The 195,302-nt window shown below is 70.0% G+C and carries 169 protein-coding genes and 1 pseudogene; 64 read left to right on the top strand and 106 right to left on the bottom strand.

Features of this window, described 5'->3' with window-relative positions:
• Positions 1-803: 803 nt before the first annotated feature.
• The gene (locus tag ACFWBQ_RS23890; protein ID WP_385492549.1) at positions 804-2,375 is read right to left on the bottom strand and encodes a polysaccharide lyase family 1 protein; all 1,572 of its coding nucleotides are present in this window, start codon (positions 2,373-2,375) and stop codon (positions 804-806) included.
• Between the two features lie 694 nt (positions 2,376-3,069).
• On the opposite strand from ACFWBQ_RS23890, the gene ACFWBQ_RS23885 reads away from it, so the two are divergent.
• Positions 3,070-4,134 carry a biotin/lipoate A/B protein ligase family protein gene (locus ACFWBQ_RS23885; RefSeq protein WP_385492546.1) on the top strand — a complete coding sequence of 355 codons (1,065 nt, stop codon included), beginning with the start codon at positions 3,070-3,072 and terminating at the stop codon, positions 4,132-4,134.
• Positions 4,135-4,228: 94 nt separating this feature from the next.
• Here ACFWBQ_RS23885 and ACFWBQ_RS23880 read toward each other — a convergent pair whose 3' ends face one another.
• The 3 genes from ACFWBQ_RS23880 to ACFWBQ_RS23870 all read right to left on the bottom strand — a co-directional run bounded on the left by ACFWBQ_RS23880 (position 4,229) and on the right by ACFWBQ_RS23870 (position 8,390).
• Positions 4,229-6,448 carry an NADP-dependent isocitrate dehydrogenase gene (locus ACFWBQ_RS23880; protein ID WP_385492544.1) on the bottom strand — a complete coding sequence of 740 codons (2,220 nt, stop codon included), beginning with the start codon at positions 6,446-6,448 and terminating at the stop codon, positions 4,229-4,231.
• Between the two features lie 101 nt (positions 6,449-6,549).
• On the bottom strand, positions 6,550-7,254 hold the full coding sequence (locus ACFWBQ_RS23875; RefSeq protein WP_385492541.1) for a response regulator: 705 nt from the start codon (positions 7,252-7,254) through the stop codon (positions 6,550-6,552).
• A complete protein-coding gene (locus tag ACFWBQ_RS23870) occupies positions 7,251-8,390 on the bottom strand; it encodes a sensor histidine kinase (protein ID WP_385492538.1) in 1,140 nt (379 codons plus the stop codon). Before ACFWBQ_RS23870 ends, ACFWBQ_RS23875 begins: the two co-directional genes overlap by 4 nt.
• A 168-nt stretch (positions 8,391-8,558) precedes the next feature.
• Here ACFWBQ_RS23870 and ACFWBQ_RS23865 point away from each other — a divergent pair, with 168 nt between their 5' ends.
• The gene (locus tag ACFWBQ_RS23865) at positions 8,559-9,539 is read left to right on the top strand and encodes a carboxymuconolactone decarboxylase family protein (RefSeq protein WP_385492536.1); all 981 of its coding nucleotides are present in this window, start codon (positions 8,559-8,561) and stop codon (positions 9,537-9,539) included.
• A gap of 126 nt (positions 9,540-9,665) precedes the next feature.
• Here ACFWBQ_RS23865 and ACFWBQ_RS23860 read toward each other — a convergent pair whose 3' ends face one another.
• Together ACFWBQ_RS23860 and ACFWBQ_RS23855 are read right to left on the bottom strand one after the other, a co-directional pair.
• Entirely contained in the window at positions 9,666-11,153 is a 1,488-nt protein-coding gene (locus ACFWBQ_RS23860; protein ID WP_385492534.1) for an amidase, read from the bottom strand.
• Positions 11,154-11,315: 162 nt separating this feature from the next.
• Complete coding sequence (locus ACFWBQ_RS23855) at positions 11,316-11,672, bottom strand: hypothetical protein (RefSeq protein WP_385492531.1); 357 nt, start codon at positions 11,670-11,672, stop codon at positions 11,316-11,318.
• Positions 11,673-11,859: 187 nt separating this feature from the next.
• Here ACFWBQ_RS23855 and ACFWBQ_RS23850 point away from each other — a divergent pair, with 187 nt between their 5' ends.
• Positions 11,860-12,621 carry a hypothetical protein gene (locus ACFWBQ_RS23850; RefSeq protein WP_385492529.1) on the top strand — a complete coding sequence of 254 codons (762 nt, stop codon included), beginning with the start codon at positions 11,860-11,862 and terminating at the stop codon, positions 12,619-12,621.
• Positions 12,622-12,633: 12 nt separating this feature from the next.
• On the opposite strand, the gene ACFWBQ_RS23845 is transcribed toward ACFWBQ_RS23850, so the two are convergent.
• Positions 12,634-14,826: an RICIN domain-containing protein gene (locus ACFWBQ_RS23845; RefSeq protein WP_385492526.1), complete on the bottom strand. Its 2,193-nt coding sequence runs from the start codon at positions 14,824-14,826 to the stop codon at positions 12,634-12,636.
• Between the two features lie 279 nt (positions 14,827-15,105).
• Between ACFWBQ_RS23845 and ACFWBQ_RS23840 the strand changes: the two genes are divergently transcribed.
• Positions 15,106-15,303: a hypothetical protein gene (locus ACFWBQ_RS23840; protein ID WP_385492523.1), complete on the top strand. Its 198-nt coding sequence runs from the start codon at positions 15,106-15,108 to the stop codon at positions 15,301-15,303.
• Positions 15,304-15,449: 146 nt separating this feature from the next.
• Here ACFWBQ_RS23840 and ACFWBQ_RS23835 read toward each other — a convergent pair whose 3' ends face one another.
• The 5 genes from ACFWBQ_RS23835 to ACFWBQ_RS23815 are packed head-to-tail and all read right to left on the bottom strand — an operon-like array spanning position 15,450 to position 21,290.
• Positions 15,450-16,481, bottom strand: coding sequence for a Gfo/Idh/MocA family protein (locus ACFWBQ_RS23835; protein ID WP_385492521.1), 1,032 nt, complete (start codon positions 16,479-16,481; stop codon positions 15,450-15,452).
• A 38-nt stretch (positions 16,482-16,519) separates the two neighbouring features.
• Entirely contained in the window at positions 16,520-17,365 is an 846-nt protein-coding gene (locus ACFWBQ_RS23830; protein ID WP_385492518.1) for an HAD-IIB family hydrolase, read from the bottom strand.
• Positions 17,349-18,713 (bottom strand): DegT/DnrJ/EryC1/StrS family aminotransferase, encoded by a 1,365-nt coding sequence (locus tag ACFWBQ_RS23825; protein WP_385492516.1) that lies wholly within the window; start codon positions 18,711-18,713, stop codon positions 17,349-17,351. Before ACFWBQ_RS23825 ends, ACFWBQ_RS23830 begins: the two co-directional genes overlap by 17 nt.
• Before the next feature lie 5 nt (positions 18,714-18,718).
• Positions 18,719-19,864: a glycosyltransferase family 2 protein gene (locus ACFWBQ_RS23820; protein WP_385492513.1), complete on the bottom strand. Its 1,146-nt coding sequence runs from the start codon at positions 19,862-19,864 to the stop codon at positions 18,719-18,721.
• A gap of 52 nt (positions 19,865-19,916) precedes the next feature.
• Entirely contained in the window at positions 19,917-21,290 is a 1,374-nt protein-coding gene (locus ACFWBQ_RS23815) for an MATE family efflux transporter (RefSeq protein WP_385492510.1), read from the bottom strand.
• Positions 21,291-22,052: 762 nt separating this feature from the next.
• On the opposite strand from ACFWBQ_RS23815, the gene ACFWBQ_RS23810 reads away from it, so the two are divergent.
• From ACFWBQ_RS23810 to ACFWBQ_RS23790, 5 genes are all read left to right on the top strand, one after another.
• Positions 22,053-23,027: a lysylphosphatidylglycerol synthase domain-containing protein gene (locus ACFWBQ_RS23810; protein WP_385492507.1), complete on the top strand. Its 975-nt coding sequence runs from the start codon at positions 22,053-22,055 to the stop codon at positions 23,025-23,027.
• Positions 23,028-23,085: 58 nt separating this feature from the next.
• Positions 23,086-24,099, top strand: coding sequence for a glycosyltransferase family 2 protein (locus tag ACFWBQ_RS23805; RefSeq protein WP_385492505.1), 1,014 nt, complete (start codon positions 23,086-23,088; stop codon positions 24,097-24,099).
• A gap of 25 nt (positions 24,100-24,124) precedes the next feature.
• Positions 24,125-25,036, top strand: coding sequence for an oxidoreductase (locus tag ACFWBQ_RS23800; RefSeq protein WP_385492503.1), 912 nt, complete (start codon positions 24,125-24,127; stop codon positions 25,034-25,036).
• 839 nt (positions 25,037-25,875) lie between these two features.
• Entirely contained in the window at positions 25,876-26,898 is a 1,023-nt protein-coding gene (locus tag ACFWBQ_RS23795; protein WP_385492500.1) for a glycosyltransferase family 2 protein, read from the top strand.
• 86 nt (positions 26,899-26,984) lie between these two features.
• On the top strand, positions 26,985-28,775 hold the full coding sequence (locus ACFWBQ_RS23790; RefSeq protein ID WP_385492498.1) for a BTAD domain-containing putative transcriptional regulator: 1,791 nt from the start codon (positions 26,985-26,987) through the stop codon (positions 28,773-28,775).
• Between the two features lie 311 nt (positions 28,776-29,086).
• Here the strand turns inward: ACFWBQ_RS23790 and galU are convergent, their stop codons facing one another.
• Genes galU through ACFWBQ_RS23770 form a run of 4 tightly spaced genes read right to left on the bottom strand, consistent with a single transcriptional unit; the run spans position 29,087 to position 33,119 of the window.
• Positions 29,087-30,010, bottom strand: a complete 924-nt coding sequence (galU, locus tag ACFWBQ_RS23785) for a UTP--glucose-1-phosphate uridylyltransferase GalU (RefSeq protein WP_385492495.1) — start codon at positions 30,008-30,010, stop codon at positions 29,087-29,089.
• Positions 30,007-31,074, bottom strand: coding sequence for a glycosyltransferase family 4 protein (locus tag ACFWBQ_RS23780; RefSeq protein ID WP_385492492.1), 1,068 nt, complete (start codon positions 31,072-31,074; stop codon positions 30,007-30,009). Before ACFWBQ_RS23780 ends, galU begins: the two co-directional genes overlap by 4 nt.
• A gap of 41 nt (positions 31,075-31,115) precedes the next feature.
• Positions 31,116-32,060, bottom strand: a complete 945-nt coding sequence (locus tag ACFWBQ_RS23775) for a UbiA prenyltransferase family protein (RefSeq protein WP_385492490.1) — start codon at positions 32,058-32,060, stop codon at positions 31,116-31,118.
• Between the two features lie 27 nt (positions 32,061-32,087).
• Positions 32,088-33,119, bottom strand: coding sequence for an NAD-dependent epimerase/dehydratase family protein (locus tag ACFWBQ_RS23770; RefSeq protein ID WP_385492488.1), 1,032 nt, complete (start codon positions 33,117-33,119; stop codon positions 32,088-32,090).
• 252 nt (positions 33,120-33,371) lie between these two features.
• Between ACFWBQ_RS23770 and ACFWBQ_RS23765 the strand changes: the two genes are divergently transcribed.
• Both ACFWBQ_RS23765 and ACFWBQ_RS23760 read left to right on the top strand, forming a co-directional pair.
• On the top strand, positions 33,372-34,553 hold the full coding sequence (locus tag ACFWBQ_RS23765; RefSeq protein WP_385492485.1) for an endonuclease/exonuclease/phosphatase family protein: 1,182 nt from the start codon (positions 33,372-33,374) through the stop codon (positions 34,551-34,553).
• 673 nt (positions 34,554-35,226) lie between these two features.
• Entirely contained in the window at positions 35,227-39,483 is a 4,257-nt protein-coding gene (locus tag ACFWBQ_RS23760; RefSeq protein ID WP_385492483.1) for a S8 family serine peptidase, read from the top strand.
• A 244-nt stretch (positions 39,484-39,727) separates the two neighbouring features.
• On the opposite strand, the gene ACFWBQ_RS23755 is transcribed toward ACFWBQ_RS23760, so the two are convergent.
• From ACFWBQ_RS23755 to ACFWBQ_RS23715, 9 genes are all read right to left on the bottom strand, one after another.
• Positions 39,728-41,260 (bottom strand): NCS1 family nucleobase:cation symporter-1, encoded by a 1,533-nt coding sequence (locus ACFWBQ_RS23755; RefSeq protein ID WP_385492481.1) that lies wholly within the window; start codon positions 41,258-41,260, stop codon positions 39,728-39,730.
• A gap of 85 nt (positions 41,261-41,345) precedes the next feature.
• Entirely contained in the window at positions 41,346-42,347 is a 1,002-nt protein-coding gene (locus tag ACFWBQ_RS23750; RefSeq protein WP_385492478.1) for a TIGR03842 family LLM class F420-dependent oxidoreductase, read from the bottom strand.
• An 11-nt stretch (positions 42,348-42,358) separates the two neighbouring features.
• The gene (gene hydA / locus ACFWBQ_RS23745; protein ID WP_385492475.1) at positions 42,359-43,759 is read right to left on the bottom strand and encodes a dihydropyrimidinase; all 1,401 of its coding nucleotides are present in this window, start codon (positions 43,757-43,759) and stop codon (positions 42,359-42,361) included.
• Between the two features lie 217 nt (positions 43,760-43,976).
• Positions 43,977-45,260 carry an aspartate aminotransferase family protein gene (locus ACFWBQ_RS23740; protein WP_385492472.1) on the bottom strand — a complete coding sequence of 428 codons (1,284 nt, stop codon included), beginning with the start codon at positions 45,258-45,260 and terminating at the stop codon, positions 43,977-43,979.
• Complete coding sequence (locus ACFWBQ_RS23735; protein WP_385492469.1) at positions 45,257-46,099, bottom strand: nitrilase-related carbon-nitrogen hydrolase; 843 nt, start codon at positions 46,097-46,099, stop codon at positions 45,257-45,259. Before ACFWBQ_RS23735 ends, ACFWBQ_RS23740 begins: the two co-directional genes overlap by 4 nt.
• A gap of 139 nt (positions 46,100-46,238) precedes the next feature.
• Positions 46,239-47,267 carry a serine hydrolase domain-containing protein gene (locus tag ACFWBQ_RS23730; RefSeq protein WP_385492466.1) on the bottom strand — a complete coding sequence of 343 codons (1,029 nt, stop codon included), beginning with the start codon at positions 47,265-47,267 and terminating at the stop codon, positions 46,239-46,241.
• Positions 47,264-48,181: a DUF6895 family protein gene (locus ACFWBQ_RS23725; protein ID WP_385492463.1), complete on the bottom strand. Its 918-nt coding sequence runs from the start codon at positions 48,179-48,181 to the stop codon at positions 47,264-47,266. The genes ACFWBQ_RS23730 and ACFWBQ_RS23725 overlap by 4 nt, the downstream gene beginning before the upstream one ends.
• Positions 48,178-48,927 carry a hypothetical protein gene (locus tag ACFWBQ_RS23720; protein WP_385492461.1) on the bottom strand — a complete coding sequence of 250 codons (750 nt, stop codon included), beginning with the start codon at positions 48,925-48,927 and terminating at the stop codon, positions 48,178-48,180. The genes ACFWBQ_RS23725 and ACFWBQ_RS23720 overlap by 4 nt, the downstream gene beginning before the upstream one ends.
• The gene (locus ACFWBQ_RS23715; protein ID WP_385492458.1) at positions 48,924-49,106 is read right to left on the bottom strand and encodes a hypothetical protein; all 183 of its coding nucleotides are present in this window, start codon (positions 49,104-49,106) and stop codon (positions 48,924-48,926) included. The genes ACFWBQ_RS23720 and ACFWBQ_RS23715 overlap by 4 nt, the downstream gene beginning before the upstream one ends.
• 167 nt (positions 49,107-49,273) lie before the next feature.
• Here ACFWBQ_RS23715 and ACFWBQ_RS23710 point away from each other — a divergent pair, with 167 nt between their 5' ends.
• Positions 49,274-50,335: an aldo/keto reductase gene (locus ACFWBQ_RS23710; RefSeq protein WP_385492456.1), complete on the top strand. Its 1,062-nt coding sequence runs from the start codon at positions 49,274-49,276 to the stop codon at positions 50,333-50,335.
• A gap of 34 nt (positions 50,336-50,369) precedes the next feature.
• Here ACFWBQ_RS23710 and ACFWBQ_RS23705 read toward each other — a convergent pair whose 3' ends face one another.
• The 3 genes from ACFWBQ_RS23705 to ACFWBQ_RS23695 all read right to left on the bottom strand — a co-directional run bounded on the left by ACFWBQ_RS23705 (position 50,370) and on the right by ACFWBQ_RS23695 (position 52,625).
• Positions 50,370-51,737, bottom strand: a complete 1,368-nt coding sequence (locus tag ACFWBQ_RS23705) for a hypothetical protein (protein ID WP_385492453.1) — start codon at positions 51,735-51,737, stop codon at positions 50,370-50,372.
• Positions 51,738-51,867: 130 nt separating this feature from the next.
• Positions 51,868-52,248: a PPOX class F420-dependent oxidoreductase gene (locus ACFWBQ_RS23700; protein WP_385492451.1), complete on the bottom strand. Its 381-nt coding sequence runs from the start codon at positions 52,246-52,248 to the stop codon at positions 51,868-51,870.
• A 20-nt stretch (positions 52,249-52,268) separates the two neighbouring features.
• On the bottom strand, positions 52,269-52,625 hold the full coding sequence (locus tag ACFWBQ_RS23695) for a helix-turn-helix domain-containing protein (protein WP_385492448.1): 357 nt from the start codon (positions 52,623-52,625) through the stop codon (positions 52,269-52,271).
• A 41-nt stretch (positions 52,626-52,666) separates the two neighbouring features.
• On the opposite strand from ACFWBQ_RS23695, the gene map reads away from it, so the two are divergent.
• Entirely contained in the window at positions 52,667-53,434 is a 768-nt protein-coding gene (gene map / locus ACFWBQ_RS23690; RefSeq protein WP_385492446.1) for a type I methionyl aminopeptidase, read from the top strand.
• Between the two features lie 15 nt (positions 53,435-53,449).
• On the opposite strand, the gene ACFWBQ_RS23685 is transcribed toward map, so the two are convergent.
• Positions 53,450-54,142 (bottom strand): glycoside hydrolase family 75 protein, encoded by a 693-nt coding sequence (locus tag ACFWBQ_RS23685; RefSeq protein WP_385492444.1) that lies wholly within the window; start codon positions 54,140-54,142, stop codon positions 53,450-53,452.
• A 154-nt stretch (positions 54,143-54,296) separates the two neighbouring features.
• Positions 54,297-56,102 carry a gamma-glutamyltransferase gene (gene ggt / locus ACFWBQ_RS23680; protein ID WP_385492442.1) on the bottom strand — a complete coding sequence of 602 codons (1,806 nt, stop codon included), beginning with the start codon at positions 56,100-56,102 and terminating at the stop codon, positions 54,297-54,299.
• Positions 56,103-56,206: 104 nt separating this feature from the next.
• Here ggt and ACFWBQ_RS23675 point away from each other — a divergent pair, with 104 nt between their 5' ends.
• Complete coding sequence (locus ACFWBQ_RS23675) at positions 56,207-56,953, top strand: hypothetical protein (protein WP_385492440.1); 747 nt, start codon at positions 56,207-56,209, stop codon at positions 56,951-56,953.
• A gap of 157 nt (positions 56,954-57,110) precedes the next feature.
• On the opposite strand, the gene ACFWBQ_RS23670 is transcribed toward ACFWBQ_RS23675, so the two are convergent.
• The 5 genes from ACFWBQ_RS23670 to ACFWBQ_RS23650 all read right to left on the bottom strand — a co-directional run bounded on the left by ACFWBQ_RS23670 (position 57,111) and on the right by ACFWBQ_RS23650 (position 60,900).
• Positions 57,111-57,653, bottom strand: a complete 543-nt coding sequence (locus ACFWBQ_RS23670; protein WP_385492438.1) for a hypothetical protein — start codon at positions 57,651-57,653, stop codon at positions 57,111-57,113.
• 255 nt (positions 57,654-57,908) lie between these two features.
• Positions 57,909-58,361: a hypothetical protein gene (locus ACFWBQ_RS23665; RefSeq protein WP_385492436.1), complete on the bottom strand. Its 453-nt coding sequence runs from the start codon at positions 58,359-58,361 to the stop codon at positions 57,909-57,911.
• A 108-nt stretch (positions 58,362-58,469) separates the two neighbouring features.
• Positions 58,470-59,423, bottom strand: coding sequence for a hypothetical protein (locus tag ACFWBQ_RS23660; RefSeq protein WP_385492434.1), 954 nt, complete (start codon positions 59,421-59,423; stop codon positions 58,470-58,472).
• Complete coding sequence (locus tag ACFWBQ_RS23655) at positions 59,420-59,560, bottom strand: hypothetical protein (RefSeq protein ID WP_385492432.1); 141 nt, start codon at positions 59,558-59,560, stop codon at positions 59,420-59,422. Before ACFWBQ_RS23655 ends, ACFWBQ_RS23660 begins: the two co-directional genes overlap by 4 nt.
• 314 nt (positions 59,561-59,874) lie before the next feature.
• Positions 59,875-60,900: an ArsR family transcriptional regulator gene (locus tag ACFWBQ_RS23650; RefSeq protein WP_385492430.1), complete on the bottom strand. Its 1,026-nt coding sequence runs from the start codon at positions 60,898-60,900 to the stop codon at positions 59,875-59,877.
• Between the two features lie 229 nt (positions 60,901-61,129).
• Between ACFWBQ_RS23650 and ACFWBQ_RS23645 the strand changes: the two are divergent.
• Positions 61,130-61,363, top strand: a pseudogene (locus tag ACFWBQ_RS23645) (acyl esterase); the annotation flags it as partial.
• Between the two features lie 61 nt (positions 61,364-61,424).
• Here the strand turns inward: ACFWBQ_RS23645 and ACFWBQ_RS23640 are convergent.
• The 5 genes from ACFWBQ_RS23640 to ACFWBQ_RS23620 all read right to left on the bottom strand — a co-directional run bounded on the left by ACFWBQ_RS23640 (position 61,425) and on the right by ACFWBQ_RS23620 (position 65,181).
• Complete coding sequence (locus ACFWBQ_RS23640) at positions 61,425-62,294, bottom strand: amino acid ABC transporter permease (protein WP_385492428.1); 870 nt, start codon at positions 62,292-62,294, stop codon at positions 61,425-61,427.
• Positions 62,291-62,935 carry an amino acid ABC transporter permease gene (locus tag ACFWBQ_RS23635; protein ID WP_385492426.1) on the bottom strand — a complete coding sequence of 215 codons (645 nt, stop codon included), beginning with the start codon at positions 62,933-62,935 and terminating at the stop codon, positions 62,291-62,293. Before ACFWBQ_RS23635 ends, ACFWBQ_RS23640 begins: the two co-directional genes overlap by 4 nt.
• A gap of 13 nt (positions 62,936-62,948) precedes the next feature.
• Positions 62,949-63,863, bottom strand: coding sequence for a glutamate ABC transporter substrate-binding protein (locus tag ACFWBQ_RS23630; RefSeq protein ID WP_385492424.1), 915 nt, complete (start codon positions 63,861-63,863; stop codon positions 62,949-62,951).
• 11 nt (positions 63,864-63,874) lie between these two features.
• On the bottom strand, positions 63,875-64,618 hold the full coding sequence (locus tag ACFWBQ_RS23625) for an amino acid ABC transporter ATP-binding protein (RefSeq protein WP_385492422.1): 744 nt from the start codon (positions 64,616-64,618) through the stop codon (positions 63,875-63,877).
• A 101-nt stretch (positions 64,619-64,719) separates the two neighbouring features.
• The gene (locus tag ACFWBQ_RS23620) at positions 64,720-65,181 is read right to left on the bottom strand and encodes a DUF6278 family protein (RefSeq protein ID WP_385492420.1); all 462 of its coding nucleotides are present in this window, start codon (positions 65,179-65,181) and stop codon (positions 64,720-64,722) included.
• A 108-nt stretch (positions 65,182-65,289) separates the two neighbouring features.
• Between ACFWBQ_RS23620 and ACFWBQ_RS23615 the strand changes: the two genes are divergently transcribed.
• Positions 65,290-66,069 carry an SDR family NAD(P)-dependent oxidoreductase gene (locus tag ACFWBQ_RS23615; protein WP_385492418.1) on the top strand — a complete coding sequence of 260 codons (780 nt, stop codon included), beginning with the start codon at positions 65,290-65,292 and terminating at the stop codon, positions 66,067-66,069.
• A gap of 210 nt (positions 66,070-66,279) precedes the next feature.
• Here ACFWBQ_RS23615 and ACFWBQ_RS23610 read toward each other — a convergent pair whose 3' ends face one another.
• The gene (locus tag ACFWBQ_RS23610; RefSeq protein WP_385492416.1) at positions 66,280-67,032 is read right to left on the bottom strand and encodes a Clp protease N-terminal domain-containing protein; all 753 of its coding nucleotides are present in this window, start codon (positions 67,030-67,032) and stop codon (positions 66,280-66,282) included.
• 124 nt (positions 67,033-67,156) lie between these two features.
• Here ACFWBQ_RS23610 and ACFWBQ_RS23605 point away from each other — a divergent pair, with 124 nt between their 5' ends.
• The gene (locus tag ACFWBQ_RS23605) at positions 67,157-67,438 is read left to right on the top strand and encodes a mycoredoxin (protein WP_385492414.1); all 282 of its coding nucleotides are present in this window, start codon (positions 67,157-67,159) and stop codon (positions 67,436-67,438) included.
• Between the two features lie 37 nt (positions 67,439-67,475).
• Here ACFWBQ_RS23605 and ACFWBQ_RS23600 read toward each other — a convergent pair whose 3' ends face one another.
• From ACFWBQ_RS23600 to ACFWBQ_RS23550, 11 genes are all read right to left on the bottom strand, one after another.
• Positions 67,476-67,697, bottom strand: coding sequence for a hypothetical protein (locus tag ACFWBQ_RS23600; protein ID WP_385492412.1), 222 nt, complete (start codon positions 67,695-67,697; stop codon positions 67,476-67,478).
• Positions 67,698-67,717: 20 nt separating this feature from the next.
• Positions 67,718-68,497, bottom strand: a complete 780-nt coding sequence (locus ACFWBQ_RS23595) for an exodeoxyribonuclease III (protein WP_385492411.1) — start codon at positions 68,495-68,497, stop codon at positions 67,718-67,720.
• Between the two features lie 58 nt (positions 68,498-68,555).
• Positions 68,556-69,203 carry an MBL fold metallo-hydrolase gene (locus ACFWBQ_RS23590; protein ID WP_385492409.1) on the bottom strand — a complete coding sequence of 216 codons (648 nt, stop codon included), beginning with the start codon at positions 69,201-69,203 and terminating at the stop codon, positions 68,556-68,558.
• Positions 69,204-69,215: 12 nt separating this feature from the next.
• Entirely contained in the window at positions 69,216-70,478 is a 1,263-nt protein-coding gene (locus tag ACFWBQ_RS23585) for an alpha/beta fold hydrolase (protein WP_385492571.1), read from the bottom strand.
• Between the two features lie 762 nt (positions 70,479-71,240).
• On the bottom strand, positions 71,241-71,852 hold the full coding sequence (locus tag ACFWBQ_RS23580) for a hypothetical protein (protein WP_385492407.1): 612 nt from the start codon (positions 71,850-71,852) through the stop codon (positions 71,241-71,243).
• Between the two features lie 57 nt (positions 71,853-71,909).
• Positions 71,910-73,076: an ROK family glucokinase gene (locus ACFWBQ_RS23575; RefSeq protein ID WP_385492405.1), complete on the bottom strand. Its 1,167-nt coding sequence runs from the start codon at positions 73,074-73,076 to the stop codon at positions 71,910-71,912.
• Between the two features lie 131 nt (positions 73,077-73,207).
• Positions 73,208-74,068 carry an ATP-binding cassette domain-containing protein gene (locus tag ACFWBQ_RS23570; RefSeq protein WP_385492403.1) on the bottom strand — a complete coding sequence of 287 codons (861 nt, stop codon included), beginning with the start codon at positions 74,066-74,068 and terminating at the stop codon, positions 73,208-73,210.
• Positions 74,065-75,117 carry an ABC transporter permease gene (locus ACFWBQ_RS23565; protein WP_385492401.1) on the bottom strand — a complete coding sequence of 351 codons (1,053 nt, stop codon included), beginning with the start codon at positions 75,115-75,117 and terminating at the stop codon, positions 74,065-74,067. The genes ACFWBQ_RS23570 and ACFWBQ_RS23565 overlap by 4 nt, the downstream gene beginning before the upstream one ends.
• Positions 75,114-76,097 carry a sugar ABC transporter substrate-binding protein gene (locus ACFWBQ_RS23560; protein ID WP_385492399.1) on the bottom strand — a complete coding sequence of 328 codons (984 nt, stop codon included), beginning with the start codon at positions 76,095-76,097 and terminating at the stop codon, positions 75,114-75,116. The genes ACFWBQ_RS23565 and ACFWBQ_RS23560 overlap by 4 nt, the downstream gene beginning before the upstream one ends.
• Positions 76,098-76,279: 182 nt before the next feature.
• Positions 76,280-77,278, bottom strand: coding sequence for a sugar ABC transporter substrate-binding protein (locus tag ACFWBQ_RS23555; protein WP_385492397.1), 999 nt, complete (start codon positions 77,276-77,278; stop codon positions 76,280-76,282).
• Between the two features lie 114 nt (positions 77,279-77,392).
• The gene (locus tag ACFWBQ_RS23550) at positions 77,393-78,154 is read right to left on the bottom strand and encodes a GntR family transcriptional regulator (protein ID WP_385492395.1); all 762 of its coding nucleotides are present in this window, start codon (positions 78,152-78,154) and stop codon (positions 77,393-77,395) included.
• Between the two features lie 92 nt (positions 78,155-78,246).
• Between ACFWBQ_RS23550 and ACFWBQ_RS23545 the strand changes: the two genes are divergently transcribed.
• Positions 78,247-79,251, top strand: a complete 1,005-nt coding sequence (locus tag ACFWBQ_RS23545) for a Gfo/Idh/MocA family oxidoreductase (RefSeq protein ID WP_385492393.1) — start codon at positions 78,247-78,249, stop codon at positions 79,249-79,251.
• Between the two features lie 6 nt (positions 79,252-79,257).
• On the opposite strand, the gene ACFWBQ_RS23540 is transcribed toward ACFWBQ_RS23545, so the two are convergent.
• Positions 79,258-80,454: a cytochrome P450 gene (locus tag ACFWBQ_RS23540; protein WP_385492391.1), complete on the bottom strand. Its 1,197-nt coding sequence runs from the start codon at positions 80,452-80,454 to the stop codon at positions 79,258-79,260.
• Positions 80,455-80,599: 145 nt separating this feature from the next.
• A complete protein-coding gene (locus tag ACFWBQ_RS23535; RefSeq protein ID WP_385492389.1) occupies positions 80,600-81,775 on the bottom strand; it encodes a cytochrome P450 in 1,176 nt (391 codons plus the stop codon).
• Positions 81,776-81,981: 206 nt separating this feature from the next.
• Here ACFWBQ_RS23535 and ACFWBQ_RS23530 point away from each other — a divergent pair, with 206 nt between their 5' ends.
• Together ACFWBQ_RS23530 and ACFWBQ_RS23525 are read left to right on the top strand one after the other, a co-directional pair.
• Positions 81,982-82,197 carry a hypothetical protein gene (locus ACFWBQ_RS23530; protein ID WP_385492387.1) on the top strand — a complete coding sequence of 72 codons (216 nt, stop codon included), beginning with the start codon at positions 81,982-81,984 and terminating at the stop codon, positions 82,195-82,197.
• Complete coding sequence (locus ACFWBQ_RS23525) at positions 82,197-82,325, top strand: hypothetical protein (protein ID WP_385492385.1); 129 nt, start codon at positions 82,197-82,199, stop codon at positions 82,323-82,325. Before ACFWBQ_RS23530 ends, ACFWBQ_RS23525 begins: the two co-directional genes overlap by 1 nt.
• 45 nt (positions 82,326-82,370) lie before the next feature.
• On the opposite strand, the gene ACFWBQ_RS23520 is transcribed toward ACFWBQ_RS23525, so the two are convergent.
• Complete coding sequence (locus ACFWBQ_RS23520) at positions 82,371-83,102, bottom strand: response regulator (RefSeq protein WP_385492382.1); 732 nt, start codon at positions 83,100-83,102, stop codon at positions 82,371-82,373.
• Positions 83,099-84,319: a sensor histidine kinase gene (locus ACFWBQ_RS23515; protein WP_385492380.1), complete on the bottom strand. Its 1,221-nt coding sequence runs from the start codon at positions 84,317-84,319 to the stop codon at positions 83,099-83,101. Before ACFWBQ_RS23515 ends, ACFWBQ_RS23520 begins: the two co-directional genes overlap by 4 nt.
• 145 nt (positions 84,320-84,464) lie before the next feature.
• Here ACFWBQ_RS23515 and ACFWBQ_RS23510 point away from each other — a divergent pair, with 145 nt between their 5' ends.
• On the top strand, positions 84,465-84,668 hold the full coding sequence (locus ACFWBQ_RS23510) for a hypothetical protein (RefSeq protein ID WP_385492378.1): 204 nt from the start codon (positions 84,465-84,467) through the stop codon (positions 84,666-84,668).
• Here the strand turns inward: ACFWBQ_RS23510 and ACFWBQ_RS23505 are convergent.
• Positions 84,658-85,587 carry a DMT family transporter gene (locus ACFWBQ_RS23505; protein ID WP_385492376.1) on the bottom strand — a complete coding sequence of 310 codons (930 nt, stop codon included), beginning with the start codon at positions 85,585-85,587 and terminating at the stop codon, positions 84,658-84,660. The genes ACFWBQ_RS23510 and ACFWBQ_RS23505 overlap by 11 nt on opposite strands.
• A 226-nt stretch (positions 85,588-85,813) precedes the next feature.
• Here ACFWBQ_RS23505 and ACFWBQ_RS23500 point away from each other — a divergent pair, with 226 nt between their 5' ends.
• Positions 85,814-86,458 carry a TetR/AcrR family transcriptional regulator gene (locus ACFWBQ_RS23500; protein WP_385492374.1) on the top strand — a complete coding sequence of 215 codons (645 nt, stop codon included), beginning with the start codon at positions 85,814-85,816 and terminating at the stop codon, positions 86,456-86,458.
• Between the two features lie 23 nt (positions 86,459-86,481).
• On the opposite strand, the gene ACFWBQ_RS23495 is transcribed toward ACFWBQ_RS23500, so the two are convergent.
• Positions 86,482-86,721 (bottom strand): dihydrofolate reductase family protein, encoded by a 240-nt coding sequence (locus tag ACFWBQ_RS23495; RefSeq protein WP_385492371.1) that lies wholly within the window; start codon positions 86,719-86,721, stop codon positions 86,482-86,484.
• 362 nt (positions 86,722-87,083) lie between these two features.
• Between ACFWBQ_RS23495 and ACFWBQ_RS23490 the strand changes: the two genes are divergently transcribed.
• The 3 genes from ACFWBQ_RS23490 to ACFWBQ_RS23480 all read left to right on the top strand — a co-directional run bounded on the left by ACFWBQ_RS23490 (position 87,084) and on the right by ACFWBQ_RS23480 (position 89,226).
• On the top strand, positions 87,084-87,821 hold the full coding sequence (locus ACFWBQ_RS23490) for an SDR family NAD(P)-dependent oxidoreductase (RefSeq protein ID WP_385492368.1): 738 nt from the start codon (positions 87,084-87,086) through the stop codon (positions 87,819-87,821).
• Positions 87,822-87,879: 58 nt separating this feature from the next.
• Positions 87,880-88,317 carry a hypothetical protein gene (locus ACFWBQ_RS23485; RefSeq protein WP_385492365.1) on the top strand — a complete coding sequence of 146 codons (438 nt, stop codon included), beginning with the start codon at positions 87,880-87,882 and terminating at the stop codon, positions 88,315-88,317.
• 72 nt (positions 88,318-88,389) lie between these two features.
• Positions 88,390-89,226 (top strand): aldo/keto reductase, encoded by an 837-nt coding sequence (locus tag ACFWBQ_RS23480; protein ID WP_385492362.1) that lies wholly within the window; start codon positions 88,390-88,392, stop codon positions 89,224-89,226.
• 63 nt (positions 89,227-89,289) lie between these two features.
• Here ACFWBQ_RS23480 and ACFWBQ_RS23475 read toward each other — a convergent pair whose 3' ends face one another.
• From ACFWBQ_RS23475 to allB, 3 genes are all read right to left on the bottom strand, one after another.
• Positions 89,290-89,619, bottom strand: coding sequence for a putative quinol monooxygenase (locus tag ACFWBQ_RS23475; RefSeq protein WP_385492360.1), 330 nt, complete (start codon positions 89,617-89,619; stop codon positions 89,290-89,292).
• 115 nt (positions 89,620-89,734) lie between these two features.
• Entirely contained in the window at positions 89,735-90,850 is a 1,116-nt protein-coding gene (gene alc / locus ACFWBQ_RS23470) for an allantoicase (RefSeq protein WP_385492357.1), read from the bottom strand.
• Between the two features lie 2 nt (positions 90,851-90,852).
• On the bottom strand, positions 90,853-92,181 hold the full coding sequence (allB, locus tag ACFWBQ_RS23465; protein ID WP_385492568.1) for an allantoinase AllB: 1,329 nt from the start codon (positions 92,179-92,181) through the stop codon (positions 90,853-90,855).
• A 372-nt stretch (positions 92,182-92,553) separates the two neighbouring features.
• Here allB and ACFWBQ_RS23460 point away from each other — a divergent pair, with 372 nt between their 5' ends.
• The gene (locus ACFWBQ_RS23460) at positions 92,554-93,354 is read left to right on the top strand and encodes an IclR family transcriptional regulator (RefSeq protein ID WP_385492354.1); all 801 of its coding nucleotides are present in this window, start codon (positions 92,554-92,556) and stop codon (positions 93,352-93,354) included.
• 82 nt (positions 93,355-93,436) lie between these two features.
• On the opposite strand, the gene ACFWBQ_RS23455 is transcribed toward ACFWBQ_RS23460, so the two are convergent.
• Together ACFWBQ_RS23455 and ACFWBQ_RS23450 are read right to left on the bottom strand one after the other, a co-directional pair.
• Positions 93,437-94,117, bottom strand: a complete 681-nt coding sequence (locus tag ACFWBQ_RS23455) for an ABC transporter ATP-binding protein (RefSeq protein WP_385492351.1) — start codon at positions 94,115-94,117, stop codon at positions 93,437-93,439.
• On the bottom strand, positions 94,114-95,193 hold the full coding sequence (locus tag ACFWBQ_RS23450) for an ABC transporter permease (protein ID WP_385492348.1): 1,080 nt from the start codon (positions 95,191-95,193) through the stop codon (positions 94,114-94,116). Before ACFWBQ_RS23450 ends, ACFWBQ_RS23455 begins: the two co-directional genes overlap by 4 nt.
• Before the next feature lie 110 nt (positions 95,194-95,303).
• Between ACFWBQ_RS23450 and ACFWBQ_RS23445 the strand changes: the two genes are divergently transcribed.
• Entirely contained in the window at positions 95,304-96,509 is a 1,206-nt protein-coding gene (locus tag ACFWBQ_RS23445; RefSeq protein WP_385492345.1) for a sensor histidine kinase, read from the top strand.
• The gene (locus tag ACFWBQ_RS23440; RefSeq protein ID WP_385492342.1) at positions 96,506-97,138 is read left to right on the top strand and encodes a response regulator; all 633 of its coding nucleotides are present in this window, start codon (positions 96,506-96,508) and stop codon (positions 97,136-97,138) included. The genes ACFWBQ_RS23445 and ACFWBQ_RS23440 overlap by 4 nt, the downstream gene beginning before the upstream one ends.
• Before the next feature lie 15 nt (positions 97,139-97,153).
• Here ACFWBQ_RS23440 and ACFWBQ_RS23435 read toward each other — a convergent pair whose 3' ends face one another.
• On the bottom strand, positions 97,154-97,456 hold the full coding sequence (locus ACFWBQ_RS23435) for a DUF5955 family protein (RefSeq protein ID WP_329214973.1): 303 nt from the start codon (positions 97,454-97,456) through the stop codon (positions 97,154-97,156).
• Between the two features lie 203 nt (positions 97,457-97,659).
• On the opposite strand from ACFWBQ_RS23435, the gene ACFWBQ_RS23430 reads away from it, so the two are divergent.
• Positions 97,660-98,265 (top strand): NTP transferase domain-containing protein, encoded by a 606-nt coding sequence (locus ACFWBQ_RS23430; RefSeq protein ID WP_385492339.1) that lies wholly within the window; start codon positions 97,660-97,662, stop codon positions 98,263-98,265.
• 255 nt (positions 98,266-98,520) lie between these two features.
• A complete protein-coding gene (aceB, locus tag ACFWBQ_RS23425; protein WP_385492336.1) occupies positions 98,521-100,140 on the top strand; it encodes a malate synthase A in 1,620 nt (539 codons plus the stop codon).
• Positions 100,141-100,171: 31 nt separating this feature from the next.
• Here aceB and ACFWBQ_RS23420 read toward each other — a convergent pair whose 3' ends face one another.
• Positions 100,172-100,528 (bottom strand): hypothetical protein, encoded by a 357-nt coding sequence (locus tag ACFWBQ_RS23420; RefSeq protein WP_385492333.1) that lies wholly within the window; start codon positions 100,526-100,528, stop codon positions 100,172-100,174.
• Between the two features lie 341 nt (positions 100,529-100,869).
• Positions 100,870-101,847, bottom strand: a complete 978-nt coding sequence (locus ACFWBQ_RS23415) for a fibronectin type III domain-containing protein (protein WP_385492330.1) — start codon at positions 101,845-101,847, stop codon at positions 100,870-100,872.
• A 131-nt stretch (positions 101,848-101,978) separates the two neighbouring features.
• Between ACFWBQ_RS23415 and ACFWBQ_RS23410 the strand changes: the two genes are divergently transcribed.
• Entirely contained in the window at positions 101,979-102,584 is a 606-nt protein-coding gene (locus ACFWBQ_RS23410) for a TIGR03086 family metal-binding protein (protein WP_385492327.1), read from the top strand.
• Positions 102,585-102,653: 69 nt separating this feature from the next.
• Here the strand turns inward: ACFWBQ_RS23410 and ACFWBQ_RS23405 are convergent, their stop codons facing one another.
• Positions 102,654-104,804 (bottom strand): hypothetical protein, encoded by a 2,151-nt coding sequence (locus tag ACFWBQ_RS23405; protein WP_385492325.1) that lies wholly within the window; start codon positions 104,802-104,804, stop codon positions 102,654-102,656.
• A 100-nt stretch (positions 104,805-104,904) separates the two neighbouring features.
• Complete coding sequence (locus ACFWBQ_RS23400; RefSeq protein WP_385492322.1) at positions 104,905-105,588, bottom strand: alpha/beta fold hydrolase; 684 nt, start codon at positions 105,586-105,588, stop codon at positions 104,905-104,907.
• A gap of 64 nt (positions 105,589-105,652) precedes the next feature.
• On the opposite strand from ACFWBQ_RS23400, the gene ACFWBQ_RS23395 reads away from it, so the two are divergent.
• Positions 105,653-106,453, top strand: coding sequence for a chitosanase (locus tag ACFWBQ_RS23395; protein WP_385492319.1), 801 nt, complete (start codon positions 105,653-105,655; stop codon positions 106,451-106,453).
• 172 nt (positions 106,454-106,625) lie between these two features.
• A complete protein-coding gene (locus tag ACFWBQ_RS23390) occupies positions 106,626-107,504 on the top strand; it encodes a chitosanase (protein ID WP_385492316.1) in 879 nt (292 codons plus the stop codon).
• Positions 107,505-107,582: 78 nt separating this feature from the next.
• Here the strand turns inward: ACFWBQ_RS23390 and ACFWBQ_RS23385 are convergent, their stop codons facing one another.
• From ACFWBQ_RS23385 to ACFWBQ_RS23350, 8 genes are all read right to left on the bottom strand, one after another.
• Positions 107,583-108,998, bottom strand: coding sequence for a nucleobase:cation symporter-2 family protein (locus ACFWBQ_RS23385; RefSeq protein WP_385492313.1), 1,416 nt, complete (start codon positions 108,996-108,998; stop codon positions 107,583-107,585).
• Between the two features lie 235 nt (positions 108,999-109,233).
• Entirely contained in the window at positions 109,234-110,631 is a 1,398-nt protein-coding gene (locus tag ACFWBQ_RS23380) for an 8-oxoguanine deaminase (protein WP_385492310.1), read from the bottom strand.
• A 154-nt stretch (positions 110,632-110,785) separates the two neighbouring features.
• The gene (pucL, locus tag ACFWBQ_RS23375; protein ID WP_385492307.1) at positions 110,786-111,709 is read right to left on the bottom strand and encodes a factor-independent urate hydroxylase; all 924 of its coding nucleotides are present in this window, start codon (positions 111,707-111,709) and stop codon (positions 110,786-110,788) included.
• A gap of 6 nt (positions 111,710-111,715) precedes the next feature.
• Complete coding sequence (uraH, locus tag ACFWBQ_RS23370; protein WP_385492304.1) at positions 111,716-112,108, bottom strand: hydroxyisourate hydrolase; 393 nt, start codon at positions 112,106-112,108, stop codon at positions 111,716-111,718.
• 5 nt (positions 112,109-112,113) lie between these two features.
• Entirely contained in the window at positions 112,114-112,635 is a 522-nt protein-coding gene (uraD, locus tag ACFWBQ_RS23365; protein WP_385492301.1) for a 2-oxo-4-hydroxy-4-carboxy-5-ureidoimidazoline decarboxylase, read from the bottom strand.
• A gap of 166 nt (positions 112,636-112,801) precedes the next feature.
• Complete coding sequence (locus tag ACFWBQ_RS23360) at positions 112,802-113,179, bottom strand: helix-turn-helix domain-containing protein (RefSeq protein WP_385492298.1); 378 nt, start codon at positions 113,177-113,179, stop codon at positions 112,802-112,804.
• Positions 113,176-113,427, bottom strand: coding sequence for a hypothetical protein (locus ACFWBQ_RS23355; protein ID WP_385492295.1), 252 nt, complete (start codon positions 113,425-113,427; stop codon positions 113,176-113,178). Before ACFWBQ_RS23355 ends, ACFWBQ_RS23360 begins: the two co-directional genes overlap by 4 nt.
• Before the next feature lie 70 nt (positions 113,428-113,497).
• Complete coding sequence (locus tag ACFWBQ_RS23350) at positions 113,498-114,340, bottom strand: GntR family transcriptional regulator (protein WP_385492292.1); 843 nt, start codon at positions 114,338-114,340, stop codon at positions 113,498-113,500.
• A 249-nt stretch (positions 114,341-114,589) separates the two neighbouring features.
• Here ACFWBQ_RS23350 and ACFWBQ_RS23345 point away from each other — a divergent pair, with 249 nt between their 5' ends.
• The 9 genes from ACFWBQ_RS23345 (at position 114,590) to ACFWBQ_RS23305 (ending at position 125,403) form a co-directional block, all read left to right on the top strand.
• Positions 114,590-115,855, top strand: coding sequence for an extracellular solute-binding protein (locus tag ACFWBQ_RS23345; protein WP_385492289.1), 1,266 nt, complete (start codon positions 114,590-114,592; stop codon positions 115,853-115,855).
• A 38-nt stretch (positions 115,856-115,893) separates the two neighbouring features.
• The gene (locus tag ACFWBQ_RS23340; protein WP_385492286.1) at positions 115,894-116,859 is read left to right on the top strand and encodes a carbohydrate ABC transporter permease; all 966 of its coding nucleotides are present in this window, start codon (positions 115,894-115,896) and stop codon (positions 116,857-116,859) included.
• Positions 116,856-117,695, top strand: coding sequence for a carbohydrate ABC transporter permease (locus ACFWBQ_RS23335; RefSeq protein WP_385492284.1), 840 nt, complete (start codon positions 116,856-116,858; stop codon positions 117,693-117,695). Before ACFWBQ_RS23340 ends, ACFWBQ_RS23335 begins: the two co-directional genes overlap by 4 nt.
• Before the next feature lie 50 nt (positions 117,696-117,745).
• Positions 117,746-119,308 (top strand): beta-N-acetylhexosaminidase, encoded by a 1,563-nt coding sequence (locus ACFWBQ_RS23330; protein WP_385492281.1) that lies wholly within the window; start codon positions 117,746-117,748, stop codon positions 119,306-119,308.
• A gap of 37 nt (positions 119,309-119,345) precedes the next feature.
• Positions 119,346-120,776, top strand: coding sequence for a cellulose binding domain-containing protein (locus tag ACFWBQ_RS23325; protein ID WP_385492279.1), 1,431 nt, complete (start codon positions 119,346-119,348; stop codon positions 120,774-120,776).
• Between the two features lie 156 nt (positions 120,777-120,932).
• Entirely contained in the window at positions 120,933-121,766 is an 834-nt protein-coding gene (locus tag ACFWBQ_RS23320; RefSeq protein ID WP_385492276.1) for a TIM barrel protein, read from the top strand.
• A 45-nt stretch (positions 121,767-121,811) separates the two neighbouring features.
• Positions 121,812-122,705: a 2-hydroxy-3-oxopropionate reductase gene (locus tag ACFWBQ_RS23315; protein ID WP_385492273.1), complete on the top strand. Its 894-nt coding sequence runs from the start codon at positions 121,812-121,814 to the stop codon at positions 122,703-122,705.
• Positions 122,706-122,890: 185 nt separating this feature from the next.
• Positions 122,891-124,348 carry a catalase gene (locus tag ACFWBQ_RS23310; protein WP_385492270.1) on the top strand — a complete coding sequence of 486 codons (1,458 nt, stop codon included), beginning with the start codon at positions 122,891-122,893 and terminating at the stop codon, positions 124,346-124,348.
• Between the two features lie 302 nt (positions 124,349-124,650).
• Positions 124,651-125,403 (top strand): hypothetical protein, encoded by a 753-nt coding sequence (locus tag ACFWBQ_RS23305; protein ID WP_385492267.1) that lies wholly within the window; start codon positions 124,651-124,653, stop codon positions 125,401-125,403.
• A gap of 61 nt (positions 125,404-125,464) precedes the next feature.
• Here the strand turns inward: ACFWBQ_RS23305 and ACFWBQ_RS23300 are convergent, their stop codons facing one another.
• From ACFWBQ_RS23300 to gcl, 4 genes are all read right to left on the bottom strand, one after another.
• Positions 125,465-126,544, bottom strand: a complete 1,080-nt coding sequence (locus tag ACFWBQ_RS23300; protein ID WP_385492264.1) for a sensor histidine kinase — start codon at positions 126,542-126,544, stop codon at positions 125,465-125,467.
• Positions 126,537-127,253, bottom strand: a complete 717-nt coding sequence (locus ACFWBQ_RS23295; protein ID WP_385492261.1) for a response regulator transcription factor — start codon at positions 127,251-127,253, stop codon at positions 126,537-126,539. Before ACFWBQ_RS23295 ends, ACFWBQ_RS23300 begins: the two co-directional genes overlap by 8 nt.
• 68 nt (positions 127,254-127,321) lie before the next feature.
• Entirely contained in the window at positions 127,322-128,020 is a 699-nt protein-coding gene (locus ACFWBQ_RS23290) for a VanZ family protein (RefSeq protein WP_385492258.1), read from the bottom strand.
• A gap of 247 nt (positions 128,021-128,267) precedes the next feature.
• A complete protein-coding gene (gene gcl, locus ACFWBQ_RS23285) occupies positions 128,268-130,052 on the bottom strand; it encodes a glyoxylate carboligase (RefSeq protein WP_385492255.1) in 1,785 nt (594 codons plus the stop codon).
• A gap of 240 nt (positions 130,053-130,292) precedes the next feature.
• Here gcl and ACFWBQ_RS23280 point away from each other — a divergent pair, with 240 nt between their 5' ends.
• The 3 genes from ACFWBQ_RS23280 to ACFWBQ_RS23270 all read left to right on the top strand — a co-directional run bounded on the left by ACFWBQ_RS23280 (position 130,293) and on the right by ACFWBQ_RS23270 (position 131,856).
• Positions 130,293-131,015, top strand: a complete 723-nt coding sequence (locus ACFWBQ_RS23280; RefSeq protein WP_385492565.1) for a hypothetical protein — start codon at positions 130,293-130,295, stop codon at positions 131,013-131,015.
• Positions 131,016-131,035: 20 nt separating this feature from the next.
• Positions 131,036-131,563: a GNAT family N-acetyltransferase gene (locus tag ACFWBQ_RS23275; protein ID WP_385492252.1), complete on the top strand. Its 528-nt coding sequence runs from the start codon at positions 131,036-131,038 to the stop codon at positions 131,561-131,563.
• Positions 131,564-131,634: 71 nt separating this feature from the next.
• Positions 131,635-131,856: a hypothetical protein gene (locus tag ACFWBQ_RS23270; RefSeq protein WP_385492249.1), complete on the top strand. Its 222-nt coding sequence runs from the start codon at positions 131,635-131,637 to the stop codon at positions 131,854-131,856.
• Positions 131,857-131,882: 26 nt separating this feature from the next.
• Here ACFWBQ_RS23270 and ACFWBQ_RS23265 read toward each other — a convergent pair whose 3' ends face one another.
• On the bottom strand, positions 131,883-133,490 hold the full coding sequence (locus ACFWBQ_RS23265; RefSeq protein WP_385492247.1) for an AMP-binding protein: 1,608 nt from the start codon (positions 133,488-133,490) through the stop codon (positions 131,883-131,885).
• Entirely contained in the window at positions 133,487-135,163 is a 1,677-nt protein-coding gene (locus tag ACFWBQ_RS23260; RefSeq protein WP_385492244.1) for an AMP-binding protein, read from the bottom strand. Before ACFWBQ_RS23260 ends, ACFWBQ_RS23265 begins: the two co-directional genes overlap by 4 nt.
• 116 nt (positions 135,164-135,279) lie before the next feature.
• On the opposite strand from ACFWBQ_RS23260, the gene ACFWBQ_RS23255 reads away from it, so the two are divergent.
• Both ACFWBQ_RS23255 and ACFWBQ_RS23250 read left to right on the top strand, forming a co-directional pair.
• Entirely contained in the window at positions 135,280-136,125 is an 846-nt protein-coding gene (locus tag ACFWBQ_RS23255; protein ID WP_385492241.1) for a response regulator transcription factor, read from the top strand.
• Between the two features lie 31 nt (positions 136,126-136,156).
• Entirely contained in the window at positions 136,157-136,801 is a 645-nt protein-coding gene (locus tag ACFWBQ_RS23250; protein ID WP_385492239.1) for a LysE family translocator, read from the top strand.
• 6 nt (positions 136,802-136,807) lie between these two features.
• On the opposite strand, the gene ACFWBQ_RS23245 is transcribed toward ACFWBQ_RS23250, so the two are convergent.
• Positions 136,808-137,926, bottom strand: coding sequence for a winged helix DNA-binding domain-containing protein (locus ACFWBQ_RS23245; RefSeq protein ID WP_385492236.1), 1,119 nt, complete (start codon positions 137,924-137,926; stop codon positions 136,808-136,810).
• A gap of 106 nt (positions 137,927-138,032) precedes the next feature.
• On the opposite strand from ACFWBQ_RS23245, the gene ACFWBQ_RS23240 reads away from it, so the two are divergent.
• Complete coding sequence (locus ACFWBQ_RS23240) at positions 138,033-138,902, top strand: DMT family transporter (RefSeq protein WP_385492233.1); 870 nt, start codon at positions 138,033-138,035, stop codon at positions 138,900-138,902.
• 6 nt (positions 138,903-138,908) lie between these two features.
• Here ACFWBQ_RS23240 and ACFWBQ_RS23235 read toward each other — a convergent pair whose 3' ends face one another.
• Positions 138,909-139,937: a glutathione S-transferase family protein gene (locus ACFWBQ_RS23235; RefSeq protein ID WP_385492230.1), complete on the bottom strand. Its 1,029-nt coding sequence runs from the start codon at positions 139,935-139,937 to the stop codon at positions 138,909-138,911.
• Positions 139,934-141,427, bottom strand: a complete 1,494-nt coding sequence (locus tag ACFWBQ_RS23230) for an MFS transporter (RefSeq protein WP_385492227.1) — start codon at positions 141,425-141,427, stop codon at positions 139,934-139,936. Before ACFWBQ_RS23230 ends, ACFWBQ_RS23235 begins: the two co-directional genes overlap by 4 nt.
• A gap of 89 nt (positions 141,428-141,516) precedes the next feature.
• Here ACFWBQ_RS23230 and ACFWBQ_RS23225 point away from each other — a divergent pair, with 89 nt between their 5' ends.
• The gene (locus ACFWBQ_RS23225; RefSeq protein WP_385492224.1) at positions 141,517-141,954 is read left to right on the top strand and encodes a VOC family protein; all 438 of its coding nucleotides are present in this window, start codon (positions 141,517-141,519) and stop codon (positions 141,952-141,954) included.
• On the opposite strand, the gene ACFWBQ_RS23220 is transcribed toward ACFWBQ_RS23225, so the two are convergent.
• From ACFWBQ_RS23220 to ACFWBQ_RS23185, 8 genes are all read right to left on the bottom strand, one after another.
• On the bottom strand, positions 141,891-142,937 hold the full coding sequence (locus ACFWBQ_RS23220) for an aldo/keto reductase (protein ID WP_385492221.1): 1,047 nt from the start codon (positions 142,935-142,937) through the stop codon (positions 141,891-141,893). The two genes, ACFWBQ_RS23225 and ACFWBQ_RS23220, sit on opposite strands and share 64 nt — an antisense overlap.
• Entirely contained in the window at positions 142,934-146,704 is a 3,771-nt protein-coding gene (locus tag ACFWBQ_RS23215; protein WP_385492563.1) for an ABC transporter ATP-binding protein, read from the bottom strand. Before ACFWBQ_RS23215 ends, ACFWBQ_RS23220 begins: the two co-directional genes overlap by 4 nt.
• Positions 146,705-146,901: 197 nt before the next feature.
• Complete coding sequence (locus ACFWBQ_RS23210) at positions 146,902-148,278, bottom strand: LLM class flavin-dependent oxidoreductase (protein WP_385492218.1); 1,377 nt, start codon at positions 148,276-148,278, stop codon at positions 146,902-146,904.
• Between the two features lie 20 nt (positions 148,279-148,298).
• Positions 148,299-149,072 (bottom strand): ABC transporter ATP-binding protein, encoded by a 774-nt coding sequence (locus ACFWBQ_RS23205; RefSeq protein WP_385492215.1) that lies wholly within the window; start codon positions 149,070-149,072, stop codon positions 148,299-148,301.
• A complete protein-coding gene (locus ACFWBQ_RS23200; RefSeq protein ID WP_385492212.1) occupies positions 149,048-149,920 on the bottom strand; it encodes an ABC transporter permease in 873 nt (290 codons plus the stop codon). The genes ACFWBQ_RS23205 and ACFWBQ_RS23200 overlap by 25 nt, the downstream gene beginning before the upstream one ends.
• The gene (locus tag ACFWBQ_RS23195) at positions 149,917-150,981 is read right to left on the bottom strand and encodes an ABC transporter substrate-binding protein (protein WP_385492209.1); all 1,065 of its coding nucleotides are present in this window, start codon (positions 150,979-150,981) and stop codon (positions 149,917-149,919) included. The genes ACFWBQ_RS23200 and ACFWBQ_RS23195 overlap by 4 nt, the downstream gene beginning before the upstream one ends.
• A gap of 13 nt (positions 150,982-150,994) precedes the next feature.
• Entirely contained in the window at positions 150,995-151,567 is a 573-nt protein-coding gene (locus tag ACFWBQ_RS23190; protein WP_385492206.1) for a flavin reductase family protein, read from the bottom strand.
• A gap of 302 nt (positions 151,568-151,869) precedes the next feature.
• The gene (locus ACFWBQ_RS23185; RefSeq protein WP_385492203.1) at positions 151,870-153,123 is read right to left on the bottom strand and encodes an ROK family protein; all 1,254 of its coding nucleotides are present in this window, start codon (positions 153,121-153,123) and stop codon (positions 151,870-151,872) included.
• Between the two features lie 540 nt (positions 153,124-153,663).
• Here ACFWBQ_RS23185 and ACFWBQ_RS23180 point away from each other — a divergent pair.
• The 4 genes from ACFWBQ_RS23180 to ACFWBQ_RS23165 all read left to right on the top strand — a co-directional run bounded on the left by ACFWBQ_RS23180 (position 153,664) and on the right by ACFWBQ_RS23165 (position 159,239).
• The gene (locus tag ACFWBQ_RS23180) at positions 153,664-156,081 is read left to right on the top strand and encodes an endonuclease/exonuclease/phosphatase family protein (RefSeq protein ID WP_385492201.1); all 2,418 of its coding nucleotides are present in this window, start codon (positions 153,664-153,666) and stop codon (positions 156,079-156,081) included.
• A 127-nt stretch (positions 156,082-156,208) separates the two neighbouring features.
• Positions 156,209-156,652, top strand: coding sequence for a nitroreductase family deazaflavin-dependent oxidoreductase (locus ACFWBQ_RS23175; RefSeq protein ID WP_385492558.1), 444 nt, complete (start codon positions 156,209-156,211; stop codon positions 156,650-156,652).
• A gap of 90 nt (positions 156,653-156,742) precedes the next feature.
• Positions 156,743-157,474, top strand: a complete 732-nt coding sequence (locus ACFWBQ_RS23170; protein ID WP_385492198.1) for a nitroreductase family protein — start codon at positions 156,743-156,745, stop codon at positions 157,472-157,474.
• Positions 157,475-157,691: 217 nt separating this feature from the next.
• A complete protein-coding gene (locus tag ACFWBQ_RS23165) occupies positions 157,692-159,239 on the top strand; it encodes an N-acetylmuramoyl-L-alanine amidase (RefSeq protein WP_385492195.1) in 1,548 nt (515 codons plus the stop codon).
• Between the two features lie 245 nt (positions 159,240-159,484).
• Here the strand turns inward: ACFWBQ_RS23165 and ACFWBQ_RS23160 are convergent, their stop codons facing one another.
• The 6 genes from ACFWBQ_RS23160 to ACFWBQ_RS23135 all read right to left on the bottom strand — a co-directional run bounded on the left by ACFWBQ_RS23160 (position 159,485) and on the right by ACFWBQ_RS23135 (position 170,107).
• Positions 159,485-163,144 (bottom strand): S8 family serine peptidase, encoded by a 3,660-nt coding sequence (locus tag ACFWBQ_RS23160; RefSeq protein WP_385492556.1) that lies wholly within the window; start codon positions 163,142-163,144, stop codon positions 159,485-159,487.
• A 207-nt stretch (positions 163,145-163,351) separates the two neighbouring features.
• Positions 163,352-164,491 (bottom strand): XdhC family protein, encoded by a 1,140-nt coding sequence (locus ACFWBQ_RS23155; protein WP_385492192.1) that lies wholly within the window; start codon positions 164,489-164,491, stop codon positions 163,352-163,354.
• Between the two features lie 40 nt (positions 164,492-164,531).
• Positions 164,532-165,989, bottom strand: a complete 1,458-nt coding sequence (locus tag ACFWBQ_RS23150) for an NCS2 family permease (RefSeq protein WP_385492190.1) — start codon at positions 165,987-165,989, stop codon at positions 164,532-164,534.
• A gap of 214 nt (positions 165,990-166,203) precedes the next feature.
• Complete coding sequence (locus tag ACFWBQ_RS23145; RefSeq protein ID WP_385492187.1) at positions 166,204-168,621, bottom strand: xanthine dehydrogenase family protein molybdopterin-binding subunit; 2,418 nt, start codon at positions 168,619-168,621, stop codon at positions 166,204-166,206.
• A gap of 2 nt (positions 168,622-168,623) precedes the next feature.
• Complete coding sequence (locus tag ACFWBQ_RS23140) at positions 168,624-169,214, bottom strand: (2Fe-2S)-binding protein (protein ID WP_385492185.1); 591 nt, start codon at positions 169,212-169,214, stop codon at positions 168,624-168,626.
• Between the two features lie 2 nt (positions 169,215-169,216).
• The gene (locus ACFWBQ_RS23135; protein WP_385492182.1) at positions 169,217-170,107 is read right to left on the bottom strand and encodes an FAD binding domain-containing protein; all 891 of its coding nucleotides are present in this window, start codon (positions 170,105-170,107) and stop codon (positions 169,217-169,219) included.
• A 272-nt stretch (positions 170,108-170,379) separates the two neighbouring features.
• Here ACFWBQ_RS23135 and ACFWBQ_RS23130 point away from each other — a divergent pair, with 272 nt between their 5' ends.
• Both ACFWBQ_RS23130 and ACFWBQ_RS23125 read left to right on the top strand, forming a co-directional pair.
• The gene (locus ACFWBQ_RS23130; protein WP_385492179.1) at positions 170,380-172,125 is read left to right on the top strand and encodes a PucR family transcriptional regulator; all 1,746 of its coding nucleotides are present in this window, start codon (positions 170,380-170,382) and stop codon (positions 172,123-172,125) included.
• A gap of 163 nt (positions 172,126-172,288) precedes the next feature.
• On the top strand, positions 172,289-173,071 hold the full coding sequence (locus ACFWBQ_RS23125) for a hypothetical protein (RefSeq protein WP_385492177.1): 783 nt from the start codon (positions 172,289-172,291) through the stop codon (positions 173,069-173,071).
• A 60-nt stretch (positions 173,072-173,131) separates the two neighbouring features.
• Here ACFWBQ_RS23125 and ACFWBQ_RS23120 read toward each other — a convergent pair whose 3' ends face one another.
• Positions 173,132-173,881 carry a GntR family transcriptional regulator gene (locus ACFWBQ_RS23120; RefSeq protein ID WP_385492174.1) on the bottom strand — a complete coding sequence of 250 codons (750 nt, stop codon included), beginning with the start codon at positions 173,879-173,881 and terminating at the stop codon, positions 173,132-173,134.
• Between the two features lie 146 nt (positions 173,882-174,027).
• On the opposite strand from ACFWBQ_RS23120, the gene ACFWBQ_RS23115 reads away from it, so the two are divergent.
• Together ACFWBQ_RS23115 and ACFWBQ_RS23110 are read left to right on the top strand one after the other, a co-directional pair.
• On the top strand, positions 174,028-174,876 hold the full coding sequence (locus tag ACFWBQ_RS23115) for a (2Fe-2S)-binding protein (protein ID WP_385492171.1): 849 nt from the start codon (positions 174,028-174,030) through the stop codon (positions 174,874-174,876).
• Positions 174,877-175,080: 204 nt separating this feature from the next.
• Positions 175,081-176,163 (top strand): DUF2637 domain-containing protein, encoded by a 1,083-nt coding sequence (locus tag ACFWBQ_RS23110; protein WP_385492168.1) that lies wholly within the window; start codon positions 175,081-175,083, stop codon positions 176,161-176,163.
• Positions 176,164-176,166: 3 nt separating this feature from the next.
• Here the strand turns inward: ACFWBQ_RS23110 and ACFWBQ_RS23105 are convergent, their stop codons facing one another.
• Positions 176,167-176,532, bottom strand: coding sequence for an ATP-binding protein (locus ACFWBQ_RS23105; protein ID WP_385492554.1), 366 nt, complete (start codon positions 176,530-176,532; stop codon positions 176,167-176,169).
• Positions 176,533-176,818: 286 nt separating this feature from the next.
• Between ACFWBQ_RS23105 and ACFWBQ_RS23100 the strand changes: the two genes are divergently transcribed.
• From ACFWBQ_RS23100 to ACFWBQ_RS23090, 3 genes are all read left to right on the top strand, one after another.
• Positions 176,819-177,217, top strand: a complete 399-nt coding sequence (locus ACFWBQ_RS23100; RefSeq protein WP_385492165.1) for a ribonuclease domain-containing protein — start codon at positions 176,819-176,821, stop codon at positions 177,215-177,217.
• 96 nt (positions 177,218-177,313) lie between these two features.
• The gene (locus ACFWBQ_RS23095; RefSeq protein WP_385492162.1) at positions 177,314-177,703 is read left to right on the top strand and encodes a barstar family protein; all 390 of its coding nucleotides are present in this window, start codon (positions 177,314-177,316) and stop codon (positions 177,701-177,703) included.
• A gap of 67 nt (positions 177,704-177,770) precedes the next feature.
• A complete protein-coding gene (locus ACFWBQ_RS23090) occupies positions 177,771-180,887 on the top strand; it encodes an alpha-mannosidase (RefSeq protein ID WP_385492159.1) in 3,117 nt (1,038 codons plus the stop codon).
• Between the two features lie 12 nt (positions 180,888-180,899).
• Here ACFWBQ_RS23090 and ACFWBQ_RS23085 read toward each other — a convergent pair whose 3' ends face one another.
• The 3 genes from ACFWBQ_RS23085 to ACFWBQ_RS23075 all read right to left on the bottom strand — a co-directional run bounded on the left by ACFWBQ_RS23085 (position 180,900) and on the right by ACFWBQ_RS23075 (position 188,265).
• Entirely contained in the window at positions 180,900-182,642 is a 1,743-nt protein-coding gene (locus ACFWBQ_RS23085; RefSeq protein WP_385492156.1) for a pyruvate dehydrogenase, read from the bottom strand.
• A gap of 111 nt (positions 182,643-182,753) precedes the next feature.
• Positions 182,754-184,361 carry a protein phosphatase 2C domain-containing protein gene (locus ACFWBQ_RS23080; protein WP_385492153.1) on the bottom strand — a complete coding sequence of 536 codons (1,608 nt, stop codon included), beginning with the start codon at positions 184,359-184,361 and terminating at the stop codon, positions 182,754-182,756.
• A 139-nt stretch (positions 184,362-184,500) separates the two neighbouring features.
• Complete coding sequence (locus ACFWBQ_RS23075; protein WP_385492150.1) at positions 184,501-188,265, bottom strand: S8 family serine peptidase; 3,765 nt, start codon at positions 188,263-188,265, stop codon at positions 184,501-184,503.
• Positions 188,266-188,474: 209 nt separating this feature from the next.
• Here ACFWBQ_RS23075 and ACFWBQ_RS23070 point away from each other — a divergent pair, with 209 nt between their 5' ends.
• Together ACFWBQ_RS23070 and ACFWBQ_RS23065 are read left to right on the top strand one after the other, a co-directional pair.
• Entirely contained in the window at positions 188,475-189,458 is a 984-nt protein-coding gene (locus tag ACFWBQ_RS23070; RefSeq protein WP_385492147.1) for a helix-turn-helix domain-containing protein, read from the top strand.
• Between the two features lie 73 nt (positions 189,459-189,531).
• On the top strand, positions 189,532-190,014 hold the full coding sequence (locus ACFWBQ_RS23065) for a DUF456 domain-containing protein (RefSeq protein ID WP_385492144.1): 483 nt from the start codon (positions 189,532-189,534) through the stop codon (positions 190,012-190,014).
• 39 nt (positions 190,015-190,053) lie between these two features.
• Here ACFWBQ_RS23065 and ACFWBQ_RS23060 read toward each other — a convergent pair whose 3' ends face one another.
• Both ACFWBQ_RS23060 and rsgA read right to left on the bottom strand, forming a co-directional pair.
• Positions 190,054-191,409, bottom strand: a complete 1,356-nt coding sequence (locus ACFWBQ_RS23060) for a DNA-3-methyladenine glycosylase 2 family protein (protein WP_385492551.1) — start codon at positions 191,407-191,409, stop codon at positions 190,054-190,056.
• Positions 191,410-191,485: 76 nt separating this feature from the next.
• On the bottom strand, positions 191,486-192,655 hold the full coding sequence (rsgA, locus tag ACFWBQ_RS23055; protein WP_385492141.1) for a ribosome small subunit-dependent GTPase A: 1,170 nt from the start codon (positions 192,653-192,655) through the stop codon (positions 191,486-191,488).
• A gap of 467 nt (positions 192,656-193,122) precedes the next feature.
• Here rsgA and ACFWBQ_RS23050 point away from each other — a divergent pair, with 467 nt between their 5' ends.
• Together ACFWBQ_RS23050 and ACFWBQ_RS23045 are read left to right on the top strand one after the other, a co-directional pair.
• Positions 193,123-193,290, top strand: coding sequence for a hypothetical protein (locus ACFWBQ_RS23050; RefSeq protein ID WP_385492138.1), 168 nt, complete (start codon positions 193,123-193,125; stop codon positions 193,288-193,290).
• Positions 193,291-194,382: 1,092 nt separating this feature from the next.
• Positions 194,383-195,261, top strand: a complete 879-nt coding sequence (locus ACFWBQ_RS23045) for a chaplin (RefSeq protein WP_385492135.1) — start codon at positions 194,383-194,385, stop codon at positions 195,259-195,261.
• Positions 195,262-195,302 lie beyond the last annotated feature (41 nt).

Below are 195,302 nucleotides of genomic sequence, written 5' to 3'. Positions count from 1 at the left end.
TTTTGGCCCCGGCCCCCCCCACATGTTCTCCACCGCCGCCCCCCCCCCCGCCAATTTTGCCCCCGGCGGGGCCCCCCCCCCGGGCCGCGGCCGGAATGTCGTGTCCGGGCCCAAACCCGCACTTCCGGCCGCCTTGCGATCTGCACGCACCGGGCCCCGCTCCCTGCGACCACAAGAAGGTGCGGACAGTCTTTGAACGGTCCGCCGTCCCCCTGGCCGGCGGCATCCCGCTTCCCGAAGTCCGGGCGACTCGACGCCGCTCGATCAAGGTGCGGCGGAACGGTACGGCCACCTCACGCTGAACGGTACGGCCACCTCACGCGGGACGGCCGAACACCGTGCCCAGGGCGTCGAGGTGGCCGTGGGGCAGCTCCTGTGTCACCGCGGGCCGCACCACTGCCGTCCATCAGTACCGCAGAACGGGCAGGCCAGGTCCGCAAGGGAGGCCAAACCACCGCCAGGCATCGGCCTGCCCCTTCGAACCGCTCACCGAGGAAAGGAGGTCGAGCGATCTCCCGGGTACGAGCCCGTGGGTCAAGCCACCTCTGCGGTGGGCTGCGAAGCAGCCACCCATTCCACGTGCGAGGGTGTCGACATCACGCCGCCCAGGGGTTCGGAGCCGGAACGCCCAGGTCAGCCCAGGCCCCCCCACCCCACCCCTGCCCGTACGAAGTCGGGGGCCGTCGCGGCGGACGGCCCCCGTTCCGAGTGATCAGCAGCAGGTGGCGGTGTCGTTGCCGCGTGCGTTGCTTCCGACCCGGCGCGTTCAGATGATGCCGGTCCCGGGTTGCGGGACCGTGCCGCTAGCCGGCGTAGGTCTCGAACTCGGCGACCTTCGGCGTTCCGGTCGAGCTGGTGATCTCAAAGGTGATCTTGCTCAGCGAGGTGCGGGGGACCGTGATGGCGCCCGCACCGCTGCCGGACGTCAGGACGGCACCGGTGTCACCGTTGAGGACCCTCCAGGATCCGATGCTGCCCGCGGAGCCTGCTGCCTCCCGGATGTTGATGCCGGCCACGGCGGTGGCGGAACCCCACTTGATCGAGATGGAACCGGTGGAGCCGGCCGGCGACCAGAAGGTGCTCAGGTTGCCGTCACGCACGTTTCCGAAGCTCGTCCCGCTGGCCTTGCTGGAGCCGTCGGCGCCGGCGCCGAGGCTGAGGTTGGTCCCGCTGGGCTGGGTCGGGTCCGGCGTCGGGGTGGTGGGGTCCGGCGTCGGGGTCGTCGGGTCGGGCGTGGGGGTGGTCGGGTTCGGCGACGGGTTCGTCGGCGTGCAGCTTCCGTTCGACACCTTCAGGCCCTTGTTGGCCCCTGCCGTCTGGCCCACGATGTCCGGCACGCAGTTGGCCGCGTCGAGGCTGAAGGAGTAGGGGATGCTGACCGTGGTGGTGGACTTCACGTCGGGCCCGGCGGGGTTGGTGTCCGTACCGGGGCTGGACCAGGTCACGTTGTCGAAGATGTTGCCGGCGACCTGCCAGAAACCGGCCGCGTCGGTGTAGAAGGTGCCCAGGACGTCCTTGGAGTCCTTGAAGTAGTTGTTGTCCACCTTGGCGCGGGCCCCGGCCCGGGAGTTGATCCCGGACTCGTTGAGCTTCACGTAGTAGTTGTTGTAGATGTGGGCTATGCCGCCACGCAGCAGGGGTGCGCGGGAGTCGATGTTCTCGTACAGGTTGTGGTGGTAGGTGACAAAACCGTTCGAGAGCTCGGTCTCACTCGACCCGATGAGGCCACCGCGGCCGGAGTTGCGCAGGGTGCTGTAGGACAGCGTCACGTACTGGGTGTTGTCCTTCATGTCGAAGAGGCCGTCGAACCCCTCCGACTCCCCGCCCGACGCCTCGAGGGTGGTGTGGTCGACCCAGACGTTGCGGACGTCGCTCTCCATGCCGATGGCGTCACCACCGTTGGACGTGGGTGAGCCCGACTTCTTGACGTTCTTGACGGTCACGTTCTGGATGATGATGTTGCTGGACTCCCGGATGTGGATGCCCAGTTGATCGAAGACGGCTCCGCTGCCGACACCGACGATCGTGACGTTGCTGATCTGCTTGAGCTCGATCACGCCCGCGGCAGTGTTGCAGCTGTCGCCCGACACCTTGGCGGTGTTGGCGTGGTTGATGGTGCCCTCGACCTCGATGGTGATCGGGGTGCTGACGCTGGCCCGGCCGCACAGGGCCTCATGGATCGCGGTTCCCGTGGTGGCACGCACGGTCTGCCCGCCCGCACCGCCGGTGGTCCCACCGTTCTGGGTCGCGTAGCCGGTGGCACTACCGGTCACTGCCGCCGATGCCGAGGGCATCGACACAACCACGCCGGTCGCGGCCGCCAGGGCCGTCGTGGCGAGCGCCGCATAGAGTCGCAGTGCGACTGGTCGTCTCATGTCCATCTCCCGATTCGTCTTCGAACTCTGGGTGTTGGTGCTGCGTACGGTGTTCGTGTCCATGAACCGTCGAGACCGCCGGCCTGCCGCTGGGCAGGCCCTCGTCGGTCCTGTTGCGGGTGCCTTCCACCCTTCGTTCCGTAGCGGGTCGACAACCTGTGAAGCCCCGCACGGGACGGTGTGTCAGCCCATGCGGAAATCGCGGTCGATGCCATGACAGCCGCATCAACCGGAACGAGACCCCCGAACGGGGAAAGCGCTTTCTGTCCGCGAGGATAGAGCCGCTCCTGACGGACTGACAAGGTTCTTGTCACATACGGAATATGCGCTGTCGCACCTCGGGCGGCAGCACGGATCGACCCGGCCGCCCCACCGGAAGAGCTGTTCCTGCCGCCCGGCACTCCAGCCGCAGATCTTCCCGGTTCGCGCACATCGGATGGACCGATCGCCGCGAGCGAGCCCGCCCGGGTTGTTCACGGTTGCGGGCGATGTTCGAGAACATGAACAAATTGGCTTTCCCGGACCGATCCCCGATGCCGGGCACTTTCGCCGCTGTCGAGCTGGTTGGCGTACCTGTCGGGGGGAAACCACATCCGCACTCCGACATGTGCGGATTAAACCGTACGACGGCAGAGTTCTGGGTGATCGGAGCCGATTCGTACAGAGAGGATCGCGCGGATGCGGAGGCACGGCTGTGCACGGTGAATACAAGATCCCCGGCGGCAAGCTCGTGGTCGTCGACCTGGACGTGGCGGGCGGTGCGCTACGGAACGTGCGGGTGGCCGGGGACTTCTTCCTCGAACCGGACGAGGCGATCCTCGTCATCGACGCCGCACTGGAGGGTGCGCCGGCCGGCACCGACACAGCCGGCCTCGCCGCCCTCATCGATGCGGCCCTCCCCGAGTCGACCGTGATGCTCGGGCTCACCACCGAGGGCGTTGCCGTCGCCGTACGCCGGGCCCTCGCCCACGCCACCGAGTGGAGCGACTACGACTGGCAGCTCATCCACGAGGCTCCGCAGTCCCCCGCACTCCACATGGCACTGGACGAGGTCATCACCGCCGAGGTCGCCGCAGGCCGGCGGCCGCCCACACTGCGGGTCTGGGAATGGGACGCCCCCGCCGTGATCATCGGCAGCTTCCAGTCCCTGCGCAACGAGGTCGACCCCGTCGGCACAGAGCGCCACGGTGTCACCGTCGTCCGTCGCATCTCCGGGGGCGGGGCGATGTTCGCGGAGCCGAGCAGCACCATCACGTACTCGCTCGCCGTGCCCCAGTCCCTCGTTTCCGGGCTCTCCTTCGCCGACAGTTACGCCTACCTCGACGACTGGGTCCTGGAGGCCCTCGGCGACATGGGCATCAAAGCCTGGTACCAGCCGCTCAACGACATCGCCACCGAGGTCGGGAAGATCGCCGGGGCGGCCCAGAAGCGCGTCGTGGGCCCGGACGGCGGGCCCGGTGCCGTCCTGCACCACGTGACGATGTCCTACGACATCGACGCCGACAAGATGCTCGATGTCCTGCGCATCGGCAAGGAGAAGATGTCCGACAAGGGCACCAGGAGCGCCAAGAAGCGCGTGGACCCACTCCGCCGGCAGACGGGCCTCACGCGCCGGGCCGTCATCGACAACATGATCGACTCCTTCCGCAGGCGCCACGGCCTCACCCAGGGTGCCGTGACCGCCGAGGAGCTCGCCGCGGCGGAGGAACTCGTAGCGACGAAGTTCGGCACCTCCGCGTGGACGGCCCGGGTGCCCTGAGCCTCCCTGCCACCACGCGTACCGCCCCGGCAGGCGGGTGCCTGCCGGGGCGGTGGTTGCGCTTCCAGGGGGCTTCCCGGAGCGCGGCGCCGGATCAGCCCAGCGTCGCGATGGCCTGGTTGAAGGTGGCCGACGGACGCATGACGGCCGCGGCCTTCGCCGGGTCGGGCTGGTAGTAGCCGCCGATGTCGACCGGCGAGCCCTGTACCGCGATCAGCTCGTCGACGATCGTCTGCTCCTGCTCGGCCAGCGTCTTGGCCAGCGCCGAGAACGCCTCGGCGAGCTTGGTGTCCGCGGTCTGCTGCGCCAGCTCCTGCGCCCAGTAGAGAGCCAGGTAGAAGTGGCTGCCGCGGTTGTCGATGCCACCGAGCCTGCGGCTGGGCGACTTGTCCTCGTTGAGGAACGTGGCCGTCGCACGGTCCAGCGTGTCGGCGAGGACCTGGGCGCTCGCGTTGTCCGTGGTCTGCGCGAGGTGCTCGAAGCTGACCGCCAGGGCGAGGAACTCGCCCAGGCTGTCCCAGCGCAGGTAGTTCTCCTTGACGAGCTGCTGGACGTGCTTCGGCGCGGAGCCGCCGGCGCCCGTCTCGAACAGTCCGCCGCCGTTCATCAGCGGAACGACGGAGAGCATCTTCGCGCTGGTGCCCAGCTCGAGGATCGGGAACAGGTCCGTCAGGTAGTCACGCAGCACGTTGCCGGTGACGGAGATGGTGTCCTCGCCGCGGCGGATGCGCTCCAGGGAGAAGGCGGTGGCCTCCTGGGGCGTCTTGACCTCGATCTGCAGACCGTCGGTGTCGTGGTCCGCGAGGTAGGTGCGGACCTTCTCGATGAGCTTGGCGTCGTGCGCGCGGTCCTCGTCGAGCCAGAAGACGGCCGGGTTGCCGGTCGCACGGGCGCGGGTGACGGCGAGCTTGACCCAGTCCTGGATCGGCAGGTCCTTGGTCTGGCACATCCGGAAGATGTCACCGGCGCCCACGGCCTGCTCCAGCACGGCGTTGCCCGCGGCGTCGAGGACCCGCACGGTGCCCGTGGCGGGGATCTCGAAGGTCTTGTCGTGGCTGCCGTACTCCTCGGCCTTCTGCGCCATGAGGCCGACGTTGGGCACCGAACCCATCGTGGACGGGTCGAAGGCGCCGTTCGCACGGCAGTCGTCGATGACGACCTGGTAGACGCCCGCGTAGCTGCTGTCCGGCAGGACGGCGATGGTGTCGGCCTCCTGGCCGTCCGGGCCCCACATGTGGCCGGAGGTGCGGATCATGGCCGGCATGGAGGCGTCGACGATGACGTCGCTGGGGACGTGCAGGTTGGTGATGCCCTTGTCGGAGTCGACCATCGCCAGCTCGGGGCCCTCAGCGATCTCGGCCTCGAAGGACGCCTTGATCTTCGCACCTTCGGGCAGCGCCTCAAGTCCCTTGAGGATGCCGCCGAGCCCGTCGTTCGGGGTCAGGCCGGCCGCGGCGAGCGCCTGACCGTACGCGGCGAACGTCTTCGGGAAGAACGCGCGGACCACGTGGCCGAAGATGATCGGGTCGGAGACCTTCATCATCGTGGCCTTGAGGTGCACGGAGAACAGCACGCCCTCGGCCTTGGCCCGGGCGATCTGCGCGGTGAAGAACTCGCGCAGCGCGGCCACCCGCATCACGGCGGCGTCGACGACCTCGCCCGCCAGGACGGGTACGGACTCGCGCAGCACGGTGGTGGTGCCGTCGTCGCCGACGAGCTCGATGCGCAGGGTGCCGGGCTCGGTGATGACGGCGGACTTCTCGGTGGACCGGAAGTCGTCGACGCCCATCGTGGCGACGTTCGTCCTGGAGTCGGCCGACCAGGCACCCATGCGGTGCGGGTGCGTCTTGGCGTAGTTCTTGACCGAGGCGGGTGCACGGCGGTCGGAGTTGCCCTCGCGCAGGACGGGGTTGACCGCGCTGCCCTTGATCTTGTCGTAGCGCGCGCGGACGTCCTTGTCCTCATCGCTCTTGGGGTCGTCCGGGTAGTCCGGCAGGCCGTAGCCCTGCGCCTGCAGCTCGGCGACCGCGGCCTTGAGCTGCGGAATCGACGCCGAGACGTTCGGCAGCTTGATGATGTTGGCGCCGGGAGCCTTGGCCAGCTCGCCGAGCTCGGCGAGTGCGTCATCGATACGCTGACCGGCCTCGAGGTGCTCCGGGAAGCTGGCGATGATCCGGCCCGCCAGGGAGATGTCGCGGCTCTCCACCGTGACCCCTGCGGTCGAGGCGTAGGCCTCGACGACGGGCAGGAACGAGTAGGTCGCCAGGGCAGGGGCCTCGTCGGTGTGCGTATAGATGATGGTCGAGTCAGTCACCGGGTGCTCCGCTCCACGTCTGCAACATTGCTTGACATCAAGATATCTCGTGCCCGCCCCCCTCTCCACAGGGGCCCGCCCCCGTTTTCGGCCGGAACCGGTCAGTCGCGTCCGCCCCCGGACGGCGCGGCCCCCTGCGGCCCCGGCGGCCTGCGTGCCTCGACCAGCCCCGACTCGTACGCGAAGACCACCAGCTGTGCCCGGTCGCGGGCGCCCAGTTTGATCATGGCGCGGCTGATGTGGGTCTTGGCCGTGAACGGGCTGATCACCATATGGGCGGCGATCTCCTCGTTGGTCAGTCCTCGGGCGGCAAGAGCGGTGACCTCGCGCTCGCGGCGGGTGAGGATCTCCAGGCCCGGTGCGGTCGCCCGGTCGGGGGGCCGGGAGACGAACGCGCCGATGAGCCGGCGGGTGATGACGGGCGACAGCAGAGCGTCGCCGCGGGCCGCGACCTCGATGGCCCGCAGGAGCTCGGCCGGTTCGGTGTCCTTGAGCAGGAATCCGGCGGCCCCGGCGCGCAGTGCGTCGAAGACGTACTCGTCGAGACCGTAGTTGGTCAGGATGACGACGTGCACGTCGGCCAGGCGCGGGTCGGCAGCGATCTCGCGGGTCGCCTCGATGCCGGTCATCACGGGCATCTGTACGTCGATGAGCGCCACATCCGGGGTGTACCGGCGGACCAGCTCCACGCCCCGGCGCCCGTCGGCGGCCTCCCCGACGACCTCGATTCCCTCCTCGGCCTCCAGCAGGGCCCGGAATCCCGCACGCATGAGGGCCTGGTCGTCGACGATCAGTACGCGGATCATCCTGCGGGTTCCCCCGTCTCCAGGGGCAGCTCGGCGCGTACCGAGAAACCTCCGTGCGCACTCGGCGCGGCTTCGAGGGTGCCGCCGAGCGCGGTGACGCGCTCCCGCATGCCGGTCAGCCCGGTGCCCGGGGTGATGCGGTCGCCGGGCAGACACGGCCCCTGGTCGTCGACGCAGAGGGCCAGCGTGGAGTCCGTATAGAGAAGGCGGACGGTGGTCGCGGCGCGGTCCGCGTGCCGGGCCACATTGGTGAGGGCCTCCTGCACGATGCGGTACGCCGCCCCGTCGACATCGGCCGGAAGAGGCCGTTCGACGCCGTCGACGGTGACCACGAGCGCGATGCCCGCGGCCCGTGCCCGTTCGGCCAGCTCGTCGATGCGGTCCAGCCCCGTGCCGGGATCCGCCACGTCCGTGCGCAGCACCTCCAGCGTCGAGCGGAGCTCACGCATCGCCTCGCCGCCGGCCTCCTGGATGGCGAGCAGCGCGGGTTCCACCTCGGTGCCGCGTTTGCGGGCGAGATGGACGGCGACGCCCGCCTGGAGTTTGACGATCGAGATGGAATGGGTCAGCGAGTCGTGCAACTCCCGGGCAATGCGCAGTCGTTCCTCACCGGCCCGGCGCAACGCGGTCTCCTCGCGCGTCCGTTCGGCGTCGAGCGCTCGCTGTTCGGTCTGGCGCAGGTAGGCCTGCCAGTTCTTGTCGATGAGGCCGGTGACCCCGGCGCAGAGGAACCAGCCGAGCAGGAGCAGCGTCCGCTCGACGGTGTCCTGGACTCCCGGTACGGCGATGAGCAGCACCACCATGTAGCCGGGGAGGAACAGGGCCCCGGCCGCGATCGCCTGTGGCCGGTGTCCGCTGCGCGCCGCGGCGTGGACCGCGACCACGACGGGCAGCGCCACCCAGCTTCCCGGGTGAGCGTGGACGACGTAGGCGAACATGCTCAGGGTGGTCACGGCGAGCACCGTGCGGGGCGCCTGGCGGTGTGCGGCGAGGGCCAGGGAGCCGGCCGCGACGAGCAGCAGGTCGAGGGCGTCCGGCGAGGACGCCGCACAAGCTGCCGCGATCACGGCCGCGCCGACCACCGCGGCGCCTGCCGTGTCCAGCAGGAGCGCCCGCCGGTCGATGTCACCCTGCATGAGCCGCACCCTAACTCCCGTACGGCTGCGGGCGCGTCGTCCCCGCGGACGGGGTCCCGGCTACTCCCGGGGAAGTAGTGCGGTCCCGCACCCGTCGGGCCGGCGCAGCCCTGACTGCCTTCCGCAGTACGACGACCGCAGCGGGTGGCAGGGGCGAGCATCGTCGCCATGACCGGACCCTTCCGATACACCTCGCCCGAACCTCCTAAGTCGGCCACCGGGGTGGTGGCCGACGTCTACGCCCAACTCGCCGCCGAATTCGGCATCAAGGACGCCACGACCTTTGTCGTGCTGTCCGTCTCACCTCCGCTGCTCACCGCCACCTGGGCCCTGATGCGGGAGTCCCTGCTGGCCGGGCACGCGTCACGTACCGGGAAGGAGGTGGTGGCGGCCGGGGTCTCGCTCGCCAACCGCTGCCCGTTCTGTGTGCACGCGCACACCGTGCTGCTGCATGCCACCGGTGATCACCGGCTGGCCGAGACGATCCTGCGGGGTGGCGAGCCGAAGGAGCCGGACCACCGCCAACTGCTCGCCTGGGGCAAGGACATGAGTACACCGCAGCCGTTCCCGGAACGGGAGGCACCCGAGTACGTGGGGACGGCGCTCGCCTTCCACTTCATCAACCGCGTCGTGTCCTCGCTGCTGTCCGAGGTGATGCTGCCGGGTGGCGCCGAGAAGTACCGACTGGTGCGGAGCACGGCAGGCCGCTCGCTGGCCCGCACCGTACGCCGCGAGCTGCGGCCGGGTGACAGCCTCGCGCTGCTCGAAACGGCCGGCGCGCCGCCGCGGTGGGCCGCGGACACCCCGGTGGGCACGGCGTACGGTGCGCTGCGCACCGCCGCGCAGCTGGGTGCGGGCCTGCTGAGCGATGAGGACGCCGCGTTCGTACGGGAGGCGGTGGCCGGCTGGGACGGGATCACGCCCCTGCCACTGACCGCCGCGCTGCCCGACCGGGCGGAGCGGCCCGGCGCCCGGCTCGCCCTGCTCGCGGCGCGGGCCCCGTACCGGATCACCGACGAGGACGTGGCGGCCTGGCGTGTGCCGCCCTTCACCGATCACTGTCTGGTCCACCTGGTCGCCTTCGGCGCGATCTGTGCCGTCGAGCGCGTCGAGGCCAACCTGCGGACGGCTGCCGGGGAGCGCGCATGAGTATTTCTTCGTCTCGCGTGCCCCGGGGAACGTGGTCCCCGCCGCGACCCGGGCCGCGATGACGGAGGCCCTGCTGCCGTCCGGGACTCCGGACGGGTGTGCTGCTGCGGGCGGGGGTGTGGGTGGTCAGCGCCCGTCGGCCGTGGTGAGCGGTGACGTCCCGGTGGCGGGCGGCCGGTGCTCGTACCAGCGCTGATCGGACTCCAGCTGGGCGGCGAGCGAGATGAGGCGTTCCTCGCTGCGGGAGGGGCCGAGCAGTTGGGCGCCGAGGGGCAGGCCGTCGCGGGTGAAGCCCGCCGGGACGTTGATGCCGGGCCAGCCGAGGACGTTCCAGGGCCAGGCGTACGGGCACGCCGCGGTCATCGCGAGGTCGGTGCGCCAGGCGCTGAGGTCGTCGAAGGCGCCGACCCTGGGTGGCGGGGCGGCGGTGGTCGGGGTGAGCAGCACGTCGTATCCGCGGCCGGACCCCGCCGTCTCGAAGAAGGCGCCGAGCCTGCGGTGCTGGCGTACTTCGCGGGCCCGTGCCGCCCGGACCACCCGGCCGCCGAGGCGGGTTCCGGTGCGCAGGGCGCTGCGGGTGCGCGGGTCCAGGAGCGCGGGGTCGGGGTGCAGCGCGGCGAGTTCGGCGATGCCGGCGGTGGCGCGGGGGACGAAGGAGAGGCCGATCAGTCCGTAGCGGGGTCGGGCCTCCTCGACGTGGTGGCCGAGACGGGCGAGGGCTTCGGCGAGTGCGGTGACGGCGCGCGCCACCTCGGGGTGGGGGCCGTTCCGGGTAAGGGTGAGCGGGGGCTGCAGGGCGAGGCCGATCCGCAGCCTGCCGGGGTCGCGGCGGGCTGCGGCGGACGCGTTGACGGTGGGCGGACGGTGCGGGTCGCCGGGGTGGGGTCCCGCCGCGGCGTCCAGGAGCAGGGCCGCGTCGGCGACCGTGCGGGCGAGAGGGCCGTTGACGGTGAGGCCCTGGAAGGCGTCACTGTTGGGGTGGACGGAGATACGGCCACGCTGCGGCTTGATGCCGACGAGATGGGTCCATGCGGCGGGGATGCGGATGGACCCGGCGCCGTCCGAGCCGAGTGCCGCCGGGACGAGACCTGCGGCGACTGCTGCCGCGGAGCCGCCGGACGAACCACCGGGCGTGTGGGCGGTGTTCCACGGGTTGCGGGTGGCGCCGAAGGCGGGTCCCTCGGTGAAGGCCCACTGGCCCAGCTCGCAGGAATTGGTCTTGCCGACGATGACGGCTCCGGCTGCACGCAGCCTGCGTACCGCCTCGCTGTCGGCGGTGACGGCCGGCCGGGTGCCGGCGCAGCCGAAGTAGGTGGGCATACCGGCGACATCGGTGTCGTCCTTGACCGCGACCGGTACCCCGAGCAGTGGCAGCCGCTCCCCCGCGGCGAGCCGCCGGTCGGCTTCGGCGGCCTCGGTGAGTGCGGCTTCGGTCCGCAGATGGCGGAAGGCGTTGAGGGTGTCGCGGCTTGCCTCGATGCGCGCCAGCGCGGCGGCGACCTGCTCCTGCGAGGTCGTCAGGCCGTCGGCCAGTTCCTGTGCGCTGCCGACGAGTCCGGTCGGCTCGTCCGGCCTGCTCGGTCCGGTCCGCTCCGTGGGGTCTGCTGAGGACATCGCTGCCGCCTCCTCGCTTCCGCCGGAGCACCGGTCTCCCAGGTCCGCCCCGGGGCCGCCCGAGCGGTCCTACTGGAGAGTAACGAGGCGGTGCGGTCCGCTCAAGCATGCTGCCGCAAGGGTTGTCTGCGCCGCGCTTCTGCGGCGCAGCGGCGCGTAGGCCTACGGCCTCACATGGATCTCGCCGATCCCCGTACCGAGACCGGCGCAGTGGGCGGTCGACTGTCCGGACTGACCCGGATTCAGCGTGACATGCTCACCGTCCACATCCGGGGACCAGCCGCAGACCAGATGGACCCAGAAGGTCTGCGGTGCCGATCCGTTGTTCCGGCAGAGCGCGTACCCCGTGTAGTCGTCGATGGCATGCTTCCCGGTGTCGCAGGACAGACCGGGCGGCGCCGCGGCCGGCGCGACGGCGACCGCCGAGGTCACCGGCGCGGCCAGCGCGACGGTCAGCCCCGCAACGGCTGCACCGCGCAGGAGGGTGCGGACGGCGTTCCCCTTGGACTGCTTCTTCATGTCTCCCCTTTGATTCCTTGCTCTTCACGGCAGCCCTCCCCCACGTTCCGTAACCGAAAACAGCGCCGAACCTCACACTCCGTACACTCTGCCCGCCGCGCGAGCGAAAGGCCCCGGGCGTACGCTCGCAGCGGGGGAACGCATGCTCGAAAGAAGCCGTGGCCAAGGCTGTTTCCGAGGAGGCGCCGTGACCGGACAGCGCATCGCCGCCCGTGCGGCCGCCTGCGCGGCGGCGGTCGTACTCACCGTGACGAGTGGCACGGTGGCCGGCGCGGATGACGACATCGAGTCGCTCCCCGCCCAGGAGATCGCCGACCGCTCCCGTGACGCACTGCTCGACACCGAGTCCCTGCACATACGCTCGGAGGGCGATCGGGGCGAGGGACATTCCCCCATGACGGTCGACCTCACGCTGGACCGGGACGGAAACTGCGCGGGCGGTATCGGCCTCGGCAACGACGAGGGCAAGGTCGAGATCATCAAGCGGGGCGACGTGGTCTGGCTGAAGCCGGATTCGGACTTCTGGAAGAACCAGGTCCGGGTCGTCGGCACGACCTTCGAAGCCATCCTGGCCGGGCGGTACATGAAGGGCGAGGCCTCGGACTCGAGGCTGCGCACCGTGGTGGAGGTGTGCGACCTCGGCACGTTCCGAAAGCTGCTCTCCGACAACGCCGACGCGGCGGGGGGAACGCTCACCAAGGGCACCGGGACGACGGTCGACGGGGTACGGGCAGTCCCCGTCACGAGGACCGGGAACGGCCAGGAACTGACGTGGTACGTGGCCACCGAGGGCAAGCCCTACCCGGTGCGGATCACCGTGCAGGGCAGGGGCGCGGATGCGGCCGTGGACTTCTCCGGCTTCGACAAGCCGGTGCCCACGGCCACCCCGCCCGCGGACGAGACGGTGGACGTCAGCGCCCTGCTGGGCCGGACGCCCGCGCCCGTCTGAGGGGCTCCGTTCCTACGGGTAGGCGACCAGGTTGGCCACGTTGCTCCCGGAGTTGGACGGTCCTCCCGTGGTGTTGATGACGTGGCTGATGGTCCCCGTGCCGCCGAGAGAGACCGTCACCATGTTGTGGAAGCGGACGCCCGCGGTGTTCGGCGCCTCGAAGGCCCGTTCGGCCACCACCGAGGGGTTCACGTTGAAGTAGCAGTAGCTCCCCAGCCCCCAGGCTTCGTGTGTCGTGACGGACGGCGACACCTTGTAGGCGTCGTATCCCCGGGTGGAACCGTTCATCCAGGCGGCCTGGTTGGGCGGGTCGTACGGCATCTCGTTCTGGAAGAAGTAGGTGCGCCCGCCGTTGCCGTTCCAGATGACCTGGTGCTTCTGGTAGTGCTCGACGAACAGGCCGTACATCGTGACGCCGGTGCCGTTGACGACGAGTCCGGTGTCGGCGGTGTTGCTGTTCCAGCCGATGCCGCTGCCGTGGTCGCCCCGCCACAGCCACATGTGGTCGCCGATGACGTCCGAGCTGTTGACGACGAGGCTCTGGGTCGCCTTGCCGACACCCGCGCCGCCGATACGGAAGAAGACGTCGTGCAGCGAGATGGGGTTGGCGGTGTGCCGGGCGGTGACGCCGGGCTGACCGACCTGCATCAGGGTCTGGGAGTTGGTGGTTCCCGCGTCGATCAGCAGACCGGCGATCTTGACGCCGTCGACATCGGCGACGTTCATCGCGGTGACGCCGTTGTCGGGGATGACGGTGGCGAGGCCGAGTCCGAGTACGACGGTGTTCGCGCGGTTCACGTTGAGCGTCTGGTTGAGATGGTAGACACCCGGGGTGAACAGCAGGTCCTTGCCTGCCGCGAGTGCGGCGTTGATGGCTGTGGCGGTGGCGCCGGGCTTGACCACGAAGAACTGCTCCAGCGGGAGCGACTGCCCGGCGGGGGTGCCCGATGCCCAGGTCGTGCCCTGGGTGTTGGTGCGCAGCGCGGGCACGAACACCTTGTAGGCGCCGGCCCCGTCCACGTACAGGAAGGGCTTCTCACGGGTCACCGGACTCTGCGCGACCGTGGTGTACGGCGGGTTGGGGAAGGTGTTTGCCGGGGCGTTGACGTCGCCGACGAAGACCATGTTCCAGTTGGATCCGGTCCAGCTTCCCCACTGGCTGTTGCGCGAGAGCCACTGCTGCTGGGAGCCCGAGCGCACCTGGCCGTCGATCTTGGAGTCGGCCATGAAGCCGCCGCTGGACCAGCCGCCGTCGTCGAGCTGCAGGTTGCCGCGCACGTGCATACGGCGGTACGGGGCGGCCTGCGAGACGGCCCAGCGGTCGGTGCCGCCGGTCGGGTTGACGGAGAGGTTCTCGGCGGACCGCCAGAAGTTCTGGGTGGCGTTGCCCTGGAACCAGTCGGCCTCGGCGTGCACCGCGCCATTGATCGTGACGTCGTCGGGTGACAGGCCCAGGCCCGCGACCTGCGTGTAGAAGCCCACGTTGGCGTCCACGTCGTAGCTGCCCGGCTTGAACAGCAGGGCCTGGCGCTGCGGGCCGAACTGGTTCTCCTCCTGCTGGCTGAAGACCTGGTTGAGCTTGCTCTGGACGGCCGACTTGGTCATCGACGGATCGAAGACCGTGACGTTCGGGCCGAGATCGGGGGTTCCGGCGGGCGGCGGGATGTCGGCGGAGTCGACGCCGAAGGACTGGGCGGCCGAACCGTTGCAGGTGTACTGCTGCAGCCGGGTGTTGTCGGCGGTCGAGGCCGAGGGGACATCGAGGCACTTGCCGCTGTTGCGGTTCACGAAATGGTAGGTTCCGCCCGCTTCCTCGACGGGCAGCCACTGCTGGTTGGCGCCACCGGAGTACGACCACAGCTGCAATGGTGCCGCGTCCGCCGTGGACACATCGGTGACGTCCCAGCTCTTGGACGCGTCGTTGCGGTTGTTCACCCGGACGTAGCCGTCGCTCGTCGCCTGGAACTGCCACTGCTGGGCATTGCTGGCGTTGCAGGCATACTGCTGCACCGCGGTGCCGTCGGCGGTGCTCGCCGCGGCGGCGTCCGCGCACTTCCCGCTGTGCTTCGCGGTGACCGTGACCCATCCGTCGGGCAGGGCGGCCGCCTGGGCGGCGGGGGCCGAGACAGCGGCGGTGACCAGCGTGGCGAGGAGGCCGCCGAGGGCCAGCAGTGGGGTGGCGCGAGGTCTGGGCCGAGTTCTCATATGTGTCTCCTGCGCTGCGGGGGGGCTTACTTTAGGCCGTGAAGTTAGGCCCGTTCCCCGGAAGCGTCAAGAGGGCGCGTACGAAAGGTGAATTCGAGCCGTTCGATGCCAGAAGCGGCTCCAACTCCTCTCACCTGGCGGTTCGTTACTGGTCCAGACCAGGGTCTTGACATTGCGCTTCGTTCACTTCTTAAATCACATGGTGGAACGGTCACCACACTGACGAAGATGGGCCCGGCTCAGCCGGCGCGCACTCGCGGTCTGCAGCGACCAGGAGAGGTGGTCACCGCAGACCGCTGCTCAGTCCTTCGGCAGGTCCAGGACGGTGCGGCGGATGATCCAGTGGTCGGCGATCGGAATGCCGGCCACCGTACCGAGCAGGTGACGGACATGCTGCGCCGGGAAGGCCTGCCGGTGGCGGTGGCCGGCATCGTCCTGGGCACGGCCATCGCCGCGGCCCCTCCGTCGCCAGGGTGACGGCGGCCGCCCTGCGCCAATGAGGGCCGTGCCGCTGCCGAGAACGGCCGAACGGTCACCTGCACCACATGCTCACGTCCCCCGTCGCGAACATCGAACGCCTCAGCGGCCTGCCGCCATCAGGTGAGGCACCGCCACCCTGCCCGTCACCTGGCTGCTCCCTTGCGCAGCAGTTCGTCCAGGACCTGCTGGGCCCGGTGCCCGTCGTCGAAGCCCGGCAGGGTCCCGAGACGTCCGGCACCGGCAACGGCTGCGGTCCAGTTGTGGAGCTGGGCCACGAACGAGTCGGCCCAGCCGGGGATCTCGCCGGGCGGGTCCTCAAGGCCCAGGGTGTCGAGGACCTTCACGGTCTCCCACTCGACACCGGTGCGTACGTGCAGGACGGGGCCGTCCTGCGAGTGGTGGAGGAGTTCGCCGTGGCTGCCGGTGACGGAGACACGGAAGCCGACGTCCTCGGGCGTGGACGACTTGGACGCGGTCAGCGTGAAGTGCGGGCCGCTCGTCAGCCGACCGCTCACGAAGGCGTGGTCGTCCACGTGCACCCGGCGCCCCTCCTTCGCAGCCACCTTGGTCCGGAGCCCGACCTGGCAATCGCCGGTGTCGACCTGACCGTCGAAAAGGTGGTGCAGCAGGTCGATGAGGTGCACGCCCAGGTCACCCAGCGCGCCGCTGGTGAACCGTTCCCCGGCGTTGTCCCGCCAGGTGAAGGTCTTGCGGGTCAGAGCGCTGCCGCGCCTGAAGGCGAGGTCGACGTGGAGCACACGGCCCAGTACACCGTCGTCGAGCTGTCGGCGGATCTCCTGCACCACCCCGAGACAGCGATAGTTGAAGCCCACGCAGCAGACCACGGGTGCGCCTGCCGCACGGTCCCGCATGGCCGCGGTCTCCTCGGCGGAGACGGCCATCGGCTTCTCGCACAGCACGTGCCGCCCTCGGTCGATCGCTTCGCAGGCGTAGGAGGCGTGCGTGCGGTTGGGGGAGGCGACGACGACCGCGTCGACCGCGTCGTAGAACTCGTCCAGCAGGGCGAAGGCGGGTACGCCCAGGTTGTCGGCGACGGAGGCGGCCCTGGAACTGTCCACATCGTACAAACCGGCCAGCGTGGTGCCCTCGCCGACCAGTACCGCCTGTGCGTGCGTCCGGCCGATGCCCCCGGCACCGATGATTCCCACCCGCATCGGTAAAAGTCCTCCTGTGATCGCTGTGGCAGTTGTTGTCACCGTCCGGCTCGCAGCCCGGTGCGCAGCGTGGTGAGGACGGCGTCCGAATAGCACCGATCGGACACGCGTGGATGGCGGCTGCGGGCCTCCTCCGTACAGTTCCCGACCAGGACTCCGTGTCCCACGGCAGCCAGCATCTCCAGATCGTTGCCGCTGTCGCCGAAGGCGAACGAGTCCGCCGGGTCGATGCCGTACTTCCGGCAGACGTACCGGACGACCTGTCCCTTTCCGCAGGTGCGCGGAAGGAGATCGACGTCGTAGCTGTCCGCCGGGTCCCCGGCCGAGGGATTGCAGCGGCTCACGCTGACCCCCAGTGCACCGCGCGCGGCCGCCTCCCTGACGGCGGCCAGGTTCCGTGCATCGGTCACGGGGTCACGAGAGCGGTAGTAGTAACTCTTCACCAGACTGTCCGGGGCACGGCCGGGCTGCGGTTCCAGGTCCACCCCGGCGTCCGACAGTTCCCGTACCACGGTCCTGGCGCTGTGTCCGAGGCTCTCGGTGTCCGGCAGCAGCCGCAGCCAGCCGGGGTCCGGGTGGAGCTCTCCCGCGTCGGACAGCAGCAGCTCGGTACCGAGCGAGCAGGCGACGAAGTGCGGCAGCGTACGCAGCCCGTGCGCGCGGGCCTTGTCCAGTACGGACGTCAGTGAACTGCCCGTCACCCAGCCGAACAGCAGCCCGTGCCGTTCGCCCGCCTCCACGAGGTAGTCCTCCAGAGCCTCCCGGCAGAGCCTCTCGTGCTCGGTCGGGGAGTGCGCCAGATAGGTCTCGTCGAAGTCGGAGAAGGCTACGGCCCGCACCGGACGGGGCGACGGAAGGACGGCAGCCTCAGTGCGCGGTGGCATGGACAGCCGCATGCAGTGCCTCGATCACTCTGTCCTGCTCGGTGACGGACAGTCCGTTGTGCAGCGGAAGGTGGAACACGGTCGCGTTCAGCCTCTCGGTGCGGGGCAGGGACACGCCCGCGAAGAGCTTCTCGCGCAGCGGAGTCGGTTGGTGGTGGGTGAGCACGGGGTAGTAGATGTCCGTCTCGACCCCGTCCGCCTGCAGTCGGGCGCGGAGCGCGTCCCGGGCAGCCTCTCCCGCCGCCGCCCGCACCGGGAAGAGATGCCAGGCGTGATCCTCGGTGAAGGCGGGCAGGACCAGCTGTCCGGCCGTTCCGAGGTCCGCCAGCGCGTCGATGTAGCGGTGGGCCAGGAAGGCCCGGCGGTAGTTGTTCAACGTGAGTCCCGGCAGCAGTCCCGTCGCCACGGTGGCCGTCGAGTTGTCGATCTTCGCGTTGAAGCCCCAGACATCGGACTTGACGTTCTTCTCTCCCGGGGCGAAGCCGTGGTAGGCGAGTCTCTCCATGCGTGCGTGGAGTTCGCTGTCACCGGTGAGGACGGCGCCTGCCTTCCCGGTCAGTCCGAAGTTCTTGTACGGGTTGAAGCTCAGGACGGTCGCGTCCGCGTACCGGCCGACGCCTGCGACCCCGATCGCCTGGCAGGCGTCCTCCACCACACGCAGCCCGTGTTCCCGGGCGACCCGGTGCACACCGGCGGCATCGGCGAGCCGGCCGTACAGATGGACGGGCAGGACCGCCCGGGTCCTGGGGGTGATGGCGGCCTCGACCAGCGTGGGATCCAGGGTGTGGCGTTCGGGGTCCACGTCGACGAGGACGGGGACGGCTCCGCACGCGAACACGGCGTTCTCGGTTGCCGCGAAACTGTTGGCAGGCATGATCACCTCGTCGTCCGGACCCACTCCGACCCCGCGCAGAGCGATGATCAGGGCATCCGTGCCGCTGCTCGTGGCGACAGCGTGGGGCAGCCCGAGAAACTCGGCGAGGGCCTGCTCGAACTGGGCCACGGCGGGCCCGCTCGTCAGCTCACCCGCCGCCACCGCCCGGGCGAAGCACTCAACGGCGATCCGTTGCTCCTCCGGCGACAGCAGACGTGTTCTGGGAAGGAACGGCACCGTTGGCCGGCGCCGGCCGGTCGGAAGTGGTTCCCGGGCGAAGACGGAGTCCGTCGTGGACGGAAGCAGGCGCGGGCTCCGTGCATCGAGCAGTCCGGCCAGCGTGCGGTGGGCGACGGCCGGGGTCGAGGCGTAGGCCGGGATCTCGCCGCGCCGCACGTCCAGCACCAGCCGGTGGATGCTTTGACTGTCTCCGGTGAACGTCTGTGCCGCGAGGCTCGGGGGGCGACCCGTCATGGTGGTCACACCTCTGCCGCAACGTGGGCGAGCGCGGGGCACCCGAAGGTCTTCGCCGCCCGCTCCAGTACGGGTGCGTCCGGCTGCTTGAAGTACAGCAGTTCCCGTCCGGTGCGCAGAGTCTGCACGGTGATCGGCAGATCCCTGTCGTCGGTCAGGTCGACGACGATCAGGTTGGCCGCCGCACCGGCCTCGGCGATCCGCCGCTCGGCTCCGGGCAGTTCGACGCCGTTGACCACCAGCACCTCGTACGGCTCCCCGAGGGGAAGCCGACCGGCCAGTGCGCGGCAGGCGAACTCGAGGCGGAGATAGGCCTCGAACCAGCTGGGGCCGTCACGGCGCGCAGGGTCGAAGTAGGCATCGAGGATCCACTGGAGCCGCACCTCGAGCTCCGGGTGCTTCGCCGTGAAGTGGGCGAAGTTCTCCCGCCAGTCGTCGTGGCGCTCGCGCTGGGACTCCGCATGGTGCTGGTGGTGGACGCGGGCGAACGGAGTGTGGACAAAGGCCAGGCCGCGCTGGTGAAGGCGGTAGCCCAGCTCGACATCCTCGAAGCTCCATTTTCTGATGTCCACGTCGAACGCCCCGACGGCCAGCAGGTCTTCCTTGCGTACCGAGGCGTTGCAGCCGTAGAGGAAGTGCCAGCAGGTCGCCAGATTGCCGAGGTTCTCCGAGAGCAGGTCGGTGACCTCCGCCCGTTCGTCCGGCGCGGCGGACTCGGGGAAGGACCCCGGGTCGAGGGAGGACTGCAGCCGCTCCAGGTCCACCGGGCCGGGGGCAAGGTAGTCGCGGAACCCGATGGCTACGATCCCGGGCCGGTCACGGTGACACCGGATGTGCTCCCGCAGGAAGAGTGGGTCGATGATCTGGTCGCCGTCCGCGAAGACGATCAGTTCGCCTTCCGCCGCCTGGATTCCGGCGTTCCGGGCCGCCGAACGGCAGGATTCCTCGGTGCGCGGAAGATAAAGACGGCGCACCGGATATTTGAGGGGGAGGGCGTTCACCATGTCCCCTGTGCCGTCGGTGGATCCATCGTCGACCAGCACCACCTCGAATTCGTCGGACGGGTCGAGGCGCTGGTGGTTGAGCGAAATCAGACAGGGGGCGAGGAGTTCCCTGGAATTGTAGGTCGGAACGACCAGGCTTGCTTTCACGATGAGCTCCCGAGGATTTGACGGTCAGCCTTGTTCGCGACATGACGCCGCATCAGAACTCGGACACAGGGACCTTTTCCGGCTGTTTGACGAGGCGGTGGGCCCGCTCCGGCGCGGAGAGATATCGCCAGCGGACGCTGAGCAGCAGAGCACGGAGGTTCTCGTCCACGGCCATGGCGATCATCACGCCGAGAATCGCCAGCCCGAGCGGCAGGGAGAGCAGATAGGCCAAGGGTACGAAGACGCCCCACAGGACGAGAATCCCGACCGCGGCCGGATATGTGACGTGGCCGACGGCACGCAGAGTGCTCGCCGTAGTCATGATCAGAGCAGAACCGGGGAGGTAGAGCAGACCGCACCACAGCAGCAGCTTCCCGGCGTCGACCACCTGCGGATCACTGGTGAACAGACCCATGATCCAGTCGCTGCAGAGCGCCGTGACCAGCGCCAGGAACAATGCGATCGTCGAGCCGGCCAGTCGGGCTCCGCGGGCACGGCGTCGGATTTTTTCGAGGTCGCCGGAGCCGGCGAGATACCCGAGGGAGATCTGCAGGCCCTGGGAGAGTGCGGACGAGAACATCCCGATCATGTTGGTGATGCTCAGGGTGTACGTCCGGGCGACGAGTTCGTCCGTACCTACGACCGCGATGATCCTGGTGGTGGCGATCTGCGCCGCTTGCCAAAAGGCCGGCTCCAGCATGGTGGGCAGCGTGAAAGCCGCGAGCAGTGCGCAGTGGGCGCGCAGATCCCGCGTACTCGCCGGCCGGCGGAATCTGATCCCGATACGGAAGAACACCAGCCGGACGCTGTAGAGCAGGCCGGCCGCGGTGGCGAGTACGGTGGAGAGCGCGACGCCCTGAACGCCCCAGCGCGGCCCGGAGTGCGACAGCACCAGGACATAGATCAGCCCGATGTTGACGATATTGGCGAGGGCCGTGGCGAACATGGCCTGGAGCGTGAACCCGTTGGCCGCCATCACCCCGCCGAACATCGCCATGACCGAGTGCAGAACGGCCCCCACGGCGACGACTTCCAGGAAGACCGTCCCGAAAGAGAGCAATCGCCCGTCCAGCCCCATCAGGCGAGCCGCGTCCTCAGCGAAAACGTAGAGCATGACGCCGGCGACGACACCCAGGACGATGTGCAACAACAGGGCGACGAAGTAGTACTCCTGGACCTTCGTGGTCCCGCCCTGACCGAGCGAGCGGGCGTACACGAGACTGCCGCCCTGCCCCATGAAGGAGAACATCATCAGGACGAACGTCACCAATGTGCTGACGGAGCCCACCGCACCCGCGGCATCGTCGGAAATATGGCCCAATGCCCATACGTCGAAGATCCCCATGGAATACGTACAGGTCAGCTGAAGGAAGATCGGCCAACTGAGGGAAAATACCCCCATGTCGCCCTTTCGTGGCGCGACCATGTCCCCCCATTCCCCTTGTGACCTACCGGTCCATGTGGCCTGTTCGTGATATCGAACGCTGCCACAGCACAAGGGCATGGGAATCGAAGAGCTGTCGATCCCCCGTTCGAGCAGCGTGATGCTAACCGCAACATCGATCTCGGATAAGAGATGGCCGAATCCGGAGGTTGAATTGAGCCACTGGATGCACACACCGTCCGGCCGCCGTCGAAAGCGCGCAACAACAGAGCGTGAGATGCGGCAGGAGTTGCCCTCGCCATTGCCCCGACGGAGGCGGACACGCCGGGGCGTTGGTGACGGAAGGTGACGCGCACCGTTGGTACAGGCGTGGCCGAACTTGCACGTCAGCTGTCGTTCCGATCATGCCGCTGCGGCGACCTCCTTCCAGCGGCGGTGCGGGCCAGGACTACGCCGTGGTGGTCCGTCGCGGCCGGCAGCCCGCGGGCCGCGGCCGTCCTCGTACGCGGACCACGTACCACCTCGCGGCCGACCGCGATCGCCCGCCGAGGCGGCTGCTTCGCGTCCAGCTGGTGCTGCCCGTAGTGCTTCGTGCGTCGAGCCACTCACCTCGAACCTCACCTTCACCCGCGAAGTACGACGGGCCAAGGACTTGCCAAGAACCGCTCCGTTACGGTCAGTTCCATGATCAAGCCGAACTATGCGGGTCGGTGAGACGTGGCGGACACCCAGGATCACCAGGTTCGCAGCTCCCGTCCGGCCAGACTCCTCCAGCGGGCGTTCACGCCCGTCCTACTCGCGGGTATGGCAGTAGCGGTGGTGCTGTTCGTACGTGGTCAGGACTGGTCCGTCCTGGCCACGGAGATGCGCAGTCGGCCACCGGGATCCTTTGCGATTCTGGTCGGGCTGGCGATGCTCGCAAACGCTGTCGCGGTGCTGGCGGCCTTGCTTGCCTGGTGGTTGATGCTGTCGGCCGCCAACGCAGATATCGCGCCTCCGACCGAGGGCAGTGGGCTCACAGCGGTGGGTGCGGCCCGGATCTTCTTCGTCGGTCAGTTCGCCAAGTACGTGCCCGGCAAGGTCTTCGGGTTCGTGCTGAGCGTGAAGATGGGCCGGGCGATGGGGATACCGGCTGCCCGGACAGCCACAGCGTGGCTGCTGACGCTGGTGATCGGGCTCCTGACCGCGGCCTCGGCCGGGCTGGTGGCAGGGCCCCAGGTGCTCGGCGGATCGGGGGGCTGGCTGGCGGCTGCGTCGGCCGTGCCTCTGGCGGTACTCCTGTTACGACCTCGGCTCGTCAACGACGCCGCCACCGTGGTGGCGCGGCTGCGCCGGCGCCCGCCGCCTGCGATTACGTTGCCGGGACGGGTCATTCGCCGCAACGTGATGATCCAGATGCTTTCGTGGCTGTTCGGCGGAGTTCAGCTGTGGTGCCTGGCGATTGCGCTGGGTGCCCCACCGGCCCGTTCGTTGCCACTGTGCGTCGGCGCGTTCGCTCTCGGTGCGGCCGCCGGTGTCTTCGCGGTTTTCACACCCGATGGGCTGGGCGTGCGCGAGGTGATCCTACTGAGCGCACTCGGCACGGTCCTTCCGCTGCCGGCGGCGGGTGTGGTGGCGGTCATGAGTCGACTGGTGGTGGCCGTGAGCGAACTCATCACGGGCGGTGTGGGGTTGGCGGTGACTGAGGTACTTCGGCGGCGAGCGGGCTCCCCGGCTCGGCACATCCGTTCAGGCGGCGCGAAGGTGGGGACAAGATTCGGCCAAGCTCCGGACAGCTAGGGTCGCCACCATTGCATCGCCAGTTGTTGACGACTGAGAAGATGAATTCGGAGGAGTAATGACTGAGGCGCCGCTGGTTTCGGTGGTAATCCCGAATTACAACTACGCCCCGACGCTCGCGGCGTGCATTGAAGCCGCGCAGGGCCAGACGTACCCCGCGATCGAGATCATCGTGGCGGACGACTGCAGCACCGACGACTCCGTCGCCATTGCGCGTCGGCTGGGCGTGACAGTACTGGAGAGTCCGGTCAATCGCGGTGTCTCCACGGTTCGCAATCTTGGGGCAGCATCCGCTCGCGGCGAGGTGCTCTTCTTCGTCGACTCAGATGTCGCCCTGGCGCCCGACGCGGTGGCCAAGGCGGTGGAGCTCCTTCTTGCCGATCAGGACCTCGGTGCCGTCTGCGGTATGTACCAGGCGGAGTCGCTGTTCCCGGACAGCCTTGTCAAGAAGTACCGGGCGATCCAGCAGTACGTCTGGTTCAACGAGGTGGACGGCTTGATCCCCGGCCTGCACTCGGCCCTCTTCGCGATCCGAACTGCCGTCTTCCGCGAAATCGGCCCGTTCAACGATCAGTTGCGCTGGACCGAGGAGCAGGACTACGGATTCCGGCTCAATGCCCGCTATTCCGTGTGGGCGACCTCGGCCGTCCGTGGCCGCCACGACCACGACGGCACACTGCGCGTCATGCTGACAAAGGTATTCCAGCGTACGCGGATCGGTGCTCCCAACTGGCTACGCCTGCGATCTCTGCCCGGCGGGGCCGGCACGAGCTACCGCGCGCTCGGCAGTGGTTTCGTCCTGATTGCGGCCCTCAGCCTCCTCGGCGTGCCACTGTTCGGCCCGTTGGCCCTGCTCGCGACGGCCGCCACTCTTGCTGTGGGCATTTTGCTCGACTGGCGGACCTACGCATACGCGTACCGGCACCATGGTGTCCTGTTCGGGTTCCAATTCAGTGTGCTCCACCTTGTGGTGACGCTGACGTCCGCACTCGCCGCCGGTATCGGAATCATGCAAGGACTGCTGTTTCCCCGCTCGGTGCGTCGGCTCTACGGCGTGAATACTCCTGCATGACCACCCCCACAACGCTGAGGCAAGCATGACATTTACCATCGACAGTTCCGCCGCAGATGTGCTGGCCGGTATCGACCTGCACGGGAAGCTGGCCGTAGTTACCGGAGGCTACTCCGGCCTGGGCCTGGCCACGACCCGGGCTCTGGCGAATGCCGGCGCACATGTCATTGTCCCGGCCCGTCGCCCGGATCTTGCACAGAAGGCGCTCGTCGGCCTGGACACCGAAGTCGACGAACTGGATCTCGCCGACCTGGAGAGCGTGGCCAACTTCGCGGACCGCCTTCTCGGTTCGGGCCGAACCATTGACATCGTCATCACCAACGCCGGTGTCATGGCTCTGCCGGAGACCCGTGTCGGGCCGGGCTGGGAAGCGCACTTCGCGGTCAACCACCTTGGTCACTACGCGCTGGTCAACCGGCTCTGGCCGGCAATCGCCGAGGGCGGACGTGTGGTCGTCCTCTCCTCGGGCGTCAGCCCGACCGGCACCATCCAGTGGGACGACGTGCATTTCGAGCACGGTTACGACAAGTGGGCGGCCTATGCGCAGTCGAAGCTTGCCAACGCGCTGTTCGCGGCCCAACTCGACCTGCTGGGACGTTCGGCGGGCGTGCACGCGTACTCGGTGAACCCCGGGTACATCCTCACTCCGCTGCAGCGGCACCTCACCACCCAGGAGATGATCGCCGCGGGCTGGATCGATGACGCCGGGAATCCGCTGCTGCCCGAGTTCCGGTCGCCCGAACAGGGTGCCGCCACGCAGGTGTGGGCGGCGACCTCGCCCGGGCTCGCCGACGCACGAGCCTCCTACTGTCAGCACTGCGTGGTGGTCCGCCAGTTCGACAAGCCGGCGGATCGCGAACAGGCCTCGCGCCTCTGGGCCTTGTCGGCCGGGCTGACCGGGGTGGATGCATTCGCTGCTGGGGGTGGCTCTTCCTGAGCTCGACCCTGTCGGGGATCCGAGCGTTTTCCGGCGCTGCAGCATGTGAACCGCTCCGGGTTCGATGGCAATGCCGCTCAACCCCCCAGGACTTCGCCATGCCCGCCGGCCACAGGCGGGTTTGCGGCGCATAGGTACCGGTGTTGTCAGGGGCGGTCTCGACGAGACCGCCCCTCGATCATGCGATAGCCGTCTGTAACGGCGGCGGCCTTCCGCCTTCCACGCGAGTACAAATGCGTCCACCAAACCGAATACCAGCAGGAATACGACCTCACCGCCCAGCGTTCAAGTCCTGGAAGTCGAGCTGCACCCAAAAAAGGGTGGACGGCGGCTTCCGAGGCTCGCGGGGCGGTGTTCTCCTGGCTGGCCCGGTACAACAATTGGCGCCGGCATTCCGATCGGTCACATCAGCCCTGTCGAGTAAACGATCGGTTAACTCTTTGAGCCTGAACTCGGTTGCATAGTTCGCAGGTCTCGACATAGCGGGGCAATGCCCAACGGCCGCCACGACGGTTTTCAAAAAAGCTCTAACGGTGCAGCTGAGCCACCGGCTACCTTGAATTCACAGTCTGGCCTACGGATCATGCGCCGCCGATCCCGCAGAGGTCGAACTCCTGTGCGTCCTGCACCACGTCCCTCGCGGGGCAGCACAACCGCCGCCCTTGGATGGACAAGCACGCCGTCAGCATGAACAACGGACAGGAAGGAGGGGCCGGCGATGACACCGAGCCGCAGGTACGACAGCACTGCGGCCGGCTCACCCGACGGTGTTGCGCTGACCCCCATGACATCACATTGCCCTGCCGTCAGGGGCATTGACTTATTCCCGTGGAGCGAACGTGACTAGACCCGGACACGCACTCGTGTCAGTGATCGTGCCCTGCTACAACAGCACGAAGACCGTCGCGCTGTGCCTGGAGTCAGTGCTGGCGCAGACGTACTCACCTATTGAACTGATCGTCGTGGACGACTCCAGCTCCGACGCGACAGCATCGATCGCCGAGGCGTACGAGTGCACAGTTGTCCGGCTGGCCGAGAACTCCGGGGCGGGAATCGCGCGGAACCGCGGCATCGCCGCCAGCCACGGCGACGTCCTGTTCTTCCTCGACTCCGACGTGGCGCTGGAGCCGAGCGCCGTGGCGAATGCCGTCCGGACCCTCGAGGAGAAGCCTACGTGTGCCGCGGTGTGGGGCATCTACGGCGACCGGCCGCTCGTGGACGACGGCGTCGTGGAACAGGTACAGATCCTGCACGGCCACTTTCGGCAGATCCAGCCTCGCCCCGTGCTCACCGGGCACTTCGCGGTCGGGGCGATCCGCCGCCGGGTTGTCGACGAGCTCGGCGGCTTCGACGAGCGGCTCACCGGGCAGTGGGCCAACGAGGACCACGAGTACGGCCTGCGGATCTCCGAGCACTTCCCGGTAGCCCGTGCGCTCGATGTCGTCGGTTACCACGACGACGACGACCGTATGGTGTCGGTGCTGCGCAAGCGCTTCGGCCGGGCCGTGTCGCTGGTGCCCCTGATCTTCCTGCAGCGCGACCTCAAGCCTGAGCAGGAGGCCCTGCACCGGCCGCCGGAGATCTTCGCGATCACCCTCACCACGGCGACAGCTCCGCTGCCGCTCCTCGAGCCCGCGCTTGCGGTCTTTCCGGCAGCCGGCCTCGCCTGGTTCATCTGGGTGAACCTCCCGCTGCTGGGCTACGTCCGGCGTGCCGCCGGCTGGCGCATGGCCTTGGTGACAACAGCGCTGAACTACCTCTACGGCCTCGCCGTTTCGGCAGGCGGCTTGACCGGTGCGCTGCGCTACCTCGTCGACCCGAGTTTCCGGCGGCGTTACCGAACCGGCCTCACGGCCACATGACGCTGCCCTTTCGTACCATTCCGGCGGCATGGCGCAGTATCACATTGGGAGCGCTCCCAGTGCGATCTCGCCGAAAGAGGGGGATCATGAAAATCAGACTGCTTGGCCCGATGGACGTGGAAGTGGCTGGCCGGTCACTGGACGTGGGGCCGCGCCAACGGCGCTTGGTGCTTGCTGCGCTGGCGGTTGATGCCGGCAGCCCGGTCTCCATCGACGCACTGATCGAACGAGTCTGGGGTCAGGACACACCCGACGCGCCGCACAGCGCCCTGTATGCCCATATAGCCCGACTGCGAGATTTCCTGACCAAAGCCGCGCGAGCCGAAGACTCGGCCACAAGACCGGTGTCCCTTGCCAAGGGTGCGCACGGATACGTCCTGCAGATCGACCATCAAGACGTCGACTTACACTATATCGGCTCCCTCGCGGAGGACGCACGCGCCGCGCACGGAGAGCAGCGCGTCCTCGCCCTGCGCGAGGCGATGGGCCTCTGGCGAGGCCAGCCACTGGTGAATCTGACGGGTTATTGGGCCGGCACGATACGCCAGAACGCCGAATCACAGTTCATAGGCATTGCGAGTGCCTGGGCCGCTGATGAGCTGCGGTTGAACAACGCCCAGGCCGTCGCCGACCGACTGGCCAAGGTCCTGGATTCGTATCCGCTCGCTGAACCGCTGGCGGACTTGTACATGCGCGCGCTGTGCGCGCTCGGCCGCACCTCGGAGGCTCTGCAACGTTACGCCGCCGTGCGTGAACAGATCGCCGAGAAGCTGGGGCATGAGCCCGGCCCACAACTGCGGGACCTGCACATGGCCGTGTTGCGCGGCGAGCTCCGTGCCCACCATCGGGGCACCACCATCAGCTCCGCGCCACTCCCCCGGCAACTCCCCATGAACGTAACTCACTTTGTGGGCCGGACCGACGAGCTGGCCTGGATCCAGAATGCGCTTGCCACGCCGCAGCCGCAGGCTGCGACACCACTGGTGAGCATCCACGGAGCCGCCGGTGTCGGAAAGTCGGCCCTCGCGATCCACGCCGCACACCAGCTCGTCCACCGCTATCCCGACGGCCAGATGTATGTGGAACTCAGCGGGAGCAGCACCGGAGCGCCACCGCTCAGCCCGTCAGAGGCCCTGTCCCGCCTGTTTCGTACGCTCGGCACAGAACCGCCGCCACCGGCCGTGCAGGCGGATGAGGCGGCCGCCCTGCTCCGCTCCCTGGTGGCCGGGCGGAAGATGCTCCTTGTGCTCGACAACGCCTCCGACTCGGACCAGATAAGGCCGTTGCTGTTGAACGGGGCCGGCTGCGGCGTGATGGTGACGAGCAGACAGCCGCTGGCTGCCTTGGGTGGAGTCGGCCAACTGCCTGTCCGGCCACTCACGGTGGAGGAAGCAGTCGCACTGCTCGGTCAGCTGACCGGCATGGAACGGGTGGCCGCCGAACCCGCCGCAGCCGTCGCGATCGCGAAGCTGTGCCAATGCCTTCCGCTCGCCGTGACCGCCGCGGCGGCCCGCCTTGTGACCCGGCCGAGCTGGCCCCTGGCCGAGCTGCACGCCCGCCTTGCCGACGAAGCTCGGCGGCTCGACAACCTCGAGATCGAAGGCATCGGGATGCGAGCCAGCCTGTCCGGCTCCTACCAGCGGCTCTCCGGTAACGCCGACCCGGCCATGCGGGCGGCCGCAAAAGCCTTCAAGCTGCTCAGTGGGATCAGCCAGCCGGTGGTCAGCCTCTCGGACGCTGCGCGGCTTCTCTCCGAGTCCAATGCGCGCGCGGAACTGTTCCTGGAGCGGCTTGTCGACGCCCAGCTCCTGGAGACCGTCTCCCCTGGCCGCTACCAGATGAACGATCTTCTGCGGCTGTTCGCTCAGGAGTGCTGAACAACAGAGCAAAAGCGCCCCCGGGCCGGGTAGTTACTGACCTTGAAGCAGCGTTGTCGTCGGGTCGACAGCGCGTGGTCGTCGCGTCCTGCCCGATGATCACCGGGCAGGACGCGTGGAGAGCCGAATGTGTGGAGACACGCACGTCCGGTTCACGACGGCGGCTCGGGAAACGGAACGACGGCAACGTCGTCACCGCGGCCCCGGGTCGACCGTACGGACTCACCGATCGATTGACGTCAATCGTCGCAGCCCGTGCGCGTACTGACCGTGAGAGGGTGCTCATCGCTGACCGTATGCCGCTCGCACCGTCACTCCCCTCGGGGCATCTCCTGCTGAACGTAGCTGCGCAGCCAGGACCTGAAGTCCGGCCCCAGATCCTCGCGCTCGCATGCCAGGCGGACGATGGCACGCAGGTAGTCGGCGCGGTCGCCGGTGTCGTAACGGCGGCCGCGGAAAACGACACCGTGTACGGGGCCGCCCAGGGAAGGGTCGGCAGCCAAGGCCTGCAGTGCGTCGGTGAGCTGGATCTCGCCGTCGCGGCCCGGATGAATCTTGCGCAGCACCTCGAAGATTCCCGGGTCCAGCACGTAGCGGCCGATGATCGCGAGATTGCTGGGGGCATCTGCCGGCTTGGGCTTCTCCACCAGGTCGCTGACGGTGACGACGTCGTCGTCCCCGGTCGGGGCGGCCGCGACGCAGCCATAGAGGTGGAGCTGGGCGGGGGCGACCTCCATCAGCGCGACGACGCTGCCGCCGTGACGCTGCTGCACCTCGATCATGCGGGTGAGCAACGGGTCGCGCGGGTCCATCATGTCGTCGCCGAGGAGCACCGCGAAGGGCTGCTCGCCCACGTGCTCCTCGGCGCACAGCACCGCGTGGCCCAGCCCCTTGGGGTCGCCCTGCCGGACGTAGTGGATGTTGGCCAGGTCGCTCGAGGCCTGCACCTTGTCGAGCCTGGTGTCGTCGCCCTTGCGGCGCAGGGTCTCTTCCAGCTCGTAGTTGCGGTCGAAGTGGTCCTCGAGAGGGCGCTTGTTCCGTCCGGTGATCATGAGGATGTCCGAGAGGCCGGCTGAGACGGCCTCCTCGATGACGTACTGGATCGCCGGCTTGTCAACGACCGGAAGCATTTCCTTGGGGGTGGCCTTGGTAGCGGGCAGGAAGCGGGTGCCGAGGCCGGCGGCCGGTATGACCGCCTTGGTGATCCGGGAGCCTCGCGCGGACGGTGTGCTCATACCTGCACTCCCTTCAGAACGGCAGCGTAGCGATCGAGGCAGCTATCGAGGCCGAACAGGTCCCTGGCGCGTTCGGCCCCGTGCTCTCGCACTTCTGCATCCCAGCTGAGCGTCTGAAGGAGAGCGTCGCGCAGCGCCTCCGGATCACGCGGCGGGACGACAGCACCCAGGCCGGTGGCGACCACGGGGTAGCGCCCACCCGGCAGATCGGTCGTGACCGAGGGCACGCCGCACATCATCGCTTCGGCCTGGGCAATCCCGAACGACTCCGCGATCGAAGGCAGCGCGAAGACGTCGATCGACGCGTAGAAGTCAGCAACCTCCTGTCCCCGCAGCAGGCCCAGGATGCGGATGCGCGGGTCACGCCGGGCGGCCTGGCGGATCTCGTCGATGACGCTGCCGCCCGCCACGTTCACGTAGTCGCCACCCACGAGCAGCCGGGCATCCGGGTCGTCGATCCCGCTGAACGCGGCAAGGAGGTAGGGCAGCCCCTTGTCGGGCACGATGCGGCCGAGGAAACCGATGTGCGGCCCGGGCGTCTGCCGGTACGCGGGTGACCCGCCTCGCCGGTCCAGGCAAGGAGCCGCGATCGCGAAGCGCTCTGCCTTGCGCAGCGTCGGCCACATCCGGGAGTGCTCGGCCTGGTCGTCGCTGTTGACCACGACGGCCGCGGACCGGCGCAGCGTGATCGCCGACGAGATACTCACCGCTGCTGTCGCGGCTCGGGCCACCAGGCCGGGCGGGAGCCAGAGGTCGATGTGATAGGTCGAGACAACGGGGATCTTCAGCCGCAGCCCTGTGATGATCCCGGCCTCCAGCATCGGCAGGTGCAGGTGCAGCACACGCGAGCGCCTGCTGAGACGGCGTACCGTTCGGGCGAACGAGGGGCTCACCAGACCACGGCCGATCGAGGCGATGACCGGGCACCGGTAGACGTCCACGCCGTTGAGGCGCTCGCGCAACGGCAGTGCCGGATCGTGACGGTTGGCGACGACGGCGACCTGCCAGCCACGGGCGGCAAGCCCCTCGGCGACGATCCGGGCGGTCTCTGTCAGGCCGCTCACGTAGGGCGCGTAGTAATTGACTGCGATACACACGTCATAGGTCACAGGGAGCTCGCCAGGAAGGTCGAGGCCAGGACCGCGGTCCACAGGCCGAGGTTGAACCGCATCTGCCGGTCGCGCATGAGGTCGTCGACCGGGTCGCCACCGGAGCGTTCCACCATGAGCATCTGCAGGTAGCGGGTGACATGGAATGCCGCGAACGGGAAGGTGAGCGCGGCTCCCACCTGCCCGTAGGGCGGTCTCAGCTGCCACATCGTGCCCAAGTAGCACATCAGGGCCGCGACGAGGTTCATGACGACCACGTGATCCAGGAACGGCACCGAGTACGCCGACAGCGCCGGCCTGTGTCTCGCCCCGGCCACCGCCAGGTCCGCCAGTTCGTGCCGGCGCTTGCCCAACGACAGAGCCACGGACGCGCAGTAGACGCAGATGAGCAGAAGCGGCTGGACGGCCAGACCGGCAGCAACCGCTCCGGCCAGGACCCGCAGGACAAAACCGGCGGCAACCACGGAGACGTCCACGAGCGGTTGGTGTTTGAGGGCCAGGGTGTACCAGATGTTCATGGCGACATAGCCGCCGAGGATCAGTGCCACCAGGGGCGGGGCTGCTACGAGCAGTCCGGCTGTGCCGAGCAGCAGCGCGGCCAGCAGGGCCACGCCACCACGGAAGCTCACGCTGCCACTCGCGAGCGGCCGCAGCCTCTTGACCGGATGCAGCCGGTCGGCTTCGAAGTCGCGGAGGTCATTCAGGACGTACACGGTGGAGGAGGCGGCAAGGAAGGCCAGCAGGGTCATGGCGATCGCGGCGAAGTGCGGTATCACCGCCGGCGGGGCTGTTATCGGGGCCACCAGCACCAGGGAGCCCTTGATCCAGTGACGGGGCCGTAAGAGCGCCACGTACGCCCCGAATGCTCCTACCCGCCCGGCACCGATCGGTCCTTCCACAACGTCGAGCGCGAGCCTGTCCGGACCTACATAGTGATCCATGAACGCCTCCCCTATCGTGACGGTCGGTCAGAACAATGCTTTGGCGAGCTGCAGAGCCCCCTGCCGCCACGGGTCGCGGTGCGTCCGGCCGCTGACGCTCCGCCGGGCACGGCCTGCGTCCTGCCACCACTCGTACGTCCTGAGCAACGACTGCCTGTTACTGACCTGGGGAGCGAAGCCCAGGTGCTCACGTGCCTTGTCTATCGACACGTAGGAGTCACGGGTCAGCTTGTGCACCAGGCGCCCGTACACCGGGGAGAGACGCAGGGCTGCGAGGGTTCGCAGCATCACGACAGCCGGCCCGACCGGGACGGTGACGACCCGCCTTCCGTGTCCTGCGGCGTCGAGCACCGCCTGGAAGTCCTCGCGGAGCGAAGTGAACTCGGCGGCACCGATGTTGAAGGTGTCGTTAATTGCACTGTCCGTCCCCTCGCATGTCTGCCGGATCGCCTCGCAGAGGTCGTCGACGTCCAGCATCTGCGCGGCGGCGTGGCCACCGCCCATCAGGGGGAAGTTGCGTCCCTCATCGGCCCATTCGAACAACATGGCAAACAGCCCCAGCCGCTCCGGGCCGAGGAATGTTTTGGGCCGCAGTATCGGGGCGCAGAGGCCCTGCTTCCGCGCGCGCAGCACGACGGTTTCAGCGGCATGCTTGGCGGCGGAATACGTGTCCACCGGCTCACACGGATAGTCCTCGGGGGTAGGACAGTGGCGGGGCAGACCGTAGACGGCGGTCGACGATATGTGCACAAGCCGCTGAACGCCGACGTGCTGGGCGGCCGCCACGACCGAGGCGGTGCCGTCCACGTCGACCGACCGGATATCGGCGGCGCGGTGGCTCGGCAGCGCAGCGGCCGAATGGACGATCACGTCGGCGCCGCGAAAGGCGTTGATCATCGCCGCGGTGTCACGGACATCGGCCCGGACGTACCTGGCGCGATCAGCGGCACCAGGTACGAGGGGGCGGATGTCGACACCCGTCCATTCGACGCCGGGCCAGGGCCGAGCCAGAAGGGCAGTGCCGAGCATCCCGGCCGCGCCGGTGACGACAATGTTCATTTCACGTCCCTTTCGTCAAGCACATACCGCACTCGGAGGGCCCGTCGAAGAACAACATGCGATCTACCGGGGCGTTGATATCTGGCGTGACACGTTCCAGACCGCGCTGGCTCATTCTCGCCAGGCCAGGAGTCGGACCTTACCGACAGGTGATTGCGCCGGGTCTTGGCGATCGCTCCAAGATCGAGGCAAGGTCCCGGTGCGAGGATCTGCAGGCTTATACCACCAGCCACCTGGGAGAAGTGTGAGTCTGTGAGCGAGACCGCGAACGTCGAGCCGGCCATCGCCGAAGAGGAGCAGCCGGACCACGCACCGCCGGCCGGCCGCCGGCGTTGGAGCTGGTGGGTGCGCCTGGCCGTCCTTGCCTGCACGGCATGGCCGGTCTTCGTCGTACTGCACCTGATCCTCAGTAACCAGTTCTACTGGTGGGGTCCGTTCGACGTCATCCCGCCACTGGCCTTCGCTCTCATCCCGCTGGTCCTGATCGGCGTGGCCCAGCTGGCCCGGCCCGTGCGATGGCGCCTCACCGTCGCGCCGGTGCTCGCGCTGCTGCTCGGTCTGAGCTGCTCCGGGGTCAATTTCGGCACCCTCTGGTACACGCCTCCGTCGGCGCCCTCCGACGCGATCAAGCTGGTCACCTGGAACACCCAGTACTGGGACCAGGACCTCCAGCCCGGGGGCCCGCACACCACGGACGACTTCTACGCGTTTCTTCGCGGCCTCGAGGCAGATGTCTACATGCTGCAGGAATACGCGCATGTCGACATGACAAAATTTCATTGGGCGCAGGCTCGCGGAATCGACCAAGTGGCCCGGCTGCGAAAGGAATTCCCCGGCTACGAGATCGTGATCGAGGGCCGCAACGTCACACTGTCCCGTCTGCCGGTCGTCGGTCACCGATGGCTGGACACGACCAAGTGGCTGCCCGACGACCTCAAGACCGTTCCGTCGGCACTGCGGGACCGCCCGCTCTTCTACTCGTCGCAGACGCTTGTGACCGATATTCAAGTAAACGGCAGGACCGTGTCCTTCTACAACTCGCATCTCTTCCAACCGCCGCAACGGCTGATGCGACTCCAGAACAGCCCCGAAGGAAGCATGTTCGAGGTCGACCGGCTCAACTTCGAAATGCGGCTGGCGAGTTTCCGGGCCATTCAGAAGGATGTCGCCGGGAACCCGAACCGGATCGTTCTGGGCGGCGACATGAACACCTCGCCCGCCATGGGAATCAAGTCGATGTTCCCCGACCGGCTGGTCGACCAGACGCACGCGCTCTCGTCCCTGTATCCCGCCTCCTGGCCGTCCGGGATGCGTTTCTGGCGGCTCGACTGGCTCCTCACGACCCCGAATGTCGGCGTGTCACGCTACGACCTGCTCGACTCGCACGGCTTCTCCGATCACAGCGTCCAGAGCCTTACGCTCTGGCCTCGCTGACGTGTGGGAGGAACGGGAGGAAACGGCACCGGGCAGGCGCACCGTTGACGTGGTGGACCCCCGGGTGAACGGCAGGTCACTGCCGGCCGCGAGTGCGGCTGGACACCCGCACCCTGCGTCTGCTGCCTACTGGCCTCACCGACACCGCCGTGGCCGGGCAGCTGAACCTGTCGGCGCGTAACCGTGCAGCGCCGGATCCAGTCGCTGATGGTCCAGGCCGGCGTCACGCCATACCGTCTTCCTCGACCGCGACCGCGGCGGGACGAGGCGGCGTCGGCTCTCGGGATCGTCGGTATGAGACCTGCCGGCACCGGCATGAACGACGCCAGGATCGGTGCTGTTCACAGTTCAGGTCCCGCCACCGATGCACTGCAGCTGCAGTCCCTCGCAGATCCGGCATCACGGCCGTCGCCTGCTGCCGCGAGCAGTGAAGTGCGTACCGGTGCGGCGACCGAGCCGGCCGTCCCGCCGGCTGCCGGCTCCGAAGCCCGGAATGCCCCTGCCGATTTCGCCACGGCACATCGTGCCCACTGGCCTGGCAGATGCCCCGGCCTGGGACGCAGACGACCCTGTCGTGTTTCGCCATGGCGATAAACGACAGGGGACTACCTGCTGCATTCGCTGTGTCTGGTCCAGACTTTGCATGGTCGATCTCTCAACTCAAGGGGAATCCATGCAATTTCGGCATGCCCGCCGCAGTCACCGGCTGCTGGCCGTGGTCCTGACGGCAGGGCTGACCAGCAGCGCTTTGGGGCTCTCGGTCATACCGGCGGCCGCGAAGGCATCCGTCCCGCACGCGCTGGGGAAACAACAGCAGCGGCACAAGCCCAAGGACGCTCCCCACGACAAACTGGGCGCGCACGACCGGACGCTTCTTCAGAAGGCGCAGAGCCGCGGGAGCAGGACCGTCACGGTGCTCCTCGCCACCGCCGCGGACAAGACCGTGAGCGTCCGCGCGGCGATCGCCGCCGTCGGCGGTCACACACAGAAAGCGAACGACCGGCTCGGGTATGTGCGCGCCATGGTGCCGACGGGCAAGGTCGAGCAGCTGGCCGGTCTCGGCGTGGTCAAGGCGATCGACCTCAACGAGACCTTCAAGGTGCCGGACCCTTCGCCGGTCACCGAGCAGGACAAGCACGGCGCCGAGCCGGGCACGGCGTCGGCACCGGGTAAGAACACTCCGGCCGACAACCCGTACCTGCCCACCGGCGAGATCGGCGCGGTGGACTTCGTCAAGGACCACGCGCAGTGGGACGGCCGCGGCGTCACCGTCGGCATCCTCGACACCGGCGTGGATCTCGCCCACCCCGCGCTGCAGCACACCACGACCGGCGAACGAAAGGTCGCCGACTGGGTATCGGCAACCGACCCGGTGCTGGACGGCGACCCGACCTGGCTGGAGATGACCGGTAAGGTCACCGTCACCGGGACCACTTTCAAGTCCGGCGGTGCCACCTGGACCGCCCCGCCCGGCTCGTACGAGTTCCAGATCTTCGACGAGGGCAACACCAACGGCGGCGAAGTGGCCGGGGACGTCAACCGTGACGGGGACACCAGCGACCGCTTCGGTGTCCTGTACCGGCCGTCGGACCACACCATCTGGGTCGATGCCGACCAGGACCGCGTCTTCGGCGACGGAGACATCGTGCGCCCCTACGCCGAGAGCGGCCAGGCGGCCCACTTCGGCACCGACGACCCGAGCACACCCATTGCCGAGTCGATGCCCTTCACCGTGGAGCACCGTGACGGCGTGGACCTCTCCGCCCGCGGCGGCAGGTATGTGGGCGCGAAGGCCGATTTCATCAGCATCGGCATCACCGCCGAGGCCCACGGCAGCCATGTGGCGGGCATCATCGCCGGCAACGGCCTGTTCGGCGGGAAGATGGACGGCGCCGCCCCAGGCGCTCGGATCGTCTCCGAGCGGGTGTGTGGCTTCAGCAGCGGTTGCAGCTCGTACGCGCTGACCGAGGGCATGATCGACGCGGTCGTCGACAAGCACGTCGACGTCGTCAACATGTCGATCGGCGGCCTGCCGGCCCTCAACGACGGCTCCGACGTTCGCGACACCCTCTACAACCGGCTCATCGACGACTACGGCGTGCAGATCTTCGTGTCCTCCGGCAACGACGGCCCCGGCATGAACACCGTCGCCGACCCGTCCGTCGCCACCCAGGTCGTCAGCGTCGGAGCCTCGGTCAGCAAGCAGACCATGTGGGCCGACTACGGCTCCAGGACCCGCGCCGACCAGGCCCTCTTCCCCTTCTCCGCCCGGGGCCCGCGCGAGGACGGTGACCTCAAGCCCACCCTCGTCGCCCCCGGCGCGGCCGTCTCCTCCGTACCCGTATGGCAGCCGGGCCAGCCTGTCCCGCAGGCCGGCTACGATCTGCCGCCCGGCTACGCCATGTACAACGGCACCTCGATGGCCTCGCCGCAGGCCACCGGCGCCGCCGCACTGCTGCTCTCCGCCGGCAAGGCCCGTCACCAGGACGTGACCCCGGCCGCGCTGCGATCGGCGCTGACCAGCTCCTCGCACTTCCTGCGCGACGAGCCCGCCTACGCCCAGGGCGCGGGCCTGGTCTCTGTCCCGAACGCGTGGACCGTGCTCGCCAGGAACCCCGAACCCACCACCTACGCCGTGCAGGCCCCGGTCTGCAGTGTGCTCGCCGATGCACTGGTCACTCCGCGTGCCGGCGCCGGCCTGTACAACCGCTGCACCCCCGCCCAGGGCGGGCAGGTGCCGCACAAGTCCAAGAGCTACGACATCGAGGTCACCCGTACCGGTGAGGGCAGCAACCGCAGCCGGCTCTCCTGGCTCGGCAACGACGGCACCTTCGAGGTGCCGGAGACGGTGCTGTTCAAGGCCGGCTCAGCCACCGACATCACCGTCCGCGCCAAGCCGGACAGCACCGGTACACACTCGGCGGTGCTGCGGATCGACGACCCGGCCACCCCTGGCATCGACAAGCTGGTGCTGGTCACGGTGGTCGTCGCGGCCGACCCGGCCAAGCCGTCGTACGCCGTCGCCAAGAGCGGCACCTCCACCCGCAACGGCACCACCTCGCTGTTCGTGGCGGTCCCCGAGGGCGCTCCGGCACTGCAGGTGAACCTCTCCAAGCTCGCCAAGGACAGCCAGACCCGCTTCCTGGCCATCGACCCGCAGGGCCTGCCGGTGGAGTCCAACGCTGTCAGCGGTTGTTACGCCAACTACTCCGACACCAAAGCCTGCGACCCCACGGCCCGCTGGTACGAGCATCCGATGGCGGGCATCTGGGAGCTCGCCGTGGAGTCCCGCCGGACCTCACCGCAGCTCGACAACCCGTACCGGCTGACGGCCGCGGTGCAGGGCACCGTGATGAGTCCGGGCAGCACAACCGTCGACGAGACGGCCGTGCACGCTCCGGTGGAGCGCACCTTCACCGCTTCCAACAGCTACGGGCCGGTGAAGGTACACCCCGTGGGCGGCTCACTGGGCGCTCTGGAGGCTGTGCGTCCGACCGTGGCCGACCAGGGCCAGACCGGCCAGTCGTTCGAGGTGCCGCGGGACGCCACCCGTCTGGAGATCGCGACTGGCAACGCCTCCGACCCCAAGGCCGACCTGGATCTCTACCTGGTCGGTGCCAGTGGCGCGCTCATTGCCTCCTCCACCAACGGCGGTGCCGTCGAGTCGATCCGCATCAACAACCCGGCACCCGGCTCCTACGCCATGTTCGTCGTCGGGACGAGCGTGCCGTCGGGCAGCACCGATTTCGACGTCCAGGACATCCTCTTCTCGAAGTCCCTGGGTTCGGTGGAGGTGGACGACGCCCAACCCGTCGACCTGGCCCCGGGCAAGTCCCTGGCAGTCCACGGCAGGCTGATCGCCGACGCTCGCCCCCCGCGCGGACGGCAGCTCGTCGGCAGGTTCTCGCTCGCCACCGACCAGGGTGCGGTCATCGGCAGCGCCGACGTCGTGGTGGGGAAGGTCACCCAGCCGGTGCTGAAGGTCACCGACAGCTTCGGTCCGGCCGTCGGGCTGAGCCTCAACGACCTCGGTCAGGTTGTCGGCGACAAGCAACAGGACGGCAGGACCGTGCCGATGCGCTGGGACGCCGAGCACGGCGTCACCGTGCTGCCCAATGCGGGCGGGACCTACGACAGCGTCTACAACCAGAGCCGCACCTCCGGTGACGCCGTCGGACAGCTCTCCCTGCCGGGCGGCAGTGTCCGGGGCGGCCTGTGGCATGCCGACGGCTCCCTGACCCAGCTCCCGCTGCCGGACTGGAAGGCCTACGACTACGACCGGGCCTACGCGGTGAACGACGCCGGTACGGTCGTCGGTAACGCCACCTCGTTCGTCAAGGACCCGGTGACCGGCCGGTACGCGACCTCCGAGGACCCGTTCTCCTGGACCGCGGAGGGCGGCTTCAGGAAGCTCCAGCACCTCACGGACGACACGTACCTCAGCGAGCCGCTGGCGATCAACAACAGCGGGGTGAGCGTCGGCGACTCCCGGATGAACGGTCGGCCCAGGGCTGTGAAGTGGGCGTCGGACGGCACGGTCACCGATCTCGGCACGCTGCCGGGCATGGACAGCAGCGACGCCCATGACATCAACTCGGCCGGTGCGATCGTCGGCACAAGTGGCGACGACGCCTTCGTCATCCAGCCGGGCGGCACCATGAAGCGCCTGCCCGACTTCGGATTCGATGCCCACGCTCTGCGGGTCAACGACGCCGGCTGGATCGTCGGCACCGCCGAGACGGCCCCGGATGAGGCGACCCCCGTGGTCTGGGATCCCCAGGGTCGGATGTTCGACCTGAGCGCCATGGTCGACGACCAGCTCTGGTACCCGACCGAGGGGATCGGCATCAACAACAGGAACCAGGTCGCCTTCTACGCCTACGACCTGACGGACCAGGGCAAGGGCAAGATCGTCCTGGCCCAGTTGTAGCACTGCGGGACGGCATGACCTCGACCACGCCGGGCCCGCCCCTGTCCGGGGACGGGCCCGGCCGACGACGGCCCGGGCATGCGCACGCTTCGAACGCGGTCAGCTCGTCGCCACCCCACCCCACGCCACCCCACCCCGGCCCCGGCGGCGACATCGGATCCCCACGCTCGTCCGGCTCGGCCGGTGCCGGCAACCAGGGCGGCGAGGCGCCGCAAGGCGGGGGCAGCTGCGGGGTTCCGGGCTCTCAGCGCCTGGTGCGTTCACCAAGGTTGAGGAGGGTGTAGAGGAGGAGGGAGGAGGCGAGGCCGACGGCCCAGCCGTAGTCGGCGAGCGGCTCGAGGAACGGCACCAGGCCGTCCGCCGGGTACGGGCCCTTGCCCGGGGCAGAGTGGGAACCGCCGACCGCGAGGAGACCGCCGACGGCGAAGGCCGAGACGGCGCGCCAGTTCCAGCCGCCCGTGTACCAGTAGCGGCCTCCGGGCCGGTACAGGTCCGCCAGGTCGAGCACGGTACGGCGGATGATCCAGTAGTCGGCGATCAGGATGCCGGCCACCGTACCGAGCAGGCCGCCCACCAGGCCCAGCCAGGTGAAGATGTACAGCTCGGGTGTCTCGGTGAGCTTCCACGGCATGATCAGGACACCGACGACCCCGGTGATCAGCGCGCCCGTACGGAAGTTGATGAACTTCGGGGCGAGGTTGGCCAGGTCGTACGCCGGTGAGACGACGTTGGCCGCGATGTTCACGGAAACGGTCGCGACCAGCACGGTGATCAGGCCGAAGAGGAGCCCGAAGACGTTGTCGGTCTTCGCGACGAGCTGCACCGGGTCCCAGATCGCCTTCCCGTACACGGCCTGCGAGCCGGAGGTCACGAAGACGGAAAGCAGGGCGAAGAACGTCATCGTGGTCGGCAGTCCGAGCGACTGGCCCCACATCTGGGCACGTTGGCCGGCACCGAAGCGCGTGAAGTCGGGGATGTTCAGGGAGAGCGTGGACCAGAAGGCGATCATGCCCATCAGGGAGGGGAAGAAGACCGGCCAGAAGTCCGCGCCCCAGCCGAGGGCGGACGGCTGGTCCAGCAGAGGGCCGAAACCGCCCGCCTTGACCGCGACCCAGACCAGCAGGACGACCGCGCCGACGATCACGAAGGGCGCCGCCCAGTTCTCGAAGCGGCGCAGGGTGTCCATGCCCCGGTAGATGATGGCGAGTTCGAGTGCCCAGAAGAGGACGAAGCAGAGCCAGAGCGTCCAGGGCTGACCGCCGACCTCGGCGGCGCGCGCCCAGCCGCCGAAGAGCTTGCCGAGCATCGTGAAGATCCCGACGCCGCCGATCCAGGTCTGGATGCCGAACCAGGCGCAGGCGACCGCCGCCCTGATCAGCGCCGGCAGATTGGCGCCGCGCAGTCCGAAGGAGGCCCGGGCCAGGACGGGGAAGGGGATGCCGTACTTGGGCCCGGCATGCCCGGTCAGCAGCATCGGGGCCAGCACGATCACGTTGGCCAGCGCGATCGTGAAGACGGCCTGCTTCCAGTCCATGCCGAGCGCGACGAGCCCGGAGGCCAGCAGCCAGGACGGGATGTTGTGGGCCATCCCGATCCACAGGGCCGCGAAGTTGTACGTCGTCCAGCGGCGCTGCTCCAGGGGTACGGGCAGCAGGTCATCGTTGACGAAGCGGGGGTCGTCGGGGAAGGCCCCGGGAGCGAGTTCGATCCGGCCCGACGGGTCGGCTATCGGCTCCACGGGGGCGGACGGTGGGACGGGTGGGACGGTAGCGGTCATGGTGGCGTGACCCTTCGCTCGGGAGAGGTGCCGTGCGGGGCTCGGGTGTGCGGTGCCTGGACAGCCACTGCGGAGGTGGAGGAGGTCAGGCGGAGAGCGCGGGAATGACCGTCGAGCCGTAGGCGTCGATGGTCGCCTCTCGCGCGTCGTGCATGTTGTAGACGGCGAACTGGTCGACGCCCAGGTCCCGCAGGGCCTGCAGCTTCTCGATGTGCGCCTCGGCCGGACCCAGCAGGCAGAACCGGTCGACGATCTCGTCGGGGACGAACTGCGTGTCCGGGTTTCCGGCGCGGCCGTGATGGCTGTAGTCGTATCCCGACCGTCCCGCGATGTACGCCGTGAGGGCCTCGGGCACGAGGTCCGAGTGCTCCCCGTACCGGGAGACGAGGTCGGCGACGTGGTTGCCGACCATTCCGCCGAACCAGCGGCACTGCTCGCGGGCGTGGTCCAGATCCTCGCCCACATAGGCGGGCGCGGCGACGCAGATGGTGACGGAGTCCGGGTCACGGCCGGCCTCCGCCGCCGCGTCGCGCACTGCCTTGATCATCCACTCGGTGAGGTAGGGGTCGGCCAGCTGGAGGATGAATCCGTCGGCCTTCTGCCCGGCGAGTGCGAGCGCCTTGGGTCCGTACGCCCCCATCCAGACGGGAAGTCTGCCGTCCTTCACCCAGGGGATCTGGACCGACTGCCCGTCGACGGTGGCCTCGCGTCCCTCGGCGAGGTCGCGGATCACGTCGATGGCCTCCCCGAGCCGGGCCAGGGTGTTGGGCTTGCGGCCGGCCACCCGCATCGCCGAGTCGCCGCGCCCGATGCCGCAGACGGTGCGGTTGCCGTACATCTCGTTGAGGGTGGCGAAGGTGGAGGCGGTGACCTCCCAGGTCCGGGTGCCGGGGTTGGTGACCATCGGGCCGACGATCAGCCGTTCGGTGTGTTCCAGGATCCGGCTGTAGATGACGAAGGGCTCCTGCCAGAGCACCGCCGAGTCGAAGGTCCAGCCGTAGCGGAATCCGTTCCGCTCCGCGCGGCGCATCAGCCCGACCACGGCCGAGGCGGGCGGGTCGGTCTGGAGGACGAGTCCGAAGTCCATGGCAGGTGCTCCTAGTCCAGGTACTGACAGGTGGCGCGCGGGGTGTACATACCGTGACCGGCCCGGCCGGTGAACTTCCGTTCGTCGACGACGACTTCACCACGCGAGAGGACGGTCTCCACCTGGCCGGTGAGGCGCCTGCCCTCGTACGCCGAGTAGTCGACGTTCATGTGGTGCGTCTCGGCCGAGATGGTCTGCTGGGCATGCGGGTCGTAGATGACGACGTCGGCGTCCGCGCCCGGCGCGATGGTGCCCTTCTTCGGGTAGAGGCCGAACATCCGTGCCGGGGAGGCGCAGGCGATCTCGATCCAGCGGCGCCGGGAGATGTGGCCGTCCACGACGGCCTGGTGCAGGAGGTCCATGCGGTTCTCCACGCCGGGCATGCCGTTGGGAATCTTCGAGAAGTCGCCCCGGCCCATTTCCTTCTGGCCCGAGAAGCAGAACGGGCAGTGGTCGGTGGAGACGACCTGCAGTTCGTTGTTCCGCAGACCGCGCCAGAGCGCCTCCTGGTGCTCCTTCGGGCGCAGGGGGGTGGAGCAGACGTATTTCGCGCCTTCGAAGTCGGGCTCGGCGAGATTGTCCGTGGAGAGGAAGAGGTACTGCGGACAGGTCTCGCCGAAGACCGGGAGCCCCCTGTGGCGGGCTGCGGCGAGCTCCGCGACGGCTTCGTCCGCGGAGACATGGACTACGTACAGCGGCGATCCGGCGACCCTGGCGAGCTGAATGGCGCGGTGGGTGGCCTCGGCCTCCAGGGCCACCTTGCGTACGTCGCCGTGGTAGCGCGGGTCGGTACGGCCCTCGGCGAGGGCCTGCTCGACGAGGACGTCGATGGCGATGCCGTTCTCCGCGTGCATCATGATCAGACCACCGTTGCCGGAGGCCCGCTGCATGGCGCGCAGGATCTGCCCGTCGTCGCTGTAGAAGACTCCGGGGTAGGCCATGAAGAGTTTGAACGAGGTGATGCCCTCCGCGACCAGGAGGTCCATCTCCTTGAGCGAGGACGCGTTGACGTCGGACATGATCATGTGGAACGCGTAGTCGATGGCACAGTTGCCGTCGGCCTTCGCGTACCAGCTGTCGAGTCCTTCGCGCAGGGAACGGCCCATGCTCTGGATGGCGAAGTCGACGATCGTGGTGGTGCCGCCCCAGGCGGCGGCCCGGGTGCCGGTCTCGAAGGTGTCGGCGGCGAAGGTCCCGCCGAACGGCATCTCCATGTGCGTGTGGGCGTCGACGCCGCCCGGGATGACGTATTTACCGGTGGCCTCGATTCTCCGGTCGGCGCTCCAGCTCTCGGCCGCGTCGGTGCCGTGGGCAGCGAGAGCAGCGATTCGTCCGCCCTCGATGAGTACGTCGGCGTGGATTTCGTCGGACGCGGTGATGACGAGGCCGCCGTGAATGACGGTGCGGCTCATATACCCCTCCTCGCGGTGGCGGAATGGGTCTACGCAGGTAGACGTGATGCGTGGTCAAAAACGTAGAAGTGGGTTACCCACTGTGGCAATACCGCTGCTGCTCACCCATGAAGACGTTTCTGTTTCCGGCCCGGCACACCCCACCGGCCCAACGAACGGCCGGGCGACGCGCTGCCCGCCGGGCGGCAGAGCGCTCCGGCGGGCCGGCGGGCAGGGGTCAGGTCGCCGCTTGCAGGGCCTCGGCCAGGATCGCCGCACCTTCCTCGGCCTCGGCCACGGTGAGCGACAGGGGCGGTGCGAGGCGCAGGACGCTGGTGCTGTGACCGCCGCCCTTCCCGATGAGCAGTCCGCCCGCGCGGGCCGCTTCGAGCACGGCCGCCGCGCCCTCCGGATTGGCCTCGTCGGTGCCGGGTTTCACCAGCTCGACACCGATCATGAGGCCCCTGCCCCGCACCTCGCGCACGGCTGTGGAACCCGCGCCGACGGCCCGGATCCGCTCGATGAGCAGCCCACCGACCCTGCGCGCATTGCCCTGGAGGTCGTGTTCCAGGAGGTACGAGAGGTTGGCCAGCCCCGCCGCCATGGTGACCGGGGAGCCGCCGAACGTCGAAATGGAGTTGGCGTCCAGGCAGTTCATGACCTCGGCACGGGCGACGACTCCGCCGATGGACATGCCGTTGCCGATGCCCTTGGCGAAGGTCAGGATGTCCGGCGGCCCGCTCGAAGCATGCGCCTGCCAGCCCCAGAAGTGATCACCGGTCCGTCCCCAGCCGGTCTGCACCTCGTCGGAGATCCACAGGATGCCGTGCCGGTCGAGGACCTCACGGAAGGCCGCGTACAGCCCGTCGGGCGGCGCGGTGAATCCGCCCACGCCCTGGACGGGCTCGGCAATCAGTGCCGCGGCCTCCCTGGTGTGCCCGAGCAGATCCTCCAGATCGGCCACGCACGCCTTGATGAACTGCGCGTCGCTCAGCTCCGCGTACGGTCCGCGGGTGCGCACGCCGCCGTGGACGTACAGCGTCTGGAGCGGCGACAGGCTGGTGGGCGACCAGGCCTGGTTGCCGGTGATGGACACCGCCGAGAACGACCTGCCGTGGTAGCTGTTGCGCATGGCCAGGATCTGGTTCGACCTGCGGTACGCGGTGGCCAGCAGCAGGGCGGTGTCATTGGCCTCGGTGCCCGAGGTGGTGAAGAAGACCCGGGCATCGGGGATGCCGGAGAGCGTGGCGATCCGCTCGGCGAGCTCCACCATCGGCCGGTTGAGGTAGAGCGTGGAGGAGTGGATGATCCGGCCCGCCTGCTCGGTGACGGCCTTGGTCACCTCGGGCAGGGCGTGCGCGGTCATGGTGGTGAGGATGCCGCCGAAGAAGTCGAGGTAGCGGTTCCCGTCCGCGTCCCAGACATGGCGCCCCTCGCCGTGGGTGAGCTCCAGGGGCTGCCGGTAGTAGAGGGCCAGCCAGTCGGGGCTGACGGCCAGGTGCCGCTCGTGCAGTCCGGTCACGGCTCCACCAGCCCGTCGTACGCGTCCGGCCGGCGGTCCCGGTAGAACGCCCATTGCTGCCGTACCTCGTCGATCAGGCCGAAGTCGAGGTCACGGACGAGGAGTTCCTCCACCTTGTCGCTTGCGACCTCGCCGACGAACTGGCCGCGCGGGTCGACGAAGTAGCTCGTGCCGTAGAAGTCGTTGTCGCCGTACTCCTCCTGGCCGACGCGGTTGATCGCAGCGATGAAGTACTCGTTGGCGACGGCGGAGGCGGGCTGTTCCAGCTGCCACAGGTAGCTGGAGAGACCGCGCGAGGTGGCCGACGGGTTGTACACCAACTGGGCACCGTTGAGTCCGAGTTGGCGCCAGCCCTCGGGGAAGTGCCGGTCGTAGCAGATATACACGCCGACCCTGCCGACCGCGGTGTCGAAGACCGGCCAGCCGGCGTTCCCGGGCTTGAAGTAGTACTTCTCCCAGAAGCCCTTGACCTGTGGGATGTGATGCTTGCGGTACTTGCCGAGGTACGAGCCGTCGGCGTCGATCACCGCCGCGGTGTTGTAGTAGAAGCCGGACTGCTCGAGCTCGAAGACCGGCACGACGATCACCATGCCCGTCTCCCGGGCCAGATCCTGCATCCGCCGGACGGTCGGCCCGTCCGGGACGGCTTCGGCCCAGCGGTAGTGCTCGGGCTCCTGTACCTGGCAGAAGTACGGGGCGTTGAACACCTCCTGGAAGCCGATGATCTTCGCGCCCTGCCGGGCTGCCTCGCGAGCATGTTCCTCATGCTTGGCGATCATGGATTCGGTGTCGCCGGTCCAGGTCGCCTGGACAAGTGCGGCGCGTACGACGTGGGACATGAGCTGCTCCTTCGACGCGGCGTCAGAGAGCCTCTACGCGTTTTCTACGCCCGTAGACACGATGCATAGGAGGAGAACGTAAGCCCCGTCACACAGCGGGGCAAGACCATCGCCGTGAACCGACGGAGTCGATCATGTTTCACACCCGAGCGGTCCACACCCGTCCCGGCGGTGGCCCGTCCAGTGCGCGCAGCGTCCCGTACGCGGCCTGGACGAACGGCGCGAGCGGCGTGGGTGCCGAGTTCGTCCACGCGACGAGTCCGGTACCGGAGCCGGGTAGGAAGCCCGCGAACGCGGTGAAACCCCGGGTCCCCCCGGAGTGGTGGAGCAGCGCTCCGTCCGGGCGCGGCCGCAGGTTCCAGATGAGGCACAGCCGCGATCCGGTCCGCGGCACACTCAGCCGGGGGCGCTGGACCTCGGCGAACGCGGTGCGCAGCGCGGGGCTCGGAGCGGCGTCCGGGGCGATCAGTGCGGCAAGGACGCGGAGCAGGTCCCGGGCGCTGGACCGTACCGCGCCGGCGGCGGCCAGTCCGGGCATCAACAGGGCCGGACGTGCTCTGCCGTGCCAATGTCCGGTGGCCTGGGGGCGGTTGGGATCGCAGTCCGTGTCCGCCAGGCCGAGGGGGTCGATGACGCGTTCGGCCAGCAGTGCGGCGTAGTCGCCTCCGGCACCGCCCGCCGCACGGGCGAGCACATGGCCCAGCAGGCCACCGCCGAAGTTGGAGTAGTGCACCCGGGATCCGGGCCGGTGCCGTAGCCGGGTGCGGGCGAGCGACACCAGCAGGTCCGTCTCGGAGAAACCGGCGTACGGGTTGCTGAGCCATCCGCTGCGGACCGCGCGGGCGAGGAGCCCGGGAGGCAGCCGGGGCAGCCCGGAGGTGTGGGTGGCCAGGTGCAGGAGGGTGATGGGTGGCCCGGGAAGCCTGAACGGCAGGTAGCGGTCGGCTCGGTCGCCGTAGCGGACCTCACCCCTGGCGGCCAGTTCCGCGAGCAGCAGGGCCGTGAAGGTCTTGGTGAGCGAGCCCGTCTCGAACCGGGTGTCCTCACCGACCGGTCCGCGGCAGAGCACCGCACGTTCGTCCCCGCGGAGGGCCGCCACCGCTGTCCCCGGCCCCTTGGCCGCCGCCAGCAGGGGCTGGAGGCGGCCGGCCAGCCGCGGTTCGGTCACCGCGGCCCCGCCGCCCGGGCGAGGGCGACGGATCCGGCGACGGCCGTGACGACGACGGTGTGCTGGTGATCCGTGAAGCGCTGCTGCGGGTCGGCATCCACCGGGTCGCTGTCACGGGGCACAAGGCCGTCCTCGTGCTGGAGTTCGGCGATGGCCTCCCAGTCCTCCGGCGCGCAGTAGGGGTCGGGGAGCGAGGCGCCGACGATGAGCAGTTCAGCGACGAGGTCCCACTGACCGACCTCGCGCCAGATGTCGATCCACACCGGCAGCCACGTGCGCACGTACGCGGCGAGTTCGGAAGGCAGCCCCGACGGGTCCGCCCCCCAGTCGGTGAGGTGGAAGACGGTGTGGGTCATCGCGTAGGCCGTGATCCAGTTGATGGCCCATGGCTCCGGTCTCGCACCGAGCCAGGTGGCTCCGGCCAGGTCGGCCATGTCCTCGCCGTGCCCCAGGCCCACGACACGTGCGGCGTTGGCGGCGGCGAGCCGACGGTTGGGAAGCAGTTCGACGTGGCCGACCGATCGCATACGAGCCCGGTGGGCGAGGAGACGGTCGAGTCCCTCGTGGCGGTATCCGCAGCGGACGAACGGGGCGTACATCTCCAGCGGGTCCGTCATCAGGGTGTGGCGGAGCTGGCGTTCGTAGATCATGTCGCCGCGCCGGAACTGCTCCCAGGTGAAGTCCATCAGGCTCTGGGCGGCGACCAGGCGGCCGGGGCCCACGACACCGTCGCGCAGAACGAGGGAGGCCGCGAGCGTGGTCTCCCCCAGAGGTTTGTAGACGCTGTCGGGATCTGCCATCGTCTCGGTGGTGTCGGGCGGCAGGCCACCGAGGGCACGGTTCGCATGCAGCCACGACAGGGCCCGGTCGGCCATGCTCCGTGCTGCCCGGGTCACGGGCTCGGGAATCGTCATGTGTGTGCCGCCTTCGGGACCGTACGGGGGCGCCGTTCGAGGAAATGACGCACGATCGCCAGATCGAGGGCTGTGCGCGGCCCCGCCCCGCCCACGAGCCATACGTGTTCGGCCGCCAGGGCCGGATCAAGGGGCAGCTCCGTGCCTTCGTGGTGCAGCCAGGCGAGCCAGCGGATGAGGCGCACGGCCGTGGTGAAGTCACGGCGCAGGATCGAGCGGCTCACTCCCTGACTCAACGGCAGGGCCCCACCACGGGCCGCCTCGTGCACCGGCCCTTCGAGGCCGAGCGTGGCGAGCGGGGCGAGCTGGGCCATGCGTACGGACCAGGTGCGCCAGTCCGCGGTGTCCGACAGCTCCCCGTGACCCTGCGGCACTCCCGCGGCTGTCCCGGGCGGGCCGTCCCCGCCGAACCTGGTGAGGAGTTGCACGGTCGCCCAGTCGCGCCAGGCGACGATCGTCTCGTTCGGGGCGCTCGGGGACGGGGATGCGCCGCCCTGCGCCGGGAAGGCCTCGAAGGCCTTGGTCACGACAGCCGCGTCCTGCGCCTGGAACGGATTGCCGGCCAGGAGGTACGGGCTGAACGCATCGGCCCCGATCAGCCGGACGGCGGCGAGCGCCGCGAGAGTGTCGGGGGCGTCATCGACGAACCGGGCGAGCTGCACAGTGTCCCCGGCGCCGCTGAGGGCGCCGAGGACACTGCCTGCCAGGGCATCAGCCGCCGCGGCGAATACTGACTGGGAACTCACTTGCCCCGGGGCTCCTTCGGCTCCTTGGGAGAAAGGAGCAGGAGCGCGAGCAGGACGCCCGCTGCTTCGGGGGTGTAGAGCGGGGCGTCACTGACGGCGGCCTCGGGCTCCACCATCAGTGCGCCGAGCGCCGTGGTCTCGGTCGTCGTTGCGGTGAGAGTGATTTCCTGGGCAAGCATGGTGCCTCCTCATCACTTGGGACATGAACCACTTGTGTGGCTATGTCTCGATCGAGCCTAAAGGGCGGAATGGGATTTTTCTCTGCAAGGCCGGACACACGGGGAATTTGCGCTGGAGCGCACTCCAGCTCGTAGCCTCCGGTAACCGTCCGACCGAAGGGATTCCCTTGCGTTACACACTGTTCGGCAGGACCGGGCTACGGGTCAGCGAGCTGGCCCTGGGCGCCATGACTCTGGGCAGCCACGAATCGGAGCCCGACGCCGTCAGGAGGACCTGCGGGCGCATCATCGACGCCTATCTGGAGGCCGGCGGCAATGTCATCGACACGGCCGACATCTACGGCGGCGGAGCGTCGGAGTCGGTCCTCGGCGAGCTGATCGGCCGCCGCCGCGAGAGCCTCGTCCTGGCGAGCAAGTACACCTGCGCGACCGCCGCCGGCGATGTGAACGCGGCCGGCAATCACCGCAAGAACCTCGTCCACTCGGTGGAGGCGAGCCTGGACCGCCTGCGGACCGACCGCCTGGACGTGCTCTGGGTGCACGCCCGGGACCACTTCACCCCCGTCGACGAGGTGATGCGCGCGCTCGACGATCTCGTACGCACCGGAAAGGTGCTGTACATCGGCGTCTCCGACTGGCCCGCGTGGGAGATCGCCCAGGCCAACACCCTCGCCGAGCTGCGCGGCTGGACCGTGTTCGCCGGCTCGCAGCTGCGCTACAGCCTGCTGGAGCGGACGCCCGAGCGTGAACTGCTCCCGCAGGCCTACGGCTTCGACCAGGCCGTCTTCGCGTGGAGCCCGCTCGCCCGCGGACTGCTCACGGGCAAGCACCTCGGCAGCGGGACGGACGGGGCCACCGGCGACGGGCTCGACGACGTCCGGCGCCGTGAGCACGAGACCGTCACCGCGGTCGTGGAGATCGCCGAGCAGGGCGGCTGGACCCCGGCCCAGGTCGCTCTGTCCTGGCTGCGCGGACGACCCGGCAACATCGTCCCGATCATCGGCGCCTCCACGGAGGCGCAGCTGGCGGACAACCTGGCCTGCCTGGAGGTGGATCTCGACGCCGAAGCGGTCGCCCGGCTCGACACGGTGAGCGCGGTGCCCCTCGGCTTCCCGCACGACTTCCTGCGCGAGCGGGGCGTCACGGAGACGGTGTACGGGGACCGCTGGGCCGACATCGTCGACCGCCGCTCCACGGGCCGCCGCACGACGAACGGGGCGCCGTACTAGGGACTTTCGTTCGCACCGGACCGGGGCGCGCGGCCTACGGCGCCGCGATCCCCGCCACGCGCAGTGCGTGGACCAGGTCCCACTCCCGCGCCGCGGACACCTCGCGGGCGGCGGCGAGCAGTTGGGGGACGAGATGGCGCGGACCGCCCTCGGCGATCCGCGCCGCGTCCTGCGCCGTCCGCACGCGCACGAACGCGCCCAGCAGAGCCCGCGCCTCAGGTTCCAGGCCGGCCCGGTCGAGGGCGACCACGGCGTCGGCTATCTCCGCCGCGGGCCGCGCCACGCCCTGCCGGAGCAGCAGCCCGCAGTCGTCGGCACGTCCCGCCTCGGCCAGCGCACCTGCCGCCGCCGCGAGTTCGGCGGGCGGCAGGGAGGACACCTCCCACAGCAGGGTGGCCCAGTCGGCGGCCAGACCGGCCCGGTGCAGTGCGACGGCCAGTACCGGCAGATGCCCGGCCGGCCAGGCAGCCGCCTCGCAGAGCACGACGTGCGCCTCGCCGCTGCGGCCCTCCGCGCGCAGCCGTACGAGCAGTGCGACGGCGTCGTCGGCGGCTCGGCGGGCGGCGGGGCCGGGGTCGACGGCCTGTGGCGCGGTTGCCGTCACGCTCTCCGCGGGGGCGCCGCCGAAGCGGGCGCCGCGCGGTACGGCGGTGGCAGCCGCGGGCTCGGGCAGCACGGGAACGGCCGACGGGGCGGGGGCCGCCTCCGTGTCGTCCTCCATTTCCAGGCCCGCGAAACGGGCTCCACGCGGCTTCCTGCGCTTGGGGGCGGGCCGCACCTCCGGCTCGGGGCCGACGCCCGGGGCCGCCCCGGACGGACTGCGGGGTTCCGGAACCAGGTGCGCGCTCCCGGCGCCTTCCGCCCCCGGCGTGTGTCCGTCCTCCTCCGCCCGGAACCAGCTGTCCGGCACAGTGCTCTCCACGGCCGCCAGCCGGTTGCGGAGCTCCGCGCAGCGGGCCGTGGCGCGGGCATGGTCGTCGCGCGCCCAGGCCAGCGCCTCCGGCTCCGCACCCGGCACGTGGGCCTCGTCGTCCCCGGCCGCCCGCAGCCGCTGGGCAGCGTGGGTCTGCTCCCGGAGCATCAGCCCCAGCCGGCCGGCGAGGGCCTGCCGTCCGCCCGGTCGCCGGTCGTGCGCACCGGCGGAAGCGGTGTACAGCGCGGCAGCCCGTACGGATTCCTGCGCGGCGAATTCACTGCCTCGTGCCGCGGCGAGGTCCTGGAGGAGCGATTCGACCACATCCCAGGGCGGCACTTCCCTGCCGTCGAAGCAGGCGCGCATGCCCTCGGGATCGCGCGCGCAGAAAACTCCGTACCAGCCCTGCCCCGGATCGAGCAGGGCGGCAAGATCTCGCAGGTACTGTGCGAACTTCCTTACGTCCCACGCATGTTGATGCACTGTCACCGTCGCCTCACCTGCCGCCGACTGGAACATTCCAGTCCGCTGGCATTCGACCGCAGGCGTGTTACGGACGGGCTACGCGCGCTTTTCGGGCGTGGTGCGCCCGGAGTGCGGGACGGACCGCGCACGCCCCTCAGAAGGTGACGGCGATCCCGGCGTGGGGCCGCTTGCCGAGCCGTACGACCATCGCGGGCCAGTCCACGATCCAGAACTTCCAGGTGTACTTGCGGGCGAGCACCTTGCGCACCCCGGCCGTCCCGGCCTCGTCGAGCAGCCGCGCGGTCCCTTCGGCGCTCGGCGCACCCTCGGCGATCCTGCCGCGGACGTCGCAGACGGTGACAAGGACCCGGGAGTTGTTGCGCAGCCGCTTGACCTTCCAGGAATCGCTCCGCGTCCAGACGTACAGCACGTCGCCGTCCGCCGCTGCCCAGACGGGCGTGGCGACGGGCGTGCCGTCCTTCCGGTACGTGGTCAGGCTGACGTACTCACTGCGGGCGAAGTCCTGGAGAGTCACGGGCGCGACCCTACTCCGCCCTACGCCGTGAGCGGCAGCGCCCCCGGTCCGCGCAACGTTCCCGGCAATGCCCCGGGCAGCGACCCGGGCGGTGCGGACAACGGTGCGGACCGCGGTACGAGCACTGTCTCCGGCCCGGGGACACACCGGGCCAGCACGTCGTCCATCGACAGGCCGAGGACGCCCGCCACCGCCGCCACGGTGAAGAAGGCGGGGGTGGGGGCCCGGCCCGTCTCGATCTTGCGGAGTGTCTCGGCGGAGATTCCCGCGCTCGCGGCGACCGCAACCATGCTGCGTCCGCCGCGCGCCTCACGCAGCAACTCGCCGAGCCGCTCGCCGCGACGGCGCTCTTCCGGGGTCAGGGGTGTTCGTACCATGCCGTCATTCTAATACCGCCTCGACCGGTATAGTAATTGGCATGGTGCAACTCAAGACAGACACATCCATCGAGGCGATGCGCGAGGCCGGCCGGGTCGTCGCACAGGTGCTGACCGCCGCACGCGAAGCGGCTGCGGTCGGCGTATCGCTGCGCGAGCTCGACGCGACCGCGCGCGAGGTCCTGAGGGAGGCGGGAGCCACCTCGCCGTTCCTCAACTACAGGCCCCACTTCGCCCCCACGCCCTTCCCCGGGGTGATCTGCGCGTCCGTCAACGACGCGATCGTGCACGGCATCCCGACCGACTACCGACTGCGCGACGGCGATCTGGTGAGCATCGACGCGGGCGCGACGCTGGGCGGCTGGGTCGGCGACTCGGCAGTCAGCTTCACCGTCGGCCGCGCCCGCCCCGCCGACACCCGGCTGATCGAGGCGGCCTTCGCTGCCCTGGACGCCGGCATCGCGGCGGCGGTCGTCGGCAACCGGATCGGCGACATCGCCCACGCGATCGGCACGGTGTGCCGCAAGGCGGGATACGGCATTCCCGAAGGCTTCGGCGGCCACGGAGTGGGCCGGTCGATGCACGAGGACCCGTCCGTTCCGAACGAGGGACCGGCCGGCCGCGGCATGCCGCTGCGGCACGGGATGGTGCTCGCCATCGAACCGATGCTGATCGGCAGCGGCCACGACGATTTCCGTCCGGACCTGGACGGCTGGACCCTCCGCACGAGTGATGGCAGCCGGGCGGCCCACGCCGAGCACACGGTGGCCATCACCGACAGCGGCCCCCGGATCCTGACCGCGCTCTGACCACCCTCCCGGCCCTCAGTCGTCCTCGACGAACTTCCGGGCCGACGCCCGGCCGACGGTGACAGCGGCTTCACGGCTCTCGATCGGCGACACCCTGGAGTTCTTGAACAGGATGTAGGTGACGCCGGACGCGGTCCCGCCGGTCTTCGGGTCGGGATCGATGCCGAGCGCCTCCGCGGCGGCGTAGGACGCCTCGCCGATGATCCCGGTGGGGCCGGTGTCCCCGACGACGGCGTACTGGACCTTGCCCCGGTAGATGACGGCGGCCACGCCACCGCCCGCGATCCTGGACTTGGTGTAGTTCCAGAGCGGGCCCGGGCCGGGCACGACGACATACGGCAGCCGGGCGGAGTCCAGGGGCTCGCCGACCGAGGTCTGGAACGCCGTACCGGGCAGGAAGGAGGGGTCGGTCTTCCTGCTGCAGGCAGCGGTGATCCGGCCGTCGCAGTCGATGTCCATGTCCGCCTTCCAGAACACGGCTCCCTTCGTCCCGCACACCGGGACCTTCGCCGGCCCGCCCTGGTCCATTCGGTACTTCCCGTGCGAGATCCGGGTGCAGGTCTTCACCTCGGCCAACAGGTCGGCAGCGCTCACCGGCTCCCGCCCGGTCTCGCCGTCGGCGCCGTCGGCCGCAGCGGAAAAGGCTGCGGCGGCGGCGAGCAGAGCGGCGACGGAGACAACGGAGAGGGCAAGCATTCGCGTACGCACCGTGGAGGACGCCTTTCACTGGACGCGAAGAACCGCGGCGGGTCCTTCCTTGCCGACACGGCCGGGACGGCACGGCCGCAGCACGGCCTCGGGGCCGGTACGACGCGGCTGAGCGCGTCGTACCGGCCCCGAGGCCACTGCTACTGCCGATCGGTCATGAACGTCCGCTCGGATGCACCACCATGGCCGAGCCTCCGCCCCGCCGCACCTTTTCCGCAGCCGCGAGCCACCGCCCGTCGGGCATCCGCTGGACGCCCGTGGCCGCTCCGATCTCGGGGTTCTTCTTGAAGACGTGCCCGAGCGACTCCAGCTCCCCTCGCACCCTGCTGTCCCAGAGTCCGGGTTCGATCTCGGTCGTGGCGGAGTTGCGCTGGCTGGCACGCGGAGCGGCGATCGCTTCGACGAGCGGCAGCCCCCGGTCCAGATGCCCGGTCAGCGACTGCAGCACGGTGGTGATGATCGTCGAACCGCCCGGCGAGCCCAGGGCCAGGACCGGCTTGCCGTGCTCCAGCACGATGGTCGGCGAGATCGACGACCGCGGGCGCTTGCCCGGACCGGGCAGATTCGGGTCGTGGACCGCCGGACCGGCCGGAGCGAAGGAGAAGTCCGTCAGCTCGTTGTTGAGCAGGAAGCCGCGTCCCGGCACAGTGATGCCGCTGCCGCCCGTCGACTCGATGGTCAGCGTGTACGCAACGACATTGCCCCACTTGTCGGCAGCGGTCAGATGCGTCGTGTTCTCGCCCTCGAACGTCGTCGGGGCAGCGGCGTCCCCGGCGGCACACGGGGCGGGATCGCGGGGGTCGCCCGGCGCGAGCGGGCTGGTGAGCACCGCGTCGTCCTTGATCAGGCATTCGCGCGAGTCGGCGAAGCGCTGGCTGAGCAGCTCCCGTGTCGGCACGTCCTCGAACGCGGGGTCGCCGAGCCAGCGCCCCCGGTCGGCGAAGGCGATCCGGCTCGCCTCGATGAGACGGTGCAGGTACTGCGCCTCGCTCGCCTTCGAAAGGTCGGTCGACTCAAGGATGTTGAGCGCCTCGCCCACGCTCGTACCACCGGACGAGGAGGGCGCGATGCCGTAGACGTCGAGGCCGCGGTAGCCGACCTTGGTGGGGGCCTGACGCAGTGCGCGGTACGACTTCAGGTCCTTGGCCGTCAGATCTCCCGGACGGACCACGCGGGTCGCCGCCGGGTCGACGGGGGGCTTGCGTACCGTCTCCACGATGTCCTCGGCCAGTCCGCCGCGGTACAGCTCGTCGATGCCCTCGCGGCCCAACGTCTCGTACGTACGCGCGAGATCGGGGTTCTTGAAGACCGATCCGACCACGGGCAGCTGTCCGTCGGGCAGGAAGAGCTCCGCGGACGCGGGGAAGTCGGCGAACCGCGCCTGGTTCCCCGCGGTCTGCGAGCGGAAGGTGTCGTCCACGACGAATCCGTCGCGGGCGAGCCGCTCGGCCGGCTTCAGCAGCTGCCGGAGCGACTTGCTGCCCCAGGCGCTCAGGGCCTTGTCCCAGGTGGCCGGGGTGCCGGGGGTGCCGACTCCGAGGCCGCTGGTGACGGCGTCGTTGAACGGAATCGGCTGCCCGTTCTCCAGGAAGAGTGAGGAGTCCGCGCTGCGCGGCGCGGTCTCACGGCCGTCGATGGTCTGTACGGTGCGCTTCTCGGCGTCGTAGTGGACGAAGTAGCCTCCGCCGCCGATGCCCGCCGAGTAGGGCTCGGTGACCCCCAGCGCCGCCGCGGTCGCCACGGCCGCGTCAACCGCGTTGCCCCCTTTGCGGAGCACCTCGATACCGGCCGCCGAGGCGTCCGCGTCGACGCTCGCCACCGCTCCCCCGTATCCCACCGCCACCGGCGACTTGGGTGGTGGACCGGACGGCTCCGATGCCGCCGGGGCCGCGGCACCGAGCGAACCGATTACAGCGATCACGCTTAAGAACGACACATTCCGGCCGACGGAACGACGCATCCGTACCTCCAGTGAAGGATCGTCCGCGCAGGGTAACGCCGCCCCGCCCGGATCAACAGGACCGCCTCGGACACAGACTCGGATGACCGCTAATATGCCCGCCCATGACTGACGACGTGCGCAACATCGTGCTGGGTGTCATAGCCGCCGGACTCAGCGCCTCCCTGGGCTGGCTCGCCCGTACCTACCTGTGGCGGCGCAGACTCCGCCGCAAGCAGAACTTCTTCGGGCTGCCCGGGAACTCCGAGTGCATGCTCGTGGTGAATCGCGAGGCCGGCGGCGACGGCGCTGTCCACCGTCACGACGTCTTCGCTCTGCTCGAACTCTCGGCACTCATCAAGGACTGCCGGGCGCATGCGCAGATCGTGTCCCACGACGTCGCCCAGCAAGGGTTCGGTGAGCGTACGGAGTTCTGTGTCGGCGGCCCGGGGTCCAACCGTCGGATGGCCGCACACCTGCAGTCGCTGCTGCCGGGAGTGAAGATCAACACCGACCCCGAGCCAGGCCCCGACCGCGCCGCCTTCCAGGTGGGTTCGGAGCGCTACCGGCTGGAGCCGGGTGTTGCCGAGCACGTACTCCTCGCCAAGCTGACGGGCGGTCAGGACGCTCGCCCCGTCTTCCTGTTCTGCGGACAGCGCGCCATCACCAACCAGGCGGCATCACGCTACCTCGCCCGCAACTACGAGAAGCTGCAGCGCAAACACCGCAACAACACCTTCGTCCTGCTGCTGAAGGTGGTCAACTCCCAGGCCTACGGGCCCAATGTGGTGGAGGTCGTCGGCGATGTGACCCGCACGGCACAGGCCCCGCTGCCCGCCGCGCCCCGCACCACACACCGGGCGGCCGACTGAACAGGCGAGGCCACCGCGCCGATGGTGGTCGAGACTTCGAACACCCCCTCAACGGCGCGGGAGCCTCATGCCTTGCACCCTCCGACGCCGTCACCCGCACAGGCCAGTCCGAAGGAGCGCACTGACCCCGTGTCCGTCGGCTCAGCGAGACCGGGAGTCAGGCTGTGAGGTAGTACCAATCGGTTATCGGGTCGGTCAGCGCCTTGTCGTCGTAAATGCGGAGCTGAACGGTCGTTCCTTCGTCGATGTCGTCATCACCGTCCAGCTGGACCTTGTTGGAGTCGATTGCCGCCGAAGTGCCCGGCGCCCAGTACGTCGCGTCGTCAGCGGGCGAGTTGTCCTCGTCCCACCTCAGGCGGACGTAGACCGTGTCACCGTCGTTGGCGCCGTCGTAGACCCACAGCACTTCGCCGGACGGGTGGAACTCGACCTGGGCGACGGTCTTGCTGCCCTTGTAGATGAGCAGCTTCATGGCCTTACCGCCATCGTCGGGCATGAAAATGGTGCCGTCGAGCTGCCTCGAAGTCAGTACGACGTGGCAGTAGTCGACACCTGGAGCGAAGTCGTCGCATGCGCCGGTGTCCCTGGACCAGCTCTGCCAGTCGAGGTCATTGTCGTTGTAGGCTGCGGCGCTGGTCCCGGTGAGCCCGGTGCACACGGCGGCGATGCCGAGTGAGAGAACCAATGACTTGATGCGCATGAGTATCTTCCCCGTTCGATCTCTGAGTTGTGCCTGTCACTGGCCGGAGGCGTCGCCCGCGTGTCACGGCGATCCCGGACTGCCGGCACGGCGAGTCGTGCATGCTGCCTACCGCCACACCCGTTCTGCGACCGGACCCCTCTCCCGGTAGTGCCTCTGCAGCAGGGAGGGGTGGGACGTTCTGTTCGTCCCTAATGGCGTGGAGATGGCCGGTGGCTACGGCCTGTCAGTTGCGTCAGTGGCGCGTCGGCGCGATCAAGTTGCCCAGCTGTCGTCTGAGCACTTGCTCTCGGTCACCCACCGGTGGGAGCTGATGGCGTCGGTCACCTGGACATCGCTGGTGAAGTAGGCGTCAGCGATATTGGAGGCGTAGGCCTCGTTCCTGGAGAGGCAGATGTATCCCCCGGCCCAGTCTTGGCCTGTGCCGTTGAAGAACTGGACGGCTATGCTCCCCTTGTTCAGGATGGATGACGCTTTATTGGTGTCCGTGCCCTGAAAGGGGCCGTTACTGTTGCCCCAGTCCGAGTCCCAGCTCGAGCTGTAGCCGATGACGCCGCCGTGGCACGAATGATCATTATAGGCGTACATGTACCCATATGCCGCCGCCGTGTAGTTGTCGTTGCAGGCCCAGTTGTCGGCTTGTGCGCTCGTCGCGGGGACGAGCGTTCCGAGACCCGCAAGGGCCAGAACAGCAAGAACCGCAGGCATTCTGCGCATGGTGGGTGGCTCCATCTTCTATGGGTGTGGTGGAACATCTGCGGCCGTGGTACCGCGGAGATCTGAGAGGTTCCGGTGCGTCCGGACAATCCGGTGCTGTCAGGCTTCGGAGTCGGTGATGTTCTTGGCCAGGGCCAGTGCGGCCAGTCTCATACGCTGATAGGTGGCCATGTCTGCGCCGTAGCGCTGGAGCATTGTGGTGCGGTACTCACGTTCGAGGGTGCGAGCCGCCGTACCAAGGGACGTCTTCACTGCACAAGTCGCCTCGGCCACTGCCAGCTCCACCTCGGTGGCATGCGCCCGCGCGGCGCTCATTCCCTGCGTGAGCGCATCGCGCTCTTCGCGGATCCCGTCCGGGGAGGCGTAGGGATGACCGGCCTCGCGCATGCACCACGACCAGGCCTCGACCGCATTCACCAAGCGCTGATCCTTGACGAGATCGGGTATGTAAAGAGGCGTCAGACTCGTGGTGATCCTGTTGACGCGGAACCAGGTTACGGTGTCGCCGTAGAGCTTCCCCTTGGCGTCGGCCAGGCAGCCCGTGCTGGTGGTGCTGACGGTGCCGCCGGCAGGAAGATCTACCGACAGTTCGCCCTTCGAAGGGTTGCCGTCCAGGGTCTTCGAGTAGCGGATGCGTTCTGCTTCCGGGAGTGCGTTGGCGTACGCGGCATTCGGGTCAGCCGGACGAGCCCGCTCGGCCTTCTTCTCCAACTCCCCGCCGTAGCCGTGCGTGCGCGCCCAGCTGACATCGTCCAGGACGTAGCCGTCCCCTTGACGCTCCGCGACGCTCGCCATCGGCCCCACCCAGTACCGGAAGCCCTTCCCCTCCATGCACTTCTTGACCAGCATCGACTCGGCGTGTTCGACCAGGACCTCCTCAGCGTCGGTCAGGTCCCGCTCCTGCCCCTTGAGGCTCCGGAGCGCGGAGTCCTGCTCCGGCCGACCGGCCCCTGAGCCGTCGCCCACGCTGTTCGCGCAGCCAGCCGCGGTGAATGCGGTGAGCGCCGCGATCATCGTGACCCTGCAGGCGGCAGCAAAACGCCCCATCGTCATACGCACTCCCCGGTGCGATTGCCCTCGTCGTCCAGATCGTCGCCATATCCGTCGTACCCCCACACCCACCCGTCGGCCACCTTCGCCGAGGCGGGCGATCCCACCAGCCCCAGTGTGGTCACCATGGCGGCACCCATGACCACCGCGACTCCCCGTCAACGCTTCCCGTGCACGTTCATGTGAGGCACCCCCAGCCGTGATTTGGTCGGCGACGCAAGGGAACGAATTGCCTCGCATGTCTCCGGATCTGCGCCCCTCGCACCGCTTTGAACATGAGCATCGTTGACGCGAACAAGGCCGGCCAGGCCCTTTCGTTCTGCCGCAATGGCCCAGGCCACAGAGGGGGAAGCGAATGCTCCGTATCTACTTCACCGATACCGACCTGTATCGCATCCGCCCCCGACCAGCCACGCGGACACCGGCAACAGGCCTTCGGCGCCGGACCGTCGGCTCAGGCGACGGTGCCCTTGACGTCGTCCTCAGCCGTGCGCATGGCAGCGCGCAGCACGGCTGCACCCGTGGGTGTGAGGGTGTGCAGCACGGTCGGGCCATTCCGAACGGTGGTGACGAGTCCCGCGTCGCGCAACGCGGTGGCGTGTCTGCTGGCGGCGGAGGCCGAAACTCCGGCAGCGCGGGCAATCTCGCCAGTCGTGGCGCCGGCGGACGCGGCGCGCAGGGCGACCGCTCGGGCACGCCCGAGCACGTTGGTCAGGGACTGCTCGGGGGCACTGTCAGCCACGGAGCGGACCTCGGGCTCGTGGAGCAGCGAGTACCAGACCACGGGCGGCAGTCCCGGGTCGGCGAAGGCAACCGGCTCGCCCCAGTTGAAGTACGAAGGGACGAGAGTGAGCCCACGGCCGTTCAGGTGCAGGTCCCGGTCATCCGCCTGCCTGGGGTAAGCGACCTCCAGGACGGGAGCTCGCCAGCGCAGCATGGGCCCGAGTCCCGAGAGCATGCCCTCCACTCCGCCGTCGAGAAACCCACGGCAGCGTGCCGCCCGCTCGGCCTCGATACGCGCCAGCACCTGCTCCTTGTGGGGGGCGACGACGACCTCGTAGTACGCGCGCAGCACCCCCACGAACTCCTTGCGCGCTTCCAGTCCGGCCAGTTGCCCAGCCCACGCAGGTGCTCCGACGGTCCGGTCGAGGATGGCCATCTCCGCCATGACCCGTTGCGGAGGCGTAGCCAGAATCGACTCCAGTCCCACGTCCAGTCCGTCCACCGCACCGACCGGGGTGAGGAAATCCGGATAGTACGCGGCCCTTGGATACAAGGGCAGCAAAACACTCCGCAGGACGCGCTCCAGCCCCTTCTCCCGCAGCTGTTGCCGTGTCGTGCGGTACCACCCGGCGAAGGCCCACCTTCCCCTCCGGGATTGGAACCGGTGCAGACTCGCGGCGATCTCGGAGAGCGGATCAGGAGCGGAGGCGAGCCGGGTCCTCGCCAGATCCACATCGGTGAAGTGAATGCGGAGCATGTCGTTCCCCCAGTTGAGTTCGGCTCTTGCTCTACAGCGCACCAGTGTTCGTTCGGCGCGGGATCGGCCGGACGATCGTAGGCAACTGCGGTCAAGAAACGATAAATGGGTTCAACGAGCTTGGGGCTCACGCCTGTTGATGCCTACGCATGGACAAACGGCGATGTGACACGCACGGCACAGGCCCCGCTGCCCTCCGCGCCCAGCACCACGCACCGGGCGGCCGACGGAGCAGATCCGTGGCACCGACGTGGTGCCGCACTCCACGGTCACCGGCACCAGGCAGAGCGGCACCCCCGTCGCCAGCTTCTGCGACGTGGGCCCGCTCGGCCTCGGCAGGCTGGTCAGCAACGCCCCCTATATGTTCCATGGGCGGACACCCGATCCGACCGGCACGCAGCTGACCTTCTCCTCACCCTGTACGGACCCGGGACATGTCCCGTTTCCGTTGCGCGAGGGGTGATCACCGGCTGCTGCCGGGCGGGCATTGCCCTTTCCGGCCTGCCCCATGGGGCGACTGTCGGCTACTTCACGCCCGGCAGGAGCGGCCCTGGCTCGGCGGGGGATACGCCCACCGCCTCCGTCTTCGGGTTACGCCGCTCCCGTCTGGCCACCCATGTGGCGAACCACGAGAGCAGCATGCACATCCCGATGTAGATGGGCGAGATCACCATCACCACGGGGATGAACGGGAGACCGTAGTCGAGGTTCGACGCGATCAGCTTGCCCGCGTGGAGGAACTCCTCGTAGGTGATCAGATATCCGAGCGAGGTGTCCTTCAGTGCCACCACCAGCTGGCTGATGATGGTCGGCAGCATGGCGCGTACGGCCTGCGGGGCCAGGACGAAGGCGGTGACCTGCGTCTTGCGCATCCCGAGGGCGTACGCCGCCTCCCGCTGGCCCCGCTCGACCGAGTTGATTCCGGTCCGGAAGACCTCGGCGAGCACGGAGCCGTTGTAGAGCGTCAGTCCGGCCACCAGCGCGGGCAGCGGCTGCACTTTCAGCGCGACGAAGATGAAGAAGATCATCACCAGTACGGGCATGGCCCGGAAGAACTCGACCAGCAACGTCGAGACCCAGCGCACCGGACGGTGCACGGAGAGCCGTCCGACGGCGAGCACGGCCCCGAGTGCCACGGAGAGCACCGCCGCGTACGCGAACGCCTTGAGGGTGTTGCCGAGCCCGCGGAGCAGCAGCTCCTGAATGCCCTTGTACGTGAAGGGCCGCCACTTCTCGCTGGTGAACTGGTCCGTGTCGAAGAGCAGATAGAGGAGCCAGCCGAACAGCGCCAGGATCACGATCGTCGAGATGACCCCGTAGGTGAAGTGCCTCTTGCGGGTGACCGGCCCCGGAATGTCGTAGAGCGCGGAGGCGGAGACGGTGGAGTGGGTCATCGGGCGACTCCCCAGCGCTTCTCCATCACGTTGAAGAGCGCACTGATGGTCAGGGTGATGATCAGATAGCCGACGGCGATCCAGACGAAGGACCAGATGATGCTGTAGCCCAGCTCGTTGAGGGGCTTGTAGGTGCCGAGCAGCTCATTGACGCTGAACGCTCCGGCGATCGCGGAGTTCTTGGCGAGTGCGATGAGCGTCGATCCGACCGGCGGGATCACCGAACGGAAGGCCTGCGGCAGCACCACGTTGCCCAGCGTCTGGCTGAAGGACATGCCGAGGCTGCGGGACGCCTCACCCTGGCCGGTGGACACGGTGTTGATGCCGGAGCGCAGCACCTCACAGATGAAGGAGGAGGTGTAGCAGCCGAGGGCGAGGACCGCGAAGACCTCGAAGGGCAGGACCAGGCCGAAGCGCGGCAGTCCCAGCAGGACGGCGAAGAAGAGCAGCGTCAGCGGGGTGTTGCGGAGCACCGTCACCCACACGGTGCCGATCACCCGGAGCGAGCCGACGGGCGCGACCCGGAAGGACGCCATGAGGAAGCCGAGCACCAGCGCCAGGATCGAGGCGTAGACGGTGAGCTCGACGGTGCCGAGGAAGCCCTCGCCGTAGAGGGAGAAGTTCTCTGTCAGTACATCCATGGTGGCCGGCCCCTCAGTTCGCCGGATAGTTGTCGATGGGCGGAGGTGTCGGCGCGGGCACCCCGGACAGGCCCAGCGTGGCCTCGAAGGCCTTCTTCCAGTTGCCGTTCTTCTCGTTCGCCTCGAGGGCGTCGTTGAGCGCGAAGCGCAGCGCGTTGTCGCTGCGGGGGACGCCGATGCCGTAGGGCTCCTCGGAGAAGGGCTTGCCGACGACCTTCATCTCGTCCGGCGCCTTGGCCGCGAAGCCCAGCAGGATGGCATCGTCGGTGGTGACGGCGTCGACCTGGTAGGTCAGCAGGTTGTCGACACAGATCGAGTACGTGTCGTAGGCGACGAGGTCGGCCTTCGGGTAGTCGGTGGCGATGCGCTGGTACGGGGTGGACCCGGCAGCCGAGCAGACGGTCTTGCCCGCCAGGTCCTGCGGTCCTTCGATGTCGTTCTCGTCGGTGCGCACCAGCAGCGCCTGGCCGGCCATGAAGTACGGCCCCGCGAAGCCGACGAGCTTCTTGCGCATGTCGTTGATCGTGTAGGTGCCGACGTAGTAGTCGATCTGCCCGTTCTGGATTGCCGTCTCACGGTTCGCGGAGGCGATGGTCCGGAAACGGATCGTATCCGGTTCGAAGCCGAGGGACGCCGCCATCATGCGGGCGATCTCGATGTCGAAGCCGGAGTAGATACCGGTGGCCGGATCCTTCTCACCGAGATAGGGCTGGTCCTCCTTCGCGCCGACGACCAGGTATCCACGCTTCTTGGCCTCCTTCCAGGTCTTCGACTCGGGCAGCTCGAAATCCGTGTCGACCGTGTACTGGGGCAGCGCCCCGGCCTTCGGCCCCTTGACCGGCGGACTGCCCTCCCGGCCGCAGCCGGCGACGAGCACGGCGAGCAGGAAGCAGGCCAGTGCGGCCGCGACGTTTCTCGTACGCAACATGGGGCCCCCTGTCAGTGCTTGAGGATCTTGGACAGGAAGTCCTTGGCACGGTCGCTCTCCGGGGCGGTGAAGAAGTCCTCCGGGGTGCGGTCCTCGATGATGCATCCCTCGGACATGAACACCACGCGGTTGGCGGCGGACCGGGCGAACCCCATCTCGTGCGTGACGACCACCATGGTCATGCCCTCCCGGGCGAGCTGGCGCATGACCTCGAGCACCTCGTTGATCATTTCGGGGTCGAGCGCGGAGGTGGGCTCGTCGAAGAGGAGCGCCTTGGGGTCCATCGCCAGTGCGCGGGCGATGGCGACGCGCTGCTGCTGTCCGCCGGAGAGCTGGGCGGGGAGCTTGTCGGCCTGCGAGGCGAGCCCGACCCGCTCCAGCAGTTCCCGGGACCGCTGGTCGGCCTCGTCCTTCTTGCGCTTGCGGACCTTGATCTGTGCGAGCGAGACGTTCGCCAGCACGGTCTTGTGGGCGAACAGGTTGAACGACTGGAAGACCATGCCGACTTCGGCCCTGAGCTGAGCCAGCCCCTTCCCCTCTTCGGGAAGGGGTGTGCCGTCAATGGCGATATGACCGGACTCGATCGTCTCAAGTCTGTTGATGGTCCGGCAGAGCGTTGATTTGCCTGATCCGGAGGGGCCGATGACCACCACCACCTCCCCGCGGCCGACGGTGAGATTGATGTTCTGCAGTACGTGCAACTGCCCGAAGTACTTGTTGACGTCCCGCAGCTCGATCAACGGATCGACGGCCATACGCTGCCCTACCCACTTATCGCTGTGTCGAGGTCAGCGCAAACTATCCAGGCCCGCAACGGACTTCCCGCCCGACACGCATCACTAGCGCATAAGGCTGTTTATCGCGCTTTGGCGCCGGGCCCGCTCTCGGCCGACTCCGCGTACATCTCGGAGAGCTCGGGGCTGCCCGACATCGCCCAGTCCAGACCCGCCGCGACGACATCGATCTCCCGGCCCGAAGCCAGGCGTACGACTGGCCGGCCGCCGGCCAGGATGTCCCACGCGGCGCCGGGGACGGTGCGCACCAGAACGGTGCCGAGGTAGAGGCCCGCGTCATTGCCGAGCCAGGGCAGCTCCTCCGGATCGTCGCGCCACAGGGGCGGCAGCTGGTCGAGCGCGGACAACGAGGCAGGGCTGTCGTCGAGTTCGAGTCCGGCCTGCCCTGCCCGGGCACGCAGCAACTCGCATTCTGCGAACAGTTCGGCCATGCCGTCCGGGTCGGTTCGGACGGCAGCCACGAGAGCCACCCCCTGCGTACCGCCCTGACGCTTACGCCAGTTGTCCAGGAAAGGGATGTTCATACCTCAAGGATCCCACCCCCGGCCTCTTCCACACCGCAGGGCACGCGACTGTTCCGGATTCGGGACCCTGCACGGGGTGCCGGGAGCCCGCATACTTAGGCTACGGAGATGACATCGCAGAACTATCTCTCCGAACTCTTCTCGCTGGACGGCCGAATCGCCGTGGTGACCGGCGGCAGTTCCGGCATCGGCCGCGGGATCACCGGGGCGCTCGCACACGCGGGCGCGAGTGTCGTGGTCGTGGCACGCAGAGAGACGGAGTTGAAGCGGACCGTCGACGAGCTCACGGCCGACGGCTGCCGGGCCGCGTGGGTGAGCGCCGACCTGGGGACGAGCCAGGGTGTGCGTACGGCGGGCGATGCGGCGGCGGCCGCGTTCGGTGAGCCGGACATCCTCGTCAACTGCGCGGGGATCAATCTGCGGCCGCCGATGGGCGAGCTCGACGAGGACGTGTGGGACACCACGATGGCGGTGAACCTCAAGGCCCCCCACCTGCTGGGCCGGCGGTTCGGACCCGGTATGGCGGAGCGGGGTTACGGGCGGATCATCCACATCACGTCGCAGCAGGCGCACCGGGCGTTCGTGCAGAGCGGTGCGTACGGAGTGTCCAAGGGCGCGCTCGAGTCGCTCGCCCGCTCGGAGGCCGAGGCCTGGTCCCCGCACGGCGTCACGTCCAACACGCTGGTGCCCGGCTTCGTGCCGACGCCGCTCAACAAGAAGCTGTCGTCCGATCCCGGCAAGGTGGCGGCACTGGCCGCCCGCACGATGGTCGGCCGCAACGGCCTGGCCGAGGACTTCGCGGGTGCCGCGGTGTTCCTGGCGAGCGCGGCCTCGTCGTACGTCACCGGGCAGTCGATCTTCGTGGACGGCGGATTCTCCGTCCACTGAGCGGTACGGGAACGCGCGATGCCGCCCCCGGCGAGGGGGCGGCATCAAGGTGTACGGGCGCCCGAGATCGGAGTCGGCGACGGAGACAAGATGCTGGGCCGCTGCACCACAGCCCGGCCTGAGCCGGACCGCCAGGATTCGAACCTGGGTCCTCTTTTTTGCAGAAAGAAGTATCCGTTGCCTGCGCACCGGGCGCTCGATGTCCTCCCCCTAGCCGTCGGCGCCGTCAGCCGTTGCACCCTTTTCCCCGGCGGCGATCTCCGAGGCGATGGCCGCCGACGCCGCCTCCTTGTCGATGCCCAGCCCCGTGAGCACGCCCGCGCCGCCCTCGAACTCCAGCAGGGCCAGCAGGATGTGCTCCGTCCCGACGTAGTCGTGGCCGAGTCGCAGCGCCTCCCGGAAGGTCAGCTCCAGGACCTTGCGTGCTCCCCCGTCGTACGGGATCAGCTCGGGCACCTCGTCGGCCGCGGCCGGCAGAGCGAGGGCTGCCGCCTCGCGGACCGCGGCCGGTGACACACCCTGCCCCGTGATGACCCGTGCGGCGAGGGCGTCGGGCTCACCGAGGAGCCCGAGGATCAGGTGCTCGGTGCGCACCTCGTCGTTGCGGGCCGCGTGGGCCTCGTTGTGCGCGCCCACAGCGACGTTCCGGGCCTGCTCGGTGAACCGGCTGAAGCCCTGACTCGGGTCCAGGTCGGAGGGCTCGTCCGACTTCCTGGGCACGAACCTCTTCTGGGCGGCCTGCCGCGTGACGCCCATGCTCCTGCCGATGTCGGTCCAGGAAGCACCCGAGCGGCGTGCCTGGTCCACGAAGTGGCCGATGAGATGGTCGGCGATCTCGCCGAGATGATCTGCCGCGACCACCGCACCGGAGAGCTGCTCCAGCTCGTCGGCGTGGGTCTTCTTGATCGCCTCGATCAGGTCGTCGAGACGCAGGGGCGGATTGGGCCCGAGTGGCTTCGTCATGTGACAACCCTAGGTTGACACCGGTTGAGCGTCAACCGAAGGTTGACGCTTGCAGGTCCTTGCTCCTGCCTTTGCGGCGCGGTTGGCTGTGATCGATCGACGGACGTGAACAGAGGGGTTTTCGATGACCGGTGACCGCGAAGGCATGGTCGTCTACTGGCGGCCCGGGTGCCCTTACTGCATGAAACTACGACTGCGGCTGCGCTTGTCAGGGCTGACGTACACCGAGGTGAACATCCGGCGGGACCCGGAAGCCGCCGCCTTCGTGCGCTCGGTCGCGGACGGCAACGAGACCGTGCCGACGGTCCGGGTGGCGGGGCACTCGATGGTGAACCCCTCGAAGCGTGAGGTGGTGCGTGCCGTCACCGAGCACGCCCCGCACCTGCTGCCCACGAAGGAGCGTTGACCCCGTCGTGGCCGAGGCGGTCGCCTCCCGTCGACCCTCAGAAGAGGCCGTCCTGGTCCACGGGGGCGGCCGGGCGCCGATCGCTGCGCGCAGCACGCCGTGCGGGCCTCTCCACGCCGAACATCGGAGGCGTACCGCACTCGGCCGACACGGCGGGGACGACGACGGGGCCGGTACCTACGTCCAGGAGGAGTGGAGCGTCGGGATCGAAGTCCGCGGGGGTCATGGCCGTCCAGTCGCGGCCCTCGAATTCGCTCATGGGACGCCCCCGCCCGGCGTTCAGAGGTCGAGGTCCACGACCACCGGCGCGTGGTCGGACGCACCCTTGCCCTTGCGCTCCTCGCGGTCGACGTAGCTGTCCTTGACGGCCGCCGTGAACGGGGCGTTGCCGTAGACGAGGTCGATGCGCATGCCCCTGTTCTTCGGGAAGCGCAGCTCGCGGTAGTCCCAGAAGGTGTACGGGCGGTCGTACTTGAGCGGGCGGGGCATCACGTCCGACAGCCCCTCCTCCCGGAGCGTGGCCAGCGCGGCGCGCTCGGCGGGGGTGACATGGGTGGCCCCCTCGAAGAGCGCCGGATCCCAGACGTCCTCGTCCGTCGGCGCGACGTTGAAGTCGCCGAGGACGGCGAACGGCATTGCCCCCGCGGCGTCCGCTGCAACAGCCTTCTGCAGGGCCTCGAACCAGCGCAGCTTGTACGCGTAGTGATCGTGCTCGACCTCGCGGCCGTTGGGGACGTAGACCGACCAGAGACGGACCGGCCCACACGTCGCCGAGATCGCCCTCGGCTCCTGCGCGCCCTCGTAGTCGGGCCCGTCGGGCAGGCCGGTCACGACGTCCTGGAGACCCACTCGCGAGACCAGTGCCACCCCGTTCCACCGGCCCGTGGCGTTGACTGCGGACTCGTAGCCCAGTTCGCGCAGCGCCTCGGCAGGGAACTGCTCGGCCGTGCACTTGGTCTCCTGGATGCACAGCACGTCCGTGCCGGTGCTCTCCAGCCAGGCCAGCAGCCTCGGGAGCCGGGCGGTGATCGAATTGACGTTCCAGGTGGCAATGCGCATGCAGTAAACCTAGCCGCTCCCACCGACAGCCGTCCCACGGGCCGCCGCTCCCGGCGGGTCAGAGCCGGATCGTGTCGCCCGGAGTCAGCCGGCCGTGATCGGCTCCGCCCAGGCTGCCGATCTGCCGGTCGTAGATCGGGCGGGCCAGATCGGTGAGCAGGGCGTCATGGATGTCGATGGCGCGCCGCGGCTTCACCTCACGTACGTAGTCGATGACCTCCGAAATCTTGCTCCAGGGGGCCATCAGCGGCAGCATCAGCGTGTCCACGGGCTGGTCCGGCACCGTCAGGGCGTCCCCCGGGTGGAAGACCGAACCGTCCACCAGGAAGCCGACGTTGGTGATCCTCGGAATGTCCGGGTGAATCACCGCGTGCAGCTCGCCGTGCACCTGTACGTCGAACCCGGCGGCGGAGAACGTGTCGCCGTGGCCGACCGTGTGGACGCGCCCGGGGAACGCGGCGGACAGCTGCCCGGCCACGCTGCGCAGAGTCCACAGCTGCGCGGCCGGGTTGGACTCCAGACCGGCCCGCACCCGGGCCTCGTCGAAGTGGTCCGGGTGTTCGTGCGTCACCAGGATCGCGTCGGCACCGACGGCGGCGTCGTCCTCCGAGAAGCCGCCGGGGTCGATGACGAGCGCCTGGCCGTGTCGCTCCAGCCGGATGCAGGAGTGCGTGTTCTTCGTGAGGGTGAGGGACGGTGCGTTCATACCCACATCCTGCTACGCGGGCGGGGTGGTTTCTGCCTGGATCACGGACTGCGCGATGGCAAATGCGGCGCCGGCTGCCGGGATGCCGCAGTAGACAGCAGTCTGCAGCAGCACCTCCTTTATCTCGACGGGTGTGAGTCCGTTGCGCAGCGCCGCCCTGACGTGCTGCGCGAGGCCCTCCAGATGTCCGGAGGCGACCACCGCGGTGAGCGTGACGCAGCTGCGGGCCCGGCGGTCGAGGCCCTCCCTGGTCCAGATCTCCCCCCAGGCGTAGCGGGTGACGAGCTCCTCGAAGTCGTCGGTGAAGGTGTCCGACGCGGCCGTGACAGCGTCCACATGGGCGTCGCCGAGCACTTCGCGCCGGACCTTCATCCCGCTGTCGTAGCGGTCCCGCCGGCCCATGGTGGCCGCCTCGGGTGTGATCGCCGCGGATCCGATCTCAGCGACGGGCGCCACCGGCACGAACGGAGCGGCGAGCCCCGGGGCGGGCGGTACCGGGATCGATGCCAGGGTGTCCTGCCAGGCCGTGGAGAAGTGCATGAGGAGCAGATCGGTGACGGCACCGGGCTGCTCGACGGGGGCCAGGTGGGAGGCTCCGGGGACGAGGGCCAGCCGGGCGTCCGGGATGCCCGCGACCAGGGTGCGGGCCTCCGCGGGTCCGGTGACCTTGTCCTCGGCGCCGACGAGGACAAGGGTCGGGACGCCGATTCGGGAGAGTTCCGTACGGATGTCGAAGGCGGCCAGGGCCTCGCAGGAGGCGATGTAGCAACCGGGGTCGGTGGTACGGACCATCTGGACGGCCCACTCGACGATGGCCGGCTGGGCGGCGGCGAAGTGGGGGGTGAACCAGCGTTCCGGGGCGGTGCGGGCGATCGGCTCCAGACCGTTGCTGCGGACGATCACGCCGCGCTGGCGGAATTCGTCGGCGGTGCCGAATCGGGGCGAGGCGGCGACCAGCGCGAGCGAAGCCACCCGGTGCGGGTGGCGCAGAGCGAGGTCGGCGCCGACGGCGCCGCCGATGGAACAGCCCGCATAGCCGAAGCGCTGGACGCCGACGCTGTCCAGCGTGGCGAGCAGACGGTCCGCGAGGTCGGTCACGGCCACCGCGGGATGGGCGGGGGCTCCGCCGTGCCCCGGCAGGTCGTACCGGAAGATTCTCCAGTGCTGCGAGAGCTCGGGTATCTGCCGGTCCCACATGTGCCAGGTCGTTCCGAGGGAGGGACCGATGACCAGGACGGGGGCGTCCTCGGGCCCGTCGAAGCGGTACTGGAGCAGCTGACTCGCCTGCGGGCCCTGGGGCTGCGAGCCCTGGGGCTGCGAGCCCTGGGGCTGCGAGCCCTGGGGCTGCGAGCCCTGGGGCTGCGAGCCCTGGGGCTGCGGGCCCTGGGGCGCCCGGGTGTGCTGCGGACCGCCGTGCGATGCCGGCGGCGGCCCGGGGTACTGCGGGGCCTGCGGAAGCCCTGGGCGCTCCGGGGCATGCAACGACTCCCGGGGCTGCGCGGCCCGCGGAACCTCCGGGTGCTGCGGGGCCTGCGGAAGCCCTGGGTGCTCCGGGGGCGCGGCATGCAGCGGCGGCTCGGCGGACTGCGGGTCCAGCGGTGTCCCTGGGTACTGCCGGACCGGCTGGAGCAGCTCGCCCTGCAGCGGCGCGAGCTGCTGCGCGGAAAGCGGCTGTGTGACCTCGACGGACGGACCCGGCTCCGCATGCTGCGGGCCCGGCGGCGCACCGAGGTGCTGCTGCGGGACGACCTCCCCGTGCAGCGGTCCCGCACCGACATACTGCTGCCCGGGTATCGGCTGCGGGATCCAGTGGGTCAGCTCGCCCTGCACGGGCTGTGCGGCGGCCGGCGGCGGGCCGTCCCGGTGCGGGGGCTGCGGAGCCGGTTCGTGCGCGGGGCCGGGCTGCCGGGCCTGTCCGGGGTTCACGGGCTGCGGAGACTGCGGGTGCAAGGGGTGGGGGGCTCGGGCGGGCTGCGGGGTCGTCTCGCTCACTTCACTCACTCGCTCCAGGGTAATGAGCCGCCCGTCCGCTCCCTGTCAGGGGGTCGCCGCAGACACGACGTAGACGACCGGGGCTGCCGGATCCGTCATGTTGACGGTGATGTCCTGTGTGGGGCGCGGGTCCTTGTTCCTGTGGACCGTTCCCGCCCAGTCGACGCCCGGCCCGAAGTACCAGCCGGTGATGTTGATATCGCGTTCCGCGATCGTGACCTTGCCGGTCTCCAGCGCCGCGCGCCCGGTCCCGGCACCGCTCAGGAACCGGTCGAGCCCTGCGGATGTCGTACGGAACTTCACGTACATCCTGCTGGCCTTCCAGTTGTTCGTCTCGTAGTACTGGACCCCGACCGCATTGCCGGGGATCGGCAGTTCGAAGATCCGGCGCTGCATGCCGGACGGCCAGTCCTCGCGCAGTCCCTGCGCGGCGGCCTCGGCCTCCTTGTCCTTGCCCGAGCGGCGGCTCTGCCCGGCGGAGATCATGAGATAGCCGGCCGGGATGCCGATCAGCAGCACGATGATGGTCAGGGTGATCAGCCGTCGGCGGATCACCCGGCGCCGGTCCGGAGGAGTTGCGTCCCCGCCGGAGGAGGGGCCGTCGGAACCCGAAGAAGGAGACTGGCGCGGCACGGCGCGGTGGTCGGCTGCGGTCATGGTCGGTGGTCCCTCGAAGCTACGGTGCGGAGTACGGGTGGCCAAAGGTGCCGCGGATCAGTCGGCGGTGCGGGTGCTCCGCGTGTTACGGATGGTGCTCGCAGCCTGGTCGTAGAACTGCGCGTACCGCTCGTACCGCTCAACACGTCGGCGGTTGGTCCGGCGGAATCTGCGGGCGACCAGGCGTGCCAGGTCGGCGGCGCCGACCATACCCGCCTCCGGGCCGAGCTGTGCCTTCGCGATCCGGGCCTCGGGGCGGTAGCCACGGCCGGTGAGGTGGCGCTTGAAGGCGTCCCTGGCCGGGCCGATCAGGAGGTCGTCGGCCGCGCTCACTCCGCCGCCGATCACGAAGCAGGAGGGGTCCAGCGCGGCGGCGAGGTTGGCGATGCCGACGCCCAGCCACTGGCCGATGTCCTGGAGGAGCTCGACGCACATCGCGTCGCCCTCACGGGCCAGTTCGGTGATGAGCGGCCCCGTGATGTCGGGGATGTTGCCCTTGACCCGCTCGATGAGGCCGTGCGCCACCGGGGAGTCCGCCGCGGCCAGTTCCCTGGCCTCGCGCACCAGGGCGTTGCCCGAGCTGTACTGCTCCCAGCAGCCCCGGTTCCCGCAGGGGCAGCGGTGCCCGCCGGGCACCACCTGCATGTGGCCGAACTCACCCGCGACGCCGTACTTGCCGCGCTTGACGTGCCCGTCCTCCAGGATCGCGCCGCCGATACCGGTGCCCAACGTGATCATGACCAGATGGTCCTCGCCGCGGCCCGCGCCGAAGCGCCATTCCGCCCAGGCCGCAGTGTTGGCGTCGTTGTCGACCATGACGGGAACCACGAGGCGGGAGGCGATGGCGTCCCGGAGGGGTTCGTCCCGCCAGGCCAGGTGCGGGGCGAACAGCACCTTGGAGCGGTCGGCGTCGACCCAGCCCGCCGCACCGATGCCGACGGCGTGCACGTCGTGCCGGTCGGAGAGGTCCAGGACCAGTTCGACGATGGTGTCCTCGACGACCTTGGGGCTCTTGGACTTGTCCGGCGTCTCGGTGCGCAGGGTCTCCAGGATGTTGCCGTCGGCGTCGACGACCCCGGCCATCACCTTCGTACCCCCGATGTCGATGCCGACGGTGGGGACCCGGGGCGCCGTGAGGTGCGAGCGCCGCTCACGGGTGCCCACGGTCCGCAGGACGGTGGCGCGGGCGGAGCCGCGGTGTGCGAAGTCGCGGTACGTGCTCATCGTCCCTGCGCAGATCGGGGGGCCGGCTGGTCGTTCCTCCGGCGGCGGACGGTGCCCGCCGTACTCGATTCTGCCATTCCCGGGCCCCCGCATCCGGTGGACGGGCCGGGTGCGGGGAACACCGGGGGCGGCTACGGGGTGCCGTCGCCGACCGGACGGCCGCCGATGTGATCCGGCGCGGGGGCCCGCTCGAGCTCGTGGCTGAGCTCCTCCAGCTCGCTGCCACCGGCCATCTGGCGGGTCAGCTCGTCGAGCGTGATGCTGTCCCGGGTGTGGCTGCCGGACATCGCGCCGCGCTTGAGCAGGACGAAACGGTCACCCACGAGGTAGGCGTGGTGCGGGTTGTGCGTGATGAGAACCACGCCGAGCCCCGCGTCCCGGGCCGCCGCGACGTACTTCAGTACGACGCCGGACTGCTTGACGCCGAGCGCCGCGGTGGGCTCGTCCAGAACGAGGACCTTGGCGCCGAAGTACACGGCGCGGGCGATGGCCACGCACTGGCGCTCACCGCCGGACAGGGTGCCGATCGGCTGGTCGACGTCCCGCAGGTCGATGCCCATGCGCAGCAGCTCCGCGCGGGTCGTCTCACGCATCAGCTGCACGTCGAGACGCTCGAAGGGGCCTGATCCCTTCGTCGGTTCGGAGCCGAGGAAGAAGTTGCGCCAGACCGGCATCAGCGGAACGACGGCCAGGTCCTGGTAGACGGTGGCGATGCCCCGGTCCAGAGCGTCACGCGGGTTGGCGAGCGTGGTCTCCTCGCCGTCGATCAGGAACGTCCCGGAGTCGTGCCGGTGCAGTCCCGCGATGATCTTGATGAGGGTGGACTTGCCCGCGCCGTTGTCCCCGAGGACACAGGAGATCTCACCCGCGTGGACCACCAGCGAGACGTTCTCCAGGGCCTTGATGTTGCCGTAGAACTTGCTGACGTGCTCGAGCGTGACGAGCGCCCGGTGGGCCGTGTCCCGGGGAGCCGGATCCTGGGGGGCCGTCATTTCGTCGCCTCCGCGCGCTTGCGTACCCATGCGTTGAGCAGGGTGGCCAGGAGCAGCATCGCTCCCAGGAAGAACTTGAACCAGTCGGGGTTCCACTCCGCGTACACGATGCCCTTGCTGGTCATGCCGAAGATGATCGCGCCGACCGCCGATCCGATCGCGGATCCGTAGCCGCCGGTGATCAGGCAGCCGCCGATGACGGCCGCGATGATGTACGTCAGTTCGTTGCCGACGCCCTCGCCCGACTGCACCACGTCGTAGGAGAACAGCAGGTGCTGTCCGGAGACCCAGGCGGCGAAGGCGACACCGAGGTAGAGGCCGACCTTCGTACGGATCACCGGTACGCCGACAGCCCGTGCGGCATCGGCCTCGCCGCCGACCGCGAAGATCCAGTTTCCGAAGCGGGTGCGGAGCAGGATCCAGGTGGCGACTGCGACGAGCACCACCCACCACAGGATGGTGACCTTCAGCTCGATGTCGCCGATCGTGAGGTGCGAGGCGAAGACCTTGCGGGCCGAGTCGAAGCCCTCCATGTCGCCGATCGCCTTGGTCGACACGGTGCCGCTGATCAGCTTGGTGAAGCCGAGGTTGAGGCCGGTCAGCATCAGGAACGTGCCGAGCGTGATGATGAAGCTGGGCAGTTTGGTGCGGGTCAGCATGAAGCCGTTGAAGGCACCGAAGCACAGGGTGACCAGCAGCGACACGAAGACGCCGACCCAGACGTTGGCCGTCATCTGGTAGCTGAACATCGCGGAGATCAGCGCGGAGCTGGTCACCATCACACCGGCGGAGAGGTCGAACTCGCCGCCGATCATCAGGAGCGCCACCGGCGCCGCCATGATCCCGATGGTGGACGCCGCGTACAGCACCGTGCCGAAGCTGGATACCTGCAGGAAGTTGTCGGCGACGATCGCGAAGAAGAGGAAGACGGCCACGGCGCCGACGACGGAGCCGAGCTCGGGGCGACCGAGCAGCTTGCGCAGCGGTGAGGTGCGCAGCAGCCGTTCGTCGGTCTTCTCCGGGGCCGTGGGTTGCCCGGTCGCTGTCATCGGGTCCCCCGTTGCGTGTACTCGGCGAGCTCGTCGGCGTCGTCGGCGGTGATGATCTGCGGGCCGGTCAGGACGGGCAGGCCTCCGCCGAGCACATTGCGGTTGTAGCGGTAGAGCCAGAGCAGATCGACGGCCTCGTACCCCTGGAGGTAGGGCTGCTGGTCGACGGCGAAGCCGAGCGTCTTGTTCTGCAGGCCGGTGGCGACACCGGCGTTCAGGTCGAAGGTGTCGATCTCGGCCTTGCTGCCCGCGGTCTGCTTCGCCTTGACGGCAGCGGCTGCGAACGGGGCGCCGAGGGTGACGACCGCGTCGATGCTCTTGTCGGCACCGAGCTTCGCCTCGATGGAGGCCTGGACGTCGGGCATGTTGGTGCCGTCGACGTACAGGTTCTGCATGGTGCCGTCGAAGCTCGCCTTCGCTCCGCCGCAGCGCTGCTCGTGGCCGACGTTGCCCTGTTCGTGCAGGACGCACAGCGCCTTCTTGCGGCCCCGCTTGTCGAGCTCGTCGCCGACGGCCTCGCCCGCGATGGCCTCGTCCTGCCCGATGTGGGTGAGGGCGCCGAAGGCCTTGGACTCGGCGGAGCCGGAGTTCACCGTGATCACGGGGATGCCGGCTGCGGTGGCCTTGGCGATGACGGCCTTCATCGCGTCGGGCTTGGCCAGCGAGACGATCAGCCCGTCGACGCCCTTGTCGATGGCGGTCTGGACGAGCTGGGCCTGCTGCTGCGCCTCGTCGTTGTGCGAGTAGAGGAAGTTGATGTTGTCCTTGTCGGCTGCCTGGTCGGCGCCCTTCTGGACGATGTCCCAGAAGGTGTCGCCGTCACCCGAGTGGGTGACCATGGCGAACGTCCAGCGGGGCGTGTTCACCGCGGACCGGCCCTCGGCGGCTTCCTCGGCAGCGCGCTCTTCCGCCCGTTTGCCACCGGTGCTGCTGCATCCCATCAGGGAGGCTCCCAGCACCGCTGCCAGCACGGCACCCATCGCACGTACCCCTGTCCGAACCCTTGCCACGACGCCGTGCCCTTCTTGTGCTGCTCGCTGTGCTACTCGGTCGAGCCGGGGAGAGTGGACTCCCGGCCCGGCTGCCCAAGTATCCCCGAGCCTGTGCCGCCATCGCCCGGCAGGGGCGCGGCGGCGATTCGGCGTGGCCACGGCCCGGCCCGTCATCGGGTTCCGCGCGCCGTGTACTTCTCGAGCAGGGGTACGTCGTCCGCGGTGACGATCGCAGGTCCGGTGAGTACGGGCTTGCCGCCGCCGATGACGTTTCCGTTGGACCGGTTGAGCCAGAGTTCGTCGACGGCGAGATACCCCTGCAGGTAGGGCTGCTGGTCGACGGCAAAACCGATCTCCTGCGCCTTCAGACGCTTGACGACCTCGGCGTTGAGGTCGAAGGTGTCGATCTCGGCCGTGCTCCCGGAGCCCGCCTTGGCCTTGACCGATGCGGCGGCGAAGGGTGCTCCGAGGGTGACGATCGTGTCGATGCCCTTGTCCGCCTGCAGCTTCGCCTCGATGGAGGATGTGGCGGCGGGCATGTTCGTACCTTCGACGCCGAGGTTTTCCACCGTGCCGTCGAACGTCTTCTTCACGCCTGCGCAGCGCTCCTCCAGGGACACGTTGCCCTGTTCGTGGATGATGCACAGGACCTTCTTCCGGCCGCGTCCGTTGAGCTCCTCACCGACCGCCTCGCCCGCGACCGCCTCGTCCTGCCCGATGTGGGTGAGGGCGCCGACGCCTCGGGAGTGCTGCGCGCCCGAGTTGATGGTGACCACGGGGATGCCTGCCTTGACGGCCTTGGCCACGACGTCCCGGACGGCTTCCGGTTTGGCGAGCGTGACGACGATTCCGTCGACCTTCTGGTCGATGGCGGCCTGGACGAGCTGCGCCTGCTCCTTGCCCTCCTTGTTCGCCGAGTAGAGCAGATCGACGTTGTCCTTGGCCGCGGCCTGCTCGGCACCCTTGCGGACGATGTCCCAGAAGGTGTCGCCCTCACCCGAGTGCGTGACCATGGCGATCCTCATCTCCGGGGTGGACACGCCCCCGGAGCCTTTACGGGCGCCGCCCCCGGAGCCGGCCTCGGAGTCCTTGCCACCGGAGCCGCTGCATCCGGCGACCGCGAGGGCGCATACGGCGATCAGGACTGCTGCCGTGCGAGTCGTACGCATTGGGGGGCCTGCCTTCTCTCCCGGCCGCCCGAGTGCGGCTGGAGGAGTTCTAGCGGCCTTGCATGACCCCGTCAAGAGCGTGTCCTTACGCCATGGCGGTACGGGGAGGAGAGCTCAGGGCCGTGCCAGCAGCTGGAATTCGAACGCGTACCGCGAGGCGCGGTAGACGTGGGAGCCGAATTCCACCGCCCGGCCGCCGTCGTCGAAGGTGGTCCGCTGCATCGTCAGCAGCGGCGCCCCTTCGGTCTCCGTGAGCTGCTTCGCCTCCTCGGCCGTCGCGGCCCGCGCCCCGACCGACTGGCGGGCGCTGTGCAGGGTGATCCCCGACAGGCGCATCATCCGGTAGAGCCCGGTCGACTCCAGCCGCTCGGTGGCGAGGTCGAGCAGATCCGGGGGCAGATGGTTGCGCAGGAGGGCCATGGGCTCGTCGTGCGCGTACCGCAGCCGCTCCACGACATGGACGTCGCTGCCCTCCGTGACACCGAGCGCGGCGGCGACCTCGGCCGTCGCCGCCTCGACGGTGTTGCGCAGGACCCGGGTCGCGGGGTGCTGACCTGCCGCCTCCAGATCGTCGTAGAGGCTGCTCAGTTCGAGCGGACGCTTGATCCGGCTGTGGACGACCTGGGTGCCGACGCCCCTGCGGCGCACCATCAGCCCCTTGTCGACGAGCGACTGGATGGCCTGGCGGACGGTGGGCCGGGACAGCCCGAGCCGCGCGGCGAGTTCCAGCTCGTTACCGAGGAGGCTGCCGGGTGCGAGCCGGCCCTGCTCGATGGCCGCCTCCAGCTGCTGGGCCAGCTGGTAGTAGAGCGGGACGGGGCTGGTGCGGTCCACGCCCAGCCCCAGAGCGGCGGAGTCGGCGGTGGGTTTGGACACGGCAGGGAGCGTACCCCGTCCCGCAGCGAGCCGGCTTTGATTTGTCAGGACATATAGTTGACAGCGCAGCTGACGGGCGGCACGTTGGGTCCATGCGCATCGGACTCATCGGCACCGGCCGGATCGGCTCCTTCCACGCGGGCGTCCTGGCACGCCATCCCGGGATCGACACCCTGGTGGTGACGGACCCCGACGCGGCCCGCGCCGCACAGGTCGCGGACCGGACCGGCGCCACGGCCGTCGCCTCCGCCGACGACGTCCTCGCCGCGGGGGTGGATGCCGTGGTGATCGCCTCGGCCACCTCGGCGCACGCGGAGCTCATCGGCCGGGCGGCACGGGCCGGGCTGCCCGCCTTCTGCGAGAAACCGATCGCGCTGGACCTGCCGGGGACGCTGAGCGCACTGCGCGAGGTCGACCGGGCGGGCAGCGTCCTCCAGCTCGGTTTCATGCGGCGGTTCGACCCGGGTTATGCCGCGGCACGCGCAGCTGTGCGCAGCGGCGCTCTGGGCAGGCTCCACACCGTACGGGCGAACACCTCCGATGCCGCTCCGCCGCCCGCCGCGTATCTGCCGCTGTCCGGGGGCCTGTTCAGGGACTGTCTCGTGCACGACTTCGACATGCTGCGCTGGGTGACGGGCCGTGAGGTGACGGAGGTGTACGCCACCGGATCGGATGCCGGGCCCCCGATGTTCCGCGCCGCAGGCGATGTGGACGCGGCAGCAGCCCTGCTGACCCTGGACGACGGAACACTCGCCTCGGCCACCGCCACCCGGTGCAACGGGGCGGGTTACGACGTACGGATGGAACTGGCGGGCGAGCAGGACCAGATCACCGTCGGCCTCGACGACCGCACGCCCCTGACCTCGGCGGAGCCGCAGGGCCCGCCCGCGCCGGCCAAGCCGTGGCCCGGCTTCCTGGAGCGGTTCGCCCCCGCGTACGAGGCGGAACTGGATGCGTTCGTCGGCGTCGTACGCGGGGAGGTGGCCAATCCCTGCGACGGCCGGGAGGCGCTGCACGCACTGCGGATCGCCGAGGCGTGCGAGCTCTCGCGCGCGGAGCGCCGGCCCGTACAGATGTCCGAGATCACCGGGATCTGACCGTCGCTACCAGGCCACCGGCAACTGCTGCGGGCCCCGTAGCAGCATGCCCGTGCGCCAGGAAAAGCTGCCCGGGTCCGCGGCGAGCCGCAGCTCGGGGCAGCGTTCCAGCAGCGACCGGATGGCGATCCGGGCCTCGATACGGGCCAGGGGTGCGCCCAGGCAGTAGTGGATGCCGTGGCCGAAGGCGACATGCCCGCGGGCGTCCCGGGTGATGTCGAAACGGTCCGCTTCCGGGAAGCGGGCGGGGTCGCGGTTGCAGTCGGCCATCGCGATCAGCACCAGCTCGCCGCCCCCGGGAATCACCGTGCCCGCGACGTCGAGCGGTTCGGTGGTGAATCGGTACGTGGGGGTCTCGATCGGCCCCTCGTAGCGGAGCGTCTCCTCCACGGCATTGTCGATGAGGCGTAAGTCATCACGCAGTGCCTCGAGTTGGGCGGGATGCGTCAGCAGGCTCAGGACGCCGTTGGTGATGAGGTTGACGGTGGTCTCATGGCCCGCGACGAGCAGCAGCCACGCCATGCCGATGAGCTCGTCGGGCCCCAGCCGGTCGCCGTCGTCGTCCGCCGTGTGGATCAGCGCGCTCATCAGGTCGCTCCCCGGGGCGGTGCGCTTCTCCTCCAGGAGTTCCTTCAGGTACGCACCCATGGCGGCGGTGGCCCGGACGCGCGCCTCGGGGTCGACGGAGGACAACGCCGTGTTGGACCAGGCGCGGAAGGCCTGCCGGTCCAGGGACGGCACGCCCAGCAATTCGCAGATGACGGCCATCGGCAGCGGGAAGGAAAGGGCCTCGACCAGGTCGGCTGCCCGGCCGGGTCCGGCGAGCATGGTGTCGAGCAGCTCGTCCGTCATCTCCTGGATCCGCGGGGCGAGCTGCTCCATGCGCCGCAGGGTGAACTCCCGGCTCACCAGCTTCCGCAGCCGGGTGTGGTCGGGGGCGTCCGAGCCGAGCATCGACTTGCCCGCCGACACCTTGCTCAGCCCGAGTGCGGGCGAAGCCCACTGCCAGTCCTTGGCCAGGCGCTGGTCGGCGAGGAGCGCGCGGCCGGCGTCGTACCCGACGACGAGCCAGGCGTCGGCGCCCTCCGGGATCCGGACCCGGTGGACGGGCCCGCGGGCCCGGAGTTCCGCGTAGACGGGGTACGGATCGCGGGTGAAGGCGTCTCCGAGTGCGGCGAGATCGACGATCGCTTCGGTGGTCAACGCGGTTCCCTTCAGGTCGGCGGTGCGGACGGATCCACGGGCTGGGGTGTCGGGTCCGGCGTCCGGCAGATGCTCCGGAGCCGAACGGGTGGGACGGCCACCTCGCTCGCAACCGGCTGTCCGCAGCGGTGGCGGCGCTCCCGCCTCACCAGCGAACCGGCAGGCTGCGGACCCCCCGGATCAGCATTCCGGGGAGCCAGTCGGGCTCCCCGCCGCCGTCGGGGGCCCGTACGAGGCCAGGGCATCGGTCCAGCAGGGCACGGATCGCGATCCGCCCCTCCATGCGGGCCAGCGGCGCCCCCAGGCAGTAGTGCATGCCGTGCCCGAACGCCAGATGCCCCTGCGCCTCGCGCCGGATGTCGAACGTGTCCGGGTCCGGATAGCGGCCGGGGTCGCGGTCCCCCGAGGCCAGGGCGACCAGGACCGGTTCGCCCGCCGGAATGACATGGGAGCCGACCCGCACCGGTTCACGGGTGAAGCGAAAGGTGGCGTTCTCGATCGGCCCGTCGTACCGGAGCATCTCCTCCACCGCTCCGTCGATCAGCTCCGGTTCGGCGCGGAGCAGGGCGAGCTGCTCCGGGTGGTCGAGCAGCGCGCGTACGCCGTTGGATATCAGGTTCACGGTCGTCTCGTGGCCCGCCACCAGGAGCAGGAAGGCCATGCCGACCAGCTCCTCGGGCGACAGCCGGTCGCCCGCCTCGTCGCGCGCCCGGATCAGGGCGCTCATCAGGTCCTCGCCCGGCGCGCAGCGCTTGTCCTCGATGAGTTCGTCGAGATAGGCACCCATGGCGTGGACCGCCTCGCTCTCCTTCTCGCGCGAGACAGGCGCGACGATGGCGTTGGACAGCAGCCGGAATCTGTCCCGGTCCAGATCGGGGACGCCGAGGAGCTCGCAGATCACGGTCATCGGCAGCGGGAAGGCGAGGGCGTCGACGAGGTCGGCGCTCCCGGCGGGCACCATGGCGTCGAGGAGCTCACCGGTGATCTGCTCGACGCGTGGGCGCAGCGCCTCGATGCGCCGGGCGGTGAACTCACGGGCGACCAGCTTGCGCAGCCGGGTGTGCTCCGGTCCGTCCATCTCCAGCATGTTGGCGTTGATCGGGTTGCTCGACACCGACCAGCTGTCCGAGAGCCGCCAGTTCTTGCTGAACCGCTGGTCCGCGAGGGCCGCGCGGGCCTCCTCGTAGCCGACGATCAGCCAGATCCGGCCCAGGTCGTCGGTACGGATGGTGTGCACGGGCCCTTCGGCGCGCAGCTTCGCGTAGTGCGGATACGGATTCGCGGTGAAATCCGGCACCTCACTCAGATCGACAACGGACATCGGCCCGCCCCCTTTTTTCGGTCTGATCCCGTCAGCCTAGAACAACAGGGCTGCCCGACCCGGGGGTTCGGGTGTGCGGGCGGGTCGGAGCAGCACCGAGGACCGGCGCCGGGGAACGCGGGCCGGTGACGCGGTGCGTCCCGTACTCTTCTTTCCCGTCCCTGCTCCCAAGGCGCCCTTCGATGCGTTCCGCAGGCCAACGCCCCGTGACCCGACCCCCGTTCCCCCAGAATTGCCTCGCGGCGCGGAGCACGGTCCTGTCCCTCGACGCGGCCGCCACCTCCCTGGCCGTCCTCGTCTCCGCGTGCGTCGGGCTCCTGCTGCCGGGCATCACCGAGGACTACGACGCCCCGTCCTCGGACGCACTGCCGTTCTACGCCCTGTCGGCATTCCTGGCCGTGTCGCTCGTGGCCACCACCTGATGGTGCGCAGCACCTGGCGTCCCGCACCGGCACGTACCGGTTTCGTCCTGCCGGCCGGGCGCCTGGGCGTCCTGGTCACCGCGTTCGTCGCGTACCTGGTCTGCGGGGCGCTCGCGTACGGGTTCTGAAGCCGTCGGCCGAGGAGGGCCGTGGCCTCGGCGCCGGGGCCGGCGTCATCGCGGGGCCGGCCCGCCGCCGTCCTGCTCCCCGTCCTCGTCCAGCAGTCCCGCGTCGTGCACCAGCAGGGCGATCTGGACACGGTTGTTGAGTCCGAGCCGGGCGAGGATCCGGGAGACGTGCGTCTTCACGGTCGCCACGCTGAGATGGAGCGCCGCGGCGATCTCCGCGTTGGAGCTGCCGCGCCCGACAGCCGACGCCACGTCCTGCTCGCGCTCCGCGAGCCCGGCGAACCGTTGCCGCGCACGGGCCCGGCGCTCCGACCGGTCGTCCGCGGCGCCGCCCGCCGCGCGGGCCATCAGCCGGCGGGTGACGGCGGGTGAGAGGACCGGCTCACCGGCGGCGACCCGTCGGACGGCGTCGACGATCTGCGCGGGCGGGGTGTCCTTCAGGACGAATCCCGCCGCCCCCGCGCGGATGGCCCGCAGCACCTGCTCGTCGGCGTGGAAGGTGGTGAGGACGACGACCTCGGGCGCGTCCGGCCTGCGCCGCAGCAGTTCGGTCGCGGCGAGCCCGTCCATGCCCGGCATCCGGATGTCCATGAGCACCACGTCGGGGCGCAAGCGGTCGACCAGCGCGGCGACTTCGCTGCCGTCGGCGCCCTCCCCGACGATGTCGATGCCGTCGGCCCCGCCCAGCATCAGGGCGAGACCGGCCCGTACGAGCGGGTCGTCGTCGACGACGATCAGCCGGACCGGCGGCGGCACCGGAGTGGTGGGGGTGTTCATGCGGGCCACGGTAGCCGGGCCCGGACGGCGAATCCGCCGTCGGGTCCGGGCCCGTGCCTCAGGTCGCCGCCGGCCAGCGTGGCGCGTTCGGTGAGGCCGATGAGCCCCTGGCCCGATCCGGGGACCGGCTCGAAGGGATCGCGGGGCGGTGGGTTGGTGACCTCGATCGTCAGCCCGTCGCCCGGGCCGCCGGTCACGGTGACCGTGACCGGGGCGCCCGGTGCGTGTTTACGGGCATTGGTGAGGGCTTCCTGCGCGATGCGGTAGACCGTGCGTCCCGTGGCTGCGGGCGCCTCGGCCGGGTCGGTGATGCGACTGTCCAGGGTGACCGCCATGCCGGCCGACACCGACTCCTCGATCAGCGCGCCCAGGGTGACGAGCGTGGGCTGCGGCCGGTTTCCCTCGTCGCCCTCCCCCGGGCTGCGCAGGACGCCGATGATCTCGCGGAGGTCCTGGAGCGCCTCATGGGCGCTGTCCCGGATGACTCCGGCGGCCCTGCCGACCTCGGCCGGGGTCGCGTCGGGCCGGAACTCGAGGGCGCCCGCATGGACGCTGAGCAGGGTCAGCCGGTGGGCCAGGACGTCGTGCATCTCGCGGGCGATGGCCTCGCGGGCCAGCCGCTGGGCCTGTTCGGCCCGGAGCGCGGCCTCGGCCTCCGCCCGGCGCGCCCGTTCCCGCAGGGTGACGACCAGCCGGCGCCGCGACCGTACGACCATGCCCCAGCTGAGCACCAGCAGGACCAGCAGCACCCCGATGATCGTGGAGGCGATGAAGGAGGTGGCCGGGTCCGGGCGCAGCAGCGGCTGCAGGGGAGCGACAACGAGGGCACCCGCACCGACGATCGCCACCGGCTCGAACGGCCGGTGCACGGCCAGGCTGAACAGGGCGATCAGGAGCGCTCCGGCCGCGACCGGCTCCACGATGCCGACGACGGTCAGCGACACCGCGAGCCCCACCGGCCAACGGCGCCGGAGCCAGAGGGCGCAGCAGGCCGCGGCCCCGATCAGGGAGTCGACGAAGACGACACCGTCCGGTGTGGTGTGGTCTGCGTCGATCGCGGCGACGGCCAGCACACCGATGAACGCGGCACAGAGGAAGGCCGTGATGTCGACGCCCCAGTCCCGCAGGGTCCGGCGCGACCGGCCCCGGTCGCCGCCGGACAGCTCGTGGTCGGCCAGGGCCGAGGGCAGCAGCCGGCGGTACTCCGTGCGCGTCATATCGACAAAGCTACGCAGGCTTCGGGCGCCGCAGGCCCGTTGCGGCCGGGGCAGAGACCGAAGTCGTACGATCCAAGACTTTCGGCGGGGCCCCGACGACCGGTGGCCGATGCCGGTGCCGGTCCGTGCGCGACAGGCTCGGATCATGAAGAAATTCGTGGAGACGGTCGGATTCATCGTGTTCGCCCAGGGAGCCGCCGGACTGCTCCACGAGTGGACGGGGTGGTTCCGGCTGTGGGCCGTGGTGGCGAAACTCGACGTCCTCGACGACTACGGGCTCTTCGTCAACATCGTGCTGGTGGTGACCGGCGGGGCGGTGATGATCGCTGCGGACAGCATCAGGCCGTAGCTGCCGGCCTGTCCACGCTGCGGCGCCCCCACGCGGTGCCCGCCAGTACGAGCACCGCGCCCAGCACCCCGAGGAGGCCGAGCCGCTCGCCGCCGAGGGAGATGCCCACCGCGGCCGCCCAGAGCGGTTCCGTACCGAGCAGCAGGCTGACCCGGGACGGCGAGGTACGGCGTACGGACCACATCTGCACGAAGAACGCGAAGAGCGTGCAGAAGACGGAGAGGAAGATCAGCCCGGCCCACTCGGCGGCGCCGAAGCCCGCCGCCACCGTCCAGGGCGCGGGGCCCGTCCCGGGAACGGCGGCCAGCACGGCGAAGACGGCGACCGCACTGCCGAGCTGCACGGTGGTCAGCGACAGCGAGTCCGCCTCCTGCACCGCCTTGATGCGGGCCATGGCCAGGACGTGGACGGTACGGGCGAGGGCCGCGAGCAGCATCAGCAGGTCACCCGCCGAGGGGCTGGTGAACCCGCCGCCCTGGGTCAGGAGCACTACACCGGCGACCGAGAGGCCGGCCGCGGCGAGAAAGGCCCTGGGCGGCCGGGTCCGGGTGACCGCGGCCTCGGCGAGCGGCGTGAAGATCATGGTGAGGCTGATGATGAGGCCGGCGTTGGTCGCCGAGGTGTGCACGACGCCGTACGTCTCCAGCAGGAAGATCCCGCTGAGTACGAGCCCCAGGAGCCCGGCACCCCGCCACTGCTCCACGCTCAGCGCCCGTAGCTTGCGCCACCCGGCCACGGCGAGGACCGGCAGCACGATCGCGAAGCGGAGCACGAGCACGGCGATCACGGTGTGCGTCGTGGTGATGCCCTTGGCCGCGAGATAGCTGGCGCCCCAGACAACGGCAACGAGCAGCACGGGCAGATCTGTGGCCCATGCGCGGCGGGGAGGGGCGAGAGCGGGCAGGGCAACGGAGGACACGTCGGCTTCTCCTGGTTCTCCACAGCGGGAAACGATGTGGAGACCTCGCCGGCTCACACGCGGAGCAATCACGCTACCCGGCACACACCGCCTGCGGGAACACCTGTCCGGAGACCGGACCTGCCGCGCGCCCTCAAGGGTTGTCCCCCGCCGAAGCGGTCTCCTGCCGGTGGCGGGACCTCCTAGAATGTCGGTCTTATGGCCCTCTGAGACACGGAGTTGACACATGGCTGGAGCGCGGCCGGACGGACGGGTCGAGCGGGGCAACCAGACCAGGCAGCTGGTTCTGGAGCGCGCGGTCCAGGTCGCTTCGACGGAGGGCCTGGAGGGCCTGTCGCTCGGGCGGCTGGCCACGGAACTGAAGCTGAGCAAGAGCGGGGTGTTCGCACTCTTCGGCTCCAAGGAGGAGCTCCAGCTCGCCACCGTGCGCGCCGCTGTGATGGTCTTCGTCGAGCACGTGCTGACACCGACCAGGGCCGCGGTCCCAGGACTGGGCCGCGTCTGGCGCATGTGCGAGAGCTGGCTCTCCTACTCGAGCCGGCGGGTGTTCGTCGGCGGCTGCTTCTTCTACTCGACCATCGCCGAGTTCGATTCCCGTGACGGCAAGGTGCACGACGCGCTGGCCTCCTCGCAGACCGGCTGGGTCACGTTCGTGGAGGAGACCATCGACGAGGCCAGGGTCCGGGGCGAACTCGCCGAGGACACAGATGTCTCCCAACTGGCCTTCGAACTCATTGCGTTCATGGAGCTGGCCAACGCGGAGTCGGTCCTGCACAGCAACACCCCCGGCTACACGAAGGCGGCGCGGGCGATCCTCGCACGGCTGCGTCTGGCCGCGACGGATGTCTCACTGCTGCCCTCGGCCCCCTGAACGCTCAGGCGGTCCTCTGACGCTCAGGCGTCCAGCGCGAACGTCCCGTACTGCGCGCGTCCGGCAGGCCGGTAGGTGTGGATCGCGATGCCGCTTCCGTTGGTCCGCGCGCCGGTCAGCTCGAAGGCCGTCGCCGGGCCGCCGTCGGGGAACAGCCGCCTGCCGCTGCCCGGGAAGACCGGGTGGACCAGCAGGTTGTACTCGTCGATCAGGTGGTGCGCCACCAGGGACCGGCCGAGCCGGCCGCTGCCGTGGATCTGCAACTCGCCCTCCTCGTACGCTCCTTCAGGCGGGCGACCTCGGTGGCGGCGTCGCCGGAGTGGACCGTGGTGTTCTCCCACTCCGGATCCTTGGGGGTTGTGGAGACGACATGCTTGGGCAGCGTGTTGAGCCGTGAGGCGATCGGGTCCTCGGGGTCGGTGACCTCGGGCCGATGAGTTGCGCCCGGGAGCGGGGTCTGAAGAAGCGGAAGCGCAGGGACCGGGATCGCTCGGCAGGGTGCGCCCGGCGCGTGCCCCGGGCTCCGTGTCCATTTCCCGCCGGTGGGCGGGCCCCCGGAGGGCTTTCCTTGTTCTTGCCGCCGCCGAATGGGCGCGGCAGTCCCCGACAGACAGGGAAACAGGCGATGACCAGCACCACCAGGACCGCGCTCGTGACCGGCGGCAGCCGCGGCATCGGCGCGGCGACCGCCCTCCGGCTCGCCCGGGACGGAGTCGACGTGGCACTGACGTACATCCGGGACAAGGAGGCAGCCGAAGCGGTCGTCCGCCGGATCGAGGGGTACGGGCGCCGTGCGGTCGCCCTTCACTCCGACGCGGCCGACGCCGGCGCGGCCGAGGCGGCCGTGCACGAGGCGGCGGAAGCGCTGGGGCGGCTCGACATCCTCGTCAACAACGCGGGCATCGGCGTCCTCGGCCCCATCACGGACCTGGCCCCGGCCGATGTGGACCGGGTGCTCGCCGTGAACGTACGCGCCGTGTTCCTGGCCTGCCGGGCCGCCGCGGGCCGGATGGCGGACGGCGGACGCATCATCTCGCTCGGCACTGCGCTGAGCAGGCACGCGGGCGGGCCCGGCGGCACGCTCTACGCCATGAGCAAGTCCGCCCTGGCCGGCCTCACCAAGCCGCTCGCCCGCGAGCTCGGCCCGCGCGGCATCACGGTGAATCTGATCCAGCCGGGCCCGGTCGACACCGACCTCAACCCGGCCGACGGCCCGTTCGCGGCCGGGCAGCGGTCGGCCACCGCACTGGACAGGTTCGGCACGACGGACGAAGTTGCCTCCCTGATCGCCTACTTGGCCAGCGACGAGGCCGCGTACATCACCGGCACGGAGGTGGTCGTGGACGGCGGCCACGCGGCGTGATCGTCACAGATCGAACACATCGGCCACAGCTCGCACGGGGCTGAGGTGGGATGGCTCCATGCGAGCCGTCCTCACCACCACTGCCGGAGTCTGCGCACTCGTGGCGCTCACCGGCTGCACGCAGGAGCCGGCGGGTTCGCCGGGGCAGAGGCCGACCGCTTCGGCGCCCGCGAGCACCCCGGCGGGCACCGCGGCACTGGAGTCGTCCGTACGCGCGTATGTGAAGGCCTACTACCAGCCCGACACAGGCACCGCCTACGGGCTCCTCTCCGCCACCTGCCGGGATCAATGGACCGAGGAGTCCTTCGGCCGGCTTCCCGAGCAGGCGACGGCCACGGCCCGGCAGCTCGGAAAGACGTACACCTTGCGGCGGCTGTCCGTGGACAGGGTCGCGGGGGATACCGCGCAGGTGACCTACGGCGTCGGTGAGCCGAGGTTCGACGAGACGTCCACGTGGATCCTCGAGGACGGCGAGTGGCACAACGACCACTGCTGACAGGGGCCGGGCTGCCCCGTTCCGCTGCCGGTCCTACGCTGGCCAGGACGGCAGCGAAGGAAGTGGGAGACCATGAGCCAGACCCCGACCCCGGTCCACACCCTCAACGACGGCAACACCGTCCCCGCGGTGGGGCTCGGCACCTGGCCGCTCGACGACGAGGCTGCCGAGCAGGCAGTCGCCGGGGCGCTGGGCCTCGGCTACCGGCTCGTGGACACCGCGCTGAACTACCGGAACGAGACCGGCACCGGACGCGGGATCACCCGCAGCGGCGTACCCCGCGCGGACGTCTTCGTGACGACCAAGGTGCCCGGCCGGCACCACGGGTACGAGGAGACGCTGGCCTCCTTCGAGGAGTCCCGGGGCAATCTCGGGCTGGAGTACGTCGATCAGTACCTCATCCACTGGCCCCTGCCCCGGGTCGGCACGTACGTGGACACCTGGAGGGCGATGATCAAACTCCGCGAGGAAGGTCTCGTACGTTCCATCGGCGTCTCCAACTTCACCGCGGCGCATCTGGCCCGGCTGGAACAGGAGACGGGCGTGCTGCCCGTGGTGAACCAGATCGAGATGCATCCGCTGCTCCCGCAGGAGGAGTTGCGGGCGGTGCACGCCGAGAAGGGCATCATCACGGAGAGCTGGAGCCCCCTGGCCCGGGGGCGCCAGGTGCTGGAAGCCCCGGAGGTCGTGGCCGCCGCCGGAGCACACGGGGTGACGCCGGGCCAGGTCGTGCTCCGGTGGCACACACAGCTCGGCGCGGTGCCGATCCCGAAGTCGGCCGATCCCGGGCGGCAGCGCGAGAATCTGGACCTGTTCGGCTTCGAGCTGACGCCGCAGGAGCTGGCGCGGATCGGGGGCCGGCCGCAGCATCGCTTCGGAGGCGATCCCGAGACGCACGAGGAGTTCTGAGGTCCGGCCGGGCGTCGCGACCGGTTGCCGGTGCCGGCCGGCGAGACCTCGGACGGCGGATGGTCACCGGTTGCGCGGGGTGATCTCCGCCATCCGGGACCAGTCGTCGCCCGGCACCTCGACGTTGATGATCTCCGGGATCTCGGCGACGAGCCCGGACATCGTCTCGATCGCCGCCTTGAAGTGCTGCGAGTTCACATGCGCCACCCCCGCCTCCTGCGAGGCGAAGGCTTCGAGCAGGACGAACTGGTCCGGGTTCTCGACGCTGTACGACCACTCGAAGAAGAGGTTGCCCGGCTCCTGGCGGGTGGCGAGGGTGAAGTCGTCGACCGCCGGGAGCCAGTTGTCACGCTCGGCGGTACGGACGGTGAACTTGACGGCGATGAAGATCATGGCGACTCCTGGTCGACGGTGTACCGCGGTGCGGGCGTCGACCAGGGTCCCATATGCCTTCAAGGCGGGCATGTCCGGCACACCCGTATGCCGCCGGACGGATCCGATCCGGTTCCTACCCGCCCAGCTCCTCGTGCCGGGCGGCCAGCCGAGCCGCCCCCTGTCCGGTCAGCGAGCCGAAGAGCCGCAGCCTGGAGATCCCGCCGTCCGGGAAGATGTCGATCCGGATGTGCGTGCCCCGCACGGGCTCCGGAAGGACGAAGCGGTGGTTCGTGTCGGGCTGCAGCCGGGTCCGGGGCAGTACCTCGGTCCAGTCGCCGCTTCCCCCGTCGCTCACCGAAAGGGTCGCCCAGCCTGCTGCGTTGCCCTTGAGGTAGGCGGTGTCGATCTCGACTGCGCGGATCTCCGACTGCGCGGCCAGCCGGTAGCGGATCCAGTCATTGCCCTTGTCCCGCCTGCGCCGCGTCTCCCAGCCGTCGTCCATCTTGCGGGAGCGGCCCGGAGCGATGGTGTTCGTGGCCGGGGAGTAGAAGCGGTCGGAGGCGTCCTCGACCTGTCCGCCGTTCTCCAGGGCCGCGAGATCGAACGTACCCAGGGCGGCCAGCCAGGCGGGGTCGGGGACCACCTCGCCGTGGACCCTCAGACGGGCTATGCCGCCGTCCGGATGCTGATTGACCCGGAGGTGGGTGAAGCGCTGCCCGGCGTCGACCGTGAATCCGTTCGCCGCGTGTCCACCGACGGGCGTACGCGGTACGAGCGTTGTCCACTTCACGTCGGGTGCGAGGAGGTCCTCGGGCGACGGGGATCCGGGCATCGAGGTGGCCTCGACGGAGACCGACTGGGGGTAGTTGCCGCGAAAGTGGGCGGTGTCGACGACGAGTCCGCGCACGACTCCGGGTGCACCCAGGCGTACGAGGGCCCAGTCGTGGTCCTCGTCGGCGGGGTGCGGCTCGGCGGCACCCGTGCCCCGCCGACGGCGGGTTTCCCAGCCGTCCATGATCTTGCCCTTGTGGCCGAAGCGCTCCGGGTCGAATGCGGCGGGCTCCGGCTTCAGCAGGTTCTCTCGTTCGGCGAAGAACTCGTCGTTGGCGGCGATCACACCCGCGCCGAGCCGGCGGTCGGCGAGGTCCACGAGATGGGTGAAGGGAAAGTCCGCGGTCCGGTAGTCGGCGTACGGGTCGCCGCCTCCGTACGGGCTCGCGTCGCCGGTGAAGTGCGGTGTCGCCGTCATGGTCAGTGGTTCCTTTCGAGGAGGCGTCCGGTGGGATCGGCGAGTACGCCGTCGGCCGCGATCCGCCGGCCGCGCAGCCAGGTCGACCGGACAACGCCGTACAGGGTCCGGCCCGCGTAGGCGGTGACCTGGTTGCGGTGGAAGAGCTCGGCCGGATCGACAGTGAAGCTCTCGTCGGGGGCGAGGACCGCGAAGTCCGCGTCGTGCCCGGCTTCGATGGCGCCCTTGCGGGTGAGGCCGGCGAGCGCGGCGGGGGCGGCGGACATCCAGCGTGCGACGTCGTCGAGCGTGTGGCCGCGCCTGCGCGCCTCGGTCCAGATGGCGGGGAGGCCCAGCTGGAGGGAGGAGATGCCGCCCCAGGCCGAGGCGAAGTCCGGCGTCTTGAGGTCGGTGGTGCAGGGCGAGTGGTCGGAGACGATGCAGTCGATGGTGCCGTCCGCGAGCCCCGCCCAGAGCGCGTCCTGGTTGGCGGCCTCCCTGATGGGCGGGCAGCACTTGAACTCCGTTGCGCCGTCCGGGACTTCCTCCGCCGTGAGGGTGAGGAAGTGCGGGCAGGACTCGACGGTGACGCGTACGCCCTCGCGCTTGGCGGCGGCGATCAGCGGCAGGGCATCGCTGGAGGAGAGGTGCAGGACATGGACGCGGGCGTTCAGCCGCTCGGCATGGGCGATGAGGCCCTCGATGGCGGTGTTCTCGGCATCGCGCGGGCGGGAGGCGAGGAAGTCTGCGTACGCCGGGCCGCCGCGCCGAGGTGCGGACGCCAGGTGGTGCGGGTCCTCGGCGTGCACGATCAGAAGTCCGCCGAAGCCGGCGATCTCGGCCATGGAGCGGGCCAGTTGCTCCTGGTCCAGCTCGGGGAACTCCTCGACCCCTGAGGGCGAGAGGAAGCACTTGAAACCGAAGACCCCGGCCTCGTGCAGCGGACGCAGATCCTTTGTGTTCGACGGGATCGCACCGCCCCAGAAGCCGGTGTCGACGTGCGCCTTGGGCGCTGCCACCTGCTGCTTGGTGCGCAGATGCGGGACGGTGGTGGTCGGCGGGAGGGAGTTGAGCGGCATGTCCAGCAGGGTGGTGATGCCGCCGGCCGCGGCCGCTCGGGTGGCGGTCCAGAAGCCTTCCCACTCGGTGCGGCCGGGGTCGTTCACATGGACGTGGGTGTCGACGAGGCCGGGCAGCAGCACGTCGTCGCCGAAGTCCTCGATACGGGCGCCGCCGGGCACCTCGGTGTCGTAGGGCAGGACCGCCTCGATCGTCCCGCCGACGACGACGACCGCTGCCGCACGGGTCCCCTCGGGGGTGACCACGCGCGTCGAGCGCAGTACCAGCTTCATGTCCGCCTTCACGTCCGCACCGGGCACCCGTGCTCCTCACTCAGAAATTCAACGAACTGTTGAAGGAGTCTTCACTCGGGAAAGCACCCCGTCAAGACCTCACCTTCCCTGCGGGGCGAGGAGTCGGCCACTGGCGGCCCCAGGACTGCACCGGTTGGAGAATTCCACAAAGTAGAAGTCTAATTTCGACAGGCGGAACGTAGAATGGGCCAGGAGCGGCACCACCACACTCCGGACAGACCGTGGTCCGGACCGTCGACACCGGGACAAAACAGGTCCTGACCGGCAAGGACGCCGCACCGGGAGCAGTGGGCCGATCGGGAGCAGCCCGGTAGGCTGCTGCCTTGCCTCCGCTTCGAAAGGACCGTTGACGTGCCGCCGTCCCACGCCAGCACATCCGACTCCAAGCCCGCCGGTCCCAGTGGCGGGGTGCAGTCCCTCGAGCGCGCCTTCGATCTTCTGGAGCGCATGGCGGATGCCGGGGGCGAGGTCGGGCTCAGCGAACTCTCCGCGAGCAGTGGCCTTCCGCTGCCGACCATCCACCGGCTGATGCGCACCCTGGTCGTGTGCGGCTACGTACGTCAGCAGCCCAACCGCCGCTACGCGCTGGGCCCGCGGCTGATCAGACTCGGCGAGTCCGCGTCCCGGCTGCTGGGCACCTGGGCGCGCCCGTATCTCCAGCGCCTGGTCGAGGAGACCGGCGAGACGGCGAACATGGCGCTGCTCGACGGTGACGAGATCGTGTACGTCGCACAGGTCCCGTCGAAGCACTCGATGCGGATGTTCACCGAGGTGGGCCGCCGGGTCCTCCCCCACTCCACGGGTGTGGGCAAGGCCCTGCTCGCGAACACACCGGCGGACGAGGTGCGGGCGCTGCTGGCCCGTACGGGAATGCCTGCGGCCACGGACAAGACGATCACCACGCCGGACGGCTTCCTCGACGCGCTCGAACAGGTGCGCAGGGCGGGCTACGCGGTGGACGACAACGAGCAGGAGATCGGGGTCCGCTGCCTCGCGGTGTCCGTGCCCAACTCCCCCACCTCGGCCGCGATCTCCATCTCCGGGCCGGCGGGGCGGGTGACGGAGGCGGCGACGGAACGGATCGTGCCGATCCTTCTGCAGATCTCGAAGGAACTCTCCGAAGCGCTGGCCAGCAACGCCTCGGCGGGCTGACCTCCGGGGCCGGGACGGCTACGGCCACAGGCTTCAGACCTCAGACCTCAGACCTCAGACTTCAGACTTCAGACTTCAGACTTCAGTCGAGCGTCGGCGCCGACAGGCGGCCGTCCGCCATCGTCACCGTCCCGTCCGACCGGTCCAGATGGGCCCGGTCGTGGGTGACCATCACCGTCGCCGTCGACCGTTGCCGGGTCAGCCCGACCAGCAGGTCGAGGACCGCTGCGCCCCGTTCGTGGTCGAGCGCGCTGGTCGGTTCGTCGACGAGCAGCACCGCGGGCTCGTTCATCAGGGCCCGCGCGATATTGACCCGCTGGCGCTGGCCGCCGGACAGTTGGTGGGGCCTGCGGTCGGCCTTGTCGGCCAGGCCCACCGCGTCCAGCAGCTCCAGCGCCCGGCACCGGGCTGCCCGTGCCGAGCCGCGGGACAGGTGGGTCATGACCTGCAGCTGCTCCGCGGCGGTCAGTGACGGCAGCAGGTTCGGCTGCTGGAAGACGATGCCGATGTGCTCCCGGCGCAGAGCGGCCTCGTCCGCGCGGCTGAGCCCCGCGGTCTCCGTACCGGCGACGACGACCCGTCCCCGGTCCGGGGTGACGAGCGTGGCCGCGACCGCCAGCAGACTGGACTTGCCGGAGCCGGACGGTCCGACGACCGCGGTCAGCGAGCCTGCGGCGACGTCCAGCGAGACCCGGTCGAGCGCGGTGAGCCGGGCATCCCCGTCGGGGTAGGTGAGAGTGACGTCGGTGAGGGTGAGGGTCATCGGGCACTCCCGAGTGCGGTGAGCGGGTCGACGGCGGTGATCCGCCGGATGGACAGGGCCGCCCCGAGCGCACCGAGTGCGATCATCACGGCGGCAGGAACGAGAACGGTCGACGCGTCGAGGACGAACGGCACGGCGCCCCCTCTGCCCCCGACCAGCGCACCGATGCCCGCGGCGAGCCCGGTGCCCGCCCCCGTGCCGATGGCGAGCATCAGCACGGCCTGTCCGAGCGCGTCCCGCAGCAGGTACGGGGTGGAGGCGCCCAGGGCCTTGAGTACGGCGACGTCGCCGCTGCGCTGAATCGTCCAGACGGTGAAGAAGGCGCCGATGACCAGTGCCGAGATGGCGAAGAGGGAGCCGCGCATCAGCTGGAGCGAGCCGTTCTCGGCCTGATAGGAACCGATGGCGGCCAGCGAGCCATCGAGGGTCAGGGTGCTCGTGCCCGCCGCCTTGTCGCCCGCCGCCGGATCGGCGTCCGCGGTCGTGGTCAGGGCGACCACGGTGGCCTCTGCCCCGGTGCCGCCGATGCGCTGCCAGTCGTCGAGCGACGTCCACACCACCGGCGTATGGCTGTACGAGGCGTTGCCCTCGACCGCGTCGACGGTTACTTCGGTGCCGCCGAGCCGGACCGTGTCACCGGCTCCGGCGCCGAGGTCGTCCGCGGCCTGCTCGGAGAGCACGACCCGGCCCGCCGCCACGGTGCCGGGCGCGAGCCCGCCGTGCGGCTCGACGCCGAACGCCGAGACCGCGGCCGTGCGGTCACCGCCGGCCGTCGCGGCGTTCAGCGTCCGGATCCCGAGCGGCTCCGCGGCGGTGACCCCGGGCAAGCCGGCCCAGGTCTGCCAGGCGCTCTCCTCGACGGTGGAATGCGTGAACGACTCCGACTGACCGTCCGGCGGGGCGGCGAAGGCGAGACGGTCCGCGTTCAGCCCTGTGACGGCCGAGGTGTTCTCCCTGGCCAGGCCGGCCGTGAGACCGGACAGCAGGCCCACGAGCAGCGTGATCAGCACGACGACCGTGCCCATGAGGGCGAACCGGCCCTTGGCGAACCGTAGATCTCTCCATGCAACGAACATGACTCCAGACTCGGGCCGCGGACCTGCGGAAACATCGTGCGCCGGGGGGTTCGGACATCAACCTTTCGATTGACCGGCCGCACGCCCGGCGCGTCTACGCTGGAACGACCATGGATTCGCGTTCGCACACCCCCGTCACCGCCGCGCTGCGGTTCTGCCTGCACGCGTTGCTGATGGGGCTGCTGGCACTGGCCGCGGCACGCGCGGTGAGCGACGGTGCGACGCACTCCACGGCCGTCGTCGTCGTGGCGGGGGTGATGGCCGCGCTGTACGGAGCGGGCGCGCTGGCCTCCGTCGTACAGCCGCAGACCCGCGCCGCCGCCGTCTGGCTCGCCGCCCTGGGCGCGGTCTGGCTTGCCCTGCTGGCACTGTCGTCCGACGCCCTGTGGGTGGCCTTCCCGCTCTACTTCCTCCAGCTGCACCTGCTCCCGGTGCGGTGGGGGCTGCCCGCCGTGGCGGCCACGGCGGCAGCTGCGATCAGCAGCTTCGTCCTGCACGGCGACGCCATCACACCCGGTGCTTTCATCGGACCGCTGCTCGGTGCGGCGGTGGCCGTGGCGACCGTGCTCGGATACGACGCACTGTTCCGGGAGAGCGAGCAACGCCGCGAGCTCATCGAGGAGCTGGTCTCCACCCGGGCGGAGCTCGCCGAAGCCGAACGCACCGCGGGCACCCTGGCCGAACGGGAGCGGCTGGCCCGCGAGATCCACGACACCCTCGCCCAGGGGCTGTCGAGTATCCAGCTGCTCCTGCGGGCCGCCGAGCGCACGCTCCCCGAGGACGCTCCGGCCACCGCCCATGTGCGCCGGGCCCGTGAGGCGGCGCAGGACAATCTGGCGGAGGCCCGCCGCTTCGTGCGGGCCCTGAGCCCGCCGGACCTGGAGGACAGTTCGCTGGCCGCGGCCCTGTCCCGTCTCTCTTCGCGCACCTCGGCACCGGAGCTCACCGTGCAGTTCGCGGTCAGCGGTACGCCGGTGGAGCTGCCCACTCCGTACGAGGTGGCGTTGCTCCGTACCGCCCAGTCGGCGCTGGCCAACACGGTGCGGCACTCGGGTGCGCAGCGGGCGGAGATCACCCTCAGCTTCATGGAGACATCGGTGGCCCTGGACGTGGTGGACGACGGGCAGGGCTTCGATCCGGCGGCGGAAGGGGTGCGCAGGAGTTCGGAGAGCGGGGGCTTCGGGCTGCCCGCGATGCGCTCGAGGGCCCGCTCGCTGGGCGGCACCCTGAGCGTGGAATCGGCGCCGGAGCAGGGTACGGCCGTCGCCGTCACGCTGCCGCTTCCCGCCATCGAGCCGGAGGGCACCGCCGCATGACCGACCCGATCCGGCTGCTGCTCGCAGACGACCATCCGGTGGTCCGGGCAGGCCTGCGCGCCCTCCTGGACACCGAGCCCGACTTCCGGGTCGTCGCCGAGGCGTCCACGGCGGAGCAGGCCGTGGTCCTTGCCGCGACCGGGCAGTTCGACGTCGTCCTGATGGACCTGCAGTTCGGTACGGGGATGCACGGCGCGGAGGCCACAGCCGCGATCACTGCGGCAGCGGACGCTCCCCGGGTGCTCATCCTCACCACGTACGAGTCGGACGCGGACATTCTGGCCGCGGTCGAGGCGGGGGCCGGCGGCTATCTGCTGAAGGACGCCCCGCCGGCGGAGCTGGCGGCAGCGGTGCGTACGGCGGCTGCCGGCCGCTCGGCGCTCGCCCCGGCGGTCGCGCATCGTCTGATGGACCGGATGCGGACCCCTGCCCAGGCCCTGACCAAGCGTGAGCTCGAAGTGCTCCAGCTGGTCGGTGAGGGGTTGTCGAACCAGCAGATCAGCAAGCGGCTCTTCCTGAGCCAGGCAACGGTGAAGTCCCATCTGGTGCACATCTACGCCAAGCTCGGCGTCGACTCACGCACCTCGGCGGTCGCTGCGGCGACCGCACGCCGCCTGATCCGCCGCTGACCGGGCGCGCTGCCCTCAGGGGCGCGGCGGCTCCCCGAAGAGGTCCACGGCGATCCTTACGTCCCGCAGACCGGGAGCGAGCGCGCTGACCGAGCCGATCGCCCCCGCGACCAGCAGGAGGGAACGGCGCAAGCGGGGAATCTCGGGTGTTCCGCTGACCGCCATGGCGTCCAGCGCGGCCAGCTCGTCCTCGGCGATTCCGCGGTCGGGGAACTCGACGGGGTGTCCGGCCAGTTCGCGGCGGAGCCGGGATACGGCCGTACGCAACTCCGCAACCCGCGGATCCTCATCACTGCCGGTCAACCGCTTCTGCCCCACGCTTCGCAACAAAGCACTCCCCCTCGCACGTCTTTGTGCCGTGTATCGACCCCTGTCCCGGGCGGCGGTCAAGTGCCTGGGACTGTCCGTAAGTTAACGCCATGAAAGGTGGCGTGCGCCACTCCGCGGCCGGAAATCGAGGGTACCCCCTGGGAGTGACCTCCATTTCGCCAGTGCGAACAGAGGAGTGGTATCCAGAGCGCATGGCTCACAAACAAAGGATCCCTGTGGTCGCCGGGGTACTGCTCGCCGCAGGTGGCGGCCGCCGGCTCGGCGGCCGGCCGAAGGCTCTCCTGGAACACCACGGGCACCCCCTCGTCGAGCACGCGGTCCGGGCGCTGCGCAACGGCGGGTGCGGCCCGGTCCATGTGGTGCTGGGCGCCTCGGCCGACGAGGTACGGGCCCGGGCGGACCTCTCCAGGTGCACAGTGACCGTGAACCCCCGCTGGGAGGAGGGCATGGGCTCCTCGCTGCGGGCGGGGCTCGATGCGCTCACCGGTTCGGACGTGGACGCGGCGCTCGTCCTGCTGGTCGACCAGCCGGGTATCGGCGCGGAGGCGGTGGCGCGGGTGCGGTCGGCGTACCGGTCCCGGACGAGCCTGGCAGCAGGGATGTACGACGGACAGCGCGGCCATCCGGTCATGTTCGGCGCCGCGCGGTGGCCGGACGTCACGGCGGGCGCGGTCGGCGACCAGGGTGCGCGGGCTTATCTGCGGACGCATGGCGATGCGATCACGCTCGTCGAGTGTTCCGATGTGGCTCAGGCGTACGACATCGACACGGCGGAGGACCTCGGGCACCTGAAATGAGCGGAGGGTACCCGACCTGGCACGGTGCGCCATCTCCTCCGCACTTCTGTCGACCCGGAGAATCTCGATATCAACAAACCATTGAACTTCCACTATGAGGAAACTAATATCCACTGATCAGAAGCGCGGAGTGCCACTTCCGCACCCGGACGGCCCCCACAGCCGCATCCCGGAGCCATGGCACCCCGTGCCGCCCCAGGCGACCCGGCGGCTGTGGGCCGCCGCCCGCACCACCCGCTGAAGGAGTGACAGCTCATGTCCGCACCAGCGCCGTCCCCGCTGGCCATCGTCGATGCCGAGCCCCTGCCGAGGCAGGGCGAGGTCCTGACCGATGCGGCTCTCGCGTTCGTGGCAGAGCTGCACCGGCAGTTCACGCCCCGGCGTGACGAGTTGCTCGCCCGTCGTGGCGAGCGCCGAGCCGAGATCGCCCGCACCTCCACGCTGGACTTCCTGCCGGAGACGGAAGCGGTCCGCGCGGACGACTCCTGGAAGGTCGCCCCGGCCCCGGCCGCGCTCGACGACCGCCGGGTGGAGATCACCGGTCCGACCGACCGCAAGATGACCATCAACGCCCTGAACTCGGGCGCCAAGGTCTGGCTCGCCGACTTCGAGGACGCGTCCGCCCCCACGTGGGAGAACGTGATCACCGGCCAGCTCAACCTGATCGACGCGTACACCCGGAACATCGACTTCACCGACCCCGGGTCCGGCAAGTCGTACGCCCTCAAGCCCGCCGAGGAGCTCGCGACCGTCGTCACCCGCCCGCGCGGCTGGCACCTGAACGAGCGCCACCTCCAGCTGGACGGCACCCAGGTGCCCGGCGCACTGGTCGACTTCGGCCTCTACTTCTTCCACAACGCCCAGCGGCTGATCGACCTCGGCAAGGGCCCGTACTTCTACCTCCCGAAGACGGAGTCGCACCTGGAGGCCCGCCTCTGGAACGACATCTTCGTCTTCGCCCAGGACTACGTCGGCATCCCGCAGGGAACGGTCCGCGCGACCGTCCTGATCGAGACGATCACCGCCGCGTACGAGATGGAGGAGATCCTCTACGAGCTGCGCGACCACGCCTCCGGGCTGAACGCCGGCCGCTGGGACTACCTCTTCTCCATCGTCAAGAACTTCCGTGACGGCGGCCCGAAGTTCGTCCTGCCGGACCGCAACCTCATCACGATGACCGCCCCGTTCATGCGCGCGTACACCGAACTCCTGGTCCGCACCTGCCACAAGCGCGGTGCGCACGCCATCGGCGGCATGGCGGCCTTCATCCCGTCGCGACGCGACGCCGGGGTCAACAAGGTCGCTTTCGAGAAGGTCAAGGCGGACAAGGACCGCGAGGCGAACGACGGCTTCGACGGCTCCTGGGTCGCACACCCGGACCTCGTCCCGATCGCGATGGCCTCGTTCGACGCGGTCCTGGCCACGAAGCCGAACCAGAAGGACCGCCTGCGCGAGGACGTCCAGGTGGCGGCGGGCGACCTGATCGCCATCGACACCCTGGACGCGAAGCCCACGTACGACGGCCTGCGCAACGCCGTCGCGGTCGGCATCCGCTACATCGAGGCGTGGCTGCGCGGAATGGGCGCGGTCGCCATCTTCAACCTGATGGAGGACGCGGCCACCGCCGAGATCTCGCGCTCGCAGATCTGGCAGTGGATCAACGCGGACGTGGTCTTCGAAAACGGCGAACACGCCACCGCGGACCTGGCCCGCAAGGTCGCCGCCGAGGAACTGACCGCGATCCGCGCGGAGCTCGGCGACGAGACGTTCGCCGCGGGCAAGTGGCAGCAGGCCCACGACCTGCTGCTCCAGGTCTCCCTGGACCAGGACTACGCGGACTTCCTGACGCTGCCGGCGTACGAACAGCTGCGCTGAGCCACGAAGGAGCGCCGTACCCCCTTGTCCGTCACCGGACGGGGGTACGGCGCTTTCGGCACATGGGCAGTTCGGCGGCGACCACGCGAAGGAAACAGACCGCGGCCCGCACGAGCAGCACATTCACGGCCGCCCCGAGCCCGCACGCGAGAGCCGAGCTGGATGCACCGGCTTCGCCCCCTCCTCCACCGAGGTCGCCGAACACCGCGGTGAGCGGCATGAGGACGAAGACGTACAGGAAGTTCAGCCCGGGCTGCGACAACCAGAACAGCAACGGACCCGCGTGCGAGGAGCCCTGGGCGCCCACGATCAGCCCGCCGACGGACATGGCGACGACGTACGCGAGGGCCACGATCCGGGCTGTACGGGGACGACCGGCACGACTCATCGTTGCAGACCTCTCGTCACGGCGTACCGGAGAGCGACCTCTCGGATCGACCGACCGCACCCTCATTATTGAACACGTTCGAAACCTATCATCCGGACGCCGAATTCGGCGCCGCACCTCGCGCCCTGCCACACCAACTGGCGCTCCCACCGCACACGATCCACCGTTCCGTGCCACAGGAAGTACCGGCAGGCGCTGTGCGCGACATGGCCCCGGCTCACCACGCGTAGGGCTGGTCCCGCACCCGGCATGGCAGGCTCGCCTCCTCCTGTGCCGGCACCGGGCGGCCCGGGGCGGGGGCCGGTACTTCACCGCGTGCGGCCCCTGCCCGGGCGGCGCCGTCAGCCGGTGACCACGACGGTGCGCTGGGCGGAGAAGTCCCCCCACGTCCCGTCGGGCAGCTTGGCCCGGATCTTGAGCGAGTAGCGCGTGCCGGGCGGGTCGGTGGCGGTGAGCCGGTAGGTCGCCCTGCCCGCGGGCGGGGTGCCGCCCCAGACGATCGTGGTGGTCAGCTTCCCGTTCAGGTGCAGCTGGTACGCGGGGATCGTGCCGCCGGTGTCCGGCTGGTCCCAGGAGAGGTCGATCACGGATTCCTTGCCCTCGGCGGCCGCCTTCGTCCGCAGTCCGGTGGGCGCCGTACTGGCCGGCGCACCGCTGGCGGAGGCGGTGGTGAGGTCGAGCGCGTTGCTGTCCGGGGAGGATCTCTCGGCGGCGTCCCGGGCACGGACGGTGAAGGTGTAGACGGTGCCGGGGCGCAATCCGGTGAGGCGGGCCGTGGTCTGCGTGCCGGGCACGCTGTGGATCCTGGAGTCCTCCTGGTAGATGTCGTACGAGGTGACGCCCACGTCGTCCGTGGAGCCGCCCCAGGACAGGGTGACCGTCCTGCCGTTCTCCGCCTGGCCGCGCAGCTTCACGGGACCGGTCGGCGGCTCGGCGTCGGTGGGGCTGGGGGCGGGAGTGGTGACGGGGACGGCGGCGCTCGGGGCGGAGAGGTTCCCTGCGGCATCGCGGGCCCGGACGGTGAACGTGTACGCGGTGGAGGCGGCCAGCCCGTCGATGTCGATCATCCGCTTGGTGGCCGGTACCGACCGGGCCTTCCTGCCTTCGCGGTAGACCTCGTAGCCGGTGATCCCCTTGTTGTCCGAGGCCTGGTCCCACATGACGTGCACGGACGTGGCACTGCCCGCCTGTGCGGTCACTCCTTCGGGTGCCGTCGGTTTCTGGGTGTCCGCTTCTGCGGTTCCTCCACAGGCCGTGAGTGCGGCGAGGAGCAGGGCGGCGGAGCAGGCCAACGCGGTGCGTGCGTGGGGGCGTTGCACGGTGACGCCTTCCGTCCGGAGCAATGGTCCAGACCTGTATGCCATGCCGGTGGGGGTGCCGACAAGGGGTGGATCGGAACGTTCCGCAATGTCCGCGATGAGTTCTCGGCTCCGGAAGAGTCTGAAGAAGTATGGATACGCACAGCGGGACAGCGCCCGCCCTCGACCTGGAACCCGCGGCCCGGCGGATCGGCGAGCTGGTCGGCTCCGTCGACGACCGGCAGCTGTCCGGGCCCACGCCCTGCCCGGACTACTCGGTCCGTGAACTGCTCGCCCATGTACTCGGACTGTCCGTCGCCTTCCGTGACGCGGCACGCAAGGAGCTCGGGCCGACGACGGACACCTCTCCGGACTCGGCGCTGCCGGTCCTCCCCGACGACTGGCGCGAGTCGCTGCCTCCGCTGCTGGACGAGCTCGTCATGGCGTGGCGTGCTCCGGCTGCCTGGGAGGGCATGACCCAGGCCGGCGGGGTGGATCTGCCCGCCTCGGTGGCCGCCATGGTCGTATCGAACGAGCTGGTCGTGCACGGCTGGGATCTGGCCAGGTCGACGGGTCAGGAATTCCGGGCGGACGAGGCGAGCCTGCGCTCGTCGGAGGCGCTGCTTGCTCCCGTGGACGACGGGCGGGGGCCCGGTGCGCTCTTCGGCCCGCCGGTGCCGATTCCGCACGACGCGCCGCTGCTCGACCGCGTGATCGCTCTGAGCGGTCGCCGCCCGGACTGGCGGCCGGGCGGCTGACGGCCGGGGGCCTGACGAGCTCGCGCCCCGGATGCTTCCGAGCCCGGAGCGGAAGGGCCCGGACGCCTCTCAGACCCCCGCGGCAGCCGGGGGCCGCAGTGCCCGCAACACCTCCCTGGCCTGTTCCCGCAGCCGGTCGTCGGTGGGGGCGATGGCGGTCTCCACGCCGGAGGCCGTCACCCTCAGGTCCCGCTCGGCCAGCGCGGCAAGCCGCCGTCCGTGGTCCTCGGTCAGCGCGTCCCGGCCGAGGGCCAGGAGCGCCTCCAGGGCCGTGGCCGGGTCGGCGTCCTCCTCAGCCGAGTCCAGCAGCAGCCCGGCCGCCGCGCGGACATCGAGCGTCCCCGGCGCGATGGCGTGCAGGGCGAGCACCGCGGCCGGGGCGTGGCGCGGATGTGCGAGCAGTCCCTCCAGCGCGGGCGCCAGGGGGCGGCCCTGGCCCCCCAGCTGGGCGGCGACCCGCGCGGCCCGGACGAATGTCCAGCGGATCCAGCTCAGCTCGGTCTCACCCAGCACTCCGGCCAGGAGCCGCAGCGCCTCCTGCGCCCGGCCCGTGATCCGCCACAGCGCCTCGGCGATCGCGACATCGGCGTCCAGGTGCGGAATGACACGGCCCGTCCCGGGAGTGCTTGCCGCCGCCACCAGGGCGGGCACCAGCTCCGCCGCCTGCGGTCCCAGCTCGGCGGCGGCGGACGCGGCCTCCCGTACGCGGCCCCCGTCGCCGGTCAGTTGCGCGGCCAGGACGGTCAGCAGGGGACCGGCGTCGTCGGTGAGCTGCCACACGGCTCGGGCCGCGGCGAGCCGGGCCTCCGGCGGTCCCGACCGGGCCGCCCGGCGCAGCAGCCCGCTCGTCGCCTCGCGGTCTCCCGGAGGGCAGACGGCGGCAAGAGCCCTCGCCATCGGCTGCGGGAACCTGCGCAGTGCGGCGCCCAGTTCGGGCAGGGCCGAGGCCGCCCCGCTCCCCCAGGACTCCAGCAGCGCCGCGTACCGGAAGGGTTCGTTGGCCCTCAGCTTCTCCGGTGTGGCCAGCCGGGCACGGACCGCCGAGAGCAGTCCGGCGTCGAACGAGACCGTGGGCGAGGCCTCGAGCGGCCCGCCGCAGGCGGCGCCGAGTGCCCGGGGCCGGTTCTCCAGGTCACGGGAGAGGAGCCGCACGGCCCGCTCCGGGTCCACACTCACCAGAGCTTCGAGTGCCCGGTCGGCCAGGTCGCCGTCCGTCGCGGCGAGTTCGGCCAGGGCGGGGGCCACGGCGGCGGCGCGGCGGCCGAGCAGCCTGAGGAGCGACAGCGCCCGCCCGACGGCCGGAGGGTCGCCGAGTACCGCGGCGGCGAGCGGGCCCGCCAGCCGGTCGGGCGCACTGCGTGAAATCCGGCAGGCGGACTCCGCCGCCCACAGGGCCTCCGTGCACACCTCGGGCCGCTCACTGCGCAACGCGGTGTCCAGGAGTCCGTACACGGCGTCGCGGTCTGCGTCCGTGTCACGGATCAGGAGCTCCGAGACCACATACTGCAGGGGTTCGTTCCGGTCGAGGTCCATGCGGCCGGAGACCAGTTCGTCGGCGGGGAGCAGGTCGAGCATCGCCTCGTGGTGCACGGCGGTCCAGGGCACGCCCGTGTCCACGCAGGCGAGCAGCGCGGCGATCCGGAGCTCCCCCGGCCCGTCCGGACCGATGGCTCCGGCCGCCAGATCTGCCGTGCCCGCCGGGTCCAGACGGGCCAGGCCGCCGAGCAGTTCGGCCCGTACCAGCGGCTCGTCCTCCGTGGCGAAGCGGGTCCGCAGCACCGGACACACCTGGTCCGCGGCCCCGGTCATGGTCGCCGCCCAGACCGCGGCCTGCCGTACGTCGGCGCTCCCGGCCTCCACCGAGGCGAGCAGCAGGGGAAGTTGGGCAGTCACGGCCCGTCGGCAGGCGGCCTCGTCGCTCTCCCCCTCGTCCGCCCCGCCCTCCGCTATCCCGCCGAGCAGGGCGAGCACTTCCGCGGTGCGGACGCCCTCACCGGCGAGCCGTGCCAGATACGGGACGGCGTGTGCCGTGGCCTCGTACACCGAGCCCTGGTGCAGGATGCTCCCGTACAGCTCGCCGAGCGCTTCGGCGGCCTGTTCCTCGCCCTCGTCCGCCAGCGCCCGCAGGCAGTCGGGCACGTCGGCGGCGCTGCCGTAGGCATGCTGGTAGGTGGCCCACGGCTGGGCTTCGAGATCGGCGAAGAAGGGTGCGAGATCCATGGGACGGATCCTGGCACCCGGTACTGACAACGCCCAGGACACGCCCCGGCCAGGCCCGGCGGCACCTCGAGCCGGGCCCGGGCGCAGCCCGCCGACGGGTTCAGCTGGTGAAGAACTCGGTGATCTGCTGAGCCACCTCGTCCGCGTGCCGCTGGTGCACCTGGTGACCGCCGCCCAGCGTGATCAGCCGGCAGTCGGGAATGAGGGAGGCCATGTCCGGCAGACGCTCCTGCGGCATACCGCTCTCGGGTCCGCCGGCGATCATCAGTGTCGGTGCGACGATCTGCCCCAGCTCCTCCTCCCACCGCGGGTCGGGAGCCGCGATCTGCGCCCTGACGGCCGGGAGGGCGTTCTCGTCGTAGTCCACCGGTCCGGTGGGGTGGCCGTCGCCCACCAGTTGCCCCGGGAACGGCGGCGGGGTCTCCACCAGCACCAGCCGCTCCACCCGGTCCGGATGCTCCTCGGCGAGCAAGTAGGCGACGACTCCGCCCATCGAGTGGCCCACGAGGCCCACCCGAGGGAGATCGCACTCGTTGAGGAAGCCGAGGACGTCGTCCCGCATCTGCTCGAACGTGTACTCGTCGGGCCAGTCGCTCTCGCCGTGCCCGCGCATATCGAGTGCGTACACCCGCCACTCCTCGCCGAGCAGCCGCGCCGTCGGCTCCCAGCTCGCGGCGGAGCCGCCGAGGCCGTGCAGCAGCACCACCGGCGAGCCGAACGGGTCACCCCAGGTTGTATACGCCAGCCGCACATCGCCGACATCCACAACAGACCGATCTTCCATGCCCTGAACGCTACCGCCGTCGGACGCGCTCCGGTCCCAGGCCCCCACCTGGCACGCTTGTCGTGTGAAACACCTGTGTCGCGCCCTCACCGTCGCCGTGGCCCTCGCTCTGTCGGGCTGCTCCGGAGCGGACGCCAACGCCCCCGAGAAGGGGCTCGACGATCCAGCGAAGAAGGACATCGCCATGCAACTGGTGTCCAGCGCGGAGAACTCCTCGCTGGACTGGAAGGCCCAGTACGGCTACATCGAGGACATCGGCGACGGCCGCGGCTACACCGCCGGCATCATCGGATTCTGCTCCGGCACCGGCGACATGCTCAAGGTCGTCGAGCGCTACGGGGCGGCGCGCCCCGGAAACACGCTCGAACGCTTCCTGCCGGCGCTGCGCGCGGTGAAGGGCAGCGATGCGCACGCGGGGCTCGGCAGCCCGTTCACCGAGGCCTGGGCGAAGGCCGCGTCGGACCCGGCGTTCCGGGCGGCGCAGAACACGGAGCGTGACCGCTCCTACTTCGATCCTGCGGTCGAGCAGGGCAAGGCCGACGGACTGAGCGCCCTGGGCCAGTTCATCTACTACGACGCCTATGTGATGCACGGTTACGAGGACGCGGCAGGCACCGTCGGCTTCCGCTCGATGCGCGCCCAGGCCGTCGCGAAGGCCGAGCCACCCTCCGAGGGGGGCGACGAGGAGGCCTATCTCAATGCCTTCCTCGATGCCCGTGTGGCCGCGATCCGCAAGGAGCCGTCGCACAGCGACACAAGCCGCGTGGAGTCCGCCCAACGCGTGTTCGTACGCGAAGGCAGGCTCCAGCTGGAAGCGCCGCTGCGGTGGAAGGTGTACGGCGAGAGCTTCCGCATCGACCACTGAGCGTCACCACCCTGAGCCCCGTACCGCGCGTCTGCGCGTGGTGCGGGGCTTTTCCGTGTACGCAAAAGAGCCCGGTCAATCCGTGCCGGAGGGCTGTACCGCAGGCTCCAACAGCTGATAGGAAAGCTTCCTAACAGAACATCGGAACGACGAACTCCCTTTTGGAGGACTGGTGCACTACCCCCACAATGGCACCGCACGTCGCACCATCCATCTCACTCGCCTCACCCGCCCCATCGGTCTCGCCGCAGCGGCCCTCGGGCTGACGTTCGCAGCGATTCCGGTCACCGCTCAGGCCGGCGCCCCCACGTCGTCGGCCGCTCATCACCTGGAGGCCGCCGCGACCGGGCTCGACGATCCCGCGAAGAAGGACATCGCCATGCAGCTCGTGTCCAGCGCGGAGAACTCCTCGCTGGACTGGAAGGCCCAGTACGGCTACATCGAGGACATCGGCGACGGCCGCGGCTACACCGCCGGCATCATCGGATTCTGCTCCGGCACCGGCGACATGCTCGACCTGATCGAGCTGTACACCGAGCGCGAGCCGGGCAACGTACTCGCGAAGTACCTGCCCGCCCTGCGCGCGGTGGACGGCTCCGACTCGCACGAGGGGCTCGACCCGGGCTTCACCGGGGACTGGGCCGAGGCGGCGTCCGACCCGGCCTTCGAACAGGCTCAGAACGACGAGCGGGACCGGGTGTACTTCGATCCCGCGGTGGGCCAGGGCAAGGCCGACGGCCTCGGCACGCTCGGCCAGTTCGCGTACTACGACGCCATCGTCATGCACGGCGGCGGCAGTGACAGCACGGGCTTCGGCTCCATCCGCCGGATGGCCCTGGCGCAGGCACGGCCGCCGTCGCAGGGCGGCGACGAGGTCGCCTACCTCGACGCGTTCCTGGACGCGCGGGTCTGGGCGATGAAGCAGGAGGAGGCCCACTCGGACACCAGCCGGGTGGACACCGCGCAGCGGGTGTTCCTGCGGAACGGCAATCTGAATCTGGATCCGCCGCTGGACTGGCACGTGTACGGCGACAGCTTCCACATCGGCTGACACGGCCAACGCCACTGGCGCGTACGGCGGTTCCCGTGAGGTTCCGTCGTACGCGCCCCGGCCCGGGCACCCGCCCGGTCAGTGGGCGACGGGCAGAACCACCGGGTCCTTCGACTGCTCGTTTCCTGCGGCTCGCTCGTCGGTCTCCGGCTTGCGGCCCAGGTGGTTGAAAGCAACGTTCAGCAGGATCGCCACGACGCAGCCCGTGGAGATGCCCGAATCGAGGACGACGAGCAGGTCCTCGGGGAACGCGTGGTAGAAGTCCGGCGCGGCGATCGGGATCAGGCCGATGCCGACGGCGGTCGCGACGATCAGCGCGTTCTCGCCCTTCTCCAGGGCCGCGGCGGCCAGTGTCTGGATACCGCTCGCGGCGACGGAGCCGAAGAGGACGATGCCGGCGCCGCCGAGTACGGGCAGCGGTACAAGAGCGATGACGGACGCGGCGACCGGAACCAGTCCGAGCACCACGAGGATCGCTCCGCCCGCGGCGACGACGAAGCGGCTGCGGACCTTGGTCATCGCCACCAGCCCGATGTTCTGGGCGAACGCGCTGCACATGAAGCCGTTGAAGAGCGGGCTGATGGCGCTGCCCAGCGTGTCGGCGCGCAGACCGCCCTCGATGGTCCGCTCGTCCGCCGGACGTCCGACGATCTTGCCGAGGGCCAGCATGTCCGCGGTGGACTCGGTCATGCAGACCAGCATCACGATGCACATCGAGACGATCGCGGCGATCTCGAACTGCGGGGCGCCGAAGTGGAACGGAGTCGGGAAGCCGACCAGGTCGGCGTCCCCGAGGGTCCCGAAGTCGGTGATGCCGACCGGGATCGCGATCAGCGTGCCGATGACCAGCCCGAGCAGGATCGCGATCTGCTGGAGGAAGCCGCGCAGGAGTTTGCGCAGGGCGAGCACGATCACGAGGGTGACGGCGGCCATCGTGATGTTGGTCGTCGAGCCGTAGTCGTCGGCGCCCGCGTTTCCGCCCTGGGACCAGGTGAAGGCGACCGGCAGCAGCGAGACGCCGATCAGGGTGATGACGGTGCCGGTGACGACGGGCGGGAAGAACCGGACGAGTTTGCAGAAGTACGGGGCGAGTACGAAACCGAGAAGGCTGGCGACGATGATCGCGCCGAAGATGACGGCGATGCCGTCGTGCCCCCGGTCCTTGCCGATCGCGATCATCGGGGTCACCCCGGCGAACGACACCCCGTTGACGAACGGCAGCCGGGCGCCGATGCGCCAGAAGCCGAGGGTCTGGAGCAGGGTGGCGATGCCCGCGGTGAAGAGGCTCGCCCCCATCAGGAAGGCGGTCTCCTTCGCGGTGAGGCCGACGGCGGGTCCCACGATCATCGGCGGGGCCACGACACCCGCGTACATCGCGGCCACGTGCTGCAGACCGCTGGTGAACATCTTCAGTGGGGGAAGTGTCTCGTCGACCGGGTGTTTCCGGTCGGTTCCTTCGGATATCTCTGTGCGAAACCTGGGCGTGGCTGCCACGGCGGCTTCCTCCGGTCGGGTGCACGTCGGGGACGTGGGTGTCAGGGAGGTGGTGCTGAGTGGTGCGTTGGTGCAGGTCGTGCAGCTGATGCGGCAGCTTTCGTCACCGGTGCGAGGGCGCGTACGTGTGAGTACCCGCCCTCGCACCGGCTGCCGTGGACCCTGTTCGGGGCCACGGTGGCCGGCCCAGGGCCGTCCCCCTGGGCCGGCCGGTCGGGGGGGAGCGTGCGGAGCGTCAGGCTCCGGCGGCGATCTGCGCCAGACGCCTGGCCTCGTCGCGGGTCGCGCGGGCGATGGCGTCCTCGTCCACCGTGATCAGGTGGTTGTCCTCGACGACAGTTCTGCCGTTGACGAGGGAGAGGGTGACGGGGGCCGCCGCGCCGAAGACGAGTGCGGTCACCGGGTCGGCGATGGAGGCGTGGGCGAGGGTGTCCAGCTTCCAGAGGACGAGGTCGGCGAGCTTGCCCGCCTCCAGGGAGCCGATCTCCTGGGCGCGGCCGAGGACCTGCGCGCCGCCGTACGTCCCAAGGCGCAGGGCCTGGCGGGCGTTGAGGGCCTTCTCGCGGTGGGCGCCGAGACGGTTGATGAGGAGGGCGTTGCGCAGTTCGGTGTGGAGTTCGCCGGACTCGTTGGACGCGGTCCCGTCGACGCCGAGACCGACCGGGACGCCGGCGGCGAGCATGTCGGGGACGCGGGCGATGCCCGCGGCGAGGCGGGCGTTGGAGGACGGGCAGTGCGCGACGCCGGTTCCGGTGCGGGCGAATGCGGCGATGTCGGAGTCGTTCATGTGGACGCAGTGCGCCATCCACACGTCGTCGCCGAGCCAGCCCGTCGACTCGAAGTAGTCGGTCGGGCCCATGCCGAACAGTTCCTTGCAGAACTGCTCCTCCTCGACGGTCTCCGATCCGTGCGTGTGCAGCCGCACTCCGCGGCGGCGGGCCAGTTCGGCGCCCTGCCTGAGGAGTTCGGTCGACACGGAGAAGGGCGAGCAGGGCGCGACGGCGATCCGGGTCATCGCGTCGAACGAAGCGTCGTGGTGTGCGTCGATGGTCGCCTCGGTGCCGGCGAGGGCACCGTCGAGGGTCTCGACGGCGAAGTCCGGCGGCAGTCCGCCGTCCTTCTCGCTGCGGTCCATGGAGCCGCGGGCGAGCGTGAACCGTACGCCCATGTCGCGGGCCGCGCCGATGATCGCGCCGGACAGGTCGCCCGAGCCCTGCGGGTAGACGTAGTGATGGTCCATCGCGGTGGTGACACCGCCGCGGGCCATCATCGCGAGCGAGCCCTGCGCGGCCACGCGGGCCATCTGCTCGTCGATGCGCGCCCACGTCGGGTACAGGGCGACCAGCCAGTCGAAGAGGTTGTGGTCGGTCGCGAGCCCCCGGGTGATCCACTGATAGAAGTGGTGGTGAGTGTTGACCAGACCGGGTGTGACGAGGTGGCCGGTGCCGTCGATGCGTCGTACGACATCGGCGAGGCCTTCGGGCGCGCTGCCCGCGCCGACGGATTCGATGCGGTTGCCCGCCACGACGACATGCCCCGAGGCGTACTCGGTGTCGTGGGCGTCGACGGTCGCGATCGAACAGTTCTCGATGACGATGCGCTGTGTGGGCCTGGGGTCCGCCGAAGCTGCCATGGTGCTTCCTTCTTCTGTCTCTGGCGATGTGGGCACGGCAGGACCCTAGGAGGATTTGAGTGCCACGGCGTCGAGGCCGTGGGTGCCGAGGTGTGAAGAGGACGTCCGGCCCCCCGCCTGGCTGCGGGCGGCGGAAGGCCGGCTCGGTACTGCGTCAGAGGTTGGTCATGTCGACCGGGATCCTCGGCTCGACACCGTCCCGGAGCACCGTCGCCTCGATGAGGCCGTACGGCCGGTCGGCGGCGAAGTAGACCTCGTTGTCGTTCTTGAGGCCGAAGGGCTCCAGGTCCACCAGGAAGTGGTGGTTGTTCGGCAGCGAGAAGCGGATCTCGTCGATCTCGCTGCGGCTGTTGATGACCCGCGAACCCATCTGGTACAGGGTCTGCTGGAGCGAGAGGGAGTACGTCTCGGCGAAGGCCTGCAGCATGTGCTTCTTCGCCTGCTCGTACGACTTCTCCCAGTTGGGCATCCGCTCGCCGTCGCTGGTCCAGTTGTAACGCCAGGCGGCCGACACGTCGGTGCACAGGACGCGGTCGTACGCCTCCTTGAGCGTCGTGTACTTGTCCTTGACGTAGCCCCAGAACTCCGAGTTGGTCGAGTTCATGACGGTGAGGTCCTTGAGACCGGAGATGATCTCCCAGTTCTCGCCGTCGAAGGTGATCTGGGTGGTGCGCAGCTCCTGGCCCTTGCGGGCGAAGGAGTGGTTGACCTCGTCGGCGCCGATGAACCTGGACTTGCCGTCCGAGGTCGCGATGCGCTCCCAGGCGTACTCCTCGATCCGGATCCGTGCGATCTGGATCGGCTCCTGCGAAGTCACGAAGTGCCGGGCGAGGTGGATGCCGAACTGCTCGGCGGACTCGATGCCGTGTTCCTTGGCGAACGCGAACACCGTGTTCTTGGTGGTGTCGGTCGGCAGGACGTTCGCATTGGATCCGGAGTAGTGGACCTCGTCCATGTCGCCGGAGAGGGCGACGGAGACATTGAGGTCCTTGATGTGGTGGGTGTCGCCGTCCCGCGTGATCTTGACGACGCGGTTCTCTGCTTTGCCGTACTGGTTCTGGCCGAGAATCGTGGGCATTGTCTGCTAGCTCCCTCGGTAAACGGAGTAGCCGAACGGGTTGAGCAGCAGCGGTACGTGGTAGTGCTCGCCCGGCATGACGGCGAATGCGATCGCCACCTCCGGGAAAAACGCACCGCTGTCCCTTACGCGGGGGGCGTCCTGCTGCGCCTCGGCTTGCTTCTGACTGGTGAAGTACGACTCGGTGTCGAAGACGAGCCGCACGTGGGTGGTGCCTTCCGGCAGGGCCGGCAGGTCCTTGCAGCGCCCGTCCGCGTCGGTCGCGGATCCGCCGAGCGTCACGTACTGCGCGTCGCCGCCGCTACGGGCGGCGAGGGAGACAGTGACTGCTGCGGCGGGGCGGCCGATGCTGGTGTCCAGGATGTGGGTGGACACCGATGCGGTGGTTTCGGTGCTCAAGGCCGTCACGCTCCTTGTTCTGGGGGGTCCTGTACGAGGCGGGTCAGCCGGATGTGGTTGATCTTGCCCAGTTCGGTGCGCACGATCTCGCGCTCCTGCTCGGACGAGTTCCCGATCCGGGACTTCACCGCGTCGCGCATCTGCTCGCCGGTGGCCCCGGTGGCGCAGATCAGGAAGACGTGGCCGAATCGTTCCTGGTAGGCCAGGTTCAGTTCGAGCATCTCGGTCCTGAGCTCCTCGGACGCTCCGGCCATCCCCCGCTGTTCACGGGCGGAGGCCGGATCCCCCGGCTTCGGGCGGCCGATCGGCGGATGGCCTGCCATCGCTTCGGCCAGATCCTCCGGGGAGAGCTCCGCCATGGCGGCGTCGCTCGTGGAGAACAGGGCTTCTGCGGTGGCGTACGGCCGGCGGGCGAGGACGGTGCTCCCCCACGCCGCACTGGCGCACACCTCGTGCAGCGCGGCAGCGGCCTCGCCGGCCGCCAGGGTGTTGAACCGGGCCAGGCCCGGTGTGGAGCTCGAAGTCACGGGAGCCTCCGTGGCTGTTTTTCGCTGTGCGTTGTACGGGCTGCGGATAGCTAACGCCTTTCACAACATCACGTCAACAGTTTGTTGAAATTCTGCGAACGCGGAGAGCCGCCGTCCCGGCATCCGGACAGCGGCTCTCTGTGGGATCGGCTCACCCTTCGGTCAACTACTCACCCTTGGTGCCGTTTTCACGGTTGAGGTAGTTGTAGACGGTGAAGCGGCTGACCCCCAGGGCGCCCGCCACGGTCTCCACGCCATGCCGCACGGCGAAGGCACCGCGTGCCTCCAGAGTCCGCACGATCCGCTGTTTGGTCTTACGGTCCAGGTCGGCGAGCGGCATTCCGTGCCGCCGCTCCATCCCGGCCAGAATGTGGTCGAGCGAGTCGGAGAGCTGCGGAAGCCTCACGGCTATGACGTCCTGCCCCTCCCAGGCGAGCACCACGTCGTCGGCCTCCGCCTGCTCGGGCCCCAGCAGCTCGGCGCCCATGGCGTCGACGAGCGGCTTCACCGCGGCGACCAGGGGGTGGTCCGCCTGCCCGGTCACGGGGTGTCCTCCCCGATCACGTTGACCTGCAGCGAGACCCGGGTGGCACCCGATGCCAGGGCCTTGCGCAGCAGGGAGTCCACCGCCGTGAGGACCTGGTCGGCGCCGCCCTCCGCCGTGTTGCCGAACGGACCGACATCCACTGCGTCCAGCTCGGCCGTCCGGATCACCTCACGGGCCACCACCGCATGGGCGGGCGCCTCGTCGAGATCGAAGGGCTCGGTGGTGAATTCCACCCTCAAGCGCACGGTGCCTCCCTCATGTCCCCGCCGCGGTCGTCGGCTCGCACGGCTGGCTCCCGACCCTAAGGCACAGCGGTCAGGAGCCCGACTGGATGTCCCCCCGGGTGGAGGAGGTGATCGGGTCGCCGTGCGCGAAGTCGCCGGGCGGGATGCCGGGGTGGTGCCCGTCCCTGACCAGCCCCGCCGCGGCAGCCGCCGGGCCGAGCGCGAGCCGGGAGACGATCCGGTACCGGTCGCCCCGGTAGAGCGAGTGGACGTACTCGACGGGCCTGCCGGTGGTGTCCGAGGTCAGCCGCTCGAAGAGGAGCGCCGGGGACAGCTCCGGGACCTCCAGGAGCCGTGCCTCCGCCCGGGTGACGACGGTGGGCTCGATGGCCTGGACCGCCTCGTGGACATGCACGTGGTGGGTGTCCCGCAGATGCTCGTACAGGTCGCCGCTCTCCAGCTCCTGGGCGGACAGGCCGGGGACGAGCGCCGCCCTGATGTGCAGATGCTCGATGGCCATCGGTGCACCGTCGACCAGGCGCAGCCGGGCGACGTACACGATCTCCTCGGCGGGCGACATCCGCAGCTTTCGGCCGACCCGGGCGCCGGCCTGGAGGGTGGTGAACTCCAGCAGTCGGCTCGACCATGCTCCGGCCGCCTGCGGGACGCTCAGGGCGAGGTCGGCGGAGACGAGCTCCTGGGTGATCTTCTCGGGTGCGACGAACATGCCGCGGCCGTGTTCGCGGACCAGGAGCCCGGCGGCCACCAGCTCGTCGATCGCGGCGCGCACGGTGGGCCGGGACACGCCGAGCAGGGCGCAGAGGGCGCGCTCGGAGGGAATGGCGTCCCCCGGGCTGCGCGACTCGATGAGTTCCAGGACGGCGTCGCGGGCCCGCTCCCGTTTGAGCACCGTCCCCGGTACGTCGGCTGCCATGCCCTCCCCCTTCTGACGTCACGTTTCTCTTACCAGTTGACCAAGCGGCGGCTACTGGTCAGGGCAGTGTAGCCGTCCTTCGGGACGAGGACAGAGGACTCCGGCACCCAGAGATCACCAAAGGCCCTTTGTACACAAGGGGTTGACGGTCCCATTGGTCTATGCCACCTTCATCCACCATCAAGAGGTGAGCTGTCCAGTGGGCTTCACTGGTCAGGTGGTCAGGTCCTGCTCCCGTTGAGGTGAACCGTGAAGTACCGCTTGCTTGCCGGTGGTTCCGCGCTTGTGATGGCCGCCGCACTCAGTGCCTGTAGTACCTCCTCCGACGACGCCGGTGAGGCCGGGGGTGTGGCAACGGTCGACGTCTGGCTGATGCGCGACAGCGTCTCGGCCACGTTCCAGAAGGAGTTCGTCAAGGGCTTCGAGGCTCAGCACCCGGAGATCAAGGTCAAGATCCAGATCCAGGAGTGGGACGGTATCGGCCAGAAGATCACCGCGGCACTGGCCAGCAACGACGCCCCGGACGTGATCGAGGCGGGCAACACCCAGGTGGCGCAGTTCGCCGAGAGCGGCGGGCTGCTGGACCTCAGCGACAAGAAGACCGAGCTGAACGGCACGGACTGGCTGAAGGGCCTCGCCGAGCCCGGCTCGTACAAGGGGAAGCAGTACGGCATCCCCTACTACGCGGCCAACCGGGTCGTCATCTACCGCACGGACCTCTTCGACAAGGCCGGGGTCGACGCCGCCGCGATCACCACGCGCGGCCAGTGGATCGACGCCACCACCAAGCTCAACAAGGGCGGTACGCAGGGGATCTACCTGCCCGGCCAGCTCTGGTACGCACTGGGCGGTTTCATCTGGGACGAGGGCGGCGACTTCGCCACCGAGTCGGGCGGCACGTGGAAGGGCGCGCTGAACACGCCCGAGGCGCTTCGCGGCATGGAGTTCTACGCACAGCTCCAGGCGCTCGGCAAGGGCCCCAAGGACTCCGACGAGGACGATCCGCCGCAGGCCGAAGTGATGGCGCAGGGGCAGGTGGCCCAGGTCATCTCCACCCCGGGCGGAGCGAACGTGGTCATGGAGAACAACCCCGAGCTCAAGGGCAAGCTCGGCTTCTTCCCGATCCCGGGCAAGACCGCCGGCACGCCGGGCGCCGTGTTCACCGGCGGATCCGATCTGGTCGTGCCCGCCGCGGCCGGCCACCCCGACGAGGCGCTGACGTTCATCAAGGAGCTGACGGGCGACACCTGGCAGAAGAAGCTCGCCGTGGCCATGAGCTACGTACCCAACCGGACCACGCTGGCCTCGTCCGTGGCCGGCGACCCGGGTGCCTCCGCGATGGCGGTCGGCGCGGCGAACGGCCACGCGACGCCCAACACGCCCGGCTGGGCCGCGGTGGAGGCGGAGAACCCGATCAAGGACTACATGACCGCGGTTCTCACCGGCCGCGACGCCGCGAAGGAGGCGGCCAAGGCCTCGGCCGACATCACCCGGGCCATGAACGCCGGCTCCTGACCGGCCCGTTCCTTCCCCTCACCGAAAGGAGGCCTGCCGTGCCGGTCGTCCGCGAACGGACCGCACCACGCACCCGACTCCCCGCGGGAGCACCGCCGGGGCGGCGGCCCCGCCCCTCGCACAACCTCTGGCCGTACGCCCTGATCGCCCCCGCGATCGGCGGCATGCTCTACCTGCTCGTGTACCCGCTCGCACGGGCCGTGCTGATCTCCCTGCAGGACTTCCGGCTCCGCCAACTGATCAGCGGGGACGCGGAGTTCGTCGGACTCCGGAACTACCGGACGCTGCTGGCCGACCCGCGGTTCTGGGAGGTGGTCGGCCGCACCTTCGTCTTCATGGCCGTCAACGTCGTACTGATCATGGTCATCGCCACCCTGGTCGCGCTGATGACGGAGCGGCTCGGCCGGGCCGGGCGCACCACGGTCCTGTGCGCGCTGGTGCTCGCCTGGGCCATGCCGGTGGTCGCGGCCACCACGGTCTTCCAGTGGCTGTTCCACTCCGAATTCGGCGTCGTCAACTGGCTGTTGACCTCGCTCGGCTTCGGCTCGTTCGACCGGTACCCGTGGTTCGCGAACGGTACGGCGGCCTTCGTGATCCTCGTCGTACTGATCGTGTGGCAGTCCGTGCCGTTCGCGGCGATCACCCTCTACTCGGCGCTCACCACCGTGCCCGCCGAGCTCTACGAGTCGGCCCGCCTCGACGGTGCGTCCGGCGTCCGGATCTTCCGCTCGGTCACCTTCCCGATGCTCCGGCCGATCTTCATGCTGGTCTTCTCGCTGGAGGTGATCTGGACCTTCAAGGCGTTCGTGCAGATCTGGGTGATGACCCGCGGCGGTCCTGGCGACGCCACCACGATCCTGCCCGTGTACGCCGTCCAGACGGCGCTCTCCAGCCAGCGCTACGACCTGGGTTCCGCCGCTTCGATGGTCACCGTGGTCCTGATGTCCGGGGTGCTCGTCCTCTACTTCCGTCAGATGTTCCGCCAGGAGGACGAACTCCGATGACCCTGCTACGCCCCCGGATCCGGCGGATCCCGCTGAACGCCGCCGCTGCGGTGACCGTCGTCGTCTGCCTCTTCCCCGTGTACTGGATGATCTCGACGGCCTTCAAGCCGTCCCGGGACATCCAGTCGGCGGACCCGCAGCTCATTCCGTACACCTGGACGCTGGACCACTTCCGGCGGGCCGTACAGGCCGACGGGTTCGAGCTGTTCTGGCGCAACAGCATCCTGGTCACACTCGGCGCGGTCCTGCTGGCGCTGGTCGTGGCGCTCGGCTCCGCGTTCGCCGTCGCCAGGATGAGATGGAAGGGCCGGCGGCAGTTCATGCTGCTGGTCTTCATCGCCCAGATGGCGCCCTGGGAGTCGCTGATCATCCCCATCTACATCATCTCCCGCGACACGGACATGCTCGACCGGCTGCCGACGCTGACCCTGGTCTACTTCATGATCACGCTGCCGTTCACGATCGTGGTGCTGCGGGGCTTCATCGCGACCATTCCGCCCGAGCTGGAGGAGGCGGCGCAGGTCGACGGGTGCACCCGGACCGGCGCCTTCAGACGGGTGGCACTGCCCCTTCTCGCCCCGGGCCTGATGGCGACGTCGCTCTTCGGCTTCATCACCGCCTGGAACGAGTTCGCGTACGCCAACTTCCTGATCATCAAGCAGCAGGACAACCGCACCCTGCCGGTCTGGCTTTCCTCCTTCCAGAACACCTTCGGCACGGACTGGGGCGCCACCATGGCCGCCTCCACGCTCTTCGCCCTGCCCGCACTGGTGATCTTTCTGCTCCTCCAGCGCCATGTCACCTCCGGCTTCGCGGCCGGCGCCGTCAAGGGCTGACCTCGTCGCCGACCCCGCGAACCGCCCGAGATCCGAATCCGGAGGCCCCCGTGCCCGCATCACGTCCCGAGCTCTCCCTCGTACCCCGGCCCCGTAAGGTCTCGCCCCGTCCCGGCCGCTTCGTCCTCGACCGTGACACCTGCGTCCGGGCCCTGCCGGGCGCCGAGGCGGCGGCCGAGCTGCTGCGTACGCTGCTGGGCCCGGCCACCGGCCTGCCGCTGGCCCCCGCGGCCGACGGCCGGATCGTCCTGGCGCTCGACCCGCAGCTCGGCGGGCTCGGCGACGAGGGGTACGGCCTCACCGTCGGACCGCAGGCACTGCTGCTGCGGTCCGCCCGGCCGACCGGCCTGCTCCGCGGCGTGCAGACCATCCGTCAGCTCCTGCCTCCCGAGGCCCTTTCGGGCGGTGCACGGGCCGCGTCCTGGGAGCTGCCGTGCGTCGAGATCAGCGACGTGCCGCGGTACCCCTGGCGCGGCGCGATGCTCGATGTGGCCCGGCACTTCCAGCCCGTCTCCTATCTGCGCCGGTACGTCGACCTCCTGGCCTTCCACAAGCTCAACACCCTCCATCTGCACCTCACCGACGACCAGGGCTGGCGCATGCCCGTGGACGCCTTTCCGCGGCTGACCTCGGTCGGGGGCCACCGGGCCCAGTCCCTGGCCGACGGTGTCCCGCACTCGGGGGCGTACACCAAGCAGGAGCTGCGGGACCTGGTCAGCCATGCCGCGGCCCGCGGGGTGAGGGTCGTACCCGAGATCGAGATGCCCGGTCATGTGCGCGCGGCCCTCGCCGCCTACCCCGAGCTGGGCAATCACCCGGGCCGGAATCTCGATGTCTGGACCAGGTGGGGCGTCTGCGACACCGTGCTCGGCGTCCACGAACAGGTCTTCGACTTCTGCCGGACCGTGCTGGAGGAGGTCATGGACGTCTTCCCGTCCCCGTACATCCACATCGGCGGCGAGGAGTGCCCGACCACGGAATGGGAGAACAGTCCCGCGGCCCGCGACCGGGCGGCGGCCGAGGGTCTCAACGGTCCCGGGGCGCTGCACGGCTGGTTCATGGGCAGGATCGGGTCGTTCCTCGTGGAGCGGGAGCGCAGGCCCACGGGCTGGGCGGAGACCGGCACCGAACTCCCCCTCGACTTCACGGTGATGACCTGGCGCGACCCGGCCCACGCCCGTGCCGCCGCCCGCCGCGGCCACCGGGTGGTCAGCGCGCACCACCGTGCCACGTACCTCGACTACGCCCAGTCCACGGATCCGGGCGAGCCGCCCGCGCAGCCGGGTGCCCCCGTCGATCTGCACACGGTGTACGGCAACGAGCCGGCGCCGCAGGAGTGGGAGGCCGACGAGGCCGCGCACATCCTGGGCACCCAGGCGCAGTTGTGGACCGAGTACGTGAGGACTCCGGACCGGATCGAGTACCTCACCTACCCCCGCCTGTGCGCCCTGGCCGACCGCGCCTGGTCCGGCAGCAGCAGCGACTGGACGGGGTTCGTCGAGCGGCTGCGCCACCACACCGCGCGTCTGGACGCCCTCGGTGTCCCCTACCGCCCCCTGACCCCGCGGTCCCTCATGACCGCCTCCGCAGGTACAGCGCCAACCCCTCGGTAGTTCATCCCCCACCACCGTTCCGGAGAGGAACATCCCCATGAGGAAGACCGACAGGAGCCGGATCCGTACGGCGGCGGCTGCGGCCGTCACCGTGGCGCTGGGCTGTACCGCCCTCACCGCCCTGCCCGCGACCGCCGGCGCCGCTGCCGCCGACGGGCTCGTCGTCCAGTACCGCACGAGTGCGTCCGGGGCGACGGCCGACCAGAGCGAACCCTGGCTGAAGGTGCGCAACACGGGCAGTACGAGCGTGCCGCTCAGCAACGTCAAGGTGCGGTACTACTTCAAGGCCGATTCGGCGTCCACGGCCTACCGGTTCGCCTGCTCCTGGGCGGTGAAGGGCTGCGGGAACATCACCGGGACGTTCGGGACGCTCGCCGATCCGACTGCCGACGCCGACCGCTACCTGGAGATCACCTTCACCTCGGGCGCGGGCTCGCTGGCCCCCGGCGCGGACACCGGGGACATGCAGCTGCGCTTCCACCGGGCGGACTGGCAGTCGCTGCGGCAGAGCGACGACTATTCCTTCGGCGCCGAGCGGACCGCGTACGGCGACTGGTCCAGGATCACCGCCCAGCTGGGCGGGGTCACGGCCTGGGGCGAGGCTCCCGGGGGCAACGGCCCGACGGACCCGACCGATCCTCCCACCGATCCGCCGGCCGACGGGCCCACGCTGTTCGACGACTTCGACTACAGCGGCCACACGGACCCGAGGATCGCGGCGCACGGCTGGAGCGTCCGCTCGAACTCCGGCGGTCCGGGTGTACCGGGTGCCGTCTGGGCGCCCGAGAACGTCACCTTCAGCAGCCAGAGCGGCAATTCGGTGATGAACCTGGAGACGTCCACGGCGGGTACCGGTGCATCGACGGAGCAGACGGAGATCCTCACGCAGGCCATGAAGTTCCGCAACGGCACCTATGCGGCCCGGGTGAAGTTCAGCGATGCCCCCCGGTCCGGGCCCGACGGCGACCACCTCGTCCAGACGTTCTTCACCATCAACGATCTCAGGGCGCCGATGGCGGACGACTACGCGGAGTACGACTTCGAGTACCTGCCCAACGGCGGCTGGGGCGAGCCGGCCAACATCCTCTACACCACGTCGTGGGAGACCTACCGCCCCGATCCGTGGGAGGCCGTCAACCAGCACAGCGAGGCACGGCAGAGCTATGCCGGCTGGCACGACCTGGTGCTGACCATCGACGGCAGCGCCATCACGTACTACATCGACGGTCAGCACTTCGGCACGCACGGGGCGGCGTATCTGCCAGAGCGGCCGATGTCGATCAACTTCAACCAGTGGCTGATCGATCTGGCGGGCCAGAGCAGCACCACGCCCCGCTCCTACGACCAGCAGGTGGACTACGTCCTGCATGTGAAGGACCAGGTCCTCTCCCCGGCCCAGGTGTCCGCACTGGTGGGCAAGTACCGCACGGCGGGCACGGCATTCCAGGACACGGTGCCGGCCGGCTGACCCGGCGGGTGTGACCGGCGGCGGGGTGGAGGGCGGGCGGCCTCCACCCCGCTTCGGCATGTCCGGAAGCCAGGAGCCCCCTTGACAGCTCTGCCACCTTCCAGGCAATCTTCCGTTAAGCAGAAACTAACTTCCGCAATACGGAAGGAGCGCATGATGGGTTACTCGGACCAGCGCTTCGATGTGAACCTCTCGATCCTCTTCACCGAACTCCCGCTCCTGGAGCGCCCCGCGGCAGCCGCCGCTGCGGGCTTCACCGCGGTCGAGCTCTGGTGGCCCTGGACGGAGACCCCCACCCCCGTGCAGGCCGAACTCGACGCCCTGAAGGGGGCGCTCGACGACGCGGGCACCCAGTTGGTGGGGCTGAACTTCTACGCGGGGCAGCTGCCAGGCCCCGACCGCGGCGCGCTCTCCGTGCCCGGCGCGGAGTCGGACCGCTTCCGCGCCAACATCGCGGTGGCGACCGAATTCGCCGCCTCGGTCGGCTGCCGGGCGCTCAATGCGCTGTACGGCAACCGCGTCGACGGAGTGGACCCGGCCGTGCAGGACGCGCTCGCCCTGGAGAACCTGACCGCCGCCGCCCGCGCGGCCGACGGGATCGGGGCCACCCTCCTGATCGAGACCCTCAACGAGCCGGAGTCGCCCCGCTACCCGCTGGTGAGCGCACCGGCGGCGATCGAGGTCGTCGACCGGGTCAACGAGGCGACGGGGCTGGGGAACGCCGCATTCCTGCTGGACCTCTACCACCTGTCGATGAACGGCGAGGACCTCGGCCAGGTGATCAAGGCGTACGCCGCGAAGACCGGCCACGTCCAGATCGCCGACAACCCGGGGCGCGGCGCTCCCGGCACCGGCTCGCTCCCGCTGGAGCAGCTCCTCGACGAGCTGGCGCAGGCCGGCTACGCGGGCCGGGTCGGCCTGGAGTACAAGCCGGGCGACCGGCCGAGCGCGGAATCCTTCGGCTGGCTCCCCGCCGGCCACCGGTCCTAGCGCGCGCCGGCCCTCCCCTACACACGTTTATCGGAAGGCACCCTCATGAGCAGCAACCTCCCCAAGGTCGCGTGGATCGGGCTCGGCATCATGGGCTCGCCCATGTCGGAGAACCTCATCAAGACCGGGTACGAGGTCACCGGCTACACCCTGGAGCAGGACAAGGTCGACCGGCTGGTCGCGGCGGGCGGCACGGGTGCCGCCTCGATCGCCGACGCCGTACGCGACGCCGACGTCGTCATCACGATGGTGCCCGCGTCCCCGCAGGTCGAGGCCATCGCGTACGGTCCCGACGGCATCCTGGAGAACGCGCGGCCGGGCGCACTGCTGATCGACATGTCCTCGATCACGCCGCAGACCTCCGTGGACCTGGCGAGGAACGCGAAGGACAAGGGCATCCGCGTACTGGACGCCCCGGTCTCCGGTGGTGAGGCCGGCGCGATCGAGGCCGTGCTGTCCATCATGGTCGGCGGCGAGCAGGGCGACTTCGACGCCGCGCAGCCGCTCCTGAACGCTCTGGGCAGGACGATCGTGCTGTGCGGACCGCACGGCTCCGGCCAGACGGTGAAGGCCGCCAACCAGCTGATCGTCGCAGTCAACATCCAGGCGTGCGCCGAGGCCGTGGTCTTCCTGGAGAAGTCCGGCGTCGACCTGGCCGCAGCCCTCGACGTCCTGAACGGCGGGCTGGCAGGCTCGACGGTCCTGACCCGCAAGAAGGACAACTTCCTCAAGCGGGACTTCGCTCCGGGCTTCCGGATCGACCTGCACCACAAGGACATGGGCATCGTCACGGACGCCGCCCGGAACGTCGGTGCCGCGCTGCCCGTCGGCGCGGTCGTGGCCCAGCTGGTCGCTTCACTGCGCGCACAGGGCGACGGCGGCCTGGACCACTCGGCACTGCTGCGCTCCGTCGAACGCCTCTCCGGCTCCGAGGTCTGACACCCCCGGCCCTGATCAGGGCCCCCTGAACTCCGGGTCGCGGTGGCGCTGACACCTGTCCTGTCGCGCCCAGGCGCCGCCGCGGCCCGGAATCATCTCCTCCAATTTCAACAAACTGTTGACGTTCCGTTCCCGGCGAATCTACGCTCCTGGGGCCGTCAGCAGCCCCAGTACGGAAGGTCTCCATGTCGAAGCGTGTGCTCACGACCGAGTCAGGCGCCCCGGTCGCCGACAACCAGAACTCCGCCACGGCCGGCGCCGGTGGGCCGGTCCTCCTCCAGGACCAGCACCTGCTGGAGAAGCTCGCCCGCTTCAACCGCGAGCGCATCCCGGAGCGCGTCGTCCACGCCCGCGGTTCGGGCGCGTACGGCTACTTCGAGGTGACGGACGACGTCACGGGATTCACCCGCGCCGACTTCCTCTCCGAAGTGGGCCGCCGCACCGAGACGTTCATCCGGTTCTCGACGGTCGCCGACTCGCTGGGCGGCGCCGACGCCGTACGGGACCCGAGGGGCTTCGCCCTCAAGTTCTATACGAGCGAGGGAAATTACGACCTCGTCGGCAACAACACCCCGGTGTTCTTCATCAAGGACCCGATCAAGTTCCCCGACTTCATCCACTCGCAGAAGCGCGACCCCTTCACGGGCCGTCAGGAGCCGGACAACGTCTGGGACTTCTGGGCGCATTCTCCCGAGGCGACGCATCAGATCACCTGGCTGATGGGTGACCGCGGCATCCCCGCTTCCTACCGCCACATGAACGGCTTCGGCTCCCACACCTACCAGTGGACCAACGCGGCGGGCGAGGCCTTCTTCGTGAAGTACCACTTCAAGACGAACCAGGGCGTACGCTCCCTCTCCGCCGACCAGGCCGCCGAGCTCGCCGGCAAGGACGCCGCCTCGCACCAGACGGATCTGCTCCAGGCCATCGAGCGCGGGGTCAACCCGTCGTGGACGCTGCACGTGCAGGTCATGCCGGCCGCGGAGGCCGCGGACTACCGCTTCAACCCGTTCGACGTCACCAAAGTGTGGCCGCACAGCGACTATCCGCTGCAGCGGGTGGGCCGCCTGGTGCTCGACCGCAATCCGGACAACGTGTTCGCCGAGGTCGAGCAGGCGGCGTTCTCCCCGAACAACTTCGTGCCGGGCATCGGCCCCTCCCCGGACAAGATGCTCCAGGGACGGCTCTTCGCCTACGCCGATGCGCACCGCTACCGGCTGGGCGTCAACCACACCCAGCTCCCGGTCAACGCACCGAAGGCGGCCGTCGCCGACAACTACGGCCGCGACGGACTGCATGCGACGCGCTACGGCTCGCGCCAGGACAAGAACTACGAGCCCAACTCGTACGCCGGTCCCGCGGAGACCGGCGCGGCCCTGGCCGCCCCGCTGGCCGTCCACGGCTGGACGGGAACGCACGAGGCACCCGCCCACACGAAGGACGACGACTTCTTCCAGGCGGGTGAGCTCTACCGGCTGATGGCGGCGGACGAGAAGGACCGCCTGATCGCCAACATCTCCGGCGGTCTCTCACAGGTCACCCGTGACGATGTGATCGAGAAGAACCTCGCCCACTTCCATGCCGCAGATGCCGAATACGGCACGCGCGTGGAGGAGGCAGTCCGCGCCCTGCGCGAGGACTGAGCCTCCCTCCCCAAGGGCCCTGCCCGTGCCGCACCGCCCGGATGAGGGGTCACGTGCGGCGCGGGCAGGACGAGGCCGCGGCGGCGGACGACGCCAGTGCGGTGGTGAAGGGCCCGGAAGGCCCGGCTTCTGACCTGAAGGAGCCGGGGCGCCCGGCCCGGTCACCGCCGCCGCGGCCCCTGTTGCCGGGGCGCGGTGCACGGCCGACTCCGTGCATCGCGCCCCTTTTTTGCTGCCTCCGGACGCATCATCTGAGTACGGGTACGGATGGATGCCGCCAACTGTGCGCCAACAATGGCCACATGACTAAGACGTGGGCGCCGCGCACCACATCCGGCGGGCGCGGCACCGTCAGATGCCTCCTCGGCCTCCTCCTCTTCCTCGCCGTCCCGGCCTGCTCCTCCGATCACCGCGCCACGAGCCCCGAAGAGGTACGCGAACGTGCGGCCGGCCCGCCGGCGCAGGAGGCTCGGAAGGCGGCCGAGGACTATCTCCGGACCACCGTGCGCGCATACGACAAGGACACCCCCCTTGTCCTCGGCCTGGTCAGGGTGAACGACAGGTGCATCGGCGGAGCGGCGAAGGAGTGGTTCTTCCAGACCGGCGACGACCGGTACAGGATCCGCTGCGACCTGCACATCACCGCTTACTACGGCGCCGACCCGCAGCAGATCGGTGACACCCTGGACGCCGTACTCACCGCCGGCGACCACGACGTCTCCGCGTCTCCCTCGGGCCCGATCCCGTTCGGTCACGACGACTACCGCGGACGCCTCGTCGACTACTACCGGGAACACGGCCCCAACCCGACGGGCCCGGACACCCCGGAACCGGCCCATCTCTTCGCCCCTCCGCAGACCCTGTCCTGGGACACCCTGCGCAGCAGCCCGAAGACGCTGGTCAATGAGTCGGGTCCGTGCACGGAGGACGATCCGCCAGTCACACGGTGCTTGCGCGAGCCGACATCGAGAACGGTCGCAGACCTGCGTCAGCAGCACGGAATGGTTTTCGAACTGGAAATGTCGGCCTCTGATTATTACCAGGTACTGAAGTGAGACCGCGCGCTTCAGGACTGATCTGGGCTTGGCTCCAGAGAGCCCCGCTCAGGGACGATACCTACGGCGTGCCGGAAAACCGGACCGTGACGAGGAGACCGCCGGCGGGGCGGGGGACGAGGTCGAGGGTCCCGCCGTGGGCGCGGACGATGCTGTGCACGATGGCCAGGCCGAGACCGACACCGGCGTGCTCGTCGGTGCGTACGCGTTCCGTTCCGCGCTGGAACGCTTCGGTGAGGGTCGGTACCAGTTCCGGTGGGAGCCGACGGCCCGTGTTCTCGACCCGCAGCACGCTCGTGTCGCCATGCGCCTCGGTGTGGACCGTCACGGTGCCGCCGGTGGGGAGGTTGTGGACGATGGCGTTCTGGACGAGGTTCGTCACCATCCGCAGCAGGAGCTCCGGGGAGCCGCTGGTCCGGGCCGCCCCGCCGGTGCCGTCGAGCGTGATCCGGCGCTGTTCGGCGAGGGGAAGCAGGGTTTCGGCGGCTTCTTCGGCGATGAGGGAGAGGTCGACGCTCTCCCGGGTGAAGGTTCCGCGGTCGCCGCGGCTGAGCAGCAGGAGGGCCTCGGTGAGATCGATCGCCCGCGTATTGACAGCGTGCAGGCGTTCGATGAGTTCGCCCCGGTCCCGCGTGGGGTCCTTGCGGGCGACGTCGAGGAGCGTCCGCGAGATCGCCAGCGGGGTGCGCAGTTCATGGGAGGCGTTCGCGGCGAACCTCTGCTGCTCGGCTACGTGGCACTCGAGTTGTTCGAGCATCGAGTCGAACGCGTCGGAGAGTTCACGGAATTCGTCGTGGCGGCCCTTCATGCGGATCCGGTGGGACAGCGACCCGTTCCCGGCGATCCGTGCCGCATCGGTGATCTGTGTGAGTGGTGCGAGCATCCGGCCGGCGAGGATCCATCCCCCCAGCAGACCGAACACGAGCAGGAAGACCATCGCCACGGCCGCGGCGGGGGCGAAGGTGTGCACAAGGAGGTAGCGGTTGGGCGAGATCCCGAGAAGTCCCTTGGAGTTGTCGGGTACGTAACGCAGCAGGAACACCCACACCACGGCCAGCAGGAGAGCGCCGGCGACGGCGAGGAATCCGGCATAGCTGAGGGTGAGTTTCAGTCGGGCGCTGAGCCCTGGGCGTCTATGCATGCGTACTGCCGGGGTCGGTGGTGCCCCTGCCGGGGGCGATGGTGCCCCTACCGGTGTCGATCCGGTAGCCGACGCCGGGCACCGTGGTGATGATCCATGGTTCGCCGAGCCGTTTGCGCAGTGCGGAGACGGTGATGCGCACGGCGTTGGTGAGGGGGTCGGCGTTCTCGTCCCAGGCCCGTTCCAACAGATCTTCGGAGCTGACGACTCCGCCCTCGGCGGCGACGAGGACTTCCAGCACGGCGAACTGCTTGCGGGTGAGCGCGACGTAGCGTCCGTCGCGGAAGACCTCGCGGCGGAAGGGGTCCAGCCGGAGGCCCGCGATCTCGCTGACCGGAGGGCGGGAGTGCGCGCGCCGGCGGTCGAGTGCCCGCAGCCGCAGGACGAGCTCCCGCAGATCGAACGGTTTGGTGAGGTAGTCGTCCGCGCCGAGCCCGAACCCGGAAGCCTTGTCGTCGATCCGGTCGGCAGCGGTGAGCATGAGGATCGGGGTGCCGCTGCCGGAGGCGACGATACGCCGGGCGACCTCGTCGCCTGAGGGGCCGGGGATGTCGCGGTCGAGGACCGCGAGGTCGTAGGAGTTGACGCTGAGCAGCTCCAGGGCGGAGTCGCCGTCACCGGCGATGTCGGCGGCGATCGCCTCCAGTCGCAGACCGTCACGGACGGCTTCGGCCAGGTAGGGCTCATCCTCCACGATCAGTACGCGCATGTCCGAAGCTTAAGCAGCACAACACATCGCCGACGTATGCCAAGGCGTGTGCACACCGGACACGCGACTCAGCCTGCCGGCACGGAGCGAGGCCGGTCCGACGTCGCTTCCGCCGTACTGCGCCACCAGCGGCGCGACGCCAGCGCGGCCAGCACGGCGCCGGCGGCGTTGACCAGTACGTCGTCCACGGAGGACACCCGGTCCAGCCGCAGGACGTACTGTGCGGTTTCGACCAGGACCGAGCAGCCCGCCCCGAGCGCCAGGATCCGCGGCACGGACGCCGACGCCGCGAACCGCATCGGGGCGAAGAACCCCAGTGCCGCGAAGATCAACAGGTTGCCGACGATCCCGAGCGGCCCCATCGTGACCAGGTCCCGCAGCGGCACCAGGCTCACCCGGGCGGGAACGGTGCCGGCCCCCGCGCCCGGCATCATGGTCATCCACAGGAACGGCACCGTCCCGTGGACCATGCCCACCTCGGCCAGCGACATCCGCCACGCCGATGTGACGCCGGCAGCACGCCGACGGCGCGCCAGTGCCCACGCGACCAGCGCGGCCGGCGGCAGCGCGACCAGGGTCATGAGCACCACACCGTTGAACGTGTCGAAGCAGCCGTGCCACCGCCCGGCCATGCACCTCGGAGCGGACATCAGGAGCGGCCCCCGCACGACGAACAGGGCGCTCGCCATGCCGAGGATCGCCAGGCCGGTGAGCACGATCCTGCGCGTGTGGCGGGGCGGTGCCGACAGGGATGCGGTGTGGTCCATGCCCCTATGGGAGACGAAGGGCTGTTGCGGTGGCGTATGCGATTTTCGATACGCCCGCGATACACGAAATGCCCGGCATCAAGGAACTGGCGCAAGCCGGAACGGAGACGGTCCCGCCGCCGGTGATCGCGCCGGCCATCCAGTGAAGTCGCCGTCACGGGACGGCCGGAGGCACGACACCGGCCCCGGGATTCGCCGACGGTGCCGGGAATCCCGGGGCCGAAGCTCCGGACGGGTGGCCGGGGGGTCAGGAAACCGTCAGCGCACGGATCGCCGTCGGCGCATGGCCCGGCTCCGTCGCCACGTCCTCGAACTCGTTGACCGACGCGATGTCCGTCCCGCTCATCGAGATGTTCGTGACGCGCTCCAGGATCGCCTCGACCACCACCGGCACCCGGAACTCCGCCGCCAGCTTCTTCGCCTCCTCGAAGGCGGGCAGCAACTGGTCCGGCTCGGTGACCCGGATCGCCTTGCAGCCGAGACCCTCGACGACCTTGACGTGGTCGACGCCGTAGACGCCCAGCTCCGGCGAGTTGATGTTCTCGAACTCCAGGTTGACCTGGAAGTCGATGTCGAAGTTGCGCTGGGCCTGGCGGATGAGCCCCAGGTAGGAGTTGTTCACCAGCACATGGACGTACGGGATGCGGTGCTGCGCACCGACGGCGAGCTCCTCCAGCATGAACTGGAAGTCGTAGTCACCGGAGAGCGCAACCACCGATCCGCCCGGGTCCGCCGTGGCGACGCCCAGCGCGGCCGGGATCGTCCAGCCCAGCGGACCGGCCTGGCCGCAGTTGATCCAGTGGCGCGGCCGGTAGACGTGCAGCATCTGCGCGCCCGCGATCTGGGAGAGGCCGATCGTCGTCACGTACCGGGTCTCGGGCCCGAAGGCCCTGTTCATCTCCTCGTACACCCGCTGCGGCTTCAGCGGCACGTTGTCGAAGTGTGTGCGGCGCTGCAGCGTGGCCCGCCGCTCCTGCGTGGAGGCCGCCCATGCCGACCTGTCCTTCAACTTGCCTGCGGCCTTCAGTTCGCGCGCCACCTCGACGAAGAGCTTCAGCGCGGCCCTGGCATCGGAGGCGATGCCGAGGTCCGGGGCGAAGATCTTGCCCAGCTGGGTGGGCTCGATGTCGACGTGGACGAACGTCCGGCCCCGTGTGTAGACGTCCAGCTTGCCGGTGTGGCGGTTGGCCCACCGGTTGCCGATGCCGAGGACGAAGTCGGACTCCAGGAAGTTCGCGTTGCCGTAGCGGTGCGAGGTCTGCAGGCCGACCATGCCCGCGTTGAGCTCGTGGTCGTCGGCGAGGATGCCCCAGCCCATCAGGGTCGGCACGACCGGAACGCCGGTCAGCTCGGCGAACTCCACCAGGAGTTCGGAGGCGTCCGCGTTGATGATCCCGCCGCCCGCGACGAGCAGCGGACGTTCGGAGGCGTTGAGCATCTCGACGGCCCGCTCGATCTGCTTGCGGGTCGCCGCGGGCTTGTGGACCGCCAGCGGCTCGTACAGCTCGGGGTCGAACTCGATCTCGGTGAGCTGCACATCGATCGGCAGGTCGATGAGCACCGGGCCGGGGCGGCCTGTGCGCATCAGATGGAAGGCGTGCTGGAAGACGCCCGGGACCTGGGCGGCCTCCAGGACGGTGGTCGCCGCCTTGGTCACCGGAGCCGCGATCGACGCGATGTCGACGGCCTGGAAGTCCTCCTTGTGGAGCACCGCAGTGGGGGCCTGGCCGGTGATGCAGAGGATCGGAACGGAGTCGGCGATGGCGGAGTAGAGACCGGTGATCATGTCGGTGCCGGCCGGACCCGACGTACCGATGCAGACACCGATGTTCCCGGCAGCGGCCCGGGTGTAGCCCTCGGCCATGTGGGAAGCGCCCTCGACATGGCGGGCGAGGGTGTGGTGCACCCCGCCGGATGCCTTGAGGGCCGCGTAGAACGGGTTGATCGCCGCACCCGGCACACCGAACGCGTTACTGACGCCTTCGCGCTTGAGGATCTCAACTGCCGCTCGGGCAGCGGTCATACGAGGCATTGAGTGCTCCTGCTCGGACCTGGTGGAGTCGGGCTCTGTCGCGCCACCTGAGAGCGCCAATTCCGTATTGCGGAAGTTTTATTCTGCTATTCGGAATCAATCTAAGCCGGGGCCGAACGGCCGTCAAGGGAAGACGCCGGGACGAACTGCGCCAAGCGCCTGCCCAGGACCTCGCTCCTGGTAGACGATGGGGGTACGGAGCGCAGTCGCCGCGGCAACGGCGGCAGGAGGGGGCAGATGGTGGAGTCCCTACCGGTGCACTGCCCGGTCTGCGACCGGGACCACGCGTACATGACGCCCGCCTATCCGTGCCCGTGCGGCTCCCCGACCACCCCGCCACTGATGCGCGGTGCACCGGTCGAGCCCATCACCCACCGCACCTGGAACGACGACTGGGTGAGCGTGCGCTGCACCACCTGCGGGCGGCGCGACCAGTGGCCGCACCCCGAGCTGTGCTGCCCCTGCGGCGCCGTGCTGCGGATACCCGTCCGCCCGGTGGCCTCGCCCGGCACGGCACCGTCAGCCGCGGCCCGGCAGGCCGGCCCCGCCCACATCCCGCTGCCCCGCACGGCCGCGCACCCGCGCCCGTCGTTCCGGCCGATGGTGATCCGTACCGCTCGCGACGCGGTGAGCGCCGCCGCGCTCTATCTGAAGTGGCTGGGCTTCAGCGGGGTCGTCCAGCCCGAGGTACGCCCCGGGTCCCGGATAGACCTCCGGGCAACGGGGCTCATCGCACAGGTCGACTCCACCACACGGCCGACCGCCCTGCGCGACGTCGAGTGCCTCTGGCTCAACGCACTCAACGCCTCGGCGTCCGGCGTGTTCTTCTCCCTGGCCGGCTATGCGGAGGACGCCCGCTCGCGCGCCGACGGCCTCGCCATCCCACTCTTCGTCATGGACCTCACGGGGGCACCGCGGCCGGTGAACAGCCCTGCGGACGAACTGATCAGCACCGGGCCCTGACCGCCCGTCATACTGGCCCCATGCGCATCCGTCCCGCCCGGCGCCCAGAACTCCCGCTGCTCCAGGACATCGAGCGTGCCGCGGGCGAGCCGTTCCGCACGATCGGCATGCCGGCCGTGGCCGACGACGAGCCTCCACCGCTCGCCCTGCTGGAGAACTACCGTCGCGGCGAGCGCTGCTGGGTGGCCGCGGACGAGGCCACGGACCTCCCGGTCGGCTATCTGATCGCCGACCGCGTCGACGGCGCGGCCCATATCGAGCAGATCTCCGTCGCCCCGGCAGCCGCCCGCCGGGGTGTCGGCCGCGCCCTCATCGACCATCTCACCGCGTGGGCCGAGGCCCAGGGACTGGCCGCACTCACGCTGACGACCTTCGCCGACGTTCCATGGAACGCGCCCTACTACACGCGCCTCGGTTTTCGGACACTGGCGGAGGACGAGCTCGATGACGGGCTCCGCGGGATCAGGTCGCAGGAAGCCGAACACGGCCTGGACCGCTGGCCGCGCGTGTGTATGCGCCGTGATCTCCCAACCGTTGCATCGAGATGATTTCGGTCACGTGTGCCCCGGGGGCCTCATATGTTCGGACTGTTGTCAGTATGGGGACGTAGAGTGAAGGCATGGTCTTAACTCCTCGGCTTTCACCGCACTCCACCCCTGTTTTCGCGACCCAGCCCACCCACCCGTCCGCCGTCGAGGCGAACGAGGCCATTCGCGCGCTCGTGGACGCCCGCGCGGGCCAGGACTGGTCGTCCGTGGAGTCGGCGACGTACGAGGTACTGCTGATCGAGTGGGCGGCCGCGACCCAGGGGATGAACTCCGACATCATCGAAGCCGCCTGACCCAGGGCCCCACCCGGCGCCGTGCGCTACGCGCCGTAGCTCTCCCGCAGTTCGATCTTCCGGACCTTCCCGCTGACCGTCATGGGGAAGCTCTCCAGAATCTGCAGCCGCCGCGGGATCTTGTAGTGCGCCAGCTGCTCACGGCAGTACGTCGTCACCTCGTCCAGCGTCGGCGGATCGGCCGGGTCGCGGGGGATGACGCAGGCCAGGATCTCCTCGCCGTACGTGGCGTCCGGCACCCCGACCACCTGGACATCGGCAATCTTCGGATGGCTGTAGAGGAACTCCTCGATCTCCCGCGGGTACACGTTCTCGCCGCCACGGATGATCATGTCCTTGATCCGGCCGACGATCTGGACGTATCCGTCCTCCCTCATCACCGCGAGATCCCCGGTATGCATCCAGCGCCCCGCGTCGATCACTTCCGCGGTCCGCTCCGGCTGGTCCCAGTAGCCGAGCATCACGCTGTACCCGCGGGTGCACAGCTCACCGGGCCCGCCGCGCGGCAGGGTCACGCCTGTCACCGGGTCGATCACCTTCACCTCCACATGCGGCAGCACCCGGCCGACCGTGCCGGTACGGCGATCCAGATCGTCGTCCCGGCGCGTCTGCGTGGAGACCGGCGAGGTCTCCGTCATCCCGTAACAGATGGACACCTCGTCCATGTGCATCTCGGCGACGACCCGCTTCATCACCTCGACCGGGCACGGCGATCCGGCCATGATCCCGGTGCGGAGCGAGGAGAGGTCGTAGGCGGCGAAGTCGGGGAGGTCCAGCTCCGCGATGAACATGGTGGGGACGCCGTAGAGCGAGGTACAGCGCTCCTGCTGGACGGTCGAGAGCACGGCGGCGGGCTCGAAGGACGGGGCGGGGATCACGATGCAGGCGCCGTGCGAGGTGATGCCCAGATTTCCCATGACCATGCCGAAACAGTGATAAAAGGGCACCGGAAGACACACCCGGTCCTCTTCGGTGTAGGCGACCATCTCCCCCACGGAATAGCCGTTGTTCAGGATGTTGTGGTGGGAGAGCGTGGCCCCCTTGGGGAACCCGGTGGTACCCGAGGTGTACTGGATGTTGATCGGGTCGTCGCAGGACAGCTCGGCTTCACGAAGCGCGAGTTGCTCGGCGGTGACGGCTGCCGACGCCACCGTCAGTGCGTCCCAGGTCGGGTCGCCGATGTAGTGGACGGCGCACAGGGCCGGGCAGTTGGCGCGGACCTGGCCGACAAGTGCGCGGTAGTCACTGGTGCGGTGGGCGAGCGAGGCGATCAGCAGGGAGATCCCGGCCTGGTTGAGCACGTACTCCAGCTCGTGTGCGCGGTAGGCCGGGTTGATGTTGACCATGACGGCACCGATACGGGCCGTCGCGTACTGGACGAGAACCCACTCCGGGCAGTTGACCGCCCAGATGCCGACACGGTCGCCCTTGGCAACCCCGGATGCCATCAGTCCGCGGGCCAGCTCCCGGACGGCGGCGCCGAATTCCGCGTACGTCCAGCGACGCCCGGACACCACATCGACCAGGGCCTCGCGCTCCGGGAACGCTTCGATCGCCCGGTCGAGGTTGCGCCCGATGGTGTCGCCGAGCAGTGCGGTGCTGCCGGTGCCGTGCGCGTAGGACAGCTCGCTCATCGCAGGTCCCCCTCGTCGAACTCGGTGCCCTTGCCCTGGGCCGTGCGCTCCCGCAGCTCGATCCGGCGGATCTTGCCGGAGACGGTCTTGGGCAGCTCGGCGAACTCCAGCCGGCGGATGCGCTTGTACGGGGCGAGGACCGCCCGGGAGTGCTCGAACAGCACCTTCGCCGTTTCGGGGCCGGGCTCCCAGCCCTCCGCGAGCACGACGTACGCCTTCGGCACGGCGAGGCGCACGGGGTCGGGCGCGGGCACGACCGCGGCCTCGGCCACCGCTTCGTGCTCCAGCAGGGCGCTCTCCAGCTCGAACGGCGAGATCTTGTAGTCGGAGGCCTTGAACACGTCGTCGGCGCGGCCCACATACGTGATGTACCCGTCCGCGTCCCGGGCGCCGATGTCTCCGGTGCGGTAGTAGCCGCCCGCCATGGCCTCGGCCGTACGCTCGGGGTCGCCGTGGTAGCCGGTCATCAGGCCGACCGGGGCTGTCGACAGATCGAGGGCGATCTCACCCTCCGACGCACCCGCCTCCCCCGAGACCGGGTCGAGCAGCTCGACCTTGAAGCCGGGGCTGGGGCGCCCCATCGAGCCGGTCTTCAGCAGCTGGCCCGGTGTGTTGGCCACCTGGACCGCGGTCTCCGTCTGGCCGAAGCCGTCCCGGATGGTGACGCCCCACGCGCGCCTGACCGTCTCGATGACCTCGGGGTTGAGCGGCTCGCCGGCCGCGACGACCTCCCGCGGCGGCGTCTTCAGCTGCGCGAGGTCGGCCTGGATGAGCATCCGCCAGACGGTCGGCGGCGCGCAGAAGCTGGTCACCGCGGAGCGGTCCATCTCCGCCATCAGCCGGACCGGGTCGAAGCGTGTGTAGTTGAAGATGAAGACGGTGGCCTCGGCGCTCCACGGTGCGAAGAGGTTCGACCAGGCGTGCTTGGCCCAGCCGGGTGAGGAGATGTTGAGGTGCACATCGCCGGGCTTGAGGCCGATCCAGTACATCGTCGACAAGTGGCCGACCGGGTAGGAGACATGGGTGTGCTCGACCAGCTTGGGGCGCGCTGTCGTACCGGAGGTGAAGTACAGCATCAGCGGTTCGTCGGCGTCGGTCTCGCGGTCGGCCGTGAAGGTGTCGGGCGCCTCGTCGGCCCCGCTGTAGGAGAGCCAGCCCGCCACGTCCCCGCCGACGGTGATCCGGGTGTAGTCGCCGGGCACCTCGTCGAACTTCTGCGCGTCCGCCGCCCGAACGAGCACGTGACGGACCTTGCCGCGCTCGACCCGGTCGCGCAGATCGACGGGGCCGAGCAGCGGGGTGGCGGGGATGACGACGGCACGCAGCTTCATCGCGGCGAGGGCGGTCTCCCACAGCTCGGTCTGGTTGCCGAGCATCACCAGGATCCGGTCACCCTCCCGTACCCCCTGGGCACGCAGCCAGTTCGCGGCCCGGTTGGAGCGGGCGGCCATCCGGGCGAAGGACACCTCGGTGCGCCCGCCGTCCTCCTCCACGATGTGCAGAGCGGTGCGGTCGTTGTTCTCGGCGATGACGTCGAACCAGTCCAGCGCCCAGTTGAAGCAGGCCGGCCTGGGCCAGTCGAAGCCGGCGTAGGCCTTCGCATAGTCCTCGCGGTGTTCCAGCAGAAAGTCCCGAGCGGCCCGGAACGTCTCTGTGGCGCTGGCTGCCGGCATGTGCCCTCCTCATTGCGGACGCGTCCCTTAACATCATGTAAACAGTGACCCGGATCTCACTACCCCCGAACGGGGCTGGTGCGGGTACGACCCTCATGGGGCGGAGAGGCATCGGCATGCCACAACCGGCTGAGGCGACGGAGATGCAGGCGGCTCTGCTGAGGCTGCGCCGCACGAGCGGGCTGCCGGTGGTCTTCGGCGGGCTGCTGTCCGACGCGCGCCACGCGCGGATCGCCGAGCTGAACGGTGCGCAGACCGGTGCGTTGCGCGGGCTCGTCATCTCCGCGGGCAGTGGGCTCGGCGGCAAGGCGATCGCCCTGTCGCGGCCGTGCGCGGTGACCGACTACGCCTCCTCGCGCCACATCAGCCACGAGTACGACACGGCTGTCGCCGCGGAGGGTCTGCGTTCGGTCGTCGCGGTACCCGTCGTCGTTCGCCGCAAGGTGCGGGGCGTGCTGTACGGGGCGCTGCGCGAGGCGCTCACGCTCGGGGACCGCACGTTCGACGCAGCTGTGTCGGCGGCCCGTGATGTGGAGCAGGCGCTGGCCGTGCGGGACGAGGTGCAGCAGCTCCTGGCGACCACCCGGGAGCAGGTATCCGGTCCGCTTGCGGATCCCGGCACCTGGGAGGACGTCCGCGAGGCGCACCGCGAGCTCCGTGCCCTGGCGCCGAAGATCGTCGACCCGGCCCTGCGCGAGGAGCTGCTCGCGGTCTGCGGGCGGCTCGCCTCGGCTGCGGGGGCGGGCCGGTCCCCCACAGCCCGGCAGGTGAGGCTGGCGCCGCGCGAGATGGATGTGATCACCTGTGTGGCGTCAGGGGCGACGAACGCGGCGGCGGCCGAGAGGCTGGGACTGCGGCCGGAGACCGTGAAGGGCTATCTGCGCTCAGCGATGCGGAAGCTGGGGGCGCACACCCGGCTGGAGGCGGTGGTGGCCGCGCGCCGGGCGGGGCTGCTGCCGTGACGATCCTGGCGAACCGAAAGGCTCTGCACGTATGGTGACTGTCGATCAGTATCTGGCCTTTGCCGCGATGTCCCTGCTGGTGATCGTGATTCCGGGGCCGAGCGTGCTGTTCGTGATCGGCCGGGCGCTGGCCCACGGACGTCGTACGGCGCTGGCGACGGTGCTGGGCAATGTCGCCGGTTCGTACGTGCTGGTGGTGGCGGTCGCGCTGGGAATCGGTTCGCTGGTCGAGCGGTCGTTGCTGTTCTTCCTGGCGGTCAAGCTGGCGGGCGCCGCGTATCTCGTCTTCCTGGGCGTGCAGGCGTTCCGGCACCGCAAGGAGATGAGCCTGACGGCGGTCGCGGGGTCCGGGCAGCCCGCGCGCGGTGATCTGCGGACCGTGGCGGACGGGGTGGTCGTCGGCGTCACCAATCCCAAGGGCATCGTCTTCTTCGCCGCGGTCCTGCCCCAGTTCGTGGATCACTCGGCGGGACATCTGCCGGCTCAGATGCTTCTTCTGGGACTGGTCCCGATCGCGATCGGGACCGTCACGGACACGCTGTGGGGGCTGGGCGCGTCCGCTGCCCGGACCTGGTTCGCCGGGTCGGACCGCCGGCTGTCGATGATCGGCGGTGCGGGTGGGTTCGCGATGATCGGGCTGGGTGTGACGGTGGCGGCCACAGGTCGTGCCGACTGAGTTCCGTCAGTCGCCGAAGTCGATGAACGGGGCGAACCGGACGTCGTACGCGGTCGCCTTGGACATCACCGACATCATCCGTACGGCTTCCTCCGTGATCTCGTCGCAGGTCGCCCTGCCGAGCTCGGCAAAGAGCTGAACGGTCACTGCGGCGGTGTCCTCGACCTGGTCCAGGCGCCAGATCCCGGCCAGGAACCCGTCGGCCAGGAGGGATCCGTACACCTGGTTGCCCACCCCGTTGCGACCCTTGTACGCGGCCGGGATGATCCGTGTCCGGTCGGCGTGGCCGAGCAGCACGTTGTCGAACTCCGGCAGGAAGCGCGGCGGGGCCGGGAGGTCGGGGCCGGGACGTGGGGCGTCCGGCAGGTCGAAGAGCTCGACGCCGTGTTCGTCGCGGAAGGTGACGAGCTGGGGCCGCAGCCGTTCGAACACCTCGCGCAGCCGGGTGAGTCCCGCCCACATCTGCATGTCCATCACCGAAGCGGGCCCGAAGGCACCGAGGTACCGCAGGACGGTCCCGTCGGGCGCGGGTGTCGGCTCCGACGGTCTGTCGAGCCAGCGCTCGACGGTCGTCAGTGCGACCTGTCCGCTGCGCCCCCAGAGGCCGCGCGGGGTGACCTGGACCAGCGGGAGCAGGCAACGGGCCGCGGCCGACAGGGCCTGCGGATCGGCGTCCGGCCAGTGGGGCACGAGCTCCTGGCGGAGCTCCTTCATCGTGCGGGGCCGCTCCTGCACGAACTCCTTGCTGAGGGAGGCGAGCCGGTCGAGATCGACACCGGTGAGCCTGCTCCGGAACACCTTCAGCTCCCGGTCGCGCGCCGCCTGGACCAGTGGCCGCAGGGTCAGGGCGTCCTCGGCGGTGTGGGTGTGGATGGTGGAGCGCAGGGTGACGATCCTGACCACTTCGCGGGACTCCATGAGCGCGGAGAGCTCGGCGGGGTGGAAGCCTTCGAGCCGGGCGAAGAGCTGGTAGTACGGCGGTTTGGTGTTCTGCGCCTGCAGACCCAGGAGACGGGTGACGGCGTCCTTCGCCGGCAGTACCGCACGCCGGAGCAGCAACTGGCGTTCCAGCGTTGCCCGGTTGAGCGCGCGGGCGGAGAGCACAGGAGCATTCTTCGCGACCATGGACCGCACGCTACGCGGCAGGGTGTGCACCGGCGCTCGAATCCGACACTCGTACCGGACGGCGGCACCACCCGGACCGGGTGCCGTACGCCTCATGATGGTGCCCGTGATCAGTGTCCTCTTCGCCGTTCTGACGGCACTCAGCAACGGTGCCGCCTCGGTCCTCCAGCGCCGCGCCGCCCTGAACGTGCCCGACAGCGAGGCCATGCGTCTGTCGCTGATAGGGCATCTGCTGCGCCAGAAGGTGTGGCTGTGCGGGATCGGACTGGTGATCGTCGCCGCGGTCTGCCAGGCGGTGGCGCTGGCCACCGGGCCGATCGCCGTGGTCCAGCCGATCTTCGTGATCGAGCTGCCCGCGACCCTGCTGCTCGCCGGGGTGGTCATGCGGGTCCGGGTGCCGCGGACCGTCTGGTACGGGGTGGCCGCCGTGACGCTCGGGCTGGCCGTCGGCATGGCTGCCGCCGCACCGGTCGGCGGCAGCGACAGCGTGCCGGGCGAGGACTGGATCCCCGCCCTGGTGGTCACAGGGCTGTTCGAGGCCGCGCTGATCGCCGCCGCGCTCGGCACCCACGGTAACGCGAGGGCCGCGTTGCTGGGCCTGGCCGCGGCCTGCGGGTACGCGCTGACGGCGGCGCTGATGAAGGACGCCATGGCGCAGCTGGACGAGGGGGGTGTGACCGCCCTGCTGACGGCCTGGCAGCTGTACGCCACGGCGGCGGCCGGTGTGGGGGCGCTGTTCCTCCTCCAGAACGCGCTGCACGCCGGCAGCCTGGCGGCGGTACAGCCGATGCTGACGCTCGGGGATGCGCTGATCAGCATCACGTACGGCGTGACGTTGTTCGGCGAGGTCCTGCGCACCGGCTGGTGGCTGCTGCCGCAGCTGGCCGGGGCAGCCCTGATCGCCGTGGGCTGTGTGGTGCTGGCCCGTTCCCCGCTGGCCGCGGGGAACACCGCCCCCGCGCCGCGGGCGACGTGACGCGGGTCAGGGGCGCCCCCGGGCCGGTACCTCCTCGCCGGGCGGCACCGGGCCGGGCGGGGTGCCGTCGCCGAACGGGCGGCCGCCCAGCTGCTCCCGGTGGTGCGGGGTCAGCCAGCCGGACAGATCGGGGCCGAGCGGCACGATGCCCGTCGGGTTGATGCCCGTGTGCACGCGGTAGTAGTGCTGCTTGATGTGGTCGAAGTCGACCGTGTCGCCGAAGCCCGGGGTCTGGTAGAGGTCGCGGACGTACGCCCACAGGACGGGGTCCTCGGCCAGCTTCGCGCGGTTGCACTTGAAGTGGCCGTGGTAGACGGCGTCGAACCGCACCAGGGTGGTGAAGAGCCGGATGTCCGCCTCGGTGAGGGTGTCTCCGACGAGGTAGCGGCGGCCGGCGAGCCGCTCCGAGACATGGTCCAGCCGGCCGAACACATCGGCGTACGCGGCCTCGTACGCGCTCTGGCCGTCGGCGAATCCGGCCCGGTAGACGCCGTTGTTGACGTCGCGGTAGATGCCCTCCATCACCTCGTCGATCTCCTCCCTCAGCGGTTCTGGGTAGAGGTCGGGGGCGCCGGGGCGGTGCAGGGCCGTCCACTCGGTGGCCAGGTCCAGTGTGATCCGCTGGTAGTCGTTGGTGACGAGCCGGCCGCTCGGTACGTCGACGATCGCGGGGACGCTGACCCCGCCGGGGTAGCCGTGCTCCCTCGCGTCGTACGCCTCGCTCAGGTAGCGGATGCCGAGCACCGGATCGCGGCCGCCCTCGTCCAGGGTGAAGCGCCAACTGCGGTCGTCCTGGATGGGGTCGGCGACGGCCAGCGAGAGGGCGCTCTCCAGTCCGAGCAGCCGCCGGGAGACGAGTGCGCGACTGGCCCAGGGGCAGGCCCGGCTGACGACCAGCCGGTAGCGGCCCGACTCGACGGGCCAGCCGTCACGGCCGTCGGCGGTGATGCGGTCGGCGAAGTGGCTGCGCGACCGCTTGAAGGGCTTGTGGCCGTACGACATGTTCCCGCCCGGCCCTGCTTCCTCGTCGCTCATCGTGTTCCCCTCTGCGGGTCGAGTGCTTCGGATGTCTCCTGACGTCTTCTTCCCCGGCGGCCCGCCCCCACGTCGGCCAGGGCCACGATCAGCGCGACCAGGACGAATGCGATGGAGACGACGAGCCCGCGGTCGTACGCGTCCGCCCAGCCGTCGGGACCCAGCTGGGCGAAGAAGACCGAGCCCACTGCGGCGATCCCGATGGCCGATCCGACCCGCTGGCTGGTCTGGAGGGTGCCCCCGGCGCTGCCCGCGTTGTGCACCGGCACCTGGGAGAGGGTCAGGGTCTGGTTGGGGGCGATGACGAGTCCGCTGCCGAGTCCGGCCAGCAGCAGGGGCGCCGCCATCGCCAGTCCGGCGCCGCGGCCGGGCACCAGGTGTGCGGCCAGTGCGGTGAGGCCGAGGCCGACGGACACCATGGTCAGTCCGACGACGATCAGGGGCCGGCCGAACCGGCCGACGAGCCGGCCGCCGATGGTCGCCGCGCCACCCGCGCCCAGTGCGAACGGGGTGATCGCGAGGCCCGCCTCCAGTGCGCTGTAGTCCAGGCCCGACTGCAGATACAGCGTGCTGATGAAGAAGATCGAGGTGAAGCCCGCGAAGTACAGCAGGATCATCAGACAGCCCAGCCAGAAGGACCGGAGCCGGAAGAGCGAGAGGTCCACCACCGGCTGGAAGCCCTTCCTCGCACAGCGGGACTCCCAGCCGACGAAGGCGGTCAGCAGGACCAGGGCGAGAACGACGAGCAGCCATTTCCCGTTTCCCGGCCACTGCTGGGCCTGGACGAACGGCAGGAGCAGGGCCAGCACCCCCGCGCCGAGCAGCAGCACCCCGACCGGGTCCAGGTCGCGCGGCCCGACCCGCCCCGCGGACGGGGTGTCCGGGAGGAGCCGGTGGGCGAGCAGGAGGCAGACGGCTCCGATCGGCAGGTTGACGTAGAACACCCAGCGCCAGCCCTCCTCCGCCCCTGCCCCCTGGATCAGCAGCCCGCCCAGGAGCGGGCCGACGGCGGTGGAGATACCGACGACGGTGCCGAACATGCCGAAGGCCCGGCCCCGCTCGCGGCCCGAGAACATCTGCTGGATCAGGGCGGAGATCTGCGGCGAGAGCAGCCCGCCCGCCGCGCCCTGGAGCAGCCGGGCGATGACGAGCCAGAGGCTGGACTGGGCGGCCCCGCAGGCCGCGGAGGCCAGGGTGAACAGGGTGAGGCCCCACATGAACATCGTGCGCCGCCCCCGGGCGTCGCCGAGCCGTCCGCCGGGGATGAGGACGAGCCCGAATGCGAGCGCATAGCCGGACAGCACCCACTGGAGGTCGGACTCCGGGGTGTGGAGGCCCTCCTTGATGGACGGCAGCGCCACGTTGACGATGGACACGTCGAGGAGCGTCATGAAGCCCGCCACCAGGCAGACGGCGAGGGCGCGCCAGCGACGGGGATCGGAAGGTCCGGGACGAGAGCCAGGGTCCCGGTGCACCACGCTCTCTGCCATGGTCCGCACCCTAGGCCGCGGCCCCTGATTCCGGCGGACCCGTCGTTGGGGTCCGGCGTGTTCCGCCCTACCGGGGGTACTCGCGGGACATGACTGTCGCAAAAACGAGTGTTCTGGTCCTGGACTGTGCCGAGCCCATGGACCTCGCCGGGTTCTATGCGGCTCTGCTGGACGCCGAGACGCGGGTCGGAAGCGATCCGGACTTCGTGGAGATCGTCGGCAACCCGGGTGTGCACCTGGCCGTCCGCCGCGACCACGGCTACGCGCCGCCCAGCTGGCCCCGCCCCGAGGACTCCCAGCAGGCGCACCTGCGCATCCTGGTCGACGAGGGGGACATGGACGAGGCCGAGCGCGAGGCGATAGGCCTCGGCGCCCGGCCGGTGGACACGAAGGACAGCAACAGCGGCCCGCGCGATGTCCGCGTCTATACGGATCCGGCCGGGCACTCCTTCTCCCTGGCCGTCTACCCCTCCTTCAGCCCCGAACGGCGTCGCAGCGTCGGCTCGGTGAGCACGGACGGGGTGTAACCGGAGTCGCGCGCCGACAGGTTGGTGCCGGGCGGGACGATCTCGTCGATCCGGTCGAGGACGTCCCGGCTCAGCCTGAGCTTGTCCGCACCCAGCTGGCTGTCCAGCTGCTCGAAGGTGCGCGGGCCGATGATCGCCGAGGTGACGGCCGGGTGTTCCAGGACGAAGGCCAGGGCGAGCTGTACGAGGGTGAGTCCGGCCTCTTCGGCGAGCTCGGCCAGGGCTTCGGTGGCGGCCAGCTTGGCGGCGTTCTCCGGTGCGGTGATGTCGAAGCGGGCGGCCTGGCGAGCGGCACGGCTGGAGTCGGGCTGCCCGGCTCCCGTGCGGTAGCGGCCGGAGAGCCAGCCGCCGGCCAGCGGGCTCCAGGACAGCACCCCGAGTCCGTACCGCTGGACGACCGGCAGCACCTCCCGCTCGATGCCGCGGGCGAGCAATGAGTAGGGGGGCTGCTCGGCGACCACGCGTTCGCGGCCCCGGCGCTCGGCGAGCCACTGGCCCTCGACGATCGCGGAGGGTTCGAAGGTGGAGGTGCCGATGTAGCGGATCTTGCCCTGGTGGACCAGGTCGGAGAGCGCCCCGAGGGTCTCGTCGAAGTCCGTGTCCGGCTCGGGGCGGTGCACCTGGTAGAGGTCGATCCAGTCGGTGCCGAGCCGGCGCAGGCTGTTCTCGACTTCGCGAATAATCCAACGACGGCTGTTGCCACGCTGGTTGGGGTCGTCGCCGAGGCTGCCGTGGAACTTGGTGGCGAGCACCACGTTGTCGCGCCGGCCGCCGGCCAGGGCCTTGCCCACGATGGTTTCGGACTCACCGGCGGAGTACACGTCGGCGGTGTCGACGAAGTTGATGCCCGAGTCCAGGGCGTGGTGGATGATCCGGACGCTGTCGTCGTGGTCGGTGTTGCCACGGGCGCCGAACATCATGGTTCCCAGGGCCAGCGGGCTGACCTTGACGCCGGTGCGTCCGAGGGTGCGGTACTCAGTCATCCTGCGTTCTCCTTGACGAGTTCATCGGTGGTGAGGTGATCGGCCGGTGCGGGGTTCCCGGTCTGGCGGAACGCTTCCCAGAGGCGGTGGTAGGCACCGCGCGCGGCGAGCAGTTCGGTGTGTGTGCCCGACTCGACGACGGTTCCGGCGTCGAGAACGACGACCCGGTCGGCCCGGGCGGCGGTCGTCAGCCGGTGGGCGACGACCACGGTGGTCCGCCGCCTGGCCAGTGCCTCCGTCGCCGCCACGACGCGGCGCTCGGTAGCCAGGTCCAGCGAGGCGGTCGCCTCGTCGAGCAGCAGGATGTCGGGGTCGACGAGCTCGGCGCGGGCCAGCGCGAGGAGTTGACGCTGGCCGGCGGACAGGCCCCGGCCCCGCTCCCCCACCGGCTGGAGGTAGCCGAGCCGCAGTCCGGCGACCATCTCGTGCGCACCGACCGCGCGGGCCGCCGCCTCCACCTCGGCGTCGCCGGCATCCGGGCGCCCGTAGGCGATGGCGTCGCGGACGGTGCCGCTGAAGAGGTGGGCCTCCTGCGGGACGATGCCGAGCCTGCGGCGGAAGCCGGGAAGGTCGAGGTCGCGCAGGTCCTGGCCGTCGACCCGGACCGTACCGGCCGTCGGGTCGTAGAACCGGGCGAGGAGTTTGACGACGGTCGACTTCCCGGCGCCGGTGGCACCGACCAGGGCGACTCTCTCGCCGGGGGCGATGCGCAGTGAGAGTCCGTGCAGCACCTCCTGGCCGCCGCCGCCCGCGTATCCGAAGGAGACCCCGTCGAATTCGACGTCCCCGCGCAGTGCCCGGACGGGCCGGGGGCTCTCGGCGGGCGGAGTGCCGGCCGGGGTCCGCATCAGGCTGCGGAGCCTGCCGAGGCCGATGACGGCCTGCTGATAGCCGTCGAACACCTGGGAGAGCTGCTGGATCGGTGAGAAGAACAACTCGACGTAGAGCAGGAACGCGATGAGGGTCCCCGGGCTCAGCTCACCTGCCCTGACCTGTCCTGCGCCGATCACGAGCACGGCAGCGGTGGAGAGGGTGCCGAGGAATTCGACGAACGGGAAGAAGGTGCCCATGTAGCGCTGGGCGCGCAGTCTCGAGGTGCGGAAGGACCAGGCCAGCTCGGCGAAGTCCTGTGCGTTGCGCCGTTCGCGTCCGAAGGCCTGGGTGACGCGGATGGCGGTGACGTTCTCCTGGAGAAAGGCGTTGACGGCGCTGATGCGCTCCCTGGCCTCCCGGTAGACGGGTACGGAGTGATGGCGGAACAGTGCGGTCGCACCGATCAGTACGGGCAGCGCGACGAGCAGGACGACTGCCAGGCCCGCGTCGATGACGAGGAGCGCGACGAGGACTCCGAGGATGGTGAGCAGACTGACCACGGCGGTGATCAGCCCGGTCTGCAGGAAGTTCGACAGGGCGTCCACGTCGGTGGTCATCCTGGTCATGATCCGGCCGCCGAGCTCCCGCTCGTAGTAGTCGAGGCCGAGCCGCTGGAGCTGCGCGAAGGTCTTCACACGAAGGGTGTAGAGGAGGCGTTCACCGGTGCGCCCTGTCGTACGGACCTGGGCCACTCCGATCAGCCAGTTCACGGCCACCACGAGCGCGGCCGCCGCCGCGGCGGCCAGCAGGACTCCTCCGGCCTGGCGTGCCACGCCGTGGTCCACTCCGTGCCGTACGAGGACGGGCACCGCGATCTGTGCGGCGGCATCCAGGGCGACGAGGAGCAGTCCCAGCAGCAGCGGCAGCCGGAAGGGCCGCAGCAGGGTGCCCAGGTGGAAGTCGGGGTCGGCGGCGACGGCCTGCGCGGTGGGGACCTTCGGGTCGGCTGCGGGCAGCGGCAGCCTGGCGAGGCCCGCCATCAGTTCGGCGCTCGGCGGGGCGGAGCCGAGCACCCCGCCGCCGGGTCCGCCCCGGCCGGGTCCTGAGGTGGCCGCCGCCTCGGCGAGGGCCTGGGCGGCCCGGACCGCGGTGCCTTCCTCCGTGGCGGTGTCGGCGCTTTCGGCACGGTGCCACAGATGTGCGGTGACCCCGGCGGCCGGAGGGACCGCGGTAGCGGCGGCCGCCTGCTCCGCGGCCTGCGGACTCTCGGCGCTGGACAGCAGGGTACGGAACAGGGCCGATCGCGAGCGGAGTTCGTCCAGGGTGCCGGTGTCCGTGATCCGGCCGCCGTCCAGCACGGCGATCCGGTCGGCGAGCTCCAGGGTCGATCTGCGGTGCGCGACGATCAGGGTGGTGCGGCGGCGGGTGGCCTCGTGGAGGCCTGCGTGGATCTCGGCCTCGACCCGCGCGTCGATGGCCGAGGTGGCGTCGTCGAGTACGAGTACGGCGGGGTCGCCGACCAGGGCGCGGGCCAGGGCGAGGCGCTGGCGCTGGCCGCCGGAGAGGGTGAGCCCCTGTTCACCCACGACGGTGTCGTAGCCGTGGGGCAGCCGCTCGATGAACTCGTCGGCGCGGGCGATCGCGGCGGCCCGGCGGATCTGCTCGTCCGTGGCGTCCGGGATGCCGTACGCGATGTTGGCGCGCACGGTGTCCGAGAGCAGCAGGCTCTCCTCGAAGACGAAGCCGATACGGGAGCGCAGCGAGGCCAGGGTCAGTTCGGTGACGTCGGTGCCGTCCACCCGTACGGAACCGGACGGCACATCGTAGAACCGGGGCAGCAGGGCGGCCGCGGTGGATTTCCCGGAGCCGGCGGAGCCGATCAGGGCGAGGGTCTCGCCCGGTTTCACATCGAGGGTGAAGCCGTCCAGCAGCGGGGCGCCGTCCCCGTAGCCGAACGTGACGTCCTGCCAGGAGAGGGCCGGTGGCCGGTCGGGGAGGTCGCGGGCACCGGGTGCGTCGGTGATCACCGGTGCTTCGTCGACGACCTCCAGTACGCGTTCGGCACCGGCTCGTGCCTGCTGCCAGACGGTGAGCAGCGTCGCGACCTGGCGTACGGGGGTGACGAAGGAGCCGAGATACGTGGTGAAGGCGAGGAAGGTGCCCAGCGAGATCCGGCCGTGGAGGGCCATCCAGCCGCCGAGGGCTAGCACGGCGACCTGGCCGAGTGCGGGCACCGCCTGGAGCGCGGGGTTGTAGCGGCTGGTGAAGCGGACGACCCGCAGGCGTGAGGCGAACAGGGTGCGGGCACGCTCCTCCAGGCCGTTCAGTTCCCGCGTCTCCTGGCCGAAACCCTTGACCACGCGGACACCGGTGACGGTGGCCTCCACGGAGGAGGCCACTTCGGCGGCCTCCTGCTGGGCGTGCCAGTTGGCGGGGAACAGGTCGCGGCGGCTGCGCAGGGCGATGAGGTAGAGCAGAGGTCCGACGACCAGGGCGACGACGGTCAGCAGCGGCGAGAGCAGCGCCATGAAGAGCACGGAGCAGAGGAACATCAGGACGTTGCCCGTGAGGTTGGGCAGGAACTGAAGGAGCGTCTGGATCAGGGTGATGTCGGAGATGGACCGGCTGACGACCTGTCCGGTGCGCAGATCGTCCTGCTGGGCGCCGCCGAGCCGCAGCAGTGCGGCGAAGGCGTCGTTGCGCAGGTCGTACTGCACCCCGAGGGAGAGCCGGCCGGAGCGGTAGCGGCGGGTGAAGCTCGCCGCGAAGCGGATCGCGCCGAGGCCGGCGAGCAGGAGGGTCCAGGGAAGGAGCGATCCGGTGGTGCCCCCTGCCACCCCGTCCACGACATGGCGCAGGACGAGGGGCAGGGTGGCGGTGGCGACGGCGGCCACCAGGGCCGCCGCGAACGCGAGCAGCAGGTCGGTGCGGTGGCGCAGGCAGTACCCCAGCAGCCGCCGCGCCCAGCCGGGCGGCGGCTGCGGGGACGTGCCGGTCCGCGGAGGCGTTTCGCTCTGCGGCGCGGACGTTTCCGGGCAGTACCCCAGCAGCCGCCGCGCCCAGCCGGGCGGCGGCTGCGGGGACGTGCCGGTCCGCGGAGGCGTTTCGCTCTGCGGCGCGGACGTTTCGGTCTGCGGCGACGGACAGTCGGTCACCGGGCCGCCGCCGCGAGGCCGATACCGGTGTGGCCCTCGGAGGTGTCGACGGTGTCGAACAGCCGGTTGGCGGGCCGCGGCAGGCCGTAGTGCTCGCGCAGGGTGGCGCCGGTGTACTCGGTGCGGAACAGGCCCCGCTCCTGGAGGATGGGGACGACCCGGTCCACGAAGACCTCCAGACCGGAGGGGAGCACGGCGGGCATGATGTTGAAGCCGTCGGCCGCCCCGCTGTCGTACCAGTGCTCGATGGTGTCCGCGACCTGCTCGGCGGTTCCGGCGAAGGTACGGTGACCGCGCCCGCCGCCCAGCCGTCCGATGAGCTGACGCACAGTCAGCCTCTCGCGCCTGGCGAGCTCCACGATGAGCGTGTAGCGGCTCTTGGCTCCCTCGATCTCGTCCTCGTCGGGAAGGCCGTCCGGCAGCTCCTTGTCGAGGTGCAGCTCGGCAGGATCGAGCTTCAGCGTTCTGGCCAGCTGGCGCTTGGCGTACTCCGGGACGATGAGCCGGTCGAGTTCGGCGTCCAGTTCCAGCGCCTCGGCCTCGGTGTCACCGATGACCGGGACGATGCCGGGAAGGATCTTGATGCCGTCAGGATTGCGGCCCAGCGCCTCGGTACGCTGCTTGACGTCCTTGTAGAAGGCGATGCCCTCCTCGAGGGTCTGCTGCGCGGTGAACACCGCCTCCGCGTAGCGGGCCGCGAAGTCCTTGCCGTCCTCGCTGGAACCCGCCTGCACGAGCAACGGGTATCCCTGCGGGGGCCGTTCGACGTTGAGAGGGCCGTTGACCCGGAAGAACTCGCCGGTGTGACCGATGCTGCGCACCCGGTCGGCCAGGGCATGGACCCCGGCCTCCTTGTCGGCCACGACCGCGTCGTCCGCCCAGCTGTCCCAGAGCTTCGTGGACACCTCGACGAACTCGACGGCGCGCCGGTAGCGGTCGCGGTGCAGGGGCGTGTCGTCAAGACCGAAGTTGCGCGCCGCGTCGGCACCGGCGGTGGTGACGATGTTCCAGCCGGCCCGGCCGCCGGAGATGTGGTCCAGCGAGGCGAAGCGGCGGGCCAGGTTGTACGGCTCGTTGTAGCTGGTGGAGGCGGTGGCGATCAGGCCGATGTGCTCGGTGACCCCGGCGAGGGCGGTGAGCAGGACGGTGGGTTCCAGCTTGGCGGCGGGCCGCCGGCCGGGGTCGCCCATCAGGACGGGGCCGTCGGCGAGGAACAGCGAGTCCAGGAGCCCGCGTTCGGCGATGCGGGCCAGGTTCTTGTAGTGCTCCAGGTCGGAGTTGGCTGCGGCATGGCTCTCGGGGAGCCGCCAGGACGCCTCGTGGTGGCCGGTGGACATCAGGAAGGCGTTCAGATGGAGCTGCTTGCGCGGCATGGTGTCTTCTCCTCGGGGATTCAGTTCGTGAGCTGGGGCTGTGCCACGCCGAGGGCGGCGAGCAGCGTGTCGCGGTATTCCTGGAAGCGCGGGTCGCGACGGGAGCGCGGGGACGGCAGGTCGATCCTGAGGTCCACCGAGATCCGGCCGTCCTCCAGCACGAGCACGCGCTCGGCCAGTTCGACGGCCTCGTCGACGTCGTGGGTCACCAGGAGCACTGCGGGGCGGTGGCGTTCGTACAGTTCGCGCAGAAGTCCGTGCATCTTGATCCGCGTCAGTGCGTCCAGGGCGCCGAAGGGCTCGTCGGCCAGCAGGAGTTCGGGGTCGCGGACCAGCGCGCGGGCCAGTGCGGCGCGCTGCTGTTCGCCGCCGGACAGCTCATGGGGCCAGGAGCGGTCGCGGCCTTCGAGACCGACCTCGGCGAGCGCGGTCAGGCCCCGTTCGCGGGCCTTCGGGCCGCGCAGACCGAGGACGACGTTGTCGAGCACACGCAGCCAGGGCAGCAGACGGGAGTCCTGGAAGGAGAGGGACACCCGCTCGGGTACGAGGAGCTCGCCGGATCCCTCGACCGTGTGGTCGAGGCGGGCCACGGCCCGGAGCAGGGTGGACTTGCCGGAGCCGCTGCGGCCGAGGAGCGCGGTGAACTCCCCCGGCGCCACGGTCAGATCGAGGTCCTTGAGGACGACCCGGTCGCCGAACCTGCGTACCAGCCCTGTCGTGCGTACCGCGGGCTGCTCGTCCTTGGTGCCGGCCCCGGGCCGGGCCTCCGTCAGCCCGCCAGTGTGCGTCGCCATGACAGGACCCTCCTTTCGACTGCGCGTACCGCCGCGTCGGAGGCGAAGCCGAAGATCCCGTAGGCCACCAGCCCCACGATGATCACGTCGGACTGGGCGTACTGCTGGGCCTGGAACATCATGTAGCCGATGCCGCTGGTGGCGTTGATCTGCTCGACCACGATGAGGCCGAGCCAGGACGAGGTGACTCCGAGGCGCAGGCCGACGAAGAAGCCGGGGAGCGAGCCCGGGGCGACGACCTTGCGGATGAACTGCCAGCGGCCCAGGTCGAGGCCCTCGGCGAGCTCCACGTACTTGCTGTCGATGCCGGTCAGCGAGGCGTACGTGTTGATGTACATGTTCACCGCGACGCCGAGCGCGATCACGGTGACCTTCATCTGCTCGCCGATGCCGAGCCAGAGGATCAGCAGCGGGAGCATGGCCAGGGACGGGATCGCCCGCTTGATCTGGAGCGGACCGTCCAGGAGGTACTCACCGCTGCGGCTCAGTCCGGCCGCCACGGCCAGGATCACACCGGCCGACACCCCGAAGAACAGGCCGAGTCCGGCGCGCTGGAGCGAGATCAGGACGTTGTCCTGGAGCCGGCCGGTGGAGATCAGATCGCCCGCGGTGGCGAGCACGGTTCCGGGCGAGGACAGGATGCGGGGGTCGAGATAGCCGGAGGCGGATGCTGCCCACCATGCGACGACGAGCAGCACGGGCCCGATCAGCCGCCCGAAGGGCAGGGACCGGCCGGGGCCGAGCCGCCGACGGGTGCCGCGGGATACGGGTGCGGCCTCCGCGGCTGCCTGCGGAGCCTCCGCGGCCTCCGGTCCGGCCTCGCGTGCCTTGGACAGCAGATCCGTCATGACCCCTCCCGGTACTCGGCGGCCACGGCCTTGGCCGCCAGCCCTTCGAATCGGCGGTCGAACAGCTCGGACGCCTTCTGCTCGGGTACGAAGCCGCCCTCGGCCAGCAGATCGGCGGTCTCCTGTTCCCAGGCGATGGCCTCGTCCCAATTGGGCGGGAAATGCGGCTTGTTGAGGGCGGCGACGATGCGCTTGCCGTCCTCCTTGGTGACGCCCTGGTCCTTCACGTAGTACGTGTCGATCCACTCGTCGCTGTTCTCCCACGCCCACACCTGGCCCCGCGCCCACAGCGGTATGAAGCTGCGCACCGCCGCTGCCTTCGCCGGGTCGTTGAGGACCTCGTTCGGCGCCCAGAGCACGGTCAGCAGGTCCACGACCTCTGTCTTCACCCCGCGGGCGCCGTCCTTGGCGTACTGGCTGAGGTACTTGGTGATGCTCGGCTCACCGAGCGGGGCCACATCCACCTGCTTGGACTGCAGAGCGGTCAGGAACTGGGTGCTGGGCAGGGCGACGAGCTCGACGTCACTGTTGCTCAGACCCGCGTCCTTCAGTGCGCGCAGGACCACTACGCCCTGGGCCTGGCCCTGGGAGAACCCGATCTTCTTGCCCCGGAAGTCCTCGATATTCCTGATGGACGATCCGGGTGCCGTCGCAAAAACGTACGTCGGCTTCTTCCGGACCTGTACCCCGACAATCTTCGCTCCGACACCGATGGCGTGTGCCTGGATCGGCGGGATTCCCGCATTGGTGGCCAGGTCGATCGATTTCGCACGGAAGCCCTGGATGATATCGGGACCCGCAGAGAGGTTCGGCCAATCCGAAACGGTGAAGTTCAGTTCCTTCGCCAGCCCGGCCGGCTCCAACTGGAGTCGCGCCGTACGGACCGCGATGGTCAGCTTCGTGCCGGCCGGCGGGTCTCCCGAAGGCAGAGCGCCGGCGGGTTCCGCGTCGGCCACGGATTTGGTCTGCGGAGAGCAGGCGGCGAGGCTCAGAACGGTTCCGCCCGCCAGTGCGAGGAACGATCGGCGGGCAAGAGTCCGCTGTGTGTCATGGCGTGTCATGGTGAATTCCTGATCACTGGTCGTGCGTGGGGCGGATGGAGTGGTAGGAGCCGTCGTGGAACAGCAGTGGGCTGCGTCCCTCGTCGAGCCAGGACTCCTCGACCCGGGCGACGACGATGCGGTGGTCGCCCGCCGGGATGATGTGCTGGACGGTGAGGCGCAGCCAGCCGGCCACCCCGCCGAGCACGGGCTCACCGCCCGCCAGTCGGCTCCACCGGGTCGGCGCGGCGAAGCGGTCGATGCCGCTCGTCGCGAACGTGGTGGCCAGCGCCTCCTGTTCGACGCCGAGGAAGTTCACCACCGCGGTGGTGGCCCGCTCGATGTGCGGCCAGGACGAGGTCGTAGTCCCGATGCCGAAGGAGACCAGCGGCGGGGCGAGCGACAGCGAGGTGAGCGAGGTGGCGGTGAAGCCGACCGGCCCGTGGCCGGCGTCGGCGGTGACGACGACCACACCTGCGGGATACCTGCGGAAGGCCTGCTTGAAGCGTTCCGGGGCGATGCCGGGCACGCCGGGTTCGGTGGAAATGCCGGGCGCGGCGGCTTCGGTTGATTGGACAGCGGCATACGAAGACACAGTGACGGTCAACGTCTCTCCCCGGTCGGAAAGGCGGAAAATGGGTGCACAAACGGACGGGCGGCAAGGTGAACACGCACAGGGGTGCGGACCGCACGGAAATTCAGCTGAGGGTTATCGGTTACCCGGACAGGGGCGACAACAGGAGTGCCGGGCGATATCGCTCACCGGCGCAGCCGCGCGGCAGGAGGGTGCCACCGGGGGCACATTCCCTGAATTCCGCTGTCGGCTGGTCATGAATCCATCTTCCCGTTCGGGGCAAGGGCGGGTCAACAATGCAACGATCTGAATTAAGTCGGTATTCGCCGAGGTGGTCAGGACACCGCGGGCAGCGCGGGCCACGGCCCCAGCGGGTCGGTGTACAGCGCGCCGAGCGCGACCGCACCACCCGCGGTGGCCAGCACCGATCCGGTGAAGCTGCTCGGCACCACGGCACGTTCCGGGTCGTCGCACACCCCTGAGCGCTCGGCCACCTCCGCCCGTAGATCGGCGAGGCACTGCGGCAGCCGGCCCGCTCCGGGCTCGACCACCACCAGGCACTCCGGGTCGAACATGTCGAGCAGCAGCGCCGCCGCCCGGCCCACCAGTCGGGCGCGGCGGCGGAACAACGCCACGGCGCGCGGCTCGTCCGCCATCGCATGGTCGAGCAGCTCACCGAACGACTCGACGTACAGGCCCTGTTCGGCTGCCCGACGGATCATGGCGCGCTCGGAGACCTCGGACTGGAGGCACCCGGTACGGCCGCAGCTACAGGGCTCCGCGTCACCCGACCCGCCCGGCCCGAGCGGCAGATGGGCCACGCTGCCCGCTCCGGAGCGCGGGCCCCGGTGCAGCTCCCCCGAAGTCGCGAAGGCAGCGTCCACGACCGCGCCGATGAACAGCAGCACCGTGCTGGCCCGTGTCGACACCTCACCGAACATCTGCTCGGCCCGCGCCAAGGCCCGTGAATGACTGTCCACATGGACCGGCAGCCCGGTTGCGTCGGTCAGGATCTCTCGTACGGGCACGGAGCGCCAGCCGAGATGAGGGTGCTCCACGACCACTCCGGCGGCGGAGTCCACCCGGTGCCCGGTGGCCACGCCCAGGGCCAGGACGGTCCGCCCGTCCGCGTGAGCCGCCGTCAGCCGGGGCAGCCGGGCGGCCAGGTCGGCCAGGATGCTGCGGGGTTCCGTGCTGCGGTGCGGTCTGCGGTCCTCGGCCACGACCCGGCCGCGCAGATCCATCAGGGAGACCGTCGAGTGTGCGACGGCGATGTGGGCACCGGCGACCAGGAACCGGCCGGTGTCGATCTCCACCGGTATGTGGGGGCGTCCGAGCCCGCGCGGACCGGTGGTCTCCTCGCTCTCACGGACCAGACCGCGGGACACGAGGTGTCCCACGTGTCCTGTCACGGAGGCGGGCGACAGGCCGGTGACGCGGGCGACGGTGGAGCGGGCCACCGGGCCGTGGTCGAGGATCGCGCTCAGCACGGCTCCCGTGCCGGAGGCACGGCGGGCCGGTCCGGCCGCGGGGATGTCCGAGCGACGCAGCGGACGGGTGCGGCGGGCGGGCGCAGGCAGACTCTTCACAGGTGTCTTCCAGTCCTCGGTGGCAGCGGGCGGTACGGGTGCGGGCTCGCCCCGGCGAAGGTGCGGGGGGGCCTCGTGGCGGAACCGGCCGGTATCGGTCCGGCGCGGATTCCGCTTCTCCCGTGCGGCGGGGCGCCCGCAGCGCGCCGGAGGAACGTGTCCCCGTGGGCGGCTCTCGCGGGCTCCGTGTGTTCAGGCCCGGTGACACGCCGCGGAGCACACGCGCTTCAGGTCGACATGACCTCGCGTCGTCAGGTGTGCGGATCGCTGCATGCCGCGCAACGTAGCCGGAACGGCGTAAGCCGGTCAAACCACTGACCGCATGCTGGGACGCCTGTCCAGGGACGCGTGTTGCGCACGTATTGCGGCGCGATGAAGGGGTGTTGAAAGCGTATGACAGCGACATGTCCGCGCTTGACACGAACCGGCGGCGGCGGTCGCACACCGGGGCGTTTCCAGGAATTAACCTCGTGATGCCTTGTCACTCCTGGTCTACGCGCATAGTTTTTGCCACCTCACTACAACTTGGGGGCAGTTCCCGTGCACATAGCCAGACCCGGCTCCGCCCTGCTGGCCGGCGCCGTCGCCGTAACACTCTCGGTGACCGCGCTGCCCGCCGCCTTCGCGGCCCCGTCCTCCACCGCTGTGATCTCCGAGGTGTACGGCGGCGGCGGCAACTCCGGTGCGACGCTCACCCGCGACTTCATCGAGCTGGCCAATGCCGGTTCGACCCCGTTCGGCCTGTCGGGCTTCAGCGTCCAGTACCTGCCGGGGACCCCGTCCGCCGGCTCGCTGTGGCAGGTCTCCGAGCTGTCCGGCGCTGTCGCGCCCGGTGGCCGCTATCTCGTCGCGCAGGCCGCCGGCACCGGCGGCACGGTGGCGCTGCCGACTGCTGACGCCACCGGCACGGTCGCGATGTCCGCGGCGAGCGGTACCGTCGCGCTGGTCTCCGGTACGACACCGTTGACCTGCAGGACGGCCGCGGACTGTGCCGTCGACACCCGGATCGTGGACCTCGTCGGCTACGGCTCGGCAGTGGTACGGGAGGGCAGTGGCCCGGCCACAGGCGCCTCGGCCACCGCCTCCGTGGCACGCGGTACGTCCCTCGCGGACACCGACGACAACGCCGCCGACCTGGCCGCGGGCACCCCGACGCCGGTCAACGCGGCCGGCGGGACCTCCGGCGGATCCGGCCCCGGCGAGCCCGGCGGACCGACCGAGCCCGGCACCGTGCGGGTGCACGACATCCAGGGAACGACGCGTGTCTCCCCGCTCGTGGGCCAGTCGGTGACCGGTGTCCCCGGCACCGTCACCGGCGTACGGACCAGCGGTTCGCGCGGCTTCTGGATCCAGGACACCGCACCGGACGCCGACGCACGCACGAGCGAGGGCCTGTTCGTCTACACCGGCTCCGCCGCCCCGGCCGTCGCCGTGGGCGACTCGGTACTGGTCAGTGGCAAGGTGGCCGAGTACTACCCGTCCTCCACCACCCAGTCGCTCACCCAGCTCACCGCACCGAAGACCACGGTCCTGTCCTCGGGCAACGCCCTGCCGGCGGCCGTCGTCCTCGACGCGGATTCGGTGCCCGACGCCTACGTACCGACGGCCGGCGGCGGGTCGATCGACGCACTGGCCCTGGACCCTGCGGCGTACGCCCTGGATCTGTACGAGTCGGTCGAGGGCGCCCGTGTCACGATCGCCGACACCCGGGTGACGGGTGCGACGACCGCGTACGACGAGGTCTGGGTGACGGTCAAGCCGAGGGAGAACCGCACCCGGCGCGGCGGCACGCTCTACGCCTCGTACACGGACCAGAACACCGGTCGCATCAAGGTGATGTCGCTGAACGCCGCGCAGCCGGTCCCGGTGGCCGACGTGGGCGATGAGCTCTCGGGCTCCACCACGGGCGTCATCGACTACGCGTCGTTCGGCGGGTACAACCTCCAGGCCACCGAGCTCGGCACGCTCACCGACAACGGGCTCCGGCGCGAGGTGACGCGGAAGCAGAAGCGGGGGGAGCTCGCCGTCGCCACGTACAACGTGGAGAACCTCGACGCACTTGACGAGCAGGCCAAGTTCGACACACTCGCCGAGGGTGTCGCGGTCAGTCTCTCCTCCCCCGACATCGTGTCGCTGGAGGAGATCCAGGACGACAACGGCGCGGTCAACGACGGCACGGTCGGCTCCGACGCGACGCTGAAGCGGTTCACCGACGCGATCGTCGCCGCGGGCGGCCCGCAGTACGCATGGCGCTATGTCGCACCCGAGGACGGCAAGGACGGCGGCGAGCCCGGCGGCAACATCCGCAACGTCTTCCTCTTCAACCCCGAGCGGGTCGACTTCGTGGACCGCGAGGGCGGCGACGCGACCACCGCCGTGACCGCAGTGAAGACGAAGAAGGGCGCCACGCTCTCCGTCTCGCCCGGCCGGATCAATCCGACGAGTGCGGCCTGGGACGACAGCCGCAAGCCCCTGGTGGGCGAGTTCCGCTTCCGCGGCAGGCCCGTCTTCGTCATCGGCAACCACTTCGCGTCCAAGGGCGGCGACCAGCCCCTGCACGGGCGCTACCAGGAACCGGTGCGCAGTTCGGAAACGAAGCGGGTGCAGCAGGCGGCCGAGGTCAACACCTTCGTCCGCTCGCTGCTGAAGGCGGACGGGTCGGCCCGGGTGATCACGCTCGGGGATCTGAACGACTTCGCGTTCTCGCCGACGATGGACGCGCTGACCAGCGGCAAGGTGCTCAAGCCGCTGATCACGACGCTGCCGAGGAGCGAGCAGTACAGCTACGTGTACGACGGCAACTCGCAGACGCTGGATCACATTCTGACCAGCCCCGCCATCCGCCGTTTCGACTACGACGTGGTGCACATCAACGCGGAGTTCGCCGACCAGGCGAGCGACCACGACCCGCAGATCGTGCGGGTCGATGTGAACGGCAAGGGCGGCCACAAGCACTGACCGCCCCCGGGGGCGGCCGGTGCCGGCCGCCCCCGGACCCCGTTCGGCCGACCCCGCTCGGGCGCCCGGTGCGGCGAGGAGTGACACGATGGACGCGCACACCGGGGCACGAGTGGGAGAAGCGGTCATGGCGACGGAGAAGCACGACGGGGCGGTACGACTCAGTCCGACGAACTGGGTTGCTGCCCAGGCCGAGTTGTACGAGTCCTCCGGCGGCACCAAGGGCACGACCCAGCTCGGCGTCCCGTGTCTGCTGATGGACTGCGTCGGCAGGCGCAGCGGGGCGGTGCGGCGCACGGTGCTGATGTACGGGCGCGACGGCGACGACTACCTGATCGTGGGGTCGAACGGCGGCTCGGACCGCCATCCGCTCTGGTACCTGAACCTGCAGTCCGATCCCGCCGTCGAGCTCAGGGTCGGCACGGAGCGCTTCCCGGCACTCGCCGAGACCCTCCCGCCCGAGGAGAAGGCCCGGGTGTGGCCGCACCTGGTGGAGGTCTTTCCCCGGTACGCGCAGTACCAGCAGGGCACCGGCCGCGACATCCCCGTGGTGCGGCTCCGACGTCGCTGACCTGCCCGGACTCGCCGGCCGGACGGGCAGGCGGAGCCGGCCGCCAACGGGCCTGTCTGCGGGGTTCCTTGATGCGTAAACTCCGCGATCATGACCTTCGAAACGGTTCAGGCCGACGCGTCCGCCCTTGACGGACCCGCACTCTTCCCGACCATGTCCACCATGCGCGCCATGCGCCGTCTCAAGCCGGACGCCGTGCCGGACGAGACGATCGAGCAGCTCATACAGGCAGCCGTCTGGGGACCCAGCGGCGGAAACATGCAGTGCTACGAGTACGTCGTCGTCACCGACCGCGAGGTGATGGCCCGTCTGGCCCCGCTGTGGAAGCGTTGTGTGGACGCCTACCTGGCAACCACCGGCAAGTATGCGCCGAAGGGCATGGACGACGCGGCGTACGGCCGGATGGTTGCGGCGATCGAATACCAGCGTGACCACTTCGCGGACACTCCGGCGCTGATCATCCCCTGCTACAGGTTCCCGGAGCCGCAGTTCGACGACGAGGGCCTGCAGGTCTATGCGCAGGCGCTCGGCCCGGCAGGGCTCGCGCACATGACGGACGCGCAGACGCGCTTCCAGGCGCTCGCCGAGGGCTCCTGCGTCTATCCGGGTGTCCAGAACATCCTGCTCGCCGCACGGGCCCTGGGGCTCGCGGCCAACCTCACCATCTGGCATCTGATGCTGGAGCAGGAGTGGAAGGAAGCGCTCGGGATCCCCAAGGACATGGAGACCTTCGCCGCCATTCCGGTGGGGTGGCCGCAGGGCAACTTCGGGCCCGTCCGGCGCCGCCCGGTGGCGGATGTCATCCACCGGGACCGCTGGTAGCCGCACAGGGCTCCGGCACCCCCTGGCCGGGGGTGCCGGAGCCCGGGCCAGGGGGTGCCGGAATCACCCCAACTCCATTGGAGTGAAAGGGATTTGGACACGCTGAATCGGCATTGTCATGCCCTGATCGGATCGATAGCCTGTGCGGGCTCGCGCCCTCGGCCCACCCCAAAACGGGGCCGGGGGTCCTTCCTCCCCCCACAGACCAGGAGCAGGTATGCCCAGAAGCCCCGCCGGCCACACCCGGGGACGCGCAGCTGTTCTGGCGGCTCTCACCGTCACCGCCGTCGTCGCCTCCGGTCACCCGGCCCCTGCCGCCCCGGCCGGGACCGACCCCATGAACCGGGCCTTCGCCCGGGCGGCCGAGGAGTTCGGCGTACCACGCGATCTGCTCGCCGCCGTCGGCTACGGCGAGACGCACCTGGACGGGCATGCCGGACGCCCCAGCCAGGCGGGCGGCTACGGCGTGATGCACCTCGTCAGCAGCCCCACGAACCGCTCCCTGGACAAGGCCTCCGCCCTGACCGGCAAATCGGCGGCCGATCTGCGCCAGGACACCGAGGCCAACATCCTGGGCGGCGCGGCCGTGCTGCGGAGCCACGCCGACGCGCTCGGCCTGGACAGCGCCGAGCGTCGTGACATCGACGCCTGGTACCCGGCCGTCGCCCGCTACAGCGGGGCAAAGGGCGCCGTCTCCGCGCTCTACGCGGACACCGTCTACACCTTCCTCGCCCAAGGGTTGCGGACGACGGTTCCCGGCGGCGAACGGATCTCGGTCACCTCCCGCCCGGTCGCCCCGGAGAAGGGTGCTCTGGCCACGGCCGGGGTGACCGCCCAGAGCCCCGACTACCCCTCGGCGCTGTGGGTCCCCGCGAATGCCGCCAACTACGCGACCGGCCGGTCGGCGACCATCGACAAGGTGGTCATCCACGTCACGCAGGGCTCGTACGCCGGCACCATCAGCTGGTTCCAGAACCCCGCGTCCCAGGTCAGCTCCCACTACGTGGTCCGTTCCTCCGACGGCGAGATCACCCAGATGGTGCGCGACAAAGACACCGGCTACCACGCCAAGAGCGCCAACGCCTCGTCGCTCGGCATCGAGCACGAGGGCTTCGTCGACAACCCTTCGTGGTTCACCGACTCGATGTACCGCTCCTCGGCGGCGCTGACCGCGTATCTGTGCAACCGGTACGGGATCCCGAAGGACCGGTCCCACATCATCGGGCACAGCGAGGCACCCGGGAACGACCACACCGACCCGGGCGTCAACTGGAACTGGACCTACTACATGCAGCTGGTCGCCGCCGGCGGTGGCAGCGCCGTCGACGGGCTGAGCTTCACCTCGTACGCGACCCAGCGGTTGGGCTCGACGGGTGCCCAGGTGAAGGCCGTTCAGCAGCTGCTCAACAAGCAGGGGTACAACGCAGGTGCCGAGGACAGCACCTTCGGTGGGGTCACGGAGAGCGCCGTAAAGGCGTTCCAGACGGCTCGGAAGCTCACCGCCGACGGGACGGTCGGCCCGAAGACCTGGACCGCGCTGCTGTCGGCCGGTACCACACCGACCCTCACCACAGGTGCGAGCGGTGATGCCGTGAAGCGGCTGCAGCGGGCGCTGACCGCGGCGCTCGGATCGACGGTCGCCATAGACGGAAGCTTCGGCTCGGCGACGGGCACGGCCGTGCGTCTGTACCAGGACGCGCGAGAGCTGGCTGTGGACGGCAGCGTGGGCCCCGACACATGGAAGGCGCTGCAGGCCGGGCTCTGATTCTCCGCCACCTCTGCGGGCGGGCCCGTGCGCACCGCGCACAGGCCCGCCCGGCCCTTTGAGTACCGGTACTCGTGCCGGGCCCCCGCTCCCCGGGGCGATGACGGGAGAGCGGGCAGACACGGGGCCGAGTCGGGGGACGGCATGGGACGGTCCGGGGAGCGGCCTGGCACAGGAGGAGCCGCGCACACGGGAAGCGGCCCCGCACCTCGTGCGGGGCCGCCTCATATACCGTTGTCAGCAGGTCACTTCAGGCCGAAGGCCCTGATGATCTCCTGGTCGACGGCGAGGCCGCCCGGCCCCTCGGTGTGTGCCTTGAGCGACACGAAGCCGCCCGCCTTCGCCGGGGTCCTGAACCGTGCGGTCCACTCGCCGGCCGAGCCCTTGTTCAGCTGCACCGCGCTCCAGGTCCTGCCGTCGTCGTAACTGACCGACAGCGAGGCCTTCTTCGCCGTCACCGCACCCTCCAGCCACTCCTGCGTACCGGAGGCGAGACCGATCTCGGTCCACCGGCCGGCCTCGACGTCACCGGCGAGGTCGGTGTCGACCTTGTAGTCGAGCTGGAGCAGCGCAAGGTCGGCCTGCCAGGGACCGTTCTGGTCCATCTGGCCCGAGACGAAGCTCCACTCGGTGTGCGTGCGGGTGGAGGTCTTCCACATGTCACCGTCACGGGTGGAGTCGAGGACGAAGCGGTACGGCAGCTTCTCCGCCGACAGGTCACCGATGTACCCGGCCCGGCCCGCAACCTTCCGGATCAGCGTGTCGCCCTGGTAGAAGGCGGTGGTGGTGGTGTCGTACTCGTCCTCCGGCATCGAGCCCGAGTGGCCCGCGCCCGAGTCCGTCCACGGAGTGAAGTTGAACTGCATGTCGTTGCTGACGGAACGGAACGGACCCCAGAAGCCGGTGCCCAGACGGGGTCGGCTGATCGGCGCGAACCAGTCGGCGGGGTAGGTGCGACCCGCCGTGTAGTCCATCTCGCCGCTGCGCATCTCGAGCGCGAAACCGGTCTCCGTGGCGTTGAGGACCGAGTGGTCCTCGTACCAGAAGGAGTCGCCCGGAAGCGGGGTGACCCACTCGTCACGGGTGGCGGGGAACTTCTCGTACTCGGCGAAGCCGAGGCCCGGACCGTAGTCCGGGATGTCGTAGCGGTAGCCACCGCCGAGCGCGGCCTTGTGACCGTAGAAGGTGTTCTCCACCTTCGCCAGTTCACGGGCCGACGGGGCGAACGCCAGCGAGCGGTCCGGGACGGTGCCGTTGTGGCGGTCGACCAGGTCGTACACGTACCGGGCGAACCTGCGCTGGGTCATGCTGAGCTTCTCGCCCCGCGTGACCTCCTTGATCAGGGTCTCGCCGGCCAGCTGTTGCACCGAGGCGACCGGAATGGTGGTCGTGGTGCCCCACTCGGTGTACTGCTCCATCGCCACACCGCGGCCGTCGTTGACGACGAAGAGAGCCTTGGCGCCCGCGGCAAGCGCGTTGGCCAGCCGGTCGGCCGCGGCGACCGCGTCGCTGCGGCGTACCACGACGGCCTTGCCCTTGACGTCCAGCCCCTGGTAGTCGGCCACGGCGCCGTTGCCCGCGAAGACAGCGGCCAGCTTCTGGCTGCCGTCCTCGGCGATGCGCGCACCGCCCTGCACGGCCACCGGCACGTCCCGGCCGTCGACCGACAGGTCGATCTGCTTCTCGCCCTGGCGCCAGCGGGTCAGGAAGCTGAAGCTGCCCTGGGTGACCTTCTTCGTGGGGGTTGCCCACAGCTGGTCGTACGTCATCGGGATCTGGAATGCGTCACGGAAGACCATGCCGCTCGGTGCGGTGCGCGCCATGTCGTAGCGCAGCTGCCGGGTCTCGGTCTCCTTAGGCGTCCGCACACTGACCTTGCGGGCCTTGGACGCGTCCAGGGTGACGGTGGTCGGCTTGTCGAGGACCGTCTCGGGCTCCATGAGGAAGGCGACGGCCTTCGAGTCCGGGCGGTCGCCGTCGATGTTGACGGCGGCCCAGGAGGTGTAGGTGCCCGGGGGCAGCCGCAGCGTGGTGTCGCCGGATACCGGGACGACGTTGAGGGCGGCGAACGGGTCGTTCAGTTCACCGAGGACGACATAGCCGTCCATCGGCTTGCCCGCGCGGTCGCGGAGCTTGTACGTGAGGTCGTAGAGCTCCCGCTCCTTGCTCAGTGCGAAGCCGGTGTGCGCGACGGTCGCGCCGGACGCGTTCTTCGCGACGACCTGGCCGGAGAACGTGGTGCCGGCCTCGACCTTCGACGGGTCCAGCGACAGCACGGTGTCGGCGGTGGATCCGGCGGGAACGGTGAGCTTCGGCGTCGAGACCGTGTACGCGGGCGAGTCCGTGTCCGGGGCCAGGTCCAGGGTGACGTCCTGCGTACCGGTGTTGCGGTAGGTGATCGTCCGTTCGGCGACCGGGTCGGTCGTCGCGTGCGGCCAGTCGTAGGAGGCGGCCGCCACGGAGCCGGTGGCCTCGACGGTCGCGTCGATGGCCGCCTTCACATCGAGGCGGCCGGTGCCCTGCTCGTACGGGGTGTAGTCGGGCAGTTGCTTCGAGGTGCTCATCAGCGCGTCCTTGATGCGCTGGCCGGACCACTCGGGGTGCCGCTGCTTCAGGATGGCCGCGGCGCCGGCGACGTGCGGGGTCGCCATCGACGTACCGGACATCTGCTGGTACATCTCGGTCATACCGGGGACCGCCTGCGAGGCGGCCGCGTTGATGTCGACGCCCGGGGCGGACAGGTCGGGCTTCAGTCCGTTCGACCGGGTGAGCGGGCCCATGGAGGAGAAGTCCGCGCGGTTGTCCTGCTTGTCGACGGCGGCGATGGTGAGTGCCTTCGCCGCGGACCCGGGTGCGCCGATCGTGCCCGCGCCGTACGCGTTGCCCGCGGCGATCACGAACAGCGGGCCGCCGTCCGCCGAGAGCGCGTCGACGGCCTGGGCCATCGGGTCGGTGCCGTCGTCCGGGATGCTGGATCCGAGGCTCATGGAGACGACGTCGGCGCCTTCGGCCTTCGCCCACTCCATGGCCTCGATGATGCCGGAGTCGGCGCCGGATCCCTCATCGCTGAGGACCTTGCCGATGATCAGGTCCGCGCCGGGAGCGACGCCCTTGTTGACGCCGTCCGACGCGGCGCCCGAGCCCGCGATGGTGGAGGCGACGTGGGTGCCGTGGCCGTGCTTGTCGAGGACTTCCTGGCCGGGCACGAAGCTCTTCGACTCGAGGATGCGGTCCTTGACGTCCGGGTGCGTCGCGTCGATACCGGTGTCCAGGACGGCAACCGTGGTGCCCTTGCCGTCGAAGCCGGCGGCCCACGCCTGCGGGGCGTTGATCTGCGGAACCGAGTCCTTGAGCGCCGCCTCGACCTTGCCGTCGAGCCACAGCTTGGCGATGCCGTTGTCCAGCGAACGACTCTTCTGCGTACGAGCGATGTCGCTCCAGAAGGCGCGGGCGTCGTCCTTGTCCGCCCTCAGCGCGGCACCGTTCACCGACTCGAGCCGGCGGACCGTCTCGCTGCCGCGCGGTGCGGCGGGCAGCGAACGTGCCGTGCCCGCGGGATAGGTGGCGATCAGCGGAATGCCGCCGGAGCGCTTGTCGTCGTATCCCATCTCGACCAGGGTCGAGATGTTGAACAGCCGACGGTCCAGCTTCCCCGCCGCGATCAGCGCGGTCGCCTCGTCGGGCAGGACGTAGATGTCGTCGCCCGCCTGCTGCATGTGCACACCGCCCGCCGCGCCGTCGGGGCGGTCCACGGTCACGGTGTCCTGGTTGCCCGCGCCGTCCGTGTAGTGGACGACGTCACCGGTGACGAGGGTGACCTCGTAGCTCCTGGCAGGGGCCTCGGAGCGGCCGTCGGTGGAAGGCGGCTGCGGAGCGGCGGTGGCGGAGCCCCCCGCGGGAAGCATGGCGCCGCTCACGAGGGCGACCGAGGTCGCTATGAGCAGGGCCCTGCGCCCCGCGCGAGCGGGTCTCGCCCGGCCGGAAACGAAGGAGGGTAGAAGAGTCATGCAGCTGATCTACCGGTTGAGACACAGCCATGGCGATTTCACGACTGACGTGAACCCGCCATGGCGGCAACCCGCCCGCCGCCCGGCCGCCGCCGCGGGGCCTGTTCAGGCCACGGAAGCGAGCGGTGGTTCGTCCTCGTGGTGGATGGGGGTGTGGGCGCCGGTGAGCGGTACTCCACTGCCGCCGCGCCGGTCGGCGACGATCTCGGCCGCGATCGACAGGGCCGTCTCCTCGGGCGTACGGGCGCCGAGGTCCAGCCCGATCGGCGAGTGCAAGGTGGCCAGTTGCCGCTCGGTCACACCCGCTTCGCGCAGTCGCTCGTTGCGCTCCAGATGGGTGCGGCGCGAACCCATCGCGCCGACATAGGCGACCGGCAGCCGCAACGCCAGTTCCAGCAGCGGTACATCGAACTTGGCGTCGTGCGTGAGCACGCAGAGCACCGTGCGCGCGTCCACCTCGGTGCCCGCGAGGTAGCGGTGCGGCCAGTCGACGACGATCTCGTCGGCCTCCGGGAAGCGCGCGGCGGTCGCGAAGACGGGGCGGGCGTCGCAGACGGTGACGTGATAGCCGAGGAAGCGTCCTGCCCGGACCAGGGCGGCGGCGAAGTCGATGGCCCCGAAGACGATCATCCGGGGCGGCGGGACGCTCGATTCGACGAGCAGGGAGAGCGGCCGGCCGCAGCGCGAGCCGTCGGCGCCGATGGTGACCTCGCCGGTGCGGCCCGCGTCGAGCATCGCGCGGGCCTCTGCGGCGGCCGTGCGGTCCAGATCGGGGTGGCCTCCGAGCCCGCCCTCGTACCTGCCGTCGGGGTGGACGAGCAGCGGGCGGCCGAGCAGGTCCGCGGGCCCGTCGGTGACGCGGGCGACCGCTGCCGCCGCACCCTCGGCGGCAGCGGCGAACGCGGCGGCGAACACCGGGCGCGCGCAATCGTCCGCGCGCACCGGGGTGATGAGGATGTCGATGACGCCGCCGCAGGTCAGTCCGACCGCGAAGGCGTCCTCGTCGCTGTAGCCGAACCGCTCCCGCACGGTGGTGCCGTCCTGGAGAGCCTGCCGGCACAGCTCGTACACCGCGCCCTCCACACATCCGCCGGAGACCGATCCGATGGCCGTGCCCTCGCTGTCGACGGCGAGCGCGGCGCCCGGCTGCCTGGGCGCGCTGCCGCCGACGGCGACCACGGTGGCCACGGCGAACGCGCGTCCCTGCCCGACCCACCGGTGCAGCTCGTCGGCGATGTCCAGCATGGCGTGTCTCCTTCTGACAGGGGTGCGGAGGGCGGTGGCGTCAGTGGACGCCCAGCCAGCTCTCGATCGGGTTCAGGGCGAAGTAGACGAGGAAGACCAGCGTCAGGACCCACATGAAGGCGCCGACCTCACGGGCCCTGCCCTGGGCGAGCTTGATGGCAGCGTACGAGATGACGCCCGCGGCGACACCGGTGGTGATGGTGTACGTGAACGGCATCAGGACCACGGTGAGGAAGACCGGGATGGCGACGGAGCGGTCGCTCCAGTCCACGTGCCGGGCGTTCTGCATCATCATGGCGCCGATGACGACCAGGGCGGCGGAGGCCACCTCGGCCGGCACGATCGCCGTGAGCGGGGTGAAGAAGAGGCACGCGGCGAAGAAGAGTCCGGTGACGACGGAGGCCAGCCCGGTGCGGGCGCCCTCCCCGACCCCGGTCGCCGACTCGACGAACACGGTCTGGCCGGAGCCACCGGCGACACCGCCGATCGCACCGCCCGCACCGTCGATGAACAGCGCCTTGGACAGGCCCGGCATCCGGCCCTTGTCGTCGGCGAGCTTCGCCTCCGTACCGACGCCGATGATGGTGGCCATCGCGTCGAAGAACCCGGCCAGCACCAGAGTGAAGACGATCATGCCGACCGTCATCACGCCGACGTCGCCCCAGCCGCCGAACTCGACGTCCCCGAAGAGGGAGAAGTCCGGTGGGGAGACCGCGCTGCCGCCCAGCTCGGGCGGGCCGCTGCTCCAGGACCTGGGGTCGATGTCACCGACGGCGTTGACGACGATCGCCACCAGAGTGCCGGCGACGATGCCGATCAGGATCGCGCCGGGGACGTTGCGCGCCTGCAGCATGAAGATCAGCAGCAGGGTCACGGCGAAGATGAGTACGGGCCAGCCGGCGAGTTCGCCGGCGGGGCCGAGGGAGAGCGGGGTCGCCGTTCCCTTGTGGACGAATCCGGCCTTGTAGAGCCCGATGAGTGCGATGAAGAGGCCGATGCCGATGGTGATGCCGTGCTTCAGCGCGAGCGGAATGGCGTTCATGATCAGCTCGCGGAGGCCGGTGACGACCAGCAGGCAGATCACCAGCCCGTAGACCACGCACATGCCCATGGCCTGCGGCCAGGTCATGGCCGGCGCCACCTGCGAGGCGAGCACACCGGAGACACTGAGACCGGCGGCGAGGGCGAGGGGCACCTTGCCGACGAAGCCCATCAGCAGGGTGGTGGCGGCCGCCGCGAGCGCGGTGGCGGTGATGAGTCCCGGCTGGCTGAGCAGCTGGCCGTCGGCGTCCTTGCCACCGAGGATGAGCGGGTTGAGCAGGAGGATGTACGCCATGGCCATGAAGGTCGTGACGCCGCCGCGCACTTCGCGCGCGACGGTCGATCCCCGTTCGGATATGTGGAAGTACCGGTCGAGCCAGGACCGTCCGGCGGGGACGCGCGAGCCGGGGCCCGCGTCCTCCGCACTCGTCTTGGCCTGCACTGACTGCTGGGTCATGTTGCCTGACTCCCAAGGTTCACAGGGGCACCCGCGTGGAGATTCGTGATTGCGGGATTTGGGATGACTGCGCGGCGGCACGACCCGGGGGACGGCCCGAGACGAACTCTTCTTGCAGGTGGAGCGGTTGTGCGTGCTCTCCGGACGGTGCGCGGCGCGGGGAAGTGTGACGTTCACGGCAGGCACGCACCGCCCGGAGGGTTTTGATGGGCCGTCAGGTACCGGTGAGGTGCTCGGGGCGTACCGGTGTCCTGTTCAGCTCCAGACCTGTCGCGTTCCGGATCGCCGCGAGGACGGCCGGGGTGGACGACAGGGTCGGGGCCTCGCCGATACCGCGGAGCCCGTACGGGGCGTGGTCGTCGGCGAGTTCGAGCACATCGACCGGGATGGTCGGGGTGTCGAGAATGGTGGGGATCAGATAGTCCGTGAAGGAGGGGTTGCGCACCTTCGCGGTCTTCGGGTCGACGAGGATCTCCTCCATGACGGCGACACCCAGCCCCTGGGTGGTACCTCCCTGGATCTGCCCCTCGACCGACAGCGGGTTGAGTGCCTTGCCGACGTCCTGGGCGCAGGCCAGTTCGATGACCTTGACCAGGCCGAGTTCGGTGTCGACCTCGACGACGGCGCGGTGTGCGGCGAAGGAGTACTGGACGTGGCCGTTGCCCTGTCCGGTGCGGAGGTCGAAGGCTTCGGTGGGCCGGTGGCGCCACTCCAGCTCGATGTCGACCGCCTCGCCCTCCAGTACGTCGGCCAGCGGGGCGAGGACCTCGCCGCCGTCGGTGACGACCTTGCCGCCCTCCAGGAGGAGTTCGGCCGTCGCCCACGCCGGGTGGTACGTACCGAACTTGCGGCGGCCGATCTCCAGGACCTGTTCCCGGACGGCCTCGCAGGAGTTCTTCACGGCGCCGCCGGTGACGTACGTCTGACGGGACGCGGAGGTGGATCCGGCCGAGCCGACCCGGGTGTCCGCCGGATGGATGGTGACCTGGCTGACACCGAGTTCGGTACGGGCGATCTGGGCGTGGACGGTGACGCCGCCCTGCCCGACCTCGGCCATCGCGGTGTGCACGGTGGCGACGGGCTCGCCGTTGATGACCTCCATCCGCACCCGGGCGGTGGAGTAGTCGTCGAAGCCCTCGGAGAAGCCGACGTTCTTGAGGCCGACCGCGTAGCCGACGCCGCGCACGACCCCTTCGCCGTGCGTGGTGTTGGACAGTCCGCCGGGCAGTGCGCGTACGTCGACGGAGCTGCCCTCCGCGTCGGCCGAGAGCCACTGCTGCTCGGGCGGCATCGGGCGGGCCTTGACGCGGCGCAGCAGTTCGGCGACGGGGGCCGGCGAGTCGACGCGCTGACCGGTGGGGAGCAGGGTGCCCTGTTCCATCGCGTTCAGCTGCCGGAGCTCTACGGGGTCCATGTCCAGGGCCGCGGCGAGCTTGTCCATCTGCGCCTCGTACGCGAAGCACGCCTGGACCGCGCCGAAGCCGCGCATGGCGCCGCAAGGCGGGTTGTTGGAGTAGAGCGCGAGCGCCTCGATGTCGACGTCCTCGACGACGTACGGTCCGACCGCGAGCGAAGAGGCGTTGCCGACGACCGCCGGGGAGGCGGAGGCGTAGGCGCCGCCGTCCAGCACGATGCGGCACTTCATGTGGGTGAGCTTGCCGTCCTTGGTGGCGCCGTGCTCGTAGTGGAGCTTCGCCGGGTGCCGGTGGACGTGTCCGAAGAAGGACTCGAAGCGGTTGTAGACCATCTTGACGGGCTTGCCGGTGCGCAGCGCGAGCAGGCAGGCGTGGATCTGCATCGACAGGTCCTCGCGGCCGCCGAAGGCGCCGCCGACACCCGAGAGCGTCATGCGGACCTTGTCCTCGGGGAGTCCGAGGACAGGAGCGATCTGGCGGAGGTCGGAGTGCAGCCACTGGGTGGCGACGTACAGCTCGACCCCGCCGTCCTCGGACGGCACCGCAAGGCCGGACTCGGGACCGAGGAAGGCCTGGTCCTGCATGCCGAAGACGTAGTCGCCGGTGACGATGACGTCGGCCCGCTGTGCGGCGGCGTCCGCGTCGCCGCGGACGACCGGCTGGCGGTGCACGATGTTGGGGTGCGGGACGTGGCCGATGTGGTGGTCGGTGCGGCCCTCGTGGACCAGGACCGCACCGGGTGCGGTCGCGGACGCCTCGTCCGTGATGACCGGCAGCTCGGCGTACTCGATCCTGATCTTCGCGGCGGCGCGGCGCGCGGTCTCGGGGTGATCGGCGGCGACGAGGGCCACCGGCTCTCCGTGGTGACGGACCTTGCCGTGGGCGAGGACGGGGGTGTCCTGGATCTCCAGGCCGTAGTTCTTCACCGCGGTGGGCAGGTCGTCATAGGTGAGCACGGCGTAGACGCCGGGCGTGGCGACGGCCTCGCCGATGTCGATGGACCTGATCTCGGCGTGCGCGACGGTGGAGCGGAGCGTGTGGCCCCACAGCATGTCCTCGTGCCACATGTCCGAGGAGTACGCGAACTCACCGGTGACTTTGAGGGTGCCGTCGGGGCGCAGGGTGGACTCGCCGATTCCGCCCTTGGTCTTCGAGCCCTGGGTGATCTTGGTGGGGGTACCGGCCGGCCCGGAGGCGGCTCGTGGATGCAGCGCCATGGCTATCGGACCGCCTCTTCCTGACGGGCGGCCGCGAGGCGGACCGCGTCGAGGATCTTCTCGTAACCGGTGCAGCGGCAGAGGTTGCCGGAGAGCGCCTCGCGGATGTCCTGGTCGGACGGGGAGGGCTGCGCTTCGAGCAGTTCGTCGGCGGCGACCAGCAGGCCGGGGGTGCAGAAGCCGCACTGCACGGCGCCCGCGTCGATGAACGCCTGCTGGATCGGGGAGAGCTCTTCGCTGCTCTGCCCGTCCCCGGGCCGGGCCTGCCACCGCTGGGCGGCGTCGAGCGAGGTGCCGCAGGCACCCGCGGCGCAGCCGGCGCCGGGGTGGGCGTCCTCGCGGTGCCTGGCGTAGTCCGCGAGGCCTTCGACGGTGACGACCTCGCGGCCCTCGGCCTGTCCGGCTGCGACAAGACAGGAACAGACCGGCACACCGTCCAGGCGGACCGTACAGGACCCGCATTCGCCCTGCTCACAGGCGTTCTTCGAGCCCGGAAGCCCCATGCGCTCACGCAGGACGTACAGGAGGGACTCGCCCTCCCAGACGTCGTCGGCTTCCTGCTTCCGGCCGTTGACCGTGAAATTCACTCGCATGGTTAAGCAGCTCCTTCGAGGGTGCGGTCTGCGCCGCGGTACTGCTCCCAGGTCCAGCCCAGCGTGCGGCGGGCCATGATGCCGACGGCGTGCCTGCGGTAGGCCGCGGTGCCCCGTACGTCGTCGATGGGGTTGCAGGCGCCGGAGGCGAGCTGCGCGAACTGCTTGGCGACGGAGGGGGTGATGATCTTGCCGCTCTCCCAGAATCCGCCCTCTTCCAGCGCGGCGTTCAGGAACTCCTCCGCCTCCCTGGCCCTCACGGGAGTGGGCGCGGCGGAGCCGATGCCGGTCCGGACCGTGCGGGTCTCCGGGTGGAGGGCGAGGCCGAAGGCGCAGACCGCGATGACCATCGCGTTGCGGGTGCCGACCTTGGAGAACTGCTGAGGGCCGTCGGCCTTCTTGATGTGCACGGCCCGGATCAGCTCGTCCGGCTCCAGGGCGTTGCGCTTGACGCCGGTGTAGAAGGCGTCGATGGGGATCATCCGCGCGCCTCGTACGGATTCGGCCTCGACCTCGGCGCCCGCGGCGAGCAGCGCCGGGTGGGCGTCACCGGCGGGTGACGCGGTGCCCAGGTTGCCGCCGACGCCGCCGCGGTTGCGGATCTGCGGCGAGGCGACGGTGTGCGAGGCGAGGGCAAGGCCGGGCAGCTCGGTCCTGAGGTGTTCCATGATGGCGCTGTACGGCACGGAGGCGCCGAGCCGGACGGTGTCCTGGCCCACCTGCCACTCGGACAGCTCACCGATGCGGTTCAGGTCCAGGAGGTACTCGGGCCGCCGGTGGTCGAAGTTGATCTCGACCATCACATCGGTTCCACCCGCGATGGGCACAGCCGTCGGGTGCTCGGCCTTGGCGGCGAGCGCCTCCTCCCAGCTGGCGGGGCGAAGGAAGTCCATGAGTGGCTCTCTTCTTCTCAATCGGGTCGTTCGGCTGGGGGCTGGGGACGGCCGGCCCTCGACTGGTCGTTGCTGTGTTGTTGACACGGTGTGTGACCCAGTACACAAGCCTTGCTCCACTCGGTGCAGTCACCGAAACCATGAAGGAATTGGCTGGTCCCCTTCCCTGTCTTGTAGATTCGAACGAATGGCGGGGAACGGAAACCTCACCGCAATTCACAGGTATCCCCCGCTGTCCCCCGCACCAACGAAAAAGATCGGCGGCAATCGAGATGCGGCTGCGCGCACTGCTGGACACCGACGCGCTGGGCCTGCAGCTGCTCAGCGGCGAGGACGAGCTGGACCGCTCGGTCCGGGGCGTGATGACGACCGATCTGCGCGACCCGAGCCGCTATCTCTCCGGCGGTGAGCTCGTCCTCACGGGCCTGGCCTGGCGCCGGAGCGCGGCGGACTCGGAGCCGTTCGTCCGGATCCTGGCGGGTGCCGGCGTCGCCGGGCTCGCGGCGGGCGAGGCGGAGCTCGGGGCCGTTCCCGACGATCTGATCGAGGCGTGCCTGCAGCACAGGCTCCCGCTCTTCGCCGTCGACGAGATTGTTGCATTTGCAACGATCACTGAGCATGTGGTGCGCCAGGTCTCCGGTGAGCGTGCCGGAGACCTCGCCGCCGTCGTGGACCGGCACCGCCGGCTGATGACCTCGGGCCCGGCGGGCGGCGGCCCCGAGGTCGTCCTCGATCTCCTGACCTCCGACCTGGATCTGCGCGCCTGGGTCCTCTCCCCCACGGGCCGCCGGATCGCCGGGGCCGGCGAACCCCTGTCCGGTCCCGTGGGTGCGGCACTGGCCGCGCAGCATCTCGCGGCGACCCGCACCGGCCGCCGGGGCCCGCACCGGGCCGAGGTGGGCGGTACGACGTATTCGCTGTTCCCGATCCGGAACAGCGGCCGGGGTTCCGTCCCGGGCCCGTCCCGTGACGTGCGGGAGTCGGTGCTCTCGGACTGGCTGCTGGCCGTGGAGGCCGACGCGAGCGACTGGCCGACGGCACGGCTCGACCTGCTCCAGGGCGTCACCCAGCTGATCGCGGTCGAACGGGACCGTCGCGACGCGGCCCGTACGGTGCGCCGCAGGCTCGCCCAGGAGGTTCTGGAGCTGGTCCAGACGGGCGCGGCCCCGGCCGAGATCGCGGCCAGGCTGCGGGTCGCGGCCCCGGTCCTGCTGCCCGGCCTCGGGACGGCGCCGCACTGGCAGGTCGTGGTGGCCCGGGTCGAGTGGGCGGGCGAGGGCACGGACTCCGGCCCGGACCTTCCCGGCGGCCAGATCGCCCAGGCGCTGCTGGAGGAAATCCTGGTCGACCCCGTCGTGGCGGGACCCGACTCCGCGGACCGCATCGCCGTGGCCCATACCGGTGACGAGGCCATCGCCCTCGTACCGCTGCCCGCCGTCTCCCCGCCGGCGGAGCCCGCTTCCGGCTCCGCCGGCGCCGGGGGCCCGGACGCGCCCGAGGGAACCCCGGAGCGGCAGGACAACGCGCTGCACGCCGATGCCCTCCTCGCCACCGTCCGCGAACCGCTCTCGGCGGGCCTGGCGGACGACGGCCGGCTGACACTGGGTGTCAGCGCCGCCGTGCATTCGGCCGAAGGACTGCGCGGCGCACTGGAGGAGGCCCGGCACGCCCGCCGCGTCGCTGCGGCACGCCCGGGCCGGGTCTGCGCGGCCGGCCACCACGAGCTCGCCTCGCACGTCCTGCTGCTGCCCTTCGTCCCCGACGACGTCCGCCGGGCCTTCACCGCCCGCCTGCTGGACCCGCTGCGCGACTACGACCGGCGGCATCGCGCGGAGCTGATCGAGACGCTGGAGGCGTTCCTGGACTGCGACGGTTCCTGGACCCGCTGCGCGGCCCGGCTGCACCTGCACGTCAACACGCTGCGCTACCGCGTCGGGCGCATCGAGCAGTTGACGGGGCGTGACCTTTCGCGCCTCGAGGACAAGCTCGACTTCTTCCTCGCCCTGCGCATGAGCTGACTTCCGGGCACTGCCACAGCACCGCCGCGGCCCGGTCGATTGTGAAATCTTTCACCTGACATTGATCCCACCCCTTGGCCCGGCGTGCCATTCCGTGCTGAGATGCGGCCAGACTCAACAGCTCAATGGCGCGCTCGGGGAGGGCAACGTGGCGTATACCGCCATGTCTGGTTCCGGAACGACAGCAGATGACGATCCGCCGCTCCAGACAGCGGTATGGCGGCTGCGGTCACGCGCCTGCTGGACGGACGCGGCTGCGCTGCTGGAACCCCATGCGGCCACGGATGCCGCCGCCGCTCTCCAGCGGACCTCTCTGCTGACCGAGCAGTGCCTCTACACCGGCACGGGCTGGACCGAAGCCGAGGACGCGCTGCGCACGGCCGAGGCGCTCGCCCAGGACAACACCGAGCGCGGGGCGGCCGCCTGTGAGCGCGGCTATCTCGCGTACGCCTCGACCCTGCTCGGGGCACGGGACCGCGCCGACGAGGCAAGCGTGGCGCTGAGCCGGGCAGCGGCCCTGCTCGCCCCAGGGGCGCCCGGCCGCCCCCTGCTGGACTTCCGCCGGGGCCTGATCGCCCAGAACATCGCCGATGCGCCGCAGTCCGCCCGCGCCGCGTACCGCAGGGCCCACGCCGGGGCCACGGCCCAGGGTGACGAGTTGCTGCTCTCGTTCACCTGGCGGCACCTGGCCTCACTCTCCCTGCGTGAGGGTGAGCTCGCGGAGGCACGGCACGGCTTCGCGGAGTCGCTGCGGATAAGGGAGGAACTCGGCTATCTCGTCGGTACGGCCCCGGCCCTCATCTCGCTCGCGGACGCCGAGACGGAACCCGAGGCGGGCCGGCTGCGCGCCGAGGCGGGCCGGCTGTTCCGGCTCCTCGGTGGCGTACCGACGTGGCTGGCCCCACGGCTCGAGCCACCGGCCCCACAGACCGTGGAGGCCAACTGACCGCCGCGGCCGGGGTCGGTGCGCCGCCCCTGGCCCACCCGGGTCGGGGTCGGCGCAGGGTCAGCCCTCCGCGCCCGTGAAGTGTTCGCGCACGAGCGACTGCACCACCGTGAGATCTCTCGCGATGAGCGCGTCCAGCAGCGCGGTGTGCTCGGAGGCGTCGGCGAGAAGATCGGCCCGGCGGGTGGCGGGGTTGCTGACCAGGGGCCACTGCGAGCGGCGGTGGAGGTCGTCGGCGACCATCACGAGCTGCTTGTTGCCGGAGAGCGCGAGAACGGCGCGGTGGAAGGCGCGGTCGCTCTCCGCGTAGCTCGCCCGGTCGCCGACCGCCGCGGCCGCGACCGTGGCGTCGGCCAGCGGGCGCAGCACGCACCAGCTGCCCGCAGGCACGGTACGGGCCAGCCGCAGCATCACGGGGACCTCGATCAGGGCGCGCACCTCGGCGAGCTCGGAGAGCTCGCGCGGGCCCCGCTCGCTGACCCGGAAGCCACGGTTGGGTACGACCTCGACGGCTCCCTCGATGGACAGCTGCTGCATCGCCTCACGCACCGGCGTCGCGGAGACGCCGAACCGTGCGCCGAGCGCCGGGGCGGAGTAGACCTGCCCGGGAGCCAGTTCGCCGTCGACGAGGGCGGCGCGCAGGGCGTCCAGGATCTGGCCGCGTACGGAGTGCCGCTGCACCACGCGGGGGGCGGGCGGCTCGCTGTGGGTGTGCTCGCCGCGTGCCTGTTCGGGAACGCGGACGTCCTGCGGGATCCCCGTGGACACGTACGGCGGGCGTACGCCTTCACGCGCTCTGCCCTGCTCCACCCGGACCTCCTCGGCCTGCCGCGGGCCCGCCTCGCGTATGGCCTGCCCTCTGTGCACGATAGGCGGAGGAGGCCGCAGTTCAAACATCGATCTATTCGGGTAAGGTAAGGCTTACCTGCAAACGATCGTGATTCGGTGGTCCCTGCATGACCGTCTCCACCCTGCTCACCACCACCGCCCCGTCCCCCGTGACGGCGGCGTACGCGCGTCTGGCCGAGGTCTTCCCCGTGCTGCGCGCCGAGGTGCTCGCCGACGACGCGGAGTCACCGTCGGGCGCCGGCTGGGTGGGCGCTGCCGAGCTCGCGGAGGGCGGCGGCGCCCTGGACGCCTTCCTGGCCTGGGACAGCGCGCAGGTACTCCGGGACTACGGCACACAGGCACGCCCCGACGTGGTGGCCAGCTTCGGACTTCACCGCTACTCGTGGCCCGCCTGCCTGCTGGTGACCGTTCCGTGGTTCCTGCACCGCCGGGTGCCGCGGATTCCCGTCCAGGACGTCTCCTTCCAGCGGGCCCTGGGGCATCTGACCGTGCGGGTGCGCGAGTTCGCCTGCCTTCCCGACGATCCGGCGGCGATGCTGCCGGGCGCCCGGATCGTCCCGGACGAGGCGGCGCTGCGGGCCGAGGTCCGCGACGCCGTGGCAGAACACCTCGGCCCCGTGCTCGACGGCTTCGGACCACGCATGCGGCGCGGCAAGCGGGCGCTGTGGGGCATGGCGACGGACGAGATCGTCGAGGGCCTCTGGTACATCGCCCACCTGCTCGGCGAGGAGCGCCGGGCGATGGACGAGCTGGAGCTGCTGCTGCCAGGCACCACCGAGCCGTACGTGGGCACCGCAGGCTTCCGCGAGCTGACCGGCCCGGACGGTGAGCCGCTGCCTACCCGCGACCGGGCGAGCTGCTGCCTCTTCTACACGCTGCGGCCCGAGGACACCTGCGTCACCTGCCCGCGCACCTGCGACGCCGACCGTGTCCGGAAGCTGAAACCCGCCCCCTGAGCCCCGGCCGACTCACACCGCCCATCCGGGCGACCCGTATTCGAACGCAACTCGCTTCCCCTATGCGGATGTTCGAGAAGATTCCACCCATCGATGAGCCCAGCCACCCCCATGGGGTTTACTTGCCCCCAAACCCCCCTGAGCTATGCGGTTTTTCCGTCACAATGGCGCCCGATAAGCCCTACGTGACGCAAGGGACCACGCATGAGATTGACCGATATCTCGCTTGACTGGTTGCTTCCGGGCGCCGTGCTGCTCGTGGGGGTCCTGGCGGCGGTGACGGTGGTCGCGCGCGGCAAGCGCGCCGCCGAACAGACCGCGACCGACGACAGCTGGGAACGCAGCGAGGAGCGCCGCAGGCGCAAGGAGGCACTTTACGCCACCGCCTCGTACGTCCTGCTGTTCTGTTGTGCCGCGGTCGCCGCCGCCCTCTCCTTCCACGGGCTCGTCGGCTTCGGCCGGCAAAACCTCAACCTCTCCGGAGGCTGGGAGTACCTCGTCCCCTTCGGCCTCGACGGGGCCGCGATGTTCTGCTCGGTGCTCGCGGTGCGCGAGGCCAGCCACGGCGACGCCGCGCTGGGATCCCGGCTGCTGGTATGGACGTTCGCCTGTGCCGCTGCCTGGTTCAACTGGGTGCACGCACCGCGCGGCATGGAGCACGCGGGCGCCCCTCACTTCTTCGCGGGGATGTCGCTCTCGGCGGCTGTGCTGTTCGACCGCGCGCTGAAGCAGACGCGCGTGGCAGCACTGCGCGAGCAGGGCCTGGTGCCCCGCCCACTGCCGCAGATCCGTATCGTCCGATGGCTGCGCGCCCCCAGGGAGACCTTCGGCGCCTGGTCGCTGATGCTCCTCGAGGGCGTACGCACCCTGGACGAGGCGGTGGACGACGTTCGCGAGGACAAGCAGGAGAAGGAACAAGACCGCCACAACAGAAGGGACCAGGCGAAGCTGGACCGTGCCCGCATCAAGGCCCTGAACCGGCAGAACCGAGGCTGGGGGCGCGGCGCCCGGATCGATCGCCAGATGGACGTCCAGGCCATCGCCCCCACATCGGGCGGCGGCCCGGCGGCCATGGAACCTGCCACAACAGAACCGGGACAGCTGCCTCTTCGTCCCCGGCCATCCCTGCAAGCCGTGAACGGCTCGAACTCCAGGAGTACTCCGGCACAGAACACGAGCGACGATCCCGCTGCCGTCGATCACACTGCCGAGTACGACGCCCAGGCCCTGCCCCGGCTCGACTCGCTGGAGCAGAAGCTCAAGGATCTGGAGCAGCAGTTCGGCTGAGCCTCAGGGCTTCTCCCCGTTCAGCTCGAACCAGACCACCTTGCCCAGCGCCTGCGCAATGACCCCCCAGGAGTCGGCCAGGCTCTGCACGAGGAGCAGTCCCCTGCCGTGCGTACCGTCGTCGGCGTTCGGTACGTACGGCTCGGGCTCCTGCCCCGCAAGGAAGTCGCGCACTTCCACCCGTAATCGCCTGGGCGCCGCTGTCACCGTGACCACTGCGCCGTTGCGGGTGTGGATCAGGGCGTTCGTCACGAGTTCGCTCAGCAGGAGCTCTGCCACGTCGGTGTCCTCGGGGCGCGAGCGGTAGCGCAGGAACTCCCGCAGCGCACCGCGCACTTCGCCCACTCCCGACAGATCCGCATGTCCCAGTCTCCGGTGCATCCGCACCGGCGAGCTCTCCTGTTGCTTCGTTATGTCCCCCGCGCGCACAGTGAATCAACCTCCTTCGAGTCGTCATGCCTCGAACACCTTCACGGGATGCATGCCCCACAGGCGGGCAGTCACGCTTTCCGGGGCGTCAACAGGTGAACGGACGCCTGCGCAACCCCGGCCGGAAGGCCAGCACGTTACGTTTCCCTACCTGCGGTTAACTTCCAAAAAATTCACATGGGTTGGCGTTGACGGATAGGGATCTACGCGCGTCATCATGGTGCACATGCGAATCCCCCCACGGATCACCACGCTCGGCGGTATCGCCGCCCTCCTGTCCGTCCTCGTCGTCGGCGGCCCGCTCACCGCGACGGCCGCTACCGTCCCCTCGGCCACCGCGGTCGGCAGCATCTGCTACTCCGATCTGCCGTCGCAGGCGCACGACACCCTCGATCTCATCGACGCGGGCGGTCCGTTCCCGTACGACCAGGACGGCACCGTCTTCCAGAACCGGGAAGGCATCCTGCCGAGCCAGGGAACCGGCTACTACCACGAGTACACGGTCATCACGCCGGGTTCCCCGACCCGCGGGGCCCGTCGGATCGTGACGGGTGACGAGGTCCAGGAGGACTACTACACCGCGGACCACTACGAGTCCTTCGACCTGGTCGACCACGGCTGCTGATCAGCAATCCCCCGGTCCGGTCCGCGCCGTTGTCCCCCACCTTCGGCGCGGATCACCGGACCGGCGGCAGGAGAACCGCGCTTGTACCCTCCACGCATGACCGTGATCTATGTGATCGACGGCTCCGAGGTCACCGGCCTGGAGCGCTTCTGGGACGTGGTCGGCGAGGCGGTGAACGGCCCCGGCGGCTATTTCGGCCGCAGTCTCGACTCGTTCGCGGACTGTCTGAGCGGCGGCATGGGCACCCCCGACGACGCCCCCTTCGTCATCGAATGGCGCGACCACGCGCTCTCCGCCCGGGCGCTGGGCCATGAGGAGACCGCACGCCATCTGCGCCGCACGCTCAGCCGTGTGCACCCCACCGGCAGAGCCGCTGCCGACCACGCGCTGGCCGAGGCGCTGGCCGGCCGAGGACCGACGCTCTTCGACACGCTGGTGGACGTCATCACGGAACGGACCGCGCCCGGGACCCTGCGGCTGAGGTGATCGCGGACGCCGTACGGGGAAGTGAAGCCCTGTACCGCCCCGCAGGCGCCGACCCCGAGGAGCCGTGATGCACGACGACAGCACACTGGTGGAGGGCCGCCTGGAGCGGGCACTCCAGCAGTTCATCCGCCCCGCCCAGTACGCGGCGCGGACCCCCTTGGCCCTCTCCGCCTGGCACGCTCCCGGCGAACCCGTACCGGTGGCCGACGCCCTCGGGCAGACGTACGAGCCCTTCGTGACCGGTACGGCGTGGGGGAAGCCGTGGTCCACCACCTGGTACCGGCTCACGGGCACCGTGCCCGAGGAGTGGTCGGGACGCCGGGTGGAGGCGGTCGTCGATCCCGGGTTCTCCGGCCAGGGGCCGGGATTCCAGGCGGAGGGGATGCTGTACGACACCGACGGTGTGCCCCTCAAGGGCATCCATCCGCGCAATCGGCACCTCACGATCGCCGCGGCGGCGCAGGGCGGCGAGCCGGTCGCCCTGCTCCTGGAGGCGGCAGCCAACCCCTCCGTGCTGGAGCACGGCTTCGAGCCGACCGCGCTCGGCGACGTGCTGACCGCCGGGGACCGCGCCCTCTACACCTTCGCCTCCGCCGACCTCGCCGTCCTCGACGAGGACGTCTGGCATCTCGTCCTGGACATCGAGGTGCTGTCCGAGCTGATGGGCGAGCTGCCCGCCGACCGCTCCCGGCGCCACGAGATCCTGCGGGCGCTGGAACGCATGCTGGACGCGCTCGATCTGCACGATGTGGCAGGCACGGCGGCAGCGAGCCGGGCGGAGCTGGCCCAGGCGCTGTCCCGGCCCGCCTCGGCGAGCGCGCACCGCGTGTCGGCGGCCGGGCACGCGCACATCGACTCCGCGTGGCTGTGGCCCCTGCGTGAGACGGTGCGCAAGGCCTCGCGCACCTTCGCCAACGTCACCGCTCTCGCCCAGGACTATCCGGAGCTGGTCTTCGCGTGCTCCCAGGCCCAGCAGTACGCCTGGGTGAAGGAGCATCAGCCGCACATCTGGGAGCGGATCAGGCAGGCGGTGGCGGACGGCCAGTGGGCGCCGGTCGGCTCGATGTGGGTGGAGTCCGATGCGAACATGCCCGGCGGTGAGGCGCTGGCCCGGCAGATCGTGCACGGCAAGCGGTTCTTCACCGAGGAGCTCGGGGTGGAGACGGAGGAGATCTGGCTGCCGGACTCCTTCGGGTACACGGCGGCCTTCCCGCAACTGGCCCGGCTGGCCGGGGTCCGGTGGTTCCTGACGCAGAAGCTGTCGTGGAACCAGAACAACAAAATGCCGCATCACACGTTCTGGTGGGAGGGCATCGACGGGACCCGTGTCTTCACGCACTTCCCTCCGGTGGACACGTACAACGCCCAGTTCCACGCAAGTGAACTCGCCCGCGCCGAACGGAACTTCACCGAGAAGGGCCGGGCCTCGCGCTCCCTGGTGCCGTTCGGCTGGGGCGACGGCGGGGGCGGCCCCACCCGCGAGATGCTGGAGAAGGCCCGCAGGCTCCGGAATCTGGAAGGCTCGCCGCGGGTCGAGATCGAGAAGCCCTCGGCGTTCTTCGCGGCAGCCGAGGAGGAGTACGGCGCCGAGGCGCCGGTCTGGTCGGGCGAGCTGTACCTGGAGCTGCACCGGGGGACATACACCACCCAGGCAGCCACCAAGCGGGGCAATCGGCGCAGCGAACACCTGCTGCGTGAGGCGGAGCTGTGGGCAACGGCGGCGGCCTTGCGCAACCCCGGCTACCGCTACCCGTACGAGACGCTGGAGCGGATCTGGAAGGCCGTTCTGCTGCTCCAGTTCCATGACATCCTGCCCGGCTCGTCCATCGCCTGGGTGCACCGCGAGGCCCGCGACACGTACGAGGAGGTGCGTGCGGAACTCGCCGATACGGTGGCCGGAGCGGTGACGGCACTCGGCCGCCCCGAGGGTCTGGTAGCGCTCAACGCCTCGCCGTACGACCGTAGCCAGGTACTCGAACTGGATGCGGATGCGAGCGGGGTGCTCCCGTCGGGGGCCCATGTGCAGGCGCTGGGCGACGGGCGCACTGCGGTGGTCGCGCGGACGCCGGCGCTGGGTGCGGGGCTGCTGGACGGCTCGGCGGTGCCGGAACACGAGGCCATGGCGAGCGGTGCGGCGGGCGACGGCGGAATCGTTCTGGACAACGGGCTCCTGCGGGTCACGGTCGACCGGGACGGGCTGATCGCCTCGGTGCGCGACCTCGTGGCCGGCCGTGACGTCCTCGTCCCCGGCCACCGGGCGAACCTCCTTCAGCTGCACCCGGATCACCCCAACCACTGGGACGCCTGGGACATCGACCGGCACTACCGCCGCTCGCGCACGGACCTGACGGACGCGGACTCCGTCGAGACGGTCGAGGCCGGGCCGCTGCGGTCCGCCGTCCGTGTGGTGCGCTCGTTCGGAGCGTCCCGGATCGTGCAGGAGCTGCGGCTCTCCGCGGGCAGCCGGCAGCTCGACATCGACACCGAGGTGGACTGGCAGGAGTCGGAGAAGGTCCTGAAGGTGGCCTTTCCGCTGGATGTGCATGCCGAACGGTCCACGTCCGAGATCCAGTTCGGCCATGTGCACCGCGCGACGCACGACAACACCGGCTGGGACGCGGCCCGTTTCGAGATCTGCGCACACCGCTGGCTGCACGTCGCCGAACCGGGCTACGGCGTCGCGGTCCTCAACGACTCGACGTACGGCCACGAGGTGACACGGACCCCGCACGACGCCGGGCTGGGCACGACCGTACGACTGACGCTGCTGCGCGCCCCGCACAGCCCGGACCCGCACGCCGATCTCGGGACGCACCGCTTCCGCTATGCCCTGGCGCCCGGTGCGCAGGTCACCGATGCGGTGCGGGAGGGGCTCGCGCTCAATCTGCCGCTGCGGGCGGCGGTGGCCCCGGCCGTGCCGTCACTGGTCACCACCGGACATCCGGCCGTGACCGTGGAGTCGGTGAAGCTCGCCGAGGACCGCGGCGGCGATGTCGTCGTGCGGCTGTACGAGTCGGCCGGCGGGCGGGCCGACGCGGTGCTGCGCGTCGGTTTCCCTGTTGCGCTGGCACAGATCACCGACCTGCTGGAGCGGCCGGTGGCGGAGGCCGTGGCCGGCGAGGAGGGTCTTGTGCTGTCGCTGAGGCCCTTCCAGATCCTGACGGTGCGGCTGACACCCGCCTGAGCGAGCCGCAGGTCAGGGGCGGGGCATGTTACGGAGGTTGGAGCGGGCCATCTGGAGCATCCGGCCCACCCCGCCGTCCAGCACGATCTTGCTGGCGGAGAGCGCGAAGCCGGTCACCATGTCGGCGCTGATCTTCGGCGGGATGGAGAGCGCGTTCGGGTCGGTGACCACGTCGACGAGTGCCGGGCCCTTGTGCTTGAAGGCGTCCTTGAGGGCGCCTTCGAGCTGCTTGGGCTTCTCCACCCGCACCCCGTACGCCCCGCAGGCACGGGCGACCGCAGCGAAGTCGGGATTCTTGTTGCTCGTACCGAACGAGGGCAGCCCCGCAACCAGCATCTCCAGCTCGACCATACCGAGCGAGGAGTTGTTGAACAGGACCACCTTCACCGGCAGGTTGTACTGGACGAGCGTGAGGAAGTCGCCCATCAGCATGGTGAATCCGCCGTCGCCGGACATCGACACGACCTGCCGGTTCCGGTCGGTGAACTGCGCGCCGATCGCCTGCGGCAGCGCGTTGGCCATCGAGCCGTGGCTGAACGAGCCGATCACCCGGCGCTTGCCGTTGGGCGTGAGATAGCGGGCCGCCCACACATTGCACATACCGGTGTCGACGGTGAACACGGCGTCGTCGTCGGCGAGTTCGTCGAGCACCGCGGCGACGTACTCCGGGTGGATCGGCACGTGCTTCTCGACCTTGCGGGTGTACGCCTTGACCACGCCCTCAAGCGCGTCGGCGTGCTTCTTCAGCATCCGGTCGAGGAACTTGCGGTCGGTCTTGGCCTTCACGCGCGGCGTGAGGGACCGCAGTGTCTCGCGTACGTCGCCCCAGACCGCCAGATCGAGCTTGGAGCGCCGGCCCAGGTGCTCGGGACGCACATCCACCTGGACGATCTTCACATCGGTCGGGAGGAACGCGTTGTACGGGAAGTCGGTCCCGAGCAGGATGAGCAGATCGCACTCGTGGGTGGCCTCGTAGGCGGCGCCGTAGCCCAGCAGTCCGCTCATACCGACGTCGTACGGATTGTCGTACTGGATCCATTCCTTGCCGCGCAGCGCGTGCCCGACCGGGGCTTTGACGCGCTCGGCGAACTCCATCACCTCGGCGTGTGCGCCCGCGGTGCCGCTGCCGCAGAACAGCGTCACCCGTTTGGCCTCGTCGACCATCCGGCAGAGCTTCTCGATCTCCTCGTCCCCGGGCCGTACGGAGGGCCTTGAGGTGATCAGGGCGTGCTCGATCGACTTCTCCGGGGCCGGCCGGGAGGCGATGTCGCCGGGCATCGAGACGACGCTGACCCCACCGCGCCCGATCGCGTGCTGAACAGCGGTCTGGAGCAGCCGGGGCATCTGCTGCGGGTTGGAGATCATCTCGTTGTAGTGACTGCACTCCTGGAAGAGCAGCTCGGGATGGGTCTCCTGGAAGTAGCCGAGGCCGATTTCGCTCGAAGGAATGTGCGAGGCGAGGGCGAGGACCGGGGCCATGGAGCGATGGGCGTCGTAGAGGCCGTTGATGAGGTGCAGATTGCCCGGCCCGCACGACCCGGCGCAGGCCGCCAGGGTGCCGGTGATCTGGGCCTCCGCACCGGCGGCGAACGCGGCGGTCTCCTCGTGCCTGACCTGGATCCATTCGATGGCGGCGTTACGCCGGATGGCGTCGACGACAGGGTTGAGGCTGTCACCGACGACGCCGTACATCCGCTTCACCCCCGCCCGCACGAGAATGTCGACGAACTGTTCCGACACGTTCTGCTTGGCCATGGGTGCGCGCCCTCTCTGCGTGTGCTCGGCGCACATGCGGCTGTCCCGGCTCCGGGGCCGGGACAGCCGGCCGGTCGGACTCCGGAGTCCATCAACCCATGGCCTGCGGGGTTACGCCTCCCAGACTGCGGCGCTCGTGCGGTCGTCGGCGTACCCCTTGGCCCTGGTCTGGGTGTCCGCGAGAAATGCGGCCAGTCCCGGGGGCCCGGCGGCACCCCAGCGCTCGGCGAGCTCCCCGGCGAGGGCGGGCTCGCCACGCATCGGTTCGGCCAGACCGTTGCTGCAGAGCAGCAGCGTGTCCCCCGGTCGGGCGACCGAGGCACGGAACCGGAAGGGCTCGGCGGGCGGCGGCAGCGGACTCTCGATGTACGGCGACGGCGGGGTCGTGATCTGCAGGTCCATCGTCAGCCGGTCGCCACCGGGGCCCTCTTCGTTCTCCGCGCCGCCCCGCGGGGCCGAGCCGAAACCGACGACGGGTCCCCCTCCGCCGGCACCGGCAGGCGGTACCGGGGGTTCGAGGTCCTGCCAGGCACCGTCACGGAGCCGGAACAGGCCCCCGTCGCCGACGCCGAAGAAGACCCGGGTGCGGCACTCGGGGTCGGCGGACAGGAGCAGGCAGCGCAGGCCCACGGTGTAGGCGTCGGCTTCGATGCCCAGCTCTGCCGCGCGGGCGCGCAGCTTGCCGAAGGTCCGGTCGGTGAGACGGTGCAGACCTGAGGTGAGCTCGCCCCTGCGACCTGCCCTTATGTCGTCGGAGAGTCGGGTGTGGCTGCGACCGACGGCGCCTCCGATCCAGCGGCAGGCGTCGGCGGCGGCGAGATGCGCGTGTTCGGCGGCCCTGGCACCGCTGGCGACGGCGACCAGGACGAGGGAGCTCTCCCCGCCACCGAAGCGGGCCGTCAGCAGGGCGTCACGCCTGGGCTCGCCGCGAAATCGTGCCGAGTCCCCGCGCACGGAGGCGGCCCGCAGGGTGTACGTCCCGTACCGGGCGCCGTCGAGCACCGTGTCGGCGACGAGCCCGTCGAGGTCACCGGGGCCGGTTACGGGCAGGGCGACGGGTTCGGCGTCGTAGGTGGGCGGCCGGTCCCCGATGTGGCCGACGACGGGGCGTGGCGCCGTGACGGGGCCCGAAGGTTGTGCGGGGCCGCCCTGCCCGGTGAACTCCGGAGGCTCCGCGGGGACATCGGCGGGCGGCTCGGGAGGCGGCGGGGCGGCGAAGGTGCGCGGCTGCGGGGATCCGCCCGGGGGCTCCCACGGAGCGGGGCACGCCACGGTGCGCAACGGCGCGGGGGGCGGTCCCGCAGATGCCTGCGGTGCGGCCGGAACTGCTCGCTGGGGCGCGGGCACGCCGTCCGCGGCGGCTCGCTGGGGCACCGGTGGCATCTCCGGTGCGGGCGGTGGCTGCGGCGGCCTGTGTACGTCGTCGATGGGCGGGGCACCGGGAGCGGACGGCCTCGTCGGTACGCGCGGATCGGGCACCGGGACCGCGGCGGCCTCCCGGGTGGCAAGGGCATCCGGCGCCGGGCCGGCGCCCGGGTCCGCGTACGTTCCTGGGTCTGCGCGGTTCTCCGGCGGACCCACCGCATCCGACGCGGAGTCGAAGCGGTCGTCGAGACTGTCGGCCGCGCTGCTGGGACCCGTGTCCGGCGCGGTCTCGTCGTACAGCCTGCGCCACCAGTCGTCCTCGTGGGCGGCGGGCCTCTCCCCCTGCTGACTCATGCCCTTATTGTCCACCGCACCGGCGATGCCAAAACGGTTCATCCGGAAAAGAGGCCCGGAAGTGACGGCCCGGAAAAGGGTCCGCCGGGCGGCCCCACCCCCCACGGGAAGGACGCCCGGCGGACCGGTCAGGGTGTCGTCAGCGCACTGCGTACGCGTCGGTCACGGTCTGGATGACGGAGTTGCCGTTGGCGTCCGTCAGTTCCGTCTTCAGGGTGACCGGCTTGCCCGCCGCGCCCGCGTGGTTCACGGTCGCGGTCCAGCGGCCGCCCTTCTCTGCGGTGGTGGCAGCGGTCCAGGTCTCGCCGTTGTCGTACGAGTAGGAGACCTTGGCGGCGGTCAGCTTGCCCGGCGTGTAGCCCGCGTGGCCGGTGACGCTCAGAGCGATTTTCTGACCGTCCTGCGCCGCCAGGGTCTTCAGCCCGTCCGTCGCCAGGTCGTAGCCCGGGAAGAGCAGCGGAATGCCCTGGGAGTAGGTGTTCTCCTCGCGGTGCGAGCGGAACTTCCAGACGGTCTGGGTCTGGGTCGACCGCTTCCAGACTGCGGCCGGCTGACCCACCTTGAACGTCACCATGGTGAGTTCGTACGCCGCGTCCTCGGCCGGCACGGTGAAGACCCCGGAAGGCCACCCGGACTCTCCGAGCACCTCGCCGCCGCTGGTGAGCTTCATACCGCCCAGGTCTCCGAAGGAGCCCTGCAGTCCGCCGTGTTCGGTGTCGGCCCAGAAGCCCGGGGCGACGCCGATCAGGTTGTCCTGACGCTCGGCGGCGAGCTGCTGCTCGCCCTGCAGGTCGAGCGGAGTCGACGGGCCGAGGATGCCCCGGTACCAGCTCTCCGTACGCTGCTGGCCCGCCTTGTACGTACGGGGCTTGTCGAACATGGTCTCGCCCCAGGGGAAACTGGAGGAAAGGAAGCGCTCCCAGCGGCTGTCGCCCGCCGAGTAGTACTCGGTGCGCTTGCCGGGGGCGGCGACGGTGTCGGACGTCCCGGCGTTGAAGCGTGTGCCGTACGGCCGGGAGACGACCATCGAGTCGACGTAGTCGGCCGCGATGCCCATGGCCTCGTACGTGGCGGTGGACTTGCCGAGCTTGCTGTCACGGACCTTGTACGTGCGGTCCGAGGTGACCGGGCCTGTCTCGGGGAAGCCGAGGTTGTAGACGAACGGGCTGGCGGCAGTGCCCTTCCAGCGCAGCGTCACGGGACCGTCGGCGAGAGCGGTGGTCAGGCCGGCGGCCTCACCCGCCTCGATCGCGAGGGAGGGCAGCGGCGCCCGACCGTAGCCGACGGACGGCTGCCAGGGGCCGGCGGACGGCCGGTGCACGATGATCGCCTTTGCGCCGGCGGCCTGGGCGTTCCGCGCCTGGACGGTCATGAATCCGTCGTCGGCCACCTCGACCAGGGCGATCTTGCCCGTGACATCGGCGGCCTTCAGCTCGTCGGGGGTGCCGGTGCCCGCGTCGACGAGCACGGCCTCGCCCGTACCGTCGAGGTTGACGGAGCCGGTGCTCGCCATCAGCGGGTGCAGTGCGGCACCGCCGACGACCGAGAGCTTCTCGATCTGCGGAGCGTACGCACGCCAGTAACTGGAGAACTCGAAGTCGCCGTCACTCGCCTTGCCCTGAACGTCGACCACGTAGTTCTTGATGGCGCGGCCGGCGCTGATGGAACCCGAGTGCAGCCAGACGTCGTCCCAGCTGCGGCCGAAGGCGAGCGTCGTGGAGCGTATCTCGGACGTGCGGTCCTCCGTCCGCACCTGGACCCGGTGGGCCTTGCGGGCGTCCAGTACCAGGACGGTGTCCTTGGTGACGTTCAGCTGCGGCCTGGCGAGGTAGCCGACGGACTCGACCATCCTGCCGATGGCGTCCTTCGGGTCCGGCGAGATGATGAAGCTGGAGACGAAGTAGGCGCCGGGGCGCACCTCGTAGACCTGGTCGGCCGAACCGTCGTTGAAGCGGCGCTCGCCGGAGGCGGTGTCGGTGCCGATGACGTCCACGGAGGAGTTCCCGGCGGCAGGCTTGCCGGTGCGGTCGATGAGCTTGACGCGCAGGGTGACGGTCTCCGCGCCGACGTACAGCGAGAACGGGGTGGAGACCTTGACTCCGCCGGGGCCGGTGGCCAGCACGCGTCCGGTCACATCGCCGTACTGGGCGGCCTTCAGGCTCGCGGTCGGGTCGATGTCCAGCGGGACCTTGACGGTCGCTCCGGCCGGTACGGTGACGGTGCTCGCGTCGAGCCTGGCGACGGAGGAGCGGACGGCCGAGCCGTCGTTGCCGGTGACGCCCTGGACCTTCAGCGACAGCTTCACCGGGTCGGTGCCTGTGTTGGTGTAGGGGACCTCGACGGTGGTGCGGTCGGTCTTGTCCTGCGGCCAGTTGAAGGTGCCGCCCTGGACGGCGGGGGCGCCCGTGACCGTGGTGTCGATGGCGGCCTTGACGTCGAGCCGGCCGCCGCCGGTCTCCCGTACGTCGCCGGGGATGTCGCTCTTCGCGGACGACACGAGGGCGGCCTTGACCTGCTGTGCGGTCCAGTCGGGGTGACGCTGCTTCACGATGGCCGCGGCGCCCGCGACATGCGGGGTGGCCATCGACGTACCGGACATGGACCGGTAGGCGTACGGACCGCGGCCGCCTGCCGCGGCGGCCGAGATGTCGACGCCCGGAGCGGAGATCTCGGGCTTGAGGGTGTGCGAGACGATCGCGGGCCCGCGGCTGGAGAACTGGGCGGTGGAGTCGTCGCGGTCGACGGCGCCGACGGTCAGCACGCTCGGGGCGCAGCCCGGCGAGGAGACGGTGTTCAGCGTCGGGCCGGAGTTGCCGGCCGCGATCACGAACAGGGTGTCCTTGCTCTGGGCGAGCTCTTCGGCGGCGAGGCTCATCGGATCGGTGCAGTCGGTGGGTGCGGTGCTGCCGAGGCTCATCGAGACGACATCGGCCTTGTTGTCCACGGCCCACTGCATGCCGGCGATGATCCAGGACTCGGCGCCGGACCCGGAATCGTTGAGGACCTTGCCGACGAGGAGGTCCGCGCCGGGGGCGACGCCCTTCTTCCTGCCGTCGCTCGCCGCGCCGCTGCCGCCGACGGTGGAGGCGGTGTGGGTGCCGTGGCCCTGGCGGTCGTCCGTGGTGTCGGAGTCCGTGAAGTTCTTGGAGTCGGCGATCCGGCCCTTGAGGTCGGGGTGCTCGGCGTCCGCGCCGGTGTCCAGGACGGCGACCTTGGTGCCCTTGCCGTCGTAACCCGCGGCCCAGGCGAGGTCGGCCCCGACCTGCTTGGTCGACCTGTCGAGGCTCGCCTCGACCTGGCGGTCGAGCCAGAGCTTCCTGAGCCCGGTGGCCGAGCGCCCGCGCGTGCCGGTGACGTCGGCCCAGAAGGCGGTGGTCTGCTTCTTGTCGGCCTTCAGCGCGACGCCGTCGATGGCCGCGAGGTCGAGTCCGCGCTCGGCGCCGCGCGGGGTGGCGGGAGTGCTGCGCCCGGCCTGACCGGTGTACGTGGCGATCAGCGGGACGGTCGCGGAGTGGGCGTCGTCGTAGCCCTGGCGGATCAGTCCGGTGACGTTGAAGAGTTCCTCGTCGACCGTGCCGGCGGCAAGGGCGTGGGCGGCGGCCTCGGGATAGACGTACAGGTCCTTGCCGGCCTGCCGGGTCTGGACGAGGGCGACGGTGCCGTCCTCGCGGGGCAGGGCGGTGGCGGACGTGGCTCCCGAACCGTCCGTGCTCACCAGGATCCTGTCGCCGGTGACGAGGGTGACGGTGACGGGCGCGCCCTTGGCAGTTGCGGCCGCACTGCCGGTCAGCGGTCTCTTGGCGGTCGAGTCGTCCTGTGGCGCCGCCACGGACGGTGCGATCGCGGTGACGGCCAGGACGGCGGCGGTGGCCGCTCCCAGCGCCGTGCGCGATATCGGGCGCATCGCTCTCCCAAGGTGGAATTCGGATCAAAGCAGCGCAAGCTGCCCTTTTCCAGAGGTGGTTGGTGCTGCGGTGGCGCCACATTGTCAGAGGGGGCACCGGTACGGGGGATGATGTGCTCGGCGGGTTTGCGCCGTGGCCGTTTCCCGCCACGGCCGAGCTGCCGGACAGGCGCGGAGACCCGCGCACACCACCCGGGGAGGGCCGGAAGATGCTGGCAGCGATAGGCCTCGACGAGAGACAGGAAGCCGCCTACCGGGCGCTTGTCGCGGCGGGCGCCGCAGAGCTCTCGGATCTCGCGCGCCGGCTGGCGCTGCCGGAGGCGGACACGGAGCGGGCGTTGCGCCGCCTGGAACAGCAGGGACTCGCGGCCCAGTCGTCGTCGCGGACGGCCCGCTGGGTGGCAGCGCCTCCCGGGGTCGCGCTGGGCGCGCTGCTGACCCAGCAGCGGCACGAGCTGGAGCAGGCCGAGCTGGCGTCGGCGCTGCTCGCCGAGGAATACCGGGCGGAGGCGGCCGAGCCGGCGGTGCACGATCTGGTGGAGGTGGTGACCGGCGCGAGCGCGGTGGCGCATCGCTTCCATCAGCTGCAGCTGGGCGCCGTCTCGGAAGTCTGCGCACTGGTCACGGGCAAGCCGATCGCGGTCACCGGCACGGAGAACGAGTCCGAGGAACGGGCGGCGAGTCGCGGAGTGTCCTACCGGGTGGTCGTCGAGCGAGATGTGCTCTCGCTGCCGACCGGGATCGTGGAGCTCTCGGCGGCGCTGAGCCGTGACGAGCAGTGCCGGGTGGTCGACCGGGTGCCGACCAAGCTGGTGGTCGCCGACGCTTCGCTGGCCATGGTGCCGCTGACGGGGCGCGGAGCCGAGCCTGCCGCGCTGGTCGTCCATGCCAGCGGTCTGCTGGAGTCGCTGATGGGACTCTTCGAGGCGGTGTGGCGCGATGCGATGCCGTTGCGGCTGGGTGAGAGCGGTGTCCACGAGGTGGGCTCCGGGCCGGACCCCACCGATCTGGAGATTCTGTCGCTGCTGCTGTCCGGTCTGACGGACGCGAGTGTGGCCAAACAGCTGGAGCTGGGCCTGCGGACCGTGCAACGGCGGGTGAAGGGGCTCATGGAACTGACCGGGGTGTCCACGCGGCTGCAGCTGGGCTGGCATGCGTACGAACGCGGCTGGGTGGCCCGTGCGCCGCGCTGACCGACCGGGGGTTCGCCTCCCTGCGGAGCTGCGCTGACGGGCGGGACGGTGCGGACTCCGGCAGGCTGGTCGAATGAGTGTGTGGCAGCTCGTCGCCGTGGGAGCGGTGATGCTGCTCGGACTGGTCGGTGTGCTGGTACCGGGTGTGCCTGGGCAGGCGATCGTCTGGGCCGCGGTGCTGTGGTGGGCACTGACGGACACGACCCCGCTCGCCTGGGGCGTACTGATCGGGGCGACGGGCCTGCTCCTGCTGAACCAGGCGCTGAAGGCGCTGCTGCCGTCACGCCGCCCGCACGAGTCGGGGGCTCCCCGCAAGACGCTGATGATCGGCGGGGTCGCGGCGATCACGGGGTTCTTCGTGCTGCCGGTGATCGGCGGGGTACTGGGGTACGTGGGCGCGATCTACGGGGCGGAGCGGCTTCGGCTGGGCAGTCACGGGGCGGGCTGGACCTCGGTCAAGTCGGTCATGCGGGCGACCGGATACTCGGTGCTCCTGGAGCTCTTCGGCTGTCTGCTGGTGGTGGGGGCCTGGCTGGGCGCCGTGATCTGGGGCTGACCGGCCTCCCCGCGTACAGGGACAGGGACCCGAGGGTGCTCAGCCCGCGAGCTCCAGGTGGCGTACGGCGTACGAACGCCACGGCCGCAGTCCCTCGGTCCCGGATGTCCCGTGCGGGTCCACATCGGGATCGCCCAGTGCCCGCATGCGGATCAGTGCCGCTGTCGCCGGTCCGATCGCCGACAGCCGCAGCAGCGCCTGCTCCGCCTCGTCCCGGTCGGCTCCGGCTTCGAGCCGCACGGCTCCGTCGGCCAGCGCGCCCGCCAGCTCCCGCAGGGCCGGATCCTCGGCTCCGGCGGCCAGTACACCCGGCTCGGGGAAGACATGGGTGAGCCCGCCGCACGGCACGTCCAGGACCTTCCCGTACCGCTCCACCAGCCCGTCGGCGGCTTCCGTGCCCACGAGCGTGCGCACGGCGAACTCCTCCGGGTCTGCGGCGCCCGGCGAGCGCAGGCCCGGGCGCGCGGCGACGAGCGGCGCCAGGCGCGGATCGGCGCCGAGGGCCTCGTCGACGGCGTACGGATCGGCGTCGAGGTCGAGGAGCCGCCGCAGCCGCTGTACGGCCGTCGTCAGGTCGCGGAGATCGGTGAGCGCGATGCGGGCCTCCAGCCACGGACCCGTGGAGGCCTCGTCGACGGCTACGACTCCGGCGCCGTAAGGAAGCCGCAGGGTGCGCCGGTAGGTGCGTGCGCCGGGGGCCCCGCTGATCTCCTCGATCCGGGCCACGGCCTCGGCCCCGAGGAGGTCGAAGACCTCGCGGGCGGCGTACGGGCCGCGATGAGCGAGCCGGAGCGGGATTCCGGCTCTGCGCCCCTCTCGCAGCCCCGCTCCCGTGCCCGTGCCGGCCTCGGTCCGCAGAGCGCTGGGGGTACGGGCGTAGATCTGCCTGATCGTGTCGTTGAACTGGCGCACGCTGGCGAAGCCCGACGCGAAGGCGATCTCGGTGACCGCCAGGTCCGTGGTCTGCAACAGGACCCGGGCGGTGTGGGAGCGCTGGGCGCGCGCGAGGGCGACGGGGCCGGCTCCCAGCTCGGCGTTGAGCTGGCGCTGGACCTGACGTGCGCTGTAGCCGAGCCGCCCCGCGAGCCCCGGGACGCCTTCCCGGTCCACCACGCCGTCGCCGATCATCCGCATGGCGCGGCCCACGACGTCGGCACGCACATTCCACTCGGCGGAGCCCGGCACGGCGTCCGGGCGGCAGCGTCTGCACGCCCGGAAGCCGTTGCCCTGGGCCGCGGCTGCGGTCGGGTAGAACCGCACGTTCTTCCGCTTGGGGGTGACGGCGGGGCAGCTCGGCCGGCAGTAGATGCCAGTGGTCGCGACGGCGAAGAAGAACTCTCCGTCGAAGCGCGCATCGCGGCTGCTCACCGCCTCGTACCTGGTCTGTTCGTCCATCACACCGTCCAGTGTGCGCCCCCTCGCGAAGGCGCACTCGCGGTTTTCGGACGTCGAACCAGGTGACCCGCGCGCGTTACCGCATCCGGCCCTCCCGCTTGAACGCCATGGCAGCCCGGCCCTCCGCGCCCCTGCGCTTCCATTCGCGCGTGGTCTCGCTGCGCAGCCGGGCGTCCGTCTTGGCCGCGATCCGGTGGTTCTCCCGGAGGAGCTTGCGGTAGCTGTCGAGACGCCGTTCGGCCAGTGTCCCGTCCTCGATCGCGCCGAGCACGGCGCAGCCCGGCTCGGCCTCGTGGCCACAGTCGTGGAAACGGCACCGCTGCGCCAGATCCTCGATCTCGGAGAAGACCTGGCCGACGCCGGCCTCCGCGTCCCAGAGCCCGACGCCACGCAGCCCGGGGGTGTCGATCAGCGCGCCGCCGCCGGGCAGCACGAGGAGGTTGCGTGTCGTGGTGGTGTGCCTGCCCTTGCCGTCCACGTCTCGCGCTGCCTGGACGTCCATGACGTCCTCGCCGAGCAGCGTGTTGGCGAGGGTCGACTTGCCCGCACCTGAGATCCCGAGCAGCACGCTCGTACCGCCCGTGACGATGGCACCGAACACATCGACGCCCTCGCCGGTGGCGGAGCTGACGGGCAGCACCTGCACCCCGGGGGCGATGCGCTCGATGTCCTCGACCAGATGGGACAGCGTGGCGACGTCCGGGACGAGATCGGCCTTGGTGAGCACCACGAGCGGGTGCGCCTCGTAACCCGGGGCCTGTTTCCCTTCGCCCAGCAGGGCGGCACCGGCGGTGCTGGACATGGCCAGCGCCAGGAACCGTTCCAGCCGGCCGAGATCCAGCTCGACGGCGAGCGAGACACAGATGACGATGTGATCGATGTTGGTGGCGAGCACCTGCCCCTCGGAGCGCTGCGAGGACGTCGAGCGTACGAAGGCGGTGCGCCGGGGAAGGAGGGTACGGACGAACTGCGGGTCGCCGTCGGGGTCGACGGCCACCCAGTCGCCGGTGCAGACGATCCGCATCGGATCGCGGGGCACCACGAACGCGGTGTCCGCCCTGAGGGTGCCGTCCGGGGTGACCACGTCGCACTGACCGCGGTCCACCCGGACCACGCGTCCCGGCAGGAGTCCCTGCTCGGCGTACGGGGCGAACGTCTCGGCCCATTCGTCGTCCCAGCCGTAGGCGGCCAGGGGATGCGACGAGGACGGAACCGGAAGGATCGAGAAGGAAGAAGGAGAAGACAAGGGAAACCCTTCACAGGGTGGCCCCGGCACCGCGCGCTCGGGCGCGGAGAGGAAAGGTGAAGGTCAGCCGGTGGCCACGGGGGTGAGAACGATGCTCTTCTGGTTGTGGGCAGCGCCCATCGCAACGACAGTCATCAATGTCCTCACCTCCTGATTCCTCGAACGGTCCCTGACCGGCTCCTTGAACGCTGCACACCCTAGCCGGGGGCCACCCGGAAGCGTCAAGAGGTTTTCCGGCGGGTGGCCGGACCGGGGGTGTTCGCCGGAGTGGGAACGAGATCTGCCCCGATCAGGGGATACGCGCGCACAACGACCGGCACCAGGCCGTTACGGTGTCCAGGCCGCCGGACCTACCTGACCACGCCTCACTTCGGCGCGCAGCGCTGCGTTCCGCGTGAGCGACCGGCCGCGACGGAGGCCCGCAAGCAGGTGGACGGGCATGTGCGACGTGCCTGTGTCCCGCGGCGGTGCACGGGGCAGCCGTGGTCGGCGAGGAGGCACTGCGGTCCTTCGCAGCCGACGAAGAGGTCATCAGGACCTCCGCTGTCTCCTGCCGGAACGGCATCGGGCCGACACCCGCCGACACCGCTCCGGGTCCGCCCATGGCGACGCTCACCACTCCCGTGCAGGGGTGAGCGTCGCCGCTATCGGCCGCCGCCTGCCCCGCCCGCCGTGCGCGGCGCCGGGACGAAGGCGCTCCCCCTGCCCCGCCCCCGCGCCGCGGGCGCCCGGCATTCCGGGCTCCGGCTTGCCTCGCACCATTCGGCGAGCAGTCGGTCGTAGATCGGTGTGGAGCTTTCGGGCTGCCGGTCGCGGCTCCCCGGACGCTGACTGTCGGACTGATCCATAAGTGGCCTCTACCCAACTCTGCGGGCGGCGTCGGCTGCCGGTGCGGCAACCGGACCAATTCCCCCACGATCGGGCTACCGGCCGAACACGGTGAACTGCGGGCAGGAACCGCCCGCTCACGAGACCGCCCAGCAAAATTCGAAACTCACGAACAGGAATCCGCGCACTATCACACTCCCACCGGCGCGAAAACGGGAAGGCTCGCACCGGAAACGCCATCCGGGTCCGACCGGCAATGAACGATCAGCTCAGCCGATCAACAGATCAGCATTACTGCACAATTTCCGCAGCCATACGGAGGGAAGCAGGGCGATGACCTTCCCGAAAGCCATCGCCCGGCCGGCACGGACCCGGGCCGCACCATGGAGGAGTGTCGGCGACCGGGCCCGGTCATTCAGCGGCCAGGTCAGCCGTTGCTGCCGGCACCGTGGCCCGAGGGAGCCGGGATGTCCGACAGGACCTGCGCCTGTTGCCTGCTTGTCGCCCTCGGCCGGGTGGCGCTGTCCGCGCACTGCTGATTCCGCGGGTCGGACGGAACGCCGACATCCTGGACCCCGGCCGGGCCGGGACCGATGGGCGAACCGGTACGGACCTTGAGCTCACAACCAACCCTGCCCATACCGGCTCACCCGTCGGCGGAGCTTACTGACCGACGTGCCACCGGGCGATCGATTCTCCCGCATTCACCCGAACAGCCCCGGCCGTCGGGGCTGTTCGGCAGGTCCGGCATCGGATCACGAACACCCGTGCGTAACCCTATCGGGTGGTTACACACTTTTCACCGTTCTCCAAGTTTCCCCTGCAACTGCTCCGTCGTTATGGGTGTCATGACGCTGCGGGCGAATGGCCCACGCGAAATGTCTGAAGAAAGGCAAGTAATGCGACAGGTTTTGAACAAAGGCATGATCGTCATGGCGGCAGCGTCGGGCATCCTGACCGTCGTCGGCGGCGGATATGCCCACGCCGACGCCTCGGCCGAGGGCGCCGCCGTCAACTCGCCGGGTGTCGGCTCGGGCAACGTCGCCCAGGTACCGGTGCATGTCCCGGTCAATGCCTGCGGCAACACGGTCAACGGGGCCGCCCTGCTGAATCCCTCCTTCGGCAACGAATGCGCGAACGTCGACTCCGGCAAGGGCCACCACCACGGTAAGGACGCCGAAGAGAGCGACCGTCACGGCGACGACCGCAGCATTCACAGCGACCGCGGTCACGACAGTGGGAGCGAGGACGCTTCCGGCAAGCACAGCGACCGCGGTCACGACGGTGGGAGCGAGGACGCTTCCGGCGAGCACGGCGACCGTGGTTACGACGGCCCGGGCTCCGACAGTTACGGCGACGACGCCTACGGGGGCAACGGCGGAGCGAGCGCCGAAGGTGTGGCCGCCAACTCCCCCGGCGTGCTCTCCGGCAACGTGATCCAGGCCCCCGTTCACATCCCGGTCAACGCCTGCGGCAACAGCGTCAATCTGATCGGTGCGCTCAACGCGGCCGCCGACAACGAGTGCTACAACGAGAGCGGCCCCGCAGCGCCGCCGGTCGACGAGCCGCCGGTCGACGAGCCGCCGACCGCCGCCAAGCCGCCGGTCGACAAGCCCCCCGTCAGTGACACCCCGGCCCCTGCCGCTGTGCCGAACGTCCCTGTCGAGCAGCTGGCGCACACCGGTGCCGGTGAGATCGGCATGGCCGCCGGCGCGAGCGCGGCTCTGCTGCTCGGCGGAGCGGTGCTCATGCGCCGTACCCGCGGTTCGCGCAACTAGTCCCGTACACACGGAGAGGGCCGCTCGGCAGCATCAGGTGC

It is taken from the genome of Streptomyces sp. NPDC060035, from assembly GCF_042736635.1.
Lineage (GTDB): Bacteria > Actinomycetota > Actinomycetes > Streptomycetales > Streptomycetaceae > Streptomyces.
Note: the sequence above shows the minus strand (reverse complement) of the source record. Positions and strands in the feature narration are given on the sequence as shown.

Coding starts and splice junctions, on each gene's coding strand:
- ACFWBQ_RS23890 (WP_385492549.1), bottom strand. CDS start 2,375: ATGAGACGACCAGTCGCACTGCGACTCTATGCGGCGCTCGCCACGACG.
- ACFWBQ_RS23875 (WP_385492541.1), bottom strand. CDS start 7,254: ATGATCCGCGTACTGATCGTCGACGACCAGGCCCTCATGCGTGCGGGA.
- ACFWBQ_RS23870 (WP_385492538.1), bottom strand. CDS start 8,390: ATGCAGGGTGACATCGACCGGCGGGCGCTCCTGCTGGACACGGCAGGC.
- ACFWBQ_RS23865 (WP_385492536.1), top strand. CDS start 8,559: ATGACCGGACCCTTCCGATACACCTCGCCCGAACCTCCTAAGTCGGCC.
- ACFWBQ_RS23860 (WP_385492534.1), bottom strand. CDS start 11,153: ATGTCCTCAGCAGACCCCACGGAGCGGACCGGACCGAGCAGGCCGGAC.
- ACFWBQ_RS23855 (WP_385492531.1), bottom strand. CDS start 11,672: ATGAAGAAGCAGTCCAAGGGGAACGCCGTCCGCACCCTCCTGCGCGGT.
- ACFWBQ_RS23845 (WP_385492526.1), bottom strand. CDS start 14,826: ATGAGAACTCGGCCCAGACCTCGCGCCACCCCACTGCTGGCCCTCGGC.
- ACFWBQ_RS23835 (WP_385492521.1), bottom strand. CDS start 16,481: ATGCGGGTGGGAATCATCGGTGCCGGGGGCATCGGCCGGACGCACGCA.
- ACFWBQ_RS23830 (WP_385492518.1), bottom strand. CDS start 17,365: ATGCCACCGCGCACTGAGGCTGCCGTCCTTCCGTCGCCCCGTCCGGTG.
- ACFWBQ_RS23825 (WP_385492516.1), bottom strand. CDS start 18,713: ATGACGGGTCGCCCCCCGAGCCTCGCGGCACAGACGTTCACCGGAGAC.
- ACFWBQ_RS23815 (WP_385492510.1), bottom strand. CDS start 21,290: ATGGTCGCGCCACGAAAGGGCGACATGGGGGTATTTTCCCTCAGTTGG.
- ACFWBQ_RS23810 (WP_385492507.1), top strand. CDS start 22,053: ATGGCAGTAGCGGTGGTGCTGTTCGTACGTGGTCAGGACTGGTCCGTC.
- ACFWBQ_RS23805 (WP_385492505.1), top strand. CDS start 23,086: ATGACTGAGGCGCCGCTGGTTTCGGTGGTAATCCCGAATTACAACTAC.
- ACFWBQ_RS23800 (WP_385492503.1), top strand. CDS start 24,125: ATGACATTTACCATCGACAGTTCCGCCGCAGATGTGCTGGCCGGTATC.
- ACFWBQ_RS23790 (WP_385492498.1), top strand. CDS start 26,985: ATGAAAATCAGACTGCTTGGCCCGATGGACGTGGAAGTGGCTGGCCGG.
- galU (WP_385492495.1), bottom strand. CDS start 30,010: ATGAGCACACCGTCCGCGCGAGGCTCCCGGATCACCAAGGCGGTCATA.
- ACFWBQ_RS23775 (WP_385492490.1), bottom strand. CDS start 32,060: ATGGATCACTATGTAGGTCCGGACAGGCTCGCGCTCGACGTTGTGGAA.
- ACFWBQ_RS23770 (WP_385492488.1), bottom strand. CDS start 33,119: ATGAACATTGTCGTCACCGGCGCGGCCGGGATGCTCGGCACTGCCCTT.
- ACFWBQ_RS23760 (WP_385492483.1), top strand. CDS start 35,227: ATGCAATTTCGGCATGCCCGCCGCAGTCACCGGCTGCTGGCCGTGGTC.
- ACFWBQ_RS23755 (WP_385492481.1), bottom strand. CDS start 41,260: ATGACCGCTACCGTCCCACCCGTCCCACCGTCCGCCCCCGTGGAGCCG.
- ACFWBQ_RS23750 (WP_385492478.1), bottom strand. CDS start 42,347: ATGGACTTCGGACTCGTCCTCCAGACCGACCCGCCCGCCTCGGCCGTG.
- hydA (WP_385492475.1), bottom strand. CDS start 43,759: ATGAGCCGCACCGTCATTCACGGCGGCCTCGTCATCACCGCGTCCGAC.
- ACFWBQ_RS23735 (WP_385492469.1), bottom strand. CDS start 46,099: ATGTCCCACGTCGTACGCGCCGCACTTGTCCAGGCGACCTGGACCGGC.
- ACFWBQ_RS23725 (WP_385492463.1), bottom strand. CDS start 48,181: ATGACGATTCCCGAGCCCGTGACCCGGGCAGCACGGAGCATGGCCGAC.
- ACFWBQ_RS23715 (WP_385492458.1), bottom strand. CDS start 49,106: ATGCTTGCCCAGGAAATCACTCTCACCGCAACGACGACCGAGACCACG.
- ACFWBQ_RS23695 (WP_385492448.1), bottom strand. CDS start 52,625: ATGGTACGAACACCCCTGACCCCGGAAGAGCGCCGTCGCGGCGAGCGG.
- map (WP_385492446.1), top strand. CDS start 52,667: ATGGTGCAACTCAAGACAGACACATCCATCGAGGCGATGCGCGAGGCC.
- ggt (WP_385492442.1), bottom strand. CDS start 56,102: ATGCGTCGTTCCGTCGGCCGGAATGTGTCGTTCTTAAGCGTGATCGCT.
- ACFWBQ_RS23675 (WP_385492440.1), top strand. CDS start 56,207: ATGACTGACGACGTGCGCAACATCGTGCTGGGTGTCATAGCCGCCGGA.
- ACFWBQ_RS23670 (WP_385492438.1), bottom strand. CDS start 57,653: ATGCGCATCAAGTCATTGGTTCTCTCACTCGGCATCGCCGCCGTGTGC.
- ACFWBQ_RS23665 (WP_385492436.1), bottom strand. CDS start 58,361: ATGCCTGCGGTTCTTGCTGTTCTGGCCCTTGCGGGTCTCGGAACGCTC.
- ACFWBQ_RS23660 (WP_385492434.1), bottom strand. CDS start 59,423: ATGACGATGGGGCGTTTTGCTGCCGCCTGCAGGGTCACGATGATCGCG.
- ACFWBQ_RS23655 (WP_385492432.1), bottom strand. CDS start 59,560: ATGGGTGCCGCCATGGTGACCACACTGGGGCTGGTGGGATCGCCCGCC.
- ACFWBQ_RS23650 (WP_385492430.1), bottom strand. CDS start 60,900: ATGCTCCGCATTCACTTCACCGATGTGGATCTGGCGAGGACCCGGCTC.
- ACFWBQ_RS23640 (WP_385492428.1), bottom strand. CDS start 62,294: ATGACCCACTCCACCGTCTCCGCCTCCGCGCTCTACGACATTCCGGGG.
- ACFWBQ_RS23635 (WP_385492426.1), bottom strand. CDS start 62,935: ATGGATGTACTGACAGAGAACTTCTCCCTCTACGGCGAGGGCTTCCTC.
- ACFWBQ_RS23630 (WP_385492424.1), bottom strand. CDS start 63,863: ATGTTGCGTACGAGAAACGTCGCGGCCGCACTGGCCTGCTTCCTGCTC.
- ACFWBQ_RS23625 (WP_385492422.1), bottom strand. CDS start 64,618: ATGGCCGTCGATCCGTTGATCGAGCTGCGGGACGTCAACAAGTACTTC.
- ACFWBQ_RS23620 (WP_385492420.1), bottom strand. CDS start 65,181: ATGAACATCCCTTTCCTGGACAACTGGCGTAAGCGTCAGGGCGGTACG.
- ACFWBQ_RS23615 (WP_385492418.1), top strand. CDS start 65,290: ATGACATCGCAGAACTATCTCTCCGAACTCTTCTCGCTGGACGGCCGA.
- ACFWBQ_RS23610 (WP_385492416.1), bottom strand. CDS start 67,032: ATGACGAAGCCACTCGGGCCCAATCCGCCCCTGCGTCTCGACGACCTG.
- ACFWBQ_RS23605 (WP_385492414.1), top strand. CDS start 67,157: ATGACCGGTGACCGCGAAGGCATGGTCGTCTACTGGCGGCCCGGGTGC.
- ACFWBQ_RS23600 (WP_385492412.1), bottom strand. CDS start 67,697: ATGAGCGAATTCGAGGGCCGCGACTGGACGGCCATGACCCCCGCGGAC.
- ACFWBQ_RS23595 (WP_385492411.1), bottom strand. CDS start 68,497: ATGCGCATTGCCACCTGGAACGTCAATTCGATCACCGCCCGGCTCCCG.
- ACFWBQ_RS23590 (WP_385492409.1), bottom strand. CDS start 69,203: ATGAACGCACCGTCCCTCACCCTCACGAAGAACACGCACTCCTGCATC.
- ACFWBQ_RS23580 (WP_385492407.1), bottom strand. CDS start 71,852: ATGACCGCAGCCGACCACCGCGCCGTGCCGCGCCAGTCTCCTTCTTCG.
- ACFWBQ_RS23575 (WP_385492405.1), bottom strand. CDS start 73,076: ATGAGCACGTACCGCGACTTCGCACACCGCGGCTCCGCCCGCGCCACC.
- ACFWBQ_RS23570 (WP_385492403.1), bottom strand. CDS start 74,068: ATGACGGCCCCCCAGGATCCGGCTCCCCGGGACACGGCCCACCGGGCG.
- ACFWBQ_RS23565 (WP_385492401.1), bottom strand. CDS start 75,117: ATGACAGCGACCGGGCAACCCACGGCCCCGGAGAAGACCGACGAACGG.
- ACFWBQ_RS23560 (WP_385492399.1), bottom strand. CDS start 76,097: ATGGGTGCCGTGCTGGCAGCGGTGCTGGGAGCCTCCCTGATGGGATGC.
- ACFWBQ_RS23555 (WP_385492397.1), bottom strand. CDS start 77,278: ATGCGTACGACTCGCACGGCAGCAGTCCTGATCGCCGTATGCGCCCTC.
- ACFWBQ_RS23545 (WP_385492393.1), top strand. CDS start 78,247: ATGCGCATCGGACTCATCGGCACCGGCCGGATCGGCTCCTTCCACGCG.
- ACFWBQ_RS23535 (WP_385492389.1), bottom strand. CDS start 81,775: ATGTCCGTTGTCGATCTGAGTGAGGTGCCGGATTTCACCGCGAATCCG.
- ACFWBQ_RS23525 (WP_385492385.1), top strand. CDS start 82,197: ATGGTGCGCAGCACCTGGCGTCCCGCACCGGCACGTACCGGTTTCGTC.
- ACFWBQ_RS23520 (WP_385492382.1), bottom strand. CDS start 83,102: ATGAACACCCCCACCACTCCGGTGCCGCCGCCGGTCCGGCTGATCGTC.
- ACFWBQ_RS23515 (WP_385492380.1), bottom strand. CDS start 84,319: ATGACGCGCACGGAGTACCGCCGGCTGCTGCCCTCGGCCCTGGCCGAC.
- ACFWBQ_RS23510 (WP_385492378.1), top strand. CDS start 84,465: ATGAAGAAATTCGTGGAGACGGTCGGATTCATCGTGTTCGCCCAGGGA.
- ACFWBQ_RS23500 (WP_385492374.1), top strand. CDS start 85,814: ATGGCTGGAGCGCGGCCGGACGGACGGGTCGAGCGGGGCAACCAGACC.
- ACFWBQ_RS23490 (WP_385492368.1), top strand. CDS start 87,084: ATGACCAGCACCACCAGGACCGCGCTCGTGACCGGCGGCAGCCGCGGC.
- ACFWBQ_RS23485 (WP_385492365.1), top strand. CDS start 87,880: ATGCGAGCCGTCCTCACCACCACTGCCGGAGTCTGCGCACTCGTGGCG.
- ACFWBQ_RS23480 (WP_385492362.1), top strand. CDS start 88,390: ATGAGCCAGACCCCGACCCCGGTCCACACCCTCAACGACGGCAACACC.
- ACFWBQ_RS23475 (WP_385492360.1), bottom strand. CDS start 89,619: ATGATCTTCATCGCCGTCAAGTTCACCGTCCGTACCGCCGAGCGTGAC.
- alc (WP_385492357.1), bottom strand. CDS start 90,850: ATGACGGCGACACCGCACTTCACCGGCGACGCGAGCCCGTACGGAGGC.
- allB (WP_385492568.1), bottom strand. CDS start 92,181: ATGAAGCTGGTACTGCGCTCGACGCGCGTGGTCACCCCCGAGGGGACC.
- ACFWBQ_RS23455 (WP_385492351.1), bottom strand. CDS start 94,117: ATGACCCTCACCCTCACCGACGTCACTCTCACCTACCCCGACGGGGAT.
- ACFWBQ_RS23450 (WP_385492348.1), bottom strand. CDS start 95,193: ATGTTCGTTGCATGGAGAGATCTACGGTTCGCCAAGGGCCGGTTCGCC.
- ACFWBQ_RS23445 (WP_385492345.1), top strand. CDS start 95,304: ATGGATTCGCGTTCGCACACCCCCGTCACCGCCGCGCTGCGGTTCTGC.
- ACFWBQ_RS23440 (WP_385492342.1), top strand. CDS start 96,506: ATGACCGACCCGATCCGGCTGCTGCTCGCAGACGACCATCCGGTGGTC.
- ACFWBQ_RS23430 (WP_385492339.1), top strand. CDS start 97,660: ATGGCTCACAAACAAAGGATCCCTGTGGTCGCCGGGGTACTGCTCGCC.
- aceB (WP_385492336.1), top strand. CDS start 98,521: ATGTCCGCACCAGCGCCGTCCCCGCTGGCCATCGTCGATGCCGAGCCC.
- ACFWBQ_RS23420 (WP_385492333.1), bottom strand. CDS start 100,528: ATGAGTCGTGCCGGTCGTCCCCGTACAGCCCGGATCGTGGCCCTCGCG.
- ACFWBQ_RS23410 (WP_385492327.1), top strand. CDS start 101,979: ATGGATACGCACAGCGGGACAGCGCCCGCCCTCGACCTGGAACCCGCG.
- ACFWBQ_RS23405 (WP_385492325.1), bottom strand. CDS start 104,804: ATGGATCTCGCACCCTTCTTCGCCGATCTCGAAGCCCAGCCGTGGGCC.
- ACFWBQ_RS23400 (WP_385492322.1), bottom strand. CDS start 105,588: ATGGAAGATCGGTCTGTTGTGGATGTCGGCGATGTGCGGCTGGCGTAT.
- ACFWBQ_RS23380 (WP_385492310.1), bottom strand. CDS start 110,631: ATGGCAGCTTCGGCGGACCCCAGGCCCACACAGCGCATCGTCATCGAG.
- pucL (WP_385492307.1), bottom strand. CDS start 111,709: ATGCCCACGATTCTCGGCCAGAACCAGTACGGCAAAGCAGAGAACCGC.
- ACFWBQ_RS23350 (WP_385492292.1), bottom strand. CDS start 114,340: ATGGCAGCCGACGTACCGGGGACGGTGCTCAAACGGGAGCGGGCCCGC.
- ACFWBQ_RS23335 (WP_385492284.1), top strand. CDS start 116,856: ATGACCCTGCTACGCCCCCGGATCCGGCGGATCCCGCTGAACGCCGCC.
- ACFWBQ_RS23325 (WP_385492279.1), top strand. CDS start 119,346: ATGAGGAAGACCGACAGGAGCCGGATCCGTACGGCGGCGGCTGCGGCC.
- ACFWBQ_RS23320 (WP_385492276.1), top strand. CDS start 120,933: ATGGGTTACTCGGACCAGCGCTTCGATGTGAACCTCTCGATCCTCTTC.
- ACFWBQ_RS23315 (WP_385492273.1), top strand. CDS start 121,812: ATGAGCAGCAACCTCCCCAAGGTCGCGTGGATCGGGCTCGGCATCATG.
- ACFWBQ_RS23310 (WP_385492270.1), top strand. CDS start 122,891: ATGTCGAAGCGTGTGCTCACGACCGAGTCAGGCGCCCCGGTCGCCGAC.
- ACFWBQ_RS23305 (WP_385492267.1), top strand. CDS start 124,651: ATGACTAAGACGTGGGCGCCGCGCACCACATCCGGCGGGCGCGGCACC.
- ACFWBQ_RS23300 (WP_385492264.1), bottom strand. CDS start 126,544: ATGCATAGACGCCCAGGGCTCAGCGCCCGACTGAAACTCACCCTCAGC.
- ACFWBQ_RS23295 (WP_385492261.1), bottom strand. CDS start 127,253: ATGCGCGTACTGATCGTGGAGGATGAGCCCTACCTGGCCGAAGCCGTC.
- ACFWBQ_RS23290 (WP_385492258.1), bottom strand. CDS start 128,020: ATGGACCACACCGCATCCCTGTCGGCACCGCCCCGCCACACGCGCAGG.
- gcl (WP_385492255.1), bottom strand. CDS start 130,052: ATGCCTCGTATGACCGCTGCCCGAGCGGCAGTTGAGATCCTCAAGCGC.
- ACFWBQ_RS23275 (WP_385492252.1), top strand. CDS start 131,036: ATGCGCATCCGTCCCGCCCGGCGCCCAGAACTCCCGCTGCTCCAGGAC.
- ACFWBQ_RS23270 (WP_385492249.1), top strand. CDS start 131,635: ATGGTCTTAACTCCTCGGCTTTCACCGCACTCCACCCCTGTTTTCGCG.
- ACFWBQ_RS23265 (WP_385492247.1), bottom strand. CDS start 133,490: ATGAGCGAGCTGTCCTACGCGCACGGCACCGGCAGCACCGCACTGCTC.
- ACFWBQ_RS23260 (WP_385492244.1), bottom strand. CDS start 135,163: ATGCCGGCAGCCAGCGCCACAGAGACGTTCCGGGCCGCTCGGGACTTT.
- ACFWBQ_RS23255 (WP_385492241.1), top strand. CDS start 135,280: ATGCCACAACCGGCTGAGGCGACGGAGATGCAGGCGGCTCTGCTGAGG.
- ACFWBQ_RS23250 (WP_385492239.1), top strand. CDS start 136,157: ATGGTGACTGTCGATCAGTATCTGGCCTTTGCCGCGATGTCCCTGCTG.
- ACFWBQ_RS23245 (WP_385492236.1), bottom strand. CDS start 137,926: ATGGTCGCGAAGAATGCTCCTGTGCTCTCCGCCCGCGCGCTCAACCGG.
- ACFWBQ_RS23235 (WP_385492230.1), bottom strand. CDS start 139,937: ATGAGCGACGAGGAAGCAGGGCCGGGCGGGAACATGTCGTACGGCCAC.
- ACFWBQ_RS23230 (WP_385492227.1), bottom strand. CDS start 141,427: ATGGCAGAGAGCGTGGTGCACCGGGACCCTGGCTCTCGTCCCGGACCT.
- ACFWBQ_RS23225 (WP_385492224.1), top strand. CDS start 141,517: ATGACTGTCGCAAAAACGAGTGTTCTGGTCCTGGACTGTGCCGAGCCC.
- ACFWBQ_RS23220 (WP_385492221.1), bottom strand. CDS start 142,937: ATGACTGAGTACCGCACCCTCGGACGCACCGGCGTCAAGGTCAGCCCG.
- ACFWBQ_RS23210 (WP_385492218.1), bottom strand. CDS start 148,278: ATGCCGCGCAAGCAGCTCCATCTGAACGCCTTCCTGATGTCCACCGGC.
- ACFWBQ_RS23205 (WP_385492215.1), bottom strand. CDS start 149,072: ATGGCGACGCACACTGGCGGGCTGACGGAGGCCCGGCCCGGGGCCGGC.
- ACFWBQ_RS23200 (WP_385492212.1), bottom strand. CDS start 149,920: ATGACGGATCTGCTGTCCAAGGCACGCGAGGCCGGACCGGAGGCCGCG.
- ACFWBQ_RS23195 (WP_385492209.1), bottom strand. CDS start 150,981: ATGACACGCCATGACACACAGCGGACTCTTGCCCGCCGATCGTTCCTC.
- ACFWBQ_RS23175 (WP_385492558.1), top strand. CDS start 156,209: ATGGCGACGGAGAAGCACGACGGGGCGGTACGACTCAGTCCGACGAAC.
- ACFWBQ_RS23170 (WP_385492198.1), top strand. CDS start 156,743: ATGACCTTCGAAACGGTTCAGGCCGACGCGTCCGCCCTTGACGGACCC.
- ACFWBQ_RS23165 (WP_385492195.1), top strand. CDS start 157,692: ATGCCCAGAAGCCCCGCCGGCCACACCCGGGGACGCGCAGCTGTTCTG.
- ACFWBQ_RS23160 (WP_385492556.1), bottom strand. CDS start 163,144: ATGCTTCCCGCGGGGGGCTCCGCCACCGCCGCTCCGCAGCCGCCTTCC.
- ACFWBQ_RS23155 (WP_385492192.1), bottom strand. CDS start 164,491: ATGCTGGACATCGCCGACGAGCTGCACCGGTGGGTCGGGCAGGGACGC.
- ACFWBQ_RS23150 (WP_385492190.1), bottom strand. CDS start 165,989: ATGACCCAGCAGTCAGTGCAGGCCAAGACGAGTGCGGAGGACGCGGGC.
- ACFWBQ_RS23145 (WP_385492187.1), bottom strand. CDS start 168,621: ATGGCGCTGCATCCACGAGCCGCCTCCGGGCCGGCCGGTACCCCCACC.
- ACFWBQ_RS23140 (WP_385492185.1), bottom strand. CDS start 169,214: ATGCGAGTGAATTTCACGGTCAACGGCCGGAAGCAGGAAGCCGACGAC.
- ACFWBQ_RS23135 (WP_385492182.1), bottom strand. CDS start 170,107: ATGGACTTCCTTCGCCCCGCCAGCTGGGAGGAGGCGCTCGCCGCCAAG.
- ACFWBQ_RS23130 (WP_385492179.1), top strand. CDS start 170,380: ATGCGGCTGCGCGCACTGCTGGACACCGACGCGCTGGGCCTGCAGCTG.
- ACFWBQ_RS23125 (WP_385492177.1), top strand. CDS start 172,289: ATGTCTGGTTCCGGAACGACAGCAGATGACGATCCGCCGCTCCAGACA.
- ACFWBQ_RS23115 (WP_385492171.1), top strand. CDS start 174,028: ATGACCGTCTCCACCCTGCTCACCACCACCGCCCCGTCCCCCGTGACG.
- ACFWBQ_RS23110 (WP_385492168.1), top strand. CDS start 175,081: ATGAGATTGACCGATATCTCGCTTGACTGGTTGCTTCCGGGCGCCGTG.
- ACFWBQ_RS23100 (WP_385492165.1), top strand. CDS start 176,819: ATGCGAATCCCCCCACGGATCACCACGCTCGGCGGTATCGCCGCCCTC.
- ACFWBQ_RS23095 (WP_385492162.1), top strand. CDS start 177,314: ATGACCGTGATCTATGTGATCGACGGCTCCGAGGTCACCGGCCTGGAG.
- ACFWBQ_RS23090 (WP_385492159.1), top strand. CDS start 177,771: ATGCACGACGACAGCACACTGGTGGAGGGCCGCCTGGAGCGGGCACTC.
- ACFWBQ_RS23085 (WP_385492156.1), bottom strand. CDS start 182,642: ATGGCCAAGCAGAACGTGTCGGAACAGTTCGTCGACATTCTCGTGCGG.
- ACFWBQ_RS23080 (WP_385492153.1), bottom strand. CDS start 184,361: ATGAGTCAGCAGGGGGAGAGGCCCGCCGCCCACGAGGACGACTGGTGG.
- ACFWBQ_RS23075 (WP_385492150.1), bottom strand. CDS start 188,265: ATGCGCCCGATATCGCGCACGGCGCTGGGAGCGGCCACCGCCGCCGTC.
- ACFWBQ_RS23070 (WP_385492147.1), top strand. CDS start 188,475: ATGCTGGCAGCGATAGGCCTCGACGAGAGACAGGAAGCCGCCTACCGG.
- ACFWBQ_RS23065 (WP_385492144.1), top strand. CDS start 189,532: ATGAGTGTGTGGCAGCTCGTCGCCGTGGGAGCGGTGATGCTGCTCGGA.
- ACFWBQ_RS23060 (WP_385492551.1), bottom strand. CDS start 191,409: ATGGACGAACAGACCAGGTACGAGGCGGTGAGCAGCCGCGATGCGCGC.
- ACFWBQ_RS23045 (WP_385492135.1), top strand. CDS start 194,383: ATGCGACAGGTTTTGAACAAAGGCATGATCGTCATGGCGGCAGCGTCG.